Source organism: Undibacterium parvum, from assembly GCF_003955735.1.
Classification (GTDB): domain Bacteria; phylum Pseudomonadota; class Gammaproteobacteria; order Burkholderiales; family Burkholderiaceae_D; genus Undibacterium; species Undibacterium parvum.
The window spans coordinates 4,550,868-4,781,553 of sequence record NZ_CP034464.1 but is presented as its reverse complement, the minus strand read 5'-3'; the positions used below and the strand labels follow the sequence as shown (position 1 = coordinate 4,781,553).

At 50.1% G+C, this 230,686-nt stretch carries 187 protein-coding genes and 4 tRNA genes (2 of these 191 only partly in view); 112 read left to right on the top strand and 79 right to left on the bottom strand.

Features of this window, described 5'->3' with window-relative positions:
* Window positions 1–428, bottom strand: partial view of an RNA polymerase sigma factor gene (locus EJN92_RS20790; RefSeq protein WP_126129581.1) — the 5' portion only. The gene continues 142 nt to the left of window position 1, outside the view; the window shows 428 of its 570 coding nt (coding positions 1–428); it begins with the start codon at window positions 426–428; the stop codon falls past the left edge of the window.
* A 564-nt stretch (window positions 429–992) separates the two neighbouring features.
* Between EJN92_RS20790 and EJN92_RS20785 the strand changes: the two genes are divergently transcribed.
* From EJN92_RS20785 to ilvC, 3 genes are read left to right on the top strand one after another with little or no spacing between them, the layout of a single operon-like run.
* Entirely contained in the window at window positions 993–2,708 is a 1,716-nt protein-coding gene (locus EJN92_RS20785; RefSeq protein ID WP_126129580.1) for an acetolactate synthase 3 catalytic subunit, read from the top strand.
* The gene (ilvN, locus tag EJN92_RS20780) at window positions 2,708–3,199 is read left to right on the top strand and encodes an acetolactate synthase small subunit (RefSeq protein ID WP_126129579.1); all 492 of its coding nucleotides are present in this window, start codon (window positions 2,708–2,710) and stop codon (window positions 3,197–3,199) included. Before EJN92_RS20785 ends, ilvN begins: the two co-directional genes overlap by 1 nt.
* A 60-nt stretch (window positions 3,200–3,259) precedes the next feature.
* Window positions 3,260–4,276: a ketol-acid reductoisomerase gene (gene ilvC / locus EJN92_RS20775; protein WP_126129578.1), complete on the top strand. Its 1,017-nt coding sequence runs from the start codon at window positions 3,260–3,262 to the stop codon at window positions 4,274–4,276.
* A 341-nt stretch (window positions 4,277–4,617) separates the two neighbouring features.
* Here ilvC and EJN92_RS20770 read toward each other — a convergent pair whose 3' ends face one another.
* Window positions 4,618–5,472, bottom strand: coding sequence for an AAA family ATPase (locus EJN92_RS20770; RefSeq protein WP_126129577.1), 855 nt, complete (start codon window positions 5,470–5,472; stop codon window positions 4,618–4,620).
* A gap of 256 nt (window positions 5,473–5,728) precedes the next feature.
* On the opposite strand from EJN92_RS20770, the gene EJN92_RS20765 reads away from it, so the two are divergent.
* Both EJN92_RS20765 and EJN92_RS20760 read left to right on the top strand, forming a co-directional pair.
* A complete protein-coding gene (locus tag EJN92_RS20765) occupies window positions 5,729–6,049 on the top strand; it encodes a c-type cytochrome (protein WP_126129576.1) in 321 nt (106 codons plus the stop codon).
* Between the two features lie 15 nt (window positions 6,050–6,064).
* Entirely contained in the window at window positions 6,065–6,412 is a 348-nt protein-coding gene (locus EJN92_RS20760; protein WP_126129575.1) for a c-type cytochrome, read from the top strand.
* A gap of 46 nt (window positions 6,413–6,458) precedes the next feature.
* On the opposite strand, the gene EJN92_RS20755 is transcribed toward EJN92_RS20760, so the two are convergent.
* Window positions 6,459–6,887 carry a DUF1841 family protein gene (locus EJN92_RS20755; protein WP_126129574.1) on the bottom strand — a complete coding sequence of 143 codons (429 nt, stop codon included), beginning with the start codon at window positions 6,885–6,887 and terminating at the stop codon, window positions 6,459–6,461.
* Between the two features lie 125 nt (window positions 6,888–7,012).
* Here EJN92_RS20755 and EJN92_RS20750 point away from each other — a divergent pair, with 125 nt between their 5' ends.
* Entirely contained in the window at window positions 7,013–7,594 is a 582-nt protein-coding gene (locus EJN92_RS20750; protein WP_126129573.1) for a malonic semialdehyde reductase, read from the top strand.
* A gap of 92 nt (window positions 7,595–7,686) precedes the next feature.
* Here EJN92_RS20750 and nth read toward each other — a convergent pair whose 3' ends face one another.
* The 6 genes from nth to fdxA form a co-directional block, all read right to left on the bottom strand.
* Window positions 7,687–8,334, bottom strand: a complete 648-nt coding sequence (nth, locus tag EJN92_RS20745) for an endonuclease III (RefSeq protein WP_126129572.1) — start codon at window positions 8,332–8,334, stop codon at window positions 7,687–7,689.
* 58 nt (window positions 8,335–8,392) lie between these two features.
* A complete protein-coding gene (gene rsxB / locus EJN92_RS20740) occupies window positions 8,393–9,073 on the bottom strand; it encodes an electron transport complex subunit RsxB (protein ID WP_126129571.1) in 681 nt (226 codons plus the stop codon).
* A gap of 135 nt (window positions 9,074–9,208) precedes the next feature.
* On the bottom strand, window positions 9,209–9,340 hold the full coding sequence (locus tag EJN92_RS22035; protein ID WP_265415593.1) for a hypothetical protein: 132 nt from the start codon (window positions 9,338–9,340) through the stop codon (window positions 9,209–9,211).
* Window positions 9,341–9,500: 160 nt separating this feature from the next.
* Window positions 9,501–10,736: a polyhydroxyalkanoate depolymerase gene (locus EJN92_RS20730; protein ID WP_126129570.1), complete on the bottom strand. Its 1,236-nt coding sequence runs from the start codon at window positions 10,734–10,736 to the stop codon at window positions 9,501–9,503.
* Between the two features lie 220 nt (window positions 10,737–10,956).
* The gene (locus EJN92_RS20725) at window positions 10,957–12,024 is read right to left on the bottom strand and encodes an NAD(P)/FAD-dependent oxidoreductase (RefSeq protein ID WP_126129569.1); all 1,068 of its coding nucleotides are present in this window, start codon (window positions 12,022–12,024) and stop codon (window positions 10,957–10,959) included.
* Between the two features lie 38 nt (window positions 12,025–12,062).
* Entirely contained in the window at window positions 12,063–12,386 is a 324-nt protein-coding gene (gene fdxA / locus EJN92_RS20720) for a ferredoxin FdxA (protein WP_126129568.1), read from the bottom strand.
* A gap of 482 nt (window positions 12,387–12,868) precedes the next feature.
* On the opposite strand from fdxA, the gene EJN92_RS20715 reads away from it, so the two are divergent.
* Together EJN92_RS20715 and EJN92_RS20710 are read left to right on the top strand one after the other, a co-directional pair.
* Window positions 12,869–14,254, top strand: a complete 1,386-nt coding sequence (locus tag EJN92_RS20715) for a sodium:proton antiporter (RefSeq protein WP_227869623.1) — start codon at window positions 12,869–12,871, stop codon at window positions 14,252–14,254.
* A 34-nt stretch (window positions 14,255–14,288) separates the two neighbouring features.
* Window positions 14,289–15,266, top strand: a complete 978-nt coding sequence (locus EJN92_RS20710) for a 2-hydroxyacid dehydrogenase (RefSeq protein ID WP_126129567.1) — start codon at window positions 14,289–14,291, stop codon at window positions 15,264–15,266.
* Between the two features lie 136 nt (window positions 15,267–15,402).
* Here EJN92_RS20710 and EJN92_RS20705 read toward each other — a convergent pair whose 3' ends face one another.
* Both EJN92_RS20705 and EJN92_RS20700 read right to left on the bottom strand, forming a co-directional pair.
* A complete protein-coding gene (locus EJN92_RS20705) occupies window positions 15,403–15,657 on the bottom strand; it encodes an acyl-CoA-binding protein (RefSeq protein ID WP_126129566.1) in 255 nt (84 codons plus the stop codon).
* Between the two features lie 118 nt (window positions 15,658–15,775).
* Window positions 15,776–16,477, bottom strand: a complete 702-nt coding sequence (locus EJN92_RS20700; protein ID WP_126129565.1) for a UPF0149 family protein — start codon at window positions 16,475–16,477, stop codon at window positions 15,776–15,778.
* Between the two features lie 96 nt (window positions 16,478–16,573).
* On the opposite strand from EJN92_RS20700, the gene EJN92_RS20695 reads away from it, so the two are divergent.
* The 27 genes from EJN92_RS20695 (at window position 16,574) to EJN92_RS20565 (ending at window position 46,939) form a co-directional block, all read left to right on the top strand.
* The gene (locus tag EJN92_RS20695; RefSeq protein ID WP_126129564.1) at window positions 16,574–17,614 is read left to right on the top strand and encodes a serine/threonine protein kinase; all 1,041 of its coding nucleotides are present in this window, start codon (window positions 16,574–16,576) and stop codon (window positions 17,612–17,614) included.
* 84 nt (window positions 17,615–17,698) lie between these two features.
* Complete coding sequence (gene rpiA / locus EJN92_RS20690) at window positions 17,699–18,370, top strand: ribose-5-phosphate isomerase RpiA (RefSeq protein WP_126129563.1); 672 nt, start codon at window positions 17,699–17,701, stop codon at window positions 18,368–18,370.
* Window positions 18,371–18,707: 337 nt separating this feature from the next.
* On the top strand, window positions 18,708–19,388 hold the full coding sequence (gene aqpZ / locus EJN92_RS20685; protein WP_126129562.1) for an aquaporin Z: 681 nt from the start codon (window positions 18,708–18,710) through the stop codon (window positions 19,386–19,388).
* Window positions 19,389–19,663: 275 nt separating this feature from the next.
* Complete coding sequence (locus tag EJN92_RS20680; RefSeq protein ID WP_126129561.1) at window positions 19,664–20,230, top strand: DUF1415 domain-containing protein; 567 nt, start codon at window positions 19,664–19,666, stop codon at window positions 20,228–20,230.
* Window positions 20,231–20,803: 573 nt separating this feature from the next.
* Complete coding sequence (locus tag EJN92_RS20675) at window positions 20,804–22,063, top strand: aspartate kinase (RefSeq protein WP_126129560.1); 1,260 nt, start codon at window positions 20,804–20,806, stop codon at window positions 22,061–22,063.
* 105 nt (window positions 22,064–22,168) lie between these two features.
* Window positions 22,169–22,262: transfer RNA gene (locus EJN92_RS20670), tRNA-Ser, on the top strand.
* Window positions 22,263–22,553: 291 nt separating this feature from the next.
* Window positions 22,554–24,431 carry a potassium transporter Kup gene (locus tag EJN92_RS20665; RefSeq protein WP_126129559.1) on the top strand — a complete coding sequence of 626 codons (1,878 nt, stop codon included), beginning with the start codon at window positions 22,554–22,556 and terminating at the stop codon, window positions 24,429–24,431.
* Between the two features lie 66 nt (window positions 24,432–24,497).
* Window positions 24,498–24,574 (top strand) — tRNA-Arg (locus tag EJN92_RS20660).
* 272 nt (window positions 24,575–24,846) lie between these two features.
* Window positions 24,847–26,091, top strand: a complete 1,245-nt coding sequence (locus EJN92_RS20655; RefSeq protein WP_126129558.1) for an MFS transporter — start codon at window positions 24,847–24,849, stop codon at window positions 26,089–26,091.
* Between the two features lie 34 nt (window positions 26,092–26,125).
* Window positions 26,126–27,508: a NarK family nitrate/nitrite MFS transporter gene (locus tag EJN92_RS20650; protein ID WP_126129557.1), complete on the top strand. Its 1,383-nt coding sequence runs from the start codon at window positions 26,126–26,128 to the stop codon at window positions 27,506–27,508.
* 365 nt (window positions 27,509–27,873) lie between these two features.
* Window positions 27,874–31,620 (top strand): nitrate reductase subunit alpha, encoded by a 3,747-nt coding sequence (locus tag EJN92_RS20645; protein ID WP_126129556.1) that lies wholly within the window; start codon window positions 27,874–27,876, stop codon window positions 31,618–31,620.
* On the top strand, window positions 31,617–33,170 hold the full coding sequence (narH, locus tag EJN92_RS20640) for a nitrate reductase subunit beta (RefSeq protein ID WP_126129555.1): 1,554 nt from the start codon (window positions 31,617–31,619) through the stop codon (window positions 33,168–33,170). The genes EJN92_RS20645 and narH overlap by 4 nt, the downstream gene beginning before the upstream one ends.
* A 193-nt stretch (window positions 33,171–33,363) precedes the next feature.
* A complete protein-coding gene (narJ, locus tag EJN92_RS20635) occupies window positions 33,364–34,038 on the top strand; it encodes a nitrate reductase molybdenum cofactor assembly chaperone (protein ID WP_126129554.1) in 675 nt (224 codons plus the stop codon).
* A gap of 12 nt (window positions 34,039–34,050) precedes the next feature.
* On the top strand, window positions 34,051–34,734 hold the full coding sequence (gene narI / locus EJN92_RS20630; RefSeq protein ID WP_126129553.1) for a respiratory nitrate reductase subunit gamma: 684 nt from the start codon (window positions 34,051–34,053) through the stop codon (window positions 34,732–34,734).
* An 18-nt stretch (window positions 34,735–34,752) separates the two neighbouring features.
* Entirely contained in the window at window positions 34,753–35,499 is a 747-nt protein-coding gene (locus tag EJN92_RS20625; protein ID WP_126129552.1) for a peptidylprolyl isomerase, read from the top strand.
* Between the two features lie 100 nt (window positions 35,500–35,599).
* Entirely contained in the window at window positions 35,600–36,046 is a 447-nt protein-coding gene (locus EJN92_RS20620) for a hemerythrin domain-containing protein (RefSeq protein ID WP_126129551.1), read from the top strand.
* Between the two features lie 39 nt (window positions 36,047–36,085).
* Window positions 36,086–37,381 carry a hypothetical protein gene (locus tag EJN92_RS20615; RefSeq protein ID WP_126129550.1) on the top strand — a complete coding sequence of 432 codons (1,296 nt, stop codon included), beginning with the start codon at window positions 36,086–36,088 and terminating at the stop codon, window positions 37,379–37,381.
* A 244-nt stretch (window positions 37,382–37,625) separates the two neighbouring features.
* Entirely contained in the window at window positions 37,626–38,639 is a 1,014-nt protein-coding gene (gene moaA, locus EJN92_RS20610; RefSeq protein ID WP_126129549.1) for a GTP 3',8-cyclase MoaA, read from the top strand.
* A 1-nt stretch (window position 38,640) separates the two neighbouring features.
* Window positions 38,641–39,360 (top strand): carbonic anhydrase, encoded by a 720-nt coding sequence (locus tag EJN92_RS20605; protein WP_322348671.1) that lies wholly within the window; start codon window positions 38,641–38,643, stop codon window positions 39,358–39,360.
* A 67-nt stretch (window positions 39,361–39,427) separates the two neighbouring features.
* On the top strand, window positions 39,428–41,350 hold the full coding sequence (locus EJN92_RS20600; RefSeq protein ID WP_126129548.1) for a type IV pili methyl-accepting chemotaxis transducer N-terminal domain-containing protein: 1,923 nt from the start codon (window positions 39,428–39,430) through the stop codon (window positions 41,348–41,350).
* Window positions 41,351–41,388: 38 nt separating this feature from the next.
* Complete coding sequence (locus EJN92_RS20595) at window positions 41,389–42,033, top strand: response regulator (RefSeq protein ID WP_126129547.1); 645 nt, start codon at window positions 41,389–41,391, stop codon at window positions 42,031–42,033.
* Between the two features lie 122 nt (window positions 42,034–42,155).
* Window positions 42,156–42,902 carry a Crp/Fnr family transcriptional regulator gene (locus EJN92_RS20590; RefSeq protein ID WP_126129546.1) on the top strand — a complete coding sequence of 249 codons (747 nt, stop codon included), beginning with the start codon at window positions 42,156–42,158 and terminating at the stop codon, window positions 42,900–42,902.
* 11 nt (window positions 42,903–42,913) lie between these two features.
* Window positions 42,914–43,918 (top strand): ubiquinone anaerobic biosynthesis protein UbiU, encoded by a 1,005-nt coding sequence (gene ubiU / locus EJN92_RS20585; protein WP_126129545.1) that lies wholly within the window; start codon window positions 42,914–42,916, stop codon window positions 43,916–43,918.
* A 1-nt stretch (window position 43,919) separates the two neighbouring features.
* Complete coding sequence (locus EJN92_RS20580; protein WP_126129544.1) at window positions 43,920–44,828, top strand: U32 family peptidase; 909 nt, start codon at window positions 43,920–43,922, stop codon at window positions 44,826–44,828.
* 85 nt (window positions 44,829–44,913) lie between these two features.
* Complete coding sequence (gene ubiT, locus EJN92_RS20575) at window positions 44,914–45,363, top strand: ubiquinone anaerobic biosynthesis accessory factor UbiT (RefSeq protein WP_126129543.1); 450 nt, start codon at window positions 44,914–44,916, stop codon at window positions 45,361–45,363.
* A 14-nt stretch (window positions 45,364–45,377) separates the two neighbouring features.
* Window positions 45,378–45,782, top strand: a complete 405-nt coding sequence (locus EJN92_RS20570) for a putative zinc-binding protein (protein WP_126129542.1) — start codon at window positions 45,378–45,380, stop codon at window positions 45,780–45,782.
* The gene (locus tag EJN92_RS20565) at window positions 45,779–46,939 is read left to right on the top strand and encodes an NnrS family protein (RefSeq protein WP_126129541.1); all 1,161 of its coding nucleotides are present in this window, start codon (window positions 45,779–45,781) and stop codon (window positions 46,937–46,939) included. The genes EJN92_RS20570 and EJN92_RS20565 overlap by 4 nt, the downstream gene beginning before the upstream one ends.
* 218 nt (window positions 46,940–47,157) lie before the next feature.
* Here the strand turns inward: EJN92_RS20565 and EJN92_RS20560 are convergent, their stop codons facing one another.
* The 5 genes from EJN92_RS20560 to EJN92_RS20540 form a co-directional block, all read right to left on the bottom strand.
* Window positions 47,158–48,411 carry a cytochrome D1 domain-containing protein gene (locus tag EJN92_RS20560; protein WP_157984412.1) on the bottom strand — a complete coding sequence of 418 codons (1,254 nt, stop codon included), beginning with the start codon at window positions 48,409–48,411 and terminating at the stop codon, window positions 47,158–47,160.
* Between the two features lie 74 nt (window positions 48,412–48,485).
* Window positions 48,486–48,833 carry a c-type cytochrome gene (locus EJN92_RS20555; RefSeq protein ID WP_126129539.1) on the bottom strand — a complete coding sequence of 116 codons (348 nt, stop codon included), beginning with the start codon at window positions 48,831–48,833 and terminating at the stop codon, window positions 48,486–48,488.
* A 10-nt stretch (window positions 48,834–48,843) separates the two neighbouring features.
* On the bottom strand, window positions 48,844–50,583 hold the full coding sequence (locus EJN92_RS20550; protein WP_407701532.1) for a cytochrome D1 domain-containing protein: 1,740 nt from the start codon (window positions 50,581–50,583) through the stop codon (window positions 48,844–48,846).
* Window positions 50,584–51,061: 478 nt separating this feature from the next.
* Window positions 51,062–51,370, bottom strand: coding sequence for a single-stranded DNA-binding protein (locus EJN92_RS20545; RefSeq protein ID WP_126129538.1), 309 nt, complete (start codon window positions 51,368–51,370; stop codon window positions 51,062–51,064).
* Between the two features lie 96 nt (window positions 51,371–51,466).
* Window positions 51,467–52,324, bottom strand: coding sequence for a carbon-nitrogen hydrolase family protein (locus EJN92_RS20540; RefSeq protein ID WP_126129537.1), 858 nt, complete (start codon window positions 52,322–52,324; stop codon window positions 51,467–51,469).
* Between the two features lie 315 nt (window positions 52,325–52,639).
* Between EJN92_RS20540 and EJN92_RS20535 the strand changes: the two genes are divergently transcribed.
* Window positions 52,640–53,152 (top strand): TlpA family protein disulfide reductase, encoded by a 513-nt coding sequence (locus tag EJN92_RS20535; protein ID WP_126129536.1) that lies wholly within the window; start codon window positions 52,640–52,642, stop codon window positions 53,150–53,152.
* A 45-nt stretch (window positions 53,153–53,197) separates the two neighbouring features.
* On the opposite strand, the gene EJN92_RS20530 is transcribed toward EJN92_RS20535, so the two are convergent.
* From EJN92_RS20530 to EJN92_RS20500, 7 genes are all read right to left on the bottom strand, one after another.
* Entirely contained in the window at window positions 53,198–53,662 is a 465-nt protein-coding gene (locus EJN92_RS20530) for a GNAT family N-acetyltransferase (RefSeq protein ID WP_126129535.1), read from the bottom strand.
* 164 nt (window positions 53,663–53,826) lie between these two features.
* The gene (locus EJN92_RS20525; protein WP_126129534.1) at window positions 53,827–54,465 is read right to left on the bottom strand and encodes a hypothetical protein; all 639 of its coding nucleotides are present in this window, start codon (window positions 54,463–54,465) and stop codon (window positions 53,827–53,829) included.
* A gap of 95 nt (window positions 54,466–54,560) precedes the next feature.
* Window positions 54,561–55,730, bottom strand: coding sequence for a beta-ketoacyl synthase N-terminal-like domain-containing protein (locus tag EJN92_RS20520; protein WP_126129533.1), 1,170 nt, complete (start codon window positions 55,728–55,730; stop codon window positions 54,561–54,563).
* 164 nt (window positions 55,731–55,894) lie between these two features.
* Window positions 55,895–56,794, bottom strand: a complete 900-nt coding sequence (locus tag EJN92_RS20515; protein ID WP_126129532.1) for an amino acid ABC transporter substrate-binding protein — start codon at window positions 56,792–56,794, stop codon at window positions 55,895–55,897.
* Window positions 56,795–56,857: 63 nt separating this feature from the next.
* A complete protein-coding gene (locus EJN92_RS20510) occupies window positions 56,858–57,766 on the bottom strand; it encodes a PilZ domain-containing protein (RefSeq protein ID WP_126129531.1) in 909 nt (302 codons plus the stop codon).
* A 540-nt stretch (window positions 57,767–58,306) separates the two neighbouring features.
* Window positions 58,307–58,636: a DUF2322 family protein gene (locus EJN92_RS20505; protein WP_126129530.1), complete on the bottom strand. Its 330-nt coding sequence runs from the start codon at window positions 58,634–58,636 to the stop codon at window positions 58,307–58,309.
* Between the two features lie 145 nt (window positions 58,637–58,781).
* Window positions 58,782–59,711, bottom strand: a complete 930-nt coding sequence (locus EJN92_RS20500; RefSeq protein WP_126129529.1) for an HDOD domain-containing protein — start codon at window positions 59,709–59,711, stop codon at window positions 58,782–58,784.
* Between the two features lie 330 nt (window positions 59,712–60,041).
* On the opposite strand from EJN92_RS20500, the gene EJN92_RS20495 reads away from it, so the two are divergent.
* On the top strand, window positions 60,042–60,635 hold the full coding sequence (locus EJN92_RS20495; protein ID WP_157984411.1) for a DUF4124 domain-containing protein: 594 nt from the start codon (window positions 60,042–60,044) through the stop codon (window positions 60,633–60,635).
* 102 nt (window positions 60,636–60,737) lie between these two features.
* Here EJN92_RS20495 and EJN92_RS22030 read toward each other — a convergent pair whose 3' ends face one another.
* Together EJN92_RS22030 and EJN92_RS20490 are read right to left on the bottom strand one after the other, a co-directional pair.
* Window positions 60,738–60,869 (bottom strand): hypothetical protein, encoded by a 132-nt coding sequence (locus EJN92_RS22030; RefSeq protein WP_265415591.1) that lies wholly within the window; start codon window positions 60,867–60,869, stop codon window positions 60,738–60,740.
* Between the two features lie 329 nt (window positions 60,870–61,198).
* A complete protein-coding gene (locus tag EJN92_RS20490; RefSeq protein WP_126129527.1) occupies window positions 61,199–61,720 on the bottom strand; it encodes a GNAT family N-acetyltransferase in 522 nt (173 codons plus the stop codon).
* A 324-nt stretch (window positions 61,721–62,044) separates the two neighbouring features.
* Between EJN92_RS20490 and EJN92_RS20485 the strand changes: the two genes are divergently transcribed.
* Complete coding sequence (locus EJN92_RS20485; RefSeq protein WP_126129526.1) at window positions 62,045–62,614, top strand: hypothetical protein; 570 nt, start codon at window positions 62,045–62,047, stop codon at window positions 62,612–62,614.
* Between the two features lie 883 nt (window positions 62,615–63,497).
* Here the strand turns inward: EJN92_RS20485 and EJN92_RS20480 are convergent.
* Entirely contained in the window at window positions 63,498–64,940 is a 1,443-nt protein-coding gene (locus EJN92_RS20480; RefSeq protein ID WP_227869622.1) for an MFS transporter, read from the bottom strand.
* A 148-nt stretch (window positions 64,941–65,088) separates the two neighbouring features.
* On the opposite strand from EJN92_RS20480, the gene EJN92_RS20475 reads away from it, so the two are divergent.
* The 3 genes from EJN92_RS20475 (at window position 65,089) to EJN92_RS20465 (ending at window position 67,771) form a co-directional block, all read left to right on the top strand.
* A complete protein-coding gene (locus tag EJN92_RS20475; protein ID WP_126129525.1) occupies window positions 65,089–65,985 on the top strand; it encodes a LysR family transcriptional regulator in 897 nt (298 codons plus the stop codon).
* A 195-nt stretch (window positions 65,986–66,180) separates the two neighbouring features.
* Window positions 66,181–66,900, top strand: coding sequence for a hypothetical protein (locus EJN92_RS20470; protein WP_126129524.1), 720 nt, complete (start codon window positions 66,181–66,183; stop codon window positions 66,898–66,900).
* A 247-nt stretch (window positions 66,901–67,147) separates the two neighbouring features.
* Window positions 67,148–67,771, top strand: a complete 624-nt coding sequence (locus tag EJN92_RS20465; RefSeq protein ID WP_126129523.1) for a glutathione S-transferase — start codon at window positions 67,148–67,150, stop codon at window positions 67,769–67,771.
* Window positions 67,772–68,023: 252 nt separating this feature from the next.
* Here the strand turns inward: EJN92_RS20465 and katG are convergent, their stop codons facing one another.
* A complete protein-coding gene (gene katG / locus EJN92_RS20460) occupies window positions 68,024–70,216 on the bottom strand; it encodes a catalase/peroxidase HPI (RefSeq protein WP_126129522.1) in 2,193 nt (730 codons plus the stop codon).
* Window positions 70,217–70,647: 431 nt separating this feature from the next.
* Here katG and EJN92_RS20455 point away from each other — a divergent pair, with 431 nt between their 5' ends.
* Together EJN92_RS20455 and EJN92_RS20450 are read left to right on the top strand one after the other, a co-directional pair.
* On the top strand, window positions 70,648–72,219 hold the full coding sequence (locus EJN92_RS20455; protein WP_157984410.1) for a DUF4139 domain-containing protein: 1,572 nt from the start codon (window positions 70,648–70,650) through the stop codon (window positions 72,217–72,219).
* A gap of 158 nt (window positions 72,220–72,377) precedes the next feature.
* Window positions 72,378–72,854 (top strand): FKBP-type peptidyl-prolyl cis-trans isomerase, encoded by a 477-nt coding sequence (locus EJN92_RS20450; RefSeq protein ID WP_126129520.1) that lies wholly within the window; start codon window positions 72,378–72,380, stop codon window positions 72,852–72,854.
* 150 nt (window positions 72,855–73,004) lie between these two features.
* On the opposite strand, the gene EJN92_RS20445 is transcribed toward EJN92_RS20450, so the two are convergent.
* Window positions 73,005–73,856: an alpha/beta hydrolase gene (locus EJN92_RS20445; RefSeq protein WP_227869621.1), complete on the bottom strand. Its 852-nt coding sequence runs from the start codon at window positions 73,854–73,856 to the stop codon at window positions 73,005–73,007.
* A gap of 274 nt (window positions 73,857–74,130) precedes the next feature.
* On the opposite strand from EJN92_RS20445, the gene EJN92_RS20440 reads away from it, so the two are divergent.
* The 4 genes from EJN92_RS20440 to EJN92_RS20425 all read left to right on the top strand — a co-directional run bounded on the left by EJN92_RS20440 (window position 74,131) and on the right by EJN92_RS20425 (window position 77,357).
* Window positions 74,131–74,592 (top strand): GNAT family N-acetyltransferase, encoded by a 462-nt coding sequence (locus EJN92_RS20440; RefSeq protein WP_126129519.1) that lies wholly within the window; start codon window positions 74,131–74,133, stop codon window positions 74,590–74,592.
* A 289-nt stretch (window positions 74,593–74,881) separates the two neighbouring features.
* Window positions 74,882–75,868, top strand: coding sequence for a tetratricopeptide repeat protein (locus tag EJN92_RS20435; RefSeq protein WP_126129518.1), 987 nt, complete (start codon window positions 74,882–74,884; stop codon window positions 75,866–75,868).
* Window positions 75,869–76,326: 458 nt separating this feature from the next.
* Window positions 76,327–76,737, top strand: coding sequence for a GlcG/HbpS family heme-binding protein (locus EJN92_RS20430; RefSeq protein ID WP_126129517.1), 411 nt, complete (start codon window positions 76,327–76,329; stop codon window positions 76,735–76,737).
* A gap of 137 nt (window positions 76,738–76,874) precedes the next feature.
* Window positions 76,875–77,357, top strand: coding sequence for a YciI family protein (locus tag EJN92_RS20425; protein WP_126129516.1), 483 nt, complete (start codon window positions 76,875–76,877; stop codon window positions 77,355–77,357).
* Window positions 77,358–77,514: 157 nt separating this feature from the next.
* Here EJN92_RS20425 and EJN92_RS20420 read toward each other — a convergent pair whose 3' ends face one another.
* The 5 genes from EJN92_RS20420 to EJN92_RS20400 form a co-directional block, all read right to left on the bottom strand.
* Complete coding sequence (locus EJN92_RS20420) at window positions 77,515–78,288, bottom strand: ferredoxin--NADP reductase (protein ID WP_126129515.1); 774 nt, start codon at window positions 78,286–78,288, stop codon at window positions 77,515–77,517.
* A 327-nt stretch (window positions 78,289–78,615) separates the two neighbouring features.
* A complete protein-coding gene (locus EJN92_RS20415) occupies window positions 78,616–79,596 on the bottom strand; it encodes a sulfite exporter TauE/SafE family protein (RefSeq protein ID WP_126129514.1) in 981 nt (326 codons plus the stop codon).
* A 238-nt stretch (window positions 79,597–79,834) separates the two neighbouring features.
* Window positions 79,835–82,054 carry a molybdopterin-dependent oxidoreductase gene (locus EJN92_RS20410; protein WP_126129513.1) on the bottom strand — a complete coding sequence of 740 codons (2,220 nt, stop codon included), beginning with the start codon at window positions 82,052–82,054 and terminating at the stop codon, window positions 79,835–79,837.
* 466 nt (window positions 82,055–82,520) lie between these two features.
* A complete protein-coding gene (locus EJN92_RS20405) occupies window positions 82,521–83,318 on the bottom strand; it encodes a substrate-binding periplasmic protein (RefSeq protein ID WP_126129512.1) in 798 nt (265 codons plus the stop codon).
* Window positions 83,319–83,479: 161 nt separating this feature from the next.
* On the bottom strand, window positions 83,480–85,564 hold the full coding sequence (locus tag EJN92_RS20400; RefSeq protein ID WP_126129511.1) for a M13 family metallopeptidase: 2,085 nt from the start codon (window positions 85,562–85,564) through the stop codon (window positions 83,480–83,482).
* Between the two features lie 383 nt (window positions 85,565–85,947).
* Here EJN92_RS20400 and EJN92_RS20395 point away from each other — a divergent pair, with 383 nt between their 5' ends.
* The 4 genes from EJN92_RS20395 (at window position 85,948) to EJN92_RS20385 (ending at window position 89,995) form a co-directional block, all read left to right on the top strand.
* Window positions 85,948–87,717 (top strand): oleate hydratase, encoded by a 1,770-nt coding sequence (locus EJN92_RS20395; RefSeq protein WP_126129510.1) that lies wholly within the window; start codon window positions 85,948–85,950, stop codon window positions 87,715–87,717.
* Between the two features lie 47 nt (window positions 87,718–87,764).
* The gene (locus EJN92_RS21495) at window positions 87,765–87,911 is read left to right on the top strand and encodes a hypothetical protein (protein WP_157984409.1); all 147 of its coding nucleotides are present in this window, start codon (window positions 87,765–87,767) and stop codon (window positions 87,909–87,911) included.
* Between the two features lie 305 nt (window positions 87,912–88,216).
* Window positions 88,217–88,798 (top strand): AhpC/TSA family protein, encoded by a 582-nt coding sequence (locus EJN92_RS20390; RefSeq protein WP_126129509.1) that lies wholly within the window; start codon window positions 88,217–88,219, stop codon window positions 88,796–88,798.
* A gap of 141 nt (window positions 88,799–88,939) precedes the next feature.
* Window positions 88,940–89,995, top strand: a complete 1,056-nt coding sequence (locus EJN92_RS20385) for a cytochrome-c peroxidase (protein WP_126129508.1) — start codon at window positions 88,940–88,942, stop codon at window positions 89,993–89,995.
* 297 nt (window positions 89,996–90,292) lie between these two features.
* Here EJN92_RS20385 and nudC read toward each other — a convergent pair whose 3' ends face one another.
* The 10 genes from nudC to EJN92_RS20335 all read right to left on the bottom strand — a co-directional run bounded on the left by nudC (window position 90,293) and on the right by EJN92_RS20335 (window position 105,214).
* Window positions 90,293–91,114 (bottom strand): NAD(+) diphosphatase, encoded by an 822-nt coding sequence (nudC, locus tag EJN92_RS20380; RefSeq protein WP_194074950.1) that lies wholly within the window; start codon window positions 91,112–91,114, stop codon window positions 90,293–90,295.
* Window positions 91,115–91,327: 213 nt separating this feature from the next.
* The gene (locus EJN92_RS20375) at window positions 91,328–92,593 is read right to left on the bottom strand and encodes a sterol desaturase family protein (RefSeq protein WP_126130039.1); all 1,266 of its coding nucleotides are present in this window, start codon (window positions 92,591–92,593) and stop codon (window positions 91,328–91,330) included.
* A 354-nt stretch (window positions 92,594–92,947) separates the two neighbouring features.
* On the bottom strand, window positions 92,948–94,159 hold the full coding sequence (locus EJN92_RS20370) for a hypothetical protein (RefSeq protein WP_126129507.1): 1,212 nt from the start codon (window positions 94,157–94,159) through the stop codon (window positions 92,948–92,950).
* A 222-nt stretch (window positions 94,160–94,381) separates the two neighbouring features.
* Window positions 94,382–95,164, bottom strand: a complete 783-nt coding sequence (locus tag EJN92_RS20365) for a hypothetical protein (protein WP_126129506.1) — start codon at window positions 95,162–95,164, stop codon at window positions 94,382–94,384.
* Window positions 95,165–95,900: 736 nt separating this feature from the next.
* Window positions 95,901–96,560 carry an SHOCT domain-containing protein gene (locus tag EJN92_RS20360; protein ID WP_126129505.1) on the bottom strand — a complete coding sequence of 220 codons (660 nt, stop codon included), beginning with the start codon at window positions 96,558–96,560 and terminating at the stop codon, window positions 95,901–95,903.
* Window positions 96,561–96,716: 156 nt separating this feature from the next.
* The gene (locus EJN92_RS20355; protein ID WP_126129504.1) at window positions 96,717–97,433 is read right to left on the bottom strand and encodes a phospholipase D family protein; all 717 of its coding nucleotides are present in this window, start codon (window positions 97,431–97,433) and stop codon (window positions 96,717–96,719) included.
* 487 nt (window positions 97,434–97,920) lie between these two features.
* On the bottom strand, window positions 97,921–99,033 hold the full coding sequence (locus EJN92_RS20350; RefSeq protein ID WP_126129503.1) for a nucleotidyltransferase family protein: 1,113 nt from the start codon (window positions 99,031–99,033) through the stop codon (window positions 97,921–97,923).
* On the bottom strand, window positions 99,026–99,628 hold the full coding sequence (locus tag EJN92_RS20345; protein WP_126129502.1) for a Cap15 family cyclic dinucleotide receptor domain-containing protein: 603 nt from the start codon (window positions 99,626–99,628) through the stop codon (window positions 99,026–99,028). The genes EJN92_RS20350 and EJN92_RS20345 overlap by 8 nt, the downstream gene beginning before the upstream one ends.
* Before the next feature lie 143 nt (window positions 99,629–99,771).
* Entirely contained in the window at window positions 99,772–103,872 is a 4,101-nt protein-coding gene (locus tag EJN92_RS20340; RefSeq protein ID WP_126129501.1) for an AAA family ATPase, read from the bottom strand.
* Between the two features lie 103 nt (window positions 103,873–103,975).
* Complete coding sequence (locus EJN92_RS20335; RefSeq protein ID WP_126129500.1) at window positions 103,976–105,214, bottom strand: exonuclease SbcCD subunit D C-terminal domain-containing protein; 1,239 nt, start codon at window positions 105,212–105,214, stop codon at window positions 103,976–103,978.
* Between the two features lie 204 nt (window positions 105,215–105,418).
* On the opposite strand from EJN92_RS20335, the gene EJN92_RS20330 reads away from it, so the two are divergent.
* From EJN92_RS20330 to EJN92_RS20320, 3 genes are all read left to right on the top strand, one after another.
* Window positions 105,419–105,495, top strand: a tRNA-Arg gene (locus EJN92_RS20330).
* A gap of 174 nt (window positions 105,496–105,669) precedes the next feature.
* A tRNA-Arg gene (locus tag EJN92_RS20325) sits at window positions 105,670–105,746 on the top strand.
* A gap of 210 nt (window positions 105,747–105,956) precedes the next feature.
* Entirely contained in the window at window positions 105,957–108,236 is a 2,280-nt protein-coding gene (locus EJN92_RS20320; RefSeq protein ID WP_170174927.1) for a patatin-like phospholipase family protein, read from the top strand.
* 77 nt (window positions 108,237–108,313) lie between these two features.
* Here EJN92_RS20320 and EJN92_RS20315 read toward each other — a convergent pair whose 3' ends face one another.
* Window positions 108,314–109,339 (bottom strand): Lnb N-terminal periplasmic domain-containing protein, encoded by a 1,026-nt coding sequence (locus EJN92_RS20315; RefSeq protein WP_126129499.1) that lies wholly within the window; start codon window positions 109,337–109,339, stop codon window positions 108,314–108,316.
* A gap of 373 nt (window positions 109,340–109,712) precedes the next feature.
* Between EJN92_RS20315 and EJN92_RS20310 the strand changes: the two genes are divergently transcribed.
* The 3 genes from EJN92_RS20310 to EJN92_RS20300 all read left to right on the top strand — a co-directional run bounded on the left by EJN92_RS20310 (window position 109,713) and on the right by EJN92_RS20300 (window position 113,260).
* Window positions 109,713–111,050, top strand: coding sequence for a glutamine synthetase family protein (locus tag EJN92_RS20310; protein WP_126129498.1), 1,338 nt, complete (start codon window positions 109,713–109,715; stop codon window positions 111,048–111,050).
* Window positions 111,051–111,145: 95 nt separating this feature from the next.
* Window positions 111,146–112,570 (top strand): aspartate aminotransferase family protein, encoded by a 1,425-nt coding sequence (locus EJN92_RS20305; RefSeq protein ID WP_126129497.1) that lies wholly within the window; start codon window positions 111,146–111,148, stop codon window positions 112,568–112,570.
* Window positions 112,571–112,612: 42 nt separating this feature from the next.
* Window positions 112,613–113,260 carry a GntR family transcriptional regulator gene (locus EJN92_RS20300; protein WP_126129496.1) on the top strand — a complete coding sequence of 216 codons (648 nt, stop codon included), beginning with the start codon at window positions 112,613–112,615 and terminating at the stop codon, window positions 113,258–113,260.
* 8 nt (window positions 113,261–113,268) lie between these two features.
* Here the strand turns inward: EJN92_RS20300 and EJN92_RS20295 are convergent, their stop codons facing one another.
* Window positions 113,269–114,093 carry a substrate-binding periplasmic protein gene (locus EJN92_RS20295; protein WP_126129495.1) on the bottom strand — a complete coding sequence of 275 codons (825 nt, stop codon included), beginning with the start codon at window positions 114,091–114,093 and terminating at the stop codon, window positions 113,269–113,271.
* 293 nt (window positions 114,094–114,386) lie between these two features.
* Here EJN92_RS20295 and EJN92_RS20290 point away from each other — a divergent pair, with 293 nt between their 5' ends.
* Window positions 114,387–114,641, top strand: a complete 255-nt coding sequence (locus tag EJN92_RS20290) for a hypothetical protein (protein WP_126129494.1) — start codon at window positions 114,387–114,389, stop codon at window positions 114,639–114,641.
* A gap of 26 nt (window positions 114,642–114,667) precedes the next feature.
* Here the strand turns inward: EJN92_RS20290 and EJN92_RS20285 are convergent, their stop codons facing one another.
* Window positions 114,668–115,732, bottom strand: coding sequence for a patatin-like phospholipase family protein (locus tag EJN92_RS20285; protein WP_126129493.1), 1,065 nt, complete (start codon window positions 115,730–115,732; stop codon window positions 114,668–114,670).
* Between the two features lie 351 nt (window positions 115,733–116,083).
* Between EJN92_RS20285 and pssA the strand changes: the two genes are divergently transcribed.
* Window positions 116,084–117,457, top strand: coding sequence for a CDP-diacylglycerol--serine O-phosphatidyltransferase (gene pssA, locus EJN92_RS20280; RefSeq protein ID WP_126129492.1), 1,374 nt, complete (start codon window positions 116,084–116,086; stop codon window positions 117,455–117,457).
* A 162-nt stretch (window positions 117,458–117,619) separates the two neighbouring features.
* On the opposite strand, the gene EJN92_RS20275 is transcribed toward pssA, so the two are convergent.
* The 3 genes from EJN92_RS20275 to EJN92_RS20265 form a co-directional block, all read right to left on the bottom strand.
* Complete coding sequence (locus EJN92_RS20275) at window positions 117,620–118,567, bottom strand: RDD family protein (protein WP_126129491.1); 948 nt, start codon at window positions 118,565–118,567, stop codon at window positions 117,620–117,622.
* A gap of 85 nt (window positions 118,568–118,652) precedes the next feature.
* The gene (locus EJN92_RS20270) at window positions 118,653–121,244 is read right to left on the bottom strand and encodes a PAS domain S-box protein (RefSeq protein ID WP_126129490.1); all 2,592 of its coding nucleotides are present in this window, start codon (window positions 121,242–121,244) and stop codon (window positions 118,653–118,655) included.
* A 240-nt stretch (window positions 121,245–121,484) separates the two neighbouring features.
* Window positions 121,485–121,697, bottom strand: coding sequence for a hypothetical protein (locus tag EJN92_RS20265; protein ID WP_126129489.1), 213 nt, complete (start codon window positions 121,695–121,697; stop codon window positions 121,485–121,487).
* Window positions 121,698–121,991: 294 nt separating this feature from the next.
* Between EJN92_RS20265 and EJN92_RS20260 the strand changes: the two genes are divergently transcribed.
* Genes EJN92_RS20260 through cydX form a run of 5 tightly spaced genes read left to right on the top strand, consistent with a single transcriptional unit; the run spans window position 121,992 to window position 125,935 of the window.
* Window positions 121,992–122,687: a GbsR/MarR family transcriptional regulator gene (locus EJN92_RS20260; RefSeq protein ID WP_126129488.1), complete on the top strand. Its 696-nt coding sequence runs from the start codon at window positions 121,992–121,994 to the stop codon at window positions 122,685–122,687.
* A gap of 4 nt (window positions 122,688–122,691) precedes the next feature.
* Window positions 122,692–122,976 (top strand): cytochrome oxidase putative small subunit CydP, encoded by a 285-nt coding sequence (cydP, locus tag EJN92_RS20255; protein ID WP_126129487.1) that lies wholly within the window; start codon window positions 122,692–122,694, stop codon window positions 122,974–122,976.
* An 8-nt stretch (window positions 122,977–122,984) separates the two neighbouring features.
* Window positions 122,985–124,559 carry a cytochrome ubiquinol oxidase subunit I gene (locus tag EJN92_RS20250; RefSeq protein ID WP_126129486.1) on the top strand — a complete coding sequence of 525 codons (1,575 nt, stop codon included), beginning with the start codon at window positions 122,985–122,987 and terminating at the stop codon, window positions 124,557–124,559.
* 9 nt (window positions 124,560–124,568) lie between these two features.
* Entirely contained in the window at window positions 124,569–125,708 is a 1,140-nt protein-coding gene (cydB, locus tag EJN92_RS20245) for a cytochrome d ubiquinol oxidase subunit II (protein WP_227869620.1), read from the top strand.
* Between the two features lie 53 nt (window positions 125,709–125,761).
* Window positions 125,762–125,935 carry a cytochrome bd-I oxidase subunit CydX gene (cydX, locus tag EJN92_RS20240; RefSeq protein WP_126129484.1) on the top strand — a complete coding sequence of 58 codons (174 nt, stop codon included), beginning with the start codon at window positions 125,762–125,764 and terminating at the stop codon, window positions 125,933–125,935.
* 123 nt (window positions 125,936–126,058) lie between these two features.
* Here the strand turns inward: cydX and EJN92_RS20235 are convergent, their stop codons facing one another.
* Both EJN92_RS20235 and EJN92_RS20230 read right to left on the bottom strand, forming a co-directional pair.
* Window positions 126,059–128,251, bottom strand: coding sequence for a S9 family peptidase (locus EJN92_RS20235; protein WP_126129483.1), 2,193 nt, complete (start codon window positions 128,249–128,251; stop codon window positions 126,059–126,061).
* A 122-nt stretch (window positions 128,252–128,373) separates the two neighbouring features.
* Window positions 128,374–129,636 carry a DEAD/DEAH box helicase gene (locus EJN92_RS20230; protein WP_126129482.1) on the bottom strand — a complete coding sequence of 421 codons (1,263 nt, stop codon included), beginning with the start codon at window positions 129,634–129,636 and terminating at the stop codon, window positions 128,374–128,376.
* Between the two features lie 252 nt (window positions 129,637–129,888).
* Between EJN92_RS20230 and EJN92_RS20225 the strand changes: the two genes are divergently transcribed.
* Together EJN92_RS20225 and EJN92_RS21675 are read left to right on the top strand one after the other, a co-directional pair.
* On the top strand, window positions 129,889–130,716 hold the full coding sequence (locus EJN92_RS20225) for a universal stress protein (RefSeq protein ID WP_170174926.1): 828 nt from the start codon (window positions 129,889–129,891) through the stop codon (window positions 130,714–130,716).
* Window positions 130,717–130,885: 169 nt separating this feature from the next.
* The gene (locus EJN92_RS21675; RefSeq protein WP_194074949.1) at window positions 130,886–131,419 is read left to right on the top strand and encodes a sugar O-acetyltransferase; all 534 of its coding nucleotides are present in this window, start codon (window positions 130,886–130,888) and stop codon (window positions 131,417–131,419) included.
* Between the two features lie 196 nt (window positions 131,420–131,615).
* On the opposite strand, the gene ydiK is transcribed toward EJN92_RS21675, so the two are convergent.
* Complete coding sequence (gene ydiK / locus EJN92_RS20215) at window positions 131,616–132,806, bottom strand: AI-2E family transporter YdiK (RefSeq protein ID WP_126129480.1); 1,191 nt, start codon at window positions 132,804–132,806, stop codon at window positions 131,616–131,618.
* Window positions 132,807–133,112: 306 nt separating this feature from the next.
* On the opposite strand from ydiK, the gene EJN92_RS20210 reads away from it, so the two are divergent.
* The gene (locus EJN92_RS20210; RefSeq protein ID WP_126129479.1) at window positions 133,113–134,390 is read left to right on the top strand and encodes a DUF445 domain-containing protein; all 1,278 of its coding nucleotides are present in this window, start codon (window positions 133,113–133,115) and stop codon (window positions 134,388–134,390) included.
* 88 nt (window positions 134,391–134,478) lie between these two features.
* Here EJN92_RS20210 and EJN92_RS20205 read toward each other — a convergent pair whose 3' ends face one another.
* Together EJN92_RS20205 and EJN92_RS20200 are read right to left on the bottom strand one after the other, a co-directional pair.
* Window positions 134,479–136,029: a fatty acyl-CoA reductase gene (locus EJN92_RS20205; RefSeq protein WP_126129478.1), complete on the bottom strand. Its 1,551-nt coding sequence runs from the start codon at window positions 136,027–136,029 to the stop codon at window positions 134,479–134,481.
* 77 nt (window positions 136,030–136,106) lie between these two features.
* Complete coding sequence (locus EJN92_RS20200; RefSeq protein ID WP_227869619.1) at window positions 136,107–137,579, bottom strand: WS/DGAT domain-containing protein; 1,473 nt, start codon at window positions 137,577–137,579, stop codon at window positions 136,107–136,109.
* Between the two features lie 688 nt (window positions 137,580–138,267).
* On the opposite strand from EJN92_RS20200, the gene EJN92_RS20195 reads away from it, so the two are divergent.
* The gene (locus EJN92_RS20195) at window positions 138,268–139,035 is read left to right on the top strand and encodes a metallopeptidase domain-containing protein (RefSeq protein ID WP_126129477.1); all 768 of its coding nucleotides are present in this window, start codon (window positions 138,268–138,270) and stop codon (window positions 139,033–139,035) included.
* A gap of 74 nt (window positions 139,036–139,109) precedes the next feature.
* Here EJN92_RS20195 and EJN92_RS20190 read toward each other — a convergent pair whose 3' ends face one another.
* The 4 genes from EJN92_RS20190 to kbl form a co-directional block, all read right to left on the bottom strand.
* Window positions 139,110–140,024, bottom strand: a complete 915-nt coding sequence (locus EJN92_RS20190; RefSeq protein WP_126129476.1) for an amino acid ABC transporter substrate-binding protein — start codon at window positions 140,022–140,024, stop codon at window positions 139,110–139,112.
* A gap of 546 nt (window positions 140,025–140,570) precedes the next feature.
* Window positions 140,571–141,953, bottom strand: coding sequence for an L-serine ammonia-lyase (locus tag EJN92_RS20185; RefSeq protein WP_126129475.1), 1,383 nt, complete (start codon window positions 141,951–141,953; stop codon window positions 140,571–140,573).
* A gap of 39 nt (window positions 141,954–141,992) precedes the next feature.
* Entirely contained in the window at window positions 141,993–142,973 is a 981-nt protein-coding gene (locus EJN92_RS20180) for an NAD-dependent epimerase/dehydratase family protein (protein ID WP_126129474.1), read from the bottom strand.
* 62 nt (window positions 142,974–143,035) lie between these two features.
* On the bottom strand, window positions 143,036–144,253 hold the full coding sequence (gene kbl / locus EJN92_RS20175) for a glycine C-acetyltransferase (RefSeq protein WP_126129473.1): 1,218 nt from the start codon (window positions 144,251–144,253) through the stop codon (window positions 143,036–143,038).
* Between the two features lie 261 nt (window positions 144,254–144,514).
* On the opposite strand from kbl, the gene EJN92_RS20170 reads away from it, so the two are divergent.
* Both EJN92_RS20170 and thrC read left to right on the top strand, forming a co-directional pair.
* Window positions 144,515–145,099, top strand: a complete 585-nt coding sequence (locus EJN92_RS20170) for a helix-turn-helix domain-containing protein (RefSeq protein ID WP_126129472.1) — start codon at window positions 144,515–144,517, stop codon at window positions 145,097–145,099.
* 128 nt (window positions 145,100–145,227) lie between these two features.
* A complete protein-coding gene (gene thrC, locus EJN92_RS20165; protein ID WP_126129471.1) occupies window positions 145,228–146,688 on the top strand; it encodes a threonine synthase in 1,461 nt (486 codons plus the stop codon).
* A 217-nt stretch (window positions 146,689–146,905) separates the two neighbouring features.
* Here thrC and EJN92_RS20160 read toward each other — a convergent pair whose 3' ends face one another.
* The 5 genes from EJN92_RS20160 to EJN92_RS20140 form a co-directional block, all read right to left on the bottom strand.
* Window positions 146,906–147,403 (bottom strand): hypothetical protein, encoded by a 498-nt coding sequence (locus EJN92_RS20160; protein WP_126129470.1) that lies wholly within the window; start codon window positions 147,401–147,403, stop codon window positions 146,906–146,908.
* A complete protein-coding gene (locus tag EJN92_RS20155) occupies window positions 147,400–148,098 on the bottom strand; it encodes a TPM domain-containing protein (protein WP_157984407.1) in 699 nt (232 codons plus the stop codon). The genes EJN92_RS20160 and EJN92_RS20155 overlap by 4 nt, the downstream gene beginning before the upstream one ends.
* Before the next feature lie 2 nt (window positions 148,099–148,100).
* Window positions 148,101–148,817 (bottom strand): LemA family protein, encoded by a 717-nt coding sequence (locus tag EJN92_RS20150; RefSeq protein ID WP_227869618.1) that lies wholly within the window; start codon window positions 148,815–148,817, stop codon window positions 148,101–148,103.
* A gap of 251 nt (window positions 148,818–149,068) precedes the next feature.
* Window positions 149,069–149,986, bottom strand: coding sequence for an EamA family transporter (locus EJN92_RS20145; RefSeq protein WP_126130034.1), 918 nt, complete (start codon window positions 149,984–149,986; stop codon window positions 149,069–149,071).
* A gap of 327 nt (window positions 149,987–150,313) precedes the next feature.
* Window positions 150,314–151,999 (bottom strand): MFS transporter, encoded by a 1,686-nt coding sequence (locus EJN92_RS20140; protein ID WP_126129468.1) that lies wholly within the window; start codon window positions 151,997–151,999, stop codon window positions 150,314–150,316.
* A gap of 498 nt (window positions 152,000–152,497) precedes the next feature.
* Here EJN92_RS20140 and EJN92_RS20135 point away from each other — a divergent pair, with 498 nt between their 5' ends.
* The 8 genes from EJN92_RS20135 to EJN92_RS20100 all read left to right on the top strand — a co-directional run bounded on the left by EJN92_RS20135 (window position 152,498) and on the right by EJN92_RS20100 (window position 160,554).
* The gene (locus EJN92_RS20135; RefSeq protein WP_126129467.1) at window positions 152,498–153,676 is read left to right on the top strand and encodes an acetyl-CoA C-acyltransferase; all 1,179 of its coding nucleotides are present in this window, start codon (window positions 152,498–152,500) and stop codon (window positions 153,674–153,676) included.
* A gap of 41 nt (window positions 153,677–153,717) precedes the next feature.
* A complete protein-coding gene (locus EJN92_RS20130; protein ID WP_126129466.1) occupies window positions 153,718–155,535 on the top strand; it encodes an acyl-CoA dehydrogenase in 1,818 nt (605 codons plus the stop codon).
* Between the two features lie 168 nt (window positions 155,536–155,703).
* A complete protein-coding gene (locus EJN92_RS20125; RefSeq protein WP_126129465.1) occupies window positions 155,704–156,498 on the top strand; it encodes an SDR family oxidoreductase in 795 nt (264 codons plus the stop codon).
* A 2-nt stretch (window positions 156,499–156,500) separates the two neighbouring features.
* Window positions 156,501–156,977, top strand: coding sequence for a PaaI family thioesterase (locus EJN92_RS20120; protein WP_126129464.1), 477 nt, complete (start codon window positions 156,501–156,503; stop codon window positions 156,975–156,977).
* Window positions 156,978–157,043: 66 nt separating this feature from the next.
* Complete coding sequence (locus EJN92_RS20115; RefSeq protein WP_126129463.1) at window positions 157,044–158,042, top strand: NADP-dependent oxidoreductase; 999 nt, start codon at window positions 157,044–157,046, stop codon at window positions 158,040–158,042.
* Between the two features lie 68 nt (window positions 158,043–158,110).
* Window positions 158,111–159,013, top strand: a complete 903-nt coding sequence (locus EJN92_RS20110) for an SDR family oxidoreductase (RefSeq protein WP_126129462.1) — start codon at window positions 158,111–158,113, stop codon at window positions 159,011–159,013.
* Window positions 159,014–159,139: 126 nt separating this feature from the next.
* Window positions 159,140–160,078: an alpha/beta fold hydrolase gene (locus tag EJN92_RS20105; protein WP_126129461.1), complete on the top strand. Its 939-nt coding sequence runs from the start codon at window positions 159,140–159,142 to the stop codon at window positions 160,076–160,078.
* 50 nt (window positions 160,079–160,128) lie between these two features.
* Window positions 160,129–160,554: a GNAT family N-acetyltransferase gene (locus EJN92_RS20100; RefSeq protein WP_126129460.1), complete on the top strand. Its 426-nt coding sequence runs from the start codon at window positions 160,129–160,131 to the stop codon at window positions 160,552–160,554.
* A 64-nt stretch (window positions 160,555–160,618) separates the two neighbouring features.
* Here the strand turns inward: EJN92_RS20100 and EJN92_RS20095 are convergent, their stop codons facing one another.
* Genes EJN92_RS20095 through EJN92_RS20085 form a run of 3 tightly spaced genes read right to left on the bottom strand, consistent with a single transcriptional unit; the run spans window position 160,619 to window position 163,367 of the window.
* A complete protein-coding gene (locus EJN92_RS20095) occupies window positions 160,619–161,230 on the bottom strand; it encodes a LysE family translocator (RefSeq protein WP_157984406.1) in 612 nt (203 codons plus the stop codon).
* 18 nt (window positions 161,231–161,248) lie between these two features.
* Window positions 161,249–162,055, bottom strand: a complete 807-nt coding sequence (locus tag EJN92_RS20090) for an alpha/beta fold hydrolase (protein WP_126129458.1) — start codon at window positions 162,053–162,055, stop codon at window positions 161,249–161,251.
* Between the two features lies 1 nt (window position 162,056).
* Entirely contained in the window at window positions 162,057–163,367 is a 1,311-nt protein-coding gene (locus EJN92_RS20085) for an O-acetylhomoserine aminocarboxypropyltransferase (protein ID WP_126129457.1), read from the bottom strand.
* Between the two features lie 225 nt (window positions 163,368–163,592).
* On the opposite strand from EJN92_RS20085, the gene EJN92_RS20080 reads away from it, so the two are divergent.
* Window positions 163,593–164,042 carry a CBS domain-containing protein gene (locus tag EJN92_RS20080; RefSeq protein ID WP_126129456.1) on the top strand — a complete coding sequence of 150 codons (450 nt, stop codon included), beginning with the start codon at window positions 163,593–163,595 and terminating at the stop codon, window positions 164,040–164,042.
* A gap of 98 nt (window positions 164,043–164,140) precedes the next feature.
* Complete coding sequence (locus tag EJN92_RS20075) at window positions 164,141–165,136, top strand: NAD(P)/FAD-dependent oxidoreductase (RefSeq protein WP_126129455.1); 996 nt, start codon at window positions 164,141–164,143, stop codon at window positions 165,134–165,136.
* Between the two features lie 67 nt (window positions 165,137–165,203).
* Here EJN92_RS20075 and EJN92_RS20070 read toward each other — a convergent pair whose 3' ends face one another.
* The 3 genes from EJN92_RS20070 to prfB form a co-directional block, all read right to left on the bottom strand.
* Window positions 165,204–166,991 (bottom strand): ABC transporter ATP-binding protein, encoded by a 1,788-nt coding sequence (locus tag EJN92_RS20070; protein WP_227869617.1) that lies wholly within the window; start codon window positions 166,989–166,991, stop codon window positions 165,204–165,206.
* 117 nt (window positions 166,992–167,108) lie between these two features.
* On the bottom strand, window positions 167,109–168,641 hold the full coding sequence (lysS, locus tag EJN92_RS20065; RefSeq protein ID WP_126129454.1) for a lysine--tRNA ligase: 1,533 nt from the start codon (window positions 168,639–168,641) through the stop codon (window positions 167,109–167,111).
* A gap of 85 nt (window positions 168,642–168,726) precedes the next feature.
* Window positions 168,727–169,831, bottom strand: a protein-coding gene (prfB, locus tag EJN92_RS20060; RefSeq protein ID WP_126129453.1) for a peptide chain release factor 2 whose coding sequence is annotated in 2 segments (ribosomal slippage) — window positions 168,727–169,749 and window positions 169,751–169,831 — 1,104 coding nt in all. Because the reading frame shifts where the segments join, the coding sequence is not laid out codon by codon here.
* 481 nt (window positions 169,832–170,312) lie between these two features.
* On the opposite strand from prfB, the gene EJN92_RS20055 reads away from it, so the two are divergent.
* From EJN92_RS20055 to EJN92_RS20020, 8 genes are all read left to right on the top strand, one after another.
* Entirely contained in the window at window positions 170,313–171,965 is a 1,653-nt protein-coding gene (locus EJN92_RS20055) for a 3-(methylthio)propionyl-CoA ligase (protein ID WP_126129452.1), read from the top strand.
* A 115-nt stretch (window positions 171,966–172,080) separates the two neighbouring features.
* Entirely contained in the window at window positions 172,081–173,316 is a 1,236-nt protein-coding gene (locus tag EJN92_RS20050; RefSeq protein ID WP_126129451.1) for a branched-chain amino acid ABC transporter substrate-binding protein, read from the top strand.
* Window positions 173,317–173,425: 109 nt separating this feature from the next.
* Entirely contained in the window at window positions 173,426–174,373 is a 948-nt protein-coding gene (locus EJN92_RS20045) for a branched-chain amino acid ABC transporter permease (protein ID WP_126129450.1), read from the top strand.
* Window positions 174,370–175,662, top strand: a complete 1,293-nt coding sequence (locus EJN92_RS20040; RefSeq protein ID WP_126129449.1) for a branched-chain amino acid ABC transporter permease — start codon at window positions 174,370–174,372, stop codon at window positions 175,660–175,662. Before EJN92_RS20045 ends, EJN92_RS20040 begins: the two co-directional genes overlap by 4 nt.
* Entirely contained in the window at window positions 175,659–176,426 is a 768-nt protein-coding gene (locus EJN92_RS20035) for an ABC transporter ATP-binding protein (RefSeq protein WP_126129448.1), read from the top strand. Before EJN92_RS20040 ends, EJN92_RS20035 begins: the two co-directional genes overlap by 4 nt.
* A complete protein-coding gene (locus EJN92_RS20030; protein WP_126129447.1) occupies window positions 176,423–177,136 on the top strand; it encodes an ABC transporter ATP-binding protein in 714 nt (237 codons plus the stop codon). Before EJN92_RS20035 ends, EJN92_RS20030 begins: the two co-directional genes overlap by 4 nt.
* A 357-nt stretch (window positions 177,137–177,493) precedes the next feature.
* Entirely contained in the window at window positions 177,494–179,572 is a 2,079-nt protein-coding gene (locus tag EJN92_RS20025; protein ID WP_126129446.1) for a 3-hydroxyacyl-CoA dehydrogenase NAD-binding domain-containing protein, read from the top strand.
* Window positions 179,573–179,763: 191 nt separating this feature from the next.
* Entirely contained in the window at window positions 179,764–181,365 is a 1,602-nt protein-coding gene (locus tag EJN92_RS20020) for an ABC-F family ATPase (RefSeq protein WP_126129445.1), read from the top strand.
* A gap of 103 nt (window positions 181,366–181,468) precedes the next feature.
* On the opposite strand, the gene EJN92_RS20015 is transcribed toward EJN92_RS20020, so the two are convergent.
* The 4 genes from EJN92_RS20015 to EJN92_RS20000 form a co-directional block, all read right to left on the bottom strand.
* Entirely contained in the window at window positions 181,469–182,053 is a 585-nt protein-coding gene (locus EJN92_RS20015; protein WP_126129444.1) for a hypothetical protein, read from the bottom strand.
* Between the two features lie 226 nt (window positions 182,054–182,279).
* Window positions 182,280–182,549 (bottom strand): hypothetical protein, encoded by a 270-nt coding sequence (locus tag EJN92_RS21655; RefSeq protein ID WP_126129443.1) that lies wholly within the window; start codon window positions 182,547–182,549, stop codon window positions 182,280–182,282.
* A 1-nt stretch (window position 182,550) separates the two neighbouring features.
* Window positions 182,551–184,461, bottom strand: coding sequence for a ferrous iron transporter B (feoB, locus tag EJN92_RS20005; RefSeq protein WP_126129442.1), 1,911 nt, complete (start codon window positions 184,459–184,461; stop codon window positions 182,551–182,553).
* The gene (locus EJN92_RS20000) at window positions 184,461–184,754 is read right to left on the bottom strand and encodes a FeoA family protein (protein ID WP_126129441.1); all 294 of its coding nucleotides are present in this window, start codon (window positions 184,752–184,754) and stop codon (window positions 184,461–184,463) included. The genes feoB and EJN92_RS20000 overlap by 1 nt, the downstream gene beginning before the upstream one ends.
* Before the next feature lie 174 nt (window positions 184,755–184,928).
* Here EJN92_RS20000 and EJN92_RS19995 point away from each other — a divergent pair, with 174 nt between their 5' ends.
* From EJN92_RS19995 to EJN92_RS19970, 7 genes are all read left to right on the top strand, one after another.
* On the top strand, window positions 184,929–185,381 hold the full coding sequence (locus EJN92_RS19995; RefSeq protein ID WP_126129440.1) for a hypothetical protein: 453 nt from the start codon (window positions 184,929–184,931) through the stop codon (window positions 185,379–185,381).
* A gap of 84 nt (window positions 185,382–185,465) precedes the next feature.
* A complete protein-coding gene (locus EJN92_RS19990; protein ID WP_126129439.1) occupies window positions 185,466–187,289 on the top strand; it encodes a ShlB/FhaC/HecB family hemolysin secretion/activation protein in 1,824 nt (607 codons plus the stop codon).
* A 141-nt stretch (window positions 187,290–187,430) separates the two neighbouring features.
* A complete protein-coding gene (locus EJN92_RS19985; protein ID WP_126129438.1) occupies window positions 187,431–199,103 on the top strand; it encodes a hemagglutinin repeat-containing protein in 11,673 nt (3,890 codons plus the stop codon).
* Window positions 199,100–199,477 (top strand): DUF7674 family protein, encoded by a 378-nt coding sequence (locus EJN92_RS19980; RefSeq protein ID WP_126129437.1) that lies wholly within the window; start codon window positions 199,100–199,102, stop codon window positions 199,475–199,477. The genes EJN92_RS19985 and EJN92_RS19980 overlap by 4 nt, the downstream gene beginning before the upstream one ends.
* A gap of 301 nt (window positions 199,478–199,778) precedes the next feature.
* Entirely contained in the window at window positions 199,779–200,516 is a 738-nt protein-coding gene (locus tag EJN92_RS19975; protein ID WP_126129436.1) for a hypothetical protein, read from the top strand.
* Window positions 200,517–200,658: 142 nt separating this feature from the next.
* A complete protein-coding gene (locus EJN92_RS21490) occupies window positions 200,659–200,832 on the top strand; it encodes a hypothetical protein (protein WP_157984404.1) in 174 nt (57 codons plus the stop codon).
* 156 nt (window positions 200,833–200,988) lie between these two features.
* A complete protein-coding gene (locus tag EJN92_RS19970; RefSeq protein WP_126129435.1) occupies window positions 200,989–202,026 on the top strand; it encodes a zinc-dependent alcohol dehydrogenase family protein in 1,038 nt (345 codons plus the stop codon).
* 254 nt (window positions 202,027–202,280) lie between these two features.
* Here the strand turns inward: EJN92_RS19970 and EJN92_RS19965 are convergent, their stop codons facing one another.
* The 5 genes from EJN92_RS19965 to EJN92_RS19950 all read right to left on the bottom strand — a co-directional run bounded on the left by EJN92_RS19965 (window position 202,281) and on the right by EJN92_RS19950 (window position 207,145).
* Entirely contained in the window at window positions 202,281–202,835 is a 555-nt protein-coding gene (locus EJN92_RS19965) for a hypothetical protein (protein ID WP_126129434.1), read from the bottom strand.
* Window positions 202,832–203,368 carry an RNA polymerase sigma factor gene (locus EJN92_RS19960; RefSeq protein ID WP_157984403.1) on the bottom strand — a complete coding sequence of 179 codons (537 nt, stop codon included), beginning with the start codon at window positions 203,366–203,368 and terminating at the stop codon, window positions 202,832–202,834. Before EJN92_RS19960 ends, EJN92_RS19965 begins: the two co-directional genes overlap by 4 nt.
* Window positions 203,369–203,511: 143 nt before the next feature.
* A complete protein-coding gene (locus tag EJN92_RS21485; RefSeq protein ID WP_157984402.1) occupies window positions 203,512–203,685 on the bottom strand; it encodes a hypothetical protein in 174 nt (57 codons plus the stop codon).
* Window positions 203,686–203,754: 69 nt separating this feature from the next.
* Window positions 203,755–205,596 carry an AMP-dependent synthetase/ligase gene (locus tag EJN92_RS19955; RefSeq protein ID WP_126129432.1) on the bottom strand — a complete coding sequence of 614 codons (1,842 nt, stop codon included), beginning with the start codon at window positions 205,594–205,596 and terminating at the stop codon, window positions 203,755–203,757.
* Window positions 205,597–205,945: 349 nt separating this feature from the next.
* The gene (locus tag EJN92_RS19950; RefSeq protein WP_126129431.1) at window positions 205,946–207,145 is read right to left on the bottom strand and encodes a tyrosine-type recombinase/integrase; all 1,200 of its coding nucleotides are present in this window, start codon (window positions 207,143–207,145) and stop codon (window positions 205,946–205,948) included.
* Between the two features lie 624 nt (window positions 207,146–207,769).
* Between EJN92_RS19950 and EJN92_RS19945 the strand changes: the two genes are divergently transcribed.
* The 16 genes from EJN92_RS19945 to EJN92_RS19870 all read left to right on the top strand — a co-directional run bounded on the left by EJN92_RS19945 (window position 207,770) and on the right by EJN92_RS19870 (window position 227,865).
* Window positions 207,770–208,672, top strand: a complete 903-nt coding sequence (locus EJN92_RS19945; protein ID WP_126129430.1) for a LysR family transcriptional regulator — start codon at window positions 207,770–207,772, stop codon at window positions 208,670–208,672.
* 500 nt (window positions 208,673–209,172) lie between these two features.
* On the top strand, window positions 209,173–210,243 hold the full coding sequence (locus EJN92_RS19940) for an agmatine deiminase family protein (protein ID WP_126129429.1): 1,071 nt from the start codon (window positions 209,173–209,175) through the stop codon (window positions 210,241–210,243).
* 22 nt (window positions 210,244–210,265) lie between these two features.
* Window positions 210,266–211,195, top strand: coding sequence for an N-carbamoylputrescine amidase (gene aguB / locus EJN92_RS19935; RefSeq protein WP_126129428.1), 930 nt, complete (start codon window positions 210,266–210,268; stop codon window positions 211,193–211,195).
* 9 nt (window positions 211,196–211,204) lie between these two features.
* Window positions 211,205–212,254, top strand: a complete 1,050-nt coding sequence (locus EJN92_RS19930) for an agmatine deiminase family protein (protein WP_227869616.1) — start codon at window positions 211,205–211,207, stop codon at window positions 212,252–212,254.
* 82 nt (window positions 212,255–212,336) lie between these two features.
* Complete coding sequence (locus EJN92_RS19925) at window positions 212,337–213,512, top strand: polyamine ABC transporter substrate-binding protein (protein ID WP_126129427.1); 1,176 nt, start codon at window positions 212,337–212,339, stop codon at window positions 213,510–213,512.
* Between the two features lie 101 nt (window positions 213,513–213,613).
* A complete protein-coding gene (locus EJN92_RS19920) occupies window positions 213,614–215,029 on the top strand; it encodes a DUF3138 family protein (protein WP_126129426.1) in 1,416 nt (471 codons plus the stop codon).
* A 237-nt stretch (window positions 215,030–215,266) separates the two neighbouring features.
* The gene (locus tag EJN92_RS19915) at window positions 215,267–216,637 is read left to right on the top strand and encodes a glutamine synthetase family protein (RefSeq protein ID WP_126129425.1); all 1,371 of its coding nucleotides are present in this window, start codon (window positions 215,267–215,269) and stop codon (window positions 216,635–216,637) included.
* Between the two features lie 139 nt (window positions 216,638–216,776).
* Window positions 216,777–218,213, top strand: coding sequence for an aspartate aminotransferase family protein (locus EJN92_RS19910; protein ID WP_126129424.1), 1,437 nt, complete (start codon window positions 216,777–216,779; stop codon window positions 218,211–218,213).
* 90 nt (window positions 218,214–218,303) lie between these two features.
* Window positions 218,304–219,443, top strand: a complete 1,140-nt coding sequence (locus EJN92_RS19905) for an ABC transporter ATP-binding protein (protein WP_126129423.1) — start codon at window positions 218,304–218,306, stop codon at window positions 219,441–219,443.
* A gap of 14 nt (window positions 219,444–219,457) precedes the next feature.
* Complete coding sequence (locus tag EJN92_RS19900) at window positions 219,458–220,384, top strand: ABC transporter permease subunit (protein ID WP_126129422.1); 927 nt, start codon at window positions 219,458–219,460, stop codon at window positions 220,382–220,384.
* On the top strand, window positions 220,381–221,202 hold the full coding sequence (locus EJN92_RS19895; protein ID WP_126129421.1) for an ABC transporter permease subunit: 822 nt from the start codon (window positions 220,381–220,383) through the stop codon (window positions 221,200–221,202). The genes EJN92_RS19900 and EJN92_RS19895 overlap by 4 nt, the downstream gene beginning before the upstream one ends.
* 127 nt (window positions 221,203–221,329) lie before the next feature.
* Window positions 221,330–222,823 carry an aldehyde dehydrogenase gene (locus EJN92_RS19890; protein ID WP_407701531.1) on the top strand — a complete coding sequence of 498 codons (1,494 nt, stop codon included), beginning with the start codon at window positions 221,330–221,332 and terminating at the stop codon, window positions 222,821–222,823.
* Window positions 222,824–222,885: 62 nt separating this feature from the next.
* Entirely contained in the window at window positions 222,886–224,058 is a 1,173-nt protein-coding gene (locus EJN92_RS19885; protein ID WP_126129420.1) for an ABC transporter substrate-binding protein, read from the top strand.
* 27 nt (window positions 224,059–224,085) lie between these two features.
* Window positions 224,086–224,853 carry a carbon-nitrogen hydrolase family protein gene (locus tag EJN92_RS19880; protein WP_126129419.1) on the top strand — a complete coding sequence of 256 codons (768 nt, stop codon included), beginning with the start codon at window positions 224,086–224,088 and terminating at the stop codon, window positions 224,851–224,853.
* Between the two features lie 6 nt (window positions 224,854–224,859).
* Window positions 224,860–225,984: an MFS transporter gene (locus tag EJN92_RS19875; protein ID WP_126129418.1), complete on the top strand. Its 1,125-nt coding sequence runs from the start codon at window positions 224,860–224,862 to the stop codon at window positions 225,982–225,984.
* Between the two features lie 144 nt (window positions 225,985–226,128).
* On the top strand, window positions 226,129–227,865 hold the full coding sequence (locus EJN92_RS19870; RefSeq protein WP_126129417.1) for an MOSC and FAD-binding oxidoreductase domain-containing protein: 1,737 nt from the start codon (window positions 226,129–226,131) through the stop codon (window positions 227,863–227,865).
* 78 nt (window positions 227,866–227,943) lie between these two features.
* On the opposite strand, the gene EJN92_RS19865 is transcribed toward EJN92_RS19870, so the two are convergent.
* A complete protein-coding gene (locus tag EJN92_RS19865) occupies window positions 227,944–229,485 on the bottom strand; it encodes an agmatine deiminase family protein (RefSeq protein WP_126129416.1) in 1,542 nt (513 codons plus the stop codon).
* Between the two features lie 409 nt (window positions 229,486–229,894).
* Here EJN92_RS19865 and EJN92_RS19860 point away from each other — a divergent pair, with 409 nt between their 5' ends.
* Window positions 229,895–230,686: the 5' portion of an agmatine deiminase family protein gene (locus tag EJN92_RS19860; RefSeq protein WP_170174925.1), read on the top strand. The gene runs 327 nt beyond the window's last position; the window shows 792 of its 1,119 coding nt (coding positions 1–792); the start codon lies at window positions 229,895–229,897; the stop codon falls past the right edge of the window.

Genomic DNA, 230,686 nt, shown 5'->3' with positions numbered 1-230,686 from the left:
AAGGCTTCTCGTTGACGCGTAGGAAGTTTTTTTATTTCCTCATCAATAATATTCAATATTTGTTCTCGTTCTAGCTTGTCGGCAACTGATTCTGCGGCCTCAGAGCCTTCTTCCGATGCGAAGTTTTCTAGTAGATCAAAATTATCATCGTCTTGATTGTTTGGAGCAATATTCGAAAATAAACTAACCCAAGTGTTTCGAACTTTTTCTCTTCTGAAAAAATCTAATATGGTGTTTTGCAATATACGCTGAAAAAGCATGGGTAATTCGGCCGCTGGCTTGTCGCCATATTTTTCCGCAAGTTTTATCATCGCTTCCTGGACGATGTCCAGTGATGACTCCTCGTTGCGAACCATATAAAGGGCATGTTTGAAGGCGCGGCGTTCGACACCTTCCAGAAAACTTCCTAATTCTTTGTCTGTAGCCATGAGTTGGCGTTCGTATCCGAGATCTAAAGTGTTCTTTGTTTTAATACGGAAATCTTTTAAAGAAAGCCGATCTTTTTTGAGTCGACCTGTGCTTGTACTACTTATCAAATAGTCGCTAATGTAAAAATTTCGCCAATGCTAGCAAAATTATTCTTAGATGTCTTAACTTTTTATTTGGGCTAAGCCGTGGGTGCTTATTTTATGCAAGCTAATAGCGAATTTTTCTTGACCAAATTGCTGCAACGCAGTACCGTACGACTTCGCTCCAAGATCTTGGAGCAAAAAAATCGGTTTGATTTAGCTCATAATGCTAATTTCAGCTGGTTCGCTTTCATTAGCTGTTTGTTCTAACCCATGCCACAAGTGTGAGAAACATGTTGTAGCCAAGCTTGTAAACTGACTGAACGAGTCGCCTTTAAGCGCAATCTGGAACTATGTCCAACGGATGTACAAAGGATGGCGTGACCGCACAAAAAGGGATGTCAGCTGAGCGCTTGGTATTACAGTTTCGCTAGGAAAGAACATCCGATCAATCTCCTATGGACCTTGAAAGGAATACTTATTATGAGTTCAGAATTTACAGGCGCAGAAATTTTAGTTAAATGTCTGGCCGAAGAGGGTGTTGAGCATGTGTTCGGATATCCGGGCGGTGCGGTACTCTATATCTACGACGCAATTTACAATCAGGACAAGTTTCAACATATTCTTGTTCGTCATGAGCAGGCTGCGATTCACGCTGCCGATGCTTATTCCCGATCTTCTCAAAAAGTTGGCGTGGCGTTGGTGACCTCTGGTCCCGGTGTAACGAATGCCGTAACTGGTCTAGCGACAGCCTATATGGATTCAATTCCTATGGTGATCATTTCAGGTCAAGTTCCTAGTCATGCTATCGGTCAAGATGCTTTTCAAGAATGTGATACGGTAGGTATTACACGGCCCTGTGTAAAACATAATTTTTTGGTGAAAGACGTCAGAGATCTGGCGGCGACAGTCAAAAAAGCGTTTTTTATTGCGACCACTGGTCGCCCTGGCCCAGTACTGATCGATATCCCCAAAGATATCAGCAACCATAAAACTACCTACGAGTATCCAAAAGAAGTCGAGATGCGCTCGTATAAGCCTGTCGATAAAGGTCACTCTGGCCAAATTCGTAAGGCCGTTCAATTATTGCTGCAAGCTGAGCGTCCTATGATCTACACCGGTGGTGGTGTGATCCTGGCGAATGCTGCGCCAGAACTGAATAAATTGGTCGATCAATTAGGTTTTCCGTGCACAAATACCTTAATGGGTTTGGGGGCTTATCGTGCATCTGACGATAAATTTGTTGGTATGCCTGGCATGCATGGTACTTATGAAGCCAACATGGCGATGCAACATTGCGACGTGTTGATCGCAATTGGTGCACGCTTTGACGATAGGGTGATTGGCAATCCTAAGCATTTTGCGTCGCATCCTCGTAAAATTATCCATATCGATATCGACCCTTCGTCGATCTCTAAACGCGTCAAAGTTGATATTCCTATCGTTGGCAATGTGAAGGATGTGTTGGTAGAATTTTTGTCGCAATTAAATGCTACAGAACTCAAACCAAACCCAAAATCATTAGCTGAATGGTGGAAGCAAATTAATCAGTGGCGGGAACGTGATTGCCTCAAATTTGCCACTTCGCCTGATTTGATCAAGCCACAATCGGTAGTGCAAAAAGTGTGGGAAATCACCAAGGGCGATGCCTTTGTTACTTCCGACGTCGGTCAGCATCAGATGTGGGCAGCACAATACTACCGCTTTGATAAGCCACGGCGCTGGATCAACTCCGGTGGACTAGGCACGATGGGCGTAGGTTTACCTTATGCCATGGGTGTGCAAATGGCCAATCCGGATGCAACCGTGGCTTGTATTACTGGTGAAGCTTCGATACAGATGTGTATTCAAGAGCTGGCAACGTGTAAGCAATATCACTTGACGCCCAAAATTATTCTCTTGAATAACCGTGCCCTCGGCATGGTGCGTCAATGGCAGAAAATTGATTACAACGGACGTTATTCTGAATCTTATATGGATTCATTGCCGGACTTTACCAAGCTAGTAGAGGCATATGGTCACGTCGGTATGAAGATAGAAAATCCGGCGGACGTGGATGGCGCCTTGCAAGAAGCGTTTGCCATGAAAGATAGGTTGGTGTTCATGAACTTCATTACCGATCAATCTGAAAACGTCTGGCCTATGGTTAAGGCGGGTAAGGGCTTGACTGAAATGCTGCTTGGCTCGGAGGATCTGTAATGAGACATATCATTTCTGTTTTGCTGGAAAATGAAGCTGGTGCCTTGTCGCGCGTAGTCGGTTTGTTCTCGGCGCGTGGTTACAACATTGAAACCTTGACGGTGGCGCCGACCGAAGACGCGACTTTGTCGCGTATGACCATCGTCACTTCCGGCTCCGACGATATTATTGAGCAAATCACCAAGCACCTTAATCGCCTCATCGAGGTGATTAAGGTGGTTGATTTGACTGAAGGTGCGCACATAGAACGCGAGCTGATGCTGATCAAAGTGAGAGCGGTCGGTAAAGAGCGTGAAGAAATGAAGCGCACTGCGGATATTTTCCGTGGCCGCATCATTGATGTGACTGAAAAGACCTACACCATAGAATTGACCGGTAACAAAGGCAAGTTGGACGCCTTTATCGACTCGATAGACCGCACTGCGATTCTGGAAACAGTACGCACCGGTGGTTCAGGTATAGGGCGCGGCGAACGCATCCTTAAAGTATAAAAACAGCTTTAAAACACAGTATTTAGTCCCATCCAAACAATTACACTATTAGGAATAAAAATGAAAGTTTTCTACGATAAAGATTGCGACCTGTCCCTGATCAAAGGCAAGAACGTTACTATCATCGGTTACGGTTCACAAGGTCATGCCCATGCACAAAACTTGAATGATTCAGGTTGCAAGGTAACTGTGGCTCTGCGTAAAGGTGGCGCGTCTTGGGATAAAGCAAAAAATGCCGGTCTGAACGTGATGGAAGTGAATGATGCAGTTAAAGCCGCTGACGTCATAATGATCTTGTTGCCAGACGAAAATATCGCTCAGGTTTACAGCGAAAACGTCGCGCCGCACGCCAAGCAAGGTGCCGTATTGGCATTTGCTCACGGTTTTAACGTGCATTATGGTCAAGTCGTGCCACGTGCTGATTTAGATGTCATCATGGTTGCGCCAAAAGCGCCAGGTCACACAGTGCGTGGTACTTACGCGCAAGGTGGTGGTGTACCTCATTTGATCGCTGTGTACCAAGATAAATCCGGTTCTGCCCGTGATATCGCTTTGTCATATTCGATGGCAAACGGTGGTGGTCGTGCTGGTATCATCGAAACCAACTTCCGTGAAGAAACTGAAACAGATTTGTTCGGCGAACAAGCTGTTTTGTGCGGCGGCGCAGTTGAATTGATCAAAGCTGGCTTTGAGACTTTGGTTGAAGCTGGTTATGCCCCAGAAATGGCTTACTTCGAATGTCTGCATGAGTTGAAATTGATCGTTGATTTGATCTATGAAGGCGGTATCGCCAACATGAATTACTCAATCTCTAACAATGCAGAATACGGCGAATATGTGACTGGCCCGAAAGTCGTCACTTCTGCAACCAAAGACGCTATGCGTCAATGCTTGAAAGATATTCAGACTGGTGAATACGCGAAGAGCTTCATTCTGGAAAACAAGGCTGGTGCACCAACTTTGATCTCCCGTCGTCGTTTGACTTCCGAGCATCAAATTGAAGAAGTCGGCGCAAAATTGCGTGCGATGATGCCTTGGATTGCCAAAAACAAGTTAGTTGATCAAGCCAAGAACTAAGCTAAGAACTAAACGAAAAATCACTGCACGGGGCACTTGCTATTACGGAGTGCTATTCTCGGCGTGATCACAATGAAAACCGTCCAAATGGGCGGTTTTTTTTCGTTTATGCGCAATCAAAATTGGAAATTGAAATTTGAAAAGTGCAATGGCCTAGCGCCCAGTATCCATGCGGCTTTGCGAGGCAATGCCTTGGAGAGGCGCATGGATATTGCGCACTGAGCCTATGCCTGGTATTTTTTTAAATCGGCAACCGTGGACTAAGCTAATCGAGGTTTCTAACTAGCCGGAATAGGGGGGGCATTGCTCCCCCTATTTGGCATCGTAGTTATTAGTTGGTTTTAGCGGTTGGTGCGCGACATATAGACCAGACGCTCAAACAAATGGACATCCTGTTCATTCTTCAAGAGTGCGCCGTGCAGCGGAGGTATCGCTAGTTTCTGATCTTTTCCGCGCAGGATCTCTGCAGGAATATCTTCGGCCAGCAATAATTTTAGCCAGTCCAGCAATTCGGACGTCGATGGTTTTTTCTTTAAGCCTGCGATATCACGTACTTCATAGAAGGTTTGCAAGGCTTGTGCTAATAAATCACTTTTGAGCTTAGGGAAGTGGACATCGACGATTTGTTGCATCGTCTCTTTGTCTGGGAATTTGATGTAATGGAAGAAGCAGCGACGTAAAAATGCATCGGGTAATTCTTTTTCGTTGTTAGACGTGATGATTACCAAGGGTCTATGTACGGCTCTGACCATTTCGCGCGTTTCATAGACGTAAAATTCCATACGATCTAGTTCACGTAGTAAGTCGTTAGGGAATTCGATGTCGGCCTTATCAATTTCATCGATTAACAGAACGACCGGTTCATTGGCAGTAAACGCTTGCCACAACACACCTTTGACGATGTAATTGTGGATGTCCTTGACGCGTTCGTCACCTAGCTGTGAATCACGTAGGCGTGACACTGCATCGTATTCATAGAGGCCTTGCTGGGCTTTTGTGGTCGACTTAATATGCCATTGCATCAAGGGCATATTGAGGGCGCTAGCGACTTCTTCTGCCAACATGGTTTTTCCGGTACCGGGCTCGCCTTTGATTAGTAAAGGCCGTTGCAGGGTCAGAGCGGCATTGACTGCCAGTTTTAAATCATCGGTCGCGACATAATTTTGTGCGCCATCAAATCGGGTTGCCTGTTTCATGTTTTGCGTGAATGTTGTTGTCTTAAGAAGGGGTGGGTTTAACGCAAAGTATAAGCGAGAATCGGCTTGCTTGCGAACGCTTGTGCTATTCCTCATCGGGTCTAGTAAGTCGTTTTTCCATTTGCGGCATATCAGACACATAAAAGTGGGCTTGTTGACCCCCAAGCGCTAGGTTTTTAACGCAAATTTGAGCATAATCAGCTAGAATGTTGTGTTGTATCAAACCATATCATTAGATAACACGATCTCCGCCAATATGAAAAAATTGTTCGCTCTCCTCGCTCTGGCGAGCCTTACCCAGTTTGCCGCTGCCGCAGATATAGTTGGCAATGCCAAGGCTGCTGAAAATAAAGTCGCGATGTGCATAGGTTGCCATGCGATCCCCGGTTACAAAGCAACTTTCCCTGAGGTGTATCAGGTACCTATGATAGGTGGTCAATCTGCAGCCTACATAGAAAGTGCGCTGAAGGCTTACCGCAAGGGTGAGCGTAAGCATCCATCCATGCGCGGCATAGCGGGCAGTCTGAGCGATCAAGATGTTGCTGATCTGGCGGCTTACTACTCTCAACAAAAATAAAAATAAGGGCAGATTATGAAAAAAAATACTTTATTAGCTTTACTGCTCTCAGTTTCTTCGTTTGCTGCAATTGCTGGTGGCAATATCGAGGCCGGTAAATTAGCCGCAGAAAAGTTTAATTGCGCATCCTGTCACGGTGCTAATTACAGCACACCGATAGACCCGAGTTATCCTAAGTTGGCGGGACAACATAAAGACTATCTCGCCCAGGCTTTGAAGGCTTATCAGCGTGGTACTGATGGTGCATATGGTCGAGGGAATGCGATTATGGGTGCGCAGGCTAAGGCTTTGTCAAACACCGATATCCAAAATATTTCTGCGTATATTCATAGCTTGCCAGGTACTCTGGTTTTGCAAAAATAAGTAGCATGTAGAATAAAAAAAGCCACGCTGTTAGCGTGGCTTTTTTTTAGCTAGCGCGTTTGCGCAGTGCTTCGATATACGCTTCGCCATCTGGTGGCAAGCTCGTCCTCTGTGAGTTCCACATCATTTCACCGAGGCACTCCATCATTTGGTGGTGTGCTTCGTGTTCAGAATTAAGTTTTTTCGCCAGAATCTGAAAGGCATGTTTTACGCCACGTGGTTGATCTACTGAAATCTGTTCCGAAATAGATAAGTGCATGGACAGATGTAAAAATGGATTGCCCTTGCCTTGATCCACGCTGTAATCCGCCTCTAACGCAGCTTCCAAATTACTCAAAATCTGATCGTATTCGGGATGTTGATGTATCCAATCAGCGGCGATTGCCTCGAGCGGGGTGAGAATTTCTCTGGCGTGTGACTTTTTAAAGCTGTCACAAAAAAAACGACGCACATCTTGCTGGCTAGGGGTGAACATGTTTGAATATTGAATGCTAGGGATATAAATAGGGGTATTTTACGGTGTATCTAGATTTCATGCGCTGAAGGATAGACTTACTTCGGGTATTATCGGGCGTTGATACCGATAAAAAAGGAAACACCATGTTGACGCCAGAAAATCTCGCCCTCTTGTTTAGCAATGCCCGCACTCATAATGAGTGGCAAAATAAGCCTGTGAGCGATGAGCAATTGCATGCTATTTATGATCTGATGAAGTGGGGGCCGACCTCCGCTAATTGTTCGCCAGCGCGCCTAGTCTTTGTTAAATCGGAGGCAGAGAAAAACAAGCTTTTGGCTTGTGTAGGGCCAGGTAATCAGGATAAAACCAGAACTGCACCGGTCACCGTTATCATAGGCATGGATATGGCATTTTACGAGCAATTACCTACACTGTTCCCGCACGCTGATGCACGCGCCTGGTTTGCGGGTAATCAGGCTTTGATTGATGCCACCGCGTTTCGTAACTCGTCTTTGCAGGGAGCCTATTTAATGTTAGCAGCGCGTGCTCTTGGTTTGGATTGTGGCCCCATGTCTGGCTTTGATGCGGATCAAGTCAATGCCGCTTTTTTCGCAGGTACGGAGGTTAAGGCTAATTTTATCTGCAATCTGGGTTATGGCGATGCCGCAAAATTATTCCCTCGTTCACCACGCCTGGCTTTTGACGAGGCTTGCAAGATAGCCTAATGCTTATCCTTAGAATTGGCTAAGCCAAAGCCTGAGGCAAATGGTGTTGATTTGCTTAATTATGGCGCGCAGTATCAAAATAAAGAACGTCTTTATACCTTCTCTGGTAGGGGCGTTTTTTGTTTGTAGTCACACAGGTCAGCGATCATGCAGTTCCAGCATTTTGGCGAGCGCGCCGTGCAGGTATAGCGGCCATGTAGGATCAGCCAGTGATGGGCGTCAAGAAAAAATTCGCTGGGGACAAATTTCATCAATTTTTCTTCAACGATATCCACATTTTTTCCAGGTGCCAAACCGGTGCGGTTGCCGACTCGAAAAATGTGCGTGTCCACCGCAATGGTGGCGACTCCAAAGGCGGTATTGAGCACCACGTTGGCGGTTTTGCGCCCCACACCGGGTAGTGCCTCTAAAGCCTCTCTTGTGCGTGGCACGATGCTGTCGTGCTGCGTCATGAGTAATCGGCAGGTTTCAATAACATTTTTCGCCTTGGTGCGAAATAGACCGATTGTTTGAATATACGGTATTAGACCGTCAACTCCCAGTGCATAAATTTTTTCCGGGGTATTCGCGACAGGGTAGAGTTTTCTCGTCGCTTTATTCACCGAGACGTCGGTCGCTTGCGCTGATAGTAGAACCGCGATGAGCAGTTCAAACGGCGTGGTGTATTCTAATTCTGTGGTTGGCGTAGGATTTTGCCGCTTCAGGCGAACGAAAATTTCGTGTCGTTTTGCTGCATTCATCGATTCAATTCTCTTATCTTTGATTGAGTGCGTAAAGTAAATCTGACTTGATTTTAATTTAGCTTTCTGGCGTTTCGGAATCTCGTTTTCTTTGTTGCGCGCGTTCTATCGCAGCAGAAATGATCTGACGTTTTCTTTCCTTCTCCGCTGCTTGTTCTGCGCTCAAGGCTGGCTCGGAAGAAACTGCGCGTAATTTCTCGCGGGCTTTCGCTAGCAGTCTTTCTTCATTTTCTTGTTGCTCACGGACTAGTCGTGTCTGCCGAGATTCGTAATGCTTTCTCGCCTGCGCGGCCTGCGTTTCGGTCCAGGCGTCCCAGCCAGTTTTCTCTGCGCTGACGTTGACCATGCTGATACAGTCGACTGGACAAGGCGCGACGCATAAATCGCAGCCGGTACATAGTTCGGGAAGCACAGTATGCATTTGTTTAGCGGCACCTAGTATGGCATCGACTGGGCAGGCCTGTATGCATAAAGTACAGCCTATGCAATAGGCTTCTTCAATGATGGCAACCAGGCGTGCTCGCTCATGGCCATGCGTGAGATTAAGTGCAATGACGGGCTTGCCAAGTAAGTTCGCCAGTCTGGCAACGCCTTCTTGACCACCTGGTGGGCATTGATTGTATCTGGCTAGTCCGTCGGCGATAGCCACTGCATAAGGCCGACAGGCTGGGTAGCCGCACTTGGTACACTGAGTCTGCGGCAATAGATCTTCGATTTGGTCGGCAAGAGTTGATGGCACAGAGTGTCTATTCGTAGGTAAATGCTAAGGGCGCTATTATCCTTGGAATTAACTAAGCTTACAAACAGATAGCCAGATTTTCTATGGATGTCTCAGCGCTTAGTCGGCAACTTACTTGCCAACTTCCTCGCCAACTTATTTGTCAGCCGTTTGACTAGCTGTCGCCGCATCGATTGCCAAGCGCTGACTTTCTGCCGCTTTTTGTAAAACTTGGTCGACTTCTTTTGCCTTTTGTAATTGTTCGCGTTGAGGTTCTGCAATTTTCATGGCAGGGGCATCATTTTTACCGCATCCGGCGAAGGATGATGCAATTAGTAGGGCGAATATGAGGCGCATAGCATTCCTTGGGATTGGCACTAAAACAGACAACGATTAGCAATTAAGTATATACAAAAAAACCGCCTGAACAACAGCGGTTTTTTTAGTGTCAAGAATGGGTCTTAATGAATTCGCCAATTTTTGGACAAATTATTTCACGCCAGCGGCGACCTGAGAAAATACCGTAATGACCGCAACCCGGTGCCACGAAATCTTGTTTCATCTTCTGCGGAATACCGCTACACAAGTCATGCGCTGCTTGGGTTTGACCTGGGCCGGATATATCATCGAGCTCGCCTTCTACCGTAAATAAGGCAACTGTCTTGATATCTTGAGGGCGAACCAATTTGCCAGCAACCTCCCAGGTTCCCATAGGCAGACGAAACTCTTGGAATACAGTTTTAATTGTCTCCAGATAGTATTCGGCCGGCATGTCGAGTACCGCATTGTATTCGTCGTAGAATTTTCTATGCTGTTCGGCCGATTCGTCATCACCTTGAACCAGATGCTGATAGAAATCCCAGTGACTTTGCGCATGGTGGTTTGGATTCATGGCTACAAAACCCGTATGTTGCAAGAAGCCTGGATATACCTTGCGACCGTGCCCAGGGAAATGGCCAGGTACACTGTAAATCACGGTATTTTCAAACCAGGAAAATTTCTTTTCGGTTGCCAGATTATTGACTTGCGTCGGTGATTTACGTGGGTCAATAGGGCCGCCCATCATCGTCATAGTTTTTGGTAGTTTTGGATCTTTCGCCGTCGCCATCAAGGCGATCGCAGCGAGTACCGGTACCGTAGGCTGACAAACGGCAATCACATGCACATCAGGACCTAGTTGACGGATGAACTCTTGTACGTAGGCGATGTAATCATCCAGATGAAATGGCCCCTCAGACAGTGGCACGGTGCGTGCATCTATCCAATCGGTGACGTAGACATCGTGTTGCGGCAATAGGCTGCGTACCGTGTCACGCAATAAAGTCGAGTGGTGGCCAGATAAAGGTGCAACCAACAAGACTTTTGCTTGCTTTAATTTACTTAATTCTTTGGGCGGTAGGTCTTTTTTGAAATGCAGTAATTTACAAAAAGCCTTGTCTGTCACTGAACTCTCTAAAATCGCAACGTCCTGGCCGTTGATCGTAACCGAGTTGATCTCAAATTGCGGTTTTTCATAATCTTTGCCGAGTCGAAACATTAGTTCGTAGCCAGCCGCAATCCTTTGCGCATAAGGCGTATGTGCTAGCGGAGAAATAGGATTGGCAAACATCTTCGATGAAGCTTCTGCCCATTGGGTCATAGGCGTCATGAGTGCGCGGCTAAGTTCATGAAATTGATAGAGCATGATCAAGTCTTTCGGATAAGTGTATCAATTCAGATTTTGAATAAAAATACTAAGATGTTGCATTGCATCATAAACCACTTTAAGGATTTTGTCGCAAAGCCATTCAAATGTCGCGCTTAGGATTGATAAATACTGTTAAATCCATGTTTTTATACTCGGTGCTTATGTAAAAAAGGCATCGCGAGTTTCGCGATGCCTTTTTATTTTAAATTCGATCAATTTAATCGAAAACTGGCGTTTCCACACCCAAAATTTTATGCAATTTGGGCGAGGTAGTGGTGTACTGCATATGAATTTTCTTTTCAGGGAAAATATAAGCAGCAGCGCCAAAAGCGGCCAGTGCAGCTTCGTGGAAGCCAGACAGTATTAGTTTTTTCTTGCCTGGATAGGTATTGATATCACCAACCGCAAAAATACCTGGAACATTGGTTTCAAACTTCTCGGTACTGATTACTTTGAGTTGTTTGCGCTCTATGTCCAGACCCCAATCGGCGATAGGGCCAAGCTTTGGCGATAGACCAAAAAACACCAGTAAATCATCTAAAGGCAAGCGGCGGGTGACGCCATCTGCACCAGTAACTTTGAGTTCGCTTAGCTTGTCATCTTTTGTTTCTATGCCGCTGACTTGACCGATGATGAATTGCATCTCGAAGTTGTCGCACATTTCCTTCATTTTTGCGACCGAAGACGGGGCGGCGCGGAAATCGTCACGACGATGCAGTATCACTACCGACTCTGCCTTGCCTGCCAAGGCCAATGCCCAATCGAGGGCTGAGTCGCCACCACCGCAAATCACCAGGTTTTTACCCTCGAACTGGCTAGGATTTTTCACCCGATAAAAAACTTGCGAACCTTCGAAAGCTTCTATGCCTTCTACTTTCAAAGTGCGCGGCTGAAATGAACCAACGCCAGCCGCGATGAAAATAGTTTTTGTGATGAACTTTTGACCTAGCGAGGTTTCCAGATCAAAGCGACCATCTTCTCTGCGCTGCACCAAAGTAACTTCTTGATTCAGGTGAAAGGTAGGCGAAAATGGCTCGATTTGCTTGAGTAAGTTGTCGGTCAATTCTTGGCCGGTGCAGACTGGTACGGCAGGGATGTCGTAAATCGGCTTGTCTGGATACAGTTCTACGCATTGTCCGCCTACCACAGGCAAAGAATCAATCACGTGCGCTTTAATTTCTAAGAGGCCGAGCTCAAACACTTGAAACAGGCCAACAGGACCGGCGCCGATGATGACGGCATCGGCTTCTATAAGCTTGCTAGTGCTGCTTTGTTTATTTTCCATACAACTGGGGATTCTCAGTGAAAATCAGCGCAGATTAATTAACGCGTCAGGTATTGCAATTTGTCTTGTACGTCTTTCCAGTCATCGGCATCGGCCAGAGGCGCGGTGGTTTTTGTGATGGACGGCCAGTTAGGCGTTAAGTCGGCATTGATCTTGATGAACTGCTGTTGATTGGCAGGCACATCTTCCTCAGCGTAAATTGCATTGACTGGGCATTCCGCGACGCATACGGCGCAATCTATACATTCATCTGGATCGATGATCAGGAAATTTGGACCTGCGCGGAAGCAGTCCACCGGGCATACATCCACACAATCGGTATAGCGGCAACGGATGCAAGATTCGGTCACAACGTGGGTCATAACAGGCCTATCTTCAAAAAACGGGGTATTGGGCACAGCCATCATTACGTCAATAGCTGCGAAGCCCTGTATTTTAAGGTAATTCTACGTAACTAACAAACGGGACTTAGATAAATTACGAATAAGCAAATGTGTGTGCACTTTTATAGGGCAATTTAAGTACGCTCCTTATGCGCCATGGATTCTAATGGAATGCACATGTCACGTATTGAGATAAATCTAAGTATGGGGCTGAAGTTTGAAAAAATATTTGTCTTGTTTCAGGGGTGATGCGCAAAAAATTTGTTTGTCCTTGTGCAACTCGTCTATGATGCTGAGCTACTCATTACCCGCAACTAAGGCTTCTTGCTATAGCTGAGCTTAGTCGCGATCTACAAAACTAAAATACGATGATGATAAAGAGACTCTCAGCTTACCTGGTTAATTTTCGCACTCATTGCTCAATTTGCTGGCGGCAGTGGCCAGTATGCTGTTTAGCGATCTTGCTTGGTTTTAGTACTAATTCAGCGCAAGCGAGTGCGCTAGATGGCGCCCAGTTACCGGCTTGGTTCGCGATTCCATTTGTTGGCTTATTACTGAGCATCGCTTTGCTGCCCCTGTTCTTGCCGCGCGTATGGCATCAACATTTTGGAAAAATTGCGGCAGGGTGGGGCTTAATGTTTGTATTGCCTTGCGCTGTGCAATATGGACTGGAAACGGTTGCACTTTTAATTAGTCATACTTTGTTTGCCGAGTATTTGCCTTTCATTATTTTGCTGTTGACTTTATTTGCGGTGGCCGGCGGCATTTGCGTGCATGGTAATTTACACGGCACTCCTGAGTTAAATGTGGGTTTGCTAGCGATAGGAACCGCCTTGGCTAGCCTGATGGGAACCACTGGAGCCGCCATGTTAATGGTGCGCCCTTTGATACGAGCCAACGATAATCGCCAGCATGTGCAGCATGTGATGGTGTTCTTTATTTTTTTAGTCGCTAATGCGGGTGGCGCTTTGACGCCCCTGGGTGATCCGCCGCTATTTTTAGGTTATTTACAGGGCGTAGACTTTTTGTGGACGCTCAAACACCTCAGTGTGCATACCTTGTTTCTTTGCTGCAGTCTGCTGGCGATTTTTTATGCATTGGATAAATATTACTACCATCGTAGAGAGGAAGAGTTGCCGATACGCTCCGATCCTACGCCCGATTCGGCAATTAGTATCGAAGGTAAGCTGAACTTCGCCTTGTTGGCTTTGGTGGTTGCTTTGGTGTTGATGAGTGGAGCCTGGAAACCAGGCATTAGCTTTGCGCTGTTTGGGCTTGACTTAGAATTGCAGAATGTCTTGCGCGATGTTGGCTTGTTGCTGGTGTTGGGCATTTCGCTAAAGTGGGTGCCAGATGGAGCCTCGGCGCGCTTAGGTAATGAGTTCGCCTGGTCACCAATGAGTGAGGTGGCAAAATTATTTGCTGCGATTTTTGTCACTATTATTCCGGTCATCGCTATCCTAAAGGCGGGCCCATCGGGCGCTTTTTCAGCGGTGATACATGCAGTATCAGATGCGCAGGGGCAGCCTATTAATGCCATGTATTTTTGGGCGAGTGGTGCGCTCTCTTCGTTTCTTGATAATGCGCCTACCTATCTGGTATTTTTCAATACAGCGGGCGGTGATGCTAGCGTGTTGATGGGGTCAATGGCGGGCACGCTGGCGGCAATTTCTTGTGGTTCTGTGTTTATGGGGGCGATGAGTTATATCGGCAACGCCCCCAATATGATGGTGAAATCGATCGCCGAACAGCGCGGCATCGTCATGCCTTCCTTTTTTGCCTACATGACTTGGTCTTGCGGCATCTTGTTGCCCTTGTTCGGCTTAATGACCGTGCTTTTTTTTTAAATAAATAAATTTACGCAAAGATAATTCACCGACGATGAAACCCGCAATTTTAGTCGCACGTGCGATTTTTCCGCAGACGCTGGCGCGCTTAGCTGAACATTTCGAGTTAGAGACTAATCAAGATGACCTGATCTTTACGCCGCAAGAATTGGTCGCTAAATTACACGGCAAGCAGGGCTTGCTGTGCACCGGTAGTGCGCGGATTGATGCGCAGTTATTGGCGCAGACACCGAGGCTGAAAATGGTGGCGAACATGGCGGTCGGCTATGACAATATTGATTTGGCAGCTTGTACGCAATTTCAGGTTATGGCCAGTAATACCCCCGATGTTTTAAATCAAACTACGGCCGATTTTGCCTGGGCCTTGCTGATGGCAACGGCGCGTAGAATCACCGAAGCCGAGCATTATTTACGGGCGGGAAAATGGGATAAGTGGAGTTACGATGCCTTTCTCGGTGCCGACCTGCATGGTGCGACCTTGGGGATACTGGGCATGGGAAGAATAGGGCAGGCGATTGCACGCCGCTCTATGGGTTTTGATATGCAAGTGCTGTATCACAATCGTAGCCGCTTAAGCCCTGAGCAAGAGAGTTACGCCAACAATGCGCAGTATGTGAGCAAGCAAGAATTGCTAAGTAGGGCTGATCATCTGATCCTCATTTTGCCGTATTCAGCGGCCACCCATCATGCGATAGGCGCCGCTGAGTTGGCCATGCTGCGGCCATCGGCTACTTTGGTCAATGTGGCGCGTGGTGGTATCGTGGATGATGCGGCTTTAATCGCTGCTTTACGGCAGAACAAAATAGCGGCTGCCGGCCTCGATGTATTTGAAGGCGAGCCGAATCTGAATCCTGATTTTTTGACTTTGAAGAATGTGGTCTTGACACCGCATATTGCCAGTGCCTCGGCCGCGACCCGGCGTGCGATGGCAAATTGTGCTGCGGATAATTTGATTGCGGGTTTGACGCATCAGCGACCGCCGCATTTGTTGAATCCCGAAGCTTCTTCATAGATTCAGGATACTAGAGGGGAGTAGCTGGTATTTTCCTGGGTATCGCGCATTATCTATGCGGGCTAGAAAATATACTCCCCTCGTTTCTGACAAATTGTTGCGATAGTACGAGACCGCTTAGTACGAGACCGATCAATTAGTCTTTCAGACCTTCGACTAAATCGATGTATTGTTGCATCGCGGCATCTTTGCTGGTGCCCGATAGCGCAGCCCAGCCATCAAACTTGGCGCGTGCTACGAAGTCGGTCATGCCTGGACGGTCGCCCGTAGCGTCACCGGTGCTGCCTTGCTTGTACAGAGCGTAGATCTTGAGCAAAGTCATGTTATCTGGACGTTCTGGTAAATTCTTAGAATCGATTTGGGCTTGGTTGAATTGGTCTAACAGGCTCATGGATAACTCCGGTTACAAAGTGGAAAGCCGCTAAAGTAGCACACAAATTTGTGCTACTAAAGCAGATACTTAGAGTATGTGCTCAGGCGCTGAAGCTGCGCCTGAGGAGGGGGTGGTGTTAATGGATGGTAGGCTCAGCGCCGCAGCAGGCCTTGTATTTTTTACCGCTACCACATGGGCAGGGATCATTGCGACCCACTTTAGGCGCATCGCGCTTGACGGTGGTCACGCCGGACTTGCGTAAAGGTGCCCAGAAACGGCGTATCAGCGGAATCGAAGCTTCCAATTGCAGCGATAAGTGATGACATTTCTCTGGCGTGTCGACCAGCGTCAATTCGTTTTCTTCTATCTCTTCTGCGCCCAGCAAGTAAATCGTGGTCAGCAAAGGGGCGATCTCATCGGATTCCCAGGCTGCTTCCCATGCTTCTTCGCGCAATTGCATGCCTTCCCAAAAACCCCAAGCCCAGGTTTCGCCATCGATGAGTTCTTTGCCGTCTTGCTCCATGACGCAAAATAGCGGCTCGAATTCTTGCGGTGCGACCTCAAAGGTAATTTGTATCTCGTTCATGAAGCGCGCGATTAAATTGGAAATGCGCTGCAATTCTTTTTCGTTCTTAAATGTTGGCTCTGCCTGATCTGGCAAACCCCAAACCAGTGGCAGCCATTCCGCCATGGCGATTGCCTCAGGCCCCAATGCAATTGCGGTCAGGTAGCCATGTAAGGCATCCATGGTCATGCCTTCGTCGCCAACGCGATCTGACATCAAAAATTTGTCGAGTTCGTTGAATTCTTTGTCGCTCAGGGGTTCGTCTAAATGCATGTTGGGGCTCTTAATTAGAAATAAGCTGAAATTTGAATAAGCGAAGTGTAGCGCTTTGTCCCGCTCTCGTGGGGGATTGCACGTACAATATTGCCTATGACTGAACTTTTTCCTCCCTCTGAGTCGCCGCTAGCGGCGCGATCTGATGACCCAGACTCTTTTGCCGGGCTCAGCCCCGATTGCGTGCTCGATGCCTTGCATAGTGCGGGTTTTCAATGTGATGGACGGCTGCTGGCTTTAAATAGTTACGAAAATCGTGTCTATCAGCTAGGCATGGAGGAGGGCGCGCCCCTAGTTGCGAAATTCTATCGCCCGCAGCGCTGGACTGATGCCGCCATCCTCGAAGAGCATGCCTTCGTCAGCGCCCTGAGTCAGGCGGAAATTCCGGTGGTGCCGGCTTTAGTCGACGCAGCTGGTCAAAGTTTGCATCATTTTCAGGGCTATCGATTCTCGGTGTTTAGCCGCCAGGGTGGGCGCGCGCCTGAATTAGACCGCGCCGACACCTTAGAGTGGTTAGGACGCTTTATTGGGCGCATTCATGCGCATGGTGCGCTCAGTGCGTATCAGCATAGACCGACGCTGGACCTAGAAAATTTCGGGCGTCAGCCAGTCAAGTTTTTACTTGAGCATGACTTTATTCCTGTTGATATACGGCCCGCCTATCTGAGTATCAGCAGTTTGCTCATCGATGCGGTGGCTGCTTGTTTCGATAAAGCAGGCGACTATCCTTTGATACGCTTGCATGGCGATTGCCACATGGGCAATGTGCTGTGGACCGATAGTGGCGCCCATCCGGGGCCGCATTTTGTGGATTTTGACGATAGTCGAATGGGGCCCGCGATCCAGGATCTCTGGATGCTGTTATCGGGTAGTCGCGCTGAAATGACGGCGCAGCTTTGTGATATTTTGGCCGGCTATGAAGATTTTTTTGATTTTCAGCCGCGTCAATTGCATTTGATCGAGGCACTGCGCAGTCTGCGCCTCTTGCATTATTCGGCATGGTTGGCGCAGCGCTGGGACGATCCAGCCTTTAAGCTGGCTTTCCCCTGGTTTAATACTCAGCGTTATTGGCAGGATAGAATACTCGAGTTACGCGAGCAATTAGCCATCCTGGACGAGCCACCGTTGGTGGTGTAGCCAATAGAACGCCGCTTTTCGCCTATTTCAGCCACCAAAAATCATATTTATTTTTTACTTTTTTACTCAGCACATAGACCTATCATGACTCAAGACGAACTCAAACTAGCTGTTGCGCAAGCCGCCATTCACTATGTAGTTGAAGGTGAAATCGTTGGCGTCGGCACCGGCTCGACCGCGAATTTTTTCATCGACGAATTGGCTAAAATTAAACACAAGATCAAGGGGGCAGTGGCCTCATCTGAAGCAACGGCGGAGCGACTGCGCGGCCATGGTATCGCGGTGTTTGACCTCAATCAAGTCGAGGCGATGTCGGTGTATATCGATGGTGCCGATGAGATCACGGCGCAAGGTGCGATGATTAAAGGGGGCGGTGCCGCCTTGACGCGTGAAAAAATTGTCGCCTCAGTCGCAAAGCAATTCGTCTGCATCGCTGATGGCTCAAAACTGGTGAACCGTTTAGGACGCTTCCCGCTGCCGGTTGAAGTGATCCCTATGGCGCAAGCAGTGGTGGCGCGCAAGCTAAGTGCATTTGGCGGCGAAGCGCGTCTGCGCTTAAAAGACGGCGTGCCGCTGATTACCGATAACGGTAACTACATCATCGATATGCATGGCATGCAAATTGAAGACCCGATTGCCTTAGAAGCTGAAATCAATAACATCGTCGGGGTCGTGACGGTGGGTTTGTTTGCAAAACAGGGCGCTGATGTATGTTTGCTGGGAACAGCGGAAGGTGTGAAGACTTTAAAGTTCTAAATAATTGCAGTGAAATTTAAAAAGCCGCGAGCGCCTTGGTGCTCGCGGCTTTTTGTTTGTGGCGTGTGACTTGGGCTTGGTATCTTGGCGTTCCTATCTTGGAATTCATAAGCAAGCTTTAAAGATGGTTAAATCTCCACATTTGCATTGATTATGCGCAAACTATTGTCGAAATTACCGCATTTATAGAATAAAATGCAATGCGAAAAATGCATTTTATTTAGTCTTGCCTGACCAGTCTAAAAATCTGCTTTTCATTTCTTAACCATGGCTAGCCAGCCCGAACGCCGCATCTCTTGGCTTATCGCTGCTATGCCTATTTAATACAGAGGAACACATGAAACAATATGGCGCGGAATTTATAGGGACCTTTTGGTTGGTGCTGGGCGGTTGTGGCAGTGCTGTGTTAGCGGCGGCTTTCCCCGCTTTGGGCATAGGTTTGCACGGCGTCTCACTGGCTTTCGGTTTGACGGTGTTGACGATGGCCTACGCCATCGGCCATATTTCGGGTTGTCATCTGAATCCAGCGGTGTCCATAGGATTGTGGGCTGGTGGCCGTTTTCCTGCCAATAAACTACTGCCGTATATCGTGGCACAGGTCGCTGGGGGTATCGTTGCGGGCGGCGTCTTGTATCTGATTGCTAGTGGTAAAGCCGATTTCACCCTCAATGCGTTTGCCTCGAATGGTTATGGCGAGCATTCTTTGGGCGGCTATTCTATGCAGGCAGCCTTGATAACGGAAGTGGTAATGACCATGATGTTTCTGTTTATTATTATGGGCGCAACGGATAAGCGCGCTCCGCAAGGTTTTGCGCCTATCGCGATCGGTCTGGGTTTGACCTTAATCCATCTAATCAGTATTCCTGTCACCGGCACTTCGGTGAATCCTGCACGTAGTACTGGGGTCGCGGTGTATGTGGGCGGCTGGGCAGTGGAGCAGTTGTGGTTATTCTGGCTGGCACCTATCGTGGGTGCGGTCTTGGGCGCGCTGACTTACAAGGCGGTCGCTTCCGAGTAGCGGGAGTAGTGACAGGGAGTAGTGGCAGGGAGTAGTGGCAGGGATTGCGGTCGCTAGCTCTCGTTGCAGTAATTGGAGTAATTGTAATAATTGTAGTAATGATGTCTGTTTTGTCGGCAGTGCGCTGGGATAGGCTTAATCGAGCCAGGTCTGAACGCACTGCTTTTTCTTTTCGTGCCTTGGCTTAAATTTAAGCTGGTTTTGATCTAAATTGATGCATTGCGTCATGAGAGCAGCTATCCTGTAGGCTTACTCACACTCCTCCTTAGATTACCATGACCCATCCTGCGCTCACCTCTGAAGAAATCATTGCTTCGACTCAAGACTGGCTAGAGAAGGCCGTGATCGGGCTCAATCTGTGTCCCTTCGCGAAAGCGGTGCACATCAAACAGCAAATCCGGTATTTTGTCAGCCTTGCGACCACCCCGGAAGAGCTATTGCAAGACTTGATACGTGAACTCGAAGTGTTGGCCGAGGCGAATGCAGATAAGATAGAAACCACCTTGTTAATTCATCCGAACGCGTTGAGTGATTTTTTGGATTACAACGAATTCCTAGATATTGCTGATGCCGCCTTGGAAGACCTGGATCTGGACGGTATTTTGCAAGTGGCCAGTTTCCATCCTGACTATCAGTTTGCCGATACCGAGCCTGATGACATAGAAAATTTCACCAATCGTTCACCGTTTCCGACTCTGCATCTGCTGCGTGAAGAAAGTATCGATAGGGCGGTGCAAGCATTCCCCGAGGCGGACGATATCTACGAGAAAAATATGCAAACTTTGCGAGAGTTGGGCTTGGATGGCTGGAAAAAATTATTTCCAGCACAAGTTAAGGCTTGATTAAACGCCAATTTTTTGCTGCGGCCTGATTCGACTATTTTTTTGCTCGGTTGGGTTTTTCCGTTAATCGGCAAAATAAAGCGCGCTGAATAAGCTTTCAGCAAGACAATGCGGTGCGTATCAAAAGTATTTCCGAGATTTTATTCGGAAAAGCCTATCAAGTTTTTATATCCTTATATCGCAAGGTAATTTGTAAAATTATTTTTATAATTTTACAAATTCAGGCTTTGCTGACCAAGTAATTAAATATACTGGGGTGGGGTATATTTTAAGATCCGCACAGATCATGCGCAGATAAGCATGTTTTTTCATATACCCCATTAAATGAATGTGTTCTTGGACGCGATATGCGCCCTAGGCTTTGATGTTGAGAAATTAAATGAAAAATATTTTTCATAATTTTCTTGGGCATCGATCAAAAATTAAGCATCTTGTTTAGGAAATCCAGTATTTCCGGTTTTTACTGCTTAAATTTTAAGCAGTGCCGCCTTGTTATTTTGCGTAGCAGCATGTAGAGTAACAGGTTGTTTTAACGCTTTTTTCACCCTTGTCCTCTACCGATTCTCAAATTCTATGGCTTTAATTGTCCACAAATACGGCGGTACATCGATGGGCTCTACTGAGCGCATCAAAAACGTCGCAAAACGCGTCGCAAAATGGCATGACGCTGGTCACCAAATCGTGGTGGTACCGTCTGCAATGTCTGGCGAGACCAATCGTATTATCGCGCTGGCCAAAGAGATTATGTCTGAGCCTGACCCGCGTGAACTCGATGCAATCGCCGCCACCGGCGAGCAGGTCTCGGTTGGTTTATTGGCGATGGCATTGCTGTCTATCGGCAAGCAAGCAGTCTCTTATGCTGGTTGGCAAGTCGCGATCAAGACCGATTCTTCGCACACCAAGGCGCGTATTGCCTCTATCGATGACGCCAAAGTGCGCGCCGATCTGGATGCTGGAAAAATCGTGATTATCACTGGTTTCCAGGGCGTCGATGAGTGTGGCAATGTCACTACTTTAGGTCGCGGCGGTTCGGATACTTCAGCAGTAGCAATTGCCGCTGCTTTGAAGGCGCAAGAGTGCATGATCTTTACTGATGTCGATGGTGTCTACACCACCGATCCACGCGTGGTGACCGATGCGCGCCGCTTGAAGACGGTGACTTTCGAAGAAATGTTGGAGATGGCCTCTTTAGGCTCGAAAGTTCTGCAAATCCGCTCGGTTGAGTTTGCCGGTAACTACCGCATGCCGACTCGCGTCCTGTCATCCTTGACAGACCCTTTAATCCCGCTGGAAGAAGAAGCCAGTTCGGGCACCCTGATTTCGTTTGAGGAAGATACACACATGGAACAAGCTACCATCACAGGCATCGCGTTTAACCGTGACGAGGCTAAGATCACCGTTTTTGGCGTACCAGACAAGCCAGGTATTGCGTATCAAATTCTCGGTCCTATCGCCGACGCAAATATTGAAGTCGACATGATCATCCAGAACCAGTCGGTAGATGGTAAGACTGACTTTACTTTCACAGTACCGCGCGGTGAATATAATAAGGCGATGGAAGTATTGAGTGGCGATGTGAAAGAGCACATTTCTACCGGCAGTATCATTGGCGACCCAAAAGTATCTAAAGTGTCCGTGGTCGGTGTCGGTATGCGCAGTCATGTTGGTATCGCATCGCAAATGTTCCGTACCTTGTCGGAAGAGGGCATTAACATTCAAATGATTTCTACTTCTGAGATCAAAATTTCAGTTCTGATCGACGAGAAATATATGGAGTTGGCGGTGCGCTCGCTGCATAAGGCGTTTGGTCTGGAGTCGGCTGAGGTTCATTAATTCCGCTTTGATAAAATTATTCACTCGCTTATCTTGACAAAGATTGGTCGACTAGCTATAATTTTTATCTTAATTGTTGCCAAGAACGATTGGTAGCAATAGTGTGGAGATGTGGCCGAGTGGCCGAAGGCACTTCCCTGCTAAGGAAGCATTTGGGCTTAACCCCGAATCGTGAGTTCGAATCTCACCATCTCCTCCAGTAAAGATTTATGCCCGCGCAAGCGGGCATTTTCTTTTGTGCTTCCTGCTGCTTTGTTGGAGTGAGCACCAGGAATGATTTAAATATAAAAGTAAGAAGCAAAGTAAGAAGCAAAGTAAGATACAAAGCGATTTCTGATTAGCCTCTTTTGTGGTCACTGGCAAGCAGAGATTGTCTAAAATTCGATGGATGTTGTACTTGAGCATATTCTTAGGTATTTTGAATCTGTTCCTTGAAAATAACTTCTTAATCGCCTATTGTGCAATGCACCAATGTCAATAAGGTGTTCACTTGTCTACACAACACACAAAAAGCAGCCTTGCTGCACTCACGGTTGCTGCCGTCGGTATCGTTTATGGTGATATCGGTACGAGTCCTCTCTATACGATGCAAGAAGTTTTTGCTCCCAAACATGGATTAGCCTTAACGCAAGATAATATTTTCGGTATTGTTTCACTGATCTTGTGGGGCTTGATTTTTATCGTCTCGCTGAAATATGTCACTCTCGTTTTACGCGCCAGTAATCGAGGTGAGGGCGGTATCATGGCCTTGACGGCTCTCGGTTTGGAGTCGGTCAGTAAAAACTCTCGCCTGTATTTCCCTTTAACCGTATTGGGCTTGCTGGGCGCCTCGCTGTTTTATGGTGATGGCGTGATTACCCCGGCGATGTCGGTATTGTCGGCGATCGAAGGCATACAGGAAAAAACCCCGGCTTTAAAACCCTTTGTCGTGCCCATTACTTTGATCGTGCTGATCGGTTTGTATTCTGTGCAGTCTAAGGGGACGGCGGGTATCGCGAAATTCTTTGGACCTATCATGCTGGTTTGGTTCCTGGCCCTGGCTGGTATGGGTATTTACAATATCCTGCGGGTGCCGGCTATTTTGCAGGCATTTAACCCTTGGTATGCCTTGCAATTCCTGTTGAGTCACGGCTGGCTGGCCTTCGTTGCCTTGGGCGCGGTGGTGCTCGCATTTACCGGTTCTGAGGCTTTGTATGCAGATATGGGGCATTTTGGCCCTAAGCCCATACGCACCGCTTGGTTTTTAATCGTGTTCCCTTCCCTTGGTTTAAATTATCTTGGACAAGGGGCCTTGTTAATCATCGATCCTGCTGCCGTCAGTAACCCGTTTTATAACCAGCTAGGTGACTGGAGTATTTATCCTCTGGTGGTGTTGTCGACCATGGCGGCCGTGATTGCCTCGCAATCGACTATCTCTGGCACTTTCTCGATGACCAAACAAGCGATTTCTCTGGGATTCTTGCCCAGGATGAAAATCATCCATACCTCGTCGATGGAGATAGGTCAGATCTATATTCCGGTGGCCAATTGGTTGCAATTATTGGCCGTAGTCGGCGCCGTTGTAGGTTTTGGTTCTGCTTCGAATCTGGCTTCTGCGTATGGAATTGCGAATACTGGCACGATGTTGGTGACCTCATTGCTGACATTCTTTGTGATTCGTTTTGGCTGGAAGTACAATTTGTTTCTGTGCCTGATCTCCACTAGTTTTTTCCTTGCGATCGATGTTTCTTTGTTCTCTTCGAATGCACTCAAGTTTTTCAGTGGAGGCTGGTTCCCAATTGCGCTTGGTTTGCTGATTTTCACCGTCATGCTGACCTGGAAGCGTGGGCGTGAACTGGTCTTTGATAATTTGAAAAAACACGCTATCCCGCTTGAAGAATTCCTAGAGTCTTTGTTTGTTTCGGCACCAGTGCGAGTGGCAGGAACTGCGGTATTTTTGCGCGGTGAGGCTGACGGTGTTCCGCATGCCTTGCTTCACAATTTATCGCACAATAAAATTTTGCATGAGCGCGTCGTTTTCCTGACCTTGCATAACAAGGACATTCCTTGGGTGCCGTTTTCTGACCGGATTAAGGTCACTGATTTGGGTAATTCCTGCTATCAGATCGATGTTTCTTACGGCTTTAAAAATGAACCTGATATTCCTAATGTGCTGGCGCTATGCGCGCCGCATGGCTTGCAGTTTGAGCCTATGGAAACTTCGTATTTTATTTCGCGTCAAACCATCATCTCTACGCCAGGTAGTGGCATGGCCAGATGGCGTGAGGGTCTATTCGTGACAATGTCACGCAATGCACGCGATGCGGCGGATTACTATCAAATCCCGAGTAATCGTGTGATTGAGGTTGGCGCGCAAGTTGAGATTTGAAAACTACGTAAAAGTAGCGATTAAGGCTTATAAAACTCGAATAGCTGTGCTATAATTTTGTTTTTCGCGGCTGTAGCTCAGCTGGATAGAGTACTTGGCTACGAACCAAGGGGTCGTGGGTTCGATTCCTGCCAGCCGCACCAGAATATAGGGACTAGATGAAAATCTAGTCCCTTTTTTCTTTTCCGCCTTACTAAAATAAGGCGCGATCAAAACACTATGACTGCACAAGCGCTGCCGCAGTGCCTATTTTTCTCAAAATACTTCAAATTTTTCGTGCGCGTAAAACATCGCCTAGTTCTTTTGGCGTATCTCCCCATACTTCTGCCGTCTTAATTTCAGCCTTACGGGTAATTTCTATCCGACGCGACTCTCTTTATCCTGATAGCACTGATAAAAGCATAGGGAGTTGATCATGGCAAGTCAAAGTAAGGCCTATTCGGTACTGGCGTCCAGTACCTTGGCGTTCACGGTCTGTTTTACCATCTGGATGATGTTTGGCGTGATAGGTATCCCTATCAAGGCAGCCTTGCACTTGAATGAAACCCAGTTTGGTCTGCTGACGGCAATGCCGGTGTTGACCGGCTCCCTGATACGGGTACCGCTAGGGATTTGGACCGACCGCTTTGGTGGTCGTATCGTGCTGTTCCTGCTGATGCTGTCGACGGTTATTCCTATTTATATGATTAGCTATGCCACCGAATATTGGCACTTTCTGGTGTTGGGTCTATTTGTCGGTCTGGCTGGTGGTTCTTTTTCTGTCGGTACGCCCTATGTCGCGCGCTGGTTTAAAAAAGACCGGCAAGGCTTAGCGATGGGGATTTTCGGTGCCGGTAATTCTGGCGCCGCTGTGAATAAATTTATTGCGCCGGTCTTGATCGCTGCGGCTGGCTGGACGCTGGTGCCTAAGGTATATGCCGTCATGATGTTGGCGGCCGCTTTGATCTTCTGGTTGTTCTCGTCTACCGATCCTGCACATAACGTGAAATCGAGTATCAGCTTTATGGCGCAACTAAAGATGTTGAAAGACCCTAAGGTTTGGCGTTATTGCCAGTACTACTCGGTAGTGTTTGGTGGTTACGTTGGCCTCAGTTTGTGGATGGTGAAGTATTACGTGACAGAGTACGGTTTTGATATTAAGAGCGCCGCTTTGTTGGCGGCCTGCTTCTCGCTCCCAGGCGGTGTGTTGCGTGCATTCGGTGGTTGGTTAGCGGATAAGTACGGCGCTTACAAGGTGACATGGTGGGTCATGTGGGTTTGCTGGGTTGCCTTCTTCTTATTGTCGTATCCGCAAACTGATTTCGCGATTAAGACCGTCACAGGCATGCAAAATTTCCATATCAGCCTTACTCCTGTTGTCTTTACTAGCTTGTTGTTTGTGGTCGGTATCGCGATGGCGGTTGGTAAGGCATCTGTATTCAAATTTATTTCCGATGACTATAGCCACAACATTGGTGCGGTTTCTGGTGTGGTCGGTTTAGCCGGTGGTTTAGGCGGCTTTGTCTTGCCTATCATGTTTGGCGCGATGGTGGATATTACCGGTGTGCGTAGTTCTTGTTTCATGCTCTTGTATGGCACCGTTTGTGTCTCTTTGGTATGGATGCACTTCCAGTTTAAGAATGAAGCGATGCTGCAAGCGAAATCGCTGGCAGCAGCTTGATCCGGTCTGAAAAAATTCTAAAAGGAGTATTCAAATGAGTCATGTATTGAGTAAATGGGAACCGGAAAATACCGAGTTCTGGAGTAAAGAAGGTAGTTCGATTGCGAATCGTAATTTATGGATCTCGATTCCGGCCCTGATGCTGGCGTTCTCAGTGTGGATGCTATGGAGCGTGGTAGCTGCTAATCTGGATAAGGCAGGCTTTAAGTTTAGTAAGGATCAGTTGTTTTTCCTGACTGCCTTGCCGGCGCTGTCTGGTGCCACTCTGCGCATTTTTTATTCCTTCTTGATCCCTATTTTTGGCGGCCGTAAATGGACTGCAATTTCAACCGCGAGTCTATTGATCCCTGCCATCGGTATGGGTTTTGCGTTGCAAGATCCGACCACTAGTTATTCGACTTTATTGATCTTGGCCTTGTTATGCGGTTTGGGCGGTGGTAATTTCAGCTCCAGCATGTCGAACATCAGCTTCTTCTTTCCTAAGTCGCGCAAGGGCTATGCCACCGGTATGAATGCCGGCATCGGCAATCTGGGGGTCTCGGTGGTGCAGTTTGTCGCACCATTCGTGATCACCTCCGCCATGTTTGGGGTGGCTATTTCGGGCGATGGATTTTTGTACCATAACGTCAAGACCAATACCGACAAAATGTTTTGGTTGGCCAATGCTGGTTTTATCTGGGTACCGTTTATCATTGCTGCCACCATCGCGGCCTGGTTTGGTATGAACGATATCGCGTCTGCTAAAGCTTCTTTTGCCGATCAAGCGGTGATTTTTAAACGCAAGCACAATTGGTTGATGTGCTGGTTGTACATCGGAACCTTCGGCTCTTTTATTGGTTTCTCTGCCGGTTTTGCAATGTTGATCAAAGCGCAGTTCCCTGAGGTTGACGTCACTAAGTTTGCATTTTTGGGACCTTTAGCTGGAGCCCTGGCACGTCCATTAGGCGGAATTCTCTCGGATAAAGTCGGCGGTGCCAGATTAACCTTTTGGGTGTTTGCCGCCATGGTGGCAACCATCCTCATAGGGATCTTGCCAGCGCTGCACGATCATCAATTCATAGTGTTCTTAGTTTCTTTTATCGGTATGTTCATACTCACCGGCTTGGGTAATGGTTCTACTTTCTGCATGATACCTATCATCTTCCAAACTGAACGTGAACGTGCGGTGGCTGGTAAGGGCGATCTGGCGATTAAGCAGGCGCGTCTGGATGCGGCGAAAGAATCAGCAGCGGTGCTAGGTTTTTCTGGCGCTATCGGTGCTTACGGTGGTTTCTTTATTCCACAAAGTTTTGGTACTTCGATCAAGATGACAGGCGCACCGGATATGGCCTTGTATACGTTCATTGCTTTTTATCTTAGTTGCATGGTCATCACTTGGTGGTATTACTCGCGTAAAGGCGCAGAAATGCCTTGTTGATTACTACTCCGTTTCGAAAAAACCTCCTTAGGGAGGTTTTTTTATGGGGTACGCCAGCGCGCAGTGTTGATGCGCCTCTCCGGCCAGATAGGCTCAAGACCCGCATGGAATATGCGTGCTGGCGTGCCAGCTAAAAAATACACTAGTCGGACTTATGCAAAATTGCTCTGGTAAGGCGGATGCAACGACGCTGGGGCGGTTTTGCGTAAGACCTAACTAGTTCTAAAGGACTAGTGGGTCTAGTGCCAATGCATGGCAGCTTCTGGCGCACCGAGGAATGGGCGAGGGCGGGCGAAGTCCCTACACTCTTAGCATGTAAGTAATGAATGATGTGGGCAGCGTGCCCTATTGAAATGGAGTTTGCGATGAGTCATTTTCTGGATAGATTGAAGTTCATGTCGAAGGTGAAGGCTACCTATTCTGACGGTCATGGTGCAGTGGTTAATGAAGACCGTCAATGGGAGAACGCCTACCGTTCGCGTTGGCAGCATGACAAAATTGTGCGTTCTACGCATGGTGTCAACTGCACTGGTTCTTGTTCATGGAAGGTGTATGTCAAGAACGGTTTGATTACCTGGGAAACTCAGCAAACTGATTATCCGCGTACTCGTCCAGATTTGCCAAATCACGAGCCGCGCGGCTGCCCACGTGGCGCTTCGTATAGTTGGTATGTGTATTCGGCCCAGCGCGTTAAGTATCCGATGATACGTGGTCGTCTGATGGAAATGTGGCAAGAAGCGCGTAAGACCATGGGTCCGATAGACGCCTGGGAATCAATTAGCCAGAATCCTGAAAAAGCCAAGCGCTATAAATCCGTCCGTGGTCTGGGCGGTTTTGTACGTGCTGACTGGGATACCGCGCAAGAAATGATCGCGGCCTCCAATGCTTTCACCATCAAAAAATTCGGCCCTGATCGGGTTGTGGGTTTCTCGCCAATTCCGGCGATGTCTATGGTTTCGTATGCCGCTGGATCGCGCTACTTGAGTTTGATCGGTGGCGTGCCATTGTCCTTCTACGACTGGTACTGCGATTTGCCACCGGCCAGCCCGCAAGTCTGGGGTGAACAGACGGATGTACCTGAGTCGGCTGACTGGTATAACTCAACTTATCTGATGGTTTGGGGCTCAAATGTGCCGCAAACTCGTACTCCCGATGCCCACTTCTACACCGAAGTACGTTACAAGGGTACCAAGACTGTTGCCGTATCGTCTGACTTTGGCGAGATGGTGAAGTTTGGCGATATCTGGATGGCGCCAAAACAAGGAACGGATGCCGCACTGGCGATGGCGATGGGCCACGTGATCCTGAAAGAATTCCATTTAGAGAATAAATCCCCGTATTTCCGTGGCTACGTCAAGCAATACACCGATATGCCTATGTTGGTACGCTTGGTTGAGCGCAATGGTTGTTATGTGCCAGATCAAATGCTGCGTGCATCGCAAATGCCGGGCGGTCTGGATGAGGCGAATAATGGCGACTGGAAGACGCTCGCGATTGATGAAACGACGGGTAAAATTGTCTCGCCGAATGGTTCTATCGGTTACCGCTGGGGCGAAGGCAAGTTTGATGACGGTGCCAAAGTTGGTCGCTGGAATCTGGAAGCCAAAGACGGTGGTTCCGGTCGTGAAATCGATCCGCAATTGAGCCTGATTGGTAAGCACGATGAGATCGTCAGCGTAGGTTTCAGCTATTTCGGTGGCACGGACGCCAACGATATGCTGCAACGTAATTTGCCAGCAAAACGCGTTACTTTGGCTGATGGCACAGTGGCCTTGGTGGCGACCGTGTATGACTTGTCTATGGCGAACTATGGCGTCGATCAAGGTCTGGGCGGTGCGGTTGCCCATTCTTATGATGACGATGTGCCTTACACACCGGCATGGCAAGAGAAACACACGAGTGTCAAGCGTGATCTGGTGATACAAGTGGCACGTGAGTTTGCACAAAACGCCCATGACACCGAAGGTAAGAGCATGGTGATCGTTGGTGCAGCTTTGAATCACTGGTACCACAACGATATGATTTATCGCGGCATCATTAATATGCTGATGATGTGCGGTTGCGTTGGTAAATCGGGTGGTGGTTGGGCGCATTATGTGGGTCAAGAAAAACTACGTCCGCAATTTGGCTGGGCACCTTTAGCTTTTGCCAGTGACTGGGTACGTCCTGCACGTCAGATGAACGGCACTAGTTTCTTCTATGCGCACACTAGCCAATGGCGTCATGAGAAATTGGCGATGGATGAGATCCTCGCGCCAACAGCTGACAAATCCAAGATCAGCCACATGAGCATGATCGATATGAATGCCAAGTCCGAGCGCCTGGGTTGGTTGCCATCGGCTCCGCAATTGGAAACTAATCCTTTGGATATCTGCGATGCTGCGGCAAAAGCAGGTGTCGATACGGTTGAATATCTGAAGACGGGCTTGAAATCTGGCACCGTGAATATGAGTTGCGACGATCCGGATAATCCTAAAAATTTCCCGCGTAATATGTTTGTATGGCGCTCGAATATTTTGGGTAGCTCAGGCAAGGGCCATGAATACTTCCTGAAGTATTTGCTGGGCACGCAGAATGCCTTGTTTGATGATCCGGATGACGCTGTCAAGCCAACAGAAGTGAAATTCCGCCCAGTCGCGGCCGAAGGTAAGCTCGATTTGCTGGTGGTACTCGATTTCCGTATGAGCACCACTTGTCTGTATGGCGATATTGTCCTGCCGACCGCAACCTGGTATGAAAAAGATGATCTGAATACCTCAGACATGCATCCCTTCATTCACCCACTTTCGGAAGCGGTACAGCCTCTGTGGGAAAGTAAAACTGACTGGGAAATCTACAAAGGTATCGCCAAGAAATTTACTGAAATCGGTGGCGAATATCTGGGTACCCGCAAAGACATCGTGTTGCAACCTTTGATGCACGATACACCGGGTGAACTAGGTCAGGCGTTTGAGCCTAAAGACTGGAAAAAAGGCGAATGCGATCTGATTCCAGGCAAAACTGCACCGAATATGATCGTGGTTGAACGTAACTACAAAGACATCTACAAGAAGTTTACTTCTATCGGGCCTTTGCTGGATAAGTTAGGCAATGGCGGTAAAGGAATTAACTGGAATACCGAGCACGAAGTGAAAGAAATCGGCGGCATCACTAAGTTGGTAACCGAAGAGGGTGTCAGCAAAGGTCGCCCACGTCTGGATACGGCGATAGACGGTTGCGAAATGATTTTGACTTTTGCGCCAGAAACCAATGGCCATGTCTCAGTCAAGGCTTGGGAAGCGCTGGGTAAAATTACCGGTCGTGACCATACTCATCTGGCGGTAGGGCGTGAGCATGACAAGATCCGTTTCCGCGATGTGCAGTCGCAACCGCGCAAGATTATTTCGGCACCGACCTGGTCAGGTTTGGAATCGGAAGAGGTCAGCTACAGCGCCGGTTATACCAATGTGCATGAATATATCCCTTGGCGCACACTGACTGGTCGTCAGCAGTTTTACCAGGATCACCGTTGGATGCTTGATTTTGGTGAAGGTCTGTGTGTCTACAAGCCAGCGATTGACACTAAAACTGTAGTGCCGATGTTGAATAAGTCACCGAACGGTGAGAAAGAAATCGTTCTTAACTTTATTACGCCGCATCAGAAATGGGGTATCCATTCCACCTATTCTGACAACCTGCGCATGCTGACCTTGAGCCGTGGTGGTCCACACGTCTGGGTCTCAGAAATAGAGGCGAAAGAAGCTGGTTTGGTGGATAACGATTGGGTAGAAGTATTTAATAGTAACGGTACTTTGACTGCCCGTGTGGTTGTCAGTCAGCGGGTGCCAAAGGGCATGTGCCTGATGTATCACGCTCAGGAAAAAATCGTTAATACGCCAGGTGCAGAGCTCTCAGGCAAGCGTGGCGGTATTCATAACTCGGTGACACGTGCGGTGTTGAAACCTACCCACATGATAGGCGGTTATGCGCAGCAGGCTTATGGCTTTAACTACTATGGCACGGTCGGTAGTAATCGCGATGAATTTGTGGTTTTGCGTAAGATGAAAAAAGTAGATTGGCTCGACGGTCCCTTGGACGAAGCAGAGCACGACAAACAAGGAGCAGCATCATGAGAATTCGCGCACAAGTAGGCATGGTGCTTAACCTGGATAAATGTATTGGTTGCCACACCTGTTCGGTCACATGTAAAAACGTCTGGACTAGTCGTGATGGTGTCGAGTACGCGTGGTTTAATAACGTCGAAACCAAGCCAGGTATCGGTTACCCGAAGGAATGGGAAAACCAAAAGAAATGGAAGGGCGGTTGGCACAGAAATGAAGCCGGTAAACTAGAGCCTAAACAAGGCGGTAAGTTGCGCATCTTGAGTAACTTGTTCGCGAACCCGAACTTGCCTTCGATTGATGATTACTACGAGCCATTTACCTTTGATTACGAGCATCTGCAAAATGCACCGTTGATGCAGACTCCGCCGACAGCGCGTCCTGTGTCCGTGATTACCGGCAAAAAGATGGAAAAAATCGTCTGGGGCCCGAACTGGGAAGACGATTTGGGCGGCGAATTTAGTTCGCGTAGCCGTGATCAGTTGTTTGAAGGCGTACAGAAAGAAATGTATTCGACTTTTGAATCCACTTTCATGATGTATTTGCCACGCTTGTGCGAACACTGCTTGAATCCTGCTTGCGTCGCATCTTGCCCATCCGGTTCTATCTACAAGCGTGAAGATGACGGTATCGTACTGGTGGATCAGGATAAGTGCCGCGGCTGGCGTATGTGTATTTCCGGCTGCCCTTACAAGAAAATTTACTATAACTGGAGTTCAGGCAAGGCCGAAAAGTGCACGTTCTGCTACCCGCGTATCGAAGCTGGCCAGCCGACTGTATGCTCTGAAACCTGCGTTGGTCGTATCCGTTATTTAGGCGTCTTGCTGTACGACGCAGACAAGATAGAGTCGGCCGCATCGGTGCCGAACGAGCAAGATCTGTATGAGGCGCAACTCGATTGCTTCCTTGATCCGCATGATCCTGCCGTCATTGCTGAAGCGCGCAAGCACGGTATTCCGGATAGCTGGATCAGCTCGGCACAAAAGTCGCCGGTGTACAAGATGGCAGTCGAATGGAAAATTGCTTTCCCGCTGCATCCTGAATATCGCACTTTGCCTATGGTCTGGTATGTACCGCCGCTGTCACCAATCCAGAAAGCGGCAGAAGCTGGCCACATGGGCATGAACGGGATTATTCCTGACGTCAAGTCCTTACGTATTCCTGTACGTTATCTGGCGAATCTTTTGACCGCCGGTAAAGAAGAGCCAGTCTTAAAAGCACTCGAACGTATGCTAGCAATGCGTGCCTACAAACGTGCCGAAGTGGTGCATGGCCAGGAGGATAAGGCGGTCTTGGCGCAGGTAGGTTTAACTGCTGCACAGGTCGAAGACATGTATCAAACCATGGCGATCGCTAATTACGAAGACCGTTTCGTGATTCCGTCTTCGCATAAAGAAATGGTAGAAGACAGCTTTAACGAAAAAGGCAGTTGTGGATTTACTTTTGGCAATGGCTGTTCTGGTGGTACTTCGGACGGATCGCTGTTCGGTAAAAAACCACAAGGCAGCGTGATTTTTGTCGATATGCCGAAGTCGCGTAAGAAGATGTCCACCATTGATTAGGTTTACTCCCTTCTCCCGCTAGCAGGAGAAGGGTAGGGGATGAGGGTGATTGAGTAGCCGTAGTCGATCTAGCTTCTCGGGAATTTCAGGCACCCTCACCCTAGCCCTCTCCCGCTCGCGGGAGAGGGGATCTTAAAGCGAATTATTGATTGTCTTGGTTTTTCAAAGGACAGACAAAACAAAAGGAAATATCATGCAAATTTATCGCATATTGTCAGCTCTACTCAGTTACCCGCAACCGGATTTGATTGCGGCCATCCCTGAAATTGAGCAAGCGCTTGTCGCCGAGCCAGAATTTCTGGAAGTACTACATCCATTACTGACGGCTCTCAAAACGAGTAATCTGATCTCGCTACAAGAAAATTATGTAGGCACTTTCGATCGCACTCATTCATTGTCCTTGCATTTGTTTGAGCACATCCATGGCGAAAGTCGTGATCGTGGTCAGGCCATGGTCGATTTGATAGAAGAATATCGTCGTCACGGTTTTGAGCCGGAGTCTAGCGAGTTGCCAGATTTCGTGCCCTTGTTTTTAGAATTCTTGAGTTTAATGGATGCTGAAACTGCAGAAAAACTGCTGGGCGAGGCCATTCACGTGTTAGCTGCGATCGGTATGCGTTTAAAGCGTAACGATAGTCCGTATAACGGCATCTTTATGTTGTTGACGACCTTGACCGATGTCGTCCCGCAAGAGCAGGGCGAGCCACCAGTACGTGACATGGACGACGCAATGGAAACCTTCGGACCTGGTGCCGATGGTGTAGAGCCGCTGCTAAAGCCAAATATGTCTGGCTGCTCATCGGCGTCCAAACCAATCAATTTTCACCCGCGGCAGCCGCACTCTGGCCCTAGCGCAACTGCTCAATAAGGAGAGACGATCATGAATTACTTACATCAATTTATCTACGGGATTTATCCCTACATCGCGCTGGCGATCTTTTTGTTCGGCAGTCTGGCGCGTTTTGAGCGTGAACAATATACCTGGAAGAGCGATTCTTCCCAGATGCTGCATGAAGGCAATCTGCGGGTCGGTAATATCCTATTTCATATCGGCATTATTGGTTTGTTCTTTGGTCATATGGTCGGTTTGCTTACTCCGGTGATCGTCTGGGATACGCTAGGTGTTACACACACGCTTAAACAAATGATCGCGATGGTAATGGGCGGCATATTCGGCACTTTATGTATGCTGGGTTTGCTGATCTTGATGCACCGTCGTTTTACCAATGCCCGTATCGCTGCAGTGACAAAAACCGGTGACAAGATCTTATTGCTGTGGATCTTTCTGACCTTGGGTCTGGGTTTGTCGACGATATTTGAATCGGCCAATCATACCGATGGTCACATGATGGTTTTATTGATGACTTGGGCGCAGCACATCATCACCTTCCGTGGCGATGCAGCAGAATTTATCATCGCTGCCCCCTTGCTGTTTAAGCTGCATCTGTTTATGGGTTTAAGCCTGTTCGTGATCTTTCCGTTCACCCGCTTGGTGCACGTGTGGAGCGGCTTTGCTTCGGTTGGCTATATCAGCCGTGCATGGCAGTTGGTCCGCCCCCGTTAATTTATTTAGGAGAACAACATGCCTGTCATCGTCAATGGCTATGAACTCAATGATGCCGAGATGGAGCAAGAATTGCCGGATCATCAGGACGCCACCGATCCGCTGCAAAGCGCCATGACCGCGCTGGTGTTACGTCGGGTCTTGCTCGACGAGGCGCGTCAACTAGAACTTAAAGCCGATAGAGACGATGCCCTGATCGAAGCCTTGCTGGCGCAAGAGGTGAAAGTGCCGATGCCGGGTCGCGAAGAGTGTCTACGTCAATATCAGGCGCACCCAGCGCGGTTTACTGTGGGTGAACTGGTGGAAGCGAGCCATATCTTGTTTCAGGTCACGGCAGGCGTTGATCTGGATGCTTTACGCAAACACGCATCCATCGTTCTGGCCGATCTGCTGGAAAACCCTCAGCAGTTTGCTGAATGCGCTAAAGCCAATTCCAACTGTCCTTCAAGTGAGGTCGGCGGTAGTTTGGGGCAGATTACACGTGGTGCGACCGTAGCAGAGTTTGAGCAGGCGGTATTTTCTGGCGTGGCAGGCCAGCTTATTCCGCGTCTGATTGAAACCCGCTTTGGCTTGCACATTATTCAGCTGGGCCGTAAGGTCGATGGTCGACTCCGGCCATTCGAAGAAGTTGAAAGCAGTATCGCGGACGCGATGCGTATGGCGAGTCATGACCATGCGGTGCGTCAGTATCTGCAATTGCTGGTCGGTCGTGCCAAGATCTCCGGTATCGATCTGCCGGGTGCCGATAGCCCGCTACTGCAATAGAGTAGGGTGCGCCATGCGCACCTATCTACAATTATTAAATTCCTAGGGTGCAAATGGTGAAGATGGTGCACCTACAGGAAACATAGAAGGTAAGAGAAAAATGTCTAAAGCAATGATGGAAATGGTAAAGCAGCACACCGAATGTGACGATCAGCTCAATCGCTGCGAAGTGGCGCTGCATAAGGGTGATATGGCGTCAGCAGGGCGCAACTTCCGCCTATTTAGTGAGGAGCTTGATCTGCATTTTGGGCTGGAAGAAAATAAACTTTTCCCTGCATTTGAAAAAGCCACCGGCATGACCAGTGGACCGACGGTAGTGATGCGTGGCGAGCATGCCGAAATCCGTAGCTTGCGTGATGAGGCCTATGCCGCGATCGAAGCCAACCAGGCAGAAGTAGCACTGGCAGCGATCGATACCCTGAACGTTTTGATACAGCAGCATAACGTCAAAGAGGAAAACGTCCTGTATCCTATGTGTGGCGGTAGTATTCCTAATCTCGACGCGGTACTTGGTTTTGGTAGCACTTGCTGCGGCTCTTGTTCCTAAGTCGACGCAAATTTGGCGTAATTTAGAGATAAGCTCCTTTTGGCCACTGTAAAAATTCTCAACTACGAACTGGCACCATCACCGGCGACTATTTTTGGTTGCTTGTTGCCGGCACCTTGGTTGGGAATGGTGGCGGGGCTGTTACTCGCTTTCGGGCCTAATGCAGGTTTGCCCGATCGCTTCGCGCCTCTGACTTTGGCGATCACGCACTGCCTGGTGTTGGGCATGCTAGCACCCATCATGATAGGTGCCCTGTTTCAGCTGATGCCCGTGGTCGGTGGCCAGACGGTCAACGCGGCGCGCTATATTTCTCCCTTTGTCGCATTCGGCTCGGCCATGATTGCCGCTGCGCTGTCGTTCGCATTTCTATTCGGGGATACGCGCGGCTTCTTGTTTGCTGCCGGACTGGCAGCACTGTTGTACGGCGCTGTTGTCCTGGCTTTGGCGCATACCGCATGGCGTGTCAGCGTCATAGACGCAACTACTCGTACTCTGGCATGGATATGTGTACCGCTGGCTATCGTGGTGAGTTTGGGAATAGGCCTGGCGGCTGCTCTTGCCGGCTGGTGGTCGATTGATGTCTGGTATTTTCTGGATCTGCACGTGGCATGGGGCGTGGTCGGATGGATAGCCACATTAGTCATAGGTATCGCGTCTACCGTGGTCCCCATGTTTTGGCAAACCCCCAAGCCTAGCCTGTGGTGGCAGCGTAGTCTGCCGGGATTGCTTTGTTTGCCATTGCTGTCTATGCCGTTTACTTTGCTGCGCGCGTCTTCGATCTTACTCGCTTGCCTGCTGGTGATGGTTTTCGCACTGTTTGCAATGCGCGCTGTGTGGCGAGCCAAGCGAAGTTTTGATCCGGCCTGGATACTCTGGCTGGTGTGTACCGCGAGCTGGTTTTTTGCCGCGCTTTTGACTGCCAGTTCCGCCTTGTTTGAAGCGCAATTACCAGCGAAATTAAATGCCAGTTTGCCGTGGTGGATAGGGGTATTGGCCCTGGTCGGTGGCGCGGTGCTGCCAATCAATGCCATGCTGGGCAAGATCATCCCGTTTCTGGTGTTTCTGCACTTACGTCGGCAAATACCTATGGGGCGGCGGGTTCCGACCATGCAGGCGGTATTGCCACCGCAGCGCTTGAAATGGCAAGCGCGTCTGCTCTTGCTCGCTTTGTTGTTACTGTTGTTATTGCCTGTGATGCCTAGCATGCTTGCGCCTGCTGCCGGACTAGCCTTTGCGCTGTCACAGGGGATGATCGCTGCACTACTAATGCTCTGCCTGTTTTCGTATCGGCGCGAGCTACTACCGGTTCTGCGTGCTAATAAGCTTCAAAAATAGCCAATAGCTTACTGAGATCAATCTAACAGCCAGTGCCGATCCGCCTCAAAATAAATTTAGGCACCACGCCAAGGCGCATATTCCATGCGGCTTTCAAGGCAGATAGGCTGGAAACCCGCATGGAATATGCGCAGTGGCAGGGTGCCAAAATAAAATCAGAGTAAGCAGTATCCCCCAAAGGAACTAGGCATAAATAGCTTGGCGGAGAATTGTCAATCAGGGCATTCGCCAGCACAATGAAGTCATGCAAACTTCTTATCCCCCATCTGCCTCCCCCTCGCCTGCGCTGATCGATAGATTTGGTCGCAAAGTGAGCTATTTGCGTTTGTCCGTAACCGATCGTTGTGATTTACGTTGTAGCTATTGCCTGCCGAAGGGATTTTCTGGATTTGAAGAGCCAGAGAATTGGTTGCGTTTTGATGAGATAGAGCGGGTGGTCGCCGCCTTTGCTCGTATGGGCGTATCGCGCTTGCGTATGACGGGTGGCGAGCCGCTGTTACGTCGTCATTTGCCTAAGCTGGTAAGTAGTTTGTCCGGCTTACCAGGCTTAAAAGATATTTCACTCTCTACCAACGCCACCCAGTTACATAAACATGCAGTTGCCTTGCGCTCTGCCGGGGTTAGTCGTATTAATGTCAGTCTCGATAGCCTAGATAAGGCATGCATGGAGAAGATCACCGGCCGCGATAGCTTCGCTAGCATCATGGCGGGGCTGCAAGCGGGGAAGCAAGCCGGATTTGATCCTATTAAACTCAATATGGTGGTGATGCGTGGCGTCAATGATCACGAGATCATGCGTATGGCGCAATATTGTTTTGAGGAAGGTTTCATACTCAGGCTGATAGAGGCGATGCCTATGGGCGAGACCGGGCGCAATAGTCAGTATCTCGATGTGGGACCAATACGTGAACAACTGGTCAGGCAATTTAACCTCAAACCTGCAGCGGCGGAATTGGGTGGCGGTCCGGCGCGCTATTGGAGTACCCAAGACGGCAAGGGAACTATTGGCTTCATTTCCCCTATTAGCCAACATTTTTGCGCAACCTGCAACCGGGTGCGTTTGTCGGTTGATGGTACCCTCTACATGTGTTTGGGACAGGAAGAAAAATTTGAATTGCGTCCCTTGCTGAGGGCTGGCATTAGTGATACCGAGCTGGAGTCGGCAATCCGCGCCGCCATAGAATTAAAACCAGAACGTCATGAATTTAACGATAATCCGTATAAAATCATCCGTTTCATGGCGCAAACCGGAGGTTGATGTGACTATTCAAAATATTTCGCATTTTATAGAGGGCTTTCAACGCTTTCAAAGCAAGTATTTTTCAGGTGAGAAACACCTGTACGAAAAACTCAATAACGGCCAGAAACCGACGACTTTATTGATAGGTTGCTGTGACTCACGGGTAGACCCTGCTTTATTGCTCGATTGCGATCCTGGCGATATATTCGTGATCCGTAATGTCGCCAACCTGGTGCCTCCATGCAACGAGGCTGGCCATCAGCAAGGCATTAGTGCAGCGGTGCAATTCGCGGTCGAGGCGCTCAATGTCACGCGCGTGATCGTCATGGGGCATGAAAAGTGCGGTGGTATTCGCGCCTTGATGCAAGGTTATAAACCTAGCCGTAAGCTTGATTTTATCGGGCGCTGGATGAAAATTGTAGAACCTGTCAAACAACAGGTTCTGCAGCAATTGAGTCATTGTTCGGTAGAGGAACAGAATCGTGCCTGCGAACTAGGTGCGATCATCATGTCACTGAATAATTTGCGTAGCTTCCCTTGGGTGGCCGAACGTGAGGCCAGAGGCGAGATTGCCTTGCATGGCTGGTATTTTGATATGAGCAATGGCGCATTGCTGGCGTATTCAGATCGCACCGATACTTTCCTTCCTATGGTTTGTCCTTTGGGAATAGTGACGGACCCGCATCAGGGCACGCGCACTATTTCCGCTGCACTAGACGCTGTGAGCCAAGAAGTTTGATTCAAAACAGCTTGATCCATGTCAATAAAGGCTACACTAACGTAATTCTCACTAGTGAAATTCCATCATGGATGCAGCGTCCAGTCTGCCTATAGGCAAACGCCTTACTTTCCGCATTTTACTCACCACCTTAATCGGCTTGGCGCTGACCCTGATGGCGATCGGCTACACCTTGCTCTTATCATGGCAACTCGAGGGCGGTGCCGCCGCAATCAATGAGGCTGGCAGCTTGCGGGTACGCTCGTATCGCCTGGCGATGGTACTCGAGCATGTGAGTAGCACCACGGCGCAAGATGAGCTGGATCAGTTTAATAGTACTTTGTCCGATCTCCAGCTGGGCGATCCGAAACGTCCGCTGTTTTTACCTGCAACTGCTGGCATTCGTGCGCAAATGCAATTGGTGCAACAGGACTGGAAGACGCGTATGCAAGTTTTTGCGATCCAGGCTCAAAATGAGCTTGATGTGACTAGTCGGCAGCAGGCACTTAAAAACTATTCCGACGCACTCCCTAGCTTCGTGGAAAGCATTAATAAGCTGGTGAGCTTAGTCGAAGTGGAGTTATCTGAAAAAACCACTTGGTTGCGTCTGTGCCAGACCATACTGATTTTTATGTCGCTGGCAGCAAGTATCGCCTTACTGTATTTATTGTATCTGTGGATAGTGGGGCCGGTAACCCGTATGCAGGCGGGCATAGCGCGCATGCGTAAAGACGATCTCAGTGTGCGCTTGCCGATAGAGACCGAGGATGAATTTGGCGTACTGGCGCAAGCCTTTAACCAGATGGCTGATAGGGTGCAAACCGTACACCGCACCCTGGAAGTACGGGTGCTGCAAAAAACCGCCAAGCTGCAGGAACAAAATCAAGAAATCAGTACCCTGTATGAAGTTGCTGCTTTCCTGGCTGGGCCACATGCGATAGAAGAATTATGCCGTGGTTTTCTGCACAGGATTATGCAACGCATAAAGGCCGAGGGTGGCACCGTGCGCATACTCGATAACCATAGCGATAATTTACACATCACGGTGCACGAAGGTATCTCTGAAAAAATGGTGGAGGAGGAGCATTGCATCAAGACCGCCGATTGCCTGTGCGGTGCGGCTGTTAGTCAGGGAATAATTCTGGTCAGAGATTTCCGTCAGATGGATACGCAAAAACGCTATCGCTGCGCGGAAGAAGGTTTTTTCTCGATTGCGGTATTTCAGATACTAGCGAGAGAACAAGTGATAGGCAGTTTTTCTCTGCATTTTACCCATGAACGGGTGATCAGCAGTGAAGAGCGGCGTTTGTTAGAAACGTTGGGTAAAAATCTGGGCGTGGCGATAGAGAATCAAAGGCTGATCGCCAAGGAAAAAGAATTTGCGGTATCGCAAGAACGCAATTTGCTGGCACAGGGCTTGCACGATAGTATTGCGCAAGGCCTCAATTTCTTAAACCTGCAAGTGCAGATGTTGGAAGACTCTTTGAGTCGCAATAATTTGCAGGAAGTGTCCGATATTGCGCCCTTATTACGCGCCGGAGTGGAAGAAAGTTATGAGGATGTGCGCGAATTACTCTTGAATTTTAGGACCAGGCTGCAGGATAGTAATTTAGAGTCTGAAATGCGCAATGTCTTGAGTAAATTTCAGCGCCAGACGGGCGTGCACGCTGTCATAGAATTTATAGGGAGTGGCGCACCGCTAGCCCCCGAGCAACAGTTGCAGGTACTTTTTATTTTGCAAGAAGCCTTATCGAATGTGCGTAAACATGCGCAGGCCAGTGAGGTAAAGGTCAGGGTCGAAAATGAGCGAGATTTTAAGCTCATCATCACCGATGATGGCCAGGGATTTACGATGGAAAGTGCCGAGCAGAAGGGCGATGCCCATGTAGGTTTGCACATCATGCGGGAACGCGCAGTGCGACTCTCTGCACAATTTGAGATACTCAGCATACCAGGGCAGGGCAGTACAATTTCTCTGCACCTATTGAGGCAAGAACGTTTGGTCGCTTAACTCAATTTTATATAATTAAAAAATCAAAAAGGATAGGCATGACAATTAAGATTTTGCTGGTTGATGATCACACTCTATTTCGTAGTGGGATTAAATTGTTATTGCAACGCAATCCGGAATTCGAGATCGTGGGCGAAGCCTCCGATGGCTTGGAGGGAGTCAAACGCGCCAAACAATTACGACCGGATGTGGTCTTAATGGATTTAAATATGGCAGGTTTATCCGGCTTGGAAGCGATGCAATTGATCGTTGAAGATATGCCCGAGGTCGCAGTCTTGATGTTGACCGTTTCGGAAGAGGCTGAAGACTTGAGTACCGCGCTAAAGAATGGTGCGCGCGGCTACCTGCTAAAAAATATCGAAGCAGATTACCTGACCCAGTCTATCAAGCGTGCCGCAGCGGGCGAAGCGGTGATCGCCGATGCGATGACGGCCAAGTTGGTGATGCAATTTCGCTCCGGCATGAATGCCCCCGTCGTTGCTGAGAAAGAAAAACTAACGCCTAGAGAGCGTGAAACCATGGTCTGTGTGGCACGCGGCGAGAGTAATAAGGAGATCGCCCGCAATCTCAGCGTGGCCGAGAGCACGGTCAAAATTCATGTGCAAAATATTCTGAAAAAACTCAATCTCAGTAGTCGTGTGCAAATCGCCGTTTATGCGGTCGAGCGCGGTCTGGATAAATAAAATACCCTAAAATTTGTAAGGGATTCTGCTCCCTTTGCAGTAGCCATCTAGTTCTATCGGCGGATAGTCGTAGCCATTTAGCTCCCCTAAACTTGACCCTAATCAATTTAAAGAGGTGAGTTATGAATAAGATTAATTTGCAAGGTTTGCTGAGTAATCAGGCATTGTTTCGGCATATTTCTCCATTTGAACTCGACGCTTTGCAAAAAGAAGTGGTCAAGTTGGAGCTCGATAAGGGCTTGACCCTGTTTCAGAAGGGCGATCTGGCCGACGGTTCCTATATCGTGGTGTATGGCCTCATGAAACTGGGCATCCCTTCCTCACATGGCAACGACAAAGTTCTGGAACTCATCCGGCCAGGCCAGAGCTTCGGTGAAGCAATGTTGTTTTTGGATGAACCTTATCCTTTCTATGCTGAAGCTTTGGAGCCAACGCTATTGTTGCGTTTGCCAAAAAATGCTCTGTTTCGCCTGCTAGAACAATCTCCATTGATTGCCAAGCAAATGATGGCGGGCCTGTCTAGCCGCCTGCTGGGCTTCATGCGTGACGTTGAACGTCATTCCCTGCAAAACGCCAAACAGCGCGTGATCGATTACTTGTTGCAGGTCTCAGGCATACAGGGCACGGCGAATATACGACTCGAACTTAAGAAAAATTTAGTGGCATCGCTGCTTAATTTATCACCTGAAACTTTATCCCGGGTGCTGCATCAGTTGGTCGACGATGATTTGATACAAGTAAGTGGTTCACATATTCGTATCACCTGTCCTGAATCATTAAAGGTGTATCAGCACAGTGAGGCGCTCAATTTCCGTCAGACACCTGAAAACTTGATGAAGAACAATGCAACAGCGAGGCACTTTATATAGCATCGTGGTCTATGAAAACCATAGCTTTGGTCGCTCCTGCCGGTAGTCTGGTCGCTCTTAAAGCGGCTATAGATAAAGGAGCTAATGCCGTCTATCTCGGCTTGCGCAATGCCACCAACGCACGCAATTTTGGTGGCCTCAATTTTGGCGAAAACGATATCCGGCTTGGCGTGGACTATGCTCATGCCAAGGGTCGTGAAGTCTTATTTGCTATCAATACTTATCCGCAGGCGCGTGCGGTACAGGAATGGCGCTCGGCGATTGATACTGCCGTTACTATGGGCGCCGATGCGGTAATACTGGCGGACCCCGGTTTGATGGCCTATGCACGTAACCGCCATCCCGATTTACGCCTCCATTTATCTGTACAAAGCTCGGCCAGCACGATAGACGCGATAGAGTTAATGCGTGAGCAGTTTGGTATTCGACGTGCGGTCTTGCCGCGCGTGTTGACTTTGGCTGAGATAGAAAAAATCATCAAAAACACCTCAGTCGAGATTGAAGTCTTTGGCTTCGGTAGCCTGTGTGTCATGGCTGAAGGGCGCTGCCTGCTATCGAGCTATGTGACTGGCGACTCTCCGAATAATAAGGGTGTTTGTTCACCGGCGCATGCGATTAGCTGGGAAGAAAAAGAACAAACTCTACATGCTCGATTGAGTGGCACTTTGATCGATAGCTACGCACCGGGTGAGTCGGCGGCTTATCCAACCCTGTGCAAGGGACGCTTTGAAGTCGAGGGAGAGTTGGATTACGCATTGGAAGAGCCAACTAGTCTGAACGCGATAGGTTTATTGCCAAAACTGGTGAGTATGGGAGTGGCAGCCATCAAGATAGAAGGTCGCCAGCGCAGTCCAACTTATGTGACGCAAGTGGTCGGTACTTTAAGAGCGGCATTGGATGCCGCCATCAAAGATCCGGAAAGATATTCGACTAAGCCGGAATGGCAGAGCACCCTGGCCAAACATGCTGAAGGCTCGCAAGTGACACAAGGGGCGTTTGAACGTCCTTGGAAATAATATGATAAATCCGCAAAAAATCTCACTTGCTCCGCTCTCTTATTTTTGGTCAAAGGAGAGTACCCTCGCTTTTTATGCCGATGCTATGGATTGGCCTATCGATATTGTGTACCTCGGAGAGGTGGTCTGTTCGCGTCGTCATTTACTCAAGTTTGAAGACTGGTTCGCGCTCGCCAAAGAAATTCGACAAAGTGGTAAGAGCGTCGTCATGTCTACCCAGACTCTGATCGAGAATGAGCCGGATCGACGCGCCATGCACCGACTGGCAGAACGCGCTGCAGAAGAGGGGATAGCGGTCGAGGCGAATGATTTTAGTGCGGTCAGGGTGCTGAATCAACTCAAGCAGAGCTTCATCGCCGGGCCACATTTAAATGTCTATCATAGCGACACGCTGGCATGGTTGGCCGGATTGGGGGTAAGCCGTTTCTCGCCTCCGCTAGAGATGCCAGGCATAGATCTGGCTGCAATCCAGCAAGAGAAAGCGGCGAGTGTGGAAACCGAGGTGCAAGTTTGGGGGCGCATGGCGCTCGCCTTTTCTGCGCGGTGTTTTACTGCGCGCCATCATCGTTTGCGTAAAGACAGTTGTGAATTTCGCTGCGACGCCCATCCTGACGGTTTGCCGCTGGCGACCCGAGATGGAAAAATATTTCTTAATCTGAATGGCATACAAACGCAAAGCGCCAGTTGCGTCGATTTGGGTGAACAATTGCCGGAACTTCTGAACATGGGGGTGCAAGTATTGCGCTTACAGCCTCAGTCTCAGAATATGCAGCAAGTGGTGGCGGCTTTTGATACGGCACGCTCTACTCAGACAGTGGCAAAAGTACCCGATAGCGCATTACCTGCGGCTGCGGAGCGTAGCAACGGCTATTGGTTCGGCGCGCCTGGCATGCAGTGGCAAGCAGCGTGATGCCGATAAATATTGCTAGCATAGGCTAGTTGAGGCGAATTGAGACCGGTTGAGACCAGTCGAGGCCAGTTTAGGATAATTAATTATGCAATTTTCAGATTTTCGTTTTCCCTTAGTGTTTAGCCAAATCGGCAAACATTTACCTTCTCCTATCGCCAGTCTGCCCTTGTTGGCAATGTTGGAGTTGGCGCGTCAGCGCGAATGGCTGATTGCTCCTGAGGCGCTGTATGGCAAGAGCTTCCTGATTACGATAGAAGACCTGGGCTTACAACTGCGTTTCGTTTGCGATCAGGGCAAATTTAAGCCGCAGATGGCATCGCAAAGTTCTCAGTCTATTGCCGATGTGCGCTTATCTGCGCTGGCGGTAGATTTTTTTCAATTGGCTTCCGGTATGGAAGACGCTGATACGCTGTTTTTCCGCCGTAAGCTCAAGATTGAAGGGGATACTGAACTAGGTGTCGCGGTCAAATATTGGCTTGATGCCAGTGAACGTCCCGCGTGGCTAAATAATTTAGCCAGTAAGTTAGCCAATTAAAACTCTGGCCATAAATGAAGATAGATCCGACTTTACCCCTGGTATATAGCTGCTCCGGCTGCTCTAGCGTGGCGCAATTGGCCAATGTCTGTGCCGTGCGCCTAGATAGAGATGCAAAAGCCGAAATGTCCTGTATTAGCGGGGTCGGTGGCGGCGTACCATCGCTGGTAAAGCTGGCGCAGTCTGGGCGCGCGATACTGGCCTTAGACGGCTGTGCTCTGGCCTGCGTTGCGGCCTGCTTGGAAAAAGTAGGCGTGCGCGCCGACCGTCATCTAGTGCTCAACCGCGAAGGCGCAAAGAAGCGTTTGCATAGCGACCCCAGTGACGATGAAAAAACAAAAATATGGCAACTCGTTGAGCTAGCGCTTGATGAGATGCTAAGCGCTAGCGGCCAACCACATAGAAAGACACCAACATGAAACGCCTCGCCTTAGCGCCACACCGCTTGTATTTTTTTCTTGGTGCCCTTGCCGTACTCTTTTTATTTGCTTGGTGGAGCTTTAGTCTAACGGTCTCTAATGCCAGCCTGATGCAAGCTGCAAACTCTATACCTTTGCACGCGATCGTGATGCCTTTGGGGATATTCCCTTTATTTATACTTGGTTTTACTTTTACCGCAGGACCGCGCTGGTTAGCCGTGAATGCCTCAGATCGCTATTTTTTGATCACTGGCATCGCGTATTTTTCTGGCATCGTGCTGGTCATAACGGGAGCGTCATTGGCGCCCATCATGGAGAGCATAGGTTTCGGCATGATGTTGTGCGCATGGCTGAGTGCGACTTGGCGTTGGGCGGCGCTACTCGGTGAAAGCACAATCACCGAAAAACAGCATCCCACAGTGTTGTTGGGAGCGATGATAGGCGGGGCACTCGCCTTGAGCGCGGCGCTGGCCTGGACTTTAGGTTGGAGCGAGGCCTGGATGGTGGCGCGACAACTGACTTTCTTCTGTTTTTTACTGCCTATATTTTTAACTGTGTGCCATAGGATGTTACCTTTTTTTACCGGTGGGGTGCTTAAGCCCTATCTGGTTTGGCGTCCATTTTGGCTGTTATGGTTTTGGCTCAGTGCTTGTACGACGGTAGCTGTGGCCGGTGTGTTTTCATGGCATTTGTTGGAAGCCTGCGCTGCTAGCGCGATGGCCTTGAGTTTTCTCTACACGTCGTGGCGCTGGGGTTTGCAGTCCAGTTTTCAGAACCGCTTACTCGCCATGTTGCATATGTCCTTTGCATGGTTAGCGGTTTTTTTTGCCTTGCATGCAGCCACTGCCTTCGGCTATCGGCTAGGCTCTGCTTCTATGCATGCGCTTGGACTAGGGTTTATGGCGACCATGTTGGTGGCGTTTGTGACTAGAGTCAGTTACGGGCATAGCGGTCGGCCGCTGTTGGCTGGGAATGGCATCTGGGCTATTTACCTGTGTCTACATCTGGCGGCAATGCTGCGTGTGCTGGCCAGCATCCTGGTATCGCCTATGCTGATCACTGCGTCGGCGATCGTGTGGTTGGTACTGGTGGCGTGCTGGGTGGCCATCATTTTACCTATTTATCTCAAGCCCAGGGTCGATGGACAAGCGGGTTGAGGCCATACGCTCTTAGAGATTGAGAATATAAAAGCACTAGGCCACTGCGCATATTCCATGCGGCTGTCCAGCCTGCCTAGGCTGCAGCCCGCACCGGTATTGCGTGTCCGGGTAGGTCTAGTTCAAAACGGCGAGCATGCTTGATTTTTAGCGTATTGACGCTGGGGTGGAGATCGACGGCCGCAAGTTTTTGGTCTGCTCTAGGGGTTTCATGGATGTCACGGAGCTAAGGGCAAACTGCGCAGTAGACGCCTGGATGCTGTGTGGTAAACCCGGATAGCCGCTGGTCTTGCTGCCGTGTCGGCATATAGCATTAGCTTGCCATCGTTACTCCACGTCGTTGCGTGGCAATGCTGCATCAAAGTTTGTTCTGGTGGCGTGCCTATGCCTATGTGTATGCTTATGGATAAGGCGCTAGCGCCTAGCAGTTGCCGGCAATTGCGCGGCTTAGCGGTGGGCATCGTCGTGCTATTTTCTGTGGCGCGGTACAGCCAAATATCCTGTGACGCGGGATCTTGTTCCACACTAAATCCCGCGATCTGCGTAGCGATTGTTGGCTGCTCTAGCCAGGTTTTTAGATTTATCGTATAGAGTATTTCTTGTGTCGCGGAAGGCAGTAGCAATACGCTGTTGTTATCGCGCTGCAGTATCAGTCCCGCATCAGGTACGCTGTCTGAGCTGAGATGAAGCTCACGAATTTTTCGACGGATGTTTAAGTTAATCACCTGTAGCACGCCATTTTCGCCTGCGCCTATCGCGTGCGTTGCATCTGCGTCAAATATGAAATGACTTAATGGCTGCTCAAGCAAAGTACGTCTTGGCGGAAAGGGGCCGCGTAATGCAATTCCTTCACCCATCTTGTAATCATGCACAAAACCTTCATAGATGGGCTCAGCCTGCGGGTCGTAACTCATTTCCCATAGTTCCGGGATATCGCGCATCACCGCGATAAAACTTTTTCGCGCGGTGGCTGAATAAATTGCTGCCACCGCTGAAGCCTTGCCGTTTTTGTCCTTCACATCAAGTGTACGTATCAGGGAAAAATCCCCGGCATGCAGGGCAATTAAGCTGCATGGACTACTATTGGCCACCATCAGATAGCGGTCATCCACAGACAATGCTATCCCTGTCGTTTGCTGCGCTACTCGCCTTTGTTGGCGTATCTCATGCGCCTGCAAATCTAGCTGGATTAGCCAACCCTCAGGTGAGGATAGATAGGCAAACTGACCATCCTTACTGTGCAAAATTTTTTGATGCAGAGGGAAGTCGAACTGAAAAGTTTTTAAGATGCTCTGCGCTTGCGGGTCGAGCATGATTAGTTGCTGTTCTGTGTCGACTATCAGTATGGGTGCTGTGTGAAGCTTGGCGCTGGCAAGCAGTGGCAAGCTTGATGCGAACAGTAAAATACCCAGGAGTAAACGCAGTGAACGGCGTACCTTAGCAGCAGTGAGCAGCTTGTTTAAGAACGACATGATGGCCCTCATCTATGGAAAAAGGCGCGCAAGTCAGAAGACCTGCGCGCCTCGGTTAGTCCGTGTTTGGGCGACTAGTTAGTTGCCAATACCCACTCCGCTAAGACCTTGATGTCAGCATCGCTGACTTTAGGGCCGTTAGGCGGCATAGGGATAGGACCCCAAACACCGGTGCTGCCATCTTTAATTTTTTTAGACAAAGCCGCGACTGCATCTGCATTTCCCTTGTATTTTTTAGATACATCTTTAAATGCGGGTCCAAGCACCTTTTTGTCTAAGCTATGGCATGCCATGCAGCCATTTTTTGTCGCCAATTCTGCACCATTACCTGCAGCGTAGGATGCAGTTGCAGTGAAAGACAGGGCGGCAATCCCAGCCGCAGCGACGCAAGCGAGAGCAACACGTGTGAATTTATTTTCCATATTGCTCTCCTTAATACACGTCGTGTTGGGTGTTATTGATGTTGAACTTGCCGGTTGGTGTGATCAATTTAGGATCTTTGATCACAGCTTTCAACTTGCGAGTTTTATCATCCACGACAACGATAGCGGATTCTTTGTCTTTAGCGCTCCAGACCGAGAACCAGACTTCATCACCAGCTTTGTTGTACTCAGGCTGAACGATACGTTTTGCGCCTTCGCCCAAGTTTGCCCATTCGGCGATTGGTAGTACGGTAAAGCCTTTATCCAAATGTTCGATATCAAATACCGCAACTGATTGGCTCATTTTTGCATCTGGATTCAAAGGCGTATCAACCCACAAGTTTTTCGATTTTGGATGTGTTTTGATAAACAAAGAACCGCCGCCTTGACCTTTGACGGTATCGACCACTTTCCACGCCTGAGCTTTGTGCTTGATTGGATCAGTACCGATCATGGAGATAGTTTCATCACCCAAATGGCTGGTTGCCCATACAGGACCAAATTTAGGATGGATGAAGTTGGCGCCACGACCTGGGTGTGGTGTTTTGCCGACATCAACAATCGCTGCCATCTTGTCTTCTTTGGTATCGACCACCGCAATCTTATTGGATGCGTTGGCAGCGACCAGGAAGTAACGGCCGGTAGAATCGAGACCGCCGTCATGCAAGAACTTGGCAGCATCCAATGTCGTCATTTTCAGGTTGTTGATGTCTTTATAGTCAACCAACATGATCTTGCCTGTTTCTTTGGCATTGACCACGAACTCTGGACGGTAGTGGGAGGCAACGATAGACGCTACCCGTGGTTCAGGATGGTATTCATTGTCAACCGTCATGCCGCGTGTAGAAACGATTTTCAAAGGCTTGAGTGTATCGCCTTCCATGATGACAAATTGTGGTGGCCAGTAATCACCAGCGATCGCGTATTTATCTTCAAAACCTTTAAACTTGGAGGTTTCGATAGAGCGCGCTTCCAGACCGACCTTCATTTCAGCGACTGTATCTGGTTTTTCCATCCACAAATCGATCAAGTTGATACGTGCATCGCGACCAATGACGAACAAGTAGCGACCGGAAGCGGACGTGCGGGAGATATGTACCGCATAGCCAGTCTTGACGATGTTGATAATTTTCTTGGTGTCGCCATCGATCAGAGCCACTTCGCCGGAATCGCGCAAGGTAGTGGAGAAAATGTTAGCGATGTTGTAGCTATTCATTTTCTTGCTTGGGCGCTTGGCAACAGGAATCACCTCTTTCCAGGTCGCCAGCATGTCTTTGAGACTAAATTCTGGCGGTACTGGTGGTTCTTGCTGAATATAGCGCGCCATCAGATCGACTTCTTTGTCGCTCAACTCTCCAGATGTACCCCAGTTAGGCATACCAGCTGGTGAGCCGTAGTTGATGAACACTTTCAGGTAATCGGTGCCTTTGTCGAGTGTGATATCTGGCGTTAATGCTTTACCTGTCGCACCTTTGCGCAATACGCCATGGCAACCGGCGCAGCGTTGGAAATAAATTTGCTTACCAAGCTCAAATTCCTCTTTCGTCATAGGAGGTGCTTTGGGATTGATATTTTGATGCATGGCCTGAGTGGCTAAAGGTGAGCCGCCAGCCTGATATTTCAGCTCTGCAGAACCATGCGTTTTATCTTCTTTTTTGTCTTCCGCATAAGCCACACCAAACGCGAGTGGCAATGCCGCCAATAAGGCAACTAGTGGTCGAACTAAGGGCATACTCATTCCAGATTTCATTTTTATTTCCCCTTCTTGTTGGTAAGCTTGTATGAAACTGCAGAAAAGAAACATTGTTTAAATGTATTTTTTCTATACCAAGCAGACTACGCCTGCAAAGCGGATATTTCATTGATGCGAGTCAAGGTTTTTTCTTAGTTTTTGCATGATCTGATATAGATCAAACTTCAGGGGGAACTATATCTGGCGCTGTGGTTTTTTGAGTAGGAATTAGCTCGCTGCTTTCAGGCTGTTCGTCAGTGTTTCGCGACGCTGTGCGCTAGCCACTACCGTGCTCGATACTCAGCAAGCAAGAACAATTGACGCTGCGAGGTCAATGTTCTTGTCGTTAGAAATTAATTTGGCAACGGCCCAAGACGCATATCCCATGCGGCTTTGCGGGGCAATGCCGCCAACAGGCGCATGGAATATGCGCATTGGCAGGGGGGGCTTTTTGTAATTGCGCGTCTAAGCGTGATGCTTCACTAGCCTACGCTAGCTAGACGTCGCTAATGCGGTGCGCGCTGATGACTGCATGTGCCACAATATCGAGAGCTGGTCTCACATTACCTTGCTTGTCGGTCCAGACCTTGGGGGTGAGGGCGCCAGAGAGGGCGACGCTATCGCCATCGGCCAAACCGAGCAAAGTACTGCGTACCTGATCATTAAATGCGATGACGTTACAAAACAGGGTGTCGCCATCGTCAGTGCTGGCACGTATCTTACACATCACATAGGCCGATCCAGCCTGACCACTGCGTTCTTCTGCGTGGCCGTACATGCGTCCGGCGATGAGTGCATCTATCATGATTCGTAGCTTTCTAATTTTGCCTAAGTATTCTAAATTTAAAGGGCGCTTTCCTATCCTGCCGTCCGCTCGATTTGATTAAAAATCAAGTGAGCTTTAGTCTAATCGATAGCGCTTGAACAGGTGCTCAGTGTTGGGCGCGATGGCGCGGTAGTCCGCCAACATGCTTTCGCGGCTACGTGCTTCGCGCATTAAGGCGGGATCTAAGCTGCAGCTGATGACACCGGCCTGATCGCTACTGCCTTCGGCTAATAGCTTGCCGTAAGGGCTCCAGATGGCGCTGCTGCCACAGGTATTCCAGCCGCCTGTGCTGCCGATATGGTTAGACATGAGCACGAAGATGGTATTGTCGAGCGCCCGCGCCGGCATCCAGATGCGCGATTCGTGATGCCCATTGCCTTGACTAAACAGCGCGCTGGCCAGATACACGTGGCTACCGGCCAGTGCCGCATTGCGGGCATGTTCGGGGAAACCTGAGTCGTAGCAAATCGCCGTGGACAGCCTCCAGTCAGCGATTTCCAGCAGGCAGCCTGCATCGCTCGCCCCCGCGCAAAAGAGTGCGCGTTCCGTACTAAACAAATGCTGCTTATGATAGAGACTGAGCAGTTCACCTTTGCTACTGATAATCAGGGATGAAATGTAAAGCTTGCCTGCCGCATGGCTAGCCGCACCCACGATGGCCGCCACACCGGTGCTTGCGCAGGCATCTAGTATAGGCTGCAGGCGTACATCGTCTTGGCTTACGGTATACCGCTGAATATCCGTTTTGATCAGATCCGGTTCGTAGCCACTCAAAAACTTTTCGGGAAATACCAATAACTGCAGCTGCGCCTTGGCTGCGGTTTCTATCAGAGCCACCACTTGTGCCACATTGGCGTCGATATCGCCCGCAATACTCTGTGCTTGCGCTGCGCCTATGCGTAGTAGGCTGGAGGGAGTCGCAGTAAGTGTCATCGTGTATTCTCAAAAAAAACACATAATACACCGTGATGCTAGCGTTAGTCAGTTGAACCAGAGCTGGATACTTTAAATTAAAGAGGCAGAGTGTAAATTGGTCTAAGCATTTTGTATCTGCTGGGAATATGCGCGCAAGTTTGCGGCGCATGCCTGGTTTTCTGGTATTGTCATCATGTTCTTAGACTCATAATGAGTCCTGGTTTTTTTTGTAGTTAGGACTGACGCAAAATTGTTGCAGCAAGGCGAGTGCAATGACGCTGGGGCGCTTTTGCGTATGTCCTAAGTTTGATACTCCACTTAAAAAGGTGTCCTATGAACAGAAGAGATTTTATACAGTCGGCGATTATTTCGGGAGTGGGCATGTCGAGTGCGCTGGCGCTGGCTCAGGGTAAAACGACAGGGCAAAAATATGAACTATCAGGACTCGATGTCGCCGGTAAAAAGCTCGATTTAAAAGATTTTTCGGGTCGTACGGTCTTGGTGAGTTTTTTTACCTTCGATTGCGCACTATGTACCCACGATCTGAAATTAATGCGTGAGTTTTATGTCAGAAATGCCAGCAATAAATTCGTCTTGTTGGGCGTTAATATGGATCAGAACAAGAAAGACCTGGATGAGTACAACGAGGCCACTACCTTGGCCTTTCCGAAGGATCAGCGCTTTCCTACCGTATGGCGCAATGCACCTGGCCACAAAGATAATTTCGGCAAAGTGAGCAGCCTGCCTAGTCATTTCGTGATCGATGCCAAACAACAATTAATGTTCAAGCGCGAAGGTGCATTTCAAGCCGACGACTGGGATAAATTGTGGTTATCCCTAGGCTAGCGCGCCGGCTTAGATCCTTATTTAGAGCACTGTTTAGACCACTGTTTAGATCGCTGCTTGACGCTTGTCAATCAGAATTTCGGCGATCATTTCACCTTCCTCATCGAGGCCGGTTTCGATAAAGCCCAAGCTGGCGTAGAAGGGTTTTGCCAGCGGGTTAGTCGGGTGATAGCAAATGGTGATGCGTTGCAATAATGGCTGAGCTTCTATTTCGTCTAAAACCAGATGCATGGCTTGCCGACCCAGACCTTTGCCTTGATGGCGCTGGTCTATCATGAATCTATGGATGCCGGTCTGATGCTGGACCTCGCAATCGAAGCTGTTATACATCAGGAAGCCCACCAACTCATCATCCGCGTAAATCGCGCGCGGATGGTAATTTGGATCAAATTTTGATTGCGCAATCGAATAGCAATTGCTGGACAAGTAGTCTTCTTGGTGCTTGAGTAATTGTAATTCTATGACGGCATCGAAATTGTCATAAGTGACGGCTCTGAGTTGCACTTGCATTTTTATCCTTTCATCCTTTTTTCTTACTACTTTTTAAACCTGTGCTTGCAGTAGCTGTTAACTTGAAAAGTGCGCTAGGGCATGCTCCAGCGCGCAATATCCATGCGGTTGAGCGGCCGGTATGCTTGATAAGCCGCATGGATAGTGCGTCTTGGCGGGGGTAGTCATGGCACTGGGTCTAGTCTTACCAATATTCCCATATTACCCACCAACATATGGTCGGCGCTGGCGACTTGCAGACAGATCAATTCGCAGCTAAATGGCTCAATTTCTCCGCTAGTAACAGTATCATTGGGAACGCCTTCATAAAAAATGCGTATCGCTTGATCGCGCAAGTCTATTGTCGGTCCGGTAAAATCGCTTTGATCAAAATTACACGCCACCTGAGCTTGTTCTGTTGCGAATAAATCCAATACCCGCAGCGCCGTGGCGTCGGCTTTGCCTAGACGTTTAATTGGCATGCCATAGCTTAGACGATGGGCCGCGGTCCAGCCTTGTTCTGCCACCCAAAATAGCTGATCAGGATGGACGATCAGTTCACCGGCGCTGAGTTCGTCGTGCTGAATAAATTCTAATAAGACGACAGACTGGTCAGGCTTACGCATCAGTTTGACTATAGGACTAAATAGCGGCAGGCCTGGTTCAGAAGCCAGCGCTATCTCATCACCGACCTGTAATTGTCCCAAAGGCAGTAAGCCACGCTTGGTGTGGATTAAGGTGCCAGCCACAAAGCCGCCCGAGAGTGGCGCCCCGCCGTACGATACTGGAGCAGGATTCGATGCTTGAGGTGCTTCTATACTCATAAAATAGCGCTCCTGGAAATGCTAGCTATGGTAGCGCTAAATGCTTATTTATGGTGGAGTACATACAAAGGCTTACATAAAAATTCTGTTTCTGATTAGTGCGCTCGGCTCAGTAAAATCGTCACGGCATTGCCGCCAAAGCCGACGGCATTAATCAGTATCTTATTTATCTGCTTAGCGTGGGCTTGGGCGGGAATAAATGGCACAGGAATAAACTCTTGATGCTGCAACATCAAGATCGCCAGTTCCAGACTGAGCATGCCAGAGGCCCCCAGGCTATGACCAATTTTCCATTTATTCGTGGTCAGCATAGGCAAGTTGGTACCAAACACGGCCTCAATTGCCTTAAATTCTGCGCTATCGCCTAGCATAGTGCCGGGCGCATGCATGATGATGCAGTCGACCTGATCCGCAGTGATTGAACCGAGCGCCATTTTCATGGATTTTTGGAAGCAAATAGCGCTCTCTGAGAGTGAGAAATTGTAGCGGGCATCGTCACTGGCATAACCCACACCATCGATGGTCGCCAGAGCATTTGGCACTTTCCCTGGTTCCAGGCACGCCACCGCAGCGCCTTCGCCCAGCACCATGGTATTTTCTTGCTTCTCTAAATCAAGCGCGCGGCAAGGATAAGTGCCGGCACTGCGCGCGGTGATTTTTAGTGCTTGCATTTGGTGCAGAGTGAAAGCAGTCAGCGGCGCCTCGCTGGCACCAACTAAAAATTTCTTGGACATGCCAGCCTTCAGCCAGGCAACCCCGTTTAAGACAGCATGCAAACCGGTGGAACAGGTGACCGAGTGTGATACCTGTGGCCCTTGTATTTTTAAATCATGCGCGACCCAACTAGAGATATTCCCCAAGGTAGTGTTGGGCGAGCATAGTTTGGGCGTACTCGTGCTAGTCAAAAATTCTTGATGATATTGCTCAAACAATTGAGTGGCACCGCGCGAAGAGCCCAGATTAATTCCGACCTCATCGGATTGATCCCAGTCCGCCTGCCGTATCGCCTGTCGTGCTACCAGAATGGCGTAGATGACAGTCTCGTCCAGCGTTTGATAATGGGGATGCGAGGCGCGTATCAGCGCAAGCTCTGGCTTCAGGTGTTCGGGTATGCTGGCTAGAAAAAATGCCTGTCCTTGCACACTAGTTTCGCGTATGCAGGTGGTGGGCTTAAGATAATTTTGCCAAACATCAAATGAGCAGTTTCCTAACGGAGACAATGATGCAATGGCTGTGATGGAGATGGGTGCGTTAAAAAAATTCAAAGGCGGGTATGTGTATAGAGGGTGAAAAAGTGGCGTGAGCTTAGCACAGAAACTCTATACACAGACTCAGCGGCAGCGAGCTGCAGACTATTTACCCCTGCTAAAAAACGGACTGAGCCTGTGATTTTTGTTATGCAGCAGCTCCGTGACAAGATCTCAGCTGCTTACTCCAAATGTTGATCAGTAGGGAAACGTAACTGATCGGTGAGAATGCGATTCATAGGCATTTCAAGATTAATAGCTTTAGGCGGCGTCGGCTGTTTGAACCACTTGTCGTAGATCTTAGTGACGGTACCGTTGATCATATCATTGGCCAATTCTTTATCGACAAATTTTTTGAAATTTGGATCATCCTTGCGCAGCACAATAGAGTAAGTTTGAGTAGAAAGTACTTCACCAGTGATAGTAAATTTATTGGCTTTCTTCGATTCGGCGCGTAAGGCATACAGTAAAACATCATCCATGACAAAGGCATCGGCCTTAGCGCTTTCTAGCAAAGCGAAAGAGGCCTGATGATTTGGCGCATTGACGACGGTGTATTTTAAATCTTTGGTTTTGGCTTTTTCGGCCAAGACTTTGGCGGTTGAGCTACCAGTGGTGAGCACCAGAGTTTTCCCCTTGACGTCAGCCCAATTTTTGATCGCGGTATCGTTGCGCACCAACATGCGTACGTTCGCAAAAAAATGCGGGATAGCAAAATTCACTAAATTACGTCGTTCTGGGCTATTCGTGCTGGAACCGCATTCTAAGTCCGCTTTACCCTCTGCAATCGCCTTTAGTCTGGTCTCTGCCGTGACGGGAAGATAATTGACGGCCAATTTTGGTAATTTTAATTCGCGCTTGAGACTATCGACCAGCAGCATGCAGATATCGATGGAGTAGCCTACCGGTTGTTTATTGCCAGCCAAGTAAGAGAAAGGAAAAGTCTCCTCGCGGTAGGCGATGGTGATGCTTTGTTTCTCTTTGATACTAGCTAAAGTGTCGGCGGCAACGGCGCTGAAAGTGCTACAGAGACTGGTCGCGAGTAAGGATTTTAAGCAGAGAGTGCGGAGAGGTTTTTTCATTTTTATTCCTTTTTTTAAGAATATTAAATATCTGTAGCAAACGACCTCGGCATGAGCATAACATCAAAAATTCATTAAACCAGCCTTGAGTTCTAGATGATCAAGTGGGCTGAAGGGCACATATTTTCCGTTCTTAAGTAAGGCTAGTAGTTTAATCACGCGTATCCCCGGAAAGCTGCGCATTACCTTGCCTTTAACGCTAAATTGCAACTCCGCCTTGGATAAATTAATCACCATAACGACCTCAGAATTGATCTCCATTTCAGGCATATTCGGATGGTTACTGTCGATATGAATACGCAGGGCAGCGTCTGAAATATCCACGATGGTGCAGGCGCTGACTAAAGGGCCTTCTTCAGAAGAAAGCATTAACGGTACAGAGATCTTGACGCGCGCTTTGGCTCTTTGGTCGGTCACCACCAGAGTGTCGAGGTCGGGCGTGAGCAAAATCAGAGTCGCGGGAGCATAGGGGCCATCTTTTTGGACCACCAGCTTAGTCACTTCTGTGTCTACCGTAGAAACGCCTCTGCCCGGTGCTGCCGATATCAGGGATATGCTATTGCCTTTAGCAAATTGACGTCCACGCCCCAGCGCAGCGCGTCTTTCGTAATCGAGTTTTACTTCAGACTCTGAGGTGTCGGGCACCACCAATTGAAAGCTCTTGACCTTGGAAAACGCTATCCGTTCGCCGCTTTGAGTAATTCTAAAAAACGCAGGGTGCCCTTCAGCATCATTCTCTATTGCGGAGGCGGAATAGAGAAAATGTCCGTTGACACAATAGGCAATGACCAAGGTATCGAAAACGATATCCATTTTGTATTCTGGATAGTAACGCTGCTTTTTACCGATAGGGAAGAGATCGATCAAGGAGCTCAGCCACAGGTGCTTATCATCTGTATGTGCATGCAAATCGCTAGGGACGGGCTTATCATCCTCGTTGCCTAGCGCTTTAGCGAATAATTGTTTTAGCACGATACGCCTCGATGAATAGTGAGTGAAAATTCCGCATTCAGGGTTCGCCAACAGAATAGTAATTTAAGCTAGCAAAGCGCTTATGGAAAAAAGTTCTCTTAAAGCGGGATCTTTGTTTCGATCCTAGGCCAACTTCGTCACTATTTCTAGCAGATTACAGCATAACGGTCTCTATGGGGAATTACTTGAGACCAACTAGTTTGATAAGAAAAAATAGACGTATTCGAATAAGCAGACGCCATGCCTTTTGGCTCCAGAAACCAAGGGAGGCGATTAAAAAGGGGATTTGACTAGCCTAGGAAAAACCCGTTAATCGGGATGCAGCGCAAGGCGCAAACCGGAGTAATACGTCGGTATTGCGAGAATTTGCAACGCCGCGATGCGCCCGAGTATAGGGTTTTTCGAAGTTCCCTCTAGCCATTATGTACTGTTCATGCGGCTCTTGAGGCTATATGACTGGCAAGACAGACCCACTATGCATGCGAGTCTGATGCCTAGTTTTTTTGCTTGGTAGTGCTTTTTTGTAGGGGCTATCTCAAGTCATACAGCGATTAAATTGACAGTAAGTTGTTTGCAAGTATCGCTGGACGCATTGTCTTGAATTAAAGACAGCAGCCTATCAATATTTGGATGCTTGCCTGGGAAGGCGATGGCATCATCGGTATGCTCTGCGTACAGTTGCAAACCCTTAGTTGCGGCAATGGCATTGATTACACCGAATTCTTGATGCAAGGCGTGATACACACGCACGCTGCCAGCTGATCCCGGTTTGTTTTCAATTCTGCTGAGCAGATTGTTGCCATCAAATAATTCGATCGCGGCAAGTTGATCGATAACCGGAAGTGTGGACAAAACCTCGTTGAACTTCATGGAATTTCCCTTAAAAGAATGGAGCGCAAAACAGCGGCATCGATTATAGGGGAAGGGCGCCAGATGCGCTCGCCATCAACGAAAAATTTCGGCTTTTACATCTGGTTTGTTAGGCGCAAATTTGTCTGCTATTTGGTATTGATGTTTAGTAAATGAGCATCGCATTCGGGGCTATCAAGCTGATGACCTGGAACCAATTGAGATCGACTTCCTCGATGACGCTGTCGAGTATCTCTGGATTGCAGTTGGCTTGTGCCCATAGCTCGGGATCGACATCGAATGCACTTGCGGTTGGACTATTGGCCAGGTTCAGTTCCATGTGTTGGGCGATCAGGCTGGCGAGATGTACTAGTGCTGCTTCGCGCGCGTGATCTGGGGCTTCGTTACTGCGTTCTTGATAGCGTACCGGTTCGGTCAATGCCACCGGGAGCTTCCAGTGTTCGAGTAGGGTAGCGCCAAGGTCGGCATGCGTAAAACCTAACAAAGCGTATTCACTTGAAGCACGGTCTTCACCACGTGCCACCGCAGCCAGTACTTGAGTGGAGATCTCAGGTAGGTGGTGATACATCACTAGTTGGCCCACCTGGTGTAGCAGCGCTGATAGAAATACCCGTTCGCGTAGACGTGGCCCACCACGGCTAGCCAGGCTGCCAGCTGCCAAGGCGGCATAGACGCTGCGTTTCCAGAATTTTTCCATGTCGACTAATTCACTGGACATATTTTCGAATGCCAAACCTGCCGAAGTCGCCAGCACCAGGGAGTGCAATGGGGATCTCCCCAACACGGCTACCGCTCGCGATATGGTTCCTACGGATTCGTTTAGGCCAAAGTAGGCACTATTGACCAACTTGAGTACCCGAGCACTGAGAGCTGGATCTATACTGATGATGTCGACTATCTGTATATTTGTGGTGTCGGGATCTGACAACAAGGCACTCAGCTGTATCGCCGCATCTGGTAGAGCGAATAGGCTTTCTACTTCAGTAATGACAGACTCGGCGCTGATCGCCGCAATAGTTCCGCTAACAACAGGGATAGATTGAGTGTTGGCATTATTGACAGGAATGGTCGGCATATCAGTCACCTTTCACGGCACAGAGATCAAACAAATTATTCTAACTTCACTATAGGTCAAAGCCCTGAAAATATATAGTCTGCGCAACTTTAGCACACAGATAGTCGATGGTTTTAAGGATGTTTGGAGTTGATGAAAAATCCTCTATTCCATCTTGCATCGATGTCAACGAAAAAGAAAGTACTGCGTTAATGACCTGAGCTATGGGGGGCACCAGTTAAGAATGCTAAATACAGCCCAAATCGGAAACCAGAGCTTGGCTCTCAATCACCTAAAAGTTCCGGACGCTCACTTTTGATGCATTTAATCGTTTTTCAGAGAAAATCTTGTATGCCCAATATCCTCAAAACTATCTTGGCTTCCTTACTAACGCTGATGCTTTCAGCTAATGCTGTTGCGCAAGTAAATAAATGTAAAGATCTTAAGACTGGTCATATTACTTACTCTGATGCAGCATGCCCTAAATCGGATGCCGCCACGAAAATATCAGGAGCCAGGTCGTCTGAAGAGCTAAGTACTGAACGCAAACGTGCCTCGGAAGCGCAAGAGCAAACAGCACTGCGTTTCCAGCGTGAGGCGCAGGCGACTCAGATTCAAGCCGTTAGCTCTTCCCCAGCCCGAGGAAGACCGTCAGCGACAGCAGTGGATCTATCGAAATCGTATGAATGCAGTACTGCGAAGTATGCATTAGAAGTTGCTAAAAATCGTGCCACGCCTCTCAACGGTGGTACCGACTCTTACCAGGATCAAGTTGACATGGCCTGTCTGGGGCCAGACGCAGCAGCTAAAATTATAGCGGCCAGAGCAGGCGCGACCAAAATCATTATCAATAACGCGCCGCGCTGTCGATTAGCCACGCAAGAATTGACGTCGGGTGAGCGAGATGCTTGCGCTTTGAATGAGGGAAGCCAGCTAAATCGATGAGTTTATTTGTCTGTTTAGGTGGCTGTGTGGCTAAATGCGCGGCGATCTGAAATGAAAAAGGGCGGCTATTTTTCAATAGCCGCCCTTTTTCATACTACTGGTTTAGAAGCAACAAGCTAGCATCTTGAGGCAACATTCCAGACCAGTGCAGCAGTCATTGGTGGATGCCATTGCAAAGGCGGATGCCGCCAGTAAGCTCAGGGCGAGGCTGATTTTTGCGAAGTTCGATTTCATGAAAATTCCTAGAATAAGTTTAAAAAGAAAAAATAATTAGCTTCTTTTATGCTTAATCTGGTGGCGTCCATATTTTTTCTATAGCGCACTCTAGCTCAGCGACTACCATGGGTATCCAGTGCGGGCGTACTGGAATGAGAGGCCTAAGCTGGATTTGGTCGATCACAGCCAACTGAGGAGTCGCCGCGCAGCCCATATTTGCACATTGCATCAACGGACAATCAACTGACTCGCAACAGGAACGATCCGCCGCTACTGAAACTAGTGAGTTCAGTAAGAAAAACAGCGCGACGAGGATATGAGAGAGCCTATGCATGCTGTATTTTAACTCATAGCGCTAAAGCCATGATGTAATCATCAAAATCTATGCCGCCGACTGTGAAGCTGCGTGTGCCGACTTGCTGGAAACCTGCGTGTTGATAGAATCCGATAGCAGCCGAATTTTTTGCATACACACCCAGCAATAAGCGCGCGGCTTGGCGCTGTTTTGCATAGTTGATCGCGTGTTCTAGCATCCGTTTTCCCAGACCTCCGCCATGAAATTTACTCAATAAATAAATACGTTTTATTTCAAGGTCGGCCGCCGAAATGCCGGCTAAAGGCAGTTGGGCCGGTGCCACCAGGATATAGCCTATAGGCGCTGCACCGGGTGCGAGTTCGGCTAACCATAATTGATATTGTGGGTCATTTAGCCACTCTTGGTACTGTGCAGGAGAGTGCGTCTGGGCACAGTGTTTGAGTATGGCATGACCGGCGATGATGCCGGCAAAGGTCTCTAGAAAAGTCGCTTGCCCTATCAATGCCAAAGCGGCGCCATCTTCTGGTGTGCATGGCTTAATGAGTATATTCATCTTATTTTTCAATTGTTCGAAGTGTGCGGGGTATGCCTTGCTGCCCAGGTAGAAATAGCGCATAAGGTGTACCAAGCTTATATACCAGCAGACATCGAATATGATGAAAAGTTCAATTAGTGAATTTTGTCAGGTACGCCTGATATTTCTTAGAAATCATCTTGCTGCGCTTGCTTTGCTTGTATAGTGAGGCAGCGATAAACGCGTTGTTGCCTAAATGCGCTGAGCTCAGCGTGTGCTGTTGTTTTTAGTGGCGCTGTACTCGTCTCAAAACATATCAAACTTTTTCGTCTTTTAGCTTGTACTTCCACTTAGGACAGACCCATGAGCCCAGCAAAAATTAACGCATTATTAGAAACCTTGAAGCTCAGCTGCATTCGTCAATTTCGTTTTAACCCGCGGCGTATCGAAGCAGATATGCGCTACAAAGGCACCGAGGGCCTGGGCAATAACCTGGTGCATGTGTTTAAAGATGTACATAGCCATTCCTTGATAGAACTTAAAGGCAGCATGGCCACGCTACGCGAGCAATATGGCGAGAGCCCACACTGGAACGAAGACGAGATTAAACGTTACTGTCATAGCGATGCGGAAATCGACGCTGAGATTGCAGCCAAGCAAGCCGAACTCGAATTCACACGGACCAGTGCACTGTATCAAGATCACCGTGAGGTCTTGCTCTCGCACTACAAGGACAGCCCGCACTATCAGGAGGGCCGGCCTAGCGCCCGCGATGCAGCCAAGGCTTTGTTGAGTAGCTTGAGCGATGCGCAAGATCCGCGCCTCAGTCTATTTTCTAGCCACATGAAAACCACAGACCTAGATCAGTTATCTCACTTATTATTGGCTCCCTGCCACATAGAAAGAGCGGCTTATGCCACTAAGTCTGCCTAGCGCTGCTTAATGTAATTGGAAGTTGACAGTCGGCACTGCGCAAGCTCCTGTTACCGAACTCAGTGTTGCCAGTAGATAGGCGAGGCTGAGTTTTTTTATTTTCAAATAGGGATACGCAAGCTAGATGCGGCTGCTGGCGGCATTTCGGGCTGCAAGCAGCACCTGGATTGCGCCTTGGCGTTATGCAAGTTTCTTTCTATATCGATGTGTTAAGTCTTGACACTCTGCTCGACTCAGCGTGCCTTTCGCTACGTGTAAAAGCACTCATTTTGCATGTAAAAAATGTTTACATTTTTTGCATAAGGCATTCTTACGCTTCTTTTTGTGTGGCACAGAATATGCTCAATACCGAGTACTGCGGTCGAATCGCGAATTCTAGCAATTGACACAGGGCGGTATCCGAAAAGCCTCATGAGTAGGAGTCTAGTAAAGGGAGTCAATAATGTTTAAAAAATTAGCCCCAGCTCTCGCTTGGGAGCAGAGTGGATGGCGTGGTGGGTTTACTAACACGCTCATTAGCGTAGCCAGTTTTTTCTTGGGAATAAGTTACCTGCATTCGGTATTGATTTTGATGCACGCTTATTCCTGATTGCAACTAATTAAGTTTAAGTGATGTTAAATAAATGCTAACCGGATAGTCACGATCAACTTTGACCTAGTTTGCCCAAAGTGATTTTAGAGAAGCAGGGGCCAGAATAAAAAACTCTGGTCAGCACAATGTGTTTGCAGTTGCACTCAGTGCTAAGAGGGATGACCCGAATTTTGTTGAATTTGAAGAGATTGGCAGCGCCCCAATGAGGGCCAACGGCTAATCTCTTTTTCACTTTTGAACGCTTTTAATGAGGAGTTGGCGGTTTTTTCTGATATCGATTATCAGACCAACTTACTTTTTTCTCAGCGCGTGGCTCACGCAGGCAATCAGAAGAGCGATGAAGATCAAAGCAGTAGCGAATGCGAAGCTCATGTGCAGGCCGCGCACCAGCGCCGCAGGGGTTGCTAACAGTAAATTTTGTGTGGCGGCACCGAATGCAAATACTGCAGCCATCAGTGAGGCGCCGATAATTAATCCCAGATTGCGCGACAGATTAAGCATGCCCGATATTAGGCCGCTTTGCTCAGCGCGAGCGCGTGCCATCACCGCGGTATTATTCGCCGCTTGGAATGCTGCATAGCCAGCAGTGATGAACGCTAGCGACAGCAAGTAAGCTGGTACCCCTAAAGCTATCGGTAGCAGCACCATCGCCAGGCAACCAGTGCCCATGAAGAGTAAGCCTGCGACGCTGATACTTTGTGTGCCGTAACGGTCCACCAAGCTGCCGGCCGGCACGCCAACCAGGGCCGCGACGATAGGACCACAAGCCATCACGAGTCCGACTGTCGTGATATCTAAATCCAGCGCGCCGGAAAGATAAAAGGGACCGATCACTAAGCTTGCCATGACCACGCTGCTCACTAAACTACTCATGGTCAAGCCTGCGCTAAGCCTGTAATCGCGAAATAGCGCCAAGCGTAGCAAGGGCGATCTGGCTTTCCTTTCAGCCTGAATAAATAACTGCAATCCGACTAAGCTAAGTAGCAATAGCGCGACATTGCTAACTCCAAAATTACCGCGCCCTATGGTCATGGCAAGTGAAAAGCTGCCCAATGTTAAGGCCAATAGTAAGCTACCCAGAGGGTCAAATTGAGTGCTGTCGGTTTTTAGACGCGTGCCATCAAGCGGTAAAAAACGCGTTGCGAGCAGCAAACTCAAGAAGCCCAGCGGCATTTGGACCCAGAACAGAGCTTGCCAGCCAAATTGTGCCAGTAGTAAGCCGCCCAGAGAGGGCCCGAGCGCGGTGCCAAGCGCCGACATACTTCCTAGTAATCCCATGGCGCTACCAGATTTCTCTTTCGGCACAGTCTCGGCCACCAGCGCCATGCTGAGCGCCATCATCACTGCCGCAGCTAAACCCTGTAGGGCGCGGGAAAATATCAATAAGCCGAGCGAGCTGGCGCTGGCGCACAAGCCCGAGGCTAGCGTGAAAAGTGCTAAGCCTGTCAATAGCAGGCGACGTCGTCCAAGTAGATCACCGAGGCTACCGATGCTGACGATCACACTGGTGATTGCCAGTAAATAGGCGAGTAGCACCCACTGGATTTGTTGAAATGAGGTATGAAAAACGAGCGCCAAGTTGGGCAGCGCGACGTTGGCGATACTGGTGCCCAAGGCGGCCAAAAGACTGCTGAGCGCTAGACTAAACACAGCCCAGCGCGTTGAACGCCCTGACATCTGAGCTTGATTACTCTCAGCAAAAATCTGATCAAGTTTGGATATGTGCGTTTTCATCGCGCATCCTTTAAAGTGGAGAATTGAGGGGACCGTCAGCATCATGCCTTGCTAACACATAGGGCGGAAGGCGCATGCTTCGCACTTTAATAATGCGTATAACGCCATGTCTCAAAGTTAAAATACAAAACTACGTTAAAATCGCAGCATGACAAGTCCCGATCTCAACTTGCTGATTAGTTTGGATGTGCTGCTGGCCGAAGGCAGTGTGGCGCGTGCCGCCCAGCGCCTGCGGCTTAGCCCATCGGCCATGAGTCGGACGCTGGCACGCTTGCGTGCGACCACGGGTGATCCTTTGTTAGTGAGGGCAGGGCGCGCCCTCGTCGCGACCCCGCGCGCGCTAGAATTACGGGAGCGGCTTAGCCAGGTGGTGCAAGAGGCCGAGGCGCTGCTGCGCCCAGAGTTGGCGCCGGATATTAGTCAATTGGTCGGAAGCTTTAGCCTGCGCAGCAGTGAGGGTTTTGTTGAAAATTTCGGCGCAGCCTTGATCGCAAGAGTAGCCAGCGAGGCACCCGGTGTCAGACTATGTTTCGTGCAAAAAACGCGGAAAGAAAACGATGCGCTGCGCGATGGCAGCGTGGATTTGGAAACTGGGGTAGTCGGCGTCAATATGGGGCCAGAGTTGCGGGTGCAGGCACTGTTTCGCGATCGTTACGTCGGCGTAGTGCGCAGCGGCCATGTCTTGTGTGAGGGCGAGATCACTGCCCCGCGCTACGCTCAAGGCAAGCACATCTGTGTCTCGCGTCGTGGTCTGGCAAGCGGGCCGGTAGACCAAGCCTTAGGTGCTATCGGTTTGCAACGAGATATCGCCACCATCGTTGGCGGCTTTTCTAGTGCGCTGGCGCTGGCACGCAGTAGTGATCTGATCGCCAGCCTGCCAGAACGCCACAGCGGCACTCTTAGGGCTGGTATGCATAGTTTTCCTTTGCCATTGAGCCTGCCAGAATTGACGGTCTCTCTAATCTGGCATCCACGCTTGCAGGCCGATCCTGCCCATCGCTGGCTACGCGCCTTGGTCATGGATGTGTGTAAAAACAGCGATTGAAGTTTGCCCGACTATACAGCGGCAGCTTCACCAAGAAAAGTTCTCTGGCGATCATCACCTTTCTAATGCTGTGATTGCGCTAGCCCGCTTAAGGGGCTAGGCTGTGACGACGCCAGGCACCGGATGCCCATGTGAAAATAGCTGTCGTGCGCCCAGACCGCTACAATACGTGTTTTAGCCCAACTAGTGAGCACGATGAATTCCTATCAAAGCTTGACGTCAGCGATACTCAACGAGGCCGGTCTGAATTGCCACGCGGTATTCGACATCGCTCTGTTGCCGCTTGCGGTAAGGGAAGTCTTGTTTGAGCGTTGTCCGCAGGCGCAAGAATATCGCCAACTGCTGCTAATCGGGCATGCCGGAACACAGTTTTGGACTGCCTTGCAAGCGGCAAAGCAGAGTGAACTTAGCCTGAGTGATGCACATCCGGTCGATGATTTTACCGTGGCGAAAGTGCGTGAATTTATGCGCGCTGAGTTGGCCGATGTGGGCGATGGGGCTTATCAGATCGTGTATCCAGGTGCTTATACGATTAGTCTGCAAGAACTGGGTAAGCTCGCTGGTTGGCATCATGCGTCGCCGTTTATGGTTGGGGTCAATTCTGAATATGGGCCATGGTTTGCCTACCGCGCGGTGGTGCTTGCCAATAGTGATTTCCCGGTCAGCGCAGCTGTCATTAGTGACACACCTTGTGCTACTTGCAGTGAGCACGCCTGTATCAGCAATTGTCCGCCCAAGGCCTTAGAGGGAGGTGAATTTCGTTTGCTGAAATGCCTGCAATATCGCCAGCAAGAAAATTCGCTCTGCAAAGACACCTGCCTCGCTAGGCTCAGTTGCCCAGTCGGCAGCGCGCATCGTTACACTGAACAGCAAATGAATTATCACTATGGCCAATCTATGCGGCTGATTAAGTAGGCCGCTTTAGGTGGACCACATTCTGTAGGACGTATTAGATAGCTCGAATTCATCGCGCTAGATGCGGCGCGGTTTTCGCTGAACCTGATAGCTCTGCCATCATGTGGCGCTGAATAATCGCTAGAATGCAGCTTCAGTCCTTGTTCGATTTTTTTGCTGTTGAATTGTACGTCTTAATTGTTCCGTCTTACCTGTTATTTGTCACGCCCGCGCAGCAGTCCCGCGCTTAACCTAGAAGGAAAACACCATGCCACAACTGAAACTGACTTATTTCGATTTTCATGGCGGTCGCGGCGAGCCCGCGCGTTTGGCGATGCACATCGGCGGAATCGCTTTTGAGGATCACCGCTTTGCCTACCCTGAGTTCGCCGAGTTACGCAAGAGCACTCCCTTTGGTCAGGTGCCGACCTTATTGGTCGATGGCGTCATGGTCACGCAGTCAGATGCGATCAACCGCTATGTTGCCAAACTCGCTGGAGTATATCCGCTCGATGCTTATCAAGCCTTGCTGTGTGACGAAGTGATGTCTGTGGTGGAAGACGCTGCGGTGCGTTTAAGCCCATCTTTTCGTATGACAGGCGAAGCACAAAAAGAAGCCCGCCTGGCACTCGTTAGTGGCCCTATGCCCATGTATTTGAAGTGGTTGCAAAGCCAGTTAAGCGCGCATGGCGGAGAATTTTTTGCCGATAATCGACTGACCGTGGCCGACCTAAAGGTCTTTGTCGACGTACGCGGGCTCAATTCTGGCCGTCTCGATCACGTGCCCAGGGATTTGGTCGAAACCGTTGCCCCCGCACTCAATGCCCACATGCAGCGCATCGCCGCACTGCCTGCGATACAGCAGTACTATGCCAAATTTGAAGTGAAGTAATTTTAAAAAGGGAACTTCTAAAAACCCTATACTCGGGCGCATCGCAGCGTTGCAAATCCTCGCAATACCGACGTATTGCTCCAGTTTGCGCCTTGCGCTGCATCCCGATTAACGGGTTTTTAGAAGTTCCCAAAAAGTGTATGCGCAAGTAATATGCGGCTGCTGGCAGCAAAATGGCCTGCAAGCCGCATGCTGATTGCGCCTGTCAATTGCGCTGAGACCACCTCATGTGGCCTCAGCGCGTCGCGCCGCTTACATCAGATCATAACGATCTAGATTCATCACCTTGCTCCAGGCTTTCACAAAGTCACGCACAAAGACAGCGTGGGCATCGGCTGAGGCATACACTTCTGCAATGGCACGTAGTTGTGAGTTAGATCCGAACACCAGATCGACTACGCTAGCGGTCCACTTCACAGCGCCAGTGTTGCGGTCACGTCCTTCCAGCACACCGGCGTCATTCGAGGCTTGCCATTGCGTCGCCATGTCTAAGAGATTGACGAAAAAGTCGTTGCTCAAGGTTTCAGGTCTATCGGTGAAAACACCCAGTTTGCTGGCATCGCTGTTGGTGTTCAGCACGCGCAGACCGCCTATTAAGACCGTCATTTCGGGCGCGCTCAGGGTCAGTAATTGGGCTTTGTCCAGCAATAGTTCAGCTGCCGCCGCTTGCATTCCTTTGCCCAGATAATTACGAAACCCGTCAGCGCGCGGTTCTAGTACCGCAAATGAGTCAACATCGGTTTCATCCGCGCTGGCATCCATGCGTCCAGCGGCAAAGGGAACGGCGATACTGACTCCAGCTTTTTGCGCGGCCGCTTCTATCGCGGCGGCACCTCCCAATACAATCAGATCGGCCAGTGAAATTTTCTTGCCGCCAGTTGCGCTGGAATTAAAGTCTTGCTGTATCGCGCTCAGTTTGGCTAAGACCGTAGGCAAATCAATTGCCTGGTTGACCGCCCAATCCTTCTGAGGTGCCAGACGTATTCTGGCACCATTGGCACCGCCACGCTTGTCGCTGCCACGGAAGGTGGAGGCTGAGGCCCAGGCGGTTTTTACCAGTTGCGCGATCGACAGGCCAGAGCCCAAGATCTTGCCCTTAAGTGCAGCAAGGTCTTGCGCATCGGCTAAGGCATGGTTGACAGCCGGTATAGGATCTTGCCAGAGCAAGACTTCTTTGGCGACCAGGGAGCCCAGATAACGTGAACGAGGGCCCATGTCACGGTGCGTCAGCTTATACCAGGCACGTGCGAAGGCATCTGCCAATTGCTCTGGATGCTGCAGAAAGCGACGTGAAATTTTCTCGTAAGCCGGATCCATGCGCAGCGCCATATCAGCGGTGGTCATCATGGGTGCATGCCGCAGTGATGGATCATGCGCGTCTGGCACCGTGGTTTTGGCGGCCGGGTCTTTGGGCGTCCATTGTTGCGCGCCGGCTGGGCTCTTGGTCAATTCCCATTCGTAAGCGAACAGGGTTTCGAAGTAGCCGTTGTCCCAGGCGATAGGGTTGGGGGTCCACGCACCTTCAATCCCGCTGGTGGTGGTGTGCACGCCTTTGCCGCTGCCGTAACTGTTCTTCCAGCCCAGACCTTGCTCTTCTATGCCGGCCGCTTCAGGTTCAGGGCCCACTTGTGCAGGATCTCCCGCGCCGTGGGCTTTGCCAAAGCTATGGCCACCGGCAACCAGGGCCACGGTTTCTTCATCATCCATCGCCATGCGGGCGAAGGTTTCACGGATGTCGCGCGCCGAGCCTAGCGGATCGGGTGTGCCATTCGGACCTTCCGGATTCACATAGATGAGCCCCATCTGTACCGCCGCCAGCGGTTTTTCCAGGTCGCGCTCGCCACTGTAGCGTTGATCATCTAGCCATTTGCCTTCAGGGCCCCAGTAGATATCTTCTTCTGGTTCCCAGATATCGGGACGTCCACCAGCGAAACCGAAAGTTTTAAAGCCCATAGAATCAAGCGCGACTGTGCCGGCTAACACCATTAAGTCTGCCCAAGAGATTGTGCGTCCGTATTTTTGTTTGATAGGCCACAGCAGTCGGCGTGCCTTATCCAGATTGCCATTGTCAGGCCAGCTATTCAAAGGTGCAAAACGTTGCGCACCTGCACCGGCACCACCGCGACCATCAGACACGCGATACGTGCCTGCGCTATGCCAAGCCATGCGGATAAAAAATGGCCCGTAATGACCGTAATCGGCTGGCCACCATTCTTGCGAGTCGGTCATCAGAGCATGCAAATCCTGCACCACAGCGTCGAGATCAAGACTCTTGAAGGCCGCTGCGTAATTGAACTCTATGCCCATAGGGTCGGATAGTTCTGAGTGTTGATGCAAAATTTTGAGATTTAATTGGTTTGGCCACCAATTTGCATTCTTTGGAGCTGCAGCAAGGGCATTCGGGCGGGCGCCACCCGAGAAAGGGCATTTTGCTTCGTTTGACATGGTTTTCTCCTTGAGTAAATCGTAATGGGTATTCGATTGCGCGTGTTTTGCTAAGTCTGCGCCAGCTCTGCCAGCATAGGCAGCTCTTGGCGGTTTAGCGAAGTCTTTCGATGTAGATTTGCTACCCACTCATAGTAGTGATTGGATTTTAATAGATCAATTTAATTATAAACATCGATTCGATCTATTTTAACTATCGATGTATTCATTACCAGTGCCCGTGCTCCTCGGTTGCAATCCCCGTTACCCGCTAAGCGAAAGCAAATCTGCCTACTACTCTCAATAGCAACGCCGCGGGCTTGTGGTGCGATGTTGCTTGATATTTGTCGTTACTTGTCGATACTTGTGACAATGCCATTAATACGCGATACTTTGGCTGATGTGTATTTTTCACATAGATGATGATCTTTATAGTTTTTAGGAAGCACCACATGAAAAACATTTCTCTCGTTGTCCTGGCGCTCTTACCTAGCCTGGCTCTGGCGCAAACGCCGGCTTCCAAAATTACGCAGGTGCTGGTGTATCCCGGTGGTGCCAAGGTAGAGCGGGCAGCAAAAGTAGCGGCGGGAGCGCGCGAACTCAAGTTCACCTGTTTGCCAGCGCGTTTTGATCTCGATTCTTTACAGGTACAAGCGGACGCCGGCATCGTGATCGGTGACATCAGTGTGCAAACCTTGGAAAGGGTGAGGGCACCGGAATGTGCGACTAGCCCACTCGACACCCGTATCCGCGAGTTGGAAGATCAAAAAGCGGCAATCGCTGCCGAAGATGCGGCCCAGGCTTTGGTCTTGGGCTACCTAAAGAACTACGGCAAAGATAAACCCAGCAGCCCCATCGCTAGTACCGCGGAGCAATTGCGCCGCACTGGTCAGGATGCCCTACAACGCCAGCATCAGGCGCAGCGCCGCGCTGAAGTCATAGAGAAGCAATTAGCGCCATTAGTGGCTGAACGCGAGCGCCTGATCGCTGCCAATCCGCAGGTACGCACGGTGCAGATTCGGCTGGCGGCACAAGCGGAGGGTGAGTTGCGCCTGTTTTATCGCTTGAAGCAAGCCGGCTGGACCCCGGTGTATCGCGCCTATCTCGATACCAATAAATCCCAACTGCGACTGGAGCGCCATGCGCAAGTGGCGCAGACTAGTGGCGAGGATTGGACTAACGTCAATCTGCGCCTCTCTACCGCCCAGCCGAATCTGGCCAATCGTATCAATCCGCCGTATCCATGGACCCTGGACATCCGTCCGCCGATATCGGCAAATAAATACGAGATGCAACTTGCAGCGGCACCTGCGCCGATGGCGAAGATGATTACTGTCACCGGAAGTCGCAGGAGTGCCGATGATGAGGAGGGCGCCCCTAACTTCGATGTCAGCGTATTCCAGGGCGAGTTCGCCGCTGAATTTGTGGTGCCGGGTAAAGTGAGCCTGAGCAGCGATGGTCAGCGTGGCGGCTTTGCTTTGGGTAATCAAACCCTGGAGGCGCACATAAAGGTACATGTACAACCGCAGCAAGAAGCGCAAGCCTATTTATTGGCAGAGCTGACGCGGCCGGCCGGCTCGTGGCCAGCGGGTAATCTGCAATTATTCCGCGACGGTGATTTTGTCGGACAGAGCCAGTTGCGCATGGACAGCGAAGAGCGCATGGAGTTGTTCTTTGGCCGCGACGAAATGGTGAGGGTGCAGACAGAACCGGAGCAACGTGACGCCGCCAACAAGGGTTTCATCGGCAGCCGTGCCGAGCAAAAAATTGGCCATGCTTACGTGCTGGAAAATCTGCACAAAAAAGCCATTACGCTACAGGTTTTAGAATCCTCCCCGGTCGCGCGTCATGAAGACATCCGTGTGCAAACCCAGTTCTCGCCAAAACCAGCGCAAGACACATGGCATAAGCAACCAGGCATCATCGCCTGGCAATTACCACTTGAGCCTGGCAAAACGGTGCGCCTGAGCGCCGACTATGTGATCAGCTATCCGAAAGACGCGATCGTGAATGGTCTGCGTTAAAAAGAGCAAACCCAAGCGTGCTGCGGCTGTTGGCAGCTTTTTGGCCTGCAGAGCGCTTGGGGATTGCGCAAGTGATTTGGGAACTTTGCTTTTGAACCGAATAGAGCAAGTTCGGGTAAGATGCTGGCATTTCCTATCCTTAAGCTGAGAGCGTACCCATGAAAATTGATAAAGACACCGCTGTTACCCTGCGTTTTACCGTTGCTGAGAGCACTGGCAAAGTGATAGAAAACGGCAAAACGCCGATTTCTTATTTGCACGGTGGTTACGATAATTTACTGCCAAAAATTGAAGCTGCTTTGCAAGATCAGGAAGTGGGCTTTAAAGCTAAACTTGAGTTAGCGCCAGAAGATGCTTTTGGGCTGCGTGACGAGAGTTTGCTGCGCACCATCTCTAAAAAAGATTTCCCACCTGGCGTAAAAGTCGGTGCTTCGCTGCAAGGCCATACTGATGCCGGTGAAGAAAAAATTTACACCGTACTGAAAATCAAGGGCGATCAAGTCATGTTAGACGGCAATCACCCCTTGGCAGGCAAGAGCTTGCTGGTTGGTTTGCAAGTTTTAGAGATTCGTGCCGCCACCGCAGAAGAAATTACTCACGGCCACGTGCATGGCGATCATGGCCATCAACACTAAGATAAAAACTAAAAACAGCATCGCTGTAAACTACCTACCTCAGCTCGTTTTGTTTTAGTAGCCGCAATCCCCATGCGCCTGCTGGCAGCATTTCGGCCTGCAGGGCGCATGCTCATTGCGCATACGCCCTCAGGTCGCGCGGTGTTTGGTCTATTTTTTTGTCTTTACGGGTGCTGCAAATAACTGGCGAAACGCCGTTAGTGCAGCCGGATGATAAATACTTGCATGGGTCTCTTTCGGGTAGTTTTCATACGTCCAATCTAAGCCCTGCACCTGGCTCGCTTTGAGCATGTCCGAAAATTTATTCGCCACGTTGGCCATTCCGGCTTGTCCGGCGCTGGCGAAATACAGCTTCTTTGCCAAGCGTGGCTGCTTGCGCAACTTCTCGGCAAATTGTGTTGTCAGTGCTTCGTCATTCCACCACAAACTTGGGTCAATCGCGATGTAGGTTTGAAATAAATCCGGCGCGTGCAACAAACACTCCAGCGTGAATAAACCCGCCAGCGATTCACCGACTAGCGCGCGTTCTTTGGTGGTGCGATAGCGTTGTTCGATTTCAGGTATCAACTCGTCTGCAATGAACTGACGAAATAGGGCGGAGCCACCTAGGTTCGGCACTTCTTTTTTATCCAGGGCATTTTCACTTGGACCGGTTAAATCATGGCGTCTGACGGTGTTTTCTATCCCCACCAAAATAAACGGCCGCATACTGCCATTGGCCATCGAGACCTGCATCAAACCTGCGATATGCAAAAAATCTTCGGCCACGCCACCGTCTAACATGTAGACGACGGGGAAGGCGCTTGCCGCTTGCGCTGTATAAGCTTCGGGCAGATAGACATTAATGCGGCGCGTTTCTTTCACTACTTTGGATACTAACTCGAGGCTCTCGCCTATGATCAACGGTTTTACCTGCGTCTGCGCGTGACTAGCTTGGGCAGCAAGGACGAGCATGAGCGTGAGTGCAAATGCCAAAGTAGGTTTCAGTCCGAAAAAACGCATGGCTATCCTTCATGTGAAAAATCAAAACCCAAAGAATATAGTGTGAGAGTCGGCTAGGCAAGGACAGCTTTTTTCTAATTGTTTCGACAAAGACATAGGCCACTTGGTGCGCAATCGCTGATAGTGGTCTTGCATAATTGAGGGTGATTGGTACTTTCCATTAGCAGCATCAGCTCATAAAATAAAACCAGATTCACGCACCCAAGAGCGCCTGCAGGCAGGGCGCGCGCAGCGGTGCTGAAAACCCGCAATTTTTTCTATGAGATCGATGTCTATGAATCAGAAGTTGCAAGTTCGCGCGGTATGCCAGGATGATTATCCCGAGTGGAAAATCTTATGGGATGGCTATAATGCTTTTTATGGTCGCCACGGCGAGACCGCTTTAGCGCCAGAGTTGACGCAAATGGCGTGGTCACGTTTTTTTGAAAACAATGAACCCGTGCATGCCTTAGTGGCAGTTGAGGCGGGGCAGATCGTCGGGCTAGCGCACTACCTATTTCATCGCAATATCAGAAAATTCGCGCCAGATTGTTATTTGCAAGATCTGTTTACCGCAGAGACTGCGCGAGGCAAGGGCGTAGGCCGTGCTTTGATACTCGCGGTGGCGCAGCAAGCCACGCAGGCCGGTAGCGATTTGTATTGGCATACTCATCTAGAGAATACCCGCGCCCGCGCTTTGTACGACCAGGTCGCGCGCCACTCGGGTTTTATCGTCTATAGCAAAACAAAAGGCTAGTCCTGGCCTTGTTGTCCTGGCAAACATCTTCTACCTATATGGCTTAGCTGTTGTTTGAGCGTTCCATCATTCAAGTCGTCCATCCCCGCCTGCCGTCATCCGTCCAGAGCTAGTCGTAGTCCGTCGCAGCGGGCTCGCTGTTGGCATACGCTAGGTGCATAGTGCAATCCTGGTGGCTAGCAAGGAGTGCGGCAAATAATGCGCAACAGCTCAAATTTTGCCAAGTGTCGCCCGCTTTTCGCAAGCTACTCACTACGAATAATTTGCATCATCCTAAGGAGACTTATCCATGAAACACACTGTCATTTGTTCCGCTATTGGCCTATTCGCACTGAGCTGCGCCGCACCGCTCTTTGCACATGACTACACTGGCTTGATACGCGCCGAAAAATTTACTGAGGTAGAGCGTTTGGTGAATGCGAAGTTGGCGCAAGACCCGATCAATCACGACGCACTGATCGCCAAGGTCGAACTCATCATAGGCACTGGCGGTGAGCGCATCGATGAAGCCATCAAGCTGGCCGAGCAATGTGTTGCCAGCCATCCCAAAGAGAGCGATTGCCAAGAAAGCCTAGGTGTGGCCATGGGAACCAAGGCGATGAGCGCTGGCATCATGTCGGCGCTGGGTTCTATCTCTAAGATACGCGATGCTTTCAAGCGCGCAGTGGAACTTGATCCTAAAAGCCTCAGTGCGCGTTTTCTGCTGCTGCAGTTCTATACGCAAACCCCTAGCTTTGTCGGCGGCAGTACCAGTAAGGCCAAGGAGGTGTTAGCCGATACTGCAAAATTTAATCTGGAAGCAGGCAAACTCATGCAGGGCTTTTTGGAGTTGGCCGATGAGCAGCCAGGCAAGGCCGAGGCCATCGCGCTAGCCGCGAATGTCGGTACGAATGAGGCGCTGCGTGATAATCAGCGTGAGATTTTGCTCGGTGTTGCTAGCGACTACTTAAAGAATAAAAAGTATGCGGATAGTGAGCGCGTATTTCGCGCAATGCAGCAGCGTTTTCCAGAAAGCGAGATAGGCAGCTATGGCTTGGGCCGTTGCGAGCAAGAGCAGGGTAAGCACCAGGCCGCCGTAGCACTGTTTGAAAAAGCCAGCAGCATCACCCCGACTCCGCGTGCCCGCGTGCAGTACCGGCTCGGGGTCTCGCAGCAAGCACTGGGCGAGAAAGCCAAAGCTTTGATCTCTTACGAAAAGGCGCTGGCGGCCAAGCCTGGGCTGAACAAGAAGTTGGCAGAAGAAGCGCAAGATAAGATCAAGGCATTGAAGTCCTGATCAGTAACTGTTCGGTCTACTAGGAGTACGACAAAAAACTAAGATCTCTCAACGCTGAGGCGCCGAGGATAAACGGAGAACTACTTTGCCGTTCTCCGCGTCTCTGCGTCTCTGCTGTGAGGGGTTTTCACTTTCTTCATAGTCGGCTGAACAGTAACCCTGATCACCTAGTCTTTAGATCGCAAAAAGCGGCAGGCGCAATATCCATGCGCTCTGTGGCGGCTTTTAGGCCTGCAGAGCGCTTGGGGATTGCGCATGCGTTTTTTTATCCAATTATCCCTTGATGAGCACTCGCATTGGGCCTTGCCCGCTCAAAGCGGGGTAAGCATTTTTTATGCATGGCATTAGGTAGATTTTGGGTGTAGCTGTTTTCTGTTTGTGTTAGCGCAGCGAGATGGAGCGAACCGCTATGCTTGTGTACTGCAACAAGACTGAAAACCAAACATCCGAGATAGAGCATGAAAACAAAAACCATACTTGAATATTCTGACGTCGAAATCATCGCTGCCAGCGCCGTCGCCGAGGCACTGAAAAACAATTGGGCCGTGAGTATCGCGATCGTCGATGACGGTGGTCATCTGTTGTGGTTCCAGCGCATGGATGGTGCCGCACCGATTTCTGCCCAGATTGCACAGGGTAAGGCGCGCTGCTCGGCGATCGGGCGACGGGATAGCAAAATCTATGAAGACATGATCAACGGCGGACGCACTTCTTTTTTGAGTGCCTCTGGCCTCGATGGCATGCTAGAAGGCGGGATCCCCATCCTAAAAGACGGCGTATGCCTGGGCGCAGTGGGCGTCAGCGGTGTCAAGTCTGATCAAGATGCCCAGGTGGCAAGACAAGGGATAGCCGCGCTTGGGCTGAAATAGGGAGTCCTTGATGGCGTTGTGATCGGTGTTAAAACTAGCCGATGGTGTTGGTGCTTACAGAGGTAAGGGAAATCTATAGCGCTAGCAGCTAGGTGTATGATATTGGTGGCCCCCGATTACAAGTGAGGAAACTCAAAATGGAAGAGCAAAATTTTGTATTGCGACAGTTCTTCTCGGTCGCACTATTTAGCCTCATTGCGATCGGCAATGCGAGTGCGCAAAATTCGCAATTAAATCCTAAATACGATGCCGCTGTGGCGCAGCGTTTGGGTGCTGATCAGCGCGGCATGCGCAGCTATGTGTTGGTGCTGTTAAAAACCGGACCTAATAAAATGGCGGCAGGACCGGAGCGCGACGCTATGTTTGCCGGACATTTTGCCAATATCAATCGGCTTGCGGGCGAGGGTAAGTTGGCGCTAGCAGGCCCCTTCGATGGTGTTGACGGCTGGCGCGGCCTATTTATCTTTGCAGTAAAAGATATCGATGAGGCCAGGCAACTCACAGCGAGCGATCCTGTGATCGTCAATGGCGAGATGGTCGCCGAATATCACAAATGGTATGGCTCGGCAGGCCTCATGGATATTCCACGCCTACACGAAACGCTAACAGAGAAAAAATAGCTGTATGGGCGTGTTTGGCACGCACCAATTGAACCTGAACCTGATGCTTAGCGCTGTTTCTGACATGTAGTCATTTCAATTTTCCGTTCAAAAATTAAGTGACGCGATCAGTAGCGTCACTGCTTAGCGTCACTTAATATCAGCTCAGGCTGGGAGACTACTTTTCAGCAAAGGCGCGTTCGATCACAAAATCGCCGGGGGTCGAGGTGTTGCCTTCCTTGAAACCGCGTTCTTCCAGCATATGCTTGAGGTCGCGTAACATTTCTGAACTACCGCAGATCATCACGCGATCGACTGCCGGGTCAAATGCTGGTACTTCCAGATCTTCGAATAGTTTGCCACTCTCGATCAAATCGGTAACGCGGCCAGTGTTACGGAAAGCCTCACGTGTCACCGTCGGGTAGTAGCGCATTTTGCTCGACACTAGTTCACCGAGAAATTCATGATTCGGTAAATGTTCCAGCAGCATATCGTGATATGCCAATTCTTCAACCTGACGGACACCGTGCACCAGGATGATTTGCTCATATTTTTCGTAGATCTCAGGGTCGCGCACGATACTCATGAACGGTGCCAGACCGGTGCCGGTAGATAGCATGTACAGACGCTTACCTGGTAACAGATAATCCGCCACCAGAGTGCCGGTAGGCTTACGCCCAACGATCACCATATCGCCGACCTGGATATTCTTCAGGTGCGAAGTCAATGGACCACCGTCGACCTTGATACTCAGAAATTCGAGATGGTCTTCATAGTTGGCGCTGGCGATGCTATACGCGCGCAGCAAGGGCTTGCCGTTGATTTTCAGGCCTATCATGGTGAAATGGCCATTAGAAAAACGTAAGGCTGGGTCGCGCGTGGTGGTGAATGAAAACAGAGTATCAGTCCAGTGATGCACACTCAGCACGCGTTCTTCGTTCATATTACTCATGACAAATAAAAACCCTAAAATAGTAAAAAATGAAAAATTCTTAAAATCAGAACGCGAAGTTTACACTATCGCGCTCATTTCTACTGCGCTACCTGATCGCAGCATCTGCTCGTATCAGGGATCGCGTCCCATATTTCCGATTAAGACCTTGACTAGCAAACTGTATTTAAGCTGTGTTGCCAAGCCTGACATCAATTCAACAGCATTTTGGCCAATGAGCTTGCAGCGCACTTCGATCTAGCGCAAATTGCTTTGAAATAAGCGCAAGAAAAATCGAATCTGGACGGCAGCACAAAAAGCTATGCGAGTTAAATTGCCATCCTCAAATCAGGCTATCCATGCCTTATACAGATTAAACAAGCTCACCATACTGATTAAACTGCCTACCAAAATCAATAAAGTTTTGGCTTTTAAATGCTTGGTCACCAAGGCGGCAAATGGTGCTGCGACCAGACCTCCTAGCGCCAAGCCTGCCACCAAAATCCAAACGGTGTGATCCAAAATAGAAAAAAAGGATGCCGCAACTACCACGGTCAAGAAGAATTCAGCGAAGTTGACTGTCCCTATGGTGGTGCGCGGATCTTGGCCGGCGCTGACCAAAGAGGTGGTCACAATAGGACCCCAGCCACCGCCACCCGTGGTATCCATTAACCCACCGAAAAACGCTAAGGGAATCACCTTTTTTACTTCGATCGCGTGCTTGGATTTGATATGACGAAAGGCTTTGCTCAGCACATAGACGCCCATCCCTAATAAATACAGGCTGATGTAAGGCTTAAGGGCTTTGCCATCGATATTCCCCAAAATATAGGTGCCCACTAAAGCACCGATGACGCCCGGCATTAACAAGCTAAAAAATAGTTTTTTATTCACGTTGCCCATCTTGAGATGCGCCACACCTGAAATGCCGGTAGTGAATACTTCGGCCAAATGGGTGGCACCGCTCGCCAATGCCGGTGGTGCGCCAGCGGCTAATAAAAAGCTACTGGAAGTAATCCCATAAGCCATGCCTAAAGCGCCATCGATTACTTGCGCTAAAAAGCCCACACCAACGGCGCTCCAAAATAAAGGATCGTGTAAGGACTGGCGTATCAACTCCATTCCGCTTTGTTCATTTCCGCCAAAAAACAAACGGAAAAATAGATAGGCAATTAGTCCGACTAAGACCGCGACGACGGCATAACTGAGCAAACGCAAAATCGGATGTTCTAGCGCATGCGTGATCTGATACTCGACCGGCGGCAGCGCCAGGTCTTGATGTTCTGGATTGATCGTTTGATCGTCGAGATCGATGTATCGAATTTTCATGAAGGCGAGCAAACACGGCTTTTATCTGGGATGCGCGATATTAGGCTGCTTTGCACAAGCTTCAAACGACAAAAAACTTATTTGTATATGGTGAGGGCTTAGGCAAAATCGCCCCGGCGTGATTGCATCCGCCTTGCCGTGGCAATTTTGTCTAAGTCTTAATGCTGTCAAGTGTGGAAAATGACGCTTTGCCGCTTCGTCAAAGAAGCAAAGCGAGTGCCAGGATTAAAACAAAAAATTACACTAGTGCGCTGACCTGTACTGCGATCCCAGATAGCACCGCATTGCCGGATAAAGGATCGCGCAGGTTTTCATCGAGTAGGGCGTTGAGATTGACGCCCGGTCTTTGCGCCGCCACAGACAGTTGGGTGCCTGGTAAATCATGGCCCCAACCATGCGGCAGGCTGACTACACCAGGCATCATTTCGCTACTAATTTCCACTTGCGCCGTGATCATACGATCGCCGTTGCGAATTTGCGCCATGCCGCCTTCGATCAGGCCTAGGCGTTGCGCGTCATCCGGATGCAGCAGCGCGCTACAGCGGTAGTGGCCTTTCGCCAACGCCGGCAGATTATGCATCCAGCTATTATTTGAGCGCAATTGCCGCCGCCCTACAATCACCATGTCTGGGGCTGCCGTATCCAGATCAGCACGGACGCGCGCCAGATCATCTAGCAGCATCTGTGGTGCCAGTTCGATTTTGCCGGAAGTTGTGCGTAGTGCTTCCGGTATCCGCGGTTGCAAAGCGCCGAGATCTAGACCCGAGGGTGCTGCCTTGATTTTCGCCAGAGTCAGACCATCCGGTTTCTGAGTAAATTGATCGCCATACGGGCCGCTGCGTAGTGCTAACTCGACTTGGCGCTCAGCGCCGCGTAGCGGCTGCAAGGCCGCCATAATCTGCGCGCTGGCGGCGCCAGCACTGCGCTGTAAATCTTGCTCTAGCAAGGCGTCATCGTAAGCATCGATGTCGATCTGGCTGCCCAGGCCTCTGGCAATCGCTGCGATACGCAAGATGCTCTGCCACTCTTCAGGCTGGCTGCGCTCACGGGCCAAGGCAGGCGGGCTGTAGCGCGCGTGATTGCGGTAAGAAAATTGGGTGAAGGTGACGTCGTAATGGGCTTCTTCTAAAGGTGATAAACCCGGCAGTATCACATCGGCATGGCGCGAGGTCTCATTGAGGTAAATATCCATGCTGAGCATGAAATCGAGTTGATCCAAGGCGCTCGCTAAACGCGCACCATTTGGTGCTGATAAGACGGGATTGCCAGCAATCGTAATTAAGGCCTTGACCTGACCGGCACCGGGCGTGTCTATCTCTTCTGCCAGACAGGTGATGGGAAATTCACCGGAGATTTCTGGCAAGCCGGAGACGCGGCTATGGTGCCGTCCGCTAATCACGCCGCGGCCACTGCCTGAGTGGCTGCGGGTATTGGCAGCAAACGCAGCCGCCTTAGGGAACATGGCACCGCCTTCCTGGTCCAGATGGCCGGTCAGCACATTAATCACATCGATTAACCACGAACAAAGGCTGCCGTATTCTTGGGTGCAAGTGCCGATGCGACCATAGACTGCCGCTCTTTCTGTGGTGGCCAGGCTGCGCGCCAATTCACGTATTTGGTTGGCCGCGATACCACAGCGCTGCGCCATACGCTCTGGGGTAAATTCTTGCACCGCAGCGGCGATTTGCTCTACACCTACGGTGTGTTCGGCCAGACGTCCCAGTCGCACCAGTTTTTCGTCAAACAAGGTATGTACCAGGCCGAGCAAGAAAAACACATCAGCACCGGGGCGGATGAAGTGATGGGCGTCGGCCACCTCGGCGGTTTCGGTCTTGCGTGGATCGATTACCACGATCTTACCGCCACGTTCGCGCATGGCCTTGGCCTTGCCACGAAAATCCGGCACGGTCCACATGCTACCGTTCGAGACCATAGGATTGGCACCGATGATTAACAAAAACTGGCTGCGCTCTATATCCGGCACTGGCACCGTGAGCCAACTGCCAAACATCAGGCCGACCGACAGCATCTTGGGTATCTGGTCTAGTGTAGAGGCAGAGTAAATATTACGCGAGCCCAGCGCCTTGGCCAACTTAGGGAAGTACAGCAATAAACCCATCTTGTGCGAGACCGGGTTGCCCAATACGGTGGCTACCGCATCGGCACCGTGTTGGGCAATGATGGGTAGCAGGCGGCGTTCGATTTCGGCATAAGCCTCATCCCAAGTCGCCGCTACGAATTTGCCATCACGCTTGATCAAAGGGCTACGCAGGCGATCTGGGTCTTCATGTAGCTCTTTTAAGCCTATCGCCTTGGGGCATAGAAAACCAGCGCTAAAAACATCGGCCTTATCGGCCCGAATACGCATGATTTTATTTCCCTCCAATTCTATCTCCAGCCCGCAACAGGCCTCGCAAAATGGGCAAATACGCTGGGCTATCCTGGCTTGCTCGGTCATGGTGCTTCTCTCTTAACGACGATCGTGATGGGAGTAAAGTGCGGGCGATGACAAAAGTGGCAATAAAAATGAACGACCGTTCTATTATCTGGAGTTTGCACAGACATGTCAATTGCTTAAAAGAGACAAAGAGAGAGCTGAATACAGCGCTGAATTGATAGCTGAATTACAGAGCTAAACATAGGGGGAGAGGGGGGGACTTCTAAAAACCAAGGAACCGTGATTGCGACTCACAGGGAAAAGCTTTGCCGCAGAGGCGCAGAGGTCGCAGAGGGGAAAACAAAGATTTTCTCTGCGTCCTCTGCGCCTCTGCGGCGAGAAAAGTTTTTGTTTTTAGGTTTTTAGAAGTTTCCAGAGGGCCAGGCGCAGTATTTATGCGCCTAGCACAAGCTTTTTGGTCTACAAGGCGCATGAATGCTGCGTATTGCAGTTGGTAGGCTAAGTGCAGAGCCTAGCGTGCATAGACTTAGTGACGGCTGAGATTTTTAAGATAGTGCGAGTAAACCGCTTCATAGCGGCCATTTTGTTTGATGGTACGTAAAGCGGCGTTGAAGTCATCGCACAGCGATTGCTCGCGAAACGCCATATGGCTGTAAATATCAGGGAACTGTCTATGAATTTCAAACTGTTCAGGGGTATAGCGTGGATCAGCCCAAGTTTGCAGGCTATTGAGGAAAATATACATATCCCCGACGCTGACGTCATACTGCCCGGTGGCCAATAGTCTAGCCTGGTCGGCAGGGTGCGAGACTTCGCGGTACATGTTCGGCTCTGAGCTGCTTACCATCTGAAAAGGCTTACCCAAAAAAGTATGCGCGCCTTGGTAAGTGACGATACTTTTTCCTTTTAAATCCTTGATCTCCGAGATCTTCAGCGTGCGTTCTTTGCGGGTGATTGCCACATCGCTGTAGCGGAAGATAGGATCACTGCGACATCCAGTGATTTTGGCATCAGCGAAAATATTGGCTGAACCATCCACGCGCCCTTCGTTCAACTCTATCACCAGACGGTAATTCGACATCGGTACCAAACTCTTTAGCTGATACTGCGGTAAAAGTTTAAAGGTTTCGTAGATTAAATCGGTAAATAGCCCGGTGTTGCCTTTCTCGCTGAAGTAAGGCGGGAAGTTTCCAACCCCGATCTTGAGCTCTCTGGCGTGCAGCACAGGGCTCATTAGTAGGATGGCCGACAGCATTGCCACCAGCCGCGCGCATACCAATAGCGGCATCTTGAATTTGGGTACAGCGCGTAGTGGCGTATTCATTTCAGTGGTATTTCTTTGAGAATGAGTCGAAAGTATCTCGCATCTAGGCAGTTATCACAAGGGGATGCAGTGCAGTGGACGAAAAAATGGGCCAGTATCAAAACGATAGCGGCCCATGTCTAAGTTAATTTGCCAGAACTAAGGCAAACTCAAACAGTGTGTTACCAGACCCGACATTGATCCTTTTTGACCATGGCTTGTCCCGCCTTGCAAGCAAATGCCTTATGAAATTGTGGCATATTTACTGCCACACCATTAATGCGGAACTGTGCTGGCGAATGTGGATTGGTCAGCGCATTGACGCGTAGATTTTCAGGTCTGTCATTGGCGCAATCCCACTGCGCAAAGCCGATAAAAAATCTTTGCTCTGGCGACAAACCATCGCGCGCTTCACTAGGATGTTCGGCAAACTCGGCTTGCCATGCCATCCACGCCAATAACATGCCGCCCAGATCGGCTGAATCTTCACCCAAGGTCAGCTTGCTATTGATTTTGATGTCATCGACGATGGTGTAGCCAGCGTATTGATCGACGATACATTGCGAACGCTCTAAAAACGCTTTGGCGTCTTTTTTGTCCCACCAGTCTTTCAGATTGCCTTTGGCGTCAAACTGACGGCCTTCATCATCGAAACCGTGGATGATTTCGTGGCCTATGGTGCCGCCGGTGTTGCCGTAGTTCGGACCCGCATCCATTTTATTGTCGAACAGGGGCGGTTGTAAAACCCCGGCTGGGAAGTTGATATCGTTCATTTGTGGGTTGTAATACGCATTCACGGTTTGCGGTGTCATGCCCCATTCAGCGCGTTCCACCGGCTTGCCGATTTTTGCCAACTGACGGCGGGTTTCAAACACTGTACCGCGCTGTACGTTGCCAGCAAAATCATTGGCTTTCACCTCGAAGTTGCTGTAATCGCGCCAACTATCCGGATAGCCAATTTTATTGACGATACTGGCCAGTTTTTCTTGCGCCTTGGCCTTAGTCTTTGCGCTCATCCAACTTAAAGATTCGATGTCCTTTTTCATTGCAGCCTCGATTTGCAAGGTCATGCGCAGGGTTTGTTCTTTTAGTTCAGGGCTAAAATTACGTTTCACGAATTCCTGGCCTAGTGCCTCGCCCAACTGCACATCGATCAAACCGACGCAATACTTCCAACGGGGTGGCTGCTCAGGCACCCCGCGCAAAGTCTTGGAATAGAAAGCAAAATTTTCTTGAACGAAAGGGCTGGATAACTGCGCCGAGGCATTGTGCAAGACATGCCAGCGCAGATAGGTTTGCAGCTCTGCCAAAGAGCGTTGCTGCCATTGCTGGCTCAATTTTTTGTAAAATTTCGGTTCAGTGACATTGAAGCTGGTCAGCTCTTTTTTACCTATGCCTTCGAGATATGCATTCCAGCTGAAATTTGGTGTGAGTGCCTGCAAAGCCTTCAGATTCATCTTATGAAACTGCTGGTAGGGATCGCGTTTTTCTACCTGCGTCAGGGTGGCTTTGGCTAACTCTGTTTCTATCGCCAATACCGTCAGACTAAATTGCTGCGCCTGCGCTGGCGCTACGCCACTTAATTCAAAGGTCTTGGCAACGTGCTGGGTATATTGCTCACGCATTTTTTTTGATTTTTCATCGGTCTTGGTATAAAAATCGCGATCCGGCAAACTGATGCCGCCACCGGTGGCAAAGGCAATCACGCTATTCGAGTCACTCAAATCCTGACTGGCACCGAAACCGAAAAACAGACCTTCATCAGCGCTGGCAAGGTGTAATTGCGCCAAGACCTTGGCCAGTGAAGCCTTGTCTTTCATGCCGGCGATTAAGTCTAAAGTCGGCTGTAGTGGTGTGATGCCGCGGCTTTCTACGCTAGACTCATCCATGCAAGAGGCAAAATAATCGCCAATTTTTTGCTGTGATGCATTACGTCCTTCGGTGTTTTTGGCAAAGCCAGCCAAAATACCCCACAGATATTGCTGATTATCCTGCGCCAATTTGGAGTACACACTCCAGCTAGACCTATCCGATGGAATCGGGTTAGCCGCTTTCCAGCCGCCACAACTATAGGTATAAAAATCTTCGCAAGGATCGACGCTGGTATCCATAGAACTCAGGTCCAGGCTAGGGTGGTAAGGCAGGGCGTTGAGGGGCTGATCTGGCTTGAGCGCCGCATTTGCCGTCGTATCCGCTGCAAAAATAGCCGCGTTACTGAGTAGACCAAACGCCAGTAGTGCGGCGCTAAGGGGACGTAATTGAAGCATTTTGTAATTCTCCATATAAAGCAAACTGCGCAATGATGTGCGCGTGCTTAGTTGTAATCGACTACTACTGAGAAGCCGCCAACATTATAGTCGTAACACTAGTCAAAATATTACGATGGCTACGTGGCTTGTGGTTTTTCGCCACAAGCTCATCAGAAGATCTGAGTGCAGCACAGACAGAAAGCTTAGGGCCTCAATTTTAGTAAAAATCAAATTCAAACTCAATTGGCTGACTGCTAGTAATCCCATCCCCCAATTGATCGAAGTCAATGCGTAAGCTGGCGATAGCCATCTACACTAGCCTCATCACCCGAGTAAAACATTCTGCTTTACTTGAACGTGCTTACAAATTTAGGCCAAATAGGCCCACACTAGGAGTGCATATGTACTATAGCAATGGTAACTACGAAGCTTTCGCGCGCCCTCGCAAACCTGCAGGTGTCGAGAATAAGACTGCCTGGTTTGTCGGCTCTGGGCTGGCGTCACTGGCGGGTGCGGCATTTCTGATCCGTGACGGCCAGATGGCGGGCAATCGTATCACCATCCTGGAGCAGCAAGGCTTGCCCGGCGGTGCGCTCGATGGTATCAAAGAGCCCAAAGAGGGCTACGTGATACGCGGTGGGCGCGAGATGGAAGATCATTTCGAATGTCTGTGGGATCTGTTCCGCTCGATTCCTTCGCTAGAGATCCCCGGTGCTAGCGTGCTCGATGAGTTTTACTGGCTCAACAAGGATGATCCTAATTATTCTTTGCAGCGCGCCACCATGCAGCGCGGCCAGGACGCGCACACCGACGGCTTGTTTACGCTCAGCGAACAGGCGCAAAAAGAGATCATTACGCTGTTTCTGGCGACCCGCGAGGAGATGGAAAATAAGCGCATCAACCAGGTGTTCGGCACTGAATTTTTGGATAGTAATTTCTGGTTGTACTGGCGCACTATGTTTGCCTTTGAAGAATGGCATTCGGCGCTGGAGATGAAGCTGTACCTGCACCGCTTCATCCATCAGGTCGGCGGCATGCCGGATCTGTCTTCGCTAAAATTCACCAAGTACAATCAGTACGAATCGCTGGTGCTGCCGCTGGTCGCGTGGTTACAAGAGCAGGGTGTGCGGTTTCAGTACGGGACCGAAGTGACCGATGTCGATTTCAAGTTCGACGATGGACGCAAGCAGGCCAGCGCCATCCACTGGTGTCAGGACGGTGTCGCCAGCAGCGTCGCGCTAGGTCCGGATGACTTACTCTTCATGACCATAGGCTCACTCACCGAGAACTCCAATAATGGCGACCATCACAATGCCGCCAAGCTCAATGTAGGCCCGGCACCGGCCTGGGATCTGTGGCGTCGCATCGCCGCCAAGGATGAGGCTTTTGGTCGCCCAGACGTGTTTGGCGCGCATATTCCCGAAACCAAATGGGAGTCGGCCACCGTCACCACGCTCGATCAACGCATCCCCAGGTACATACAGAAAATTGCCAAGCGCGATCCGTTTAGCGGCAAAGTGGTGACCGGCGGCATCGTGACGGTGAAAGATTCAGCCTGGTTGCTGAGCTGGACGGTCAACCGTCAGCCGCATTTTAAACAGCAGCCTAAAGACCAGATCGTGGTCTGGGTGTATGGCCTGTTTGCCGATAAGCCCGGTGACTACGTCAAGAAAAACATGCAAGACTGCACTGGCGAAGAGATCACGCAAGAATGGCTGTACCACATGGGCGTGCCGCTGGAGGAGATTGCTGAGCTGGCCGCCACCGCTGCCAAGACGGTGCCAGTGATGATGCCCTACATCACCGCCTTCTTCATGCCGCGCCAGGCTGGTGACAGGCCTGACGTAGTGCCTGCGGGATCAGTCAACTTCGCCTTCATCGGCCAGTTTGCCGAATCGAAAGAACGCGACTGCATCTTCACCACCGAATACTCAGTGCGCACGCCGATGGAGGCGGTCTACAGCTTGCTCAAGGTCGAGCGTGGTGTGCCTGAGGTTTTCAATTCGACCTACGATATCCGTAGTCTGCTGGCCGCCGCTGGCCGTTTGCGTGACGGTAAAGCGATGAGCATCCCAGGGCCAGGCTTCTTGCGCAAATTGCTGATGAATAAGCTCGACAAGACCCAGATCGGCGCATTACTGCGCGAGTTTAAGATCGTCAATGATGAGTAAGTAGCTCGCTCAGTTCGGCTAAGTTCAACTGTGACTGTTCAGTCGCTATGAAACGATCATTTTTCGATTGCGAAACCTTCCTTAACCTGAAGGTGAATTCTGGATACCGGATCAAGTCCGGTATGACGATAGCGAGGGGCTTTGGCATCGTCATCATCGTGGCTGAATACGCATATTCAGGCTGGCATCGCTAGCCCGGTTAAATCCGAATATTAACAATACTCCCCACCAGTGTTATTTGGATGCCCAATCAGAATATGCGCCAATGGCAGGGTCTGGCTCAAAAAAACGGGGAGTATCTGGTTTTACTCAGAGAACTGAGCTAGCCGCAGCGGCTAAGCATCAAGCCAAAGACGCGTCCAGGCAAATCAAAAAAATAAATAATCCACCTGAGTAATCGATGTTGGTAAAATTCAAACAAGCTAAGCGCCGCATCGCTGCTTAGCCTGCGCGCGACTGTTCAGCTTCATTTGATATGCACATCTGAAAGAACTTCTGTATGCCACAAATTAATGCGCCAGGGGTGGATCTTGCACAACTCGCCGCCACCAGCATTTTGGCGGCACCGGGGCAGCCCTTGCTGGTCGGACAGTTGTGGCAAAAACAAACGGTGATACTGGTGTTTCTGCGCCATTTTGCCTGCATTGCTTGCCGCGCCCATGCGGCGCAAGTCTGGGCCGAGCGCGAGAAATACCAAAGTAGCGGTGCCAGGATCATCTTTATTGGCAATGGCCAAGCCAGCTGGATAGAAAAATTTCGCCAGGATCTGGGGATAGAGCACGGCGTCGTTCTGACCGACCCCTCGCTGCTGAGCTTTGAAGCCGCGGGCATGCGGCTAGGCTACTTCGATCTGCTGCGCCCGCAGTCTGTGATTAACCGCATGAAACTCGCCCAGGACGGCTATAGTGCCACGCCCTACCACAAGGATGCTGGCAATCATTGGCAAATGGGCGGGATACTCGCCGTCAGTAAGCAGGGAAAAGCCCTGTTTCACTTCGCCAGTCAGGCCTTGGGTGACTTTCCAGACGAACCCTATCTGGATTTGATCAACGAGGATGAGAAGGCGATTCTTTCAGCTTGAACGGCAGTGGCTCGATTTCGCGCCGTATGTAGACTATTCTGCAGGAGAATGAGCGCTTCTATTCTTGCTCTATAATAACGCCTGCCTTGCTGTCGCAGAGTTTTGTAGTCGGTTTTTCTATTATTTATTTTTACGCAACAAATGAACATTTTTAAAGCTCTCGTTACTGCTCTGCAGTATTCGATCCCGCACTCGACCCTGTATGCGATCCTGGTTTTTTCCGCGCTGGCTAGTGGCAATCTAGCCGCTCAAGTTGCTGGCGATTATCAACATTGGCGCTTACCAAGCATTGCGCCGCAACCGGCCGACAATCTAGGCACTCCAGAACGCATAGAGCTGGGCAAAATGCTGTTTTTTGATACCCGCTTATCTGGCGACGGAACATTGTCCTGCGCGTCTTGCCATTTGGCGCAATTTGGCTGGAGCGATAGAAAAGCGGTTTCTTTAGGCATAGGCGGCAAACCTATGGATCGCAACAGCCAGAGCCTGGTCAACATCGCCTATAACACTGGCCCTGTCATGTGGGCGGGGCAAAAGCTCAGTCTTGAAGATCAAATCAATGGGCCCATGAAAAACCCGAATATCATGGCAACCGACATACCCAGATTACTAAATTTACTCAATACGACACCGGCCTATAAACAAAGGTTTGAGCAAGCCTATCCAGGCGAAGAAATTAATCTGGCGAGTATAGGAAAGGCCATTGCGAATTTTGAGCGTAGTATCTTGAGTCAAGCCACGCCATTTGATCAATGGCTGGCCGGTAAGCGGAATGCCATGACGGGCCAGCAACTGCGCGGATTGCGTTTATTCACGAATGAAAAAAAGACCAATTGTGTGGCCTGCCATAGACCGCCCAACTTCACTGACTATGGCTTTCATAATATTGGGCTCGCCTCCACCGATATTGGCCGCTATCAGCTCCAGCAAATGCCGGTTTTGATGGGTGCGTTTAAAACACCGCAACTACGTGATGTCGAACACAAGGCGCCATTTATGCACAATGGTTCTTTGAAAACATTGATGGAAGTAGTCGAGCACTACAATCAAGGCAATCTCAGAGCCACGGTGGGCGAAGTCTCAGTCGATATCCGTCCCTTACATCTATCGGCGCGAGAAAAGGCTGACTTGGTCGCCTTCTTAAAAGCGCTGAGCGGGCCAGTGCAGAAAATGGCCGCGCCTATCTTGCCCGAATAAGCCGCTAGCGGGCCAACCACAAACATTCTGCTTGCGCTACGCCGCGCCTGCGCTGTACCCAGCTTCAAAAACGCTGCCGCAATAGGAATGCGGTTGCTGGCAGCATTTCGGCCTGCAGAGCGCATCGATACTGGGCACACGATTTTGAAATATCGAAGTCTGCGGCGCGCTGTTGGTTTAGATTCCGTAAGGCGCAATACGCCTGCAGTGATTGACGCCTCAGATATTAGGCCTTCTGGCTGTGCCTAGTGCGCCTTAGGGCTTGAAGATTTATGCGTGATGGAGAAACGATCCGGCCTATTTTTTACGTTGCAGGTGGGCGTTCACCAGCATCCCGGAAATCGATATTTCCGGATACATATCCGGTAACGCGACATCGGGGCCGAACCAACGTGCTTCGCTTATTTCTTCACCATCGACACAGATCTCGCCACTGACATAGTCAGCCGTAAACGCGATCATCAATGAATGTGGAAACGGCCAGGATTGGCTGCCAAAGTAGCTGATGTTATTCACCTTTAAGCCGACTTCTTCCATTACCTCGCGGTGGATCGCGTCTTCTATCGATTCGCCAGCTTCTAAAAAACCAGCCAGTGGACTAAAACGCCCGCTAGGCGAACGGCCATGATGTGCTAGCAACACGGTATCGCCTTTTTTGATTAAGACCATCATCGCCGGAGAAATGCGAGGGTAGGCGATGTGGCCACAGGCGCTGCACTGGAAGGCGCGTTCACCGCTAGCGAGCTGCATAGGGTTTGCGCATACTCCGCAATAACGGTGCGTGCGTATCCACTCATTAATCTGCGCGGCACGGCTGGCAAGCCCGAGCAGTTGATCATCAAAAACGCCAAATAATTCGCGCAGGCTTTTGAAAACAAAACCACGATCAGCTTCGACCTCTGCTGCTAGCCAGGTGGTGCAGCAATATTGCGTTTGCCACATGCCCAGCGGGTGCATATGGTCGGCTTGCAAACCCTGCGGTATGCCTGCGCTTGTGTCCGGCAATGTCAGGTCACTTTCGCGTACGAGTAATTCGCCAGAACGGAAAATAAACACCAAAGGCGCGGCATGCGTCTGGGGCACCAAGGTAGGGATAAAAGTGTCAGGTGTTCTTAGCATAAGTAGGACGATTACAATTGGGTAGAACAAAGGGGGATTATATATACTCCCCGCAGTGTTATTTTTTTGCGCAATAAGCACGTGGGCAAACGGCTTAATTTATTTCCATAATAGGGGAGTATATGCCTAAGCCAGGATTCAAGGCGGCGCAATAGAACTGCGCGCCAGGCTACCTGAGGCATTTCGCCATATGGATTTATCCCGCTACCGCAATCATTCTGGCGATGCCGATTTTGCGGCGATTTTCTTCAACTGGCGCTTGCTGCGCTTGGCACGCAGTATCGCTGCGGTACCGGCGCGGTACGGGTCGACGTGGAATGGAAAGCGCTGCTGAGCGCTAAACCCATCTGGCATATAGTCGCCAAACACGCCGTACTGCTCGGGGAATCCCTGCTGACCCTTGATCGCCGTGCCAAACAGATGGTCGATAAAAGAGAAGTGGGCTGCATAGTTTTTATCCAGCGCGATCTGGTCGGACGAATGATGCCAGTGATGGAAATCGGGCGTGACGATCAGGTATTTCAGCGGCCCCCAATTGAGATGCACATTGGCGTGGTTAAACACAGCCTGAAAGCCCACCACGATGATGTACACATCCATCACCGACTTTTCAAATCCCAGCACATACAAGCTACCCAGCACCAACACGCGGGTGACAATCAGCTCCAGCATATGCATGCGCGATCCGGCCAGCCAATCCATGGTCTTGGTGCTGTGATGCACAGCATGGAAGCGCCACAGAAACGGCACTTCATGATACGCCCGGTGGGTCCAGTATTGCGCCAGATCTGCTACCAATATGCACAGCAAAAGCTGCGGCAAAAACGGCAGCGCCTGCACCAATTCTTGCAAGGACGGGAGCGCGATCCAGCCGAATATTTTGTGGATCAAAAAATTCACCGTCAACAGCGCTAAACCAATGATGAAATGGTTCACCGCAAAATGCACCAGATCGGTCTGCCATTCTTTTCTAAAAATCGGCTGACCGCGATACAGGGGGAAGATCTTTTCCAAGGCTACGAAGATCAGCGTAGAACCGAGTAAATCAAGAATAAACCAGTCCATGCCTATGTAGGGCGTGTGATCTGGAAACTCCGCAATAGGCACATGCGAGCCACCCAGCGCCAAACTGGCCACCACCAGCGCACCGGCCACCCCGTTGATGCTACGGGCGCGCCCGAGGATTACGTTGATCAGACTAATCGATCCCGCAATCACCAGTGCCGCAAAAATCAGGTGCCTAACCATATCGTAAGAATACTTATTGCGTAGTTCTGGCGTGGTTAAATACTGCGGAAAATGGAAGGCCAACACCCCCAATACACACAGTATCGCCAAGCCCAAAGCCCACACGCCGCTGACGATGCCATAACCTTTTTTCAGCTCGCCGTCGGCGCCCATCAAGCGCGCGGTATCCCTGGCCGCATCCGCCAGCGCGCTCACCGGCGCCGATAAAATTACTTGCTGCTTCTCTTGCATAGTGTCCTTGTGATTGAAGTGCATCTGCTCAGCCCCAAGCCTGTGTGATGCGTGCAAAATGTCCGCATCCTAGTCGCAAAATTAACCGCGCGCTTGAGCTATTGGCTGGAAGCGAGAGAGGATACCTTAAATTTAAGTTGGTAGCGCGTCAATAGTTACAGACGGAGTACGGCGCACGGCAAGCCAAAATGCTCAATCAAGTTTTCAATACCACCAGCCCAGTTTTCCGGATGCGCAGCTAGCCGTACGCGCTGATGCAAAGTCATGCAATATTGTAGAGACTGCCGAAAGTGTTTGCGCAATACCGCTGTGACTATTGCGGCTTCCGCATTACGCGGTACTGTCTTGCAGGCCTCACTGTTTTTTATATACTCCGCCCTGAAAAATCAACCCGTTACCCTTAATCGGAAGTGCAAGCGTTTCAAACGGGATAGGGATCAGTGACGTCACATCCATAAGAACACGAATAACGCTCTGGCGGTCTACCTTGACGGCAAAATCAAAATGTTTAATCGGATCATTTTCGCTTTCTATAGTATCGATACCGATACCCGTAATCGACTGCCCAGCTTGAAGCGTGGCCATGACGTAGCCTGAGTCGAAACGCGTCATGTTTTGAACGGAACCATCAGCATATTTGACTTGCGCTTTGCTATTTTTAGCGATGCGCACACCATTTTCCGGATCGTCAACATAAATGGCGACGTAGGCGACGTTCGGCTCCTTGATCTTAGCTTGAACGGTTCTGGAGCACGAATATGTGGCATATTGCCAAATCGTTGGATGCAGATCATCGATGTCAAAAAGATCGCGATATTTATCATCAATTGCTATCGCCTGTACGATCATTTTGCGCAGTGCATCTTCAGCTCCCCGGTACGATTTTAGTTTTGCCATCAATGTGTTGGATGCCTGAGCCCAAGATTCACTATCTTGAGTCTCCGCTTGAAAAGCGTTTATTTCTGCTTTGGTTTTTATGCGCAGCGCATGAAACGCCGATAATTCGGCGGGCAGCTTGGCCACTGCTATTTTCCCGGCCTTGTTTGCTGCCGCCAAGTCTGTATCGTAGCTCATGGCGGCTGCTGTTGCGCCTGCATCGGCGGGTTCAGCTTGCTGCTTGGGTTTTCCGCCTGCGACCGCAATCTGTCGATATAAGAAGGGGCAAAACGCATGGGCCTTGTCATCCCTTGCGCTTTCTTGTAGGTACTTAAGCTGGCTTGCGGCATCGTCTGACCATGGCTCTACGCCTTTGAGTGAGAGAAATGGACGCCGCGCTTTGAGCGCTTTCGAGGTGAGCACAAGCTTCCCATCCCGCAACTTCCAAGTGCCCTGGCTTTGCTGGTCCATGGCACCATAACTCATAGCCCATTCAAAGCTGCCGTCCCGTTTGAGCAAGAGTTCAGAGCCGACTTCTGTGACGCCGCTGAGATAGTAGTGGCCAGCGAGATTTTCGCCTTGAGCGCAAGCAGCGCTGATAAACAGCATGAAAATCCCAGACACGCTCACTGAGCGCCTAAGTGCAAACGCAAACATATTGAAAGCGGAGAAAAAATTTGTGAAGTTCATAGATAGTCAAATGTTGGTGGCTGGGTTTGAAATTTGAAATTGGAACATCGGGAGTTAAAAACACGTCGCATCGATTACGTACATGCCATACGGCGCAATACGTCTGCGGCTATTGCAGCTTTCGTATTGCGCAATACTGCCTTGCAGTGTGGTAGGGGTGAAATCCGCGCAGCTTGCCGATTAACAGCGCGGGTTTCACCCGCCCTACATGGGCTGTGCCAATTAAAGTTGCGGCTTATTGCCGCGCTGTGCTTCCTGATCGATCAGTTTTTTCTTTTCGATCGCATCCTTGGCTGCTTTAATTGCCGCCATATCGTATCTCAGCTTAGGATTCACCATAGTCACAGTGTATGTTGAGACAAGACTCATTGTGGAATCACCTACGCCCGTTGACATACGGGAGTTAACGGCGAATCCACATTTTTCGCTGAATTTTCGTGGCACCCACATCGATAAATGCGTACCAGTGATGTCACCCAGGTCATCTGTGCTGTTGCCATCGGTATGGCAAGGAGAAACGCCGTAATAATCGCCGAGTTTGACAGACATATATTGCTTGCCGTTGGCATCGTAATCCCACACCATGCTCATGATTTCACTATGCGTCGACTTGCCATACTTGCTCTCTAAGGATTCGCGCAGGGTCTTCATATTGACGTATTTTTCTTTGTCGGCGATCTGTTGTGTTCTACCGGCATACCAGACGACACCGGCTTCGTTTTGCAGCACGACGAATTGATCCGCATAAAAAGTTGGCATGTTCTGCTTAACGATTTTGACCACGGCGCTCAGGCCAACCACGCGACCATCTGATAGTTTGATTTCGTCAAACACATAGGCCGGATTAATTTTTTGCAGCGCAGGTTTGGCCAAAGCCATTTGAGCGCCGATTCTGTAGCCGCTGATGTCAGCTTCATTGTAGGCGGCGCTGTATGAGGCGCCGTGCGCCGCAAAGCATACGGCAGCGAGAGCGAACTTGCTTGCCAAAACATAAGTTTTTTGCATGTTTAAAAACTCCGTTGTAGGGGGACTTGGGTATGAGGAAAATTATCGAATTTTCATTCAAGACACATAATTTTCGAGAAAAATTATAGCAAAATTGACAAAATTATCCTAGTTGTTGTTACAACTTTTACTAGATGAAGAGTCAGCAGCGGATAATCGCTGGCAAGCTCTTTATCCATAAACGCGCTGACCGCATGTGCCTCAAGCGTGTGCCGCATGGTCAGACATCGCATCGCCAGGAAGATAGCGCTGGCCAAAGGAAGTGGAGATAAATTTTTGTTTGCATGCTTTTAGCTCTCTTGCGCAGATCAGTAGGGTGCGCCGTGCGCACCAAGCGTTCAAGAGTTGCGGGTTGATTGCTGACGTTTGCGGTGATGCGGTGCGCTTGGCGCACCCTACTTGGTACGCAGGCTACTCTTGCTTGCAAAACGCTTGCCCAATACCGCTGCGGCCTGAGGCAGCATTTCGGCCTGCAGAGCGCATAGATACTGCGCAAACGATTTTGAAATGGGTGGGTATGCGCTTGGCCTTACTCCCTTTGCGCAGCTTGACGCACCATGTATGACGCTGCCTTACACATGTGACCGTCAGCAAACCGGTAGGGTGCGCCGTGCGCACCTGAGGTTCACGAGCAACAGCAAAAATTTATTGCTGAAGTTTGCTGTGATCGGTGCGCATGGCGCACCCTACGCCCTACGCCCTACGCCCTACGCCATACGCCATACGCGTTACGAACTTAAAACTTCTCAATCAGCGTTTTGCGCTTGCTGGCGTATTCTGCTTCGGTAATCAGACCGTCTTTTTTAAGTGCGTCTAATTCCCGTAACTTCTCACTCAGGTTCGATGCTGGCGGCACAGCGGCGGCTTCTTTGATGGCCGGTGCTGGTGGTGTTATTTGTTGTGGCGTGGCTGTGCTGGTCGTGCTTGCTGCACTTGTGGTCGGGCCGTTACTGGTCACTACTGGTTTGCCGGCGCTGTTGTAGATCGTGTTGATCACTTCATCGATCATCTCTGACTGCGATTTACGGGTGAGCGAGGTGTGCAGAGAGTTGCCGACTGCCATAGGCCAATCTGATTTTGGGTCGCGGATGGTGACGGTCAGCTCAAGCATGTACATGGTGATGTCCCAACGCCAGCGGTCGATATAGGTGACGATGGCGTCGACGTTGCTCGGTGGCGTCGCGCCGGTGCTGACGGTGACACCCTTGAGTCTGAGTTTGTCTGCGATCTCTTCATTGACCTTGGTATTATCCGAAGGCAAGTGCTTGACGTGCATGGTTTTGAGCGAGGACAGATTGACCAGGGGATTAACATTGGCGGTCGAATGATTGACGCAGCCTGTGCTCAGTACAGCGATGAAACTTAGGCTGACGGCGAGTTTTAAAAATTTATACAAAATAGATCCTTGATGGTTGAGTGCGGTAAATCTGTTTAAGTGTGACGTTGTTGCGTGTGCTACACGCAATAACGCTGCGGCTGCTGGCGGCATTTTGGCCTGCAGACCGCATGAATACTGCGCAATACACCTGCGGCTATTGACGCCTTACGGTCTTCAGTTGAATGACAAATTTTCTGGCCACAGAAAGTATGGGCCGAAACGTGATTTGGCAATAAATTCTACGCCAGCCAGATCACCCTTAGTCGCTAGCGTATGCTTGCCATCGCTTACTACAATAAAACCAGCGGAAACTGCACGCTCTATCAGTTCTTCTGTTTTGAAACCTAATTTTTTCGCCAGTTTTGAAGTCGTGAGTTTGCCTGGCATATCGTCGCCATCGTCCTTCTCGACGACAGCAATAGTTTTAATATCGACCGGGGTTGTTACTCTCTCAAGCGATATCCGGACTTCCTCGCTTATTCGAATAATGCGTTGCGCTTCTTCATAGGCATCTTTATAAAGCGGCGCGTCTTCAGAGCGACGGATAAGGATACCCATCTCATTATTGTTGACCTGACTGAATTCATAGAGATTAAGACTGGTAATGATGCACAGCTCTTCATTCATATAGCATTTGGCGTGCAGGTTCTTGCAAAAACTTGTACGAATATAGGTGAGCCCGCGAAGCCAGTCGATTTCCTGTGGTTGCAATTCGCTTTTACCATAAACAATGCGAACATCGATTTTGAGTCGATTTTTATCCGCCAGAAGTTCTTTCATCCGATCATTCAACTTAAGAAACGGGCTGATCAAAATTAATCGATCCGTCGCGCTCTTAATTAATTCTTCTAGAAAGTAATTAGTCGCACTTGTGTTTAAAAATTTTGCCATTTATTTCTTCCCAAATTAATATCGCAAACTAGCGATGGTTTGTCTGTTTATCTTAAAATCAAAAAGAAGCGCATCGCTTTAAATCTTGAAGCGATACTGCTCCATTTAGGCTATTACGCCTTAAGCCTAAAAAATGTTGGAATGTTAGAACTGACCCCGTGGTTGCATACGGCGCAATACGCCTGCGGCTATTGACGCCTTACGTATTACGCCTTACGGCCTTACACATGCGACCATCAGCAAATTTGTAGGGTGCGCCATGCGCACCAAACGCTCAAGAACAACAACAAAAATTTATTGCTGAAGTTTGCTGCGATCGGTGCGCATGGCGCACCCTACGAGGTACGCACGCTACGCTTGCTTGCCGATCAACAGCGCGGGTTTCACCCGCCCTACACGGCTGAAGTTTGCTGTGATCGGTGCGCATGGCGCACCCTACGAGGTACGCACGCTACGCTTGCTTTTTCCTAAATATCTTCGATTCTCCTCAAGCAAATACTGCTTTATTAAGGATCGCTGAAGAATCGTAAAAAGAATTAAATGGTTTCAGTTCCTGAAATATTGATTTCGCCAAATCGGTAAATTCGTTAGTAAGGATTTCTAAGGCAGCTACTTTATTCTCGTCATCAAATATTTTCCGACTCCCATCGGGAACATGGAGATTATCCCGATAGGCTTTTATCTCCCAAAGTAGCGCGAGATGAGCCCGAATTTTCTCTACAAGGCCTAATCTCATATAAGTTGGTAAAGATAGGTTCTCACCCATGTGATAGCCGATCGCAGCTAAGTCATAACTACTTAGTCTTTTTGCGATTCTTTTTTTGTAATCCGGCATGTCTGCAATTAAATTTTTCATCAGTCGAATGACGCACTTTAAGTTTCCTGCATATTTAGAATCACGATCGTTGACAAGTTTAATGTGGGTAAACGGATAATTTAATAAAAATACATGGTTCTCTTTGTCGTAAATTTTTATACCACGATCATGTTCCTGACCAGACTGTTGATATTTTCTGGTATCGAACCAAATCGCTGGAACAATATCAACTTTTCTTTTTAGACTACCGCCACTTAGTGCAATCGATTTACTTCCTTTGCAGTCAATCTCGGCCATAGGGAAATTTATTGGAAGAATAATTTCAGATTTTTTTCGAACATCTTTAATAATATCGATCAAGGCTCTTGGATCGCTGGCGGGCAAATAACCATTTACATTCACTGTTGGTAGTTCGACATTGACAGTGTTCGTTGTGATTATCAGCATATCAACATCGGAATGTCCTTCGATGTGAATATTAAGGGCCACAGAGCCTTGAACTTTTTGAGTGACAGACTCGCCATGATTGAGCAGACTTTTTATTAAACTATTTGCTACCCTAGTACCTTCATTAATAGAAACAAGCGTAGATTTTTCTTCAACTGCTGCCATTGCTCCGATTGTATATTTGATACCCGTTGATTCATTTAACGTCTCAAAGGCTTCAGACTTTCTTACATCTACACCCGCGTGTATTGACCCCAGTGATTCAAATAAGGCGGTTTCTCGAGAGCCTTGACGACGGTCTTTTAGGGATTGAAGCCTTTTATCAAAATCAATCATGTGATTCCTTAACTAAATTTATAACACCAAAAGTGCGCCTTCCAGCGCTATTGAAATATGACGCTTTACCAATTTTTAAATCGCTGTCGAGTTCGATTTCGCAAAAACCTTTGTGTGAATTTAGTTCATGAGATTGTTCCAATTCAGGCTCATTTCTATAGCTATAACTTAGTAACCAACCGCCTGTTGGACCATGCCTTTTTGATAGCGTGGCTGTATAGCTATTACTTTGGCTATTTTTGGTCTTGAGGTGAATTAAAATCTCTTTCCAATTTTGAGTTATTCCTATTTCACCACTCCAATTAAATTCGGTACTGCCATCCACATTTAAAGTTTGACCCGTTAAAAGCCATTTTCCATTCAAATCTGGAATTTTAAAAAATGGTAATTTCCATGCCCATTTATTGAAGACCCAATGCAAAACAAAATAAACTAAACCCGTTGTAACTGTAGCCTTTGCAAAAGCGTCGAGACCGGTGAGCTTATTCATAAAGGCTAGTAATTGCGCTATGCCACCAGCAATTAAAATAGAAGCTAATCCCAGCCACCTTCCAATGGAAGTTCTATCATGTCCAAATACTACGTAATCGTGCATATTGTCCCCTCTTTCTTGATAAATTAGATGACGTACATTTAACTTCAATAATTAATATAATGTTAATCAATAGGATCAGTTTGAGGCGATTAGTTTCATTTCAATAGCCATTTCTATATTTAAAATCACTGCTCAACGGTTTTTCATCCAACCCCCACCAAACTCCTACCACCCGAAGTCCTCTGCACCAAGATCTTGGTAGAGATGCGCTCCGTCATTTCCTGTACATGCGAGATCACGCCTACTTTTCGGCCCATGGCTTGCAGGCCGTCTAGGGCGTCCATCGCTACGCGCAGGGTGTCGGCGTCCAGGCTGCCGAAGCCTTCATCTATGAACAGTGATTCGACCCGTACGCGATTCGATGACAGTGATGCCAGGCCTAGTGCTAAGGCTAGCGAAACCAGGAAGGATTCGCCGCCGGACAGCGAGTGTACCGAGCGGGCTTCGTCGCCCATGTCCTGGTCTATCACCATCAGGGCTAGGGTGTCTTTGATGCGTTGCAGGCGGTAGCGGCGTGATAGTTCGTGCAGGTGGCGATTGGCGTAACCGAGTAACACATCAAGCGTGTATTGCTGCGCGTAGTTGCGGAATTTTTTGCCGTCGGCCGCGCCTATCAGGGCGTTGAGTGTCTCCCAGATTTTGCTCTTGGCTTCCTGGTTTTCCATCAGTTTGACGATGTCGGCAGCCTGGCTGCGGCGCGCCTGATCTTGCGCGATGGCGGCCTGGCACAGACTGGCGCTGGCGTTGGCGGCTTGTCTTTGTGTGGTTAAAGTTTGCAGCGCTTGTTGTAAGGCGGCGAGGGCGGTTGTATCACTGATTGCGTTGATAGGGCTGTCAGGGTTGAGATGCTGCTCGCTGGCCTGGCTTAGCTCAGTCTGGTCGGGCGCATCTGGGTCTGTGGCGCTTGCTGCGCTGAGCGTGGTGTTAAGTTCGGCATTAAGTTGCGTACTAAGTTCGCCACCAAGTTCGGCAATTAGATTCTCTAACTGAGGGCGTTCGGCTTGATGGCTTAGCCTGCGCAGGCTGCGCTCTTGGGCGACTGCGGCGGCTTGCTGGCTGGCGTTGGCTAGCGCTTGCAGCGCGGCGCGTTCGGCGGTGATCCATGCGGCGTCGTGTTCTAGCAGGGTGCGTAGTTGCTCTGTTGCCGCTGTTGCTGATTGTTCCGGAGGGCCTGCTTCAGAATTTTCGCTTTCGTTTTCCTCCGATGATGAATCTTCGCTGGCAAATAGGGCGGCGTTTTGTTCTAGCCAGTTGGCTAGTTGCGCTGCGGCTTGTTCGGCTTCTGCGCTGTCGCTGGCGAGGCGCGCTTTGGCTAGTGCTAGAGCTTCGCTGCTGCGGCTGTGCTCTTGTGCGGCGGCGCTGGCGGCTTGCGTGGCTTGCGTCTGGCCTTGTTTAGCGCTGGCGATGGCGCTTGCCAACTGCGCTTCTATCTGGCTGACGCTGAGGACGGTTTCGCCGCTTTCTGCTGGATGGAGTGCGCGCAGGATGGCGGCTCTTTGCGCTTGCTTGTCTTGCAGCGCCAGACTACTGGCGGCCAATTCTGTGCTGGTGCGCTGGCGTTCTTGTTCGGCCTTGGCTTGCGTCTCTGCCAGATTGCTTAGCTCTAGATTGAGGGTGGTGTGACGCTGGCCGCTTAGCTCTAGCTCTTTACTTTGGCTAAGCCAGGCTCGGGCGTGTTCGGCGCAGCGTTGCTGAAACTGCTCGGGGGCGGCTTGCCATTGTTCTTGCCATAGATCCTGGTCCTCGTTTGCGCCAGAGTAGTTGTCGCCCACCTGCGCATGGCTATTTGGACTACCCTCACCCCAAGCCTCTCCCGCGAGCGGGCGAGGGGGCTTAAATGCGGGGGCTAGTTCTGCCAGGCAGAGTGCCAGACGCTCGCTGCTTTGTTGGGCTTGCTCGCTGGCGTTTTTGCTGGCGGCTAGTGTTTGCTCTAAGGCGCTGGCGGCGTGGTTGGCGGCGTCTTTTTTATTCTGATGATCTAGGGTGGCGCGTTCTAAGGTGGCTTGCGCGGTGTCGCGGTTTTGCAGCGCTAGTCGGCTGGCGTTTTCTAGCTCGGCGATCTGCGCTAGTTGCTCTTGCACGGCCAGGCGCTGCTGGTTAAACCAGGCGTTTTGCCGTTCGGCGTCCTTGGCTAGGGTCGCCAATTCTGTAGCCAGTGGGTGACTATTCCATGCTTCTTGCTGGGCTTGTAGTAGCGCGTTTAGCTGGCTCAGTTCTAGCTGAGTTTGCGCCAAAGATTTTTGTTCACTGGCCTCTTGTGCCGCATGGCTGCTGTGCTCTTGCTGGGCTTGCTGGCTTTGTTGGCGGCATTGCTGTACTTGTTCTTGCAAGGCGTGTAGCAGGGCGCGCAGTTGCGGGTTGTCGGTGCGGTAGGGATGCTGCTCTGATCCGCACACCGGGCAGGGCTGGTCAACCACTAGCGCAGCGCGCAGGCTTTCTACGCTGGCGGCACAGGCGGCTTCGGCGAGTTTGAGTGAATGTTCTGCTTGCGTTTGCGCGGCGGCCAGTTGCGGCAGCTTGGCGGCAGCTAGCGCAGCGGCGGCTTCGCTGAGTGCGATGGCTTGCGCGCTGGCTGCCGCTTGCGCCTGCATACTGTGCTGGCGTGTGCCTAGCTCGGCCAGTGTCTGTGCAGTATGCGCGGCGCTGCTGAGCTGTTCGCGCCGTGTGTCTAGCGCTTGCTTTTTGGCGGGCGTGTCGCCACATTTTTCGCTGGCGGCTTGATAGTGTTGACTAGCTAGTTGGCGCGCTAGCTCGGCTTTGGCTAGTTGTTCTGTGCTGCTTGCCAGGGCGGCTTGGCTGCTGGCGAGTTGCGCGTTCTGGGTCTCTTGGTTTTTGGCGTTTATGGCCAGTATGCCTGTAAACCCAGCGTATTCATTGCGCAAGCCGCTAGCTTGCCTGAGGAGTATATCCCAGGCGGGCCAGTTTTCTGCCAGCGTTTGCAGGGCGCTGTTTTGGCTTAGCCATTGCTGAGTCGCCTGCTGTTTTTGCTTGTTGGCGTTGAGTTCGGCTTGCTTGCTGGCCTGCTGTTCTTGGGCTAGCGTAGCGGCTAGCTCGGCGGCGTGCTGAGCGGATTGTTTGGCCAGGTGCGCCGGATTCAGCGTGGCGATACTGGCGTCTAGCGCTTTGGCTTGATCGAGTTGCGGCGCGGCCAGGCTTTGCGCTTGCTCGGCTGCCTGTACTTGGCGCTGTGCGCTAGCCAGTGCTGCCTCAATCTGATCGCGGTTGAGCGCGGCTAGCTGCACTCTGCTGCTGGCATCGGTGATTGCGGTTTGCTGTGCGCTGATACTACGGCTTAGTCTGTCGGTTTCTGCCAGCAAGGGGCGTGCTGCTTGTGCCTGCTCTAGCTGCTGCAGGGCGCTGCTACGCGGTTTGGCTTGTTCTTGCTCGGCTTGCTTTTGCTGGCTAAGTTGTTCGGCTAGCTGCTGCTCTTGCGCTAGTTTGTTATCTAGCTCAAACCAGCGTAAGTCGTGCTCTAGCGTGGCTTTGCGCGCATCGAGTGCGGCCACGCTGGCATTGGCGGCCTGGCTGTCTTGTTCCAGCTGTGTGCGCTGCTCTTCGGACAGTGGCTTTTGATCTGCCAGCCTGTCGTTGATGCGTTGCAGTTCTTGCTGTTCTAGCTTGGCACGGGCAAAGGCACGCATCGATAACTGGCTGTAGATGCTACTGCCGGTTAAGGTTTCTAGTAGCTCGCCACGCTCGTTGTCTTCGGCTTTTAAGAAGCTGGAGAATTCGTTTTGCGCCAGCAAGACGGCGCGGGTGAATTGCTCAAATTTGAGACCTACGCGTTTTTCTATCTCGGCCTTGACCTCGGTTTTTTTGCCGCCGATAGGCAATAATTGCGGCAATTGGTGCAGGCTCATGCTGGTCGGTTGCAGGCCGCCATTGGCCTTGTTGCGCGAGCGCCGTACGCTCCAGCGGGCGCGGTAGCTAAGATCGTCGCTGCCGACAAAATCGACTTCGGCATAGCCTTCGGCACAACCGCGCCTGAGTAGATTGGCGGCGTCTTGATGGGTGATGAAGTCGCTGCCGTCGGGTAGGGTTTTATTGCCACCGGCCTTGATCAGGCGCGGCGTGTTTTCGTACAAGGCCATGCACAGGGCGTCTAACAAGGTGCTTTTGCCCGCGCCGGTGGGGCCGCTAATGGCAAATAGGCCAGCTGATTTTAGCGGCTCTTGCTCAAAATCGACTTCAAATTCACCGGCCAGCGATGCCAGGTTTTTACCGCGTATGGCGAGTATCTTCATGCTTGCACCTCGATCACTCTTCGGCCGTTCATTATTTTGGCCCACTTCGCTCCTTCTCCCGCAAGCGGGAGAAGGTTGGGATGAGGGTGTCTGCAAGGCCTAATCATGGCGTGCCCACTTCATCGCTGAGCATTAATTCGGCAAACGCGGCGGTCAATGGCGCTGGCGTTTCGCCTTCAAATTTGCTGCGGCACAGGCGCTCGAAGATCTGGTCGGGTTGCAGTCTTTCTAGCTCATCGAGCGTGGCTGGCACATCGTTACTACTTATTTTGGCGGCGAAGCTGGTTTCTATCTTGGCCAACCGCACCGGTTTGCCTTCTAGCGCGGCTTCTATGGCGGCGCGCAGACCGGGCTCGGGCGCATCTAAACGTACTCTGACCTCGAGATATGGCTGTTGTTCTGGCGGCGTATCGGCAGCAATATCTAGCGCTGTTAATGCTACCAAGACCTGTGCAAGCGGCGCGGGCTGTCTAGGTACGCGCAACAACTCTACCGCACGCGGCACCAGCAACGGCGTGATCTCGGCCGCTTGTTCATCTGCCAGATCGACGCGCAAGACCTGATGTTGGTAATCGACTTCGGCAAACGACATTGGCAACGGGCTGCCGCAGTAACGCAGATGCGCTTGCTTGCCGACTTTTTGCGCCAGATGCAGATGACCAAGCGCGGCGTAGGCGATGTTGGCGTCAAACATATTGGCCGACAAAGCCTCGGTGCCGCCGATGACGATGCGGCGTTCGGATTCTTCTGAAATCTCGCCACCGACCATGTGACAATGGCCGAGCGCGATGATGGCCTGGCCGGGCTGGCGCAGGCTCAGCGCATGTTGCAGAGTCTGTTGGTAGAGCAGGGCGATGCCTTGCATGTACGGATCGAACGCGTCTTCCACCCGCGGCACGTCACCCGGACGCAGGAAGGGGATCGCCAGACACCAAGCCTGGATTTCGCCGGCCGCGTTTTTCAATGGCACCACCAGCTTGCTCAGATCAATACTGGCGTCAGCCAGGCGCGGCACAAAACCGATCACGGTAGCGTCCAGCGTTTCTAGCAAGGGGCCGGGGGCTTCTAGCCGGCCTGGAGAATCGTGATTGCCAGCGATGATGACGATGTTCAGATGCGGCACGCGGCTTTTGGCTTGCTGTAAAAAGCGGTAAAACTGTTTTTGCGCGGCGGCCGACGGGTTGGCGGTATCGAAGATGTCGCCCGAGATCAACAGCGCTTCGGCTTGTTCGCTGACCAGCGTGCTGATCAGCCAATCGAGAAAGGCTTGATGCTCAAATCCGCGCTCAAAATTGTGCAGGGTCTGGCCCAGATGCCAGTCAGAAGTGTGAATGAAGCGCAAGCGAAATCCTTGATGCCAGAGTGGCGTAATAGTTTTGCCACTAATATAACTGATGCGGATGAAAAACGTAAGTGATTAGCAATGTTTATTGTGGGAAATCAAGACAATATCGACCAATTTACCCACGATGCACTCGTCTAGATGCATGTTTGGCGACAGCGAGGCTTTGAAAATTAAGCTGCTTGTGCTATAGTAACGACCTTCGCGGCTGTAGCTCAGCTGGATAGAGTACTTGGCTACGAACCAAGGGGTCGTGGGTTCGATTCCTGCCAGCCGCACCAGAATATAGGGACTAGATGAAAATCTAGTCCCTTTTTTCTTTTGTGCCTTGCAAACTCGTAGCCACACTCACGAACCTAACTCACACCAGCGACTCCCGTTTTTTTGCCTTTCAGAAAAATATCCGCCTCCAGCATTGTGAAAATCAAGTCGCCTGTGCTATAGTAGCGACCTTCGCGGCTGTAGCTCAGCTGGATAGAGTACTTGGCTACGAACCAAGGGGTCGTGGGTTCGATTCCTGCCAGCCGCACCAGAATATAGGGACTAGATGAAAATCTAGTCCCTTTTTTCTTTTGTGCGCGCGGTTTTCCCTGCATTCTTCGCGCAAAAGTACTTAATTCTAGCGATCAAACGCCTAGCTGTCTGTTAAAATTATTGCTAGAGAAGCATGTAATTATTTTGGCCTGCACATTAAAACTCTTCCCCCTCATGCTGCACCGCCTTAGAAAGCAAGGAAGCCACGATGACATTTAAATCCCTACGCTGTTTTCGCCTGCCAATAACCATCGCGCTGCTAGCTTTGACTGGACTGCAGACAAGTGTGTTGGCACTCGATGCTGCGAGCACGACACTGAAGGCTCCAGCTACGTTAGAGCAAAGCGAGCAAGTTACTAAACGCCCTAAGATCTGTCTAGTGCTCTCTGGTGGTGGTGCGCGTGGTGCGGCACATGTGGGCGTACTCAAAGTGTTGGAAGAACTGCGGGTGCCGATACATTGCATCGCCGGTACCAGTATGGGGGCGCTGGTGGGGGCTAGCTATGCGACCGGATCTAGTATCGCAGAAATGGAAGATATTATTGATAGCATTAGCACTGAGCTCTTGTTTAAAGAGACGCCGCCACGCACCGAGCAGGCCATGCGTCGTAAGCAAGACGATTACACCATCTTGTTCGGGCCTGAACTTGGGGTGACTGGGGATGGCATTAAATTACCTAAAGGCGTGGTGAGTGGCGTGCAGTTAGAAACCGTATTACGGCAACTCTCTAAGTCCAAGGGCTATCATCAGTTTGATAAATTGCCGATTCCATTTCGGGCCGTGGCGACCGATCTGGTGAGCGGTAAAGCGGTGGTTTTTAGTGAAGGTGAATTGGCGAATGTGATGCGCGCCAGTATGTCGGTACCCGGTGCGGTGGCGCCGGCCGAATTTGGCGGCATGATGTTGGTCGATGGTATGCTCACGAGCAATTTGCCGGTCGCCAGTGCACGCGCCATGGGTGCTGATATTGTGATTGCGGTCAATGTCGGTACGCCTTTACTCAAGCGCGAAAGTATTACCTCTATTTTGGGTGTGACTGGCCAGATGCTGAGCATACTCACAGAGCAAAATGTACAGGCTTCGCTAGCCTCGCTAAAGTCTAGCGATGTTTTAATTTCGCCGGACTTGGGCGATTTTTCGACCTCTGATTTCGATCATTTAACCAAAATTATTCCCACCGGTGAGGTGGCAGCCCGCTTGTTGACTGAGCGCTTGTCGCAACTCAGTTTGCCGACCGAAGAATATGCAGCTTTGCGTCAGCGTCAATTGGCCGAGGCCGTGCCGGATGTGCGTCATGTGGATGAAATCCGCTTTGAAAATCTAAAAAAAGTAAATCCTATTGCGGCTAAAGCCGAGATGGAGACTAGACAAGGACAGGCAATCGATCAGGCGGTACTCGATAAGGATATGCGCAGGCTGTACGGCACCGGCAATTTTGAACATGTTAATTATCGCTTTATGGATGAAACCGACAAGCGCGTGTTAGCGGTGGACGCCATAGAAAAATCATGGGGTCCTGATTATTTGCGTTTTGGTCTGGGACTTTCTAGTGATTTCAAGGGTAGTGCTTACTTTAATGTGCTGGCCAGTTATCGCAAGACCTGGATCAATTCACTTGGGGCCGAATGGCGTAGCGATGTCCAGTTTGGGCATATCAATAGTGCGTATAGTGAATTTTATCAACCCCTCAATGCCCAAAGAGATTACTTTGTTGCACCGCATATCGGTATCCAGCGCAGTACCTCTAGTCTGTTTTTGGGGCGCGATGCGATCGCAACTTTTGATACGGTCACCAGCGGCGCGGGTCTGCTTGTCGGTAGTCAGTTTTCTCAATATGCAGAGATTAGAGCTGGTGTGCAGGTGGGCTCAGTGCGGCAAACCAAAGATATAGGTCCGCCTGACTTAGTGCTTTCCGAGAACAGAGTGAAAGAGGGGGCATTTACCGCCAGACTGCTATTTGATCAGCTCGATAGTGTGGTGTTTCCGCGTAGCGGCGTGTACAGTCGACTGCAGTTGTACAACACTAATGCGGTGCTAAAATCTGATCAACGCTATACCAAATGGGATCTGGATGCAAATGCAGCGTATTCGTTCGGCTCGCATACTTTTAATGTCGGCGGGCGCGCTGCTGGTACGCTGGGTAGCGGGGAATTACCTGCTTATAATCAAATCAGTATGGGCGGGTTTTTAAATCAATCCGGCTATGCGAACGGACAATTTTTAGTCGATAGTCTGAGTTTTGCCAGGGTGATGTACTACCACCGTTTGTGGAAGGGCAGCATACTTGAAGGCGCTTATGGCGGTGGCTCCCTGGAAATAGGGCGCTATGGTAAGCCCTTGGTGGCAGGTAATCCGCAAAATCAAATCCTTCGATCTGGCAGTATTTTTGTCGGTACCGATACCCCTATCGGTGCGGCTTATCTGTCTTACGGTCATGCCCTGGATGGCAGTAGTAGTTTGTACTTCTTCCTCGGTAAACCGTTTTGATTCACACACATGGTCTGCGCTTTTGAACGCAGATCTGCGTCTTTAAACTTAACTTTAATTTTTGCTCACCTACAGGTTTATCGGCTTATTGCCGGCATTCTGATCAACTGTGAAAAGTTATCGGCTTTGTCTACGGCGTGAGCCCGAGGATTGATCCATGCTTGCTTTTGTAGCTCGGAAAAAGACATGCCCTTAGTCTCCAGTCTGTCATTCTCATACAAATACTCCGCCAGATAACCGCTGGCTAAAATCTTCCAGCTTAACGGTAAATTGTCAGGATTGACGCGCGCATTGAGCCAGATATTGGTGGTGCAATTTGTCGTTAAACTATTGTAAAACTCGGGTGTGGTTTTCAAGCTGTTTATCTGCGCGATATATTCTAAAAATAGGCGCTGCCCATCACCATCCACACCGCGAGCGCGGTAGACATAGACATCTTCAGGCGGATTGTGCCTGTAGTTGGTGCGCAGGCGTATTACATCGCGCTCATCAGCAACGACATAATGGAGTTCGTATTGGCGGAAAAAGCCTTTTAAAGTGGAATAGCCTTCGCCTTTTTGATTGCGCGTTTCTATCGATATTGCCAGATGCTGGTCGCCGGCAAATGCGAAGCTCAGAAATACATGGGCAATCGCAGGCCCCATCCAATGCACGGTGACGACATCGACGCCTTCTAATTTGCGCAGATCGAAAGTCCTATCGTAATAGGCGACCGTGTAATCAGTTTCGCTGCGGTAGACGATATTGCGAATATTGTGGACGGTCACTAAGTCTCCGTCTATTTTGGCCCAGGGCGGCACAGCGACGCCTTCTTGCCAGTTTCTATCGTTGGATGGTTTTACACTGGCCCACCAAATTAACGTGAGGGCAAACACGATGCTATAGACGATCAAGCCGCGCCAGCGCCAGCGTGCTTGTGTTAGTGCGATCAGACTGATCAGGCAATTAAGAGCAAAAAATGCACTTAAACTATATCGCAATAGGAGGTTTGCTGGGCCGCTGATGGCGAACGCCAGAGTGCCCCAGATACCTATGCCCAGTATGAGTAAGAAGAGCAAAGCCAGTGCAAGGGCGCGCGCTATGCGAAGAGAAAATAATTTCATAAATTGGCCTTGCGTAAGCGTTTGAGCTTTAAAGGTTGAGCCGTGAATTATGTATGACGGGCGTAAGTGTAAATTCTTGTGGAGAATAAATCTTACATAAAAAATAATCAATGATTAATGATAATAGAGCAGGGTTTTATCTCAAAACTCTGAACTAGCCTCAAGCTTTGAGTTAGGATGGAAATGATCGTTTTTTCTGGTTTTAAAGTAATATATGATCACATATTAATAAATATTTGAATTATTTTTGACGTATTTCGACTAATTGAATATGATGTGATCACAAAATTTGTTGATGCGGCGCTCTAAAACCTTTTTCAGCTGCTTTACAGATTTAGTGTGACCATGTTGATTACGAATCCGGAGACTGAAAATGTCGCAAGCCATGCACGATTTTTTAAAAAGTAAAAACATCCATGAAGTCGAATGTGTGATTGCTGACATGACGGGAATCGCGCGCGGGAAAATTCTGCCGCGCGACCTGTTTTTGTCTGCCGGTGAAATGCGCATACCCAAGAGTGTTTTACTCAATACCGTGAATGGCGAACAACCGGCGAATGGACCGTATGTCGGGCCTACCGATCCTGACATGATATGCCTGCCAGATCCAGCCACCATACGGATAGTGCCTTGGGCGGCAGAGGCGGTGGCTCTAGTAATACATGATTGCGTGAATTTTGACGGTAGTCCGGTAGGCTTGTCGCCCCGTGCGGTGTTGCGGCAAGTACTCAAGTTATATAGCGAGCGCGGATGGCAGCCGGTGGTGGCACCCGAGATGGAGTTTTATCTGGTGGCGCGCAATAGTAATCCGCATGAGCCTTTGACGCCGCCGCTAGGACGCACTGGTAAGCCCGAGTCTGGACGGCAATCGTATTCGATTGATGCGGTAAATGATTTTGACCCATTCTTTCTGGAGTTGTCTGCGTTTTGCACTAGTCATGACTTGGGCGTTGAGACCCTAATCCATGAGGCGGGTGCTGGCCAGATGGAGATTAATTTCTCGCATGGTAATGCGCTGGAGCTGGCAGATCGCGTGTTTCTGTTCAAGCGCGCAGTGCGCGAGACTGCACTCAGACACGGTATTTTCGCCACCTTCATGGCAAAACCCATGGAGCAAGAACCAGGTAGTGCCATGCATATCCACCAAAGCATTCTCGATGCGAATACTGGGCAGAACATATTCTCGAATGCGGATGGTAGTGCCAGTGCCTTATTTTTTAATTATTTGGCTGGCTTGGAGCAATACGTGCCGCAGGCGATGTTAATGTTTGCTCCTTACGTCAACTCGTATCGACGTCTATCCCGTTTCATGTCGGCGCCGACCAATGTGCGCTGGGGCTACGATAATCGTAGTTGCGGGATACGCATACCTAATTCTGACTCTCACAATCGACGCATAGAGAACCGTGTGCCAGGTGTGGATGTGAATCCCTACCTGGCGATGGCGGCCACCTTGGCCTGTGGTTATCTGGGAATGGTGAATGCGATGACGCCTTCGCCCGCGACTGATGGTAGTGCCGAGCATGTGCATGATGAATTGCCGCGCAATCTGGAAGACGCCATCGTGCGTATGCGCGCCTGTCTGCCCTTGGGCGAGATCTTGGGCGAACTGTTCGTAAAAGCCTTTTGTGAAGTAAAGGAACTTGAATTTGCCACCTATAGCCGTGTGATTAGTTCGTGGGAGCGAGAACACTTGATGTTGTTGGTGTGATCGTAAGCTCGGAGGGTCGCGCCCCGCGCGGCGTGCGGCTAGCGCGCTGCACAAAATAGAGAACAGAAAAAACCAACTAGGGACGGCATACGATAATGGAAAATTTCAACTCTAACCAGGCGACTGCTGTCGCCGTAAGCAGCGCTACCAGCACTCGTTGCGGCATAGACTGGCTACGCGCGCAGGCTTTGCATAAACAGGAACTTGCACGTTTTATAGAAAAAAATCCGCGCTCGCAAGCCTTAGCCCTGAGAGCGGCTGAACACATGCTGTTTGGAGTTCCCTTACACTGGATGAGTGACTGGTCCACTCCGTTTCCTCTCAATATTAGTCATGCCAGTGGTGCTCAGGTGGTCGATGTGGACGGTCATCAATATCTTGATTTTTGCTTGGGCGATACGGGCGCAATGTTCGGCCACGCACCACCACCGGTGGCGCGTGCACTGGCGCATCAGGCAGTGCGTGGCTATACAGCGATGTTAGCCTCGGAAGACGCAGTCTGGGTCGCTGAAGAATTGGCGCGCCGTTTTGGTCTGGCGGTCTGGCAGTTCGCCTTGAGTGCTTCGGACGCTAATCGTTTCGTCTTGCGCTGGTTACGCGCAGCGACTCAGCGCCCCAAAATCTTGGTGTTTAACGGCTGCTATCACGGCACCGTGGATGATGTTTTTGTCGACTTGGTCGATGGTGTGCCACGTCAGCGTGATAGTTTATTAGGACAGGTGACTGATCTCACCGCAAATACTGTGGTGGTGGAATTTAATGATCTCGCTGCCTTAGAAGCCGCCTTGTCCAATCGGGACGTGGCCTGCGTGCTGGCGGAACCGGTCATGACAAATATAGGCATGGTCTTGCCCCAACCTGGCTACTGGGAAGCGGCGCAAGAAATTTTACGACGTTACGGCACATTACTGGTACTCGATGAAACGCATACTATCAGTTCGGGCATGGGCGGCTACACCAGAGAGCACGGTCTGCAACCTGACGCTTTGGTAGTGGGCAAGCCCTTAGCTGGGGGCGTCGCTTGTGCTGTGTATGGATTTAGCCAGGAGCTGGCCAGGCGAGTAGAACAAGCTAAGCGCTTGGCGCCACCCGGGCATTCTGGTATCGGTACCACACTGACCGCAAATATGCTGAGCATGACGGCGATGCGCGCCAATCTTGCTGAGGTCATGAGCGATGCCGCATACGCACAGATGTTTTCGCTGGCCGATTATTTGGCGGCCGGTTTGCGTGCTGTAATCGGCAAACTTGGTTTGCCTTGGTGCGTGACACAAGTCGGGGCGCGTACCGAGTTTCAATTTTCTCAGCTGGCACCGGGCAATGGCAGTGCTGCCGCATTAATTTTAGATAGTGAGCTGGAGCAAGTGATTCATCTGTACTTACTCAATCGCGGCATTTTGATCACGCCATTTCATAACATGATGCTGGTCTGCCCACAGACCCAAAGGAGCGACATAGATACGTTTCTTGCGGTGTTTGAAGATTGCCTGCACCAATTGAAAATTCGGTCGCCTGAGTAAAATCAGCGATTCCTCAACTTCATCATTTATTGGAGCATAGTTTTGCCAGAAAAACCTTCTTCTACCTTGCAGGATAAAACCTATCAGACCTTACATCAATGGCTGACGGTAGGGCGATTTTTGCCGGGCGAGCGCCTGAAGATTAGACAGGTTGCCGACGAATTGGGTGTTGGCATCATGCCGGTGCGTGCGGCATTGCAGCGGCTCGCCGCCGAAGGGGCTCTGGTGAATACCCCCAACTGTGGTGTGATGGTGCCTCAACTAAAACGCGCCCAGTTTGATGATGTTTTGCAGATACGCCTGCTACTAGAAGGACAAGCGGCCGAGCAGGGCGCTTACCGGATGAATGAAGCAGGCCTGGCCAAGATGCAGTTGCTCAGCGCACAGATGGCCAGCGCAATAGCAGCGAACCAGGTCACCGCCTATCTGGAGGCGAATGAAGAATTTCATACTAGTTTATATCGGGCCAGTGGTTCGCCCATGTTGATGGAATTAATCGAAACAGTATGGCTAAAAGTTGGGCCAGTTTCTAACCAACTTTTTGAGGATAAACACTACAGTCTCAAACTCAATGATGCACATGAGGATGTCGTTGCCGCGCTACAAAGACGCGATGGTGCTGCGGTGCGTAGGGCCATAGAGCAGGATTTATTTTATGCCGCCCAATATCTGAAATTGGTGTGCAAATAGCGCCTAAACTAAGGCGAGAGCTTGGCCTTTAAGAGGATTTTTTTGAAACTCCCATCGGCTTTCATACTCGTCAAGCCTTGATTGTAGGCCAAGATTAAGTGTTCTTTTTCTGGATAGCTGTTGGAGAACGCAAGATAAATAGGCTTTGATTCCAAGCTGGGGTTTAGCCATACTAGGGGATCGTTTAACTCAGGGTCGGTATTGATCAGGTATTCGCCAGCGGCCTTATTTCCGTATGCAAGATCGATACGCCCTTTAGCCAGTTTGCGCAGATTAAGAAGCAAGCTATTGGCGATGTCGAAGCTATATTGTTTGCCTTCCAATTCCGGGGAAAGATAGCTGCCACGCTCTACACCTATGACCAGGGTCTCTAGTTGCAGAGGTTTGGAGTTCTTAAAATTACTACTGCGTCTGGCAAAGTAACCTAATTCTTGTTCGAGTATGGCTTGCGTGTAGACAAATTGCTGATCGCGCTGGGCGTTGCGCCAGATACCCAGAATCGCGCATTTGGCATTTTGACCTTCTTTGAGGATGCGCGCCCAAGGCATGAAAATCACTTGTATCGAGATACCGGATCGGCGGAAGGCTTCCGTAGTAATCTCGACAACTGGCCCTAGATTGGGTAAGAGTGGGCTGTTATACGGTGGGAAGTCGCCACTGCAAATAGTGAGACTAGGTGCCTCGGCTGCCGCTGTCAATGTTGGAGTGGCCGCGACAAACAGCAGTAAAATGCACAACAGAAAATCACCTAAGCTGCCATTGCGCCAGACCAAACGCGAACGCCTTAGCACTTGAAAAGTAAAAGCATTTAGAGATAGATGAAATTTCGCCATTTCACTTTTTTGTGTTAATGATAAAAGTTGGTGGCGTTTGCGACATTTTAAAAAAACCGCAAGGACTGGCACTCGAGCCAAGTATGCACTGTGCGAAGTCAAAACTCAAATAAACAAAGACTATGCAGGTGGGTTGTTGCAATCCTTAACAATCGATATTAATGAATCGGGCTACTGAAGTTTGGAGGGGGCAGTTATTCGGCTCAGGAATACCATCTATCTAATTTAGTCATTGGCATTATTTGTTGCGGCGCGGCAAAATGCCTGCCTAGTCAATGTAATAGTCAATTTCCATGTTAATTCCTCATCTCTTATTTACCACCCCAGTTTCCGATTATGTTAGCCGTCGCCTAGCGCCGAATATCAAACATGCGCCTGACACGATAGAATCCTTAGGTCGTTTTCGTTTAGATGCCTTAGATGGCTACACCGATGCAGCTCATGTCGATTTGGCTCAGCGGAATGCACCGCGCACGCATGCGCCAGCGCGATCAGGGTTATTTGCAAAATTGAAGAGTTTAGCGACTTCTTTGCCACGCCTCGCCTAGTCGCTTGCCGTCGGCTAGGCGTTTGCCTACGCCGGACTGCTGCTTAGCTTGTTTGCGCTTGCAAAATATTGCGTTAGCCATCGCTCGGCTTGATTTCTTCCCGCCTTATGTAAGCTCTGTAAAAATTTCTCTTCTGCGTACATCTTGCTGTGCGGCGCCAGTTGGCCTATCGCTTGCGGCAGTTCTATCTGGTGTATCTGTAAGGCGCGCAATCGCCGTTCTAAGCGACCGAAGCCAAAGTATGATCGCTTTGCTTGCTGTTTGGCTGCTAATAAACCATCCATCTCCGTCAGATAGCAGCTACTAAAACCCATTTCGCTCAGTCTATGCCAGATGTCATTGGCTGAGCTGGGTGCTGCCTGTGCGGATTGCTTCTGTTCTTGCAATAACACTAGCAGTAAATTATTCGCCTGGCATTGATACACTAGGGGCAGTAGCGGGGGATTCGCACTTAAGCCGCCATCCCAATACGCCACCCCCTCAATTTCCACTGCGCGATTGATTAAGGGGAGGCAAGCCGATGCCATCAAGACTTCAACACTGAGCTGTGCATTGCGAAATAATTTTAAGCGCCCTGTGTTGACTTCGGTGCAGGCGATGAACAGTGAAAGTGTGGATTGGCCTCTGATACGCTCGAAATCGATTTGTTGAGTGAGTATTTCACGCAAGGGATTGAGATCGAAAGGATTGATTTGTTGCGGTGAAAAATAGCGCAGCATGGACAGCGCTGATTTATAACCGGCTGGCATGGCCGATACAAGCTCCATGTCAGTTTGCTTGTCGCAATTTTCAAATACTGGGTTTGGGCTTGCAAAATGAGTGAGGCTCGAAACCCCGCTTGAACCAGTGCCGAAGCTGTGCAGCGAGGCGAGTTTGCCCCAAAAATCTTTAAGGCTCTGGCGCGCACCGTCCCGACCGCCGCTGATATATCCTTGTGCCATGACAATCGCATTCATCGCGCCCGCACTAGCACCGCTGATCGCCTCGATTGGTAGTCGTCCATCCTCCAAAATACGGTCTAGCACTCCCCAGGTAAATGCACCATGTGAGCCGCCACCTTGCAAGGCCAGTGTAAACATTTTTTTGCGCAAAATAGATCCCTCAATGCTGAACTAAATGACCGCTTCGGACTCAAAATCAGGACTAACTAGGGACTAGTGTCTGGTGTGGCGCAAAATCGTTGCCCTATATCGTTGCGCTACCTCGAAGTCTTAAGGGTGTCCTCAGAGTAGGTGAATTAGATTACCGCTTGATGAAGTAATTGTGGCTAGCGCATAATGTGTCGCACTCAATTGGCCTGCCAGGTCAATTATATGAATTTTTACCGTCGTTGTTATCAAAAATGGAGAGCGCAATTTGATGCAGATACATAACAGGTGTGAGCGCGCTTTCACTTCCCTCAATGTAAAGCTCTCCCTACCCGGTCTGGAGACTGATTTTTCATGATATTTTTTCCTGCCCGTTCTGCGTTGTCGCGTCTACCGCGCATCCCGCTGGCGGCCGATAGCGTTAGCATGCTAGCCTCGGCCGCGCAATTTAGAAGCACATTGCTGGAACAGATCGCATTGGCTAAACATAGGATTTATCTGTGCAGTTTGTACCTGCAGCAGGATGAAGCGGGTGCTGAAATACTGCAGGCGCTGTACGCCGCCAAGGCAGCTCAGCCACGCTTGGATATACGAATTTTAGTCGATTGGCATAGGGCGCAGCGTGGCTTGATAGGCGCCGCTAAACAAGGGGGCAATGCACTCTGGTATCAGGAGCAATCGCGCCTGCACGCAGCTAGCGTACCGATTTACGGGGTACCGGTACAAACCCGCGAATTGTTCGGTGTGCTGCACTTAAAAGGCTTTGTGATCGATGACACGGTTCTGTATAGCGGGGCTAGTCTGAATAACGTGTATTTGCACAAACAAGAAAAGTATAGGCACGACCGCTATCTGCTGATCAAGAATGCAGCGCTGGCCAATAGTATGGTGCAGTTCATCGCGCAGCACATTCTGGCTAGCTCGGCGGTGCACCGATTAGATACGCCAGACATTCCCTCTACGCGTGGCATGCGCCGTGAAATTCGTAGTTTCAGAGCGGCCTTAAAGGCGGCACGTTATCTGCTGCCACAAGAAAACCGGGCGCTGCCCATGTCGCCACAAAACGATAGTGAAACGGCTGGCTTGTCGGTGACGCCCTTGGTTGGGGTTGGGAAAAACAACCCCTTGAATCGCTGCATTTGTCAGTTGCTGGCAGCATCCACCCAGCAGATCACCATTTGCACGCCGTATTTTAATTTTCCTCTGGCGGTAACGCGTGAGATCAATCGCGCCTTAAAGCGTGGTGTGAAGATAGATATTATTGTCGGCGATAAAACTGCCAATGATTTTTACATACCGCCCGAGCAGGGCTTTAAATTGATTGCAGCGCTGCCGTATCTGTACGAAAGCAAATTGCGGCAGTTTGCCAAGCTCCACCAAGAGCAGTTGACCAGTGCGCAATTGCAGTTGCATCTATGGCGCGATGGGGAAAACACTTTTCATCTCAAGGGGGTATGGGTAGATCAGGATTACCTGCTGCTCACCGGGAATAATCTTAATCCACGCGCCTTCCGCCTGGATTTGGAAAACGCCTTGCTGATCCACGATCCCGAGCAGCAACTGGCGCTGAAAAAGCAGCAGGAATTAGCCAGTATTTATCTCCATACAAAAAACGTCAGCCATTATTCCGCGCTAGAAAAATTGCAGGATTATCCGCCTGAGGTAAAGAAATTACTCAGCCGCTTAAGCCGCACCCGGCTTGATCATCTGGCTTACCGGGTTTTGTGATGCGCTGCCAGTGGCTTAGCATTTTCTAATTGGCATAGGCCGCAGGCGCAGTATCCATGCGGGTTTCCAGCCTGCCTGGCCTGCAGACCGCATGCGTATTGGGTGAGCGAGGCATGCTTGTTTTTTTGGCTAAGGCTCAGTTTCTAGTGCCGTGTTCGTTAATCAAACGGCGGTGCCGTCCTGAGTCTGTTCGCTGCTAGTTGGCTGATTCAAGTGCGCCTCGAGTAGATCTAGCCGCCTTGGTTGACGTAGATCGACCACTACGGTGTGGGCGATTTTGTCCTGTATCGCTTGGCGGTTCATATCCCACAATACCTGTAAAAAACCGATACCGCCGGTGGCCATGCCGGCTGCATAACCACCGTAGCGGCTAAGATTAAGTAAGGGGCGCATGGGTTTGCCAGTCAGTTCAAGCACCCGCAGACCAAACACCCGCTTGCCCAGACTTTGTCCGTTCCACCAATACGGCAGCAAACTGAAATACACAATAGCCCAGCCAAAATGTAGCCCCATAGACGACAAGCTTTTCATCACCTGCTCGCGCCACTTAAGTGTACTCGGTAGTCGCGCCAATGCTAACTCTTGCTCTAGTGTGGCGATACGGGCGGCATCGGTTTCTTCGGGTAAGCTTTCCTGCTCGCTCTCATTGGCAGTGTCAGTTGCCGTGTTGTTTGCCGCATTAGTTGCCACGTTCGCTGAGCTAGTCGCGCTAGCGATCAAGAGTTTGGCTTTGGCGACTTGTTCATCAACATCGTCGTCGAGTGCTCGCACGGCATTGACTGACTTGCTTTGTGTCTGATCATCTAGCTTGCGCACCATTTGTATGCTGGCGACGATGCTCAATAGCAGCAAGGCCAGCCACAGCCAGCGCCGCTGTTTATAGGATACATCTGCGGAACTTTTGCGCAACTGATGCAGTACAGCGGCGATCGCCGCCAACAGCCAAAGCCAGGCTAGGCTAGATAGCAAGCCAATCACGCAGATATCCAGAGTGATCGCCAATGCCCGGCGGCCAGCTGTGGCTAGCGGCAGCCCGAGTAAATCAGGCTTTACATTGAAGGCTTCGGGGCTGACCCATGCACGGGGATTGAATTTACTTGATTTTGTCATGATTTTGACACGCTGGCTTTGGTTAGTCGCTTAGTGCGCTTGCTGCAAATGGCGGCAAGGACAGCGTGTTGTTCACTATTTTTTATCATTTGTTGCTATCCATGTGGGGTGCACAGCTTGGTAATTGCATTGAAAAATTGCTGCCGCTCTCTGCGCTACTGTGTACGCTGATGCTGCCACCGAGTACGCGGGTGACAATATTGTGGACGATATATAGCCCCAAGCCCGATCCGCCTTGCCCGAGTTGCGTGGTGAAAAAAGGATCATAAATGTGGCTGAGATGTTGTTCTGCGATACCACAGCCGTTATCGGCGACGTTGATCTCAATTTGACCAAGTGCCGTGTTGCTAGCTGTGAGGTAAATACAGGCTGGTGGCAGCTCGACCGGCTTGGTGCTGGCATGCGGGCAGGCCACAAAGGCATGGATCAAGGCATTGTTGATCAAATTACTCAGCACTTGGTGTAGCGCACCAGGGTAACTATCGAGAACGATGTCGCTAGACACCGCGACTAGCAACTGACAGTCTGCCAGTTTGGCTGCTGGAGCAACTGTCAGTATCACTTCATCCACCAGGCTAGATAATTGGAATTGGCGGCGCTGCGCACTGGTCTGATCGGCTGCGATTTGTTTAAAGCTAGTCACCAACGCGGCCGAACGTGTCAGGCTACGCACTAGCAGTTCAGCCGCCATTTGTGCTTCGCTGACGAATTGATTGAGACGCGAGCGCGACATCGCTTGTAGACTGAGGGCCGCAAATTCCCGTGCTTTATCTTCCAGTACCGAGGCCACCATCAGACCATTGCCGATCGGGGTATTGAGCTCATGTGCCACGCCAGCCACCAGGGCGCCTAAGGATGCCAGCTTTTCTGAATGCACCAGATGGTCGCGCGCTTCCTCAAGAGAAGCCAATGTTTGTGATAGTTCGGCATTGGCAACTTGTAGCTGAGTGGTACGTTCCAGCACCCTTGCTTCAAGACTGACATTGAGCTCTTCTATTTTTTGTCTCGCCAGATATTGCTCTGTGATGTCAAACAGCGTGGTGACTATCATATTGCGCGGTTCCTGGACAATGATGCGGCCGAAAATCGCCACCCATAAGTGATGACCCTGCGCATGGCGCACTTCAACGATCCAGTTATTGACTGGCTTGCCGCTGCGCCATAAATCACGCGCCGTGATCGCATCTTCTGGATGCACCCAAAAACCTAAATCCGCTATTGGTTTATGGGCGTCATGTTCTCTTGAGAACCCAAAAGTAGAATAGAAAGTCGCGTTTCTATAGTTTCTCTTCTGTGGGTCACCACTAAAAGTGTAAGAAGTAGGTAAGGGCGACATTTCGAATAGATTGGCGAAGCGTGCCTCGCTCTCGCGCAGGGCGCGCTCGGCTTTTCTGGTCTCGGTGACGTCGCGTATGATCGCGATTAAATACGCTTCACCATGCGATTCAAATACGGTGCAGTAACCGAGGCAGTCATGCACGAGTCCATTTTTATCGCGTAGCTGGGCATAAAAATCGCTCACTTCCTTGTTCGCAGCAATGCTTTGCATGAGTGCGCCGCGTTGTTCTGCTTCGTGCCACAGGCCGATTTCGGTGGAGCTGCGGCCGACCAATTCGGCCCGGGTATAGCCGCTAAAATGCTCGAAAGCCGGGTTGACTTCGACGTAGTTACCATCCGCAGCGCGCGAAATGGTGATCAAATCTGGGGTCAGGCGGAACGCAGCAGCAAATTTTTCATGCAGCGCTAATTCCTCGGTGACATCGCGAGCGATCCAGACGGCGTGTGAATTTTTCTCCAACTCTAGTGACACCAAAGTAGCGCTGACTTTAAAGTCGCGGATCTCTCCATCCTTGCGGCGCAATTGCACCAGCGCATCGGTAATGCGGGTTTCTTGCATCAAACGCGCGACCAGCGCGGCGCGCTGTTCGGGATTTGCCCAGATATTGAACTCGGAGACGGCGTGACCTATCGCCGCTGCGCGCGTATGTCCACTCAGACGTTCAAAACCTTGGTTTGCATCGACGATGACGCCATCGGCAAGGCGGGTGATAACGATCCAATTTGGACTAGCCTCGAAGACGCGCGAGAATTTTTCGTTGGAAAATTCACGCTCGCTGACATCATTCGCAACAAAACCTACACCCATGATTTGTTGGGCGCTGTCATACAGCGGGAATTTAATGATTTCCATGAGGCGCTTGCCTAGTGGACTGGCAATCGGCAATTGATAACTGTAGGTCTGACCGCTTTGCATGACTTTAAGGTCATTGGCGCGCGCCGTTTGTGCTATTTCTGCCTGCATGATAGTGAGATCGACTTCGCCCAGTACATCGCTGCGTTCTCTGCCGTGCAATTGCAGGAAAGCCGGGTTGGCCGCCAGATATTTCCCATCTCTATCTTTGGCCGCGATGACTAAGGGTGCATTCTGCATAAAAGCCTGCGCCAGGCTATTTTTTTGCTGGAGTGTGGCAAGTTCGGTCTGAAGCGTGCGCAAGGGGCGCACTAATATTCGCCAGCCTAGCCAGGCAAATATAGCTGAACTGAGTAGCGCCAAGCTTACCAAGCCCAATAGGCTCAGCCATGAAGCAGCGCTCAATACGGCGGCAATCAGGCTCAGAGCGATACCAGATAAGAGTGCCAGCACAGCCAGCAAGGCGTGGCGCAGAAATGAATTCATAAGACTAGATGAAGAATAGTGGACATGCGTTTTATTAAAATAATTATCAGCGTTTTTGCCAGGCGAGGCACAAAAAAAGTGTCAGTTCACGCCCTTCGCTATTGCAGAGTACACTTCTGGCAATTGTATTTCAATGTAACAACAGTAAGCTAGCGCCAAGACTTGATTTATCTCATCTTGTTGTTTTTGTTGCTGAGGTATAAACAGTCGCGAGTTCGCTTGTGGTAACTCTTCAGGCTGTCATTTGACCCATTTTTTGCGGCATTTTGGGCAGCTAACTGCAGCATCAGGGCTGAGCGCCCAGGCATCATTTTTGTCGTGAGTGCGACCGCATAAGGAATACGCTTGTCGCGCAATGCCTGCTTTTATCTGGGCTTCATTGCAACGTACCACGTGTACCACCAAGCCAGTGCCACCTGTGGTGAGGGTGGCGGGTGAAAAATGACTCTCCATACAATTCCTAATTTCAAAAATACTCAGACGGCATGATAGCAGATACGCCCAAGGCGCACTATCCATGCGGGTTTGCAGCCTATCTGGCCGCTCAGGCGCATGGATACTGCGCCTGCAGGCAGGTTCATTTCTAGTCTTGGCCTGCAAGTAGTTTGAATTACATCGCTGTCAATAAATGGCTTAGTCGCTAGACCTAATACGGTTTCTGGCCGCGCTCAGCAAGACTTTCCTAAACCTTCTATAATTTCAGTAATTCGTGAAATTACAATAATCTGCGTCAAGGAAACAGCACATATGGAAACTCTAAGCCCACTGCAGCAGCGTTTTATTCTTCATTTCGGTGAAATGGGCAGCCGCTGGGGGATTAATCGCACCGTTGGGCAGATGTATGCCTTGTTATATGTGCTGGGTAAGCCTTTAAACGCGGACGAGATTGCCGAGACTTTATCTTTCTCCCGCTCCAACGTCAGCATGGGGCTCAAAGAGTTACAAGCGTGGCGGCTGGTCAAGTTGATGCATAAGCCGGGCGACCGTCGCGAATATTTTGAGCCGCCTAAAGACATCTGGGATATTTTTAAAGCCCTGCTGGAAGAACGCCGCCGCCGCGAGATCGAGCCTACGCTGTCGATGTTGCGCGATGCTCTGCTAGAGAATCCCGCCTCGGAAGCCGATAGATTGGCGCAGGAGCGCATGCGTGAGATGTATCAACTGATCGAGTTATCGACCTCCTGGTTTGACGATGTGCAAAGACTCTCGCCTGAGACGCTGGCCTCCTTGATGAAAATGGGCTCCAAGGTCGGTAAATTGCTCGATATCCGCGACAAGTTCAGATTTGGCGGCAAGGATAAAGAGGAAGCGCCGCCGGATCTGGCCGTCACCCGCGAGGCAGGCAGTAGTGATTTGCCCGATTTAGAAAACCCAGAACCAGATTTGCGTGCGGAGAACGCGGCACTGCGTGCAGAATTGGCGCGTCTTAAAGCGCTGGCCTAAAAATATGGCGATCTTTTCCAGGCTCAGTAAGAGCACTAGTCGCGGCTTGCCACTCTGGCTGGAGATACTCGTGGTTTTACTGATCAAACTGATCGCTCTGTATTTTCTGAGGGCAGCGTTTTTTTCGCAGCCACAGGCCAAGCACATGCGCCTGCCTACTCCTATGGTGGAGCAGCATTTGCTCTCGCCTGGCACTGCAAAACCAGCGTATCCGCCAGCTTCAGCGGCTACCGAATTAGCAAAAACCACGCACAAGCCAACATTTTCTAATTTAAAACTCTCACCCTAAGGCACCCCATGGCTCCCATAGAAGAAGTTATCAACCTATCGCGACTGCAGTTTGCAGCGACCGCGATGTATCACTTTTTATTTGTCCCGCTCACTCTGGGTTTGTCGTGGATCTTAGTCATCATGGAATCGGTGTATGTGATGACAGGGCGCGAAGTGTATCGCGATATGACCAAGTTCTGGGGCAAGTTGTTCGCGATTAATTTTGCCATGGGTGTCACGACTGGTATCACGCTGGAGTTTCAGTTCGGCACCAACTGGTCGTATTACTCGCACTATGTGGGCGACATCTTCGGTACGCCACTGGCGATCGAAGGCATGATGGCCTTTTTCATGGAATCTAGCTTTGTCGGGCTGATGTTTTTCGGCTGGCAACGGCTGTCTAAACCGGCGCATCTGGGCGTGACGTTTTTAGTGGCGCTAGGATCGAACTTGTCCGCCTTGTGGATCTTGATCGCCAATGGCTGGATGAATAATCCTGTCGGTGCCGAGTTTAATTTCGAGACCATGCGCATGGAGTTGGTTAGCATGACGCAGGTGATCTTTAATCCGGTAGCGCAGGTCAAGTTTGTGCATACGGTGGCCTCCGGTTATGTGGCAGCGTCTATGTTTGTACTCGGAGTCTCGTCCTACTATTTATTGAAAGCGCGTGATACAGGATTTGCCCTGCGCTCCTTTGCCATCGCTGCCGCTTTCGGTCTGGCCTCGACCTTATCCGTGATCGTGCTCGGTGATGAATCGGGTTACACCGCCGGTGAGGTGAATAAGGTTAAGCTAGCCAGCATAGAAGCAGAGTGGGAAACCGAAGCCGCACCGGCAGCTTTTACCGTGATAGGGCTACCGAATGACAAGGCAGAACGTACCGATTACGCCATTAAGATACCGTACCTGATGGGCTTGATCGCGACCCGCTCTACTGACACCCAGGTGACTGGCATCAAAGATTTAAAAATACAAAACCGCGAACGCATTATCCGCGGCATGGAGGCGTATGCCGCACTGAGCCGCTTAAAGTCTGGCGACAAATCGCCAGAAGCACGCAGCGCTTTTAATGAACTGAAAAAAGATCTGGGCTACGGCTTACTGCTGAAAAAATATACGTCGAATGTGATCGATGCCACACCCGAGCAGATCACTAAGGCGACTAACGACTCTATCCCTAAGGTTGCACCGCTGTTTCTTGGCTTCCGGCTGATGGTGGGCTTGGGCATGCTGTTCTTATTTATTTTTGTCACCTCGTTTTATTTCCTGATCCGCCGTCGGCTTTCCAAGCATCGCTGGTTGCTGAAACTCGCCTTGTTTAGCATACCGCTGCCTTGGGTGGCGATAGAAACCGGTTGGATGGTGGCCGAGTATGGCCGTCAACCCTGGACTATTTCGGGTGTCTTGCCTACCCACTTATCGGCCTCGACGCTGCAGGTGAATGACCTGTACTTTAGTCTGGCTGGGTTTATGACTTTCTACACGCTCTTATTGGTGGTCGAGCTGTATCTGATGTTTAAGTACGCGCGTCTTGGCCCAAGTAGCCTGCATACCGGCAAATACCATTTTGAACAAGCCGCCAACCAGAATTCTCACGCTTAAGGATGCATCATGTTCGATTATGAAACTTTAAAAATCATCTGGTGGGCCTTCGTCGGCGTCTTGCTGATAGGCTTTGCGCTGATGGATGGCTTTGATTTCGGGGTCGGTATCTTGCTGCCGTTTATCGGAAAAACCGATGTAGAGCGGCGCATCATGATCAACACCATAGGCCCAACCTGGGAAGGTAATCAGACCTGGTTCATCACCGCAGGCGGTGCCTTGTTTGCGGCCTGGCCGCTGGCGTATGCGGCGGCATTTTCAGGCTTTTATGTGGCCTTGATGATTTTGCTGTTCTCCTTATTTTTTCGGCCTGTGGGTTTTGATTATCGAAGTAAGATTGCCGACACGCGTTGGCGTTCGACCTGGGATTGGGCGCTGTTTATCGGGGGCTTCGTGCCGCCGCTGATCTTTGGTGTCGCCTTCGGCAATCTATTGCTGGGTGTGCCTTTCCATTACGACGATACGATGCGGCTAGAGTATGTAGGGGGCTTTCTCGATTTGCTCACGCCTTTTGGCCTGCTCTCTGGTGTCGTCAGCGTGGCCATGCTGACCATGCACGGTGCCGCCTTCTTGCGCACCAAGACCGATGGCGTACTGGCGCAGCGCGCGGGCAGGGCCTTGATTATCGCCGCAATGCTGATGATGCTGGGCTTTGCCGCTGGCGGTTTGTGGGTCGCGTTTGGTATCGATGGTTTCCGCATCCTGACTATGCCAGACAGTAATACTGCCTTCATGCCAGTAGTGAAAACCGTAGAGCGGGTGCGTGGTGCCTGGATGGATAATTACGCACGCTGGCCTTTGATGTGGGCCTTGCCGCTGGCTGGCTTTGGCGGAGCGATGCTGAGCATACTATTGACCATGCGGCAGCGCGCCGTCGCCGCCTTCTTGAGTAGCGGTGTGGCAGTAACCGCAGTGATCTTGACCGCCGGTGCCTCGATGTTCCCATTCGTGATGCCATCGAGTTTAGACCCGAACAGCAGCCTGACTGCCTGGGATGTGGTGGCCAGTCATAAGAGCCTGGGCATCATGTTTTGGGTAGTCGTGATCTTTTTACCTTTGATCATTACTTACACCGCCTGGATTTACCGGGTAATGCGTGGCAAGGTCGATGCGGCCCATATCGCAGCGAATGAACACTCGGCATATTGAAGTGGACATTGAAAAAACGCAGAAAAAGCAGCAATTACAAACAAGGATAAATTATGTGGTATTTCAACTGGATCTTAGGTATAGGGCTGGCGCTGGCGGCAGCCATCATCAACGTCATGTGGCTGGAAGCAAATTATGCTTTTGGCGAGCGCGATGAGGCGGCAACTCAGGAGCGCTTTGAACAGGCACGGCAGGAATATGCCGAGACTAAAAAGCGGGACACATAATTCGCCATTGGCTAAGATGTGTTTTGAAAACGCTTGCGCAATGTGAATGCGGCTCCTGGCACGAAATCGTGCCAGGAGCCGCATGGATACTGCGTGAGAGGTTTTGAATTTCTCACTTTTAAACTAAAAGCTGAACGTCAATTTCTGTAAATGCTGTTGCAACCAGTCATTGACTGTGTGATGCCACAGCAGCGAGTTGGCAGGTTTTAAGATGTGGTGGTTTTCATCCGGAAAAATTAAGAGTTTGCTTTCTATGCCGCGTCTTTGCAGAGCAGTGAAGCTGCCTAGCGATTGCGCCGACGGGATGCGGAAATCGAGTTCACCCTGAATGACTAGCATAGGGGTTTTCCATTTCTTGACATGATTGACCGGATTGAATTTCTCATGCTTGGCCGCCGCGTCGTAATAGGTACCGCCGTTTTCCCATTCGTTAAACCAGAGTTCTTCGGTCGAGTAATACATGCTGCGGGTGTCGAATACGCCAGCGTGCGCGACTATGCACTGAAAGCCATCGGCCCAGTTACCCTGTATCCAGTTCATCATGTAACCGCCATACGAGGCACCCAGCGCGCAAGCCTTGCTGCGATCTAACCAAGGGAATTGCTGGGTGGCTGCGGCCATGCCTTTTTTCAAGTCTTCTAAAGGAGCACCGCCCCAGTCGCCGCTGATGGAATCGGTAAACGCCTGGCCATAACCGGTGGAGCCGTGAAAATCGATAAACACCACGCCATAGCCGGCACCGGCATAAGTTTGCGGGTTCCAGCGGTAGCCCCAGCTATTGCCGAAGGAGCCTTGCGGGCCGCCGTGTACCAGAAAAGCGATAGGGTATTTTTCACCGGCTTTGGCGTTCCAAGGTTGCATTACATAACCGTGCACGGTGTCGCCTTTGGCACCTTTAAATGAGAATTGTTGATAATCTCCAAATTTGACTTGGCTCAGCAACTCGGTATTCACTTGCGTCACTTGCTGCCAGCCTGCTCCACCATTGTCACCCTTGTTCAGCTTGCCTGGTTTGTCGAGTTGGTCGAGTTTCGCTGTAAATAACTGAGTAGAGTTAGCAAGGTTATTCTGCGCAATCACCAGACTATTGCCTTGCACATCAAAGCCTGTGACTTCGCCCAGCCCAGTCAAGGTTCTGACTGTACTGCTAGCGGCATCGATAGAAAATAGTTTGCGCTGGCCCAGTTCTTCGGCTGCTACATATAGGCTCTTGCTGTCCTGTGCCCAACTAAATTCTTGTACTGTTCTATCCCATTTTTCGGCGAGCAGGCGCTTCTTGCCGCTGGCCAGATCGAGCAAGACCATTTGAAAGCGATCGGCTTCGAAACCGGCGCGTTTCATAGCCAGATAGGCGAGCGTGCGGCCATCCGGTGAGAAAGCCGGCTTGGCATCCCAGGCCAGATTGTCTGCCGTCAGATTTTTGGGTGCTAGACCACCCACGGCGGGAACTTGATACAGATCGAAATTGGTAGACCAGGCTTCTGCCTTGCCTGCGACTCTGGCTGCAAAGACGATGCTTTTGCCATCCGGGCTGAACTGGTAATCGGCTTGATCGCCGTCTGGTTTTGAATGGACGTCGGCATCCAAAGTGCCGGATAAACTCACAGGCTCGCTGCTAACGCGACCGCTTGCGCTTAGTGGGGCCGAGAATAGGACCAGACGGCGGCCATCGGCCCAGCTATCCCAGTGACGTACAAATAATTGCTGATAGGTGCGGCCGCTGGCCTGCTGCTTTTCTATTTTATCCAGGCGCTGTTTGCTGCAAGCGAGGTCAGCACAATCGCGAAATACCTCGAGGGAAACGGCGATGCGATCCTGGCTAGGTGAAACGCGAAAACTCTCTACCGGCAAAGGCAGGTCGGTGATCTGCACCATGCTAGGCAGGGCTTCTATAGCGGGATCTGGATTGCTCGCATTGAGGCCGCGTCGCCAGACTTGGGCGCTGCCGCTGCGGGTGGATATAAAGTAGACGCTCTTGCCATCGGCCGACCACTCAGGGCTGGTGTTGTTGGCGTCGGGCTTACTACTGTCTTGCGTCAAACGCAGTGGGGCTGCTTTGGCATCACCCTCTAGCGCTAGCAGCATCAGATCGGTCAGGCCGCGGTTTTTCACGAGATCGGCGCGGCGTAACTGATAGATCACTTGCTTACCATCGGGGGACAAGACTGGCTTACTGATGCGCTCCATCTTCACCATGTCCTCCACCGTAAACCCACGCTGCTGTACCGTGGCGTTCTCAGTGGCAAGTGCTGCCGAGCTGAGCACCGTGCTGGCGCAAAATAGACTGCTTAGAAAGACTAACTTACTACTTGTCATGTATGTTTTCCTGATAAAAAAAACGGGCACTCTTCGTGGGAGTGCCTCGATAATTACGCAAGCTGAGATACCAGAGTGAGTCTGGGATGCCGGCTTGTTACTTTAGATATTCGGCTACTCGGCTATTCGTCTGGTGTTGCCAAAGCCCGCAGCTTGTCTTTCTTGCTGGGGCGTTTGCCTTTGATGCCGCCATTCGGGTCTCCTGCCGGGGCGGCAGTGTTGGATATTTCTATGCTTTGCTCGGACGGTTCGAAGCCAGCGATGTGTTCACGCGGGATTTTTTTCTGCTGCCTTTGTTCTATCAGACGGAAATGCGCCTGGTTGGCTGCGTCAGAGCAAATAAAACTGACCGCAATACCGCTTTCACCAGCCCTTGCAGTGCGGCCTATGCGATGCGTGTAGTCCTCGCTGGAACGTGGCAGATCATAGTTGACCACCACCGGCAGATTGCTGATGTCGATGCCGCGTGCAGCGACATCGGTGGCGATCACGACCTTGACGCGGCTGGCTTTGAAATCCATCAAGACCTGGCTGCGCTTGCCCTGGCTCAGTTCGCCGTGGAAGGGTTCAGCGTTGATGCGCAAACGGCGCAATTTGGCTGCGACTAGTTCGGCGGCGTATTTGGTGGCGACAAAGACCAAGACCCGGGTCCATTTCTGGTCTTCAATCAGATGACGTAATAACTGGGTACGCAGCTTGGCATCGACCACGATGGCTCTTTGCGTGATGTCTGGTGCGCCGATCGCGGTGCTAAGGATCTCGATTCTGAGCGGGTCGCGCAGCATGCCATTGGCCAGTGCTTCCACTTGCGGTGGGACGGTCGCTGAGAAAAACAGATTTTGCCGTTTACCTGGTAATAGACTAAGGATGCGACTGAGTTCTTCAGCGAAGCCCAATTCCAATAAACGGTCCGCCTCATCCAGTACCAGCGTAGCTACCTGCGAGATTTGTAGCGCGTTGTGCTCGATTAAATCTAATAGACGACCAGGCGTGGCGATTACGATATCGGCACCGCCACGTAAATGCATCATTTGCGGATTAATCGAGACCCCACCGAATAAAGTGGCCAGCTTGACCGGATGGGCTAAATGCTCAGCCAAGCTGCGCAGCGTTTCTGTTACTTGTACCGCCAACTCGCGGGTTGGCACCAGGATCAGCGCTTGCACCACGCGCGGCGCACTGCGCGGGCGATTTTGCAATGCCTCTAGGATGGGCAAGCAAAACGCAGCAGTCTTGCCTGAGCCGGTCTGCGCTGAGGCCAGCACATCATGTCCCGCTAAAATCGCAGGTATCGCGGCGCTTTGTATTTCGCTAGGTTCAGCATAGGCGTGTTCGCGTACGGCATTGGCAAGGGCAGGGCCTAGGCCCAGGGTAGAAAATGGCATGATGATCAGGAGTAGTGGGTGAGCGAGCGGTGCAGGGCGCACTAGACTTGCTACAAGAGCGCATTCTAAACTATTTCAGACTGCTCAAGACTATCCTTAACGCCATTGCCGGACTATGCGTAGTTTCGTCTTGTTAAGAAAATGATAAAAAAATTTGATCTATGTCTAAACTGTAACGAAAAAAACCTCGCACAATGGACTATGATTAGTTTGTGTTTGTGTAAATCTTCTCACCTAACCAGGAGTAATGCGATGAGTTACAAAAGTTTGACGGTGTTCTTGGACAATAGTGCCGGTTCGTCGCGGCGCTTGAGTTTTGCTCTGAGCTTGGCGCAGCAGCATGGCGCACATCTACACGCCCTGCATCTCACTTACTCGCCCATCATCATGTCAGATCCGTATGCGGTATGGGCGCCTATGCTGGTCGAATGGGAAGAGTCGGCACAGGCCAAACACGATAAGGCTAAACTAGCTTTCTTGGAAGAAGCCAAAAAGGCCGGAGTCGCAGTCGATTGGTTAGGTTTTCGCAGCGATGATTTTCGTGAATTAATTGCCCATGCGCGTGCCTCTGACCTGATCGTGCTGGGGCAGCGCAATCCCAGCGATATTGAAGGCGACTTTGGGCGCGGCTTTCCCGAGAACGTGGTCTTGAAGTTGGGACGTCCGGTGATATTTTTGCCCTATGTCGGCGAAGCACGCAGTCATTTTGAGCGCGTGATCGTGGCTTGGGACGGCGGCAGGGAAGCGGCGCGTGCCATGGCCGACGCCTTGCCTATCTTAAAAGAAGCTAAGCAAGTAAAAATTCTGTCTATCTCTGAGCATGTTGATGATGACCATGATTTACCCGATGTGGACATCGCGGCCTATTTGGCCATGCATGGGGTCAGCGTAGAGATAGAAAGAAATGAAAATATTGCGATGGCACCTGCGGCCTGGCTCTTGTCACGGGCTGCTGACATGGATGCGCAATTGCTGGTGATGGGCGCTTACGGTCATAGCCGTATTACCGAGCTGGTATTTGGCGGTGTCACGCGTGCCATCATGAGCCAGATGACTTTGCCGGTGCTGATGTCGCATTGATTGCGCATCGATTGCGCTTTGATGGCTGTTTGTTTGCTTAAGCATAAACACTCGCCTGCTTACTATTTGCAGGCAATTCGCTTATCATGCCTAGCCAGAATGGGCATGCGGTTTTTCTATTTTTTCTTAAGCGCATGCACAGTAGACTATTTTTTGAAAAAGGCTGTGCGTGATCGCTTTAACTCCGTTTTCACCGTTTGAACCTGGTCGTTTGGCGGCGCGCAAACGCGCCAAATTACTTTGCAGCCAGATCAATGCGATCCCAGTGCAACTGCAAAAACAAAGGCAGCCCCTGTATCAGCAGTTATTCGCTGAAGTGGCTAACGCTTTTATAGAACCAGATTTTTTTTGCGACTACGGCAGCAATATTTATCTCGGTGAAAATTTCTTCGCCAACCACCATTGCCTGATGTTAGACGCCGCCGAAATACGCATAGGTGCGCGCGTCTTGCTCGGCCCTGGCGTGCATTTATACACCACCACCCATCCTATCGACCCTATCGAGAGAGCGTCCGGTCTGCAATTGGCAGCGCCTATCCGCATAGGTGATGATTGCTGGATAGGCGGGCAAACGGTGATCATGCCTGGCGTTAGCATCGGTGCGCGTAGCGTGATCGGCGCGGGCAGTGTTGTGACCCGTGATATTGCGGCCGATACGGTAGCGAGCGGCAATCCATGTAGAGTGCTGCGCTCATTAAAATAATTTTTTAGGACTTACGTAAAATTGTTCTAGCTAGGCGTGCCGCCGAAGACAGTACTTTAGTACGGCAAGGCGAGTGCAACGACGCTGGGGCGGTTTTGCGTAAGTCCTATTTTTGATGGGCAGGCTCAAGGCGCATATTCCATGCGCCTTGCAGGCCAGGCAGGCCGCAAACCCGCATGGAATATGCGCGAGCGGCCTATGGCTTGTCTGAAATTGCTGCGGGAGCTGGAGCTGGGATTAATTCTGGAATCGTTGCTGGAGTTACTTCTGAAACTGGCTCGGGAGCTGATACTAGGCTAGATTCTGGGCTAGAACCAGGGCTAGTGGCATGGGCTAGCGTTAAATCATCGTCCATCCAGGCATCGAGCAAGGTGTAAGTCACCGCCAGCACCACAGGGCCGATAAAAAGACCTATCAGGCCAAATCCGAGCATGCCGCCGATGACACCTGCAAAAATTAATAACAAGGGCAAATCTGCCCCTTTTCTAATCAGCATAGGTCGCAAAAAATTATCCAGGGTCGTCACGATCAGGCTCCAGACCAAAAGAAAAATCGCCCAGCCGGTGTTGCCCGTCCAAAACATCCATCCTACCGCGGGAAACAGTACCAGGGCTGGTCCTATTTGTGCGATACAAAACATCAGCATCAAGGCAGACAGCAGCGAAGCGAAAGGGACACCCGCAATCGCCAGCCCTATGCCACCCAATACGGTTTGGACGATTGCAGTGACACCCACACCCAGAGCCACGCCACGAATCGCACCACCGGCTAGCAAGATCGAACTCAAACCGCGCTCACCGGCCAGTCTATAGCCGAATCGCCGCACGCTGTCTGCAGCAGCTTCGCCGGTCGAGTACAAAATCGCGGACATCATCACCACCAGAATAAATTGTAAAAGTAGGCCGCCCACGCTACCAACTTGTGACAGCACCCAACTGCCTGCTTGCGCCGCATAGGGTTGCGCTTTCGAGACTAAACCCTGGGTGCCGTCATCGGCTAACTGTTCCCATATGCCGGCAAACTTTTCGCCTATCAGTGGCAAAGTATGAACCCAGGCAGGTGGTTGGGGTAAGCCAGACTCGGCAAATTTTTTGGCCAGGCTGACGATGCCTTCTGCATGTGCGGCGATGGTGCTAATCGCCAACCACAATGGAATGACTAATAACAGCAACATCCCTACGGTCATCACCAACACAGCCAGAACCCGCTTTCCAGCAAGCTTGCGCTCTAAGGACTGCAGCATAGGCCAGGTCGCCACGACCAGCATGATGGCCCAAATCAGAGAACCCAGAAACGGACGCAGTACCCAAAGTGAACCGGCAATCAATAGGAGGATGCAGAGTATCGCTAAAATGGTGCGGGTTAAGTCACCCTGTTTTTTGATCATGAAAAGTCTCGCTAAGTACTATGTACAGTCAAATTTATAGGGTTTTTTGGTTTTACTATGGTTTTGCTATTTTGGATGCGCAATGCAAGCAAAGTCGGAGCTCAATCGAGCTTGATGATGGCGCATTATAGCTTGGCAACATTGCAATCACGTGAAAACGCGTGCTTTTACCCAGTGCGTACACTGCATTTCGTTGCGTGCTAGCCCTGCAAGCACGTAAAATGCGCAGAACTGTCAGCGTCCGGTCAAATTTGTGCAGGTTCACGGAGCGCTGTTTCTAGCAATCAATCTAAAAAGCATGCAATCATGACTAACACCATTAAACAACAAGAACTCAGCAAGATGAAGCGCCTGGCAACGGTGTTACTGCTGTTCGTCACAGGCTTATTTATCATCGCTCGCCTGCAACATGGCATGGGCGGCTGGGCCTGGGTGGCGGCATTTGCCGAGGCGGCCATGATAGGCGCGTTGGCGGATTGGTTTGCGGTGGTGGCCTTGTTTAAACGTCCTTTGGGATTACCGATTCCACACACTGCGATCATCCCACGTAACAAACTGCGTATCGCCGATAATCTGGCGTTATTTGTGCGCGATAAATTTCTCGCCACCGAAACTTTGGTGGAAAAAATTCGAGCCTTCGATCCTGCCCAAAAAATCGCTGGCTGGCTGAGCAGCGACAAGAATGCCGAGCTGTTTGCCGACAAGATGCAGGGCGTGCTGATCAAGGGTCTCGATTTTATTGATGATGCGAGGGTGCAGGCTGCTTTGCATAGCGCTTTGCAGCAGAATTTGAATCAAGTCAATCTTGGGCAAACCGTAGGCAAGTTATTGGGCTTACTGACCGAAGACAAACGCCATCAATTATTACTCAATGAAGCCTTGCGTAAGTTGGCGGCGGCGCTAGACGATGCCGATACCCAAAAACAGTTGGCTGGCATGATCATAGAAATCGCCGGGCGCGAGTACCCCAGTTTGCTACAGATGTTGGGCATGGTTGCCAACACTGATGAATTTAGTTTGAAAATTGCCTCTTCACTGGTGGCGAATTTAAACGCCTGGTTGCACCAGATCGGTGACGACCCGACGCATCCACGGCGCGCCCAGTTTGATCAAGTGGTGGAAGAATTTTTAGAGCGCATGAAGAACGACCCTGATTTTCACGCAAAAATTGAGGGCTGGAAGCAGCAGTTGCTAGCTTCCCCGCTGACCGCCATGTACATAGGCGCCTTGTGGGGACAATTGAAAAATTGGTTACGTAGCGATATGTCTCAGCCTGACTCAAATCTGCGCCAAAAAATTGCCGATGCGGCGCGCAATGCAGGGCAGTGGCTGATCGATAATCCTGCTCTACGTGACTCGGTCAACGAACATATGGCAGATGCTGCGCGCGCTATGGCAGTCGATTTGCGCGATACCATTGCAGCCCACATCGCTAGCACAGTAAAACAATGGGATGACGCAGAATTGGTGCGAGAGCTAGAGTTAAGCGTGGGCAGTGATCTGCAATATATACGTCTGAATGGTACGGTCGTGGGCGGCTTGATAGGGCTACTCTTGCATGCCGTCGTGATGTTTTTACCTTAATTTCTGATCCAAAAATAATAAGGGCGGGCGCTGTATAAGCGGCCCGCCCTTTTTTGTGTGATTTACCAGCTGATTTCAGCTGAGAATCTTATGCGATATTCGCGGTCACCGTATTCACAGCTTCTGGCGCAAGTTTGGCATCGCTATTTTTATCTCTACGTTTATCTTTGAGTGCATAACGGTTTAATCCAGCGAGATGGATATTGCCCATGTACTTGCTCCAATTGATGCGTTCAGGATCAATTGCAAACATGCTGCGATCTGATTTTCCCATACGCTGTTCTAACTCACGCAATTTGTTATTCTGAAAAATATAGTTGGGTGAAGTATAAAACGAGAAAACCACGGCCAGATTGTGGGTGGTATTGAACGACTCTAGCCGGGCAAAACTTTGCTTCATGCCCAGACATTTTCTGGCGAAACACACTGTATCGAGGGCTAGCTTCATGGCACTCATGGTGAGCAAGAACACAGGGCGGCTTACGCAGCGAAAATCTGAGCCAGGCTGACGGTGAAATAATCGCTCGTAAGAACGCCAGTCTCGCTTACAAGCGGTTTGGATAATCTGTATCAAATCGCCCAAAATAATTGGATTTCTTGAGCCGCTGCAGCTTTGATAAATACGTCGTTGATGTGGGCTATGCAAGGCTTCTGTCATCGCCAGTATGATGCTATTGGCGACCAGATCGGCAGGGATTAGGTCGATCACTGCCTTTGGGTTCGCCGGGAAAAAGCTAGTTTTTCCGCGGGCATAAGCGAGTATCAAGGCATCGCCCACTTTCACACCTTCTATCCATCCTGCCGCTGGCTCGCTCAGAGTACTTTCTATAATGGAAGGACGCACAATGCTTAAAGTTTTACCTTGCATCTCACGACAGGCGATTTGTTCGCCTATCCATTTGGTAAAGGTATAGGTATCGTTCCAACCATAACGATGCGCTTCTTGTATCCCCAGCTCGGTGAGGGCCTGCGGCAGATCATCGGCATTGAGGCAGTTGCGTTTAACCGCCGCAATTTTTCGCAAAAGCTCAGAGATTAAGGGCTGTACCTCATAATAGCCATCTGCATGTTGCGGTATGAGCTTACTGGTGGAGGCGTGTAGCTGTTCGCTCATTTGCCCCTCTTGGTAGCCGTTGACGTAACAAGTGGAAACGTGAATCAAGGGAATATTCCCAGCCATACGCACCAGGGCCGCCAGTTTATGTACCGAGAGCGCATTGATTTCTAAAGCTTGATCCAATGCTTCACGGAAGTTGACGCTGGCCGCGCAATTGACCACGATATCTACCGTATTAGCGAGCTGGTTGAACTTTAATTGACCAAGCCCAAACAGCGGCTCGGTTACCTCGCCAGTGACAAACACAATTTTATTGTTCACGACGTCGGCCAGATACTGCGCTTGCTCTTCTCTTAGCCGGTCGAAGATAGAGGAGGATAAAATTTCACGTTCAAAGCGCTCGGCTGCATTGTTATATTTTTTACTGCCACGGATGACCAGTACAAATTGTTTAATACTAGGTACATCGCGTATCAATTTTTCCAATAAGACCTTGGCTAGAAAACCGGTTGTGCCAGTAATGAGCACCCGTTTTCCCGCTAATTGTTGTGCCACGCTTAGTTCTGATGCTAGATTTTTCATCGCTATACAATTCTATTTAATGTGATCGCGGCTGGCGCGGTGGCAGTCCTAGTGGTCCAGATTGATTGCTTGCCGAATTAGCTCGTGCTAGCTGCTTTATCAAGGCTGGAAATCTGGAGCTCGTTAGTCACTACTTCTGCCTCAGTTTTTTCTACGACGCTTAGCTTAGTGGCGTGCTCCAGTTCAGCGAAGGCTGCATAGGTCAAACTCATCAAGCGTTCAGGAAATTTAACCAGATCGGTATCGACAAATAAGGCCAGTTGTATCTGCCCAGCGTAGGAGATGAAGGCGAAACCTACCCCCATTACTCCGGCTTGCGGTACCCAGCAAATCAGATCGGTCATCTTTGATCCTGCCAGGTAACGCGCGTGGCTAGGACCTTCAATATTGGTCAATACTACCGAGCCCTTAGATGTGAATAGATTGAGAGCGAAATTTTGCAGTGAGCGTGGTAGACATCCGGCGAGGGATAAAAATGCCATGGTTGCCTGAGGCTGGTGCGAACATTTGATCGCATTCATGCGCTGGTTCGCTTCTTTTAAACGGAGACGAGGATTGTCTACATTCGTGGGCAACTCTAAAGCGACCAGACCAAACTCATTACCCAATTGAAACGCATTGGTTTTTTCGCGCAAATTAAAAGTGACTGCGGCACGCAAAGATCTGCCGTCCAATTGTTCGCCTTGCTCTATTAAATATTCTCTCAATGCACCGGAAACCGCCGCCACCCAGACATCGTTGAGGGTAACGCCCATGCGTTTAGCCATGTTTCTGACTTGATCGATTTGCAAGGGCGGCAGCCATACCAATTGTTTTTCGCCCGTCAGTGGCGCTTTTAACCGCGTCTTTGCATCTGGCCAAAGGAGTGATAAGCGCGTCACATGTGCAGCGATTTTTAGCCATGAGAGTGAACGAGCCAAACGTGAGCAGACTGATTGCAAGACCATTTCCGCGCTATGTGGGTGCCCTGTCATTGACGGTGATTCACCATGGCTGTCATTGTCATCGGTGAGATGATTGAGTACATGGATCAAGCCCAAACCATCGGTGATGCAATGATGCACCCGAAACACGATCGCGTAACCAGTACCAACCTGATCGATCACGCTCATATGCCACAAAGGACGCCCGCTTTCTAGCGGCTCATGGGCCATTGCTGTTAGTTTTTGCTGCAATTCGTAGGGACTCAGTTGCTCACTGAGATCAGAGCGCTGTATGTGTTTTAAGATGTCAAAGCGCGTGTCTTCAATCCAACGTGGCAAGCCCATGCGGGTCACCACTTTTTGCGTGAAGCGCGGGTAGTTAGGTAGACGATGTGCAATGGTCGACACTAATCTCTGCATGTCGAGTTTGCCTTCGAACATCAAAAAACTGTTAATGACCATCAGGTTCTTTTCGCTATCCATCCTGTGCCAGGCAAAATCCCTGCGTGTCATTTTCGAGGCGCTGCCAATTTTAGTATTTGGCTTCGCTTCTATCTGAGCACCCCTAGCTGTCTGTCTAAGGGACGTGGTAATGGCTTCGCGCGTTCGCAAATTGCTTGTTTTCATGTTTGTCTCCTCTAACCGCATCTTTTTTTAAAGATGTCAGCAATATGGCGTTTACTACCTACTTGGTTTAGTTCATCAATTTCTTATTTCTGTTTTTATCTTGATTCATTAAACCGATCTTTAGCTCCCCTTCCTATGCGCGAACATCTGCAGTTTCTAGATCGGAAGCGGGTAGGCGCACGAACTAAAAGTCATCTAAAGCTGATGGTAATCAGCAATTTCGATTGCGGTTTTTGCTCATTAAGACTAATGGAATTGCCTTTTCGAACACAGATTTTATTTAGAATATTTACTCCAATGCGGGGAGTTTTATTAAAAATATTCGAAGGCAACTCAGTGACTTTTTACGCACTGAATCGAGTCGGATGGCTTAGTTTAGCTATGGCACCTAGATTTTTATTAGTGATAGACAGATCAGTGGCTTTTGAAAAAAAAGCGAAGTGCCACCGCATCCCGCCCTGATACAGAAAACAACAGGCATCGAATTGTTGAAGACGAAGGTTTCTTGAGTGTATTTTTTTTTCGGATTTCATCGATGCGCTGGATAGGTCTGTTTCAAGATCTGGCTGCTAAGGCAGGCTCACGCCAAGTGCATTTGCAATCATTTAAATCCGATCAATACCATTTGCTTTTAATGGCTGTTAAACTTTAGCGTCTGCCTTCATTACTCCTAACTCCCGATTTAGCGATGTTCAAAACTCTGCGTATCGCCTTTTTACTGTTCGTTCTGGCCGCCGTTGGCATGGCCGCATGGCGTGCCAAGACCAATTCCGTGGCCTGGAAGTACACCCTGATTGTCAACGTGTATCCGATTAATGCGGATGCCAGTCCAGTCAGTGAAGCCTATGTGCGCGCCTTAACGGTGGATGAATTTAGACCCCTAGAAAAATTTATGTTGGCCGAAGCCGCCAGACGCGAGCGCGCGGCAAATGCCTCGATAGAGCTGCGCTTAGGGCCGACATTGACTAGTGTCCCGCCCGCACCACCTGTGGCGGGCTCGGTACTTGATGTGATTATCTGGAGTTTGCAGCTGCGTTGGTGGTCATTTAGAAATGCGGAAACCCACGGACCTGGTGCTCAAATCAAATTATTTGTCCTATATTTTGATCCAAACAAGAGTTCGCAGTTAGATCACTCTACCGCACTGCAAAAAGCCTTACTCGGCCGGGTTAACGTATTTGCGACTAGTCAGATGAAGTCGCAAAATAATGTCATCATCGCGCACGAATTTCTACATACCTTGGGCGCAACGGATAAATACGATCTGCAGACCAATCAACCGATTTTTCCGCAAGGCTATGCTCATCCTGAACAAGATCCTTTATATCCGCAACAATTTGCCGAGATCATGGGCGGGCGCACAGCGTTGACGCGGAGCAGCTCCAGCATTCCCCTAAGTCTGGATCATGTCGTCATTGGCGACCAAACTGCGCGCGAAATTAACTGGGTAAATTAACTGGATGAGTTAATTGATCACGCATAAAAAAAGCGCGGTTGCAAACCGCGCTTGACAAATATTTAGCTATTTGCTTACAGCATGGTCCAATCCACTACGAAGCCACTAGGACGACTGAACATATCGGCCAATAAAGGGTTGGATGGTACGTTCAGGTTAAAACCACGTTGTGGAAGCGGCGACTGAAACCACTTCTTATAGATGAGCTTCATCTTGCCAGAAGTGTACAAGTGCGCCATCTCGCGTTCCATCAGGGCTGCCAGTTCAGCATCGTTCTTATTGAACATCACTGCCAAAGGCTCTACCGATAAACTACCACCGACCACGATTAAGGCTTCTTTAGCTTGCGCCTTTAAACCGTGCAGTAAAATGTCATCCTGCATAAAAGCATCCGCCGTGCCTTTTTCTACCGCCAATGCACCATCGGCTGAGCTATCAACTACCATGATTTTTAAACTCGCCATGCCGCGCGTTTTACGGGCGTTTTCGGCGATCATCGCACCGGTTGTGCCTTTGAGGACAGCCAGGGTTTTCGCTCCCATATCCTCAAGTTTGCTGATGCCAGAATTCTGCTTGACCAGTAATTTCGCAGCAGCGAAATAGTAAGGCATGCTGAAGGCAACTTGATCACGACGCGCCTTGGTGTTGGTGGAATTGGCGCATTCAAGATCAATTTTGCCATCCAGCACAGCTTGTATTCGGGTTGATCCCGCCACTGGCACGTATTTTACTTCGGTATTTTTTCCACGCAGTTCTTGTTTAATCGCATCCACCAAAGCGCCACACACATCGATGCTATAGCCCAAAGGCGCACCTTGATCTGAATTCTTATACGAGAATGGCAGACCGGCTTCGCGAAAACCTATGTTGACGACACCGCTTTGTTTGATGCGATCTAAAGTCGCACCGGCCAGGCTATCGCCAGCAGAGGCAAACAAAACGGGAGCAAGCAGGGCAGCGCAAACGCGCGCGGAGAAAGTAATTTTCATGGATGTATATTTCTATTTATAGCATTACAGCTCTATATGCGAGGCCTGGGAATTTTCGATTTAGAGAAAATTAAACAGGCCGTACGAAGAGCTACAAAGCGATTATTTAAATTGGTGCCGCTGCCGCTACCCGCATATTTAAAATAGGGTGAGGCGGCGACGCCAGCGTAGGCAAGGTGTACTGCTTACCAATGCACTAGCTGCTTGGAAGAGGGGAGGGATAAGTTCAAGCTTGCGCTTAAATTTATCACTTTAAAATTGCCGATGTGGAATTTTAAAGTGAGATGCGCTAGCCACCTAATTTTAACTTCTCATATCGGATATGATATTTGTGAATAATTGACGAAAATATCAGGCTGCACGGCGAGTAAATAAAAACACCATAGCCCCGCAGCCCACTATCCATGCGGGTTTGGGAGCATATGCTGCCAGCAGGCGCATAAACAGTGCGCGCTGGCGGCATGGGTTCGAAAATTATCTAGAAATGATAGCGATGCCAACTTAGGGAGCTAGGCAAACGCTAGTCGCGTTTGCCAGCTTTCAGTATTAGCAAGCTGCGTGATTGACAGTGATGACATGAATCGCCAGACCGCCTAAAGAGGTTTCCTTATATTTCGCTTGCATATCAAAGCCGGTCTGACGCATGGTTTCTATGGCCTGATCGAGACTGACGTGATGTACGCCATCGCTCTTTAAAGCCAATGAAGCTGCGGTAATCGCCTTGACCGCGCCCATGCCATTGCGTTCTATACAGGGGATCTGCACCAGTCCGCCGATCGGATCGCAGGTCATTCCCAGATGATGCTCGATACCGATCTCGGCCGCAGTCTCGATTTGTTCATTGCTGCCGCCTAAGGCTGCGGTTAAGCCAGCGGCGGCCATCGCGCACGCCACTCCTACTTCGCCCTGGCAGCCAATTTCGGCGCCGGAAATTGAGGCGTTTTTCTTGCACAGCATACCGATGGCTGCGGCCACTAGCATAAAATTGCGTATCCCGTGTTCTGGATTGCTAGGTTTGCAGTCTTGTGAATAGTATCTGAGAATTGCCGGAATAATGCCAGCCGCGCCATTGGTCGGCGCTGTCACTACGCGCCCGCCCGCAGCATTCTCTTCATTCACGGCCATCGCGTACAGACTCACTTTGTGCATGCCATCGTGAGGCAAGACATTGGTGGTGTTATTGGCGGTCAGCCATAGTTTGGCTGCGCGTCTTTGCACGTGCAGGCCACCAGGCAATTCTCCGGTAATTTGCAAGCCGCGATCTATGCAATGGCTCATGACATTCCAGATCCGGTCGAGGCCAGCATCGAGCTCGTCGGCACTACAATGTGCCAGTTCATTTTCACGCAACATTGCAGCGATGCTTTTGCCACTGTGCTTTCCATGCGCGAGTAATTCTGCCATGGTGCCAAACGGGTAGGGCACGGCGACCACTTCTTTTTCAGTAGCGCTACCATCTTGTTGCAATTCTTCTGCAGAATAGATGAAGCCACCGCCAGTTGAGTAAAAAATTCTCTCATAGACGCTACCGTCAGTGCGGGTCAGTGTGAAACGCATGCCGTTAGGGTGACCAGGCAGCACTTCTTTTTTGAACCACAGCAAGTCATCCAGAATATCGAATTTAATGCTGTATTCGCCCAGCAAATGCATGATGCCGCTAGTGGCGAGCGTGCTTAATTTATCTTCTACCGTGTCGGGCGCCACGTCTTGCGGCGTCTCGCCCATTAAACCGAGTAACACCGCTTTATCCGTGGCGTGACCGATACCAGTCAAGGCCAGTGAGCCGTATAAGCCAACTTGTACTTTGCTGGCCTTAAATAGATCTGGACACTCAAGTAAAAAACGCCTGGCCGCGATCATCGGACCTACGGTATGAGAACTGGATGGACCTACACCAATTTTAAATAAATCGAATACCCGCATGTCCATACTGTCCGCCTTTTAACTTGATTGTCTCAATGGTTATTTTTACGCCGCCTTACTGGTAGTTGCTACACTCGCTGGGCTGATCTGGACATTTTTCAGCATGTCTGTCACCAAATGTTGGAGATCAACTTGCGGCTGCCAACCCCAGTCCTGGCGGGCGACAGTATCGTCCAGACTTTGTGGCCAGCTTGCTGCAATTGCCTGACGACTGTCTGGCGCATAGTGTATTGCAAATCCGGGCAAATTTTGTTCGATTACTAACGCTAATTCCCGTGGATTGAAGCTTAGACCGGCCACATTGTAGGACGAACGAATAGAAAGTTTGTCGGCAGCGCACTCCATCAAAGAAATCGTCGCGCGGATTGCATCTGGCATGTAGATCATAGGCAGCGTGGTTTCCGCTTCCAGGAAGCATGGATAGTTTTCTCCACGGAGGGCAGCATGGAAAATCGCGATGGCGTAATCGGTAGTGCCACCGCCCGGCGGCGACTTATAACTGATGATGCCTGGGTAGCGTATGCTGCGCACATCTACGCCGTATTTCTGAAAATAATATTCGCACAGGCGCTCACCGGCCAGTTTACTGATGCCGTAAATAGTGCTTGGATCCATGACCGTATATTGTGGTGTATTTTGGGCCGGTGTATTTGGGCCAAAAGCGGCAATCGAGGACGGCCAGAACACTTTCAGTGGTTTGCCTGCGGCACCACGTATCCTCGCCAACTCCAGAATATTGAGTAAGCCGTCCATGTTTAAGGTCCAGGCTTTTAAGGGCGCTTGCTCACCGGTGGCAGATAATAGGGCGGCCAATTGATACACCTGAGTGATTTGGTATTGCTCAGCAACGGCAGCGAGTCTGTCAGCATTGAGCACATCGATCACTTCATAACGCTTGGCACCATACAAGCTAGCCGGGCTGATGTCGGCAGCAATGACATTGTCCGCGCCATGTTGGGCCGCCAGCGCGTCTACCAATTCGCTACCGATCTGACCGTTGGCGCCTATGACTAAAATTCTTTCCATATCAAACTTCTTTCTAATAACTTATTCTGTGTGCTTAGTATTTGGCTAGTACTTGTTTGGTTTTACTTGATCAAGCCAAGTTCGCGACCGGCTTGCGCAAAGGCGGTCAAGGCAGTTTTCAATTGTTCTGTGGTGTGAGCAGCCGAAAGTTGCACCCGAACGCGTGCCTGCCCCATAGGCACCACCGGATAAAAGAAACCGGTGACTAGTACACCTAATTCGTACATACGCGCAGCAAATTTTTGCGCGACCGGAGCGTCAAACAGCATCACCGGCACCACTGGATGGGTACCTGGTTTGATGGTGAAACCTAGTTCAGCGATTTCTTTGCGAAAGAAGGCGGTATTTGCATGCAGGCGGTCGCGTAATTCTGTGGACGATGACAGTCTTTCTAATACTGATAAGGAGGCGCCAGCGATAGAAGGGGCTAAGGTATTCGAGAATAAATAGGGACGTGATTTCTGGCGTAGAGTATCGATCACTTCCTTGCGCGCAGCGGTAAATCCGCCCATGGCACCACCTAAGGCTTTGCCCAGTGTACCGGTAATGATGTCAATGCGACCCATGACATTGTGGTGTTCGTGGGTACCGCGTCCGGTTGCGCCCATGAAGCCAGAAGCGTGGCACTCATCGATCATTACCAGAGCATCGTATTTATCTGCCAGATCGCAAATCTCATTGAGTTTTGCGATGGTACCGTCCATAGAAAATACGCCATCCGTGACGATGATGCGATGGCGCTTGTCGGCTGCGGCTTGCAGTTGGAGCTCTAGATCGGCCATGTCGTTATTTGCATAACGATAGCGCGCCGCCTTACATAGACGGATACCGTCGATGATAGAGGCGTGGTTCAGTGCATCCGAGATAATCGCATCTTGCTCATCAAACAGCGGTTCAAAGACGCCGCCATTGGCATCGAAAGCAGCGGCGTAAAGGATAGTGTCTTCCATCCCTAAGAAGCTGGATATGGCTTTTTCTAATTGTTTGTGCACGGTTTGCGTGCCGCAGATAAAACGCACCGACGATAGACCATAACCATATTTTTCGGTGGCAGCAATGGATGCCTGCACGGTGGCTTCATCGCCCGACAAACCTAGATAATTATTCGCGCACAAATTGATTAATTGGCGGCCATCGTCGCAAGTAACCGAGGAGCCCTGACGCGAGGCGATCACGCGTTCAGGTTTGTACAGACCTTGCTCACGCAAAGTGTCGAGTTTGCCACCTAGTTCGGAGAAGAATTCATTTCTCTTGCTGGTTTTGTTTGCGTCTGCGGTCATTTTTGTCTCCAGGGCTAATGCGTGAGTATTTAGGTGCTTTGGTGCTAGTGATATTGATAGTTAAGTGCTTAAGTTCTAATTAAGTCGAATACAATTTGCAGCTGCGTTGAATTCAAGTATTTCTGCCTTTTAGTGCCAGCTGTTTCTGATAAGATGGCTCGCAACTAGGAAATTTACTCAACTTACAATAATTCGATATATTGCACAAAAATTCGATATAACGGATATTAGCTATACTTTTCGAACGATGCAAGAAAAAATATGAAAAAAGTGATCGTAAACCAGCAAACAGCGGCACCCCCTCAGGTCGGTGCAACTTTGCAACGCCTGCGCCAAGAGCGCGGCTTGACACTGGAAGACCTGTCGCGCACCGCCGGCGTATCCAAATCCATGTTGTCGCAGATAGAGCGTGAAACTGCCAATCCAACCATCGCTGTCGCCTGGCGCTTGGCCAACGCGCTGGGTGTGAGTATTGCTGAATTACTCTCATCTACAGCTCCTGTGGTCGACAGCATACGCATGTTAGAGCCACATGAAACCCCGACCTTGCCGGGGGAACATGCTGGTTACATACTCAAAATTTTAGGCCCTATGGAATTGGCAGGCCGTTTCGAATGGTATGAACTCAGCCTTGCCGTCGGCGGCGCACTGGTGTCAGCCTCACATGACCCAGGTGCAACCGAACATCTGACCCTACTACAAGGAAGTGTAGAAGTAGAAGTAGACGGTAACAAGAAAAAACTCAAACTGGGAGGGACTGCGCGTTATGAGGCAGATAAGAATCACGCCATACGAAATATCGGAAAAACCGAAGCCAAAGCCATAATGGTGGTGATTCATCGGTAAAAAGTTGCGAGCAGCAAATAAAATTCGAATTTAACGCGAATAAATTGCTCTCTTGCACGGCCTTAGCGCTGGCGGGAAGATATAATGCTGAAAACCTTTCTTCCAACTTCGCCAAATCTCTCTTTACTATGCATTATGTATCGACACGCGGTCACACCGCACAGCAAAATTTCTCTGAAATCCTGTTAGGCGGTTTAGCGCCGGATGGTGGTCTGTATCTGCCGCAATGCTACCCACAAGTGACAGCCGACGAGCTCAATGCCTGGCGCACTTTTTCCTATGCCGAATTGGCCTTGGCGGTATTGAAGAAATTTGCAAGCGATATTCCAGAAGCCGATCTCAAAGCTATCTGTGACAAGACCTATACTGGCGAGGTGTATCGCAATACGCGCCCTGAGCAAGATGCCGCGCAAATTACCCCATTACGTGTGCTGACCGACGCTGATGGAAAATCCTTGTTGCTGCAGGCCTTGTCAAACGGTCCTACGCTGGCGTTTAAAGACATGGCGATGCAATTATTGGGTAATTTGTTTGAATATACTTTAGCCAAGCATGATGCTGAACTCAATATCTTCGGCGCGACCTCGGGCGATACCGGTAGTGCAGCCGAATACGCAATGCGCGGCAAAAAAGGCATACGCGTGTTCATGCTGTCGCCGCATAAAAAAATGAGCGCATTTCAGACGGCACAAATGTTCAGCCTGCAAGACCCGAATATCTACAATATTGCGGTGGATGGCGTTTTTGACGATTGTCAGGACATGGTTAAGGCAGTTTCAAATGATCTGGAGTACAAGAGTCGTCAAAAAATCGGTACCGTTAACTCAATTAATTGGGCGAGGGTGGTAGCCCAGGTGGTGTATTACTTCCGCGGCTATCTGAGTGCCACTAGCAATAACCAGCAAAAAGTCTCATTTACCGTACCATCAGGCAATTTTGGAAATATCTGCGCCGGTCATATCGCTCGCATGATGGGCTTACCTATCGATAAATTAGTGGTAGCCACTAATGAGAATGATGTTTTGGACGAGTTTTTCCGCACCGGTGTGTACCGTGTCCGCAAGTCAGCCGAAACCTGGCATACCACCAGCCCGTCTATGGATATTTCCAAGGCCTCCAATTTTGAACGCTTCATTTTCGATCTGTTAGACGGCGATGCAGCACGGGTTGCCGCCTTATTCAAAAAAGTTGAGACAGAGGGTGGTTTCGATTTATCAGGCGGCCCTGGCAGTGATGGCGATGAATTTAAGAAGATCGCGCATTTTGGCTTTGAATCGGGTAAATCGGTGCACGCAGATAGACTCACAACGATACGTCAGGTGGAAAAAAATTACGGTATCACGGTCGACACGCATACCGCCGATGGTATCAAGGTCGCGCTAGAACATCTGCAAACTGGCGTGCCTATGATCGTACTAGAAACCGCCTTGCCAGCAAAATTTAACGAAACCATACAAGAAGCACTGGGGCGGGATGCCGAGCGCCCGGCTGGTTTTGAAAATATAGAAGCGCTACCGCAACGTTTCATCGTCATGGATACTGATGTCGTGAAAATGAAAGCGTTTATCGCGGAGCACACTGGTTTGTAATTATTGGGTTGCTTCGATAGATAGGTTGACCTTGGCGGTATTTATAGTACAAAAGGCGCATTGTTAGTGCGCCTTTCCAAGGTTTTTCGGGCCAAGAGGCGCATGACCACTGCGCCTACCTTTGACATAAATTTAGATCTCTGAGATGACGGCGCCACATTTGGCTTTCGATTTCTGAGTAAATTTATCTCTTGAAAACCGAGCTTCAAACAATCGTTTATATCTTCTTGTTTGCAGAATGGTCTAATTCTCTGGCCATCCATTTTTCCAGTAAATCTTGACCAGTAGCATTCGTTTTTTCATCGGCAGCAATTAACTTACGATTTTTATCAAAGATCAAAATACATGGTGCCATGTAAATCTTCCATTGGTAATCTCTGATTGCATCGCTATAGCCATTTTTACCAGGGCTCATACTTACCTTGCGGACCGCAACATCGGGTCTGACGACTAAAAAGTCCGCGATATTTCTATCGAGTTGTAAGCAGCCGGAACAGTTTTCATCGTGAAAATATACCACCGTCACAACTCCTACTTCGGCCAATAGTTTCGGGGTAATAGGCAACTGACTGGGCATCACATCTGCAAAACGGTTGCCTGCCTGTGCCTCACTATAATTGGCTACTGGTACCATGAGTAAATCAATGTCAGATTTTTTAATGGCCAAAAAATAGATGGAGAGGCCGAGCACAACAAAAACCATTACATGTTTCAATTCGCTGTCCGATCTTTTTTCCTGCGGCTAATCATCAATCCGGCCGCATACAAAACCCCAAAAAGTACGAGTGCTCCTATTAACACTCTTTCTAAAGTGAGTAACATTTTTACTCGTTCAAAAATGCTCAGGAAAGGCGAAAAATAGTATCCAGTTGCATCGAGATAGTTATAAAACGTTGGAGTAGTGTCTTCCCATTTAGCTGCCTTGATTAATTCATCCAAAGTAGCCTCTATCCCTTCGGAATAATTTTCAAGCTTAAAATGAGGTGCTGCAATATCTCTGAATATCCGGGCTATTTTCACGTCAGGCAACGCACCGGCTACTCCCGGGCCCACATAGATATACATGTTGCCATCCTGGCATACAAGAAATAGTACGCCATTCCCTTGACCGTTATTCCCCAGGTCCCACTTGTTGGCAACTTTGATAGCGTAATCTCGGATATCCAGCTTGCCGGTTGATGGTACCGACATGTAGACGATTTGTGTCCCATTATGTTTTTCTAGTGCTTGTAATTTTTTATTAATTTCTACGGACCTTGCTATTGTTAAAAGTCCGAAGTAGTCGTTGACTAACAAATACTGATCCGGGATAGGAAACTCAATATTGGAGATGACTACTGGATTGTCTGACGATAAAGCTAGCGCTGACGCGCAAAACAAACAAGCGATTGAAGCAATAAATAAGCGCATTATCATTTCAGTTCGATTTCTGGCGGATGCTGTATAGCAGACACATTTTCCACGTCAAATTTTGCTCTGGCATTATAGCCTGCCTGTTTCGCAATTAAATTACTAGGGAAACGACGTACCATAAAGTTGTATCTCGCCACAGCTTCTATATACCTTTGTCTAGAATACGTTATTCGATTTTCTGTTCCTTCTAATTGCACCATCAGATCTCTATATAAATCACTAGCCTTGAGGTCCGGATACTTTTCTGCAACCATTAATAAGCGTGAAAGAGGTACTGCTAATTGTTTTTGTGCTTCCAGAAATTGCGCTAGTGCGCGCGGATCTGTACTATTTTTCGCGGATGAAGAGAGTTCAGTTACTTTGGAGCGCGCGGCAGCGATTTCATTAAACAAGCTTGTCTCATGCGATGCATACGATTTAACTACGGCTACCAGGTTAGGAATCAAGTCCGCTCTGCGTGTATATTGATTTAATACGTGACTCCATTCGGCGTCGACCCGCTCGTCATTGTCTTGCAAATAATTGTACTGATTCATTGAGTACCAAGCGCATAGCGTGATTAATACAAAAATGAGCGTCGAAACTGCAAGTAACCATTTTCCAGCGTAAGGTTTTTGTTCTCCATATCCAGGTAAATGCGTTGTTTCATTTTTTTTAGGAAAGAGGTCGGTCATTGTTTGAATTTTAATTTGTTTAGTGTGCTGTTTATCGTTCATGCGTTTAAGCTCAGATATCCTAGTGTCTAATTGAACGAAGCTAGGAAAAATTGCCTTGACAGAAGTATTACTGAGTCATTCTTCGTAGTCAAATTTTTAACGAAAATTTTTGAGCTAAAGCTTGATGAGCTACGATGCTTGCAATTCGAGAAAAGAGAGGACTCAAATTTTACCGAATTATAATTAGCACGCTGTCGAAAATTCGAAAAAATTAATAGCAGAACGCGCTTTAGTACGAGACCGCTAAAAGATCAGCGCACCACCCGTTTCACTCCCGCACTAAACTTGTGGCCAAACACATTGATCAGTAAGCCGCACATCACGATCGCTGCACCGATGATTTGATTTGTTTTTAGCGCCTCATCCAAAAGTAGCCAAGCGGCGCTCAAACCAACTACCGGCACCAGCAAGGTCAGCGGTGCCACCATGTGTGTAGGCAGACTCGCGAGCAGGCGGCCCCATAAGGTGTAGCCGACCAGAGTTGCAGCGAAGGCCAGGTACATGACTGTCAGTACCGAGGATAAAGAGAGATTGCTCAGGCTGCCAACGATAGCCGCACTTCCTTCAAATAAATAGGAAAGCAAAAAAAACGGCAATATCGGTATCAAGGCACTCCATGCGACCAGACTTAAAGTCGATACTGAGTTAGAAATCATGCCAATTTTCTTATTGATGACATTTCCACAAGCCCAGGACAGGGCAGCGCATAAAGTCAGTGAAAACCCCAATATGCTGACATGGCTAACTGAAGTGGCTGCATTATTCAGGCTCGCGCTACCAAGTAAGACCAAGCCTAGACTAGCGATGATCATACCTAGCAGATTCGATGCCCGCAATTTATCGCCAAAGACTAAAGCCGACAAACCCACAGTAAAAAAAGCCTGGGCTTGTAATACCAGAGAGGCTAGTCCCGCCGGCATACCGACTGCCATCGCTGAGAATAAGAAGGCAAATTGTCCTAGACTAATCGTCAGCGCATAGGCGAGTAGCCATTTCAATGGCACTTGAGGGCGTGGCAGAAATAGTATCGCAGGGAAGGCCACTAGTACGAAACGCAAGGCGCCCAATAGAAATGGTGGCACACCTTGCAAGCCTATTTTGATGACGACGAAATTCATACCCCATAAAAAAATCACGATTAAGGCGGTAATGATGTGGCGCGGGCTAATAAGGTTTGTCGACATGTTCATTTCTAAGAAAGCGCTACAGGAAATCACTATGGCTGTGAGTGTACACCTATGCCAGTTGTGCGTTTTTGCTTAATCACACTTGCCAATCGCGAATGTGATTATAGACATGAGAATACCAGCACCGCACGAATACACCAGACCTGGCGCCGACTAGTTGCGGTCATATCCGGACTTTAGTCAGTAATAGGCTCCACGCCTGATCAGCGCGAAAAAAAGCCTGATACTGTTTCCGGTATCAGGCTTATTAATTTTAGCTACGCTGCAGTAGCGTAGCTAGGTGCTTGCTTATCGCGTATTGCTTAGTGCTTAGTCATTGGCATAGATATCGTTATCTTTGGTTTCTTTGATGAACAAAGTACCGATGACGAAAGTACCTAAGGCGATGATGATAGGGTACCAGAGACCGTAGTAAATATCGCCTTTGAACGCGACCAGGGCGAACGCCGTAGTTGGCAACAAGCCACCGAACCAGCCATTACCGATATGGTAAGGCAAGGACATGGAAGTGTAGCGTATGCGAGTAGGGAACATCTCTACCAGCATGGCGGCGATAGGGCCATATACCATGGTGACGTACAAGACCAGGATAGTGAGCAAGGCCAAAACCATAGGCTTATTGATCTGCGCTGGATCGGCTTTGGCTGGGTAGCCTGCGGCTTTGATCGCATCACCAAACGCGGTAGTGAAAGCTTTCGATTTCGCCGCTGCGTCTTCTTTAGATAAACCGTTCGAGTTGTAAGAAGCGATCACAGTCTCGCCTACTTTTACCGAAGCTACGGTACCAGCAGGAGCGATTTCATTGGTGTAGTTGACTGAGGATGCAGCCAATTTCGCTTTGACGATATCGCAAGAAGAAGTGAATTTCTTAGTACCTGTAGGGTTAAATTGGAATTGGCAATCAGCAGGGTCAGCGGTAACAACCACTGGGGCATTTTTCAGCGCTGATTCCAATGCTGGATTAGCGAAATGGGTCAAGGCACTGAAAATTGGGAAGTAAGTTAATGCTGCGATCAGGCAACCGGCCATGATGATAGGTTTGCGGCCGATTTTGTCGGACAAGCTACCAAACACGATGAAAAATGGCGTACCAATCACCAACGATGCGGCGATCAAGATATTCGCTGTCGCTCCATCTACTTTCAGCGTTTGCTGCAAGAAGAACAGTGCGTAAAATTGACCTGTGTACCAGACCACGGCTTGGCCGGCAGTTAAACCAACTAAAGCCAGGATAACAATTTTCAAGTTTTTCCATTGACCAAAAGACTCTGTCAAAGGTGCTTTAGAAGTCTTGCCTTCGGCCTTCATTTTTGCGAAAGCCGGGGATTCATTCATGGATAAACGTATCCAGACTGAGACCGCTAACAAAAATACAGAGACCAGGAAAGGCACGCGCCAGCCCCAATCAGCAAAGGCTTCTTCGCCGATAGCGGTACGTGTACCCAAGATCACCATCAAGGACAAAAACAAACCTAAAGTTGCTGTGGTTTGTATCCATGCTGTGAAGGCGCCACGTTTATCGTCTGGTGCATGCTCTGCTACATAAGTAGCGGCACCACCGTATTCACCGCCTAATGCCAGACCCTGCAAAATACGCAGGGAAACCAGAATAATCGGTGCAGCGATACCAATTGAGGAGTAACTAGGCAATAGCCCAACCACGAAGGTAGAAAAACCCATGATCACGATGGTGACCAGGAAGGTGTATTTACGTCCTATCATGTCACCCAGGCGGCCAAACACCAATGCGCCAAATGGACGCACGATGAAACCGGCGGCAAACGCCAGCAAGGCGAAAATAAATGCGGTATTAGGATCAGTGCCAGCGAAGAATTGCTTGGCAATAATCGCAGCTAAAGAACCGTAGAGGTAAAAATCGTACCATTCAAATACGGTACCGAGAGAAGAAGCAAAAATTACCTTGCGCTCTTCTGCTGTCATGCCACGCGATGCAGCTTTTACTGCTCCCGCGCCTGTTGCCTGTGCTGTGCTCATGCCTGTCTCCTTGGATGTTTTGTGTGCTTCAAAAAACGTAACGCAACGTCTAATCTTTTGCAGCTAACTTTTTTGCGCAACTTGAGTCTGAAGTGTGAAACTTACATCATGCTTTCTTGAAACTTACAGAGACTTACAAAATAGCGATTTTTGCATTTATTTTTGTATTTATGATATTAGCCAGCTAAGGATAGAGCCCTATTGTGTCCAGCTCGTGACTAGACCGGGAATTGATGATGCAATACAGAACGTAGTCAAAAAGCGACGTTTTTAACAACAAAAAAATTGTCCCTACTTTTTGCGAACGGTCGTGCTTAAAATATGCTATTCTGGTTTTTCTGAATTTACAACTCACTCTTATTGCGGGTCATTGAGCTGTGCTTTCCCTATGAAAAAGAAGAGTTTAAGAAGTCCCGCAGTGTCGTAGTTCTGTTACCTTTAAAATAAACTTATTTTTAACGATGTAGGTCCCGCAGTTTCCCTAATGAGGAGATACACATGTCTGATGCAGTGATCGTTTCTACCGCCCGTACCGCTTTGGCAAAATCCTGGAAAGGCGCTTTCAATATGACACATGGCGCCGCCCTCGGTGGTCATGTCTTGCAGGCCGCAATTAGCCGCGCCGGGATAGCCGCAGCAGAAGTCGAAGATGTCATCATGGGTTGTGCTACACCAGAAGGCGCAACCGGCAGCAATATTGCGCGCCAGATTGCGTTACGCGGTGGCTGCCCGGTGACCACGGCAGGTATGACTGTGAATCGTTTTTGCTCTTCAGGCTTACAAACCATCGCCCTGGCAGCGCAGCGCATCATCGCTGGCGAAGGTGATATCTACGCCGCCGGCGGGGTGGAATCGATCTCTTGCGTGCAGAACGAAGCAAATCGCCACATGATTGTCGATCCGTGGTTGAAACAGCACAAACCAGAGGTGTACTGGCCTATGTTGCAAACTGCAGAGACTGTAGCAAAACGTTATGGCATTGCGCGTGAGCGCCAGGATGAATATGGCGTGCAAAGCCAGTTACGGGCCGCCGCGGCACAAGCGGCTGGCTTGTTTAATGCCGAAATCGTCCCTATGACGACCATCATGGGTGTAGCCGATAAAGCCAGCGGCATGTTGTTGAGCAGAGAGGTCACTATTTCTGCTGATGAAGGCATACGCGCCGACACGACACTGGAGGCGGTTTCTAAGATCCGTTCTGCGATTCCGGGCGGTGTCATCTCCGCCGGTAACGCCAGCCAGTTTTCAGATGGTGCCTCTATTGCTATCGTCATGAACAGTAAAGTAGCCGAAGCGAAGGGCTTGCAACCGCTAGGTATTTTCCGTGGTTTTGCAGTGGCGGGATGTGAGCCCGATGAGATGGGAATAGGCCCGGTGTTCGCGGTTCCAAAACTTTTAAAAAAGGCCGGTTTGAGTGTGTCCGATATCGGTTTGTGGGAACTCAACGAAGCCTTCGCTGTGCAGGTTTTATATTGTGCCGAGAAGCTAGGTATCCCCATGGACAGACTCAACGTCAACGGCGGGGCGATCGCGGTCGGACATCCTTACGGAGTCTCTGGTGCGCGCCTGACTGGGCATGCATTAATAGAAGGCAAACGTCGTGGCGTCAAATTTGTGGTGGTCACCATGTGCATCGGTGGCGGCCAGGGCGCAGCGGGCTTATTTGAAGTTTGCTAATCGCCTGGCGCTTCGTTTCACTTTTAACCGGTAAAAACTGTATGCAATCAAAAATCATTCCGCGTCGTGAGCTGGAGTTTTTGCTCTACGAATGGCTCAACGTTACTGCACTCAATCAGCGTGAGCGTTATGCCGAGCATAGTCGCGAAACCTTTGACGCTGCGCTCGATACTTGTGAGCAAATCGCCACTGATCTCTTTGCCACGCACAATAAAAAGAGTGATCAGAACGAACCGCATTTTGACGGCCAGACGGTACACATCATCGAAGAAGTCGGTGTCGCTCTAAGAGCTTTTCGCGATGCTGGCCTGATGGCCGCGGGGCAGGATTTTGAGTTGGGCGGCATGCAACTGCCATGTGTAGTCGAAAAAGCGGGTTTTGCTTATTTTACCGGGGCCAATGCCGCCACCGCAGCGTACCCCTTTCTGACGATAGGTAACGCCAATACGCTGATGAAGTGCGGCACGCCGGAACAAATCGATTTATACGCCAAACCTATGCTGGAAGGGCGTTATTTCGGCACCATGTGTTTGTCGGAACCGCAGGCCGGTTCTAGTCTGTCGGATATAGTAACGCGCGCCGAGCCGCAAGCCGATGGCAGTTATCGGCTTACCGGCAATAAGATGTGGATCTCTGCTGGCGAACATGAGCTATCCGAGAACATCGTGCATCTGGTGTTGGCCAAGGTGCCGGATGAAAACGGCAAACTGATACCCGGCGTCAAAGGGATCTCCTTATTCATCGTACCTAAGTTTTTAGTCCATGCCGATGGTAGTTTAGGCGAGCGCAATGATGTGGTATTGGCCGGCTTAAATCATAAGATGGGCTATCGCGGCACCACTAATTGCCTGCTTAACTTTGGCGAAGGAAAGTTTCAGCCTGAGGGTAAAGCAGGGGCGGTAGGCTACCTGGTCGGTAGCCTGCATAAAGGTCTGGCGAATATGTTTCATATGATGAACGAAGCCAGAATCGGCGTCGGTCTGGGCGCGGTGATGCTAGGGTATACCGGCTATCTGCACGCGCTTGACTATGCCCGCAACCGGCCACAAGGACGCAGCGCTCTAGCGAGGGATCCAAGCTCGCCGCAACTGCCGATTATTCAGCACACCGATGTGAAGCGCATGTTGCTGGCGCAAAAATCCTACGTTGAAGGCGGTCTGGCCTTAAATTTGTATTGCGCCCGTTTGGTCGATGAGGAACGCAGCGGTAGCGATGCGCAAGCGCGCGCTGATGCCTTACTGTTGCTCGATATCTTGACCCCGGTCGCTAAATCCTGGCCTTCGCAATGGTGTCTGGAAGCGAATAATCTGGCGATTCAAGTGCATGGCGGCTATGGCTACACGCGTGAATATAATGTCGAACAATTCTATCGCGATAATCGTCTCAATCCCATCCATGAAGGTACGCATGGAATACAGGGTCTCGATTTATTAGGGCGCAAAGTGATCATGCAAGAGGGCGCTGCGATGCGTTTGCTAGCGGGCGAGATACAGCAAACCATCAATCGCGCTGCGCCACAAGAGGCATTAACTAGCTATGCGCAAGCCCTGAGCGCGGTGTTGCAAAGAATGGCCTACGTCACGCAACGCATGTATGGCAGCGATGACGTGAATCTGATCCTTGCTAACGCCTCGATTTATCTGGAAGCGTTCGGGCATATGGTGGTGGCATGGATATGGCTAGAGCAAGCCTTATTGGCTATCGATAAGGAGGCGCAGCACAATGCCGATTTCTATGCAGGCAAGCTGCAAGCCTGCAAATATTTCTACCACTACGAACTTCCCAAGGTGCATGCGCAACTCGATTTGCTCGCCAATCTGGACGCGACTACGCTAGAAATGCAAGATGCCTGGTTCTGATACTCCCACTCAGTATCATAGGTGGTGGCTATCTTGCGCATATTCTATGTGCGCAATTGGATGGTGTGCGCATATACTCCCCCTAAAGTAGAGAATTTCTGGCAATAATGGCGCGCTCAAATGACTGCGCTATCTCTGAGCAATAAACCAAATTAAGGACGAAAAATTATGGCAATCATAGCGCGTACGACCACACAATTATTTGACCTCAGCGGTAAAACAGCGCTCATCACGGGCGGCTCACGCGGTCTGGGTTTGCAGATGGCAGAAGCTCTAGGTGAGCAGGGCGCGAGCATCGTCATCTCGGCGCGCAAAAATTTAGATTTAGAGGATGCGCTGACGCATCTGAGAAGCCGTGGCATACAGGCCAGCGCAATTGCTGCCGACATGGGCAAAGAGGGCGCAGTCAAAGGGCTGGTCGATGAAGCCCTCAAGCGCCTGGAACATATCGATATTCTCATCAATAACGCCGGTGCAACCTGGGGAGCTCCAGCCGAATCGCATACGGTTGAAGCCTGGGATAAGGTGATGAACCTCAATATCCGCAGCATCTTCATGCTCTCGCAAGAAGTCGGCAAACGCAGCATGATCCCGCGCAAGAGCGGCCGCATCATCAATATTGCTTCGATTGCCGGGCTCTCTGGTAATCCACCGGGCAGCATGCAAACCATCGCCTACAACACTTCGAAAGCAGCGGTGATTAACTTCACGCGCACCCTGGCCGGTGAGTGGGGCATTTACGGCATCACAGTCAATGCGATCGCACCGGGCTTTTTCCCTTCCAAGATGACCAAGGGCATACTCGAACATCTGGGCGAAGAAAAACTGGCGCAACAGGCACCTTTGCAGCGTATCGGTGACGAAGAAGATTTAAAAGGCGTGACGGTCTTGTTTGCTTCTGATGCGGGTAAGCACATCACCGGGCAAACCTTGGCGGTAGACGGCGGCGTCTCGGCGGTGTGAGCATGACGGCGAACGCAAACACAGCAGCCGACGCGGCCCAGTCAGTTAACGATACTCCCCCCAGCCTTAATCCCTTCCTCGATGCCTTGGGGGTGGAGTTACTGGAAATGGAAAATGGCAGCGCCAAGCTAGGCCTCGACCTGCAGGCGCAGCATATGAATAGCTGGCAAATCACCCATGGCGGCGTACTGATGACGATGCTCGATGTGGTGATGGCGATGGCCGGACGCTCCTTAAGTGCCGAACTCAAAGGTGTGGTCACGATAGAGATGAAAACCAGTTTTTTGCAGCCGGGTGGCATCGTCGGTGGCCGTATCGAAGCCAGAGGCAAGGCCTTTCATCAATCGACCACCATGTGCTTTTGCGAAGGCGAAATCTGGAATGGCGATAAATTGGTCGCCAAAGCCATGGGCACCTTCAAGTATTTACGCCGTTTAAAATCGGGTGAAAATATGAAAAAACTTTATGGCAGTGATTAAGTTTTTTGACACCCTAGACGCGCACCAATTTCATACTAAATTCATACTAAACACCAAGAGAAAATTATGAGCCAAACTTATCAACGCATCGTCTTAGCGTCCCGCCCACAAGGCGAGGTCGTGCCTGAGAACTTCCGCCTCGAAACTGTGTCCGTCCCCGACTTGCGTGAGGGTGAAGTGCTGATACGCAATCACTTTCTGTCCTTAGACCCCTACATGCGCATGCGTATGGAAGACGCCAAGAGTTACGCCGCGCCTCAGGCCATCGGCGAGACCATGATAGGCGGTACGGTGGGCGAGGTGCTTGCCTCTAAAAATCCACAATTTGCAGTCGGTGATCAGGTGGTAGGCATGTTGGGCTGGTCAGAAATGGGCGTGTCGGATGGCGTCATGCTACGCAAAGTGTCGACCAGTCATATCCCGCTGTCGGCCTATCTGGGCGCCGTTGGCATGCCAGGCATGACGGCCTGGTATGGCCTGACCCAGATCATGCAGCCCAAACCTGGCGAAACCGTGGTGGTGTCGGCCGCCAGTGGCGCGGTTGGTAGCGTGGTCGGGCAATTGGCAAAATTGCGCGGTTGCCGCACAGTAGGTATCGCTGGCGGTGCGGAGAAATGCGCCTACGTTGTCAACGAGCTGGGCTTTGATGCCTGCATCGATTACAAGGCCGGACATTTAGAGGCTGATCTGGCTGCGGCAACACCCGACGGTATCGATGCCCTGTTCGAGAACGTTGGTGGCGAGATTCTCGATGCCAGTTTGGCGCGTATGAATCCTTTCGGCCGCATCTCTCTGTGCGGCATGATAGCCGGTTACAACGGCGAGGCTTTGCCGATCAAGAATTCTCGTGTGTTGCTAACCATGCGTCTGACGGTGCGTGGCTTTATCGTCTCAGAGCATCTCGAATTATGGCCAGAAGGTTTGAAAGAACTGGGCATGTTAGTAGCGACTGGCAAACTTAGTTTCCGCGAATCAGTTGCGCCCGATCTAGCTTCTGCGCCAGCCGCCTTTATCGGTCTGTTAAAAGGTAAAAACTTTGGCAAACAATTAGTTAAGTTGATTTAAGACTGCCACAAACATCTCCATCCCCAACATCAATTTCAATTTCAGCGATTTCAATTCAGGAGTGCTACATGCGTATTTTTAAAGACAGAGTCGCCGTGATTACCGGTGCTGCCAGTGGTTTTGGCCGTGAGTTCGCCCTCATAGGGGCGCGTTTAGGAATGAAGTTGGTGTTGGCTGATGTGCAGCAAGATGCCTTGGATGCAGTCAAAGCGGAATTGGAAGCGAGCGGCGCTGAGGTGCTGGCGATGCGTTGCGATGTGCGGCATGCCGAACAGGTGCAGGCACTAGCCGACGCTTGCATGCAAAAATACGGTGCGGTGCATCTGGTCTTTAATAATGCCGGCGTGGGTTCAGGTGGTTTGATTTGGGAAAACACTCAGGCCGATTGGGAATGGGTGTTAGGCGTAAATTTATGGGGTGTGATCCATGGCGTGCGCATCTTCACCAATCTGATGCTGGAGTGCGCCAAGCAGGACCCTGAGTATGAAGGGCATATCGTCAATACCGCTTCTATGGCTGGCTTGTTAAATGCGCCCACCATGGGAGTCTACAACGTCTCTAAACATGCGGTGGTGTCCTTATCGGAAAGCCTGTATCAAGATCTGGATCTGGCGCAGGCACCGATTGGCGCGTCGGTACTTTGCCCGTATTTTGTGCCAACCGGGATTAGCCAGTCGCACCGCAATCGTCCGCAAGACGTGGCCGCGGGCGCCGTCACTGCCAGCCAAAGGGCATCGCAGAGCATGTCGGATAAAGCGGTTTCTTCCGGCAAGGTCAGTGCCCAGGAAGTGGCTGAAAATACCTTTAAGGCGATACAGGAAAAGCAGTTCTATATCTTCTCGCATCCGTCTGCATTGGGCAATGTACAAGAACGCATGGAAGACATCGTGCAGCAGCGTAATCCCGGCGATCCGTATCAGGCCGCGCCGCATATCCGTGACATGTTGCGCGCCAAAATGAAGGCCGCCTAAACCCAGTTAATACAGTCTGATTTACAGATACTCCCTCCTAGTAATATTTAATCGCGCAGGTGCTATATGCGGGAGTAGCCAGTTTTTTTAAAAAACTGGGGGAGTATCTATTTTTAAGGAGACATCATGGATAGCGATCAGCAAGTAGAAATACGCAGTGGGCAGTATGCCGCGCTAGCTAACGGCACCCGGCTGCATTACGCCAGTGCCGGGGTGCCGGGTCGTCCTTTGATCTTGTTTGTGCATGGCTTCCCCGAGTTTTGGTATGAATGGGCGGCGCAATTGTCCGAGTTTGGGCAAGATTATTTTGCGGTGGCGCCAGACTTGCGCGGCTTTAATTTATCCGATATGCCAGCCGATGTGGCGGCCTATAAGGCGAAATACATAGTCGACGATCTAAGGCTGCTAATCGCGCATCTGGGCGACCAAAAGGCGATTATTGTGGCGCATGATTGGGGCGGTGCCGTGTGTTGGAATCTGGCGATTGCCCTACCAGAATTGGTCGAACAACTGATCATCATCAATGCCCCACATCCGTATTTATTTATGCAGGCCTTAGCGCACGATGCCAACCAAAAAGCCGCCAGTGAATACATGAATTGGCTACGTCAGGAAGGGTCTGAACTAGCGCTGGCGCAAGATGATTTTGCTTTAGTCGAAGGTTTTTTCAAGAAGCAGGGTGAGGCGGGCTGGTTTGATGCGCCTACCCGCGCTCTGTATCATGCCTGCTGGGCGCGCGGACTGCATGGCGGCGTCAATTATTACCGTGCGTCCCCTTTGCATCCGCCCACCGCCACTGCGCCAGGTGCTGCGCAACTGAACTTGTCGGCCGCTGATTTTAAAGTCAATGTGGCTACCCGCGTCATCTGGGGCGAGGCCGATACAGCGCTGCCAAAAAATTTATTAGATGGCTTGGAAGAGTTCGTCGCTGATCTGGAAATCGTACGTATCCCCGAGGGCACGCATTGGATCATCCATGAGCAGCCAAGCAGGATTAACACGCTGATCCGCGCTTTTATCGAGGCAGAGAAGCCGCTTGCCAAGGACTATGCTTCGCTGCCATAATTAAATCATTAAATTATTTACTCACAACAACATTTTATTGCCGCTTTATTATGAATGAATTCAATATTATCTTAGGTGACTGGAATACCCTGCAAAAAGACGCGCAGGCGATACGCCACGAAGTGTTTGTGCTAGAGCAGCATATTCCAGCCGATCTGGAGTGGGATGTGATGGACGCTCTGTGTTTGCACGCGGTCGCCTACGATGAGAATAAGTTAGTGATAGGCACCGGCCGATTGCTACCGGATGGGCACATAGGTCGCATGGCAGTCAAAGAAACGGCGCGCGGCAGCGGTGTTGGTGCAGCGATTTTGCGCTTGCTGATGGAGCAGGCAAAACTAAGAGGCCAGGTGGCAGTGCAACTCAATGCCCAAACCACGGCCGAAAGTTTTTATCAGCGCGCAGGCTTTGCCAGCGATGGGACCCAATTTGAAGAAGCGGGAATTCCGCACGTGCACATGACGCATAATTTTTAAATACAAGCTCGATGGCACATCGATAAAGCGCTGGACAAGAGTTCTTGACCAGCGCTTTTTTGTTTTAAACCGCAGCCACCAAGACGCCTGCCATCAACACCAGCGTGCCAGCGATACGTTCGGTGATCTGGCAGTATTTCGGCTGAGTCGCCCAGTGACTCGCTTTGCTAGCTAACATGCCATAGCCTAGTAAGATAAAAAATTCCGGAATAATTGAGCAGGCTGCTAATATCAATAACTGCATCGCGACCGGCGCTTGTGGGTCTATGAATTGCGGCAAGATCGCAACGAAGGTCAACAGCGACTTCGGATTGGTCACCTGTAACATCAAGGCACTCAAAAAGATACGCCGCCCGCTCAGTGCCTGGCTATCAATCGCGGATAAGGTGATGGCTGAAGGCTTGCCAAAGATAGCTGACAAGCCCAGATACACCAGATACGCCGCGCCCAGATATTTAAGTCCATTAAATAGCATAGGCGAGGCCAGCAGCACTGAGCCTATGCCTGTGGCCGAGATGGCAAAGTAAATCGCATTGCCAGTTAGAATCCCCAGGGTAACAAACAGCGAATTGCGCCAACCGCGTGCGATGCCATACGCCACCACCATCATCACTGCCGGCCCCGGTGATAAAGAGAGTGCTGCTTCGGTCGCGGTAAACAACAACATGCTTTCCATCGTCATCGCCATACGCGTCTAGCCTCTGGCAAAGCTAAGTAATTCACTTAATACCGCATCGGCTTGCTCAGTCATCATGGAGTGCCCACAGTCTTCGATGATGCTGATCTTACTTTGCGTGATCGCCTTGCTTAAGCCGCTACTGGCCTTGATCGGTGTCATCATATCCTTGCGCGCCAGCAAAAACAGGGTAGGGCAGGCCACCGCCAGCGCCGCTTGCTCGCCATTCGCGTAATTATTGCAGGCGCTAAAATCAGTGAAAAAAACTTTTTCAGGATTGATCTGGGAAATCCGCTGCATCAGGCGTTGGCTGCTGCCCATCACAGAAAAACCAGGACCGGGGCAGGAGGGTTTATGCGCAATTGAGCTATGCGACCAGATATTCACCATGTCGATGGCGCTCTGTTCTTCATCGCGCGCTGCATTTAACAGCGTATCGGAAACTTTCATTGGGTAGGCACAAGCGAGCAAGGCTAGCTTGCTGGCACGCGTGGGTGCCTGACTGCAAGCTTCGAGTGCGATCAAAGAACCCATGCTATGCCCGACCAACATGGCGCTGCTAACACCAGCCGCATCCAACACCGCCAGCAACCAGGTTGCCATTGCAGCGACACTGCTTAAGGCGGCGCCTTTACTGCGCCCGTGTCCTGGCAAGTCTAGCGCCAACACAGAAAAACCATGATGCGCAAAATAGCGGCTTTGCAGCGCCCAGACCGAATGGTCGTTCTGCGCGCCATGAATAAAAACCACAGTTGGCAATTCTGGATTGAAGGCTTTGCCACCGGTGTAGCAATACGCAGCCTGATTATCGATAGTGATGAGCATCTTAAGCTCCTTTCATGGCTGCTTTTAAGCCGCGCGCCAAGTCTTCTAATAAGTCATCGATATCTTCCAGGCCTATCGACAGGCGCATGGTGCCTTCGCTAATCCCAGAGGCGGCCAATTGCTCGCTCGGCACCCGGAAGTGGGTGGTTGAGGCAGGGTGGATCACCAGCGACTTGGCGTCGCCGACATTGGCCAGATGAGAAAATATTTTGAGAGCCTCGACAAAGCGTTGACCTGCAGCACAGTCGCCCTTGATGTTGAAAGAAAATACTGCGCCACAACCTTTCGGTAGCAGGGTCTTGGCGAGTGCACAATCCGGATGGCTTTCCAGTTCAGGAAAAGCCACCGAAGCGACTGCCGGGTGCGCCACCAAAAATTCTACGACCTTACGGGTATTGGCGACATGCCTATCCATGCGTAGGCCTAGAGTCTCGATTCCCTGCAAGATGGCGAAGGCATTGTGCGGGCTCATGGCGGCACCGAAGTCGCGCAAACCTTCACGGCGCGCCCTGAGCGAGAACGCTCCTACAGTCGATTCTTCAGCAAACACCATGCCGTGGAATCCATCATAGGGTTCGCACAATTCGCTAAAGCGCCCGGTCTTTTCGTAAGCTTGTTGCCAGTCGAAAGTACCGCCATCCACCAATAAGCCGCCAATAGCGGTGCCATGGCCGCATAAAAACTTGGTCGCTGAATGGCAGATCAGATCCGCACCGTGCTCAAAAGGGCGCAGCAAATACGGAGTGGTGAAAGTGGCGTCCAGCATCAACGGTAGGTAATTCTCATGCGCGATCGCAGCCACCTCAGGGATATTGAGTACATCCAAACCCGGGTTACCCAAAGTCTCACCGAATAGCACCTTGGTATTTGGCCGTATCGCCTGACGCCAGGCATCCAGATCGCGTGGGTCGACGAAAGTCGTTTCTATTCCAAAACGCTTTAAGGTGTAGGCGAGTAAATTTTGGGAACCGCCGTACAGCGCGCGTGAAGCAACGATGTGCGATCCGGCGCCAGCGATGGTGGCAAGACCTAAGTGTAGCGCGGCCTGTCCACTGGCCACGGCGATCCCTGCGACCCCGCCCTCAAGCGCTGCGATGCGCTCTTCCAGGACGGCGTTGGTAGGGTTCGAGATGCGCGAATACACATGACCGGCACGCTCCATATTAAAGAGTGAGGCCGCGTGATCTGAGTCTTTAAACACAAACGAGGAAGTAAAGTGGATAGGTGTGGCACGCGCGCCAGTTGCTGGATCGGGCGCAGCACCCGCATGCAGCGACAAGGTATCGAAACCGTGGTATTTTGGACCGCTCATGATGGTGTTTTTCTCCTAAGTTCAAGGCTTAATGCTACCATCGAAGCAAGAGTTTAAAAAATGCTTTTTGACAGCATTTTTCGTAGAAAATATTTTTCGCGCTAACTCAATTAAGTTTGCTCTCTGCAAATGCTGGATTTTTTACACGGCTTACGATACATTGACAATATAAGCAAAAGATATAAATGCGATAAGCGCATAGCTGACGATTTTAAGGGGGGCAATATGAAGGTTTCAGAAATTCTCCAGGTAAAAGGTAATATCCTATTTACTATCACGCCAGACACTTTGATCACCGAAGCTGCCAGCGTCATGGAAGAAAAAGATATAGGTTCTCTGGTGGTGATGGAGTTCGGCACTCTGGTAGGGGTACTGACGTTTCGCGAAGTGATACGTGCCCTGGATAAACAAACAGGTTCATTAGGCAACGGTACGGTGCGCAAGTTTATGGATGACCATCCATTGACGGTGACGCCAGAAACTGAAGTGAATGAAGTAAGACGCATGATGCTGGAGAAACACTCGCGCTATCTGCCGGTGATGGATGCAAAAGTTTTACTCGGTGTGATTTCTTTCTATGATGTTGCAAAAGCTGTTCTGGAGGCGCAAAGCTTTGAGAACAAGATGTTGAAGGCCTATATTCGCGATTGGCCTGTTGAAGAAAGCGAAGAGTGATGTTGAACGTCGTCGACTAAATAAAAACGCCCGCATAGCTTAGCTTGCGGGCGTTTTTGTTTCTGCTTTTATTTTAAATACCTTAGGAGATACCCATCATGCAAATAGCGATCGTTGGAGCTGGAATTGCGGGATTGACTGCTGCACGTCAACTACAATCGCAAGGACATCATGTCACCATTTACGAAAAAAGTAGTGGTGTCAGTGGACGTATGAGTACCCGTCAAACCGAAGTAGGTGGCTTTGATCATGGCGCCCAATATTTTACTGCTAGTTCAGATCGATTTAAAAAGGAGATTGCCGATTGGAGTAAGGTAGGTTGGGTGGTGCCATGGGAAGGCAAGCTAGTCAAGTTGGACGCTGCGATTACCACTCCCGCCGACCGCAGTAGAAAACGATATGTGCCTACGCCTGGCATGAGTTCGCTAGGCAAACAACTGGCACATGGTCTCGATGTACGTACTGAACAGCAGGTCATGGCGCTAGAGCCGTTCGATAAGCAATGGTTGTTATTGATAAAGTCTGACATGGTTGCAGTGCCAGCCTCGGCTGGGCCATTTGATGCGGTCATCATCGCTACTCCACCGGAGCAGGCCGCGCCGCTACTGACAGGACATAGCGAATTTTCCAAAATACTCAACTCCATACATATGGAGCCATGCTGGACCTTGATGCTAGGCTTTCAGAATGCCTTAAATCTCAACTACGATGGTGCCTGGATCGCCAATTCACGACTCGGCTGGATCTCACGCGACACCTCGAAACCGGATCATAGAGCTGGCGAACGCTGGGTGTGCCACGCGACCGCGGCCTGGAGTAAAAAACATCTGGAAGAAGATCCAGATAGGATAAAAGAAAAACTCTCGAAAGCCTTCCATGAAGCGACCGGCTCTCCCATACAGGCGGTGCATGCGGTGGCGCATAGGTGGCGTTATTCCGAGGCGTGCCAGCCTTTAGCGCAAGCAAATCTGTGGGATGCAAAAAAAGGTCTGGGCCTGTGTGGAGACTGGTTTGCGGTCGGTCTAGAGGGCGGCGGCCGTGTAGAAAATGCCTTCCTGAGTGGCTTGGCACTGGCCAAGGAAGTATCAGCCTAGTTGCGTGTTAAATTGACTTGGAGCAGGACCCAAAACTTAGGGCTCTGCTCCAAGTTCCCCATTAAAATCAAGTTCTCTGACCAGTTTGCAAGCGCCACAAGGCAGCATAGCCCGCGTCCAAACTCAGTAATTCTTCATGCGTGCCGCTTTCTATAATCTGACCATCTTCCATTAAATGTATGCAATCGGCCTGCCGCACGGTCGACAGCCTATGCGCGATGATAACGGTGGTGCGACCACGGCTAACCACATCGAGGCTGCGTTGTATTGCGGCTTCAGTCTCATTATCAACCGCGCTGGTGGCCTCATCAAGTATCAAGATTGCCGGGTTTTTTAGGATGGCGCGAGCTAAGGCTAAACGTTGGCGCTGACCGCCAGAGAGTTTCTGTCCACGTTCTCCTATCTTGGTGGCGAAACCTAGCGGCAGTTTATTGATAAATTCTGTCGCTTCGGCCGCGCGTGCCGCTTCGGCGATCGCCTCTTCACTTGCATCTGTCATTCCATAGGCGATATTCTCAGCTATGCTGCCGTCGGTCAAGAAACTGTCTTGTGCTACATAGCCTATGCTACGTCGCAGATCCTGTAAGTCCAGCGCTTCAATAGGTCGGCCATCGAGCAGTATTGTGCCTTCGCCCACATGATAAAAACGCAGTAAGAGTTTTACTAAAGTTGATTTCCCCGAACCAGTAGCCCCCACGAAGGCGATGCTTGCACCAGCGGCTATCGTGAGATTAAGTTTTTCAATGGTTGGCCTGTCGCCATAAGAAAAACTCACATCCTTAAAGCGCAATTCACCTTTGAGCTTACTACTATCCACAGGCTCGCCCGCATAACTGATTTGAATTGGCGTTTGCAGCAGTGTCATGACTCGGTCTATCGATGACATGGAGCGTTGATACATGTCTGCGACATCGGCCAGACTGGTTAAGGGCCAAAGCAGGCGCTGCGTCAGAAACACCAAAACTGAATAGGCACCGACGGCTAATTCAGCATGTAGCACCAGCCAGCCGCCATACACCAGGGTCGCAGTGAACCCGGCCAGAATTGCCATGCGTATCACCGGAGTAATGGCGGCACTGATGGCAATCGCGCGCTCGTTCGCGTTGCGGTAAGCCTGGCTAGCCTGGGCAATGTGCGCGCTCTCTAAATCCTCTGTGGCAAAGGCCTTGATCGTGGCTAAGCCGAGTAAATTATTATTCAGACGCGCACTGACGTCACCCGCAGCGACTCTGACCTCGGCATAGCGTGGTGCCAGGCGTTTTTGAAACCAAAAAGCACCAAACAAGATGAACGGTACAGGCAACAGTGAAATCACCGCTAGAGATGGTTGTAATGAGAAAAATACTGCGCTGACCATAATGGAAGAACACAGCACTTGAATAATTTGATTGGCGCCACCGTTTAGGAAGCGTTCCATCTGATTAATGTCTTCGCTCAGCACCGACATCAGGTTGCCAGTGCGCTGATTTTCGAAATAGGCCATTTCCAATTTTTGCACATGGCTATAGGTATCAAGGCGTAGGTCATGCTGCAGGTTTTGTGCCAATTTACGCCATTTCAGTGAGAGCAAATATTCAAACCAGGATTCACCGCCCCAGATAAGTACATTTAGCGCACCTAATAAAATCAGTTGATGCCAGGTGTCGGTAATTCCAAAGCCCCCCAGTATTCGCTTCGCCATAAAACTTTTATCGCCATTGACCACGATATCGACCGCCACGCCGATCAACACTTCAGGCAGTATGTCAAAAAATTTATTCAGTACCGAATACAGAGTCGCCAGACGAAAATCTAGGCGGTAATTGTTGGCGTAGCTAAGTAATTTCTTAAGTGGATGAATACTGGTCTTGGTCATGGTGAACGTAAATATTAGGAGAGTTTTTATAAAAATACGCAACACAAACGAAAAAGGCATCAAGAAAAATCTCAATGCCTTTTGCCGGATAAGCGCCCGCTAAGCTAAAAAATTAGCTTAGTCTTCGCGACGTAAATGCGGGAATAAGATGACATCACGGATGTTAGGCGAATCGGTGATCAGCATCATCAATCTATCTATGCCTATTCCGCAACCGCCAGTTGGTGGCAGTCCATATTCCAAGGCGCGAATATAATCGGCATCGTAGAACATGGCTTCTTCATCACCAGCGTCTTTGGCCGCAACTTGTGCCTGGAAGCGCGCAGCCTGATCTTCGGCATCGTTCAACTCAGAGAAGCCGTTGGCGATTTCACGACCGGTCATGAACAGTTCAAAGCGTTCGGTAATGCCGGCAACGGTATCGGATGCGCGTGCCAGTGGCGACACTTCAACCGGGTAATCAATGATGTAGGTTGGTTCCCACAATTGCGCTTCAGCTGTTTCTTCAAACAGCGCCAATTGCAATGCACCCAAACCAGCGGTGGCAAATGGCTTGACACCGAATTTCTTCAGTTCTGCCTTAATGAATTCGGCGTCGTGCAATTGCTCATCGCTGTAGCCTGGCGCATATTTATTGATTGCGCCAACGATGGTGAGACGCTGGAACGGCTTGGAAAGATCGAGTTCCCTGCCCTGGTAAGTTAGCACTGCCGTGCCGTGCGCATCAACTGCTGCCTTGCGGATGACTTCTTCAGTGAAATCCATGAGCCATTTGTAATCGACATAGGCGGCATAGAATTCCATCATCGTGAATTCCGGATTGTGACGTGGTGATACGCCTTCATTGCGGAAATTGCGATTGACTTCGAAAACGCGGTCAAAACCACCGACTACCAGACGCTTCAGATACAGTTCAGGCGCGATACGCAGATACATTTCCATGTCCAGCGCATTGTGATGCGTGATGAAAGGCTTAGCTGCCGCGCCACCCGGAATAACGTGCAACATCGGCGTTTCGACTTCCATGAAATCATGGCTATTCATAAAGCTGCGTATCGAGTTCATCGCAGCGGTACGCGCCTTGAAAGTGCGACGAGTGTCTTCGCTCATGATCAGATCGACATAACGCTGGCGATACTTGGTTTCCTGATTCGATAAGCCATGGAACTTATCTGGCAATGGGCGCAAAGATTTAGTCAGCAAACGCAGTGTCGTGACTTTTACGGTCAACTCATCGGTCTTAGTTTTAAACAGCACGCCAACGATGCCCAGAATATCGCCCAAATCGTAGTGGCGGAAGGCTTCCATTTCCACTTCGCCAGTCTTATCGCTGGTGATGTAGAGCTGAATACGGCCATCAGCCTTTAGGCCTGATGCATCTTGCAAAGTGGCGAATGCCGCTTTTTTGCCAGCTTCACGCTTGAGCATCATACGGCCAGCGATCGCCACCTCTACGTTCATCGCTTCGAGCTCTTCACGCGTATGTGCGCCGTATTGCTCTTGCAATGCCGCGGCTTTGTGCTGAGGGCGGAAGTCATTCGGAAACGCTACGCCTTGCGCGCGGATCGCCGCCAATTTGGCACGTCGCTCGGCGATGATGGAGTTTTCGTCTTGTGGCAGTTCTGCGGCCGGTATATTTTGTTCTGACATATGAATGCTCTTTATTGTGGGTGCAAAGATGCGCACCATGATTGCAGAGGAGAGCGGGCTTAGCGCTCTCCGTGTACTTGTAAAATTACACGCCTTGTTTTAATGAGGCAGCAATAAAATCATCAAGATCGCCATCGAGCACGGCCTTGGTATTGCCCATCTCAAAATTGGTACGCAAATCTTTGATGCGGGATTGGTCCAATACGTAGGAGCGAATTTGGTGACCCCAGCCAACATCAGTCTTGGTGTCTTCCAGATTTTGCTTTTCGCTCATGCGCTTGCGCAATTCGAGTTCAAATAATTTTGCTTTCAACATTTCCCAAGCCTCGGCGCGGTTACGATGTTGACTACGGTCATTCTGACACTGTACGACGATGCCAGAAGGACCATGTGTCAAGCGTACTGCGGAATCGGTCTTATTAATATGCTGACCACCGGCACCGGAAGCTCGATAGGTATCGACCCGTACATCGGCTGGGTTAATATCAATTTCAAACGACTCATCGACTTCTGGATACACAAACAGGCTGGAAAACGAGGTGTGACGGCCGTTGGCGGAATCGAACGGTGACTTACGCACCAGTCTATGTACGCCAGTTTCTGTGCGCAGGAAGCCGTAAGCGTAGTCGCCCTCAACTTTGAGCGTCGCGGTCTTGATGCCAGCCACCTCGCCATCGGATTGTTCCATGATTTCGACCTTAAAGCCCTTGCGCTCACAATAGCGTAAATATTGACGTAGCAGCATAGAAGCCCAGTCTTGCGCTTCGGTACCGCCTGCGCCAGCCTGAATATCGATGAAGCAGTTGTTCGGATCCATAGGATTATTGAACATCCTGCGAAATTCCATGCCCTCGACTAGCCCCTTCAAGGTCTCCGCATCGAGCTCGACCGCCTCTAAGGTTTCTTCATCGGCTTCTTCACGCGCCATTGCAAACAGATCGTTGGCGTCTTTTAGGTCGGTGTCGATTTTCGTCAAGGTATTGACGATAGCTTCTAGGGATTTTTTTTCCTTGCCTAATTCTTGGGCGCGCTTAGGCTCTTCCCAGACTTTAGGATCTTCTAATTCGGCGTTAACTTGTTCCAGTTTCTCTGACTTGACATCGAAGTCAAAGATACCTCCGAAGTTCGGCTTCGCGTACCGTCAGGTCAGCGAGCAGGTTGGACAGGCTATTGAGGCGTTCGGCTTCCATATTTTTCTCTGCAGTCTAATTAAATCGAACCTTTGATTATACATGATGAGGTGCTAAGACTCTCGAAGTCAGAGACAAAATCCCGGATTTTTACGAATGAGAAAATTTTACTGTTCAGCGCAAAACAAGAGATGTAAATTGCATAATTAAGAAGGAGTTATTTCAAAGTAGTAAAAATTGATTTCTGTTGTTTTTGTGTCGCTAGAAAAACATTATGGATTTTTTTCTCTTCATTTTTACGGTTTTTGCGTCTCAATTTTTGTGTAAATATTGCATTGCAATAAACGAATTTTTGTTGATATTTCGTTTGTGGTTTAGATGAGTTTTGTGTTTGTTGCAAAGATATTTTTGCTGTTACGCAGCATGAAATTAGCGATTGACGAATTAGAACGGTCGTTCCAAAATCGACAAAATGAATTAAATTAGGAAGAAAGCTCTAAAACCTCGTTGAAATTAAGAAAATCAATTTTCTGGAGAATGAATGTCCGCCTACCCAAAAAGCCCTTTGATGGGTCAAATGATGAGCAAACCCTTGCTCATTTCTAGCATTATCGAACACGCAGATAGGCATTTCGGTGGCAATGAGATTGTTTCAAGGCGGGTCGAGGGCGACATTCATCGCTACACGTATCACGATTGTCATAGCCGAGCAAAAAAATTAGCCAATGCTTTGCAACAATTAGGCGTGGTGCTCGGGGATAGGGTCGCCACTCTGGCTTGGAACGGCTACCGCCACATGGAAGCCTATTATGCGGTTTCAGGTTCTGGTGCGGTGCTCCATACTATTAATCCACGCCTGTATCCGGAGCAGATTGCCTACATCGTCAATCATGCCGAAGACCAATATCTGCTATTTGACATCACTTTCCTGCCAATTATTCAAGCGATCGCCAAACATTGCACTACCGTCAAGGGTTTTGTAATGATGTGCGACAGGGACCGATTGCCAACTGATGGTAGTGTTCCTAATCTCTTGTGCTACGAAGATCTAATCGCTGCCAACTCGGATCAGTTTATTTGGCCCTTGTTTGACGAGAATTCTGCTTCCAGCCTTTGCTATACCTCGGGTACGACCGGTAATCCTAAGGGCGCCTTGTATTCGCACCGCTCTACGGTCTTGCATTCTTATGCTTCGGCTATGCCAGATGCGCTTAATGTTTCGGCGCGCGATGCCGTCTTGCCGGTGGTGCCTATGTTCCATGTAAATGCCTGGGGCTTGCCATATTCTGCGCCGTTAAGCGGAGCGAAATTGGTATTCCCAGGTCCACACATGGATGGTAAATCCTTGTATGAACTGTTCGAACAAGAGCAAGTCACTTTCTCCGCCGGAGTGCCCACTATTTGGCTGGGATTACTCAATTATGTCGCGCAAAATAACCTGCGCTTCTCCAGCTTTAAGCGCACCGTCATAGGCGGCTCGGCTTGCCCACCTTCCATGATGAAAACGCTCAGACATACTTATGGCGTTGAAGTGATACATGCCTGGGGCATGACCGAGATGTCACCGCTAGGCACCACTGGCACGCTACAGGCCAAGCACATGGGCTTGACCGACGCACAGCAGGAAGCTGTTTTACTCAAACAAGGTCACGCGGTGTATGGCGTGGATATGAAGATAGTCGATGATGCTGGTGCCGAGTTGCCTTGGGATGGCATTACGTATGGGAACCTACTGGTCAAAGGCGAATGGATTATTCATAGCTATTTTAAACAAGAGGGCGGCGATATTTTGGAGGATGGTTGGTTCCCTACGGGCGACGTGGCCACTATCGATGCAGACGGCTATATGCAAATTACAGATAGAAGCAAGGACGTCATCAAATCCGGTGGTGAATGGATAGGCACCATCGATCTGGAAAACGTGGCGATGTCTTTCCCCGGGGTTTTACAAGCCGCCTGTATCAGCGTATTTCATCCCAAATGGGATGAGCGCCCCTTATTGGTCGTCGTTAAAAAGCCCGATGCCGAAATTGATAAAGCCGCTTTGCTGCAGTTTTATGAGGGCAAGATCGCCAAATGGTGGACCCCGGATGACGTGGTCTTTATCGATGCCCTGCCTTTGGGGGCAACAGGCAAGATACAGAAAAACAAGTTGAGGGAGCAATTTAAGGATTACAAGCTCCCAACGGCGTAACTGTAAGTATAAGGTGTTTGATGGTGCTCGCGGGTGAGCAAGAATTAAGTAAAGCAGTCATGTTTTTGTGTTTTGAGTTCGTCGTTATTCCGATAAAAATAAAGGAGATAGACCAATGAAATTTCAATTACGCGCGTCCGTTGTAGCACTTGCACTGATCTCAGTCGGGCCGGTGGCCATGTCCGACACCATCAAAATCGCCTATATCGATCCGCTTTCTGGGCCGTTCGCACCGGTAGGACAAAACATTCTGAACTCATTTCAATACGTAGCAGAGAAAGCCAATGCCGAAGCTTGGGCGGGTGGGCATAAAATCGAAGTGGTCGGTTTTGATAATAAAGGCAGTCCTCAGGAGTCGCTGACAGTCTTGAAAACTATTATCGATAAGGGCTTTCGCTATATCACTCAGGGTAATGGCTCCGGGGTAGGTCTGGCCTTACTCGATGCAGTGAATAAACACAATGAGCGCAATCCTGGCAAAGAAATTCTCTACTTAAATCATGCAGCGGTCGATCCTGATATGACCAATAGCAAATGCAGTTTCTGGCATTTCCGCTTTGACTCCAATTCAGATATGAAGATGGAGGCATTGACCAGCTTTATGGCAAAAGACCTGGCGATCAAGAAGGTCTACATCATAGGTCAGAATTACTCCTTCGGCCATCAGGTTACCCGTGCCGCCAAAGAATACCTCGGTCGCAAACGGCCGGACATTCAAATCGTTGGTGATGATCTGCATCCTATTGGACAGGTAAAAGATTTCTCGCCTTATGTGGCGAAGATCAAGGCATCCGGTGCTGATACTGTCATTACCGGCAATTGGGGCGCCGATCTTGCCCTATTGATTAAGTCCGCCAAAGACGCCGATTTAAAGGCTAATTTCTATACTTATTATGCCGGCACCACCGGGGTGCCGACTGCGATGGGCGCCGCCGGTATCGATAGGGTCAAGCAAGTGAGCTACTGGCATCCGAACAACGAGAGCTTTTCTGGAAAAGAAATCGTCGAGGGTTTTAAAGCCAAGTATAAAGATGATTACTATTCCATGGCCACATATACAGTCATCGCTAGCCTGTCCAAAGCGGTTAAGGAGTCGAAGTCTATTGAGCCATTAAAAGTAGCGTTGACGATGGAGGGTATGACGGTAAAGAGCCTCAATGGTGATGATGTGTTGCGCAAAAGTGATCATCAGATCCAGCAACCCCTGTATATCTCCACCTGGGTCAAGACCAACGGCAAGGACGTGAAGTACGATCAGGAAAACACCGGCTTGGGATGGCAGACCAATCAAAAAATTGAAGCCTTTGTCGCCTCGCAACCCTCGTCTTGCCAAATGAAGCGTCCAAATTAATCGCTAAGTTCATCAAGAAAGAGAGTGCTGCAGCCAGCACTCTCTTTTTTTCGCGGCAAAGCTAACAATCGCTAGTGCGCATGCGTAGCCAAACTTTAAAGGAGTTCAATTGGAATTTACCCTGATCACCTTGCTCAACGGTGTGAGTTACGGCTTGCTGCTGTTTATGCTGTCCTCTGGCCTAACCTTGATTTTCAGTATGATGGGCGTACTCAATTTTGCGCACGCCAGTTTTTATATGCTGGGCGCGTATTTTGCCTATACCATCAGCAGCAAACTGGGATTCTGGCCGGCCTTCTTTCTGGCCCCCTTATTAGTAGGATTATTGGGTGCCTTAGTCGAACGCTACGGCTTACGCTCGGTGCATAAGCATGGGCATATTCCAGAATTGTTATTCACCTTTGGCTTGTCGTATGTGATCGTCGAATTGGTGCAATTGATTTGGGGTAGATCCACCGTTCCGTATGCGATTCCAGCCATGCTCGATGGTCCCTTATTTACTTTATATACGACCACTTTCCCTATCTATCGCGGCTTCATGATGCTGGTGGCTTTGCTGATGCTGCTCTCCATTTATCTGCTACTAACCCGCACCCGTATCGGTCTGGTGATACAGGCGGCGCTGACGCATCCCGAAATGGTCGAGGCCTTGGGGCACAATGTCCCCAGAGTCTTCATGCTGGTGTTTGGCGGTGGTTGTGCGCTGGCAGGCTTGGCCGGGGTGGTGGGCGGAAATGCCTTCATCACTGAACCGGGCATGGCGGCGACCTTAGGAAGTATTATTTTTGTGGTGGTCGTGGTCGGTGGCATGGGCTCGCTAGCCGGTGCTTTCATCGCATCGATATTGATAGGCGTGGCGCAGACGTTTGCGGTCGCCATCGATTATTCGCTGATGTCGGCCTTGGCAATTGCGGGTATCAAAGTCACTGCCAATACCCCGGCCTACGCACTACTTAGTTTGAGTGTCTCTCAAGTAGCACCTATCCTGCCGTATTTGCTCTTGGTGCTGATACTAATTTTCCGCCCCAGAGGCTTACTCGGCACGCGCGAAGGATGATCATGACTAAGCCGCTCTCATATACCCCTATCAATCTAGGGCGCCGGATTATTTGGTCCAGTTTTGCTTTGCTGTTGCTATTCGCGCCGCTGCTGTTTAGTAGTGGTGCTTCTCTGTCCCTGTTGTCGCAGATGGGTACACTGATGATATTTGCCTTGTCCTTCAATATGTTATTAGGGCAGGGCGGTATGCTCTCTTTTGGTCATGCCGTGTATTCCGGGCTGGGAGCCTTTATCGGCATACATACGATGAATTTAGTGAGTGCAGGTACTTTATCCATTCCTATTAGCCTGGTGCCCTTGGTTGGTGGTTGTGCCGGGATGTTTTTTGGTGTGCTGTTTGGCTATGTCACGACCAAAAAATCCGGCACCACCTTCTCCATGATTACTTTGGGAATGGTCGAATTGGTATTCGCATGCTCTTTGATGTTTCCTGGTTTTTTCGGCGGTGAAGGTGGCATCTCTACCAATCGCGTGATCGGAAAACCGATACTGGGAATTAGTTTTGGGCCGCAGATAGAGGTGTATTACCTGATCGCCATCTGGCTCTTCATCAGTGCAGTCGGCATGTACGCATTTACCCAGACACCTTTGGGCCGATTGATCAACGCGGTCAGAGATAATCCTGAGCGGGTCGAATTTATCGGTTACAACACTCAATGGGTGCGTTATCTGACTCTAATTTTATCGGCATTTTTTGCTGGAATCTCGGGTGCCTTGTCGGCGATTAATTTTGAAATTGTCAGCGCCGAGAACGTCAGCGCGATACGTTCTGGTGGAGTTTTACTGTTCACCTTCATAGGCGGCATAGGCTTTTTTTTCGGACCTATGATAGGCGCCATCTTAGGTGTGCTGCTGACCGTCATCTTGTCCGACCTGACCAAGGCATGGCAACTCTATCTAGGCATCTTCTTTATTTTAGTGGTGATGTATGCGCCAGGCGGCATCGCTAGTATCTTGATGATGAACTTGCGAGTTTTGAAATTTGGTTTGTACAAAAAAATCTGGCCATCGATGTGGAAACTCATACTCGCTTGCGCTGTGCTGGCGCTAGGCGCTGTAATCAGCATAGAAATGTTGTATCAAATCTCATTGGAGGGTGCTGGTGCAGCTGATATGCAGTTATTCGGAGTTGCTTTTGCGCCCGCTAAGCCTAGCGCATGGATAGTGCCGCTGATGCTAATGCTGGTAGGCGGACTCAGCTTCTTACGCTTGCGTCCTAGCTTTGCCCGAGATTGGGGCGAGGCCAATACCGACATACAAGAACAATTGCGGAGATCTCAAGCATGACAGTGTTTTCTTTGGAACTTAAAGATGTTAGAAAAAGTTTTGGTCAATCCGAAATAATACGCGGCTCCAATCTGCAAGTGCCGAAAGGCGAGAGATTTGCCATCATAGGGCCGAATGGCGCGGGCAAGTCGACGCTGTTTAATCTGATCTCCGGGCGCTTTCCGATTAGTTCTGGGGCTATCCTTTTAAACGGCGAAGATATTTCGCGACTGCGTCCGTTCGAGATCAATCGACGTGGTCTGTCGCGTAGCTTTCAGATTACAAATATTTTCCACCGCTTGTCTGTGTATGAAAATCTGCGTTGCGCGGTGTTGTGGTCTCTAGGCTACAAATATTCGTTCTGGCAACGCCTGAATGGCTTGAAGGATGCGCATGAACGGGTTGAGGCGGTGCTCGAACAGATCGGCCTTAAGAATAGACGTGAGATAGGTGCTGGCTTACTTACCTATGCCGAACAGCGCGCGCTCGAGATAGGCGTGACCATCGCTGGTGGTGCCGACGTGATTTTGCTCGATGAGCCGACCGCAGGCATGAGTCGCTCCGAGTCAGATGCGGCGGTGGAATTAATTCGCAAAGTCACTGTTGGCAAGACTTTATTGATGGTGGAACATGATATGAGTGTGGTGTTCGGCCTGGCCGATAAAATCGCCGTGGTGGTATATGGCGAAGTGATTGCCTGCGATACGCCTATCAATATTCGCAACAATCAAAAAGTAAAAGATGCCTATTTGGGTGGGCATGCACCCGTCGAGGTGGCAGCATGAGCGGTTTTTTTGAAATCAAAGATTTACACGCTTACTACGGCAAGAGCCATGTCTTGCACGGGGTGGATTTACGGGTGGATCGCGGCGAGATTGTCAGCTTACTCGGACGCAATGGGGTAGGGCGCTCGACCACGATCAAGGCAGCGATGGGGCAAGTCGACGCCCAAGGCTCGATACTTTTTAAAGGTGAACAACTGATAGGGCTAAAAGCGTTTCAGATCGCCCATAAAGGCCTGGGCTATGTGCCGGAAAATCGGGATATTTTCCCTAGTCTGAGTGTTGAGCAAAACTTGCTGCTGGGGCAAAAGTCGGGTAAGCCAGCTGCTGGCAAGCCACGCTGGTCGCTTGATGATATGTATAGAATGTTCCCGCGCCTCAAAGAGCGTCAGCACACTGCGGCTGGGGTGCTGTCGGGCGGCGAACAACAAATGCTGACGCTATGCCGCACCCTGATGGGCGATCCGGATCTGGTGATGATCGATGAACCGACCGAAGGCTTGGCGCCCAAGATCGTCGATCTGGTCGCCGAATATCTGAAAGAATTAAGGAATCGCGGTATCTCAGTACTGTTGGTAGAGCAAAAACTCGCGATCGCGCTAGAAATTTCTCAGCGCGTGTATGTGATGGGACATGGTTGCATCGTGTTTGAAGGCAGTCCGCAAGACTTGCGTGGCAATCAACGGATACGCCAGGAATGGCTGGAAGTGTGAGTTGGTGTTGTTCTAACTAGTTAATATACTCCCATGGGTATGGTTTTTATCCCCATATAGAATATGCGCGATTGCCGTATTTTGTTAAAAAATGAGGGGAGTATATGCAAGAGCACGCGCAAACAGCGTTTGCAACGGGTAGCGCGTGTTTCAAAAAAAGCATATTACAAATATTTTTAACAATAAATAAAACGATCGTACTATTTTGCGTTATAGTTGAAACTCTTTAGCGGCCAGGCCCTAGAATCAGTGACCAGTGCAAACTGGCTCACACTAGGGCGGCTCTCAATAGCACCGCAAGAAATTTTTATTCTTTGCAATACCGCGTATTTCACTCGATTACATTTAGGAATAGACATGAGCGCCGAATATCAAGTTAAGGGCAACATCGCCGTCATCACTCTGAATAATCCACCAGTCAACGGCCTTGGTCACGCCAGTCGCGCTGCCGTCGTCGAAGGTATGCAGCAGGCTTTGCAAGATGAAGCGATCACTGCGATCGTCATAACTGGTGCAGGTAAAGCCTTTTCTGGTGGCGCAGATATTAAGGAATTTAATTCTACCAAAGCCTTTGCCGAGCCTTCGCTGCAGACTGTGATCAACGTCATAGAAAATGCCAGCAAACCGGTGATCGCAGCGATCCACAGCGTGTGTATGGGTGGCGGCCTGGAATTAGCCTTAGCTTGCCATTACCGCGTTGCCACAGCTGGCGCACAAATCGCTTTGCCCGAAGTCAAGCTAGGCATTTTGCCAGGCGCAGGCGGAACGCAGCGCTTGCCGCGCGTGCTGGGTCTGGAAATGGCACTCAATATGATCGTTTCCGGTACCCCGGTGGTATCAGAAAAACTGGCTAAAACTGGCCTATTTAATCAAATGCTGGAAGGCGACTTAATGCAGGGCGCCATAGACTTTGCCAATACTGTCGCCGCGACCCGTCCTTTGCCACGAGTGCGCGATATCAAGATTGATTACCCGAACCACGAAGCATTTTTGCAATTTTCGCGCAATACCGTGGGCGCCATGGCTGGACCGTTTCCTGCACCTTTAAAATGTGTAGAGGCAGTGGCAGCGGCCGTGACGATGAAGTTCGACGATGGCATACAGCTGGAACGTCAGCTGTTTTTAGAATTGGTTCAAAGTACAGAGTCGAAGGCCTTGCGCCACGCCTTCTTCGGTGAGCGCGCCGCTGGCAAGATTCCTGATGTGCCAGAAGATACGCCACTGCGCCCTATCAAATCGGTAGCGGTGATCGGTGCCGGCACCATGGGCGGCGGCATTGCCATGAATTTTGCCAATGCCGGCATTCCGGTTCAAATCCTGGAGATGAAACAAGAGGCGCTCGATAAGGGTTTGGCGACTATCCGTAAAAATTATGAAAACACGCTAAAGAAAGGCAAGCTGACCCAGGAGAAATTTGAGCAACGCCTTGCCCTCATTACTGGCACCATGTCGTATCAGGACATCGCACAGGCCGATCTGGTGATAGAGGCGGTGTTCGAAGAAATGGGCGTTAAGCAGCAAGTCTTTAAAAAGCTCGATGAAGTCATGAAGCCAGGTGCGATTATGGCCTCAAATACCTCAACGCTGGATGTTGATATGATCGCCAGTTTTACCCAGCGCCCACAAGACGTCATCGGCATGCATTTCTTTAGCCCGGCCAACGTCATGAAACTGTTAGAGATAGTGCGCGGCAAAGCCACTGCAAAAGATGTTCTGGCTACCGTGATGGCCTTGTCTAAAAAGATTAAAAAGACCGGCGTAGTCTCTGGTGTCTGCGATGGCTTCATCGGCAACCGCATGATAGAACAATACAGTCGTCAAGCAGGCTTCCTGCTGGAAGAAGGCTGCACACCGGAACAAGTCGATAAGGCAGTCGAAAAACTAGGGTTTGCAATGGGGCCTTTCCGCATGGGCGATCTGGCTGGTAACGACATAGGTTGGGCGATACGCAAGCGTCGCTATATCGATAAGCCGCTGGTGACGTATTCAAAAACGGCCGATTTATTGTGCGAGTTGGGGCGCTACGGACAGAAGACAGGCGCCGGTTGGTATGATTACAAACCGGGTGACCGCAAAGCTTACCCATCACAAGTCGTCAATGACATGATCGTTCAGCATTCTGCTGATTTGGGTATAGCAAGGCGCAATATTTCAGATCAAGAAATCACTGAGCGGCTGATATTCTCACTGGTCAACGAAGGTGCGCATATTTTAGAGGAGGGCATCGCCATGCGCGCATCGGATATCGACATGGTGTATCTGAGCGGTTATGGCTTCCCTCTGCATCGCGGTGGACCTATGTTTTACGCCGATACTCTGGGCTTGCCGAACGTGATCATGGCGATGGATAAGTATGCCAAGGGCCGCCACGGCGATGCCTGGAAAGTCGCGGCTTTACTGGCAAAGTTGGCCAAAGAAGGAAAGACTTTTAATTAAGGCGGAAGCAGTGATTTTTTGATCGTTCAGTGGTAATACTTTTTGAGGGAGGCGGAATCTTGATTGCGTCTCCCCTTTTTTTTGCCTTTTACCGATGAAGGCATAGAATCTAAGGCAGTTTTTCGGTGTTCTCGGCTGGCGATGCTATAATCTAAGGTTAGTTATTATTCTCATTGCAAAAAGGTTTTTACGTGCTTTCTACCGCAAATATTACGATGCAGTTTGGCCCAAAGCCAATCTTTGAAAACATTACCGCCAAATTTGGCGAAGGCAATCGCTATGGCTTGATTGGTGCCAATGGTTGTGGAAAATCCACCTTCATGAAAATTTTGGGCGGCGATCTGGATCAATCCTCCGGCACCGTAATGTTGGATCAGAACGAACGTCTGGGTAAATTGCGTCAAGATCAATTTGCCTATGAAGAAATGCGCGTGCTCGATGTCATCATGATGGGTCACACAGAAATGTGGGCTGCGATGGCCGAACGCGACGCCATTTATGCAGATCCAGAAGCGACCGACGACGACTACATGAAGGCGGCCGATCTGGAAGCGAAGTTCGCCGAATACGATGGATATACAGCAGAAGCCAGAGCCGGTGAGTTATTGCTAGGTGCCGGAATTCCTATCGAGCAGCATCAAGGTCCTATGAGTGCGATCGCACCAGGATGGAAATTGCGCGTACTGTTGGCGCAAGCCTTGTTCTCGAATCCGGATATTCTCTTGCTCGATGAACCGACGAATAACCTCGATATCAATACCATCCGTTGGTTGGAAGATATTCTAAACGAGCGCAATTCGACCATGATTATCATTTCGCATGATAGGCATTTCTTGAATCAGGTTTGCACGCACATGGCCGATATGGATTACGGCACTTTGCGTATTTACCCTGGTAATTATGATGACTACATGCTGGCCTCGTCACAGGCACGTGCCCAGCAGATGGCCAATAATGCAAAAGCCAAAGATAAAGTCTTAGAATTGCAGGATTTTGTACGCCGTTTCGCGGCGAATAAATCCAAAGCACGCCAGGCTACCTCGCGCGCCAAGCAAATAGAAAAAATCAAGATCGAAGATATTAAGCCTTCTAGCCGTCAAAATCCTTTCGTGCGATTCGATGGCGAAAAGAAATTGCACAGATTGGCAGTTGAAGTTACCGGTCTGGCAAAATCCTACGATCGTACACTGTTTAGCAAGCTTGACCTGATGGTAGAGGCGGGAGAGCGCATCGCCATCATCGGCGCAAATGGTGTCGGTAAAACTACCTTATTGCGTTGCATAGGTGGGGAAGAGCTATGCCATCTGAGCGCCGATAAAGGTATCGTCAAATGGGCGGAAAATGCCAATCCAGGTTATATGCCGCAAGATCCTACCGAGGAATTTGCCAGCGATAAAAACCTCACGGACTGGATCGGTCAGTGGACCAAAGAAGGCGACGATGATCAGGCCGTGCGCGCTATCTTAGGTCGCTTATTGTTTGGCGGTGACGATGTCAAAAAATCAGTCAAAGTACTATCCGGTGGTGAAAAAGGCCGCATGATGTACGGTAAGCTGATGCTGGGTCGCCACAATGTCTTGTTGATGGATGAGCCTACCAATCACATGGATATGGAGACCATAGAATCTTTAAATATAGCATTGGAAAAATACGCAGGCACCTTGATTTTTGTCTCGCATGATAGGGAGTTTGTCTCCTCACTGGCAACCCGCATCCTCGAGATCAAAGAAAACGAGATCATCGATTACAGCGGCACCTATGAAGAGTACTTGTCTAGCCAGGGCATACAATAATTAGACGCTAGTACGCGCCTCAAGAATAAAAAAAGCCAGATACGATCTGGCTTTTTTTATTGGATAGTGGATTGATTCTTTTAGTTAGGACAGAAGCTTCTTTTTAATCATCCGCTATGATTTTATCGGCGACTACATTGCTATCAGCGTACAACAACTGATCCAATCTATCACGCAAACTACGCGCCATTTCCTTGCCTTTTGCTTTCAAAATCGCCTCGATATACACATTTCTCAAGTCGTTAAAATCTTGCAGATTGCCAGCGCGTTCCACCTTCATCTGCAGGGCAAAACCGCGCAAACCTAAGGTGCTTTTGATGGTTTCATTATAAAAATTGTATAGGGCCTGGAAGCGTGCCGCAGTTTCCGCCGGGCTTGTGACTGGCATCGTTGGCGCGCTGCCCGCTGCTAAGCTAGGATTGGCGATCGCTGAGACCGGCAAGGCTGCGAGCGCTGGTACAAGTTCAGCCATACCGCTAGAACTCATGATGATAAATTCCTGCTCCAATAAGTCGATCAGGCTTTGCTCATTTAGACCTAGCCCGAGTACTTTTTTAAGCAATTCGGCTTCCGATTGTTTTCCATCTATCATCACTAACAAGCTTCTCAATCTAGGTGCAAGTTGATACTTTCTTGTGGCGATTTCTTCCCTGCCTTTGTCTGCTTTATCGTAAATGATAGAACTCATGCCTAGCTCGTGCCTTTATCGTTTGTCTCGTTTTTAGGACTTATGCAAAACCGCCCCAGCGTCGTTGTCACCGCCTAGCCGTACTAAAGTACTGTCTTCAGCGGTGCGCCTAGCTGGAGCAATTTTGCCTACGTCCTAACTTTAATATTTGTAAGCTCGTATCAGTTTTGAATAGTACTCTTGAGTTTATTCATAACGACAAATAGCGAATTGAGGATACACTAAATCAAAACTTCAGGTTTCGAATCAAACGGATAGTCTTAGACGGATTGCTCGAACTAGGCTTAGTCGTGGTATCGGCACAACCACTACAGCTAGAGCAAGCACTACAGGAGGCTGCGACTGTGCTATTTCCCTTAGAAAAAAATGCGGCGAGACCAGGGCTCAATTTAGACAGCGCGCCGTGCAATTTTTGCTTAATATTCTGAGGTAGCCACTTTGCGAGTAAATAGCGCAAAGCGAGCAAGATAATCAAACTAGTCAGCATCACTTGCATCTTAGGTCCCTAGAAAATAATTGCTGACTGTGTAGGTGATGAATGATGCGAGATAAGCCAGTCCAAACAGATACGCCGCCATCAAAATCGGGTAGCGCAGGGTATTGGTCTCACGCTTTACCACGCTGAGGGTAGCGATACATTGCGGCGCAAACACATACCAGGCAAGTAAAGAGAGTGCGGTTGCCATGCTCCAGGAATGCGCAATTAATGGCTCTAAGCTGCTATTCAATTCGGCGCCACTTTGTGATAAAGAATACACGGTACCGAGTGCCGCCACCGCGACTTCGCGCGCCGCTAAGCCAGGTACCAAGGCGATACAAATCTGCCAGTTAAAACCTATAGGCGCAAACACCGTTTCTAGCATGCGGCCAAGCATACCGGCCACGCTGTAATAAATCGGCGGATAACTGGCGTTCTCTGGTGCGCCGGGGAAGCTACTGAGTAACCACAACAAGACCATTAGGGCCAAAATAATGGTGCCTACCCGTGTCGTGAAAATCACGATTCTTTCCCATAATCCTATCGCCAGATTGCGCAAATTCGGCAAGCGATATTCCGGCAACTCCAGCATCAGCGCATGTTGTACGGCTTTCCCCCATTGCATCTGGAAGCAGTAAGCGACCAGCATGGCAGACACTATCCCCGCCAGATACAGACCAAATAAAACCAGACCCTGCAGGTGCAGCCAGCCGAAAAACAGCGTATCAGGAATGAAGGCGGCAATGATAAGCGTGTAGACAGGTAAGCGTGCCGAACATGTCATTAAGGGCGCGATCATGATGGTGATCAAGCGATCACGTGGATTTTGTATGGTGCGCGTCGCCATGATGCCGGGAATGGCGCAGGCAAAACTAGACAGCAGCGGGATGAAAGCGCGACCAGATAGACCGACTTTACCCATCACTCTATCAAGTAAAAATGCAGCACGCGGCAGGTAGCCGGAGTCTTCCATCATTAATATAAAGAAGAACAAAATAATAATTTGAGGCAAAAACACCAGCACGCTGCCGGCACCACTAATCACCCCTTTGACCAATAAGTCTTGCAAGACACCAGCAGGTAGTGTGTCTGCCACTAACTGCCCCAATTGCTCTATGCTGGCCTTAATAAAATCCATGGGGATTTGCGCCCAGGCAAATACCGCCTGAAACACAAAAAACATCAGCAGCGCAAAGATTACTGGTCCCAGCAAAGGATGCAGCACCAGACTATCTAACTTATAACTAAAATTACTATCCTGAGTCTCATCGATCTTGACGCAGTCAGCCAACAAGGCATTGACCTCATCCTGAATTTTTTCTGGTGCAGCACCAATCAAATTCAAATTCAAATTCAAATTCTGATTCGGCTGGCCAGTAGAATCAGCCGCAGTGCGCTTAAACTGCAAGGCGAACTGTTCCAGCGTGACTAACAATGCATCCACACCTTTTGTCTCCACCGCGACCGTCTCAACCACTGGGATTGCCAAGCTAGTCTGTAGTCGCTGAAGATCGATATGGATGTTGCGCTTGCTGGCAAGATCCATCATGTTTAAGGCCAGGATCAGCGGCGTACCCAAGGCTTTTAACTCTAAGACTAGCCGCAATCCACGGCGTAAATTAGTTGCGTCGACTACGCATACGATCACATCGGCTACCGCAGTGTCGCTGCGTGCGCCCGTGATCACATCAAAGGTGACTTGCTCGTCCGGAGTAATTGCATGCAAGCTGTAAGTGCCCGGTAAATCCAGCACTTGCCAATGCCGCCCGGAAGGTGCGACGAACTTACCTTCCTTGCGCTCTATGGTGACACCGGCGTAGTTAGCGACCTTTTGGCGCGCGCCAGTTAAGCGGTTGAAGAGGGCGGTCTTGCCGCAATTAGGATTTCCTACTAAAGCGATGCGGCGAGACGCTAAATCAGTATCACGCATCAAGCAATTCCAAGCGGGGCTATACCTATCAGTGCCGCCTCAAAGTTGCGTAAAGCAAAGGTGGATTGCCCTATGCGTACCGCAATTGGCTCGCCGCCAAAGTAGCCGCGATGGAGTATGCGTACAGATTCCCCCTTCACAAAGCCAATTTCTTTCAGGCGACGGGTTAGATTCAGTCCATCTTGTGGCTTCATGCTGTCAGAAACAGCGACATCAACAACGGTCGCGCTGCTACCCACTTTGAGCCTATCCAAGGTATTGGTGCTGGAGTGGGGGTTTGTTAGCTTATTCATTGGTGTTTCCGACTAGCGGCTGAAATCTAAATGGTAATGAGAATATATATCATTATCGACTTTGATTCAATACTCGCAGCGCCAAGAGTTGCCTTTACTTGATATGCCGCAGTCTTTGCTCTGGTATGATTGCGCCTTAAAATCAGAAACCGATGTAAGTTATGAATCTAAATTATGAATCTAAAAAGTTTTTTTGCTCTTAGTCTGATGATGTTGCCCTGCCTAGGGCAAGCACAAACAGCAGCCAACGTCTGCCTCAGTAAAAGTGGTGAGAAAGTCTTTTCTGAAGCAACTTGTGAAAGTCGGGATATGCGCACTGCGCCTGCCGATTTTCAAGTTCTGAGCGCCCAACCAGTCTTCGTTGTCCCTCCCAGTATTGCGGCCGTCGCGACGCTCGATAGCGCCCGCAATATTCCCGCCAAAGTCACAGCTGAAAAACCCTCAATCTACGGCAACTTTAAAGGCCTGGCGTGGTTTATCCTCGCCCTTATGCCGATCGCCGCCTGCCTGTTTTTGAGTTTTCACGTTGTCATGTACACCAGAAAACGCCTCAGAAAATTACGCCATGTGCGTAGCGAGATGGGCGAGGGTGAGGGCGAAGTAAAATTCAAAGCGAATGAGAATTAATGTCATTTACTCCGACATATTATTAATATACTACAACATTCAAGTACAATTCCGCGCTGTTAGCTCGAATACTACTTTGAATTTATGCAATTATCGTATAGTAAAACACCAAAACGCCGCACCGTCTCTTTAATTCCAACAGCAAAAACAATCGTTTCTTTGTCGTTTTTACGCCGCCGGCTACTCATAGTTAGCCTAGCGCTGCTGCCGGTACAATTAAGCTTTTCTCAGGCTATTCCAGCATCCCCAAATTCGCCAGCTAAACTTTTTCTCGATCAGGATGGTTTGCGACGTCAAGAAGAACGTACGCGGGAGCAGCAGCAGTTACTGCAAGCAAAATCTGATGTTCTGACTCGCCCACAAACTACCAAAGTTGTCGCCACATTGCCAATCGAGTCGCCGTGCTTCTCTATTTCAGAAGTAGAGTTTACCGGTGCAAGTGCATGGCGCTTCAGTTGGTTACAAGCAACCGTTCGGCCTTTTCTATATCACTGCGCTGGCGTGCAAGGTTTGCGTCTGATTGCCTCTACACTTGACGCTAAATTAATAGAATTGGGCTACGCCACGACGCGTGTTAGTTTGCCTCAACAAAATCTACGCGATGGCAGACTGGTGTTTGCATTGCAGGTTGGCCGTGTTTCCGAATTACGTATGATTAAATCGGGGATCACTGGCGATGTTCTCGATACTGCCTGGGGTACTTGGTGGAATGCATTTCCTACCAGCAAGGGCAACATTCTGAATATCCGTGATCTTGAACAAGGCGTAGAGCAAATGAAACGCCTTTCTAGTCAATCTGTTGCGACCAGAATTGAGCCGGGCCAGGAGCCTGATACCAGCATCGTTTTCATAGAGCGGCAATTAGGCCCCGTGCAAGACCGAATGCACGGCGGTGTCACGATCGATAATTCTGGCTCGTCAAGCTTAGGACGCACCCAATTATCAGGCTATTTCGCAATGGAGAATCTGCTGGGCTTAAATGATATACTCAATTTTGGAGTGAATAGCAATCTGGAGCACCCAAGTAGCGATCATCATAGTCGCGGATACTCCGCCAGTTATAGTATTCCCTGGGGTTTTCACAATTTTTCATACTCACAGAGTTCAAATCAATTTGCCCAGATAGTGCAGGGCACCACGGTACGTTTTTTATCTAGTGGGAATAGTGCCAGTAAAGACTTTAAGTGGAATTTCCTGGCCTTACGAACAGCGTCAAGCAAAGCAGGGGTATTCGCTGGCGTATCGACCCGCCACGCCGAAAGCTTTCTCGATGACGTAGAGCTGCTGGTACAACGCCGTCGCACCACGAATTTTGAAGCTGGCATCAACTTCAAGCAATTGCTCGGACAAGGCAGTATCGAGTTTGATCTCGGGCATAGGCAGGGAATGCCGTGGCGGGATGCACAAGATGACTTCGCAGGAGCCGCCGACGGTGGCCTCACCTTACGCCCCCAATTAACGACACTACACGTCACTTTAAATCAGACATTTCAGTTGGGCGCGCGGAACTATCAATATTTAGGTGCGCTACAAGGCCAGCACACCAGCGACAAAACATTAGCAATAGACCAGATCAGCATTGGGGGACGCTCCAGTGTGCGTGGTTTTGATGGCGATAGTGTCTTACTCTCAGAAAGCGGAATAATTCTGCGCAACGAAGTATCAACATTTACCCCTTTCTTCGATGGCATCGATAGTAGTAGTTATCTTGCACTTGATTTTGGCCAGGTTGGTGGCGCTAGCGTAGGCAATTTGATCGGTAATAAATTGGCCGGTATAGCAGCAGGCGTCAGAATAAAGAGCAAAGCTCTGCAACTGGATATGTCGCTAGGCACACCTCTGTATCACCCCGAGGGATTTCAGACCCTGCGCTGGAACCCTTATCTCTCACTGACCTATGCCTATTAGCGCTCAGAGTTACGCCGGGCACGAATAGGTACGAGTTTTATCTGGTCTTAGCAACGCCCTACAGAACAAACACAACTAGCCGGCTGCTGTGAGAATTTTTCACAGCAGCGGAGCATAAAAGTTATTTTTGGAAATTTTCAAATGAAAACGCAACAAATACAAACGACACGAAACGCTGAAATGATACGCCCGGCACAGAAGCCCTGGGTTCGCATCGCCACCAAGGCGTTTACCGTTTTGTATTTGTGGCAGAGTATTTTGCCAGCCTACGCCCAAACTGCTACTGGCAACTTAGCGATCACGCCAGCCGCCAGCGCCGCGGCAGGCCAGCGCGCCATAATGGATGCGGCGCTCAATGGGGTGCCTATCGCTCATATCGCACCACCTAGTGCCGCTGGGGTGTCGCGCAACCAATACGATCAGTTTAATGTTAACCAGAACGGCCTGATACTCAATAACAGTGCAAATAATGTGCAGTCAAAACTAGGCGGCTGGATTAGCGGCAATTTGCAATTAGGCGTCACACCGGCCCGTATCATCCTCAATGAAGTGATCTCAGCAAATTCATCGCAACTACGTGGAACAATAGAAGTAGCAGGGCAACGTGCGGATATCGTGATCGCCAATCCCAATGGCATCAGTTGCGACGGCTGCGGCTTTCTTAATGCCGGTCGTAGCACGCTAACAACCGGTAGTACGCAATTTGCCGCCGATGGATCCATCAAAGGGTTTGATGTACGTCAGGGACAAATCACGATAGGCAGCGCTGGATTAAACGCCGCAAATATCGAGCAACTGGATCTGATGGCCCGCGGCATGGTGATAGAAGGCGAGGTCTGGGCTAAAAACCTTAATGCGATTGCCGGTACCAATCAGCTTCTATACGGAACATTACAAGCGATTTCGCAGTCAGGCGCTGGTGCAACGCCACGTTTCGCCATTGATATTAAAGAGCTTGGCGGGATGTACGCCAATCAAGTCTATATGGTCGCCACTGAGCGCGGTCTTGGTGTCAATAGCACCGGTCGCATCGCGGCCTTGCAAGGCAATTTGGTCTTGTCCGCCAATGGCGACCTGAGCCTCAAAGATAGTTACGCCAAACAAAATATACAAATCGAGACAACGGCAAACGCCAACTTGTCTGGTCAAACAGTAAGTGACGCTGCAATTGCGGTCGGTAGCGCCGGGGCGTTGGTGCAGCTAGGAACGATGGAAAGCAAAGGCCCCCTGACGATACGAGCCACAAGCCTGGACAATCAAGGCAATATCTCCCAACGTAGCGCCGATGCTGCGAGTATTTCTGTCAGCGGCAGTGCCAATAATAGCGGCAGTATTTACAGTGGCGGCGCTCTGGCGCTCACTGCTGGCAGTATCAGCGACCGCAATGGCAAGCTCTTGGCCAGTGGTGATCTTCAATTGCAAGCGCAAAATATCAACTTGTCCGGTAGCCAGTTAGCCTCGGACGGGAACCTCGTTTTACGCGCCATTGATGGTGGACTGCAGGCGAGTGCCGCTCAACTTAATGCAGGTCTTAACATACAAGCCAACGCATCAGGTGCCGTGAGTAACACCGCGGGCCTTTGGCTAGCGCAACGCGACATCAGGCTGCAGGCGGCATCTTTGGATAACAGGGGTGGTACTGTGTTGGCCAACGGCGCATTGGCCGTCACCACATCGGGTGTCATCGATAACAGTGCCGGCAAGTTATTGGCAAGTAAGGAGCTGGAGATCAATGCCAGTCAACTTCTTAATAATGACCATGGGATGCTGGTAAGTGAGCAAGCTGCGCTGATTACGACACAGGGTTTGTTCAGCAACCAGAGTGGTACGGTCTCTGCTAAAACCGCACTGACTATTGCCAATAAAGGCGCGGCGCTCAACAACGTCGGCGGCATCATTGCTTCTGATGCGATGTTAAATCTGACTACGGGAGACCTGAATAACCAAGCGGGGCAAATCAGCGCCGGCAACAAACTCAATGTGCTTGCCGGTAGCATAGACAACCAACAAGGTAAGGTACTTGCCAATCAAAGCATCACGTTGGATGCGGTCGGACTAGACAATCGTCAGGGCCAGATTTCTGGCTTGTCCGATGTGCGCGTGGCGCTCAGCGGTAGCACTGCCTTAAACAATACGCTCGGCAGTATCGTCAGCAATCATGATCTCAGCATCAAGGCGGCAGCGCTCAATAATACCCAAGCGAGCATCAGCGCGGCCAACGCCGCTAGCCTACAATTAGGCAGTGGCACTCTGGATAATCACGCCGGACAAGTGCTGGGCATGCAAGGCCTTACTCTGCAATCGGGTCGGATCGACAACCAGGGCGGCACCATCTATACCGGCAAGGCGCTGGCAATCAACACGCAGGGCCAGCAGCTCGATAACACGGGAGGCAATATTGTCTCCGGTGGTGATCTGAGCATCACTGCGGCTGCACTCACTAATCTGGGCGGTAAGCTCTCTAGTCAGAGTGTGACCAGCATCACCAGCCAGGCGTTAGACAATACCCAAGGTGAGATTAGCGCGCTTAAGCTGGCAGCGAATGCGCAAAGTAGCGGCAATCTTCTCATTCATACCCAAGGACAGCAGCTCAAGAACGATGGTGGACGTATCATCGCACAGGGCGATCTGCAATTGCAGAGCGGTAGCCTGTTAAGTCGCAACGCCGCGGTGATCGCCGCCAACGGCAATGCCATACTTAGCACGACCGATCTGGACACCTCGGCCGCTACGCTACAAGCCGCCCAAGATCTGCAGATCACTGCAAACGGCATCGTCAGCAATGCCAATGGTAAGCTGTTAGCCGGACGTGACCTCAATATACAAGCTACGCAACTGCTGCAAACTGGCACCGCCAATGCGGAAGCTGGACGCGATCTGACACTGAACGTAACTGGCGCACTCAACAATAGCGGAACTGTATTAGCGCGTGCCAATGCGCAGATCAACGCGGGCAGTATCAATAATGATGGCGGCAGTATCGCGACGGCGCAAAGCCTCACTATCACAAGCGGCAAGCTAGAGAACCGTAGCATCAACGGATCGCTGGCGGGCCAAATTATCGGTACCACGGCGCTCACGATCTCTAGTCAAGCGTTAGATAACAGCGCTGGCGTGATCGGTAGCCAGGGTGATCTGTTGATCAACACCCATGCGCAGGAACTGAAGAATGATCTGGGCATCATCCGCGCGCAGAAGGCGCTCACCCTGCAGGCCGGTGATATCCTTAATCGCGGCGCTAACGCTGGCACAGCACAAGCCACAGGTGTGATTGCAGCCAATAGCCAGGCGAACATCCTCGCCAACAATATCGACAATACGGGCGGCAGCATCAATGCCGGTAGCGCACTCAATATCAATGCCAGCGCCGCACTGACCAATAACAATGGCCGCATGATGTCCGATGGCAGCAGTGCGATACAGGCCGCCAGCTTAAACGGCAATAACGCCGGCCGCATCACTGCAGCCAGCAGTTTACAAGTCGATGCTGCAGGCAATCTGAACAATGCCGGTGGCTTGCTGATCGCCAATGGCAGTGTCAACATCAACAGCGCTGCGCTCACCAATACTGGCGGTACTTTGGCGAGCTTGCAATCGGACCAGAGCATCAATACGCATGGACAAAGCTTGAACAACGATGCCGGTAAAATGCAGGCAAGCGGCAATTTGAATGTGCAAGCGGGCAGCACGAGTAATCAAAATGCAGGTTTGATCAGCGCAAAAGATCTGAGTTTGAACTTGGGTAGTCTGAACAATAATGGCGGCCAAATACTCGCCGCCGGGACACTCAATGCCAATACGCTAGCGCTCAGCAATAACGCCGGTTTGATCGAGGCCGCAGGCGACGCTACTATCAGTACCAACGGCAATGCCTTGGTTAACACCAATAGTGCAAGCAATGCCGGTATCGTTAGCGCCGCCAAATTGCGGCTCCAAACCGGCGACCTCAATAATCAGAGCGGCTTTATCGCCAGTAGTGGTAACAACAACATCACCAGTTCAGGCACGCTAGACAATCGTACTGGGCTCATTACCAGTAATGCAGTCACCACAGTGCAAGCGGTAAATATCGACAATCGCAGCGGACGACTCAATGCCAAAGGCGATTTGGCGCTCAACTTGAATGGCGCGCTAGATAATCGCGGCGGCAATCTCACCACCAATGCCAACGCCCTCATCAATGCCGCTAGCCTTGATAACTCGTCCGGTACCATAGACGCAGGCAACCTGACACTCAATGCCAACAGTTTGAGCAATAGTGGCGGGGTCGTTCGCGCCGCCAATAATGCGACGATCACTGCCGCCCTTGTCGATAATAGCAATGGGACGCTCACTGCTAAAAATACCCTGGTGCTCAATGCACCCAGTTTAAACAATGCCAACGGCTATCTGGTCGCCGACAAAGAGCTTGTGATCAGCACCGCTAGCGGCGCGTTCGGCGGTAGCGTTGCTTCACAAAATAACGTCACCCTTAACATCGCCGGTGACTACAGCAATACCGGCTTATTGTCGGCGCAAAAAAACCTCACGGTCAACGCCAGCAACATCAATAACAGCGGCGTGATCAAGGCCAACGACAGCTTTACCGCCAACACCGGCAATCTGATTAATTCCGGCGAGATCAGTGCCACAACCACCCGCCTCAATCTAAGCGGCAATTTAAATAACACCGGCTTGATCGATGGCAGCACGACTCAAATCAATGCCAATAGCATAGACAATACCGGCCGCATTTACGGCGATCAGCTCAGCATACAAAGTGGCACCCTCAACAACAGCGGCAGCGGTTTTCTGGGCGCGCGCGATAGCATGTTTCTAGGTGGTGGCGCCGTCAATAATAGCAATGGTGCCAGCATTTATGCTTATAACGATATCGTAATGGCCGGCAGCCTGGCCCAAAACGGCCAGCCACTCGGTGAGTTGGGCAGCTTGTTAAACGCCTCTTCAAATATCGAGGCAGGCCGCAATATTGATTTGTCAGTGGGAAATTTCATTAACCGTAATGATCTCATACAGACTGCGGTACACACGACCAATACACCAGTTAATATTACTTTCGTACAGCCGCTAGGCAGCCCGACTAAATACCTCTCCACTGAATTAGGCATAGTGCCAAATTGCGACTATAGCCTCTGGTGTTATGTGCTCCCAAGTACGGTTTATCCGATTGCGCAATTTGGGATAGCCACCAGGCCACCATCCAAAACAACCCAGTGCCACTACAGCCCGGCGGCAGATGAAACGGTTTGTTCGACGTCGGTGAATTACACTGCTAACGATGCCGCCTGGAGTTTATTTAAGGTCGCTGCACCGGTGATAAATGATCTGACTGCGCCGTCACTACCATCCGGTGATTCTGACTGCATGACCAGTAATGCCGATAGCGCCTCCATACGAAATATGAGTGGCGCATGTGGTAGCTATTGGCCGGCGTTTGATACTTACACGCAAACCGTCACACAACGTACCGACGCGGCCTACGAGGCGCTCGGCGCGAAAATCGCAGCCTACAACGCCGACGTACAGTCCCGGGTAATTAACCGCTGGACTTACTATAAGATCACTGACCGCAAAACTGAAGAAACTGAAATCACCTCGACCAAACCAGCCCAGATATCGGCGGCTGGCAGCATCAGCATTCAGGGCAACGGCAGCAAGCTCAATGACAATAGCACTATTGTCGCTGGCGGCGCGATCGCGATTGCTGGTACAGCTGTTATTAATCAGGGCACTGTAGGTAGCAAGTCTGTCACAGAGAACGGACAGGTAGGCATGCGCGATCATGAACATCACGGTATATTTAACGGGAATGACACCGTTGAAATTCCAATCCCATGGGTCAGTTATACAGGCGCACCAGAAGTCACCAGCCTAGTCTTAAGCAACTACACCTACCTAGCCAATGGCGGCAATACAGTGGCCAGCAAAACCCTGGCTGGATCTGGCGCGCTGGCCGATGCTAGTCTGGCTGGCAGCAATGCCGCCGCGAGTGGCAATGATCGCAGCCTGAGCGCGATTAATGTCAATGGCCAGCTCAGTTCGGCTGGCACCGTCAATCAGGCTGGGGTATCGAATCTGGCCAGCGCTGTTGCAGCCCAAAGTATCGCGATCGGCAGCCACAGCGCTGCTCAGGCAAAGGCAGTAGATCACAGCCCCTTGACGATACTGAGCATTGCTGCCAGCGGCACAGGTGAGCGTGCGCGTGACGTCATACTCAGTCTCGCACCACGATTGACGCTACCTAACTCCAGCCTGTTCGTCATCCACCCGGAGCCGTCTAGCCGCACCCTGATCGAGACCGATCCACGCTTCACCCGGTTTAAGACCTTTATCAGTAGCGACTACTATCTCCAGCAACTCAATAAAGACCCGGAACGCCAGCTCAAACGCTATGGCGATGGCTTCTACGAGCAGCAACTGATTAATGATCAAATCCTGGCACTGACCGGCCGTCGTTTCCTGAGCGGGTACAGCAGCACCGAAGAAGAATATAAACAGCTGATGAATAGCGGCGTCGCTTTCGCACAGCGTTACCAACTGAGTCCTGGTGTTGCCTTAAGCGCAGAGCAGATGGCCAATCTGAGTACCGACATCGTCTGGCTGAGCACGCAAACTGTCACACTGGCCAATGGACAGAGCGAACAAGTGTTGGTGCCGCAGGTGTACTTGCGCCGTCCGCAAGGCGGCGATCTGCAAACGAGCGGGGCGCTCATTTCCGCCAGCGACATCAGCATCCAAAGCAGCGGCAATCTGCTCAACTCAGGCAGCATCAACGCCAGCGGTACGCTAAACCTGGCGGCTGCGAATGATTTAGTCAATCAGGGCGGCAGCTTGCGCGGCCAAACTATTTTAGCGCGCGCCGGCAATGATTTAAAAAATCTCTCCGGCAGCCTAATCGGTAGCGGCCCTGACAGCAGCATCACGCTCCTGGCTGGCCGCGACATCCTGCTACAAACCCGCACCATCGCCAGTAGCAGCGTGGCCAGCGCCACCAGTGCCGACAGCAGTCGCACCAGCATAGACCGCCTCGCTACCCTGCAAGCGGGCGCAATCAGCCTGGACGCCGGGCGTGACATCAGCGCCATCGGTGCCAAGCTTAGCGCCGAACATAATCTGGTCGCCAGTGCCGGTCGCGATCTGTTAGTGAGTGCTGTACAAGGCCAATACCAACTGCAAGTGGCCACCGGTGGCAACACCATGGGACGCAGCGGAGCCATTAAGGAAGCCAGCGTCAGCAATCTTGCAGCTAGTTTGTCGGGCGAGAATGTCTTGCTGTTAGCGCAGAACGATGCCCGCATTAGCGGCAGCAATCTGACAGCTGTGAATAATCTGCAGTTGCAAGCGGCCAATATCGAGATCGCTGCCGCAAAAGACCGCCGCATGAACGATGTGCAAACGGTAGGTGAAGACCACTACAGCCGCACCATGCGCGACGACCAAAGCCTGGTAGGCGGCAATCTCAGCGCTGGCAATAAGCTCAGCCTGCGCGCCACCGAAGGCAACATCAGCCTGAGCGCCGCCAATCTCAATGCCCAAAACGGCCAAACCACGCTCAGCGCCAAGCAAGACATCAACATCCTCAACGCCAGCACAGAGCACCGCAGCGTGGACGATAGTTATAGCAAAAGCAGTGGGATATTTAGTTCTAAAACTAGTACACAAAGTAGCAGTAGCCAAAGTGAAAAAGTGGTGGCTAGTAACGTTAACGGCAATAGCATTAAAATCGAATCGGGCAAAGACCTTGTGGTGCAAGCGTCCAATGTAATTGCCAGCGATACATTGCAAATGACTGCCGGGCGTGATCTTAAGGTGATCAGCGCCGAGCAAAGCAGCCATGCGCAGTCCGCCAATGAAACCAAACAATCCGGTTTTGTGGCGAGCTATTCTTCTGGTGTCGCCAGTCTTGGTTATAGTAAGGCCAATAGCGCCGGCCAGAGCAGCCTTGATACCGTCACGCAGCAAGCTTCCAGTATCGGATCAATCAAAGGGAGTGCTGTACTTAAGGCGGGTGAAAATCTGCAGGTGATCGCGTCAGATATCGCTGCCAAAGAAAATCTAAACCTGATCGCTAAAAATATCGATCTCAGTGCCGCGCAAAATGCCACGCAAGAAAAGAGCAACAGGCAGAGTAGTAGCAGCGGTTTCGCAGTTGGCATCACGGTCGATCCCCTTTCTGCGTTTAAAGATGCGCACCAAGCGAGCACAAAAAATTCTTCCTCCGGTGGCACGATAGGAAAAAGTATCAGCCAGGGGGAAGGTGTCGCCGATGGCATCACTGCAGCAACCACTGCGGTGGTTGTTCAGTTCGGCTCCAGGCAAAGTAGCGGCAACCAAAACCAGGCTAACAGCACAGCGCGCACCAGCACGCTTAACGCGGGCAAAGACCTCACCATCATCGCTACAGATGGTTCTATCAGTAGCCAAGGCACGCAAATGAGTGCCGACGGCAATGCCTTGATCCTCGCTAAAGACAGCATCACTTTCGATGTTGCCCATAACGGCCAAAGCCAGGATCAAAACAATAAAACCTCCGGTTTTAGTTTCGACAACCGCAGCCGCCTGATCGCCGGCAGCTTCAACAATAAAGGCAAAGGCGATGGCGTCACTGACACCATTACCGGTACCCAACTCTCGGTCGGTGGTAGCACCGCCATGGCCACCGACAAAGGCGACATCAAGCTTATCGCCGCCAATGTCGTCTCTGAGGGCAATCTCAGTATCAACGCCGCTAAAAATCTCACGATCCAAAGTGGTCAGGATACCGTCCACAACGCCAACCAAAGCGACAACAAGGCGATTGGCCAGGTGGTCATTTCCGACACCGAGCGTTTTGCCGGCTACCATAATGAAAAGCACCTCGATAACAATACGCAAATCACGCAGATAGCCTCGAACGTCTCGAGTCTCAAAGGGGACGTGAGCATCACCGCCGCTGACAAATACAGCCAAACGGCTAGCAATGTCTTGGCCGGTAATGACATCCGCATCACCGGTAAAACCATAGATATCACCGTTGCAGACAATACCGGCAGCAATCGTAAAGAAGACAGTGATCTCAAAATAGGGGCCTTTGCCAGAATCAGCTCGCCCTTGATTGACCTCGTCAACAACATTGAAGCTGCCCGCAAATCGGATGGCCGCCTGCAAGCGATGCAGGGTATGGCCGCCGGTGCCAATGCTTATCAAGCCGTGGGTGCGGTCAGCGGCAGTGGCACTCTCATCAAGGGTGAAGTAGGGGTAGGCTTTGCCAGCAGCAACAGCTCTGGCAATAACCGTGGCAGCACAGCTCAAGCGAGCACCATTAACGGTGCCGGTAATGTCACGCTCACCAGTACCGAGGGCAATATCCACGCCACCGGCGCCAACCTTAGTGCCGGTAAAACCGAAGGTAAAACCTTAAGCTTAGATTCAGCCAAAGATATCGTCTTAGATGCCAGCCAAAGCGGCTATCACGCTGACGGTAAAAATAGCAGTGCCGGCTTAGAGGTTGGAGTCGGGTATGCCATCGGTGCGCAAACCGGTGTCTACGCCTATGTCGCCGCCAATGTCGGCAATGGTCACAATAATGCCGATGGCGTTACCAATACAAATACGCATTTAACAGCGAACGCCATCAAGCTCACCAGCCAGGGCGACACGACCTTAAAAGGCGCAGACGCCAAAGCCAATAGCATTAGCACCGGGGTTGCCGGCAAACTTGCCATAGAAAGCGTACAAGACGGCAGCTTGCAAGAGAGTAGCCAAAACAACGTGGGCGGACGGGTACAAGTTTCCTTCGGCACCGCCTGGGATGCCTCAGGTAGCGTCTCGCTATCGAAAGGCAGTGGCAGTAGCAATGCAGTCAAGCAGCAATCAGGGCTATTTGCCGGTGACGGTGGCTATCACATCAAGGCCGACAGCATAGATCTCAAAGGCGGCGCGATCACCAGCACCAACGCCCAACAGTCTGAGCTGACAGCAAATAAACTGACCACCAGTAATGTCCTCAATAAAATGGATTTCCAGGCCAGCAGTGTGAGTCTTGCTGGCGGTATTAGCGGTGGCAGTGGAGCGGGCGACACCAACGCTGATGGCAAGAGCAAACCAGTGGAGCAACAACAACTGTTTGGCGATAAAAAGGGCGGCAATGTCACGCCCGGTCTGCCTATGCAAGAAAAAGGCAGTGCCAGTTCCACCACCTACGCCACCATCACCGACGGCAATATTACGATAGGTGGTAAAGCCACGGGCAGCGTCAAAGAGCTAGGCATCAACACCGACGCGGCCAAAGCCCACACGGCGTTAGCGGCAATCCCCGACATCAAGGTGCTGCTCAAAGACCAGCAAGCCATGTCAGCGGCGGCCGGTACCGTGATAGCCACATCAAAACAAATTGCCGGTGACATTGCCGCCAATGCCGGCAAGACGCAGCAAGCGGCGCAGGCCGTCCTGGATAACCAGAACAGCACTGCCGGGCAAAAAGAGCAAGCGATACTGACCCTCAACCAAGCGAAGCAGGCACAGATCGACTGGAGTACGGGTGGCGACAATAGCCGCGCGTTAGCGGTCGTCACCGGCATCCTGGTCGGCGGTGTCGCAGGCCAGGGCGGTACACAACTGGCCGCCAACGCCAGCGCGCCGTATGCAGCGGCAGCCATCGGTGATTATTTCAAAACCAAGGGGAATGAAAACCAAACCCTGCAAGACTTAAGCCACGCGGTACTCGGTGCAACACTGGCCTATGCCAACGGTGCAAGCGCAGTCGGTGGCGCCTTGGCCGGTGGCGGTGCCGAACTGGCAGCGCAAATACTGACCAAGCAACTGTATCCGGATGCCTTTGACGCCAACGGCAAACTGCAACGCGACAAACTCACGCCAGCGCAGGCGGCCAACATCACAGCGTTAAGCAGCGGCATCGGTGCCCTGTTGTCAGGGGTAGCGGGCGGCACGGTGTTGGATGCGGCGGTGGGTGGGAAGGTGGCTACTAATGCGGTTGAGAATAACTATCTAGGCCAAAAACGGATTGCGTTTAATAAACCATCGGAACAAGCTCAATTCGATGCGGCCGTTGCAGCATGCGCCAAGGGAAGTGCGGTTGATTGCAACACTAAAAATTCTCTTTATGCACTGTCGCAAGCGCGTGATAGAAATCTCGGTATTGCCTGTTCCGGTGGTCCATCTTCGGATTGTCATGATCTGGTCAGGCTTGCGCAGAATGCAGGAAACAAGGTGATCTTCGGCAACGACGGTAAAGCCTATATTTATCCAGTTGGCACGCCGGAATTGGTTGCTACGCCTAATGCGAAAGATGCTTCGTTCCATGACAAGCTATCAAAAAGCACAGCGGAAGCCGTTCTATTAGACATTGGTGGCGGCGCAACAGAGTTAGCAGTTGGTGCAGCAGTAAAAGGCCTACGTTGGATCGCTTATGGCACGACCGATGCTGCTAAAATACTCGATGGCGGTGCTGCGGTTGCTGTTGCTAATGGGGCAAATACGGTAGGTGCGGCAAATCGAGCCACCTTTGAAGTCTACAAGGATGGCTTAATATCCCAAATGGGAAAACCTACGGTGTCTAATCCAACTCTGTCGGGATTAATAGATGATCTGTACAGGCCAGGCGCAAAAATTGGCAGTGGAAGTACGGCAGATGCTGTGCGCTATGAGCAAGCGACAGGTCAATCGGTGGGCGATGTGTTCCATACTCAAAAGGCCAACGATTACTCCGCAGCGCTTCAGAAATGGATTGATAAAAATCCAACAGCATCTACTATTGATCGGGCTGCAGCCGAAAATGTTCTTCGTGATCTCCAAAACGCATTGAAGGGTAAATGATGGAAGCTAGTTGCGTTCAGTTTATTGAGAAGTTGATGAATACGTCCAATTTTTTACAGGGCATTGCGCTCGAAACGCTTGAATACTGGGAGCCAGACCTACCCCCGGTTACCATTTTGTTTGCTGCCATTGGAAAAGAACTGACCCGTCGTTTCGATAGCATGGGGAATGAAAGCATAGTGATTGTCTTCGAGTTGATAGAAGATGCTATGAATGCTAATGACAATGTTCTTAAATCAGCGGTGGCTACAGGAATAATTGAAGCGATAATTTCGGAATCTTCTCGAAATGACGAACTGTGGTCAAGAATTGAATCACAGCTAGGAAGTACGTCAAAGCACCATGCGGAAGGCTGGCGTAATACTGCTGTGTAGTTATTGGGGGAATCGTTGGGCGCAATCAGCTTCATCGATTGCGCCGTATGCATTCCCATAAAAAGTAACCACTCCAAAAATCCAACCACCATCAACTTATCATCACCAAGCCTGCCACCGCGCATATTCCATGCGCCTCCTGGCAGCATCCGGCCTGCAAGCCGCAGCGGTATTGCGCAGTGGCGGCATGCTGTTTTGAATTTCAATAAGCTTCGTACTCAACTTAATGCCAATCAATTCGCTTTTTAAAAAGTTAATGCAAACCAGTTTGATCTGGCTTTGTGTTGTCTTTTTTCTGGCTATGCGTTTGGCAAGCGCTCAGATTGCCAATCACAGCCTCAGCGAGGCCAATAGCCTAGGCTTGTCTGGCAGTGCCAGTATGGGCGGTACTGCAGCGGCCAAAGCAGACGCCGCTAAATCGGGTCAGGCGCAAGCGGCAGCGCCGACTGGGCCGGGCGGCATGAAGCTAATGGACGCCAGCGCCACCAACAACACCGCCGCACCAAGCGCCATGGCCGTGAGCAGCAATGACAGCAGCGTTACGCAAAGTGGCATTAGCGGCGGCACAATTACAGTGGGCCAGCAACCAGCACAGGGATTGAACAGCCTAAACGGACTCAACCGCAAAGTAGTGAGCGGCACCGACAGCAGCGGCAAGATCGCCAATAATTTTAATCAGGCCGATCTGCAAGCCACCCTGACGGTCGCCAGCGCCTTTATCCAGCAAGCTACACCATTGGCCGCCAAACTGGTGGGCGATATCGGTGAAAGCAAACAAAAGGCAGCAAACAAGGAAGCCGACTTAAATCTGAGCTTCGTCAAGCAAGCACTAGACAAAGGCAACGCCGAAGACGCCGCCCATTACCAAAATCTGGCGGATCAGGCCAGAGCCAACGCCGCCTCATGGGGCGACAACGGCAGCAACCGCATCGCCCTGCATGCGGCCAGCCAAGCCCTGATCGGCGGTTCAATCTGCAAAGTCTGCAAGACACCGCCAGATTTGATAATCACGCAAAGCCTATCACCTGCGATACGCTAAGCAGTGGCAAATTTTCAGCTTCTTCTGTTCGCTAGCGCACCGTATATTGATTTAAAACGGTGCATTGTCATTGCTGGTTATTCGGCGTGCTGACTGTTCGGCATATTTCACGAGAATGACTAACACTACTCAGGAGAATTTCATGACACAACCAAGCAAAACGCAGAGTCCGAGTCAAAGTCTGAATCAAAAAACGGAACAGACTCGTCCCTCGAAATCGGATGCCTTGAACACCCAGAAACAAAAAGCGGAGATGAAGGAAGTGGCCGGCAGACATAAAAATGACGGGCAAAAAGACCATAAGGGTGCACGTTAAGCATGTAGCAGGATGAACTAGCAGTTGCTGCTGTGAGTGCTACAGCGCTCAAGTCGTTTGCCCGTTTATTGCCGCGTGCAGAAATAACTCCTTGTGGGCGCGTGACTGGCGTTATGTCTTGTTACAAGATTTTTTACGTTTAAAGGAATTTCAGTAATGAAAGCACTTGTCTATTTGGGCCCAGGTAAAAAAGCCTTGGAAGAACGTACGCGGCCAGAAATACTTGCGCCCACCGATGCCATCGTCCAAATAACCAAGACCACTATCTGTGGCACCGATCTGCATATTCTCAAAGGCGATGTGCCTAGCTGCCAGCCAGGCCGCATTCTTGGTCATGAGGGGGTCGGTATTGTTGATAAAGTTGGTGTTGCGGTCACCGCGTTTAAACCCGGTGACAGGGTGCTGATCTCTTGCATCAGCTCATGTGGCAAGTGCGAATATTGCCGCAAGCTGATGTATTCTCATTGCACAACAGGCGGTTGGATACTTGGTAATACCATCGATGGCACCCAGGCAGAATATGTGCGTACGCCGTATGCCGATACGAGTTTGTATCCGATTCCCTATGGGATGGATGAAGAAGCGCTGGTCATGCTGAGCGATATTTTGCCGACCGGATTCGAATGCGGCGTGCTCAACGGTAAGGTGCAGCCCGGTTGCACGGTGGCGATCGTTGGCGCAGGGCCGATCGGGCTGGCCGCTTTACTCACGGCGCAATTTTATTCTCCAGCCGAAATCATCATGATCGATCTCGACGACAAACGTCTTGAAATTGCCACACGCTTTGGCGCTACCTCTGTAATCAATAGTACGGATGGCAAGGCGGTGGAAGCTTTAATGGAACTAAGCAATGGGCGAGGGGTTGATACCGCGATTGAAGCGGTAGGCATTCCTGCGAGCTTTGAATTGTGCGAAAAAATTGTCGCGCCTGGCGGCACCATCGCCAATATCGGCGTACACGGTGCCAAAGTCGATTTGCATCTGGAAAATCTGTGGGATAGAAACATCACGATCACCACACGTTTGGTGGATACCGTCAGTACTCCCATGCTGATGAGAAGCTTGCAGACGAAAAAGATTGATCCGACACAATTGATCACGCATCACTTCAAGCTCGCTAACATTCTGGATGCGTATGAGACCTTTGCCCACGCTGCCAGTACGGGCGCGCTTAAAGTGGTGATCGAGGTCTGATATTTTTGTTTGCTTGTTCCTGGAAGTGCGCTCCAATTTACTAAAAAAGAGGCATGCCAGCGCGCATATTCTATGCGCCTCCTGGCAGCATCCGGCCTGTAGGCCGCATCCGTATTGCGCAGTGGCGGCATGCCGTTTTAAATTCATCAATAATCCCCGCACCCTGACTTAACGCGAGTCAATACGACTGTTAAGCCAAAGCGCCAATCTCATCGCCACGATTGGCTATGGTGTGGGCATCAGCGATCTGCCAATTATTTATCTAACTGATTTAATTGATCAATTTTCCCCTGTAGTCTGTGCGCAGCAAGAAAATTCATCGCTATAACGATGCCGAAAGGAACAATTATTACAGATGTAATCGACCAGGGAAAATCTGCTGGCTCTGGCTGTGCCCAGCCCCAAAAAAAGACGCTCATACCTAGTAGAGTCGGGATCATCCATAGCCACAAATGACGCAGGGCATCGCGTTGACGCATCAGTTCATCACGAAAGTAAGTTAAATTCGATAGGGCTAGATTTTCAGGCGGAAGCTCTCGCAACGAGGTCCTATGCTGCAGATGGTAGAGAATGAATAAACTACCGAACACCACAATGCAGCTACCAATACGCATCAACAATACCGGTAAGTGCCACGCGTAAAAGCCGAAGATTAAGGCAACCGCCACCGCGGCAATTCTTTCTTGTATATTGCGTTGCGCAATTTTGCGGCGAAAGCCCATCGTCTCGTACTCAAGTGTTTGAAATGAATAACTCTCATTGTCGACTGCTTGCGACTGCCACATTGATTTCAATTCTTCTTCGTTCATGATGATTTTCTCCTAAAGGCCAGCCGGTTTGCCAGCAGTGATTTGATCCTATGTATTTTTGTGGCGACGTTGCGGGAAGACAGTCCTGTGATTTCACTAATGCTGGCAGCGTCCAAATCTTCGAGATAAAGTAAGATGATTTCGCGATCCAATGCGATCAGAGAATGAACTAATTCCATCACTCGTTCTAGGTCTAGTCGCCGGTCCGTTAAGAGGATGTCAGCAGCCTCATCGACATGAAGTTCAAGCTCTTCCAGACTGGCCCAATTTCGCTCTACGGCACGCTGGTTTCGCTGAATATGCGTCACTGCGACATTGTGCGCCACTCGATACACCCAGGTTCGCAACGAGCACTGCTCCATGTAAGCGGCCATGCTTCGCCATAAAGCGAAATGAACCTCTTGCAATAGCTCCTGCCGTTTTCCATTTTCTCGTTCGTAGCCTGCTACAAAGCGGGTCAGTTCACGGCCAAATTCTTGCACTGCCTGCTGGTACAAGAGGTCTTGCGAGGTGGGTTGTTTTGTTTTGTTCATTGTGCTTGTGATGAATAACTTACTTATGGAGGTAGTCATTCATGCGAGCATTTTCTTACGGAACTATAGAAAAAAGAACGCTGAAAATTTGTTTGTCATGACACGAAGTGGTAAGGCGGCATCGTCGCTGGCAATGGGTTGATCTATTGTGCCGTCTGTATATCCAGCAAAAACCAGTTTGATCCAATTATCATCGCCATCAAATTTTCTAACAATGAGGCACGCCAGTGCGCATATTCTATGCGCCTGGTGGCAGCATCCGGCCTGTAAGCCGCACCGGTATTGCGCAGTGGCGGCATGCCTATTGAGAAACCCATGGGCCTGGTGCCAGATGCTGGGTGCGTTGCGGCAGGGTAGGGGCGGCCTTCTTTTCCTTGCTTTGTTTGTTATCGATGTTGTGTGTACAAGCGCTGTATATCCGACGCAAAATGTTTGGCAAGATTAAGTCGTTTTAATTTCAGTGTTGGCGTAATCAGAGTGTTTTCTATGGTCCAAGGCTCTAGTGACAGAATTGCCGCTTTAGGCTGCGCGTAAAAAGGCAGGGCGGTAGTTAGTGCGCGCATGCGCTGCACTACGGCATCCACCGCTTTGGGCGAGTGCAGGCTGGCCGGTGCGTTGGCATCGAGCGCCAGTGAAGCACTTAAGGTGGCCCAATAAGCCTGACTCAGAACCACCGCGCATGCGATGAAGGGCGCGTTGTCGCCGAAGGCATAGACTTGCTCGAATACGGGGTCGGTAGCGATCGCGATCTCCAGATCAACCGGCGCAATTTTCTCGCCTGTTGAAGTCACTATGATTTCTTTGACGCGCCCGAGTATGCGCACCCGTCCGTCCAGCACTTCTGCCTGATCGCCGGTGCGTAACCAGCCATCGATAAAGGCTTTGGCGGTATCTTCCTCACGTTTCCAATAGCCTCGCATCACATTGGGCCCGCGCACCAGTAGCTCGGCGTTTTCCCCAATTTTGACTTCGACCTGATCCATCACGCGTCCAACGGTTGCCGGATTATTGTCTTCGGGAGAATTAAATGCCACGACCGGCGAGCTTTCGGTCATGCCATAGCCTTGCACGATAGGAATGCCCAAGCTCAAAAAACACCGCGAGATCGCGGTAGACAGGGCAGCGCCGCCACTCACAGCTACCCGCAAGCGTCCGCCAAACTGGCTTTTTAGTTTATCTGCCACAAGTGGTTCTAGCACGCTCCAGGCAAGGCTATCAAACACGGTCTGAAGCCGACTTTGCGACATCAAGCCTTGTACTTTGTTGAAGCGTCGCCAGCCAATCGCTATCGCCTCATTGACTAGCAAGGACTGAATTTTTGACTGTGCCAATTTGTTTTGTAGTGCGCTGTACACGCGTTCGTAAATACGTGGCACTGAAATGAGTATGGTCGGCCTGATGGTAAGCAATTCTTGCGGCAATTGTTTCACCGAAAACGAGAATGCTACGCACGCACCTGCCGCAATCGGCAAGTAATAGCCTGCGGTACGTTCGAAGGTATGCGACAAAGGCAAAAACGACAGGAAGACGTCACTGCTGACTGGCACAACGCGCTTTACCACCGCCTTGACGTTGGACATGACGTTCTGATGAGTTAGCATCACACCTTTCGGTTTGCCTGTGGTGCCAGAGGTATACACCAAAGCGGCCAAATCATCAGCCTTGGCCTCGACCAGAACTGTAGGGGCGTCATGCGCAGATGCGCTGGCAAGCCAATCGTCCAACAGAGCGACCGGCACATCCGGGCAATAGTCATTTTGCGCGAGATTTTTTTGTAGTACCACTACCTGCCGTAGCGCTGGCGTAGTGATGCCAGTGCCAGCGATTTCTTGCCATTGCTGATCAGTAGCGGCGATGAGTAAAGTCGCATCGCTGTCGCTAAGGATATAGGCAATACTGGCAGGGTTATCGAGCGCATGCATGGGTACCGGGACGCAAGCGAGCTGCAATGTCGCTTGATCCATGCACACTGCATTCAAACTATTGGGCAATAAAATCGCAATGCGCGCACCGCGCTCGGGCTGCAAGACAGCGATTGCTTTGGCAAACTCTAGACTACGTTGATAGGTTTCTAGCCATGAAGAACTGATCCATTCGCCTTGCAACTCATTAAACTGCCGGTACGCTTCAAGCTGCGGTGTCAGGGCGGCACGCCAGGCGAAAAGTTCAGATAAGGTTTGAAGTTCAGACAGCGTTCTTTCTTTCAGGGGTTTCAGTTGTATCGACATATTTTTTGTGGTTTGTGCTGTGACTTATATGCTGTCTATTTTACCAGATGGAAAATTTCGGCTAGCCGCAGTAATGCTGTGCAATTCGGTTTAATTTGGTGTGCAGCCTTTGTCTATTGGCTGGTATAGATCAATTTGAGCAGAATTACTATTAATGTTCCACAGAACTTAAAAAAAGGGAAAATGCGATATGCTGGAGAGCGTAGCCATTATCTTTAGAGAAAATGAAAATTTAGGCGACGTCAACCAAAGTGTTAATAAGTAATTTTTCAGTCGGGTTTGAGGCCGCAATAAAATTTAATCTTCCGCTTGGCAACGGGGTAGCTTTTACGTGTCAAAAATCGACGCGCTACCACTTTATTTTATGTCTATTTTCTGTTTCTTGGTGGCGGGCATTATCTGATGAGTGGAGATAATTATTGGTGGTGCTAATAGACTCATGCCCCAAATTATCGCGTACATGGCGTAGATCAACGTCGTTATTAGCCATGTGTGAACCTGCAGTATGTCTTAGCCAATGCGCAGATGCCTGCTCGACGCGATCAGCAAGCGCTTGAGAGTGTTCGTCGCGTTGTCTTAAACGTATTGCGGTATTTTCAAAGACTTTTTTGACTATCGCATGCAATGCGCCGCGTGTCATTGAATCCGTTCGACGTCCAATCGGTAACAATAATGGTAGGCATTCATCTGAGGCGGGGAGGGCAGCTAAGCCTTTTTCACGTCTATATCGTGCTAACTCCACCATTAATTCATTGGTTGCCGGAACAATACGCAACTTGTCACCTTTACCTAAGATTTCGAGCCACCAGCGCTCTTCGCCGGTTTTATCCCGTCGACAGAAAAAACATCCCATCGTATTTCCAATTACTTCAGAAATACGTAGGCCGCATAAGTACAAGAGTGAAAACAGCCAGCGCATTCTAAAATATTGTTCACATTCTCGCGGAGACTCCTTCGGCATAGAGTCGATCGTCAATTTAACTTCCATCCACAAATCTTCCTCAAGATACCGCGTAATACGTGGTTTTGCCTTTCTGTTTCGCTGTCGCGAAAGTGATAGTGGATTTCCGGCCAAATATCCCGCGTTGACTAACCAAGAAAATAGGACATTGAGGATGACGGCTGCTTGGCGTTGACTTGTAGGGGAGAGCGGTCCCGAAAAGGGACGCCATTCCGGGTCACTTCGCGCAAATTTTCGACCATCTCGCATAACCCACCGAGATGTAGGTTCAGGATTGGACAAAAACCTCTGATAGAGCAACCAATCCTCGTGCGTTATCGATGACAAAGGTTTACCGAGTTGAATGGTAGACCATAAAAGTAAGCGTTCTGCTTCTTTTCGATAATTATCAAAAGTGGTCTTAGTATCTAAAAAACGAGCAAGCCAAGCTTTGATAGCATCAATATCGTTATCAGCTAATATCTGAGGACGATTGCCTCGTGCGCGGTTGTTGCCATCGCTGCCATCCATATCAACTGGCAATATTACGTTGTCAAGTGGTAGCAACGCATACCCGTGACCGGCATTCAGATTGTTTTGCTGCTTCATGGAAGTGGGGGACTTAAATCAAGGTACTGTTAGTATTAATTTACATTATAGCGATAATGTCATAAAAATAATTGACTCAATAGAGTTCGCTGGGCACAAACGTCAAAGAGGCAATGAACATCAGCCAAAAAGCATCAACGATGTCTTTAAAAACAACTACGTTATGGCTAGGCGCACAATTATGTATGCGACCTATGCCCATATCAAAAAAGGGATGGCCCACTCTTTTATAGCGCAGATGATGCAATCGAGATCGATTCCGGAAAAACAGGGTTGGATATCGGTATTCGCCATATATTCTAAAGATGGATGGTGCATTGATCTGATTAGTATAAAATTTCGGTAGCATCGAATTTCGCACGCTTTGAATAGGTTTTCAGGGCGCACTTCTACGCGGTGATTGGCCCTAAATCCACTCTTGGCACGCAACTCAATCTAAAAAACTCTGGTTCCATCTCACACCAAACTGGTCAGTCAATTTGCGCTAGTAGTCGTCTCAAGTGAGTCTGCAAAGTGGCGTTGCCCGACAACACGTTAAAAATTCATTTTGAATTTCTAGTCGCCAACTCGTATTAACTTGAGATATATTGATAAGTTCACGGGTTAAATGCAAATTTTTTACATATGTCTACTATACGAATTCCCTCATTGAGATTGTTGGCTGGTTTTGAAGCTGCCGCACGCCATGGCAATTTTTCGCGTGCGGCAGATGAGCTGTGTCTTTCACAATCAGCGATCAGTCATCAGATCCAGCAATTAGAAGAACAGGTTGGGCAGCCCCTGTTTCGCAGGGTCGGCCGCGGCGTTGAACTTTCGATAGCGGGCGAGGTGTTGCAGCGTAGTGTTACGCGCTCCCTAGATACTTTGCGTAGCGGTTTGGGGCGGATTTCCACCTACCTTGATCCTGGTTTAGTGGTCTTGGTATGTCCAGCGCCGCTTTTGCATGGTTGGGTGCAGCCGCAATTGGAATTTTTGCAAGAGACGATTGCGGGACTTTGCCCCATGTTGTCTACCGATGAAACTGCGCGTTTCATCGATGAACTCGATGTGGACATTACCATCGGTGATCGTCCAATACAACAGCCTGGCTTATTGGAAATTCCATTTTTGCAGGATGAATGGGTAATGCTAGGCTGCACTGAACTGGTGGCGAAGTTGGCGAATATACCCATCTCCGAGCATCATTTACACACCAAATTGGTTTGCCTGGAAGAGAGCCTGACCAATGCTGCAACCGCAGGGATCTTCCGGGATCAGTTGGCTATGTTCAAAAATCAAGCGATATATGATGATCAGCGCCTATTGCTTGATGCCGTGTTGCGTGGACGCGGTATCGCCTGTGTCTCGCGTTTGTTGGCCAAGGATGATCTGGCACAGAAAAGGTTGGCAATCCTACCTGAATATCAAAGGCCTGTTGGTACAACCTGGTGGATCTCGCGGGTAGCGGGGCAGCCACGCTCCAATATTGTTCTGGAAGTCTTTGATGGCTTGCTCAAACAAGGCAATTTGGAAGGTGTTGGCGATTAGGTGCTTAGGTACTTAAGTGATTTATGTTTGAAACAAGTTAGGCGCAGGCTGTGCGTCTAAGCTTATTACCTTCCTCTTCCTGAATTATTTGCACTTCGCATTGAGTGCTGTGCCAACGGGCCTCCATTAAGCGATTGTGCTGACATCTCAGCCCACTGTGTCGCATTAATCCGACGAAGCCACAGATGCAGGCAAATTTTTTGCTGTCAGTCATCAACTATCAAGTCAATTTTCTCTAAGCGAGCAGGCGAAATAGTTAGCAAAATCGCGCCTTCATTTTGCCGCTGCTTCCACCTCTAGCATGCACGATTCACCCAGTGTCTACGTCACATGGGCGAGTAAATATTCGTCTAATCAATCCAGCTCAATTCATAAATAGCGCGCTGAAATCAATTAAGGTATGAGATAAATTAACTAATAGTCGCAATATTAGTCGCTTTTTCATAAATAAAATTCATCTTAGGATACTCCCACAAGCTAATTTCATTAAGGGTTTTGAGATGACACAACAAGAATTTGATTGCCGCCGTGACGGCTATCGTATGCCCGCAGAATGGGAACCAATGGCAGCCACCTGGTTGGGCTGGCCAGTGCTAGAAAACCGTGAAGAACTGTGGGGTGAACACTACCCTGCCGTATGTGATGCCTTTGCCTTACTGGCGCGCACTATTGCCAAATATCAGCGTTGTATCGTTACCGCGCACACTCCACTGGTAGAGACGGCGCGTAAATTATGTGGCCCTAGCGTCACTGTCGTGCCACTTGCGGTAGAAGACAACTGGGTGCGTGATTGCGGCCCGATTATCCTGAGCAATGAAGACAAGCTCAGTCAAGTCGCTGCTGCTTTTAAGTTTAATGCCTGGGGTGAAAAGTACTCGCCGTATGATGGTTGCGCCCGTCTGGCCGATGATATTGCAGCGATGGCGCAATTGCCTGTTATGCGCTCCAGCATGGTGTTGGAAGGTGGTTCATTTTATGTCGACGGTCAAGGTACTTTGTTGACGACCGAGAGCTGCTTGCTGCACCCAAACCGTAATCCAGGCATGACTCGCGCCGACATCGAGGCGGAATTACGTCGCATGTTAGGCGTAACAAAAATCATTTGGTTGCCAGGCTACCCACCTGAAGTTGAGACCAATGGTCATATCGATGGCATCGCTTCGTTTATCGCACCGGGCAAGATACTGTTCAACGCAGCCGATCCTGACATGGGTGAATACTACACCGGCATGCAAGAAAACCGCCGTGCGCTGGAACTGGCCACCGATGCTCGTGGTCGGCGCTTTGAGATACTCGATCTGCCAGTGCCACGCAATGCCTATAACTACGACTGTCCGCGTTTTTGCGACACTTATGCCAACTATGTCTTAGTCAACGGTGCGGTAATTTCAACTGCCTTCGATGTGCCACAAGATGAATTAGCACGTGCCGTCTTCGCTCAAGCCTTCCCCGACCGCGTGGTTGAATTATTGCCGATCACGGCTATTTCTCTCGGTGGTGGTGCCACTCATTGCTCCACCCAGCAGCACCCTATGCTAGGCAATCGCCTGCAAATGTGTAATTTGGCTTAAGTGTTTATTGAGGATGCATGATATGACTAAACGAACCATTACCGTCGCTTCTGTACAAATGGCATCAGGCGATTGGGATTTTCAACTGAATATGGACAGAGCCGAGCGCTTGATACGCGAAGCGGCAGCCAAGGGCGCTAACTTAGTGTTGTGCCCTGAACTGTTCATGATGCCTTACTTCTGTCTTGATCAAAACGTGAATCATCTTGATCTGGCCGAACCATTCGAAGGCAACCCTCGTATCGCGCATTTTGCCAAATTAGCGGGCGAACTCAATATCGTTCTACCGATAGGCTTCTTTGAGCGTGCCGGCAATGCGGCGTTCAATTCGGTGGCGGTCGCAGATGCCGATGGCGCGGTATTGGGTGTCTATCGCAAGACCCATATTCCAGATGGTCCTGGGTATACAGAAAAATTCTATTTCTCACCTGGCGACACTGGTTTTAAAGTCTGGGATACCCGTTTTGGACGCATCGGTGTAGCGATCTGCTGGGATCAGTGGTATCCGGAAACCGCCCGCAGTATGGCCTTGATGGGTGCAGAAATCATGTGTTTCCCGACCATCATAGGTTCAGAGCCGCATAGTACTGAAATGGATACAGCAGGCCATTGGCAGCGCACCATGCAAGGTCACGCCGCCGCCAATATGGTGCCGGTAGTCGCCGCCAATCGCATCGGCAGCGAGACCGGTATCGGCAATAACAACGCGCTACAAAAAGGCTTAACCGGTACTTTTTATGGCTCCAGTTTCATTGCTGATTACACCGGTAAGAAAGTGGCTGAAGCCAACCGCGTGGATGAAACGATCCTGCTACATAGCTTTGATTTGGAAGAAATTCGTAAAGAGCGTCAAAGTTTTGGCTTCTTCCGCGATCGCCGTCCTGAAATGTATACCACCTTACAAACTAGCGATGGGCACCATATACGCCCTGATTTGCGCAAGAAGGCTTAAGGCATGTTAATGAAGCCAACCGTCGAGCATACCGTCGGCCCGGCCAGCACGAGCAACAATAATCGTGTAGGCATGCCGGACGAGAGCGAACCGCATTTGCGCACCTGGATGGCATTTGGTGCGTGTGCCGAGTTGTGGGGTGATATGTTGGGGGCAGTCCAGGACAATCTTGGACTGATTGCTAGCACCATCGCGCGTTTCGAGCCAGTCACCATGTTGGTCAGAGAGCATGAACTGGAGCTGGCGCGCGCAAAATGCGGGCCTAATGTGGAATTGATCACTTGCGCTCTGGATGATTTGTGGATGCGCGACACAGGTCCGGTTTTTATTCACGCCAAGAGTGGCGAGCGGATGGCGGTTGATTTTAACTTCAATGGTTGGGGTAATAAACAAGCGCACCGTTCGGATAGTAAGGTGGCCGCAGTCACTGCCAAAGCAGCTTGGGCTAGGATAAAAAAAACCGCTTTAGTGCTTGAAGGTGGTGCGATAGAAGTGGACGGCAAAGGCACTGCCTTAATCACAGAAAGCAGTGTCCTCAACGAAAATCGTAATCCTGGCATGACCAAGAGCATGGCCGAAGTTCAACTGAAAGCGCTGCTAGGACTGCATAGCATCATCTGGCTGCCGGGTATTCGAGGTCGCGACATTACCGACGCGCATATCGATTTTTATGCTCGCTTCGCTGGACCTGGTGTGGTGCTGGTGCATTTTGATCCAGATACCAGTTCTTACGTGCACGCGATGACTTTGCGCCATTTGGAAATATTGCGTGCCGCCAGAGACGCCAGTGGCAATGCCTTAAAAATTGTTTTGATCGAGGCCCCAAGTGAAATCCGCGCGCAGTATAAGAACGAGCATTTTGCAGCCGGCTACCTTAATTACTACTTGGTGAATGGCGCCGTGATTGCACCCGAGTTTGGCGATGCCAAAGCCGATCAAAACGCACTACATACGCTACAGGATTTATATCCTGAGCGTCTGGTAGTGCAAATCAACATCGACTGTATTGCTGCGGGGGGCGGTGGTATCCACTGCACCACGCAGCAAGAGCCGAAGTAATGCACTAGGCTGGAGTATGTCTAGCCTAGCATTTGAGTTTAAAGTAAGTCAAATAAGTAAAAAATAAACCAGGGAGATCAGCATGAGTAGCATCTGTATTAAGCACAAATTCAAGCACAAATTTATCGCCTCAATTCTAAGTTGTTACGCGGGTTTGCTGGCAATTGACGCCAATGCGCAAACCGCAATTCCATCCGTCTCTGTGACAGCCAAGGCCGAGCCACAGGAAGAGAAAATTCTTAACTTTTACAATTGGTCTGCTTATATCGCTGACGACACGATTGCGAACTTTGAGAAAGAAACTGGGATCAAGGTGCGTTATGACACCTTCGATAGCAGCGAAATTCTCCATGCGAAATTGGTCGCGGGTCGTTCTGGCTATGACGTCGTGATGTCTTCTTCCGGTTGGGGCAGAATGCAGGCCGATGGTGGTTTACTGCATGTGCTCGATAAGAACCAATTGCCCAACATGAAAAACCTCGATCCTGTGACTCAGGCGCAGATCGCCAAACTTGATCCTGGCCATCAATACTTGGTCAATTATCTGTGGGGTTACACCACGGTTGGTATCAACGTTGATAAAGTCAAGGCCGCATTAGGTAATTTACCTATGCCGGACAATGCTTGGGATCTGTTATTTAAACCTGAATACGTTTCCAAGCTGAAGTCTTGCGGTGTTTCTTTCTTAGACTCTCCTTCCGAAGTGGTGCCGGCTGCCCTGCATTATCTGGGCAAGTCTTTGGCAAGTACCAATCCGTCCGATTATGCTGAAGTGGGTGCTTTACTCAATTCTGTGCGTCCTTACGTGACACTATTTAGCTCTTCCGGGTATATCAATGACATGGTGGGCGGCTCGGTCTGTGTCGCAATGGGTTGGTCGGGTGACCTGAGTAATGCCAAGCGTCGCGCCGCAGCGCTTAAACCTGCAGTGCATATTCAGCCTCTCATGCCTAAGACTGGCGGCGTCATGTTTTTTGACACCATGGTGATACCGGTAGATGCGCCTCACGTTAGCAATGCGCATAAATTCATGAATTACATCATGCGTCCAGAGGTACATGCCTCATTGACGAACAAGCTGTTTTACGCCAATCCTAATAAGGAAGGTCGCAAGTTTGTGAACCCCGAAATTTCTAGCAGCGCTGAAGTTTTCCCGACTGATGCAGAGATCAATCGCATGGGCGTGCAGGGCAAGGTCAATGGCGAGATACGTAGGTTGTCATCGCGTATCTACACCAAGTTCAAGACTGGCTATTGATTTTTTAGAACCCCAATTTGTATCGAGATCCTCTAAACCCGCTGTGATGGCGGGTAGGGGAGAGATTTTGCCTCTACATCATCTATCAAGGAAAAACCATCATGAAATCTACTACTATTACCAGTCTGTTGGTCGCTGGCGTCAGTGTCTTACCGCTCGTGGCTCAAGCGCAGTCGCAAACTGAAATTGTGCAAGAAATGCGCCGCACGCAAGCGGCATTAGGCAATATGCAAACCCGTATGAACGAGTTGGAAGCGGCCTTGAAACAAAAAAATGCCGAGGCGCCAGGCATGAATGCTGAGCAAGAGCGTGAGTTAAATCGACTCTCCGTGATGGCCGATGCGCAGGTCGATGCCAATACCAGCATGGGTATCAAGGGTTTGAAAATTAGCGGATCTATCGACCCTACCTATATCTATACGCAGAATCAAAACCGCGCAGGTTTCCAATTCTTAAATTCTAGCCTGACAGCTACCGGTGCACCTGAATTCGCGTTTGACAATGGCGCTTTCGGTGCTGCCATTCTTGATATTCAAAAAGAGATGGAAAGCGGCACGAAATTTCATCTGACCTTGATACCAAACCGGGTTGGTGCTGGTAATACTATCGATGGTAAATCTATCGTACACGAAGCGAGTATCTGGATGCCGATTACCGGCCTAGATGGCACGCGTTTACTGGCTGGTCAAGTGCCATCCTGGGAAGGTTATGAAGCTTTAGAGTCATACAGAAATAAACTGATTACGCATAATCTCTTGTTTGATTTCACTATCCCGGCTTCATTCACAGGTGTGGGTTTTGAAAAGGCGTTGAATTCAAAATACACATTGAAAACCATGGTAGCGAACATCAACTCGTCCAAAAAACCTAATTCTGAAAAATCCACTGCCTTGGTATTTCGTGCCGATTATTTCGATTACGCACAAGAATTTACTTACCTGGCTCTGGTTGGTATGGTCGGCAAACTGCCGAATTACCGTGCTGCAGGCGCTAGCAATCCTATCACCACCGTGGCCTATGATGGGACTGATGCTCTGGTAAAAACTCTGGAGTTAGAAGGCGGTTACACCCGCGGTGATTGGTCTATTGCTGGACAAGTGAGCGTCGGTGCACAAAGAAACGCTGCCATCACGGCTGACCCAGTTAGCGGTAATTTGCGCGATAGTAGTTGGTGGGGTGCGAGTACTACCGTTGGCTACAAATTTAACACTGCGCTTGAGGGTGTGGTCCGCTTGGATTATTTGAACAATCAAAAAAATGGTGGCGGTACTTTTGGTGGCTGGAACTTCGCCGATTCTCGCAATGGTTTGGGCCCTGATCCAGTTGGCAATCCTGAAGTGGGCGCTAATCGTAGCGAAATCACTTTAGGTATGCGTTATAACTTCAACGCCAATACCGTATTTAAAGTTGAATACCGTTACGACCGCGCTAGTCTGCCAGTCTTCGTTGATGTCAGAGATGGTACGTTTAAACGCGACAATCAGTTGTTCGGTACCTCGATGGTGCTGAGCTTCTAATCGAAGCAATACCTACCGAGCTCGAAGTTGAGCTCGGTAGGTATTTTCGTCACTTCAGAGTCGGTGTTTGTATGGTTTTGAATTCCCTCTATCTATGAATACTTGCTGGATCTATCTAGGCTAGTTGGTGCAGCACGCAACGAGCCTAGACTCGCGCTCGGAAACGACGCGAACATTCGTCATAAAATGCAGTGAAAAACGCAGCGGAAAAGCGGCGCAAAAAGAAACGAGTAAAAAATGTCTATACATGAAAATTTTTCGTACACCGATATGGATCTGTGGCTCAACGAAAAGCGCGTGACAGAAATTGAATGTTTAGTGCCCGATCTGACTGGAGTGGCGCGCGGTAAAATTTTACCTCGAGGTAAATTCACGCAAGAGCGTGGCATGCGTATCCCCGAGGCAGTGCTGGGCATGACCGTCACTGGCAACTATCCTACCGATGATGGCCCTTACGATAGAGCTATCTCATCAACCGATAGGGACATGATCTTAAAGGCCGACCCAACGACCATTACCATGGTGCCATGGGCCACAGACCCGACCGCGCAAGTCATCCATGATTGTTTTTTCTCGGATGGGATGTTGGTCGATTTTGCTCCTCGCTCGGTATTACGTAAGGTCTTGAAACTGTACGCCGACAAAGGTTGGAAACCTGTCGTGGCACCAGAATTGGAATTTTATCTGACGGCTAAAAATACCGATCCCGATTTGCCTTTGAAGCCGCCGGTAGGACGTAGTGGCCGCGCCGAAACCAGTCGCCAGGTATATAGCATTGATGCTGTCAACGAATTCGATCCCTTGTTCGAAGATATTTACGATTACTGCGAGCTGATGAATCTCGATGTCGATACCTTGATACATGAGATCGGTGCCGGTCAGATGGAAATCAATTTCCTGCACGGCGATCCTTTAGGCTTGGCCGATAAAGTGTTCTTTTTTAAGCGCACCCTGCGGGAAGCGGCTTTGAAGCACGATATGTATGCCACCTTCATGGCCAAACCCATGATGGGCGAGCCAGGCTCGGCCATGCATGTACACCAAAGCGTGGTTGACGCCAAGACCGGCTTGAATATTTTCAGTAATCTGGATGGCTCGGCGGCGCCAATTTTTAAACATTACATCGCTGGCTTGCAGCGCTATATGCCTGCGGCGATGGCGATCGTTGCCCCTTATGTTAATTCGTATCGTCGCATCGTGCGCCACACGGCTGCGCCTATCAATATCCAGTGGGGTTTGGATAATCGTACCGTAGGGTTTCGTGTACCTGAGTCGGGCGCGCAAGATAGGCGGGTAGAAAATCGCATTATCGGTGCCGATGCCAATCCTTATCTGGCACTGGCTGTGACACTGGCCTGCGGTTATCTCGGCATGACCGAGCAACTGGAACCGACACCGATCATGGTTGGTAGTGCGTATGACCTGAAATTTGAATTGCCACAGGGTTTGCCTGAGGCGTTGCAGGCACTGCGCGCCGAGACCAAGCTGCGTAGCGTACTGGGTGAGCGTTTCATTGACGTGTATTGCGCCATCAAAGATCTGGAGCATCAAGAGTTCATGACAGTCATCAGTCCCTGGGAGCGTGAGCACCTGCTGCTGCACGTTTAAAACCACTAGCTTCTCACTACATCACTTCCTTCGCCAGCAAAGCGAAGGAATAGGATTAACTCGTTTTATTTTTTGAAATTTAGACAAACGCCAGCGCCACATCCGCGGCTTTGTCCGGTATTCAACAATTAGGTGAAACATGAAATCAAATACACTGGCAGCCCTAGCCGTGGTCTCGACACCGCAGCAAGTGCACTACAACACTGAAGCTATTCAGGCCATGGATACGGCGCATTATCTACATCCGTTTACCAATTTCAAAGCTTTGGCAAATCGCGGAGCTCAGGTCATCGTCGAAGCGCAGGATATTTATCTTTGGGATAGCCAAGGCAAGCGTATCTTAGATGGCATGGCGGGCCTATGGTGCGTCAACGTCGGTTATGGCCGCAAAAGTATCTCAGATGCGGTGTATACGCAAATGCAGCAACTGCCTTTCTATAATAGCTTTTTCAATACCACGAATATTCCTGCGGTGGAATTGGCCAAGGCCTTGGTCGAAATTTCACCGCCCCAATTCAAGCATGTCTTCTTTACCGGTTCCGGTTCCGAAGCGAATGATACCAATCTACGCATGGTGCGTCGCTATTGGGATTTGCTCGGTTATAGCGAACGCCATGTGATTATCAGTCGTCACAATGCCTATCACGGCAGCACCGTAGCGGGCGCCTCGCTCGGCGGCATGTCAGCAATGCACGCGCAAGGCAGCTTGCCTATTCCTGGCATAGTACATATAGGCCAACCTTACTATTTGGAAGGCGGCAAGGGCTTAACGCAGGATGAATTTGGGCTAAAAGCCGCTTCATGGTTAGAAGATAAAATTCTGGAAGTTGGTGCCGACCAGGTCGCCGCTTTTATTGCCGAGCCTTTGCAGGGCGCCGGTGGTGTCATTATCCCGCCTGCTACCTATTGGCCGGAAATTCAGCGCATCTGTAGCAAATACGATATTTTGCTGATCGTCGACGAAGTCATCTGTGGCTTCGGTCGCGTAGGGTGCTGGTTCGGCTCCGAACATTTCGAAATCAAGGCCGATTTAATGACCTTTGCCAAAGGGGTCACGTCCGGTTATTTGCCGCTGGGCGGTGTGATGGTAGGCGATAAGGTGGCCCAGGTGCTGATAGAAAAAGGCGGCGACTTCAACCATGGCTTCACCTACTCTGGCCACCCGGTTGCATGCGCGGCGGCACTCGAGAATATTCGCATTTTGCGCGAAGAAAAAATTATAGAGCAAGTTCGGGACGAAACTGGGCCGTATCTGAAGCAAGGATTTGACAGTCTGCTTGACCATCCCCTGGTTGGTATGGTCGATACCTGCGGATTTTTAGCGGCCTTGGTTTTAGTCAAAGAAAAAGCCGAAAATATTTTTGATATGCAGATGTTCCCGAAAGACCTTGGGGTGGGGCAGATCTGTCGCGACCACATGTTTAAGCACGGCATGATTATGCGCGCGGTTGGCAATCGTATGATTGTCTCTCCTCCTTTGACTATGACTATTGCGCAGATCGACGAGATGATCGCCTTGATCCGTTTTTGTCTGGATGAGACGCTGGCCGATCTGCAACAGCGCAACTACCTTTAGTCTAGGCAATGCTGCCAGTGTGTGGCGCCCTACAAGAAAGATGTGAAGTCGCTTCACATAATCTCCAATTTTGAAAGTACCAAATCTGTCATGGCAACCAATAAAAAACCCGACGTAGTTCCCTCATCCAAGGATGAGAAAGCCTTCTTAGTGATCCGTAATCTGGTCAAAGAGTTTGACGGAGTACGGGCGGTCGATGATGTCTCGATCTCGATTCAGAAAGGCGAGATTTTCGCCTTACTCGGTAGCTCTGGTTGTGGAAAATCTACCTTACTACGCATGCTGGCCGGTTTTGAAACGCCGACTTCCGGGCAGATCTTACTGAACGGAAAAAATATCGTCGGTGCGCCCGCCTATGAGCGGCCTATCAATATGATGTTTCAGTCATATGCGCTGTTTCCGCATTTGAGCGTATGGGACAACATCGCTTTCGGCTTACGCCGCGATGGCATGAAGCGAGATGAAGTCGCGGATCGCGTCGATAAGATGCTTGATCTGGTGCAGTTAAAATCCTTCGGCAAACGCAAGCCACATCAAATGTCGGGCGGCCAGCAGCAGCGCGTCGCTTTAGCGCGCAGCTTGGCCAAGAGGCCGCAATTACTTTTGCTTGATGAACCCTTAGCGGCCCTAGATAAGAAGTTGCGCGAAGAAACCCAGTTGGAGTTGGTCAACATCATAGAAAAAGTGGGCGTCACTTGCGTGATGGTGACGCATGACCAGGAAGAAGCGATGACCATGGCCTCACGCGTCGCGGTGATGAGCCATGGACAAATTGCGCAAGTGGGCAAACCTAGAGAAATTTACGAAACGCCGAATTGCCGTTTCGTCGCTGACTTCATAGGCAACATCAATCTGTTTGATGGCAAGTTGATCGAAGATGAACCCGATCACGTGGTGGTGCAAACGCCGGAGTGCAAACACTATGTAGGGCATGGAATTAGCGGCAACTTAGGTATGCCAGTTTCAGTTGGGATACGCCCGGAAAAAATCATCATTAGTTTTAACGAGCCTCAGGATTTAGGCCAAGGTTTATATAACTGTGTTGAGGGCAGCTTGGTCGATTGGGCCTATCTGGGGAGTTACACGATCTACCATATTAAATTGCGTAGCGGCTTGTTATTGAAAGCGAGCATCGCCAACTCTGACCGATTTTCCTCTCATCAACTCAAGCTAGGCGAAAAAATCTACGCCAGATGGAGTCCGGACAATCTTGTGGTGTTGACCCAATAAGCAGCGAGGATGCTATGAAAACTATATTTTCAAATTTATTCGGAGTGCTGCGCTTGCGGGCTCTCAGCGGGCGCCATCTGGTCATAGGGATTCCCTACGTCTGGCTGCTGCTGGTGTTTTTGCTTCCCTTTCTTATTGTGCTCAAACTCAGTGTGACTGATATGGGCGATAGCATCGATCCTTTCGGTAGCATCTGGAGTTATACCAATGGTGTGGCAAATTTAAAATTGAGATTTGCCAGCTATTTTTTTATCGCTGAAGATAATCTCTATCTGTTTACCTACCTCAATTCATTGAAATTTGCGTTGATTACGACGCTACTGTGTTTGTTCTTTGGTTACCCATTTGCCTATTTTATGGCGCGCGCCAAACCGAGTCGACGCGATACCTTAATGATGTTGGTCATGCTGCCATTCTGGACCTCTTTCTTACTGCGTATCTATGCCTGGAAGGGGATTTTGGCAAATAACGGCTTATTGAATCACTTGCTGCTTTCCATGGGTTTAATCGATAACCCTATCCACATGATGAATACCTCATTTTCCTTAGCTTTAGGGATGGTGTATGGCTATCTGCCTTTCATGATCTTGCCGCTGTACGCCAACTTGGTAAAACTCGATGTGCGTTATCTGGAAGCTGCTGCCGATCTGGGGGCTAGCCCATGGCAGGCATTTTGGCGTATCACCGTGCCGCTATCGAAATCCGGCATCATCGCCGGCTCTATGCTGGTCTTCATCCCCTGCATAGGTGAATACACCATCCCTGAATTGCTCGGTGGCCCGGAGACTTTGATGATAGGACGGGTGTTGTTTGACGAATTCTTTAGTAACAATGATTGGCCTATGGCCTCAGCGGTCACGGTGGTGATGATTTTGCTGATCTTATTACCTATGGGTATTTTCAACAAATACCAAGCCAAGCAAGAAATGAGTGGACTATGAACGGATATCGCTTTTTTGGACGTAGCTGGTTATCGATAGGCTATCTATTTTTATATCTCCCTATCCTGGTATTGATCGTGTTTTCTTTCAATAGCTCTAGGGAGGACATGATCTGGAACAGTTTCTCTACTCATTGGTATACCGCACTTGCGCAGGATAGCGAAATCATCGCTGGGTTTATTCTTTCGATGAAAATCGCCGTTATGACCGCCTGTACCTCAGTCATCTTGGGGACTTTTGCCGCCTTTGTACTCGAAAAATACAGTCGTTTTTTTGGCCGTACTCTATTTAGTGGCATGGTCAGTGCGCCGCTGGTCATGCCCGAAGTCATTATTGGTCTGTCCTTGCTGTTATTTATGGTGGCATTGCAAAAGACGTTTGGTGCTCCGGAGCGTGGTTTGGTCACGATCTGGATAGGCCATACTTTATTAGGGATGGCATATGCCACGGTAGTCATACAGTCGCGTTTGCGGGAGATGAATAAATCTTTGGAAGAGGCCGCCATGGATTTGGGGTGTCGGCCGCACCAGGTATTCTTTCTGGTGACTTTGCCAAATATCCTGCAGTCCCTAGGTTCGGCCTGGCTCCTGACCTTTACGCTGTCATTGGACGATGTCGTTCTCACCGCATTTTTGTCGGGACCAGGTGCCACCACCATGCCTTTGGTGATTTTCTCGCGTGCCCGTTTAGGCTTAGATCCTAGAGTAAATGCAGTGGCGGCCTTGACTATCCTGGTGGTCAGCATCGCGGTGATCGCTTCTAGTTTTTATATGGCGAGAGCAGAACGCTTGCGCTTAAGGCAGTTAGCCACCTCTTGAAAATAGCCACTTAGTAAAACGCGGCATGGGATTTTCCCATGCCGCGCAGATTTGCCAGACCTAACCAATTTTTCTAGGCTGCTCATAGTGAGCAGACGCTAGCGACTTACCGTCATGGAGTAAATAGATGCAAATCCAAACAACACAGTGGCATGAGCGTGCCGCTCAGCTAAAAATAGATGGCCGTGCCTTCATCAATGGGCAACGTGTGGCGGCCGAGTCTGGCGCCGTCTTTGATTGTATTTCACCTATCGATGGGCGCAATCTGGCGTCCGTCGCACGTTGCGATGTTGCCGATGTCGACAAAGCGGTGGTGGCGGCACGTAGTGCTTTTGACGATAGGCGTTGGGCCGGCTTAGCGCCAACAGAGCGTAAACGTACCCTGATTAAATTTGCCGATTTGCTGCTGCAAAATCGTGAAGAGTTGGCCTTATTAGAAACCCTGGATATGGGTAAGCCTATCAAGTACAGCCTCAGCGTCGATGTACCGGCCAGTGCCAATTGCATACGCTGGTATGGCGAAGCCGTTGATAAAATCTATGATGAAATCGCCCCAACTGCCGACTCTGCGCTGGCGCTGATCACGCGTGAACCAGTTGGTGTGGTGGCTGCCATCGTGCCCTGGAACTATCCTATGATCATGGCTAGTTGGAAACTAGGTCCTGCGCTGGCGGCGGGCAATAGCGTGGTGTTAAAACCGTCCGAGAAATCGCCATTAACTGCTTTGCGCATGGCAGAAATCGCTTTAGAAGCGGGTATACCTGCCGGTGTTTTTAACGTGGTACCCGGTTACGGACATGAGGCTGGTAGTGCTTTGGCCTTGCACATGGATGTCGATTGCATAGGCTTTACCGGCTCCACCAGAGTCGGCAAATTGATCATTAAATATGCTGGTGAATCTAATCTGAAGCGCGCCTGGACCGAACTGGGCGGCAAATCAGCTAACATCGTCTGTGCTGATTGTCCGGATTTAGATGCCGCGGTGCGTTCGTCTATCGGTGCCATGTTTTTTAATCAGGGCGAAAGCTGCAATGCGCCATCCCGACTATTTGTTGAAGAGTCTATCAAGGCGCAGTTCCTGGAAAAAGCGCTGGCTTTGATGCCGAGCTTCCAGGTCGGCGACCCTTTGGACGAGAATACCGTGATGGGAGCGATTGTCGATGGCATACAACTAAAATCAGTCTTGAGCTACATCGAAGCGGGTAAGACCGAAGGCGCGAAATTGCTCTCAGGCGGAGTGCAACAACGCAGCGATAGTGGTGGTTGCTACGTCTCGCCGACGCTGTTTGACGGTGTAGACAGTAGCATGACGATCGCACGCGAAGAGATTTTTGGCCCCGTCTTATCGGTGTTTGGCTTTAGCGATTTGCAGGAGGCAATACGGCTGGCCAATGCCACGCCCTACGGCCTGCAAGCCGCAGTCTGGACTTCAGATTTAAATAAAGCGATACAGACTGCACGCGCACTCAAAGCCGGCACTGTGCATGTCAATGCCTATGACGAAGACGATATGACGGTGCCGTTCGGCGGCTATAAACAGTCAGGCAACGGACGCGATAAATCGCTGCATGCGTTTGATAAATACACCGAGCTGAAAACCACCTGGATGCGTATCGGCTAGCTCTATTTAGCGTTTCAGGGTTTCCGGCCGGAGGCTCTGCCTACAAAACCGAAAGTTCACACATGCTGAAATTTTCATCTGTAACGCCAGCTTTTACATGCCGTAGTCTGATCTCCGCCTTAGTGCTTGTCAGTAGCCTTTCAGTACAGGCCGAGAATGGGGTCAGTGCTGAACGGATACTGCTAGGGCAATCAGCCGCCATCTCTAGTGCCGCCTCCGTTCTCGGGGTGCAGATGAATTTTGGTGCCAAACTGTATTTCGATGCGATCAATGCACAAGGTGGGGTGTATGGCAGAAAGATAGAACTGCAAATAGAGGATGATATGTATGTGGCGGCTGGCGCGCTAGAAAACACCAGGCAAATGATAGAACAAGATAAGGTGTTCGCCCTGTTCGGCTATGTCGGCAGCGCCACCAGCGAAGCGGCGATTCCGCTGTTTACCAAAGCCAAAGTACCGTTTTTTGGGTCGCTTTCAGGAGCGGCCAGTTTGCGCACTCCGTTTAATCGCTACATCTTCAATCTGCGCGCAAGCTATGAACAAGAGGCCGCGTATATCGTCAGGCAACTGGCGATTTCCAAGGTGGCCAACGTCGCGGTATTTTACCAAAACGATAGTGATGGCCTAGGCATACTCAAAAATATTAAAGCCGAGCTCAAACAAATTAATCTGCCTTTAAGCTGCGTCGCGATGGTGCCACCCAGCGTCAATTTTGAAGACGATTTTGATATCCGTCAGGCCGTGAATATTTTCATGGAAAAAAAACCTGAGGTGATTTTGCTCGCTAGTACCTATGGCTCCAGCGCGACTTTAATTAAGCAACTACGACTTGCCGGCTACAAAGGGCAATTCTATAGTTTGTCACTGGTCGGTGCCCGTGCACTTTCGGAAGCATTGGGCAAGGAAGGCAGTGGTGTCGTCATCTCGAACGCCGTGCCATCACCGTGGAGTCCGAAGTTTGCGATCGTTGAAGAATATCGTAAGGCCATGAAAAAAGTTGGCAAGACCGAGTACGACTTCACTAGCCTGGAAGGTTATATGGCAGCCAAGAGCTTTGTGGCGATTCTAAAGGAAACTGGGCGCGATCTAAGCAGAGAAAAATTTATCGACACGGCAGAGCGTATGGGCCCCATTGATCTCGGCGATTTTCAGCTACGTTTTTCAGGCAAGCATCATGAAGGCTCAAAATTTGTCGAGCTGGTATTGATAGGGCGTGACGGTAAATTTGTGCGTTGAAGACTCAACAGAGAAGAACAGAATATTATGAAAGTCACGGTCTGCGAGCTATCCAGCGCCACGCATAAGTTTCCCTCCCAATGGAAGCGCTTGTTGGTACACCTGCAGCAATCGCAAAGTGAGTTACTGGTCTTGCCCGAGCTGCCATTTTCGCCCTGGTTATGTGGCAGCCCACATTATCAAGCTGAGCTATGGCAAGCAGCGCTGAACACGCATCAAGCCTATCTGCACCAATTGATGGATTTGCCCTACGCCACCGTCGGCACGCGGCCAGTGAGTACCGGCGGGCGCCGCCATAATCGGGGGTTTCTTACCGAAAATGGCAAGCATCAAGATATACATACCAAGCATTATCTGCCTGACGAAGCAGGTTTTTGGGAGGCCAGTTGGTATCAGCCAGGGGCAGGGGAATTTAAGACATTCGCTACGGCGCAGGCCCAATGCGGCATGCTGATCTGCACCGATATCTGGTTTTTAGAACGAGCACGCCAGTACGGACGCGCCGGCGCACAGCTTATTGTTAATCCGCGCGCCAATTATCCGGGGGCGGACGATCAGGCGATGTGGCAGATTGCGACGCAGGCAGCCGCATTTAGTAGTGGTGCCTGGGTACTGACTTCCAATCATTTGCCGCCCGATGCCGATGAAAATACCTGCGCGCAGGGCTGGATAGTGAGCCCCGACGGTGAAATCGTCGCGCAAACCACACTGGAGCAGCCTTTCGTCACTTACGACTTAGACTTAAGCGCCGCGCTAGAGGCCCAGACGCGTTACCCCTGTTATGTTAAGGAATAGATTCTCATGTTCGCATTCCCGCGACTGTTGATTGCCACCACCTTGGTGGTAATGAGCCATTGGCTATCTATCCCGCTGTACGCTTTGACGCTGGAAGCGCGCGGTGAAACTGGCCTGTTTATCGGCTGTTTTGTCGCCATGCCAAGCGCGATGCTGTTGTTGGGCATGGGATTTTTACCCAAGCTCACTAGCCACCTAGGAGTAGGGCGCGCCTTTCGTGTCGGTGTGGCGATCAATCTTTTGATGACGGCGCTACTGTATGTCAGCGATAACGTCTGGCTGTGGCTGGCGGCGGCCAGCATGATAGGTCTGGGTAATGGTTTTTTCTGGGTTGCCTCAGAGTCGTGGTTGGCACAAATTGTCAAAGATGATCAACGTGGTCGCACCATCGGTCTGGTCGAGACCTTTGTCGGCTTGGCGATGGCAGCGGCTGCTCTACTGGTGGCGCTGATCAATGCCCGATTTCAATTCGGTGTTCTGATCATGATGGGCTGCAATCTATGCGCCTTGTTACTGATGACAGGCTTAAGCGACCCTGCTAGTGAGGCACATGACTCGAATGAAACGAGTCTGTCGTATCTGCACATACTCAGGCTCTGTCCCTTACTTTTTTCGGCCTCATTGCTGGGCGGGTTCTCGGAAGGACTGGCAGCGCCAATGTTCCCTTTATTAGGGGTTGCAAAAGGGCTTACAGCGCAGCAGGCGGCGCTCTTGATGAGTTTGATCGGTGTCGTCAATATCGCCAGTCAGTATCCTATCGGTTACTGTTGCGACCGCTGGCACGAAAGCCGGGTTTTTCACTTATGTATTATGCTGGCGGTCGCAGGGGCGCTCAGCATGGCCTTACTGCCGGTGCTCTATTTGGCGGTTGGGGTGACGATCTGGGCGCTAGGCGTAGGCTCCGGCTATACCCTCGCGATCATCGTGGCGGGTCGCTATTTTAGTGGCGGCAGCAGAGTCGCGGCCATGGCCTTAACCCTGATCGGCTATAACTTCGGCACTATCCTGGGGCCTATCGTGGGCGGTGCCGCCCTCGATTACTTCGGTGCCAGCGGCATCAGCATAGTCTTGATTTTGGCCTGCGTACTGGCATGGCCTTTCATCCGCGCGCCACAAGCCAGACTAGCCTAAACGTTTTTCAGTTTTTCGTAGGCAGCCCTGCCAAGGCGCATATTCCATGCGCCTTGCAGGCCAGGCAGGCTGGAAACCCGCATGGAATATGCGCAAGCGGCCTACCATGTTTGAATTTCTAAGTGTTTAACGAAAGGGTTTGATATGGTCAAGCTAAGGGCAATTTTTTCTGGCATCAGTCAAACCTATAGCGTGGACGGATACAGCTTTGAGACCGCCATCATCAAGCAGCAAGTGGTGGGGACGGTGCAGGTCACCGACACCGGGATCGTGGGTAACCAGGTAGCCAACCACAAAAACGCGGTGTACGCTTATTGCTCCGAAAATTATGCCTACTGGAACCGGGAGCTAGATCTGGCGACGCCCTGGCAATGCGGTAGCATCGGTGAAAATTTAAGTCTGCAGGGTTTGGACGAAAGCCAGCTGCGCATAGGTGATTTTTTGCAGATAGGCCCAGTGCTACTGCAGGTATCGGGTTGCCGTGCCCCATGTGAAAATTTTCTGTGGCGGGTCGCTCAGCCCCTCAGTTTTCTGGCAAAGTTTCAGAGTTCTGGGCGTACCGGATTTTATCTGGAGGTAATCAGCACCGGCTTGATAGAAGCTGGTATGCTGGTGCAGCATATCGCATGCCAACACGATAGCATCACGGTGCCGGAGTTGGCGCGCTTCTTGATGCAGCCACAGGCCGAAGCGCAAGAGCTTGATCGTTTGATTGCGATTCCGGGTATGGGCCAGCAAATGCTCAGTGCGCTGGTGGCCGCGCGCAATCTACAAATAGAAAAAGCACTCGTACAGCGCAATCGCTGGAACGGCTGGAAAAATTTTGTAGTCAGCGATATTGTCAGTGAAACGGAGCAGATCAAGTCTTTCTATTTGTCGCCAGCGGTGCCTGGTGAGCAGGTGGCTGGCTATCGCGCCGGACAATTTTTAAGCTGTCGATTAACTCTGCCAAATGGCAAACAAATATCTCGGTGCTGGAGTATTTCCAGCTATGACGAAAACTTGCAACGCTATCGTATCAGTGTAAAGCGTGAAGAACTCGGTGAGGCATCGTCTTACTTGCACCAACAACTACAAATTGGCATGCAAATTGAAGTCATGGCACCGAGTGGCTATTTCACCTTGAAGCGTGGCGAGGTCGCGGTGCCGGTGGTATTGATCAGTGCAGGTATAGGCATTACACCGATGCTGAGTATGTTAAAGGCGCATCTGGCACGCCTAGATAAACGCTTGCCTACACTGTATTTTATCCACTCCACCCAGAATAAAGTGACGCATGCTTTTCGTCAGGAAGTCGACACTCTGGTGGCCGCGCATGCGCAACTACATACCCATTACATCCATACCCAGCCCAGCCTAGATAGCCTTCTTGGGGTGGATTTTGATAGTGATCAACGTTTGTCGAGTCAGTGTATAGAATCCGTAATGGCCGATCTCGGCTGCTGGTTCGCCGAAAAATGGATTAGTTTAGGTCCCGCTGATTGCCAGTATTACCTGTGCGGCCCTGACAGTTTTCAGCGCGATGTGATGCGCATGCTAGAACAGTTAGGGGTAGCCCCACATGCGATTTTTCATGAGTCATTTGATGCCAAGCGCATGTCGCTAAGCGAGTTGCAGCTGGCAGACGCTAGCGTCAGGTTTCAGCAAAGTGACAGTAGCGCTCATTGGAGTCAAAGCAGCGATATGTCCCTACTGGAATTGGCCGAAAGTAGCGGCTTAAGCCCGAATTTTTCTTGCCGTAATGGCCACTGCGGAGTGTGTCGTAGCACTTTACTGCAAGGAGAAGTAATCTACCCACGCGCACCAGCGATCAGCCTGGCTGCGGGCGAAGTCCTGCTTTGTTGCGCAATTCCAAAGGGAGATGTCACGTTGGCGATTTAAAAACGCAGATGGAAAAAATTAGGAGCCAGATAGACCAAACATGCGATGTCTATCTGGCTCCTGAGGCTAAATAAGTGATTAGCTAATTTGTTGCTGGGTCGCGCAGTGTATGGTGCCACCGCCATTGCCGACACCGTCGGTGGCGATCTGGATCACGATGCGATCAGGATAGGCCGCCTGAATTTTATCAAAAGCGATCTTATCGGCAGCAACATCGCCAAATTGTCCCATCAAGATACACGAGTTTGCTTCGTAATAGCCGACATATCCTGCCGCAAAGGTGTCATCGAAATTCTTCCTTTCTGTCATGGATATACCAGGATTGCGGGCCGCAATCGCAGTTTTGACTGAAGCCAAAGGCGTAGGCAGCTCGATTAAATTGAGCGTCGCGCTGGCCGAGCCTAAATAAGCTAATTTATCGGCAGCACTCCAACTCGCCACTTGGGCTTGATAGGCGACTAGCGCATCTTTATTTTTGCCATCGGTACTCTTGCTCTTGCCGTCCAGACTGAGGCCGCCATCCCAATTGAAAAATAGCGTGTTGTCATTCGAGAAGCGCGCATAAAAATCGACGTGTCCATCGGTCACTTCCTGGGCTTTCACACCGGGTATCCAAATCACCTTGGAGACGCCCATCACGCGTTTTATTTCCGCCTCAAAATCGGCCTTGGTTTTTCCCGGATTGCGGTTATTGTTAATGATGCAGCTTTCAGCGACCACCGCCATGCCTAGGCCATTGACTTCGATCGCACCGCCTTCCATCGTCAACCAGGTCGATAAAGAGGAAATGCCGAGTTTGGAAGTGATGAATGCCGCCGTGGTTTTGTCGCCGTCTATATCTTGATCACGCACACCATTGGTGGCCTTCAAAGGATCTTTGACCCAGCCGCTTAAGCCGGTGCGCGGCTTCTCTTGGCCCCAACCATTAAAATTAAAGTCTATGCCGTAAACTTTGCCATCGCTGCCCTTGCTAAACACAGGTGCCGCATCACGCGTCCATAAATCGTTGACGCCCTGATTAGGATTGACTTTATTGTCGGTTTTGACGATCAGTTCGATACGGCTACGATTCATCGCTGGCAGCGCTACCCCATTGCTGAAAATTTTGCCGTCACTAGTGATCGTTTTACTCGGGTTTAAGCTGTTCTGTGTTCCCGTCCCTGCCAAAACTTTATCCAATAATGCGTTTGCCTCGGCCTTGTCGGCGTCATTTGCCACCAGCATTTTTACGGGTTCAAAGCGCGACAATTGCGCGGCAATACGCATCAGGTCTTCGCGTGCAAGCACTCGACTGTTGTTCAGGTCGCGCTCTTCGGCAGTGCCGACGCCATTGCCCCAGGCTGAGACACTGGCACCATAAGCCATCCAGGTCGCAGCATGGATTGCACCTTCTTTTGGCGCCATAAAACTGACACTAGGCAAGGGTGGTTGTGGCGTAGGCGGGGTTGGCGGCGACGGCGGAGTTACTGGGCTGGCGGCAGCTTCGCTACCGCCACCACACGCCGCTAATGGAAGGATCAGGCTAGTCGCAAACAGGGTAGTGGCCGACTGCATAAAACGACGACGTCGCATCGCTACTATTTCAATAGGGGAGATGCTCGCAGATATTTTTTTTGACATTTTTACTACTCCTGAAAAATTCTAAAGGCTGTTGCCAGAAACTCGCTAGAAAAGCTTTGATGTGAAAGCCAGAGCTCGATTGCTGAGCCATGTTAAAGAAGCTGAGCTAAAACAAAAAGTGATGTTTTCCACTGAACTTGATTCATTTTTCTCATATCTTTGGTATTTTACCTATATGTTTCTGGTGAATTCACATCGCGTGGCTACTGGGTATTTGCTTCCTGAGTAATGATGAGTTTTTTACATGTATAAGCGCAAAATATGTCAAGTATGCAACATATTATTTGCCTTATGCTTATTAGCAGCGTGACGCTTCTAGCTATGCCTACTATCGCCACTCCTCGCAGGCAAGGCTAGCTGTCTGACATGTCACTATCACCGCAAAATCAAACCCACCAGGAGAATAATGATGAACCTGCGAGACTTGCAACGCAAGCGGCGATTTTTATCGCAACTCGCGCTTGGCCTTGGCGGCGTAAGCCTGGGCGCAATACTAGGCAAGGCCAGCGCAGCGCAAGTCTGCGCTGTTCCGGGTGAGGAAATGCCGCAAAGACGTGTCTGGATGACTTGGCCGACGAATGCTGTGCTGTGGCGAAAATCCTTACCGCAATTACAAAACGAGCCCGCCAGCCTGGCGCGCACCATCGCCAAATATCAGCCTCTCAGCATGATTAGCGACACTGAGGAAAATGCCAAAAACGCCTTGGATAAAATCGGTAGCACTCGCTACCCGGTGACGATGATTAACTCGATACCGAACGACGATTTTTGGTTGCGCGACAATGGACCGATTTTTCGCAAAAGCGCAGGCGGCGCGCTCGATTGCATCGATCTCAATTTCAATGGTTGGGGTGGCAAACAAATCGCACAAAAAGATACGCAAGTGGCACAAAAAATCGCCGCTCATTTAGGCATACCCATCACCAAAGCGGGCATCGTTGGCGAAGGGGGCGGCATACTGCAAGACGGTGAAGGAACTTTGATCGCAACCGAGAGTTGCTGGGTCAATGATAATCGCAATCCGGGTAAATCCAGGGATCAAATAGAGGCCGAATTGCTGCGCTTGTTCGGTGCTCAAAAAATGATCTGGTGCAAAGGTATACGTGGAGGGGATATTACTGATATGCATATTGATGCCAGCATCCAATTTGTCGCGCCAGGCAAACTGCTGATGCACAGACCGCCCGAACTTGCGAACGAT

Bases quoted from the DNA above. Each gene is read 5' to 3' on its own strand.
- EJN92_RS20785 (WP_126129580.1), top strand. From the start codon at position 993: ATGAGTTCAGAATTTACAGGCGCAGAAATTTTAGTTAAATGTCTGGCC.
- ilvN (WP_126129579.1), top strand. From the start codon at position 2,708: ATGAGACATATCATTTCTGTTTTGCTGGAAAATGAAGCTGGTGCCTTG.
- ilvC (WP_126129578.1), top strand. From the start codon at position 3,260: ATGAAAGTTTTCTACGATAAAGATTGCGACCTGTCCCTGATCAAAGGC.
- EJN92_RS20770 (WP_126129577.1), bottom strand. From the start codon at position 5,472: ATGAAACAGGCAACCCGATTTGATGGCGCACAAAATTATGTCGCGACC.
- EJN92_RS20765 (WP_126129576.1), top strand. From the start codon at position 5,729: ATGAAAAAATTGTTCGCTCTCCTCGCTCTGGCGAGCCTTACCCAGTTT.
- EJN92_RS20760 (WP_126129575.1), top strand. From the start codon at position 6,065: ATGAAAAAAAATACTTTATTAGCTTTACTGCTCTCAGTTTCTTCGTTT.
- EJN92_RS20755 (WP_126129574.1), bottom strand. From the start codon at position 6,887: ATGTTCACCCCTAGCCAGCAAGATGTGCGTCGTTTTTTTTGTGACAGC.
- EJN92_RS20750 (WP_126129573.1), top strand. From the start codon at position 7,013: ATGTTGACGCCAGAAAATCTCGCCCTCTTGTTTAGCAATGCCCGCACT.
- nth (WP_126129572.1), bottom strand. From the start codon at position 8,334: ATGAATGCAGCAAAACGACACGAAATTTTCGTTCGCCTGAAGCGGCAA.
- EJN92_RS22035 (WP_265415593.1), bottom strand. From the start codon at position 9,340: ATGAAAATTGCAGAACCTCAACGCGAACAATTACAAAAGGCAAAAGAA.
- EJN92_RS20730 (WP_126129570.1), bottom strand. From the start codon at position 10,736: ATGCTCTATCAATTTCATGAACTTAGCCGCGCACTCATGACGCCTATG.
- EJN92_RS20725 (WP_126129569.1), bottom strand. From the start codon at position 12,024: ATGGAAAATAAACAAAGCAGCACTAGCAAGCTTATAGAAGCCGATGCC.
- fdxA (WP_126129568.1), bottom strand. From the start codon at position 12,386: ATGACCCACGTTGTGACCGAATCTTGCATCCGTTGCCGCTATACCGAT.
- EJN92_RS20710 (WP_126129567.1), top strand. From the start codon at position 14,289: ATGAAACCCGCAATTTTAGTCGCACGTGCGATTTTTCCGCAGACGCTG.
- EJN92_RS20705 (WP_126129566.1), bottom strand. From the start codon at position 15,657: ATGAGCCTGTTAGACCAATTCAACCAAGCCCAAATCGATTCTAAGAAT.
- EJN92_RS20700 (WP_126129565.1), bottom strand. From the start codon at position 16,477: ATGCATTTAGACGAACCCCTGAGCGACAAAGAATTCAACGAACTCGAC.
- EJN92_RS20695 (WP_126129564.1), top strand. From the start codon at position 16,574: ATGACTGAACTTTTTCCTCCCTCTGAGTCGCCGCTAGCGGCGCGATCT.
- rpiA (WP_126129563.1), top strand. From the start codon at position 17,699: ATGACTCAAGACGAACTCAAACTAGCTGTTGCGCAAGCCGCCATTCAC.
- aqpZ (WP_126129562.1), top strand. From the start codon at position 18,708: ATGAAACAATATGGCGCGGAATTTATAGGGACCTTTTGGTTGGTGCTG.
- EJN92_RS20680 (WP_126129561.1), top strand. From the start codon at position 19,664: ATGACCCATCCTGCGCTCACCTCTGAAGAAATCATTGCTTCGACTCAA.
- EJN92_RS20675 (WP_126129560.1), top strand. From the start codon at position 20,804: ATGGCTTTAATTGTCCACAAATACGGCGGTACATCGATGGGCTCTACT.
- EJN92_RS20655 (WP_126129558.1), top strand. From the start codon at position 24,847: ATGGCAAGTCAAAGTAAGGCCTATTCGGTACTGGCGTCCAGTACCTTG.
- EJN92_RS20650 (WP_126129557.1), top strand. From the start codon at position 26,126: ATGAGTCATGTATTGAGTAAATGGGAACCGGAAAATACCGAGTTCTGG.
- EJN92_RS20645 (WP_126129556.1), top strand. From the start codon at position 27,874: ATGAGTCATTTTCTGGATAGATTGAAGTTCATGTCGAAGGTGAAGGCT.
- narH (WP_126129555.1), top strand. From the start codon at position 31,617: ATGAGAATTCGCGCACAAGTAGGCATGGTGCTTAACCTGGATAAATGT.
- narJ (WP_126129554.1), top strand. From the start codon at position 33,364: ATGCAAATTTATCGCATATTGTCAGCTCTACTCAGTTACCCGCAACCG.
- narI (WP_126129553.1), top strand. From the start codon at position 34,051: ATGAATTACTTACATCAATTTATCTACGGGATTTATCCCTACATCGCG.
- EJN92_RS20625 (WP_126129552.1), top strand. From the start codon at position 34,753: ATGCCTGTCATCGTCAATGGCTATGAACTCAATGATGCCGAGATGGAG.
- EJN92_RS20620 (WP_126129551.1), top strand. From the start codon at position 35,600: ATGTCTAAAGCAATGATGGAAATGGTAAAGCAGCACACCGAATGTGAC.
- moaA (WP_126129549.1), top strand. From the start codon at position 37,626: ATGCAAACTTCTTATCCCCCATCTGCCTCCCCCTCGCCTGCGCTGATC.
- EJN92_RS20600 (WP_126129548.1), top strand. From the start codon at position 39,428: ATGGATGCAGCGTCCAGTCTGCCTATAGGCAAACGCCTTACTTTCCGC.
- EJN92_RS20595 (WP_126129547.1), top strand. From the start codon at position 41,389: ATGACAATTAAGATTTTGCTGGTTGATGATCACACTCTATTTCGTAGT.
- EJN92_RS20590 (WP_126129546.1), top strand. From the start codon at position 42,156: ATGAATAAGATTAATTTGCAAGGTTTGCTGAGTAATCAGGCATTGTTT.
- ubiU (WP_126129545.1), top strand. From the start codon at position 42,914: ATGAAAACCATAGCTTTGGTCGCTCCTGCCGGTAGTCTGGTCGCTCTT.
- EJN92_RS20580 (WP_126129544.1), top strand. From the start codon at position 43,920: ATGATAAATCCGCAAAAAATCTCACTTGCTCCGCTCTCTTATTTTTGG.
- ubiT (WP_126129543.1), top strand. From the start codon at position 44,914: ATGCAATTTTCAGATTTTCGTTTTCCCTTAGTGTTTAGCCAAATCGGC.
- EJN92_RS20570 (WP_126129542.1), top strand. From the start codon at position 45,378: ATGAAGATAGATCCGACTTTACCCCTGGTATATAGCTGCTCCGGCTGC.
- EJN92_RS20565 (WP_126129541.1), top strand. From the start codon at position 45,779: ATGAAACGCCTCGCCTTAGCGCCACACCGCTTGTATTTTTTTCTTGGT.
- EJN92_RS20560 (WP_157984412.1), bottom strand. From the start codon at position 48,411: ATGTCGTTCTTAAACAAGCTGCTCACTGCTGCTAAGGTACGCCGTTCA.
- EJN92_RS20555 (WP_126129539.1), bottom strand. From the start codon at position 48,833: ATGGAAAATAAATTCACACGTGTTGCTCTCGCTTGCGTCGCTGCGGCT.
- EJN92_RS20550 (WP_407701532.1), bottom strand. From the start codon at position 50,583: ATGAAATCTGGAATGAGTATGCCCTTAGTTCGACCACTAGTTGCCTTA.
- EJN92_RS20545 (WP_126129538.1), bottom strand. From the start codon at position 51,370: ATGATAGATGCACTCATCGCCGGACGCATGTACGGCCACGCAGAAGAA.
- EJN92_RS20540 (WP_126129537.1), bottom strand. From the start codon at position 52,324: ATGACACTTACTGCGACTCCCTCCAGCCTACTACGCATAGGCGCAGCG.
- EJN92_RS20535 (WP_126129536.1), top strand. From the start codon at position 52,640: ATGAACAGAAGAGATTTTATACAGTCGGCGATTATTTCGGGAGTGGGC.
- EJN92_RS20530 (WP_126129535.1), bottom strand. From the start codon at position 53,662: ATGCAAGTGCAACTCAGAGCCGTCACTTATGACAATTTCGATGCCGTC.
- EJN92_RS20525 (WP_126129534.1), bottom strand. From the start codon at position 54,465: ATGAGTATAGAAGCACCTCAAGCATCGAATCCTGCTCCAGTATCGTAC.
- EJN92_RS20515 (WP_126129532.1), bottom strand. From the start codon at position 56,794: ATGAAAAAACCTCTCCGCACTCTCTGCTTAAAATCCTTACTCGCGACC.
- EJN92_RS20505 (WP_126129530.1), bottom strand. From the start codon at position 58,636: ATGAAGTTCAACGAGGTTTTGTCCACACTTCCGGTTATCGATCAACTT.
- EJN92_RS20500 (WP_126129529.1), bottom strand. From the start codon at position 59,711: ATGCCGACCATTCCTGTCAATAATGCCAACACTCAATCTATCCCTGTT.
- EJN92_RS20495 (WP_157984411.1), top strand. From the start codon at position 60,042: ATGCCCAATATCCTCAAAACTATCTTGGCTTCCTTACTAACGCTGATG.
- EJN92_RS22030 (WP_265415591.1), bottom strand. From the start codon at position 60,869: ATGAAATCGAACTTCGCAAAAATCAGCCTCGCCCTGAGCTTACTGGCG.
- EJN92_RS20490 (WP_126129527.1), bottom strand. From the start codon at position 61,720: ATGAATATACTCATTAAGCCATGCACACCAGAAGATGGCGCCGCTTTG.
- EJN92_RS20485 (WP_126129526.1), top strand. From the start codon at position 62,045: ATGAGCCCAGCAAAAATTAACGCATTATTAGAAACCTTGAAGCTCAGC.
- EJN92_RS20480 (WP_227869622.1), bottom strand. From the start codon at position 64,940: ATGAAAACGCACATATCCAAACTTGATCAGATTTTTGCTGAGAGTAAT.
- EJN92_RS20475 (WP_126129525.1), top strand. From the start codon at position 65,089: ATGACAAGTCCCGATCTCAACTTGCTGATTAGTTTGGATGTGCTGCTG.
- EJN92_RS20470 (WP_126129524.1), top strand. From the start codon at position 66,181: ATGAATTCCTATCAAAGCTTGACGTCAGCGATACTCAACGAGGCCGGT.
- EJN92_RS20465 (WP_126129523.1), top strand. From the start codon at position 67,148: ATGCCACAACTGAAACTGACTTATTTCGATTTTCATGGCGGTCGCGGC.
- katG (WP_126129522.1), bottom strand. From the start codon at position 70,216: ATGTCAAACGAAGCAAAATGCCCTTTCTCGGGTGGCGCCCGCCCGAAT.
- EJN92_RS20455 (WP_157984410.1), top strand. From the start codon at position 70,648: ATGAAAAACATTTCTCTCGTTGTCCTGGCGCTCTTACCTAGCCTGGCT.
- EJN92_RS20450 (WP_126129520.1), top strand. From the start codon at position 72,378: ATGAAAATTGATAAAGACACCGCTGTTACCCTGCGTTTTACCGTTGCT.
- EJN92_RS20445 (WP_227869621.1), bottom strand. From the start codon at position 73,856: ATGCGTTTTTTCGGACTGAAACCTACTTTGGCATTTGCACTCACGCTC.
- EJN92_RS20440 (WP_126129519.1), top strand. From the start codon at position 74,131: ATGAATCAGAAGTTGCAAGTTCGCGCGGTATGCCAGGATGATTATCCC.
- EJN92_RS20435 (WP_126129518.1), top strand. From the start codon at position 74,882: ATGAAACACACTGTCATTTGTTCCGCTATTGGCCTATTCGCACTGAGC.
- EJN92_RS20430 (WP_126129517.1), top strand. From the start codon at position 76,327: ATGAAAACAAAAACCATACTTGAATATTCTGACGTCGAAATCATCGCT.
- EJN92_RS20425 (WP_126129516.1), top strand. From the start codon at position 76,875: ATGGAAGAGCAAAATTTTGTATTGCGACAGTTCTTCTCGGTCGCACTA.
- EJN92_RS20420 (WP_126129515.1), bottom strand. From the start codon at position 78,288: ATGAGTAATATGAACGAAGAACGCGTGCTGAGTGTGCATCACTGGACT.
- EJN92_RS20415 (WP_126129514.1), bottom strand. From the start codon at position 79,596: ATGAAAATTCGATACATCGATCTCGACGATCAAACGATCAATCCAGAA.
- EJN92_RS20410 (WP_126129513.1), bottom strand. From the start codon at position 82,054: ATGACCGAGCAAGCCAGGATAGCCCAGCGTATTTGCCCATTTTGCGAG.
- EJN92_RS20405 (WP_126129512.1), bottom strand. From the start codon at position 83,318: ATGAATACGCCACTACGCGCTGTACCCAAATTCAAGATGCCGCTATTG.
- EJN92_RS20400 (WP_126129511.1), bottom strand. From the start codon at position 85,564: ATGCTTCAATTACGTCCCCTTAGCGCCGCACTACTGGCGTTTGGTCTA.
- EJN92_RS20395 (WP_126129510.1), top strand. From the start codon at position 85,948: ATGTACTATAGCAATGGTAACTACGAAGCTTTCGCGCGCCCTCGCAAA.
- EJN92_RS21495 (WP_157984409.1), top strand. From the start codon at position 87,765: ATGAAACGATCATTTTTCGATTGCGAAACCTTCCTTAACCTGAAGGTG.
- EJN92_RS20390 (WP_126129509.1), top strand. From the start codon at position 88,217: ATGCCACAAATTAATGCGCCAGGGGTGGATCTTGCACAACTCGCCGCC.
- EJN92_RS20385 (WP_126129508.1), top strand. From the start codon at position 88,940: ATGAACATTTTTAAAGCTCTCGTTACTGCTCTGCAGTATTCGATCCCG.
- nudC (WP_194074950.1), bottom strand. From the start codon at position 91,114: ATGCTAAGAACACCTGACACTTTTATCCCTACCTTGGTGCCCCAGACG.
- EJN92_RS20375 (WP_126130039.1), bottom strand. From the start codon at position 92,593: ATGCAAGAGAAGCAGCAAGTAATTTTATCGGCGCCGGTGAGCGCGCTG.
- EJN92_RS20370 (WP_126129507.1), bottom strand. From the start codon at position 94,159: ATGAACTTCACAAATTTTTTCTCCGCTTTCAATATGTTTGCGTTTGCA.
- EJN92_RS20365 (WP_126129506.1), bottom strand. From the start codon at position 95,164: ATGCAAAAAACTTATGTTTTGGCAAGCAAGTTCGCTCTCGCTGCCGTA.
- EJN92_RS20355 (WP_126129504.1), bottom strand. From the start codon at position 97,433: ATGGCAAAATTTTTAAACACAAGTGCGACTAATTACTTTCTAGAAGAA.
- EJN92_RS20350 (WP_126129503.1), bottom strand. From the start codon at position 99,033: ATGATTGATTTTGATAAAAGGCTTCAATCCCTAAAAGACCGTCGTCAA.
- EJN92_RS20345 (WP_126129502.1), bottom strand. From the start codon at position 99,628: ATGCACGATTACGTAGTATTTGGACATGATAGAACTTCCATTGGAAGG.
- EJN92_RS20340 (WP_126129501.1), bottom strand. From the start codon at position 103,872: ATGAAGATACTCGCCATACGCGGTAAAAACCTGGCATCGCTGGCCGGT.
- EJN92_RS20320 (WP_170174927.1), top strand. From the start codon at position 105,957: ATGACATTTAAATCCCTACGCTGTTTTCGCCTGCCAATAACCATCGCG.
- EJN92_RS20315 (WP_126129499.1), bottom strand. From the start codon at position 109,339: ATGAAATTATTTTCTCTTCGCATAGCGCGCGCCCTTGCACTGGCTTTG.
- EJN92_RS20310 (WP_126129498.1), top strand. From the start codon at position 109,713: ATGTCGCAAGCCATGCACGATTTTTTAAAAAGTAAAAACATCCATGAA.
- EJN92_RS20305 (WP_126129497.1), top strand. From the start codon at position 111,146: ATGGAAAATTTCAACTCTAACCAGGCGACTGCTGTCGCCGTAAGCAGC.
- EJN92_RS20295 (WP_126129495.1), bottom strand. From the start codon at position 114,093: ATGGCGAAATTTCATCTATCTCTAAATGCTTTTACTTTTCAAGTGCTA.
- EJN92_RS20290 (WP_126129494.1), top strand. From the start codon at position 114,387: ATGTTAATTCCTCATCTCTTATTTACCACCCCAGTTTCCGATTATGTT.
- pssA (WP_126129492.1), top strand. From the start codon at position 116,084: ATGATATTTTTTCCTGCCCGTTCTGCGTTGTCGCGTCTACCGCGCATC.
- EJN92_RS20275 (WP_126129491.1), bottom strand. From the start codon at position 118,567: ATGACAAAATCAAGTAAATTCAATCCCCGTGCATGGGTCAGCCCCGAA.
- EJN92_RS20270 (WP_126129490.1), bottom strand. From the start codon at position 121,244: ATGAATTCATTTCTGCGCCACGCCTTGCTGGCTGTGCTGGCACTCTTA.
- EJN92_RS20265 (WP_126129489.1), bottom strand. From the start codon at position 121,697: ATGGAGAGTCATTTTTCACCCGCCACCCTCACCACAGGTGGCACTGGC.
- EJN92_RS20260 (WP_126129488.1), top strand. From the start codon at position 121,992: ATGGAAACTCTAAGCCCACTGCAGCAGCGTTTTATTCTTCATTTCGGT.
- cydP (WP_126129487.1), top strand. From the start codon at position 122,692: ATGGCGATCTTTTCCAGGCTCAGTAAGAGCACTAGTCGCGGCTTGCCA.
- EJN92_RS20250 (WP_126129486.1), top strand. From the start codon at position 122,985: ATGGCTCCCATAGAAGAAGTTATCAACCTATCGCGACTGCAGTTTGCA.
- cydB (WP_227869620.1), top strand. From the start codon at position 124,569: ATGTTCGATTATGAAACTTTAAAAATCATCTGGTGGGCCTTCGTCGGC.
- cydX (WP_126129484.1), top strand. From the start codon at position 125,762: ATGTGGTATTTCAACTGGATCTTAGGTATAGGGCTGGCGCTGGCGGCA.
- EJN92_RS20235 (WP_126129483.1), bottom strand. From the start codon at position 128,251: ATGACAAGTAGTAAGTTAGTCTTTCTAAGCAGTCTATTTTGCGCCAGC.
- EJN92_RS20230 (WP_126129482.1), bottom strand. From the start codon at position 129,636: ATGCCATTTTCTACCCTGGGCCTAGGCCCTGCCCTTGCCAATGCCGTA.
- EJN92_RS20225 (WP_170174926.1), top strand. From the start codon at position 129,889: ATGAGTTACAAAAGTTTGACGGTGTTCTTGGACAATAGTGCCGGTTCG.
- ydiK (WP_126129480.1), bottom strand. From the start codon at position 132,806: ATGATCAAAAAACAGGGTGACTTAACCCGCACCATTTTAGCGATACTC.
- EJN92_RS20210 (WP_126129479.1), top strand. From the start codon at position 133,113: ATGACTAACACCATTAAACAACAAGAACTCAGCAAGATGAAGCGCCTG.
- EJN92_RS20205 (WP_126129478.1), bottom strand. From the start codon at position 136,029: ATGAAAAATCTAGCATCAGAACTAAGCGTGGCACAACAATTAGCGGGA.
- EJN92_RS20200 (WP_227869619.1), bottom strand. From the start codon at position 137,579: ATGAAAACAAGCAATTTGCGAACGCGCGAAGCCATTACCACGTCCCTT.
- EJN92_RS20195 (WP_126129477.1), top strand. From the start codon at position 138,268: ATGTTCAAAACTCTGCGTATCGCCTTTTTACTGTTCGTTCTGGCCGCC.
- EJN92_RS20190 (WP_126129476.1), bottom strand. From the start codon at position 140,024: ATGAAAATTACTTTCTCCGCGCGCGTTTGCGCTGCCCTGCTTGCTCCC.
- EJN92_RS20185 (WP_126129475.1), bottom strand. From the start codon at position 141,953: ATGGACATGCGGGTATTCGATTTATTTAAAATTGGTGTAGGTCCATCC.
- EJN92_RS20180 (WP_126129474.1), bottom strand. From the start codon at position 142,973: ATGGAAAGAATTTTAGTCATAGGCGCCAACGGTCAGATCGGTAGCGAA.
- kbl (WP_126129473.1), bottom strand. From the start codon at position 144,253: ATGACCGCAGACGCAAACAAAACCAGCAAGAGAAATGAATTCTTCTCC.
- EJN92_RS20170 (WP_126129472.1), top strand. From the start codon at position 144,515: ATGAAAAAAGTGATCGTAAACCAGCAAACAGCGGCACCCCCTCAGGTC.
- thrC (WP_126129471.1), top strand. From the start codon at position 145,228: ATGCATTATGTATCGACACGCGGTCACACCGCACAGCAAAATTTCTCT.
- EJN92_RS20155 (WP_157984407.1), bottom strand. From the start codon at position 148,098: ATGCGCTTATTTATTGCTTCAATCGCTTGTTTGTTTTGCGCGTCAGCG.
- EJN92_RS20150 (WP_227869618.1), bottom strand. From the start codon at position 148,817: ATGAACGATAAACAGCACACTAAACAAATTAAAATTCAAACAATGACC.
- EJN92_RS20140 (WP_126129468.1), bottom strand. From the start codon at position 151,999: ATGAGCACAGCACAGGCAACAGGCGCGGGAGCAGTAAAAGCTGCATCG.
- EJN92_RS20135 (WP_126129467.1), top strand. From the start codon at position 152,498: ATGTCTGATGCAGTGATCGTTTCTACCGCCCGTACCGCTTTGGCAAAA.
- EJN92_RS20130 (WP_126129466.1), top strand. From the start codon at position 153,718: ATGCAATCAAAAATCATTCCGCGTCGTGAGCTGGAGTTTTTGCTCTAC.
- EJN92_RS20125 (WP_126129465.1), top strand. From the start codon at position 155,704: ATGGCAATCATAGCGCGTACGACCACACAATTATTTGACCTCAGCGGT.
- EJN92_RS20120 (WP_126129464.1), top strand. From the start codon at position 156,501: ATGACGGCGAACGCAAACACAGCAGCCGACGCGGCCCAGTCAGTTAAC.
- EJN92_RS20115 (WP_126129463.1), top strand. From the start codon at position 157,044: ATGAGCCAAACTTATCAACGCATCGTCTTAGCGTCCCGCCCACAAGGC.
- EJN92_RS20110 (WP_126129462.1), top strand. From the start codon at position 158,111: ATGCGTATTTTTAAAGACAGAGTCGCCGTGATTACCGGTGCTGCCAGT.
- EJN92_RS20105 (WP_126129461.1), top strand. From the start codon at position 159,140: ATGGATAGCGATCAGCAAGTAGAAATACGCAGTGGGCAGTATGCCGCG.
- EJN92_RS20100 (WP_126129460.1), top strand. From the start codon at position 160,129: ATGAATGAATTCAATATTATCTTAGGTGACTGGAATACCCTGCAAAAA.
- EJN92_RS20095 (WP_157984406.1), bottom strand. From the start codon at position 161,230: ATGGAAAGCATGTTGTTGTTTACCGCGACCGAAGCAGCACTCTCTTTA.
- EJN92_RS20090 (WP_126129458.1), bottom strand. From the start codon at position 162,055: ATGCTCATCACTATCGATAATCAGGCTGCGTATTGCTACACCGGTGGC.
- EJN92_RS20085 (WP_126129457.1), bottom strand. From the start codon at position 163,367: ATGAGCGGTCCAAAATACCACGGTTTCGATACCTTGTCGCTGCATGCG.
- EJN92_RS20080 (WP_126129456.1), top strand. From the start codon at position 163,593: ATGAAGGTTTCAGAAATTCTCCAGGTAAAAGGTAATATCCTATTTACT.
- EJN92_RS20075 (WP_126129455.1), top strand. From the start codon at position 164,141: ATGCAAATAGCGATCGTTGGAGCTGGAATTGCGGGATTGACTGCTGCA.
- EJN92_RS20070 (WP_227869617.1), bottom strand. From the start codon at position 166,991: ATGACCAAGACCAGTATTCATCCACTTAAGAAATTACTTAGCTACGCC.
- lysS (WP_126129454.1), bottom strand. From the start codon at position 168,641: ATGTCAGAACAAAATATACCGGCCGCAGAACTGCCACAAGACGAAAAC.
- EJN92_RS20055 (WP_126129452.1), top strand. From the start codon at position 170,313: ATGTCCGCCTACCCAAAAAGCCCTTTGATGGGTCAAATGATGAGCAAA.
- EJN92_RS20050 (WP_126129451.1), top strand. From the start codon at position 172,081: ATGAAATTTCAATTACGCGCGTCCGTTGTAGCACTTGCACTGATCTCA.
- EJN92_RS20040 (WP_126129449.1), top strand. From the start codon at position 174,370: ATGATCATGACTAAGCCGCTCTCATATACCCCTATCAATCTAGGGCGC.
- EJN92_RS20035 (WP_126129448.1), top strand. From the start codon at position 175,659: ATGACAGTGTTTTCTTTGGAACTTAAAGATGTTAGAAAAAGTTTTGGT.
- EJN92_RS20030 (WP_126129447.1), top strand. From the start codon at position 176,423: ATGAGCGGTTTTTTTGAAATCAAAGATTTACACGCTTACTACGGCAAG.
- EJN92_RS20025 (WP_126129446.1), top strand. From the start codon at position 177,494: ATGAGCGCCGAATATCAAGTTAAGGGCAACATCGCCGTCATCACTCTG.
- EJN92_RS20015 (WP_126129444.1), bottom strand. From the start codon at position 182,053: ATGAGTTCTATCATTTACGATAAAGCAGACAAAGGCAGGGAAGAAATC.
- EJN92_RS21655 (WP_126129443.1), bottom strand. From the start codon at position 182,549: ATGCAAGTGATGCTGACTAGTTTGATTATCTTGCTCGCTTTGCGCTAT.
- feoB (WP_126129442.1), bottom strand. From the start codon at position 184,461: ATGCGTGATACTGATTTAGCGTCTCGCCGCATCGCTTTAGTAGGAAAT.
- EJN92_RS20000 (WP_126129441.1), bottom strand. From the start codon at position 184,754: ATGAATAAGCTAACAAACCCCCACTCCAGCACCAATACCTTGGATAGG.
- EJN92_RS19995 (WP_126129440.1), top strand. From the start codon at position 184,929: ATGAATCTAAAAAGTTTTTTTGCTCTTAGTCTGATGATGTTGCCCTGC.
- EJN92_RS19990 (WP_126129439.1), top strand. From the start codon at position 185,466: ATGCAATTATCGTATAGTAAAACACCAAAACGCCGCACCGTCTCTTTA.
- EJN92_RS19985 (WP_126129438.1), top strand. From the start codon at position 187,431: ATGAAAACGCAACAAATACAAACGACACGAAACGCTGAAATGATACGC.
- EJN92_RS19980 (WP_126129437.1), top strand. From the start codon at position 199,100: ATGATGGAAGCTAGTTGCGTTCAGTTTATTGAGAAGTTGATGAATACG.
- EJN92_RS19975 (WP_126129436.1), top strand. From the start codon at position 199,779: ATGCGTTTGGCAAGCGCTCAGATTGCCAATCACAGCCTCAGCGAGGCC.
- EJN92_RS21490 (WP_157984404.1), top strand. From the start codon at position 200,659: ATGACACAACCAAGCAAAACGCAGAGTCCGAGTCAAAGTCTGAATCAA.
- EJN92_RS19970 (WP_126129435.1), top strand. From the start codon at position 200,989: ATGAAAGCACTTGTCTATTTGGGCCCAGGTAAAAAAGCCTTGGAAGAA.
- EJN92_RS19965 (WP_126129434.1), bottom strand. From the start codon at position 202,835: ATGAACGAAGAAGAATTGAAATCAATGTGGCAGTCGCAAGCAGTCGAC.
- EJN92_RS19960 (WP_157984403.1), bottom strand. From the start codon at position 203,368: ATGAACAAAACAAAACAACCCACCTCGCAAGACCTCTTGTACCAGCAG.
- EJN92_RS21485 (WP_157984402.1), bottom strand. From the start codon at position 203,685: ATGGGTTTCTCAATAGGCATGCCGCCACTGCGCAATACCGGTGCGGCT.
- EJN92_RS19955 (WP_126129432.1), bottom strand. From the start codon at position 205,596: ATGTCGATACAACTGAAACCCCTGAAAGAAAGAACGCTGTCTGAACTT.
- EJN92_RS19950 (WP_126129431.1), bottom strand. From the start codon at position 207,145: ATGAAGCAGCAAAACAATCTGAATGCCGGTCACGGGTATGCGTTGCTA.
- EJN92_RS19945 (WP_126129430.1), top strand. From the start codon at position 207,770: ATGTCTACTATACGAATTCCCTCATTGAGATTGTTGGCTGGTTTTGAA.
- EJN92_RS19940 (WP_126129429.1), top strand. From the start codon at position 209,173: ATGACACAACAAGAATTTGATTGCCGCCGTGACGGCTATCGTATGCCC.
- aguB (WP_126129428.1), top strand. From the start codon at position 210,266: ATGACTAAACGAACCATTACCGTCGCTTCTGTACAAATGGCATCAGGC.
- EJN92_RS19930 (WP_227869616.1), top strand. From the start codon at position 211,205: ATGAAGCCAACCGTCGAGCATACCGTCGGCCCGGCCAGCACGAGCAAC.
- EJN92_RS19925 (WP_126129427.1), top strand. From the start codon at position 212,337: ATGAGTAGCATCTGTATTAAGCACAAATTCAAGCACAAATTTATCGCC.
- EJN92_RS19920 (WP_126129426.1), top strand. From the start codon at position 213,614: ATGAAATCTACTACTATTACCAGTCTGTTGGTCGCTGGCGTCAGTGTC.
- EJN92_RS19915 (WP_126129425.1), top strand. From the start codon at position 215,267: ATGTCTATACATGAAAATTTTTCGTACACCGATATGGATCTGTGGCTC.
- EJN92_RS19910 (WP_126129424.1), top strand. From the start codon at position 216,777: ATGAAATCAAATACACTGGCAGCCCTAGCCGTGGTCTCGACACCGCAG.
- EJN92_RS19905 (WP_126129423.1), top strand. From the start codon at position 218,304: ATGGCAACCAATAAAAAACCCGACGTAGTTCCCTCATCCAAGGATGAG.
- EJN92_RS19900 (WP_126129422.1), top strand. From the start codon at position 219,458: ATGAAAACTATATTTTCAAATTTATTCGGAGTGCTGCGCTTGCGGGCT.
- EJN92_RS19895 (WP_126129421.1), top strand. From the start codon at position 220,381: ATGAACGGATATCGCTTTTTTGGACGTAGCTGGTTATCGATAGGCTAT.
- EJN92_RS19890 (WP_407701531.1), top strand. From the start codon at position 221,330: ATGCAAATCCAAACAACACAGTGGCATGAGCGTGCCGCTCAGCTAAAA.
- EJN92_RS19885 (WP_126129420.1), top strand. From the start codon at position 222,886: ATGCTGAAATTTTCATCTGTAACGCCAGCTTTTACATGCCGTAGTCTG.
- EJN92_RS19880 (WP_126129419.1), top strand. From the start codon at position 224,086: ATGAAAGTCACGGTCTGCGAGCTATCCAGCGCCACGCATAAGTTTCCC.
- EJN92_RS19875 (WP_126129418.1), top strand. From the start codon at position 224,860: ATGTTCGCATTCCCGCGACTGTTGATTGCCACCACCTTGGTGGTAATG.
- EJN92_RS19870 (WP_126129417.1), top strand. From the start codon at position 226,129: ATGGTCAAGCTAAGGGCAATTTTTTCTGGCATCAGTCAAACCTATAGC.
- EJN92_RS19865 (WP_126129416.1), bottom strand. From the start codon at position 229,485: ATGTCAAAAAAAATATCTGCGAGCATCTCCCCTATTGAAATAGTAGCG.